General features: G+C 67.4%; 207 protein-coding genes and 3 tRNA genes (2 of these 210 cut by a window edge). 102 read left to right on the top strand and 108 right to left on the bottom strand.

Annotated elements, in window-relative coordinates:
• The 3 genes from gatB to pepN form a co-directional block, all read right to left on the bottom strand.
• Positions 1-1,435, bottom strand: the 5' portion of a protein-coding gene (gene gatB / locus LCM32_RS12110; RefSeq protein WP_224821329.1) for an Asp-tRNA(Asn)/Glu-tRNA(Gln) amidotransferase subunit GatB. 77 nt of this gene lie to the left of the window's left edge; 1,435 of the gene's 1,512 nt are visible here — the first part of the coding sequence; it begins with the start codon at positions 1,433-1,435; its stop codon lies beyond the left edge, outside the window.
• A gap of 405 nt (positions 1,436-1,840) precedes the next feature.
• Positions 1,841-3,148, bottom strand: a complete 1,308-nt coding sequence (locus tag LCM32_RS12105; RefSeq protein ID WP_224821328.1) for a hypothetical protein — start codon at positions 3,146-3,148, stop codon at positions 1,841-1,843.
• A 251-nt stretch (positions 3,149-3,399) separates the two neighbouring features.
• A complete protein-coding gene (pepN, locus tag LCM32_RS12100; RefSeq protein WP_224821327.1) occupies positions 3,400-5,952 on the bottom strand; it encodes an aminopeptidase N in 2,553 nt (850 codons plus the stop codon).
• A gap of 349 nt (positions 5,953-6,301) precedes the next feature.
• On the opposite strand from pepN, the gene LCM32_RS12095 reads away from it, so the two are divergent.
• The 7 genes from LCM32_RS12095 to LCM32_RS12065 all read left to right on the top strand — a co-directional run bounded on the left by LCM32_RS12095 (position 6,302) and on the right by LCM32_RS12065 (position 16,506).
• Entirely contained in the window at positions 6,302-8,455 is a 2,154-nt protein-coding gene (locus LCM32_RS12095) for a malate synthase G (protein ID WP_224821326.1), read from the top strand.
• Positions 8,456-8,770: 315 nt separating this feature from the next.
• The gene (locus LCM32_RS12090) at positions 8,771-9,550 is read left to right on the top strand and encodes a gamma-glutamyl-gamma-aminobutyrate hydrolase family protein (protein WP_224821325.1); all 780 of its coding nucleotides are present in this window, start codon (positions 8,771-8,773) and stop codon (positions 9,548-9,550) included.
• A 224-nt stretch (positions 9,551-9,774) separates the two neighbouring features.
• The gene (locus tag LCM32_RS12085; RefSeq protein WP_224821324.1) at positions 9,775-11,019 is read left to right on the top strand and encodes a PLP-dependent aminotransferase family protein; all 1,245 of its coding nucleotides are present in this window, start codon (positions 9,775-9,777) and stop codon (positions 11,017-11,019) included.
• A gap of 198 nt (positions 11,020-11,217) precedes the next feature.
• Positions 11,218-11,670: a methyltransferase family protein gene (locus tag LCM32_RS12080; protein ID WP_224821323.1), complete on the top strand. Its 453-nt coding sequence runs from the start codon at positions 11,218-11,220 to the stop codon at positions 11,668-11,670.
• A gap of 125 nt (positions 11,671-11,795) precedes the next feature.
• On the top strand, positions 11,796-13,370 hold the full coding sequence (locus LCM32_RS12075) for a Re/Si-specific NAD(P)(+) transhydrogenase subunit alpha (RefSeq protein WP_224821322.1): 1,575 nt from the start codon (positions 11,796-11,798) through the stop codon (positions 13,368-13,370).
• Between the two features lie 13 nt (positions 13,371-13,383).
• The gene (locus LCM32_RS12070; protein WP_224821321.1) at positions 13,384-14,805 is read left to right on the top strand and encodes an NAD(P)(+) transhydrogenase (Re/Si-specific) subunit beta; all 1,422 of its coding nucleotides are present in this window, start codon (positions 13,384-13,386) and stop codon (positions 14,803-14,805) included.
• A gap of 411 nt (positions 14,806-15,216) precedes the next feature.
• Entirely contained in the window at positions 15,217-16,506 is a 1,290-nt protein-coding gene (locus tag LCM32_RS12065; protein ID WP_224821320.1) for a DUF3422 family protein, read from the top strand.
• Positions 16,507-16,706: 200 nt separating this feature from the next.
• Here LCM32_RS12065 and LCM32_RS12060 read toward each other — a convergent pair whose 3' ends face one another.
• The 9 genes from LCM32_RS12060 to LCM32_RS12020 form a co-directional block, all read right to left on the bottom strand.
• A complete protein-coding gene (locus tag LCM32_RS12060) occupies positions 16,707-17,120 on the bottom strand; it encodes a periplasmic heavy metal sensor (RefSeq protein ID WP_224821319.1) in 414 nt (137 codons plus the stop codon).
• The gene (locus LCM32_RS12055; protein ID WP_224821318.1) at positions 17,117-17,605 is read right to left on the bottom strand and encodes a hypothetical protein; all 489 of its coding nucleotides are present in this window, start codon (positions 17,603-17,605) and stop codon (positions 17,117-17,119) included. The genes LCM32_RS12060 and LCM32_RS12055 overlap by 4 nt, the downstream gene beginning before the upstream one ends.
• Positions 17,602-18,189 carry an RNA polymerase sigma factor gene (locus LCM32_RS12050; RefSeq protein WP_224821317.1) on the bottom strand — a complete coding sequence of 196 codons (588 nt, stop codon included), beginning with the start codon at positions 18,187-18,189 and terminating at the stop codon, positions 17,602-17,604. The genes LCM32_RS12055 and LCM32_RS12050 overlap by 4 nt, the downstream gene beginning before the upstream one ends.
• Before the next feature lie 133 nt (positions 18,190-18,322).
• Positions 18,323-18,628, bottom strand: coding sequence for a hypothetical protein (locus LCM32_RS12045; RefSeq protein WP_224821316.1), 306 nt, complete (start codon positions 18,626-18,628; stop codon positions 18,323-18,325).
• An 88-nt stretch (positions 18,629-18,716) separates the two neighbouring features.
• Positions 18,717-19,142, bottom strand: a complete 426-nt coding sequence (locus LCM32_RS12040) for an EF-hand domain-containing protein (protein WP_224821315.1) — start codon at positions 19,140-19,142, stop codon at positions 18,717-18,719.
• A 165-nt stretch (positions 19,143-19,307) separates the two neighbouring features.
• Entirely contained in the window at positions 19,308-20,360 is a 1,053-nt protein-coding gene (locus tag LCM32_RS12035) for a YeeE/YedE thiosulfate transporter family protein (protein WP_224821314.1), read from the bottom strand.
• Positions 20,361-20,564: 204 nt separating this feature from the next.
• Positions 20,565-21,629 (bottom strand): ABC transporter permease, encoded by a 1,065-nt coding sequence (locus tag LCM32_RS12030; protein WP_224821313.1) that lies wholly within the window; start codon positions 21,627-21,629, stop codon positions 20,565-20,567.
• The gene (locus LCM32_RS12025; protein WP_224821312.1) at positions 21,622-22,629 is read right to left on the bottom strand and encodes an ABC transporter permease; all 1,008 of its coding nucleotides are present in this window, start codon (positions 22,627-22,629) and stop codon (positions 21,622-21,624) included. Before LCM32_RS12025 ends, LCM32_RS12030 begins: the two co-directional genes overlap by 8 nt.
• A gap of 104 nt (positions 22,630-22,733) precedes the next feature.
• Positions 22,734-24,437 carry a peptide ABC transporter substrate-binding protein gene (locus tag LCM32_RS12020; protein ID WP_224821311.1) on the bottom strand — a complete coding sequence of 568 codons (1,704 nt, stop codon included), beginning with the start codon at positions 24,435-24,437 and terminating at the stop codon, positions 22,734-22,736.
• 270 nt (positions 24,438-24,707) lie between these two features.
• Here LCM32_RS12020 and LCM32_RS12015 point away from each other — a divergent pair, with 270 nt between their 5' ends.
• From LCM32_RS12015 to LCM32_RS12005, 3 genes are all read left to right on the top strand, one after another.
• The gene (locus LCM32_RS12015; protein WP_224821310.1) at positions 24,708-26,528 is read left to right on the top strand and encodes an ABC transporter ATP-binding protein; all 1,821 of its coding nucleotides are present in this window, start codon (positions 24,708-24,710) and stop codon (positions 26,526-26,528) included.
• 409 nt (positions 26,529-26,937) lie between these two features.
• Positions 26,938-28,152 (top strand): acetylornithine deacetylase, encoded by a 1,215-nt coding sequence (argE, locus tag LCM32_RS12010; RefSeq protein ID WP_224821309.1) that lies wholly within the window; start codon positions 26,938-26,940, stop codon positions 28,150-28,152.
• Between the two features lie 4 nt (positions 28,153-28,156).
• Complete coding sequence (locus LCM32_RS12005; RefSeq protein WP_224821308.1) at positions 28,157-29,323, top strand: M20 aminoacylase family protein; 1,167 nt, start codon at positions 28,157-28,159, stop codon at positions 29,321-29,323.
• A gap of 216 nt (positions 29,324-29,539) precedes the next feature.
• Here the strand turns inward: LCM32_RS12005 and LCM32_RS12000 are convergent, their stop codons facing one another.
• From LCM32_RS12000 to moaA, 3 genes are read right to left on the bottom strand one after another with little or no spacing between them, the layout of a single operon-like run.
• Positions 29,540-30,619: a glycosyltransferase family 4 protein gene (locus tag LCM32_RS12000; protein WP_224821307.1), complete on the bottom strand. Its 1,080-nt coding sequence runs from the start codon at positions 30,617-30,619 to the stop codon at positions 29,540-29,542.
• On the bottom strand, positions 30,616-31,920 hold the full coding sequence (locus LCM32_RS11995) for a 3-deoxy-D-manno-octulosonic acid transferase (protein WP_224821306.1): 1,305 nt from the start codon (positions 31,918-31,920) through the stop codon (positions 30,616-30,618). The genes LCM32_RS12000 and LCM32_RS11995 overlap by 4 nt, the downstream gene beginning before the upstream one ends.
• A gap of 8 nt (positions 31,921-31,928) precedes the next feature.
• Positions 31,929-32,936, bottom strand: coding sequence for a GTP 3',8-cyclase MoaA (gene moaA, locus LCM32_RS11990; protein ID WP_224821305.1), 1,008 nt, complete (start codon positions 32,934-32,936; stop codon positions 31,929-31,931).
• A gap of 83 nt (positions 32,937-33,019) precedes the next feature.
• On the opposite strand from moaA, the gene LCM32_RS11985 reads away from it, so the two are divergent.
• A complete protein-coding gene (locus LCM32_RS11985; RefSeq protein WP_224821304.1) occupies positions 33,020-33,460 on the top strand; it encodes a hypothetical protein in 441 nt (146 codons plus the stop codon).
• A gap of 162 nt (positions 33,461-33,622) precedes the next feature.
• Here the strand turns inward: LCM32_RS11985 and LCM32_RS11980 are convergent, their stop codons facing one another.
• The 4 genes from LCM32_RS11980 to glmU form a co-directional block, all read right to left on the bottom strand.
• Positions 33,623-34,312, bottom strand: a complete 690-nt coding sequence (locus LCM32_RS11980) for a DNA alkylation repair protein (protein ID WP_224821303.1) — start codon at positions 34,310-34,312, stop codon at positions 33,623-33,625.
• The gene (locus tag LCM32_RS11975) at positions 34,309-34,866 is read right to left on the bottom strand and encodes a pyridoxamine 5'-phosphate oxidase family protein (RefSeq protein ID WP_224821302.1); all 558 of its coding nucleotides are present in this window, start codon (positions 34,864-34,866) and stop codon (positions 34,309-34,311) included. Before LCM32_RS11975 ends, LCM32_RS11980 begins: the two co-directional genes overlap by 4 nt.
• A 78-nt stretch (positions 34,867-34,944) precedes the next feature.
• Positions 34,945-36,768, bottom strand: coding sequence for a glutamine--fructose-6-phosphate transaminase (isomerizing) (glmS, locus tag LCM32_RS11970; RefSeq protein ID WP_224821301.1), 1,824 nt, complete (start codon positions 36,766-36,768; stop codon positions 34,945-34,947).
• Positions 36,768-38,126 carry a bifunctional UDP-N-acetylglucosamine diphosphorylase/glucosamine-1-phosphate N-acetyltransferase GlmU gene (gene glmU, locus LCM32_RS11965; RefSeq protein WP_224821300.1) on the bottom strand — a complete coding sequence of 453 codons (1,359 nt, stop codon included), beginning with the start codon at positions 38,124-38,126 and terminating at the stop codon, positions 36,768-36,770. The genes glmS and glmU overlap by 1 nt, the downstream gene beginning before the upstream one ends.
• Before the next feature lie 123 nt (positions 38,127-38,249).
• Between glmU and LCM32_RS11960 the strand changes: the two genes are divergently transcribed.
• The gene (locus LCM32_RS11960) at positions 38,250-38,918 is read left to right on the top strand and encodes an HAD-IA family hydrolase (protein WP_224821299.1); all 669 of its coding nucleotides are present in this window, start codon (positions 38,250-38,252) and stop codon (positions 38,916-38,918) included.
• A 106-nt stretch (positions 38,919-39,024) separates the two neighbouring features.
• Entirely contained in the window at positions 39,025-40,242 is a 1,218-nt protein-coding gene (locus LCM32_RS11955) for a DegT/DnrJ/EryC1/StrS family aminotransferase (RefSeq protein WP_224821298.1), read from the top strand.
• Positions 40,243-40,382: 140 nt separating this feature from the next.
• Here the strand turns inward: LCM32_RS11955 and LCM32_RS11950 are convergent, their stop codons facing one another.
• Entirely contained in the window at positions 40,383-40,871 is a 489-nt protein-coding gene (locus tag LCM32_RS11950; protein WP_224821297.1) for a CreA family protein, read from the bottom strand.
• Positions 40,872-41,022: 151 nt separating this feature from the next.
• Positions 41,023-41,493: a pyridoxamine 5'-phosphate oxidase family protein gene (locus LCM32_RS11945; RefSeq protein WP_224821296.1), complete on the bottom strand. Its 471-nt coding sequence runs from the start codon at positions 41,491-41,493 to the stop codon at positions 41,023-41,025.
• A 177-nt stretch (positions 41,494-41,670) separates the two neighbouring features.
• Between LCM32_RS11945 and LCM32_RS11940 the strand changes: the two genes are divergently transcribed.
• Complete coding sequence (locus LCM32_RS11940) at positions 41,671-42,831, top strand: isovaleryl-CoA dehydrogenase (protein ID WP_224821295.1); 1,161 nt, start codon at positions 41,671-41,673, stop codon at positions 42,829-42,831.
• Between the two features lie 122 nt (positions 42,832-42,953).
• Here the strand turns inward: LCM32_RS11940 and LCM32_RS11935 are convergent, their stop codons facing one another.
• Positions 42,954-43,556, bottom strand: coding sequence for an OmpW/AlkL family protein (locus LCM32_RS11935; RefSeq protein WP_224821294.1), 603 nt, complete (start codon positions 43,554-43,556; stop codon positions 42,954-42,956).
• A 182-nt stretch (positions 43,557-43,738) separates the two neighbouring features.
• Here LCM32_RS11935 and LCM32_RS11930 point away from each other — a divergent pair, with 182 nt between their 5' ends.
• The 31 genes from LCM32_RS11930 to LCM32_RS11780 all read left to right on the top strand — a co-directional run bounded on the left by LCM32_RS11930 (position 43,739) and on the right by LCM32_RS11780 (position 73,097).
• Positions 43,739-45,343, top strand: coding sequence for a carboxyl transferase domain-containing protein (locus LCM32_RS11930; protein WP_224821293.1), 1,605 nt, complete (start codon positions 43,739-43,741; stop codon positions 45,341-45,343).
• A 102-nt stretch (positions 45,344-45,445) separates the two neighbouring features.
• Entirely contained in the window at positions 45,446-45,964 is a 519-nt protein-coding gene (locus LCM32_RS11925; protein WP_224821292.1) for a thermonuclease family protein, read from the top strand.
• An 18-nt stretch (positions 45,965-45,982) separates the two neighbouring features.
• A complete protein-coding gene (locus LCM32_RS11920) occupies positions 45,983-47,935 on the top strand; it encodes an acetyl/propionyl/methylcrotonyl-CoA carboxylase subunit alpha (RefSeq protein WP_224821291.1) in 1,953 nt (650 codons plus the stop codon).
• A gap of 181 nt (positions 47,936-48,116) precedes the next feature.
• Positions 48,117-48,782: a glutathione S-transferase family protein gene (locus LCM32_RS11915; RefSeq protein WP_224821290.1), complete on the top strand. Its 666-nt coding sequence runs from the start codon at positions 48,117-48,119 to the stop codon at positions 48,780-48,782.
• Complete coding sequence (locus LCM32_RS11910) at positions 48,782-49,633, top strand: hydroxymethylglutaryl-CoA lyase (protein ID WP_224821289.1); 852 nt, start codon at positions 48,782-48,784, stop codon at positions 49,631-49,633. The genes LCM32_RS11915 and LCM32_RS11910 overlap by 1 nt, the downstream gene beginning before the upstream one ends.
• A gap of 217 nt (positions 49,634-49,850) precedes the next feature.
• The gene (locus LCM32_RS11905; protein ID WP_412070679.1) at positions 49,851-50,642 is read left to right on the top strand and encodes a crotonase/enoyl-CoA hydratase family protein; all 792 of its coding nucleotides are present in this window, start codon (positions 49,851-49,853) and stop codon (positions 50,640-50,642) included.
• A gap of 523 nt (positions 50,643-51,165) precedes the next feature.
• A complete protein-coding gene (locus tag LCM32_RS11900) occupies positions 51,166-51,531 on the top strand; it encodes an NADH-quinone oxidoreductase subunit A (RefSeq protein ID WP_224821287.1) in 366 nt (121 codons plus the stop codon).
• Positions 51,531-52,055, top strand: coding sequence for a NuoB/complex I 20 kDa subunit family protein (locus LCM32_RS11895; protein WP_224821286.1), 525 nt, complete (start codon positions 51,531-51,533; stop codon positions 52,053-52,055). Before LCM32_RS11900 ends, LCM32_RS11895 begins: the two co-directional genes overlap by 1 nt.
• A gap of 3 nt (positions 52,056-52,058) precedes the next feature.
• On the top strand, positions 52,059-52,676 hold the full coding sequence (locus LCM32_RS11890) for an NADH-quinone oxidoreductase subunit C (protein ID WP_224821285.1): 618 nt from the start codon (positions 52,059-52,061) through the stop codon (positions 52,674-52,676).
• On the top strand, positions 52,676-53,890 hold the full coding sequence (locus LCM32_RS11885) for an NADH-quinone oxidoreductase subunit D (protein ID WP_224821284.1): 1,215 nt from the start codon (positions 52,676-52,678) through the stop codon (positions 53,888-53,890). The genes LCM32_RS11890 and LCM32_RS11885 overlap by 1 nt, the downstream gene beginning before the upstream one ends.
• Entirely contained in the window at positions 53,890-54,183 is a 294-nt protein-coding gene (locus tag LCM32_RS11880; RefSeq protein ID WP_224821283.1) for a hypothetical protein, read from the top strand. The genes LCM32_RS11885 and LCM32_RS11880 overlap by 1 nt, the downstream gene beginning before the upstream one ends.
• Complete coding sequence (locus tag LCM32_RS11875) at positions 54,183-55,358, top strand: NADH-quinone oxidoreductase subunit E (protein ID WP_224821282.1); 1,176 nt, start codon at positions 54,183-54,185, stop codon at positions 55,356-55,358. Before LCM32_RS11880 ends, LCM32_RS11875 begins: the two co-directional genes overlap by 1 nt.
• 22 nt (positions 55,359-55,380) lie before the next feature.
• The gene (locus tag LCM32_RS11870) at positions 55,381-55,974 is read left to right on the top strand and encodes an NADH:ubiquinone oxidoreductase (RefSeq protein WP_224821281.1); all 594 of its coding nucleotides are present in this window, start codon (positions 55,381-55,383) and stop codon (positions 55,972-55,974) included.
• Positions 55,975-56,003: 29 nt separating this feature from the next.
• Entirely contained in the window at positions 56,004-56,237 is a 234-nt protein-coding gene (locus tag LCM32_RS11865; protein ID WP_224821280.1) for a DUF5337 domain-containing protein, read from the top strand.
• A 10-nt stretch (positions 56,238-56,247) separates the two neighbouring features.
• Entirely contained in the window at positions 56,248-57,546 is a 1,299-nt protein-coding gene (gene nuoF / locus LCM32_RS11860) for an NADH-quinone oxidoreductase subunit NuoF (protein WP_224821279.1), read from the top strand.
• 95 nt (positions 57,547-57,641) lie between these two features.
• Positions 57,642-57,992, top strand: a complete 351-nt coding sequence (locus tag LCM32_RS11855; protein WP_224821278.1) for a hypothetical protein — start codon at positions 57,642-57,644, stop codon at positions 57,990-57,992.
• Between the two features lie 171 nt (positions 57,993-58,163).
• Positions 58,164-58,580 (top strand): DUF5333 domain-containing protein, encoded by a 417-nt coding sequence (locus LCM32_RS11850; protein ID WP_224821277.1) that lies wholly within the window; start codon positions 58,164-58,166, stop codon positions 58,578-58,580.
• Positions 58,581-58,586: 6 nt separating this feature from the next.
• Positions 58,587-60,605 (top strand): NADH-quinone oxidoreductase subunit NuoG, encoded by a 2,019-nt coding sequence (nuoG, locus tag LCM32_RS11845; RefSeq protein WP_224821276.1) that lies wholly within the window; start codon positions 58,587-58,589, stop codon positions 60,603-60,605.
• A gap of 2 nt (positions 60,606-60,607) precedes the next feature.
• Positions 60,608-61,012, top strand: a complete 405-nt coding sequence (locus LCM32_RS11840; RefSeq protein WP_224821275.1) for a hypothetical protein — start codon at positions 60,608-60,610, stop codon at positions 61,010-61,012.
• A gap of 6 nt (positions 61,013-61,018) precedes the next feature.
• Positions 61,019-62,059 (top strand): NADH-quinone oxidoreductase subunit NuoH, encoded by a 1,041-nt coding sequence (gene nuoH / locus LCM32_RS11835; RefSeq protein ID WP_224821274.1) that lies wholly within the window; start codon positions 61,019-61,021, stop codon positions 62,057-62,059.
• 3 nt (positions 62,060-62,062) lie between these two features.
• On the top strand, positions 62,063-62,557 hold the full coding sequence (gene nuoI, locus LCM32_RS11830) for an NADH-quinone oxidoreductase subunit NuoI (RefSeq protein ID WP_224821273.1): 495 nt from the start codon (positions 62,063-62,065) through the stop codon (positions 62,555-62,557).
• A 36-nt stretch (positions 62,558-62,593) separates the two neighbouring features.
• Positions 62,594-63,001, top strand: coding sequence for a carboxymuconolactone decarboxylase family protein (locus tag LCM32_RS11825; RefSeq protein WP_224821272.1), 408 nt, complete (start codon positions 62,594-62,596; stop codon positions 62,999-63,001).
• Entirely contained in the window at positions 62,998-63,606 is a 609-nt protein-coding gene (locus LCM32_RS11820) for an NADH-quinone oxidoreductase subunit J (RefSeq protein WP_224821271.1), read from the top strand. The genes LCM32_RS11825 and LCM32_RS11820 overlap by 4 nt, the downstream gene beginning before the upstream one ends.
• A 230-nt stretch (positions 63,607-63,836) precedes the next feature.
• Positions 63,837-64,145, top strand: coding sequence for an NADH-quinone oxidoreductase subunit NuoK (gene nuoK, locus LCM32_RS11815; protein WP_222490337.1), 309 nt, complete (start codon positions 63,837-63,839; stop codon positions 64,143-64,145).
• Positions 64,146-64,149: 4 nt separating this feature from the next.
• A complete protein-coding gene (nuoL, locus tag LCM32_RS11810) occupies positions 64,150-66,261 on the top strand; it encodes an NADH-quinone oxidoreductase subunit L (RefSeq protein ID WP_224821270.1) in 2,112 nt (703 codons plus the stop codon).
• Between the two features lie 16 nt (positions 66,262-66,277).
• Positions 66,278-67,834 (top strand): NADH-quinone oxidoreductase subunit M, encoded by a 1,557-nt coding sequence (locus LCM32_RS11805; protein ID WP_224821269.1) that lies wholly within the window; start codon positions 66,278-66,280, stop codon positions 67,832-67,834.
• Between the two features lie 18 nt (positions 67,835-67,852).
• Positions 67,853-69,292, top strand: a complete 1,440-nt coding sequence (nuoN, locus tag LCM32_RS11800; RefSeq protein ID WP_224821268.1) for an NADH-quinone oxidoreductase subunit NuoN — start codon at positions 67,853-67,855, stop codon at positions 69,290-69,292.
• A 1-nt stretch (position 69,293) separates the two neighbouring features.
• Positions 69,294-70,061, top strand: a complete 768-nt coding sequence (locus LCM32_RS11795) for a biotin--[acetyl-CoA-carboxylase] ligase (protein ID WP_224821267.1) — start codon at positions 69,294-69,296, stop codon at positions 70,059-70,061.
• 24 nt (positions 70,062-70,085) lie between these two features.
• A complete protein-coding gene (locus LCM32_RS11790; protein ID WP_224821266.1) occupies positions 70,086-70,865 on the top strand; it encodes a type III pantothenate kinase in 780 nt (259 codons plus the stop codon).
• Complete coding sequence (locus tag LCM32_RS11785; RefSeq protein ID WP_224821265.1) at positions 70,862-72,529, top strand: ribonuclease J; 1,668 nt, start codon at positions 70,862-70,864, stop codon at positions 72,527-72,529. The genes LCM32_RS11790 and LCM32_RS11785 overlap by 4 nt, the downstream gene beginning before the upstream one ends.
• A gap of 112 nt (positions 72,530-72,641) precedes the next feature.
• Positions 72,642-73,097, top strand: coding sequence for a hypothetical protein (locus tag LCM32_RS11780; RefSeq protein ID WP_224821264.1), 456 nt, complete (start codon positions 72,642-72,644; stop codon positions 73,095-73,097).
• Between the two features lie 112 nt (positions 73,098-73,209).
• Here the strand turns inward: LCM32_RS11780 and LCM32_RS11775 are convergent, their stop codons facing one another.
• From LCM32_RS11775 to LCM32_RS11745, 7 genes are all read right to left on the bottom strand, one after another.
• Complete coding sequence (locus tag LCM32_RS11775) at positions 73,210-73,566, bottom strand: PilZ domain-containing protein (protein ID WP_224821263.1); 357 nt, start codon at positions 73,564-73,566, stop codon at positions 73,210-73,212.
• Positions 73,567-73,683: 117 nt separating this feature from the next.
• The gene (locus LCM32_RS11770; protein WP_224821262.1) at positions 73,684-75,180 is read right to left on the bottom strand and encodes a DEAD/DEAH box helicase; all 1,497 of its coding nucleotides are present in this window, start codon (positions 75,178-75,180) and stop codon (positions 73,684-73,686) included.
• Between the two features lie 140 nt (positions 75,181-75,320).
• Entirely contained in the window at positions 75,321-76,418 is a 1,098-nt protein-coding gene (locus LCM32_RS11765; RefSeq protein WP_224821261.1) for a glycosyltransferase family 2 protein, read from the bottom strand.
• On the bottom strand, positions 76,415-78,214 hold the full coding sequence (locus LCM32_RS11760; RefSeq protein ID WP_224821260.1) for a glycosyltransferase family 2 protein: 1,800 nt from the start codon (positions 78,212-78,214) through the stop codon (positions 76,415-76,417). The genes LCM32_RS11765 and LCM32_RS11760 overlap by 4 nt, the downstream gene beginning before the upstream one ends.
• 55 nt (positions 78,215-78,269) lie before the next feature.
• Positions 78,270-78,890, bottom strand: coding sequence for a hypothetical protein (locus tag LCM32_RS11755; RefSeq protein ID WP_224821259.1), 621 nt, complete (start codon positions 78,888-78,890; stop codon positions 78,270-78,272).
• Positions 78,887-80,494: a peptide chain release factor 3 gene (locus LCM32_RS11750; protein WP_224821258.1), complete on the bottom strand. Its 1,608-nt coding sequence runs from the start codon at positions 80,492-80,494 to the stop codon at positions 78,887-78,889. The genes LCM32_RS11755 and LCM32_RS11750 overlap by 4 nt, the downstream gene beginning before the upstream one ends.
• A gap of 95 nt (positions 80,495-80,589) precedes the next feature.
• A complete protein-coding gene (locus tag LCM32_RS11745; RefSeq protein ID WP_224821257.1) occupies positions 80,590-81,627 on the bottom strand; it encodes a Hint domain-containing protein in 1,038 nt (345 codons plus the stop codon).
• A gap of 151 nt (positions 81,628-81,778) precedes the next feature.
• Between LCM32_RS11745 and LCM32_RS11740 the strand changes: the two genes are divergently transcribed.
• From LCM32_RS11740 to LCM32_RS11715, 6 genes are all read left to right on the top strand, one after another.
• Positions 81,779-82,558 (top strand): SDR family oxidoreductase, encoded by a 780-nt coding sequence (locus LCM32_RS11740; RefSeq protein ID WP_224821256.1) that lies wholly within the window; start codon positions 81,779-81,781, stop codon positions 82,556-82,558.
• A 449-nt stretch (positions 82,559-83,007) separates the two neighbouring features.
• A complete protein-coding gene (locus LCM32_RS11735; RefSeq protein WP_224821255.1) occupies positions 83,008-84,093 on the top strand; it encodes an ABC transporter ATP-binding protein in 1,086 nt (361 codons plus the stop codon).
• A gap of 163 nt (positions 84,094-84,256) precedes the next feature.
• Positions 84,257-84,484: a twin-arginine translocase TatA/TatE family subunit gene (locus LCM32_RS11730; RefSeq protein WP_224821254.1), complete on the top strand. Its 228-nt coding sequence runs from the start codon at positions 84,257-84,259 to the stop codon at positions 84,482-84,484.
• 6 nt (positions 84,485-84,490) lie between these two features.
• Positions 84,491-84,994 carry a Sec-independent protein translocase protein TatB gene (tatB, locus tag LCM32_RS11725; RefSeq protein WP_224821253.1) on the top strand — a complete coding sequence of 168 codons (504 nt, stop codon included), beginning with the start codon at positions 84,491-84,493 and terminating at the stop codon, positions 84,992-84,994.
• Positions 84,991-85,923 (top strand): twin-arginine translocase subunit TatC, encoded by a 933-nt coding sequence (gene tatC, locus LCM32_RS11720; protein ID WP_224821252.1) that lies wholly within the window; start codon positions 84,991-84,993, stop codon positions 85,921-85,923. Before tatB ends, tatC begins: the two co-directional genes overlap by 4 nt.
• Positions 85,916-86,764 carry an ATP-binding protein gene (locus tag LCM32_RS11715; RefSeq protein ID WP_224821251.1) on the top strand — a complete coding sequence of 283 codons (849 nt, stop codon included), beginning with the start codon at positions 85,916-85,918 and terminating at the stop codon, positions 86,762-86,764. The genes tatC and LCM32_RS11715 overlap by 8 nt, the downstream gene beginning before the upstream one ends.
• 303 nt (positions 86,765-87,067) lie before the next feature.
• Here the strand turns inward: LCM32_RS11715 and LCM32_RS11710 are convergent, their stop codons facing one another.
• From LCM32_RS11710 to LCM32_RS11610, 21 genes are all read right to left on the bottom strand, one after another.
• A complete protein-coding gene (locus tag LCM32_RS11710) occupies positions 87,068-88,321 on the bottom strand; it encodes a LysM peptidoglycan-binding domain-containing M23 family metallopeptidase (RefSeq protein WP_318246190.1) in 1,254 nt (417 codons plus the stop codon).
• Between the two features lie 182 nt (positions 88,322-88,503).
• Positions 88,504-89,148, bottom strand: coding sequence for a protein-L-isoaspartate(D-aspartate) O-methyltransferase (locus LCM32_RS11705; protein ID WP_224821250.1), 645 nt, complete (start codon positions 89,146-89,148; stop codon positions 88,504-88,506).
• The gene (gene surE, locus LCM32_RS11700; protein ID WP_224821249.1) at positions 89,145-89,927 is read right to left on the bottom strand and encodes a 5'/3'-nucleotidase SurE; all 783 of its coding nucleotides are present in this window, start codon (positions 89,925-89,927) and stop codon (positions 89,145-89,147) included. The genes LCM32_RS11705 and surE overlap by 4 nt, the downstream gene beginning before the upstream one ends.
• 240 nt (positions 89,928-90,167) lie before the next feature.
• Positions 90,168-90,809 (bottom strand): SDR family NAD(P)-dependent oxidoreductase, encoded by a 642-nt coding sequence (locus LCM32_RS11695; RefSeq protein WP_224821248.1) that lies wholly within the window; start codon positions 90,807-90,809, stop codon positions 90,168-90,170.
• Between the two features lie 602 nt (positions 90,810-91,411).
• Entirely contained in the window at positions 91,412-92,932 is a 1,521-nt protein-coding gene (gene purF / locus LCM32_RS11690; protein WP_412070683.1) for an amidophosphoribosyltransferase, read from the bottom strand.
• 151 nt (positions 92,933-93,083) lie between these two features.
• Entirely contained in the window at positions 93,084-93,680 is a 597-nt protein-coding gene (locus tag LCM32_RS11685) for a CvpA family protein (protein WP_224821246.1), read from the bottom strand.
• Positions 93,681-93,734: 54 nt separating this feature from the next.
• Entirely contained in the window at positions 93,735-95,096 is a 1,362-nt protein-coding gene (radA, locus tag LCM32_RS11680) for a DNA repair protein RadA (protein ID WP_224821245.1), read from the bottom strand.
• 193 nt (positions 95,097-95,289) lie between these two features.
• Positions 95,290-96,060 carry a DNA repair protein gene (locus LCM32_RS11675; protein WP_224821244.1) on the bottom strand — a complete coding sequence of 257 codons (771 nt, stop codon included), beginning with the start codon at positions 96,058-96,060 and terminating at the stop codon, positions 95,290-95,292.
• Between the two features lie 91 nt (positions 96,061-96,151).
• Positions 96,152-96,598 carry a paraquat-inducible protein A gene (locus tag LCM32_RS11670; protein ID WP_224821243.1) on the bottom strand — a complete coding sequence of 149 codons (447 nt, stop codon included), beginning with the start codon at positions 96,596-96,598 and terminating at the stop codon, positions 96,152-96,154.
• A 72-nt stretch (positions 96,599-96,670) separates the two neighbouring features.
• The gene (locus LCM32_RS11665) at positions 96,671-97,420 is read right to left on the bottom strand and encodes an ABC transporter ATP-binding protein (protein WP_224821242.1); all 750 of its coding nucleotides are present in this window, start codon (positions 97,418-97,420) and stop codon (positions 96,671-96,673) included.
• On the bottom strand, positions 97,417-98,202 hold the full coding sequence (locus LCM32_RS11660; protein ID WP_224821241.1) for an MlaE family ABC transporter permease: 786 nt from the start codon (positions 98,200-98,202) through the stop codon (positions 97,417-97,419). The genes LCM32_RS11665 and LCM32_RS11660 overlap by 4 nt, the downstream gene beginning before the upstream one ends.
• Positions 98,199-99,242, bottom strand: a complete 1,044-nt coding sequence (gene alr, locus LCM32_RS11655; protein WP_224821240.1) for an alanine racemase — start codon at positions 99,240-99,242, stop codon at positions 98,199-98,201. Before alr ends, LCM32_RS11660 begins: the two co-directional genes overlap by 4 nt.
• A 231-nt stretch (positions 99,243-99,473) precedes the next feature.
• Positions 99,474-100,355, bottom strand: a complete 882-nt coding sequence (locus LCM32_RS11650) for a DUF1194 domain-containing protein (protein ID WP_224821239.1) — start codon at positions 100,353-100,355, stop codon at positions 99,474-99,476.
• Between the two features lie 259 nt (positions 100,356-100,614).
• Positions 100,615-102,117, bottom strand: coding sequence for a replicative DNA helicase (locus LCM32_RS11645; protein WP_224821238.1), 1,503 nt, complete (start codon positions 102,115-102,117; stop codon positions 100,615-100,617).
• A 434-nt stretch (positions 102,118-102,551) separates the two neighbouring features.
• Positions 102,552-103,232 carry an orotate phosphoribosyltransferase gene (locus LCM32_RS11640; RefSeq protein WP_224821237.1) on the bottom strand — a complete coding sequence of 227 codons (681 nt, stop codon included), beginning with the start codon at positions 103,230-103,232 and terminating at the stop codon, positions 102,552-102,554.
• A gap of 172 nt (positions 103,233-103,404) precedes the next feature.
• On the bottom strand, positions 103,405-104,442 hold the full coding sequence (gene pyrC, locus LCM32_RS11635) for a dihydroorotase (protein WP_224821236.1): 1,038 nt from the start codon (positions 104,440-104,442) through the stop codon (positions 103,405-103,407).
• Between the two features lie 124 nt (positions 104,443-104,566).
• Positions 104,567-105,544 (bottom strand): phosphoadenosine phosphosulfate reductase, encoded by a 978-nt coding sequence (locus LCM32_RS11630; protein ID WP_224821235.1) that lies wholly within the window; start codon positions 105,542-105,544, stop codon positions 104,567-104,569.
• A gap of 167 nt (positions 105,545-105,711) precedes the next feature.
• Positions 105,712-106,752: a glycosyltransferase family 2 protein gene (locus tag LCM32_RS11625; protein WP_224821234.1), complete on the bottom strand. Its 1,041-nt coding sequence runs from the start codon at positions 106,750-106,752 to the stop codon at positions 105,712-105,714.
• A 97-nt stretch (positions 106,753-106,849) separates the two neighbouring features.
• Positions 106,850-109,216: a glycosyltransferase family 2 protein gene (locus LCM32_RS11620; RefSeq protein WP_224821233.1), complete on the bottom strand. Its 2,367-nt coding sequence runs from the start codon at positions 109,214-109,216 to the stop codon at positions 106,850-106,852.
• The gene (locus tag LCM32_RS11615; protein ID WP_224821232.1) at positions 109,213-110,094 is read right to left on the bottom strand and encodes a sulfotransferase; all 882 of its coding nucleotides are present in this window, start codon (positions 110,092-110,094) and stop codon (positions 109,213-109,215) included. The genes LCM32_RS11620 and LCM32_RS11615 overlap by 4 nt, the downstream gene beginning before the upstream one ends.
• Complete coding sequence (locus LCM32_RS11610) at positions 110,087-111,133, bottom strand: glycosyltransferase family 2 protein (RefSeq protein WP_224821394.1); 1,047 nt, start codon at positions 111,131-111,133, stop codon at positions 110,087-110,089. The genes LCM32_RS11615 and LCM32_RS11610 overlap by 8 nt, the downstream gene beginning before the upstream one ends.
• A gap of 296 nt (positions 111,134-111,429) precedes the next feature.
• On the opposite strand from LCM32_RS11610, the gene LCM32_RS11605 reads away from it, so the two are divergent.
• The 6 genes from LCM32_RS11605 (at position 111,430) to LCM32_RS11580 (ending at position 118,832) form a co-directional block, all read left to right on the top strand.
• Positions 111,430-112,323, top strand: coding sequence for an AAA family ATPase (locus LCM32_RS11605; RefSeq protein ID WP_224821231.1), 894 nt, complete (start codon positions 111,430-111,432; stop codon positions 112,321-112,323).
• Positions 112,320-113,618 (top strand): vWA domain-containing protein, encoded by a 1,299-nt coding sequence (locus tag LCM32_RS11600; protein ID WP_224821230.1) that lies wholly within the window; start codon positions 112,320-112,322, stop codon positions 113,616-113,618. Before LCM32_RS11605 ends, LCM32_RS11600 begins: the two co-directional genes overlap by 4 nt.
• 125 nt (positions 113,619-113,743) lie before the next feature.
• Positions 113,744-115,663 carry an OmpA family protein gene (locus tag LCM32_RS11595; protein ID WP_224821229.1) on the top strand — a complete coding sequence of 640 codons (1,920 nt, stop codon included), beginning with the start codon at positions 113,744-113,746 and terminating at the stop codon, positions 115,661-115,663.
• A 591-nt stretch (positions 115,664-116,254) separates the two neighbouring features.
• On the top strand, positions 116,255-117,223 hold the full coding sequence (locus LCM32_RS11590; RefSeq protein ID WP_224821228.1) for an XdhC family protein: 969 nt from the start codon (positions 116,255-116,257) through the stop codon (positions 117,221-117,223).
• Positions 117,220-118,233, top strand: coding sequence for a molybdopterin-binding protein (locus LCM32_RS11585; RefSeq protein WP_224821227.1), 1,014 nt, complete (start codon positions 117,220-117,222; stop codon positions 118,231-118,233). Before LCM32_RS11590 ends, LCM32_RS11585 begins: the two co-directional genes overlap by 4 nt.
• Before the next feature lie 113 nt (positions 118,234-118,346).
• Positions 118,347-118,832 carry a (2Fe-2S)-binding protein gene (locus LCM32_RS11580; RefSeq protein ID WP_224821226.1) on the top strand — a complete coding sequence of 162 codons (486 nt, stop codon included), beginning with the start codon at positions 118,347-118,349 and terminating at the stop codon, positions 118,830-118,832.
• 355 nt (positions 118,833-119,187) lie between these two features.
• On the opposite strand, the gene infC is transcribed toward LCM32_RS11580, so the two are convergent.
• From infC to LCM32_RS11545, 7 genes are all read right to left on the bottom strand, one after another.
• Complete coding sequence (infC, locus tag LCM32_RS11575) at positions 119,188-119,733, bottom strand: translation initiation factor IF-3 (RefSeq protein ID WP_224821393.1); 546 nt, start codon at positions 119,731-119,733, stop codon at positions 119,188-119,190.
• Between the two features lie 212 nt (positions 119,734-119,945).
• Positions 119,946-120,779 carry a ferredoxin--NADP reductase gene (locus LCM32_RS11570; protein WP_224821225.1) on the bottom strand — a complete coding sequence of 278 codons (834 nt, stop codon included), beginning with the start codon at positions 120,777-120,779 and terminating at the stop codon, positions 119,946-119,948.
• A 59-nt stretch (positions 120,780-120,838) separates the two neighbouring features.
• Positions 120,839-121,225: a DUF934 domain-containing protein gene (locus LCM32_RS11565; RefSeq protein ID WP_224821224.1), complete on the bottom strand. Its 387-nt coding sequence runs from the start codon at positions 121,223-121,225 to the stop codon at positions 120,839-120,841.
• On the bottom strand, positions 121,222-122,004 hold the full coding sequence (locus LCM32_RS11560; RefSeq protein ID WP_224821223.1) for a phosphoadenylyl-sulfate reductase: 783 nt from the start codon (positions 122,002-122,004) through the stop codon (positions 121,222-121,224). Before LCM32_RS11560 ends, LCM32_RS11565 begins: the two co-directional genes overlap by 4 nt.
• A 10-nt stretch (positions 122,005-122,014) precedes the next feature.
• Positions 122,015-123,685, bottom strand: coding sequence for a nitrite/sulfite reductase (locus LCM32_RS11555; RefSeq protein ID WP_224821222.1), 1,671 nt, complete (start codon positions 123,683-123,685; stop codon positions 122,015-122,017).
• Between the two features lie 3 nt (positions 123,686-123,688).
• Positions 123,689-123,988: a DUF2849 domain-containing protein gene (locus LCM32_RS11550; RefSeq protein WP_224821221.1), complete on the bottom strand. Its 300-nt coding sequence runs from the start codon at positions 123,986-123,988 to the stop codon at positions 123,689-123,691.
• A complete protein-coding gene (locus LCM32_RS11545) occupies positions 123,988-124,992 on the bottom strand; it encodes an NAD(P)-dependent oxidoreductase (protein WP_224821220.1) in 1,005 nt (334 codons plus the stop codon). Before LCM32_RS11545 ends, LCM32_RS11550 begins: the two co-directional genes overlap by 1 nt.
• A gap of 167 nt (positions 124,993-125,159) precedes the next feature.
• Here LCM32_RS11545 and LCM32_RS11540 point away from each other — a divergent pair, with 167 nt between their 5' ends.
• A complete protein-coding gene (locus LCM32_RS11540; protein WP_224821219.1) occupies positions 125,160-125,621 on the top strand; it encodes an Lrp/AsnC family transcriptional regulator in 462 nt (153 codons plus the stop codon).
• A gap of 249 nt (positions 125,622-125,870) precedes the next feature.
• Here the strand turns inward: LCM32_RS11540 and edd are convergent, their stop codons facing one another.
• Positions 125,871-127,676, bottom strand: a complete 1,806-nt coding sequence (gene edd, locus LCM32_RS11535) for a phosphogluconate dehydratase (RefSeq protein ID WP_224821218.1) — start codon at positions 127,674-127,676, stop codon at positions 125,871-125,873.
• Positions 127,677-127,946: 270 nt separating this feature from the next.
• On the opposite strand from edd, the gene LCM32_RS11530 reads away from it, so the two are divergent.
• A complete protein-coding gene (locus LCM32_RS11530; protein ID WP_224821217.1) occupies positions 127,947-129,146 on the top strand; it encodes an RSP_2647 family RNA methyltransferase in 1,200 nt (399 codons plus the stop codon).
• Positions 129,143-129,685 (top strand): RSP_2648 family PIN domain-containing protein, encoded by a 543-nt coding sequence (locus LCM32_RS11525; RefSeq protein ID WP_224821216.1) that lies wholly within the window; start codon positions 129,143-129,145, stop codon positions 129,683-129,685. Before LCM32_RS11530 ends, LCM32_RS11525 begins: the two co-directional genes overlap by 4 nt.
• Before the next feature lie 252 nt (positions 129,686-129,937).
• On the opposite strand, the gene LCM32_RS11520 is transcribed toward LCM32_RS11525, so the two are convergent.
• The 4 genes from LCM32_RS11520 to LCM32_RS11505 form a co-directional block, all read right to left on the bottom strand.
• Complete coding sequence (locus LCM32_RS11520) at positions 129,938-130,939, bottom strand: LLM class flavin-dependent oxidoreductase (RefSeq protein ID WP_224821215.1); 1,002 nt, start codon at positions 130,937-130,939, stop codon at positions 129,938-129,940.
• Between the two features lie 73 nt (positions 130,940-131,012).
• Positions 131,013-131,708 carry a M48 family metalloprotease gene (locus tag LCM32_RS11515; RefSeq protein WP_224821214.1) on the bottom strand — a complete coding sequence of 232 codons (696 nt, stop codon included), beginning with the start codon at positions 131,706-131,708 and terminating at the stop codon, positions 131,013-131,015.
• Positions 131,709-131,779: 71 nt separating this feature from the next.
• Positions 131,780-132,460 (bottom strand): DedA family protein, encoded by a 681-nt coding sequence (locus LCM32_RS11510; RefSeq protein WP_224821213.1) that lies wholly within the window; start codon positions 132,458-132,460, stop codon positions 131,780-131,782.
• Positions 132,457-132,810, bottom strand: coding sequence for a hypothetical protein (locus LCM32_RS11505; RefSeq protein ID WP_224821212.1), 354 nt, complete (start codon positions 132,808-132,810; stop codon positions 132,457-132,459). Before LCM32_RS11505 ends, LCM32_RS11510 begins: the two co-directional genes overlap by 4 nt.
• Positions 132,811-133,162: 352 nt before the next feature.
• On the opposite strand from LCM32_RS11505, the gene LCM32_RS11500 reads away from it, so the two are divergent.
• The 4 genes from LCM32_RS11500 (at position 133,163) to LCM32_RS11485 (ending at position 135,042) form a co-directional block, all read left to right on the top strand.
• On the top strand, positions 133,163-133,507 hold the full coding sequence (locus tag LCM32_RS11500) for an SMR family transporter (RefSeq protein WP_224821211.1): 345 nt from the start codon (positions 133,163-133,165) through the stop codon (positions 133,505-133,507).
• A 193-nt stretch (positions 133,508-133,700) separates the two neighbouring features.
• On the top strand, positions 133,701-134,651 hold the full coding sequence (locus tag LCM32_RS11495) for a pirin family protein (protein ID WP_224821210.1): 951 nt from the start codon (positions 133,701-133,703) through the stop codon (positions 134,649-134,651).
• 206 nt (positions 134,652-134,857) lie between these two features.
• Positions 134,858-134,934 (top strand) — tRNA-Asp (locus tag LCM32_RS11490).
• Between the two features lie 31 nt (positions 134,935-134,965).
• A tRNA-Asp gene (locus LCM32_RS11485) sits at positions 134,966-135,042 on the top strand.
• Between the two features lie 297 nt (positions 135,043-135,339).
• Here the strand turns inward: LCM32_RS11485 and LCM32_RS11480 are convergent.
• Positions 135,340-136,110 carry a hypothetical protein gene (locus tag LCM32_RS11480; RefSeq protein ID WP_224821209.1) on the bottom strand — a complete coding sequence of 257 codons (771 nt, stop codon included), beginning with the start codon at positions 136,108-136,110 and terminating at the stop codon, positions 135,340-135,342.
• Between the two features lie 85 nt (positions 136,111-136,195).
• Between LCM32_RS11480 and LCM32_RS11475 the strand changes: the two genes are divergently transcribed.
• Positions 136,196-137,074, top strand: a complete 879-nt coding sequence (locus LCM32_RS11475) for a glycosyltransferase family 2 protein (RefSeq protein WP_224821208.1) — start codon at positions 136,196-136,198, stop codon at positions 137,072-137,074.
• A gap of 70 nt (positions 137,075-137,144) precedes the next feature.
• Here the strand turns inward: LCM32_RS11475 and LCM32_RS11470 are convergent, their stop codons facing one another.
• The 3 genes from LCM32_RS11470 to LCM32_RS11460 all read right to left on the bottom strand — a co-directional run bounded on the left by LCM32_RS11470 (position 137,145) and on the right by LCM32_RS11460 (position 139,545).
• Positions 137,145-137,573, bottom strand: a complete 429-nt coding sequence (locus tag LCM32_RS11470) for a GNAT family N-acetyltransferase (protein WP_224821207.1) — start codon at positions 137,571-137,573, stop codon at positions 137,145-137,147.
• A gap of 4 nt (positions 137,574-137,577) precedes the next feature.
• Positions 137,578-138,963, bottom strand: a complete 1,386-nt coding sequence (locus LCM32_RS11465; RefSeq protein WP_224821206.1) for a M20/M25/M40 family metallo-hydrolase — start codon at positions 138,961-138,963, stop codon at positions 137,578-137,580.
• Positions 138,964-139,212: 249 nt separating this feature from the next.
• Positions 139,213-139,545, bottom strand: a complete 333-nt coding sequence (locus LCM32_RS11460) for a 5-aminolevulinate synthase (RefSeq protein WP_224821205.1) — start codon at positions 139,543-139,545, stop codon at positions 139,213-139,215.
• Positions 139,546-140,022: 477 nt separating this feature from the next.
• Between LCM32_RS11460 and hemA the strand changes: the two genes are divergently transcribed.
• From hemA to ispG, 3 genes are all read left to right on the top strand, one after another.
• Entirely contained in the window at positions 140,023-141,246 is a 1,224-nt protein-coding gene (hemA, locus tag LCM32_RS11455; protein WP_224821204.1) for a 5-aminolevulinate synthase, read from the top strand.
• Between the two features lie 107 nt (positions 141,247-141,353).
• On the top strand, positions 141,354-142,595 hold the full coding sequence (locus LCM32_RS11450) for a helix-turn-helix domain-containing protein (protein ID WP_224821203.1): 1,242 nt from the start codon (positions 141,354-141,356) through the stop codon (positions 142,593-142,595).
• A gap of 563 nt (positions 142,596-143,158) precedes the next feature.
• Positions 143,159-144,295: a flavodoxin-dependent (E)-4-hydroxy-3-methylbut-2-enyl-diphosphate synthase gene (ispG, locus tag LCM32_RS11445; RefSeq protein ID WP_224821202.1), complete on the top strand. Its 1,137-nt coding sequence runs from the start codon at positions 143,159-143,161 to the stop codon at positions 144,293-144,295.
• 173 nt (positions 144,296-144,468) lie between these two features.
• On the opposite strand, the gene LCM32_RS11440 is transcribed toward ispG, so the two are convergent.
• Positions 144,469-145,197, bottom strand: a complete 729-nt coding sequence (locus LCM32_RS11440) for a hypothetical protein (RefSeq protein WP_224821201.1) — start codon at positions 145,195-145,197, stop codon at positions 144,469-144,471.
• Complete coding sequence (locus LCM32_RS11435) at positions 145,194-146,081, bottom strand: DsbA family protein (RefSeq protein ID WP_224821200.1); 888 nt, start codon at positions 146,079-146,081, stop codon at positions 145,194-145,196. The genes LCM32_RS11440 and LCM32_RS11435 overlap by 4 nt, the downstream gene beginning before the upstream one ends.
• Before the next feature lie 279 nt (positions 146,082-146,360).
• Between LCM32_RS11435 and LCM32_RS11430 the strand changes: the two genes are divergently transcribed.
• Positions 146,361-147,521, top strand: coding sequence for a pyridoxal phosphate-dependent aminotransferase (locus LCM32_RS11430; RefSeq protein ID WP_224821199.1), 1,161 nt, complete (start codon positions 146,361-146,363; stop codon positions 147,519-147,521).
• Positions 147,522-147,742: 221 nt separating this feature from the next.
• Here the strand turns inward: LCM32_RS11430 and LCM32_RS11425 are convergent, their stop codons facing one another.
• Complete coding sequence (locus LCM32_RS11425) at positions 147,743-148,567, bottom strand: helix-turn-helix domain-containing protein (RefSeq protein WP_224821198.1); 825 nt, start codon at positions 148,565-148,567, stop codon at positions 147,743-147,745.
• A 278-nt stretch (positions 148,568-148,845) separates the two neighbouring features.
• Between LCM32_RS11425 and LCM32_RS11420 the strand changes: the two genes are divergently transcribed.
• Positions 148,846-149,187 carry a hypothetical protein gene (locus LCM32_RS11420; RefSeq protein ID WP_224821197.1) on the top strand — a complete coding sequence of 114 codons (342 nt, stop codon included), beginning with the start codon at positions 148,846-148,848 and terminating at the stop codon, positions 149,185-149,187.
• 182 nt (positions 149,188-149,369) lie between these two features.
• Here the strand turns inward: LCM32_RS11420 and ilvN are convergent, their stop codons facing one another.
• Positions 149,370-149,933, bottom strand: coding sequence for an acetolactate synthase small subunit (gene ilvN, locus LCM32_RS11415; protein ID WP_224821196.1), 564 nt, complete (start codon positions 149,931-149,933; stop codon positions 149,370-149,372).
• A gap of 164 nt (positions 149,934-150,097) precedes the next feature.
• On the opposite strand from ilvN, the gene LCM32_RS11410 reads away from it, so the two are divergent.
• Positions 150,098-150,883, top strand: a complete 786-nt coding sequence (locus tag LCM32_RS11410) for a transporter (RefSeq protein ID WP_224821195.1) — start codon at positions 150,098-150,100, stop codon at positions 150,881-150,883.
• Between the two features lie 61 nt (positions 150,884-150,944).
• Here LCM32_RS11410 and LCM32_RS11405 read toward each other — a convergent pair whose 3' ends face one another.
• From LCM32_RS11405 to LCM32_RS11390, 4 genes are all read right to left on the bottom strand, one after another.
• Positions 150,945-152,699: an acetolactate synthase 3 large subunit gene (locus LCM32_RS11405; RefSeq protein WP_224821194.1), complete on the bottom strand. Its 1,755-nt coding sequence runs from the start codon at positions 152,697-152,699 to the stop codon at positions 150,945-150,947.
• A 423-nt stretch (positions 152,700-153,122) separates the two neighbouring features.
• Positions 153,123-153,929, bottom strand: a complete 807-nt coding sequence (locus tag LCM32_RS11400) for a class I SAM-dependent methyltransferase (RefSeq protein ID WP_224821193.1) — start codon at positions 153,927-153,929, stop codon at positions 153,123-153,125.
• 126 nt (positions 153,930-154,055) lie between these two features.
• Positions 154,056-154,700 (bottom strand): response regulator transcription factor, encoded by a 645-nt coding sequence (locus LCM32_RS11395; RefSeq protein WP_224821192.1) that lies wholly within the window; start codon positions 154,698-154,700, stop codon positions 154,056-154,058.
• Positions 154,697-156,127 carry a cache domain-containing protein gene (locus LCM32_RS11390; RefSeq protein WP_224821191.1) on the bottom strand — a complete coding sequence of 477 codons (1,431 nt, stop codon included), beginning with the start codon at positions 156,125-156,127 and terminating at the stop codon, positions 154,697-154,699. The genes LCM32_RS11395 and LCM32_RS11390 overlap by 4 nt, the downstream gene beginning before the upstream one ends.
• 233 nt (positions 156,128-156,360) lie before the next feature.
• Between LCM32_RS11390 and LCM32_RS11385 the strand changes: the two genes are divergently transcribed.
• From LCM32_RS11385 to LCM32_RS11375, 3 genes are all read left to right on the top strand, one after another.
• Positions 156,361-157,446, top strand: a complete 1,086-nt coding sequence (locus LCM32_RS11385; RefSeq protein ID WP_224821190.1) for a TRAP transporter substrate-binding protein — start codon at positions 156,361-156,363, stop codon at positions 157,444-157,446.
• Between the two features lie 116 nt (positions 157,447-157,562).
• Positions 157,563-158,489 (top strand): TRAP transporter small permease subunit, encoded by a 927-nt coding sequence (locus tag LCM32_RS11380; RefSeq protein ID WP_224821189.1) that lies wholly within the window; start codon positions 157,563-157,565, stop codon positions 158,487-158,489.
• Between the two features lie 13 nt (positions 158,490-158,502).
• Positions 158,503-160,857 (top strand): TRAP transporter large permease, encoded by a 2,355-nt coding sequence (locus LCM32_RS11375; RefSeq protein WP_224821188.1) that lies wholly within the window; start codon positions 158,503-158,505, stop codon positions 160,855-160,857.
• Positions 160,858-161,283: 426 nt separating this feature from the next.
• Here the strand turns inward: LCM32_RS11375 and LCM32_RS11370 are convergent, their stop codons facing one another.
• The 5 genes from LCM32_RS11370 to LCM32_RS11350 form a co-directional block, all read right to left on the bottom strand.
• Positions 161,284-161,628 carry a cupin domain-containing protein gene (locus tag LCM32_RS11370; RefSeq protein WP_224821187.1) on the bottom strand — a complete coding sequence of 115 codons (345 nt, stop codon included), beginning with the start codon at positions 161,626-161,628 and terminating at the stop codon, positions 161,284-161,286.
• Positions 161,629-161,631: 3 nt separating this feature from the next.
• Positions 161,632-162,450 (bottom strand): arginyltransferase, encoded by an 819-nt coding sequence (locus LCM32_RS11365; RefSeq protein ID WP_224821186.1) that lies wholly within the window; start codon positions 162,448-162,450, stop codon positions 161,632-161,634.
• A gap of 601 nt (positions 162,451-163,051) precedes the next feature.
• Positions 163,052-163,498, bottom strand: coding sequence for an RDD family protein (locus LCM32_RS11360; RefSeq protein WP_224821185.1), 447 nt, complete (start codon positions 163,496-163,498; stop codon positions 163,052-163,054).
• A gap of 175 nt (positions 163,499-163,673) precedes the next feature.
• Positions 163,674-164,123, bottom strand: coding sequence for a DUF2852 domain-containing protein (locus LCM32_RS11355; protein ID WP_224821184.1), 450 nt, complete (start codon positions 164,121-164,123; stop codon positions 163,674-163,676).
• Positions 164,124-164,229: 106 nt separating this feature from the next.
• Entirely contained in the window at positions 164,230-164,697 is a 468-nt protein-coding gene (locus LCM32_RS11350; protein ID WP_224821183.1) for a YbaK/EbsC family protein, read from the bottom strand.
• A 138-nt stretch (positions 164,698-164,835) separates the two neighbouring features.
• On the opposite strand from LCM32_RS11350, the gene glnE reads away from it, so the two are divergent.
• Together glnE and LCM32_RS11340 are read left to right on the top strand one after the other, a co-directional pair.
• On the top strand, positions 164,836-167,673 hold the full coding sequence (gene glnE, locus LCM32_RS11345) for a bifunctional [glutamate--ammonia ligase]-adenylyl-L-tyrosine phosphorylase/[glutamate--ammonia-ligase] adenylyltransferase (RefSeq protein WP_224821182.1): 2,838 nt from the start codon (positions 164,836-164,838) through the stop codon (positions 167,671-167,673).
• A 32-nt stretch (positions 167,674-167,705) separates the two neighbouring features.
• A complete protein-coding gene (locus tag LCM32_RS11340; protein ID WP_224821181.1) occupies positions 167,706-167,975 on the top strand; it encodes a hypothetical protein in 270 nt (89 codons plus the stop codon).
• 147 nt (positions 167,976-168,122) lie between these two features.
• Here LCM32_RS11340 and eda read toward each other — a convergent pair whose 3' ends face one another.
• Both eda and LCM32_RS11330 read right to left on the bottom strand, forming a co-directional pair.
• Positions 168,123-168,764 (bottom strand): bifunctional 4-hydroxy-2-oxoglutarate aldolase/2-dehydro-3-deoxy-phosphogluconate aldolase, encoded by a 642-nt coding sequence (gene eda / locus LCM32_RS11335; RefSeq protein ID WP_224821180.1) that lies wholly within the window; start codon positions 168,762-168,764, stop codon positions 168,123-168,125.
• An 88-nt stretch (positions 168,765-168,852) separates the two neighbouring features.
• A complete protein-coding gene (locus LCM32_RS11330) occupies positions 168,853-170,283 on the bottom strand; it encodes a protein adenylyltransferase SelO (RefSeq protein ID WP_224821179.1) in 1,431 nt (476 codons plus the stop codon).
• A 262-nt stretch (positions 170,284-170,545) separates the two neighbouring features.
• Between LCM32_RS11330 and LCM32_RS11325 the strand changes: the two genes are divergently transcribed.
• Entirely contained in the window at positions 170,546-171,550 is a 1,005-nt protein-coding gene (locus LCM32_RS11325; protein ID WP_224821392.1) for a Fe(3+) ABC transporter substrate-binding protein, read from the top strand.
• Between the two features lie 95 nt (positions 171,551-171,645).
• Here LCM32_RS11325 and LCM32_RS11320 read toward each other — a convergent pair whose 3' ends face one another.
• Positions 171,646-172,548 carry a hypothetical protein gene (locus LCM32_RS11320; protein ID WP_224821178.1) on the bottom strand — a complete coding sequence of 301 codons (903 nt, stop codon included), beginning with the start codon at positions 172,546-172,548 and terminating at the stop codon, positions 171,646-171,648.
• Between the two features lie 115 nt (positions 172,549-172,663).
• Here LCM32_RS11320 and LCM32_RS11315 point away from each other — a divergent pair, with 115 nt between their 5' ends.
• Positions 172,664-173,605 (top strand): nucleoside hydrolase, encoded by a 942-nt coding sequence (locus LCM32_RS11315; RefSeq protein ID WP_224821177.1) that lies wholly within the window; start codon positions 172,664-172,666, stop codon positions 173,603-173,605.
• Complete coding sequence (locus LCM32_RS11310; protein ID WP_224821176.1) at positions 173,602-174,048, top strand: GNAT family N-acetyltransferase; 447 nt, start codon at positions 173,602-173,604, stop codon at positions 174,046-174,048. Before LCM32_RS11315 ends, LCM32_RS11310 begins: the two co-directional genes overlap by 4 nt.
• Positions 174,049-174,151: 103 nt before the next feature.
• On the opposite strand, the gene mazG is transcribed toward LCM32_RS11310, so the two are convergent.
• Positions 174,152-174,958: a nucleoside triphosphate pyrophosphohydrolase gene (gene mazG, locus LCM32_RS11305; RefSeq protein ID WP_224821175.1), complete on the bottom strand. Its 807-nt coding sequence runs from the start codon at positions 174,956-174,958 to the stop codon at positions 174,152-174,154.
• A gap of 66 nt (positions 174,959-175,024) precedes the next feature.
• Here mazG and LCM32_RS11300 point away from each other — a divergent pair, with 66 nt between their 5' ends.
• Both LCM32_RS11300 and speB read left to right on the top strand, forming a co-directional pair.
• A complete protein-coding gene (locus LCM32_RS11300; protein ID WP_224821174.1) occupies positions 175,025-176,185 on the top strand; it encodes a M20 aminoacylase family protein in 1,161 nt (386 codons plus the stop codon).
• Positions 176,186-176,251: 66 nt separating this feature from the next.
• Positions 176,252-177,217, top strand: coding sequence for an agmatinase (speB, locus tag LCM32_RS11295; protein WP_224821173.1), 966 nt, complete (start codon positions 176,252-176,254; stop codon positions 177,215-177,217).
• A gap of 254 nt (positions 177,218-177,471) precedes the next feature.
• Here the strand turns inward: speB and hflX are convergent, their stop codons facing one another.
• From hflX to trkA, 4 genes are all read right to left on the bottom strand, one after another.
• Positions 177,472-178,743: a GTPase HflX gene (hflX, locus tag LCM32_RS11290; protein ID WP_224821391.1), complete on the bottom strand. Its 1,272-nt coding sequence runs from the start codon at positions 178,741-178,743 to the stop codon at positions 177,472-177,474.
• Positions 178,743-178,982, bottom strand: coding sequence for an RNA chaperone Hfq (gene hfq / locus LCM32_RS11285; protein WP_100162369.1), 240 nt, complete (start codon positions 178,980-178,982; stop codon positions 178,743-178,745). Before hfq ends, hflX begins: the two co-directional genes overlap by 1 nt.
• 128 nt (positions 178,983-179,110) lie before the next feature.
• The gene (locus LCM32_RS11280) at positions 179,111-180,631 is read right to left on the bottom strand and encodes a TrkH family potassium uptake protein (protein ID WP_224821172.1); all 1,521 of its coding nucleotides are present in this window, start codon (positions 180,629-180,631) and stop codon (positions 179,111-179,113) included.
• Between the two features lie 4 nt (positions 180,632-180,635).
• Positions 180,636-182,012, bottom strand: coding sequence for a Trk system potassium transporter TrkA (gene trkA / locus LCM32_RS11275; RefSeq protein ID WP_224821171.1), 1,377 nt, complete (start codon positions 182,010-182,012; stop codon positions 180,636-180,638).
• 154 nt (positions 182,013-182,166) lie between these two features.
• Between trkA and LCM32_RS11270 the strand changes: the two genes are divergently transcribed.
• A complete protein-coding gene (locus LCM32_RS11270; protein WP_224821170.1) occupies positions 182,167-182,649 on the top strand; it encodes a hypothetical protein in 483 nt (160 codons plus the stop codon).
• A gap of 4 nt (positions 182,650-182,653) precedes the next feature.
• On the opposite strand, the gene LCM32_RS11265 is transcribed toward LCM32_RS11270, so the two are convergent.
• Positions 182,654-182,950: a hypothetical protein gene (locus tag LCM32_RS11265; RefSeq protein ID WP_224821169.1), complete on the bottom strand. Its 297-nt coding sequence runs from the start codon at positions 182,948-182,950 to the stop codon at positions 182,654-182,656.
• A gap of 442 nt (positions 182,951-183,392) precedes the next feature.
• Here LCM32_RS11265 and prfA point away from each other — a divergent pair, with 442 nt between their 5' ends.
• The 5 genes from prfA (at position 183,393) to LCM32_RS11240 (ending at position 187,733) form a co-directional block, all read left to right on the top strand.
• Positions 183,393-184,442 (top strand): peptide chain release factor 1, encoded by a 1,050-nt coding sequence (gene prfA, locus LCM32_RS11260; protein WP_224821168.1) that lies wholly within the window; start codon positions 183,393-183,395, stop codon positions 184,440-184,442.
• On the top strand, positions 184,439-185,281 hold the full coding sequence (gene prmC / locus LCM32_RS11255) for a peptide chain release factor N(5)-glutamine methyltransferase (protein WP_224821167.1): 843 nt from the start codon (positions 184,439-184,441) through the stop codon (positions 185,279-185,281). The genes prfA and prmC overlap by 4 nt, the downstream gene beginning before the upstream one ends.
• Positions 185,282-185,653: 372 nt before the next feature.
• Positions 185,654-186,328, top strand: coding sequence for a DUF4167 domain-containing protein (locus LCM32_RS11250; protein ID WP_224821166.1), 675 nt, complete (start codon positions 185,654-185,656; stop codon positions 186,326-186,328).
• 96 nt (positions 186,329-186,424) lie between these two features.
• A complete protein-coding gene (locus LCM32_RS11245) occupies positions 186,425-187,066 on the top strand; it encodes a DNA-3-methyladenine glycosylase family protein (protein WP_224821165.1) in 642 nt (213 codons plus the stop codon).
• 1 nt (position 187,067) lies between these two features.
• Entirely contained in the window at positions 187,068-187,733 is a 666-nt protein-coding gene (locus LCM32_RS11240; protein ID WP_224821164.1) for an alpha/beta hydrolase, read from the top strand.
• Positions 187,734-187,820: 87 nt separating this feature from the next.
• Here LCM32_RS11240 and LCM32_RS11235 read toward each other — a convergent pair whose 3' ends face one another.
• Positions 187,821-188,288: a VOC family protein gene (locus tag LCM32_RS11235; RefSeq protein ID WP_224821163.1), complete on the bottom strand. Its 468-nt coding sequence runs from the start codon at positions 188,286-188,288 to the stop codon at positions 187,821-187,823.
• A 344-nt stretch (positions 188,289-188,632) separates the two neighbouring features.
• Here LCM32_RS11235 and LCM32_RS11230 point away from each other — a divergent pair, with 344 nt between their 5' ends.
• Complete coding sequence (locus LCM32_RS11230; RefSeq protein WP_224821162.1) at positions 188,633-189,217, top strand: HNH endonuclease; 585 nt, start codon at positions 188,633-188,635, stop codon at positions 189,215-189,217.
• A 71-nt stretch (positions 189,218-189,288) separates the two neighbouring features.
• Here the strand turns inward: LCM32_RS11230 and rsmA are convergent, their stop codons facing one another.
• Genes rsmA through LCM32_RS11205 form a run of 5 tightly spaced genes read right to left on the bottom strand, consistent with a single transcriptional unit; the run spans position 189,289 to position 195,872 of the window.
• Positions 189,289-190,131 carry a 16S rRNA (adenine(1518)-N(6)/adenine(1519)-N(6))-dimethyltransferase RsmA gene (gene rsmA / locus LCM32_RS11225; protein WP_224821161.1) on the bottom strand — a complete coding sequence of 281 codons (843 nt, stop codon included), beginning with the start codon at positions 190,129-190,131 and terminating at the stop codon, positions 189,289-189,291.
• 9 nt (positions 190,132-190,140) lie between these two features.
• Positions 190,141-191,367, bottom strand: coding sequence for a peptidylprolyl isomerase (locus tag LCM32_RS11220; protein ID WP_224821160.1), 1,227 nt, complete (start codon positions 191,365-191,367; stop codon positions 190,141-190,143).
• 25 nt (positions 191,368-191,392) lie between these two features.
• Positions 191,393-193,648 (bottom strand): LPS-assembly protein LptD, encoded by a 2,256-nt coding sequence (locus tag LCM32_RS11215; protein WP_224821159.1) that lies wholly within the window; start codon positions 193,646-193,648, stop codon positions 191,393-191,395.
• Positions 193,648-194,751 (bottom strand): LPS export ABC transporter permease LptG, encoded by a 1,104-nt coding sequence (gene lptG, locus LCM32_RS11210; RefSeq protein WP_224821158.1) that lies wholly within the window; start codon positions 194,749-194,751, stop codon positions 193,648-193,650. The genes LCM32_RS11215 and lptG overlap by 1 nt, the downstream gene beginning before the upstream one ends.
• A complete protein-coding gene (locus LCM32_RS11205; protein ID WP_263618154.1) occupies positions 194,748-195,872 on the bottom strand; it encodes an LptF/LptG family permease in 1,125 nt (374 codons plus the stop codon). The genes lptG and LCM32_RS11205 overlap by 4 nt, the downstream gene beginning before the upstream one ends.
• A gap of 166 nt (positions 195,873-196,038) precedes the next feature.
• Here LCM32_RS11205 and LCM32_RS11200 point away from each other — a divergent pair, with 166 nt between their 5' ends.
• Both LCM32_RS11200 and LCM32_RS11195 read left to right on the top strand, forming a co-directional pair.
• Positions 196,039-197,508: a leucyl aminopeptidase gene (locus LCM32_RS11200; RefSeq protein WP_224821156.1), complete on the top strand. Its 1,470-nt coding sequence runs from the start codon at positions 196,039-196,041 to the stop codon at positions 197,506-197,508.
• Positions 197,501-197,968 (top strand): DNA polymerase III subunit chi, encoded by a 468-nt coding sequence (locus tag LCM32_RS11195; RefSeq protein ID WP_224821155.1) that lies wholly within the window; start codon positions 197,501-197,503, stop codon positions 197,966-197,968. The genes LCM32_RS11200 and LCM32_RS11195 overlap by 8 nt, the downstream gene beginning before the upstream one ends.
• A 36-nt stretch (positions 197,969-198,004) precedes the next feature.
• Here LCM32_RS11195 and LCM32_RS11190 read toward each other — a convergent pair whose 3' ends face one another.
• The 4 genes from LCM32_RS11190 to LCM32_RS11175 all read right to left on the bottom strand — a co-directional run bounded on the left by LCM32_RS11190 (position 198,005) and on the right by LCM32_RS11175 (position 200,905).
• Positions 198,005-198,442: an NUDIX hydrolase gene (locus LCM32_RS11190; RefSeq protein ID WP_224821154.1), complete on the bottom strand. Its 438-nt coding sequence runs from the start codon at positions 198,440-198,442 to the stop codon at positions 198,005-198,007.
• 59 nt (positions 198,443-198,501) lie between these two features.
• A complete protein-coding gene (locus LCM32_RS11185; RefSeq protein WP_224821153.1) occupies positions 198,502-199,086 on the bottom strand; it encodes a TIGR02281 family clan AA aspartic protease in 585 nt (194 codons plus the stop codon).
• Between the two features lie 73 nt (positions 199,087-199,159).
• Positions 199,160-199,771: a MarC family protein gene (locus LCM32_RS11180; protein ID WP_224821152.1), complete on the bottom strand. Its 612-nt coding sequence runs from the start codon at positions 199,769-199,771 to the stop codon at positions 199,160-199,162.
• 150 nt (positions 199,772-199,921) lie between these two features.
• A complete protein-coding gene (locus LCM32_RS11175) occupies positions 199,922-200,905 on the bottom strand; it encodes a Hint domain-containing protein (protein WP_224821151.1) in 984 nt (327 codons plus the stop codon).
• 453 nt (positions 200,906-201,358) lie between these two features.
• Between LCM32_RS11175 and LCM32_RS11170 the strand changes: the two genes are divergently transcribed.
• The gene (locus tag LCM32_RS11170) at positions 201,359-201,820 is read left to right on the top strand and encodes a hypothetical protein (RefSeq protein WP_224821150.1); all 462 of its coding nucleotides are present in this window, start codon (positions 201,359-201,361) and stop codon (positions 201,818-201,820) included.
• A 117-nt stretch (positions 201,821-201,937) separates the two neighbouring features.
• Here the strand turns inward: LCM32_RS11170 and LCM32_RS11165 are convergent, their stop codons facing one another.
• Entirely contained in the window at positions 201,938-203,788 is a 1,851-nt protein-coding gene (locus LCM32_RS11165) for an ABC-F family ATP-binding cassette domain-containing protein (RefSeq protein ID WP_224821149.1), read from the bottom strand.
• A 395-nt stretch (positions 203,789-204,183) separates the two neighbouring features.
• On the opposite strand from LCM32_RS11165, the gene LCM32_RS11160 reads away from it, so the two are divergent.
• Positions 204,184-204,783, top strand: a complete 600-nt coding sequence (locus LCM32_RS11160; protein ID WP_224821148.1) for a superoxide dismutase — start codon at positions 204,184-204,186, stop codon at positions 204,781-204,783.
• Positions 204,784-204,926: 143 nt separating this feature from the next.
• Here LCM32_RS11160 and LCM32_RS11155 read toward each other — a convergent pair whose 3' ends face one another.
• Complete coding sequence (locus tag LCM32_RS11155; protein ID WP_224821147.1) at positions 204,927-205,478, bottom strand: TIGR00730 family Rossman fold protein; 552 nt, start codon at positions 205,476-205,478, stop codon at positions 204,927-204,929.
• A gap of 107 nt (positions 205,479-205,585) precedes the next feature.
• On the opposite strand from LCM32_RS11155, the gene LCM32_RS11150 reads away from it, so the two are divergent.
• Complete coding sequence (locus LCM32_RS11150; RefSeq protein ID WP_224821146.1) at positions 205,586-207,055, top strand: LysM peptidoglycan-binding domain-containing protein; 1,470 nt, start codon at positions 205,586-205,588, stop codon at positions 207,053-207,055.
• A gap of 310 nt (positions 207,056-207,365) precedes the next feature.
• Positions 207,366-209,147, top strand: coding sequence for an ABCB family ABC transporter ATP-binding protein/permease (locus tag LCM32_RS11145; RefSeq protein ID WP_412070682.1), 1,782 nt, complete (start codon positions 207,366-207,368; stop codon positions 209,145-209,147).
• Positions 209,148-209,277: 130 nt separating this feature from the next.
• On the opposite strand, the gene tpiA is transcribed toward LCM32_RS11145, so the two are convergent.
• From tpiA to LCM32_RS11115, 6 genes are all read right to left on the bottom strand, one after another.
• Positions 209,278-210,030: a triose-phosphate isomerase gene (gene tpiA / locus LCM32_RS11140; protein ID WP_224821144.1), complete on the bottom strand. Its 753-nt coding sequence runs from the start codon at positions 210,028-210,030 to the stop codon at positions 209,278-209,280.
• A 257-nt stretch (positions 210,031-210,287) separates the two neighbouring features.
• The gene (locus tag LCM32_RS11135; RefSeq protein ID WP_224821143.1) at positions 210,288-210,683 is read right to left on the bottom strand and encodes a TfoX/Sxy family protein; all 396 of its coding nucleotides are present in this window, start codon (positions 210,681-210,683) and stop codon (positions 210,288-210,290) included.
• A complete protein-coding gene (locus tag LCM32_RS11130) occupies positions 210,683-211,033 on the bottom strand; it encodes a HesB/IscA family protein (RefSeq protein WP_224821142.1) in 351 nt (116 codons plus the stop codon). Before LCM32_RS11130 ends, LCM32_RS11135 begins: the two co-directional genes overlap by 1 nt.
• 37 nt (positions 211,034-211,070) lie before the next feature.
• Complete coding sequence (locus tag LCM32_RS11125; RefSeq protein ID WP_224821141.1) at positions 211,071-211,784, bottom strand: DUF3307 domain-containing protein; 714 nt, start codon at positions 211,782-211,784, stop codon at positions 211,071-211,073.
• Between the two features lie 288 nt (positions 211,785-212,072).
• Positions 212,073-212,702: a SatD family protein gene (locus LCM32_RS11120; protein WP_224821140.1), complete on the bottom strand. Its 630-nt coding sequence runs from the start codon at positions 212,700-212,702 to the stop codon at positions 212,073-212,075.
• A gap of 55 nt (positions 212,703-212,757) precedes the next feature.
• Entirely contained in the window at positions 212,758-213,120 is a 363-nt protein-coding gene (locus tag LCM32_RS11115; RefSeq protein ID WP_224821139.1) for an SUF system Fe-S cluster assembly protein, read from the bottom strand.
• A gap of 346 nt (positions 213,121-213,466) precedes the next feature.
• Between LCM32_RS11115 and tgt the strand changes: the two genes are divergently transcribed.
• The 5 genes from tgt (at position 213,467) to LCM32_RS11090 (ending at position 219,835) form a co-directional block, all read left to right on the top strand.
• On the top strand, positions 213,467-214,594 hold the full coding sequence (gene tgt, locus LCM32_RS11110; RefSeq protein WP_224821138.1) for a tRNA guanosine(34) transglycosylase Tgt: 1,128 nt from the start codon (positions 213,467-213,469) through the stop codon (positions 214,592-214,594).
• A gap of 296 nt (positions 214,595-214,890) precedes the next feature.
• Entirely contained in the window at positions 214,891-215,988 is a 1,098-nt protein-coding gene (locus tag LCM32_RS11105; RefSeq protein ID WP_224821137.1) for an alkene reductase, read from the top strand.
• A 439-nt stretch (positions 215,989-216,427) separates the two neighbouring features.
• On the top strand, positions 216,428-218,842 hold the full coding sequence (gene lon / locus LCM32_RS11100; protein ID WP_224821136.1) for an endopeptidase La: 2,415 nt from the start codon (positions 216,428-216,430) through the stop codon (positions 218,840-218,842).
• A 161-nt stretch (positions 218,843-219,003) separates the two neighbouring features.
• Positions 219,004-219,747 carry a hypothetical protein gene (locus LCM32_RS11095; RefSeq protein ID WP_224821135.1) on the top strand — a complete coding sequence of 248 codons (744 nt, stop codon included), beginning with the start codon at positions 219,004-219,006 and terminating at the stop codon, positions 219,745-219,747.
• Positions 219,748-219,760: 13 nt separating this feature from the next.
• Positions 219,761-219,835 (top strand) — tRNA-Val (locus LCM32_RS11090).
• Between the two features lie 251 nt (positions 219,836-220,086).
• Here the strand turns inward: LCM32_RS11090 and LCM32_RS11085 are convergent.
• The gene (locus LCM32_RS11085; protein ID WP_224821134.1) at positions 220,087-221,325 is read right to left on the bottom strand and encodes an NAD(P)/FAD-dependent oxidoreductase; all 1,239 of its coding nucleotides are present in this window, start codon (positions 221,323-221,325) and stop codon (positions 220,087-220,089) included.
• A gap of 166 nt (positions 221,326-221,491) precedes the next feature.
• A complete protein-coding gene (locus LCM32_RS11080) occupies positions 221,492-222,211 on the bottom strand; it encodes a TetR/AcrR family transcriptional regulator (RefSeq protein WP_224821133.1) in 720 nt (239 codons plus the stop codon).
• A gap of 206 nt (positions 222,212-222,417) precedes the next feature.
• Between LCM32_RS11080 and LCM32_RS11075 the strand changes: the two genes are divergently transcribed.
• The 3 genes in view from LCM32_RS11075 to LCM32_RS11065 are tightly spaced (at most 47 nt apart) and all read left to right on the top strand, a layout consistent with a single transcriptional unit that may run on beyond the window.
• On the top strand, positions 222,418-223,698 hold the full coding sequence (locus LCM32_RS11075) for a TRAP transporter large permease (protein WP_224821132.1): 1,281 nt from the start codon (positions 222,418-222,420) through the stop codon (positions 223,696-223,698).
• A gap of 10 nt (positions 223,699-223,708) precedes the next feature.
• Positions 223,709-224,254, top strand: coding sequence for a TRAP transporter small permease (locus tag LCM32_RS11070; protein WP_224821131.1), 546 nt, complete (start codon positions 223,709-223,711; stop codon positions 224,252-224,254).
• 47 nt (positions 224,255-224,301) lie between these two features.
• Positions 224,302-224,551, top strand: the 5' end (the start) of a protein-coding gene (locus LCM32_RS11065) for a TRAP transporter substrate-binding protein (protein ID WP_224821130.1). It continues 740 nt past the right edge of the window; the window shows 250 of its 990 coding nt (coding positions 1-250); its start codon is at positions 224,302-224,304; the stop codon falls past the right edge of the window.

Raw genomic sequence — 224,551 nt, 5'->3', positions numbered from 1 at the left:
GGCCCACGAACCAGCCCGCCAGTTTCGGGTTGGCCTTGGCCTTCTCGACCTGCGCCGGGTTGGCGGCGATCACCTCGTCCACGGCGGCCTCGATGGCGCCGGTGTCGGTGACCTGCTTCATGCCCTCGGTCTCCACGATCTCTTCCGGGTCGCGGTCCGAGGTATAGGCGATCTCGAAGACATCCTTGGCGATCTTGCCCGAGATGTCGCCCTTGGTGATCAGGCCCACGATCTGGCCGAGGCGCTCGGGGCCGATCGGGCTGTCGCCGATGTCCTTGTCGTCCTTCTTCAGGCGGCCGAAGAGTTCGTTGATCACCCAGTTGGCGGCCAGCTTGCCGTCACGCCCCTCGGCGACCTTCTCGAAGAAGGCGGCGTTCTCGGCCTCGGCGGTCAGCACGGAGGCGTCATATTCGCTCAGGCCGAAGTCCTTGACGAAACGGGCCTTCTTGGCGTCGGGCAGTTCGGGCAGGGAGGCGGCGATATCATCCACCCAGCCCTGTTCGATCTCCAGCGGCAGCAGGTCGGGATCGGGGAAGTAGCGGTAGTCATGCGCCTCTTCCTTCGACCGCATGGAGCGCGTCTCGCCCTTGTCCGGATCGTAGAGCCGGGTCTCCTGCACGATCTCGCCCCCGGATTCGAGGATCTGGATCTGGCGCCGCGCCTCGTAGTCGATGGCCTGCTGGATGAAGCGCATGGAGTTCATGTTCTTGATCTCGCATCGCGTGCCGAGGTGCGAGAAGTCCTGCGTCGCCTGGTACTTCTCATATTGGCCGGGACGGCAGACCGAGACGTTCACGTCCGCCCGCAGGTTGCCGTTCTGCATGTTGCCGTCGCAGGTGCCGAGGTAGCGCAGGATCTGGCGCAGCTTGGCGATATAGGCGGCGGCCTCCTCGGGGCCACGGATGTCGGGGCGGCTGACGATCTCCATCAGCGCCACGCCGGTGCGATTCAGGTCCACGAAGGACATGTTGGGATCCATGTCGTGGATCGACTTGCCCGCGTCCTGCTCCAGGTGGATGCGCTCGATCCGCACGAGCCGCGCGACGCCCGGGCCCATGTCCACGAGGATCTCGCCCTCGCCCACGATCGGGTGGTAGAGCTGCGAAATCTGGTAGCCCTGCGGCAGGTCGGGGTAGAAGTAGTTCTTGCGGTCGAAGGCCGAGCGCAGGTTGATCTCCGCCTTGAGGCCCAGACCGGTGCGCACCGCCTGTGCCACGCAGAACTCGTTGATCACGGGCAGCATGCCGGGCATGGCCGCGTCCACGAAGGCCACGTTGGAGTTGGGCTCGGCGCCGAATTTGGTCGAGGCGCCGGAGAAGAGCTTGGCGTTGGAGGCGACCTGCGCATGGACCTCCATCCCGATGACCAGTTCCCAGTCATCCTTGGCCCCGGCGATCACCTTGGGCTTGGGCGTCTCATAGGTCAGATCCAGCATGGGCGTCCTCTCGGGCTGAAAATTCGTCGGCTCGGGTTCTACGCCGCTCCCCGCCCCGGGGCAAGGGCTCCGGCCCATGGTCATCTCTTGTTCCCAAATATCCTCGGGGGACGGGCGCCCTGCGCCCGGGGGGCAGACAGCCCCCTCCGCGGACGCGGCCCGCACAGACGGCGAAGGTACGCAGCCCGCCGCCTCCCGCGGCCAAGAATTTTCGAAAATTCTTGGGAAAATTCTTCGAAGAATTTTCCGTGCCCACCGGTGAGGGGCGCGCTCCGGTCGAACCGCGCGCTGACCGGAAAATGTATATTTTCCGGACCGGACTTTTCGAAAAGTCCGGGGGGCTCTGCCCCCTTGGCCCCTTGGGGGCCAATTCCCCCGGAGTATTGGGGGAAAGATGAAGCGGGGTCAGGCCATCGGCTGCAGGTTCAGCCCGAGGGGCGAGAAGGTGATCCGCTGGCCGGCGGCGATCTCGCGGGCGAACTGGGCCGAGATGGCGCGGCGGGCGAGCAGGGTGCCTTGCGTGATCCGGGCCGAGCGCGAGGGCGTGGGCCGGGTGTCGCTCAGCGGCAGCGCGGCATCCGCCCAGACGATCGGGTGCAGCTCGCGCAGGTGATGGCGCAGGATCCAGCCGGCGGCGGCGTGGATCGCGGCGCGGTTGTCGCGGGCCGCGCGGGAAATGTCGCCGGGGGCGGCACCGGGTGCCATGGTCAGGGCCGCGAAGGCGGCAAAGCGGTTGGCGGTGTGCTGGTCCGGGCGCTGGTCGAGGATGTCGTGCAACCCCTCGATGAAGAGCGCCACGTCCACGTGGGCCGCGGCCTCGGGGTCGGTGGCCAGCGCCTCGGTCCAGACCGCGGCATAGCCGCCGTCTTCCCAGATGTCCGCGGTGCGCTTGGCGGTGTCGCGGGCCTGCCGGTCGAGGCGCTCGTAGCTGCCGAACCAGCGCGGCAGCAGCAGGGGGCCCATGGCGCGGGGATGCGCCGGGTTGTGCGGGTCGAGGTCGATGAGATCCTCGTAGGTGTCCATCAGCATGTCGGCGCTCTGCACGCCGGGCGCGGCCTCGGCGAGGGCGAGGTCGCAGGCGGCGGCGGCCAGTTCGGGGCTGTCGAGTTCGAGGCCGCAGTAGGGCTCCAGCAGGGCGGCGGCCCGGGCCACGTGGTGCTGGAATTCCGCGCTGTCGACCTCGCGGGCGTCCTGTGCACGCCCGCCCATGGGACGGCCGAGGTAGCCCCAGCCGATGTCCATGTGGGCCCGCGCCACCACGAGGGCCACACCCCAGCAGCCCGGATGTTCCGCCACGAGGTCCTCCAGCGCGTCGATCCCGCCGCGGCGCAGGGGCCGGCCGTTTGCAATGTCGGTCAGCGCCGATTGCACCGCGTCCTTGCGCGCACCGCGGGCCAGCAGCCCGGCGAGGCTGGTGCCCCCCGGCGTGGCCCGGCGCGAGGCATCGGCATTGCGGATCTGCACGTCGAGGTCGGCCCAGCAGTCCTGACGGGCGAGGAACTGGCCCTTTGCGGTGTATTCCGCGCGCAGGCGCTCTTCCTCGGTCTCGTCGCAGCTCGGCAGTTCCAGCTGTTCGCAGGTGTCGCCGGTCAGCGTTTCGCCCGCAACACGCGCCAGCGGTGGCAGAGCGATATCCGCGAGGGCCTCGGGCGCGACGGCGTCGCGACGGAAGGCCGAGGACAGGAAGGTGCTCAGGCGCGTGAACTTGTGCATCTTGTGGGGCTCCGGCTGTTGGGTGCCATATCTGTGATGCCGGTTTCGGGCCGAAACGTGACGACTTGTGGCCGATTGAGGGGATTTACCGGGGCCTTCGGGGCGGTTTCCGGCGCGGAAACAGCCCGGGGTTGATCGGGTGATTTGTCCACCGCGTTTCCGGTAAAGCATTGTCATATAACGAAAATGCCCCCGCTCGGATCGGCTCCGAACGGGGGCAATGGGGGCGGGGGTTAACGCGCGTTTTACGCTCAAGCGGCAAGAATGCGGCCAACCATCTCCGATGTGTCACGGGAAAGCCCGGGTTGGGCGGCAATCCGCTCAAGCTCGGCGCGGATCAGGTCCTGCCGATCGGCGTCGTAACGCTTCCACGTCTCGAAGGCGGAACACATCCGCGCGGTGGTCTGCGGGTTCAGCGGGTCGAGCTGGATCAGCCAGTCCGCCAGCAGCCGGTAGCCCGCGCCATCGTTGGCGTGGAAGCCCGCCGGGTTGCCCGCAAGCGCGCCGAGCGTGGCACGGAAGCGGTTCGGGTTCTTCATCGTGAAGTCGGGGTGCTGGGTCAGCGCCTCGGTCACCGCGGCGGCCTTGGCGGGGGCTGCATAGGCGATCTGGAGCGCGAACCACTTGTCGATCACCAGCCGGTCGGCCTGCCACTGGTCGTAGAAGGCCTGCACCTCTGACGTCCCCTTGCCTGCGATCAGCAGGCAGGTCAGCGCAGCGAGTTGCTGGGTCATGTTGTCGGCCCCGGCATATTGCTGCGCCGCAAGGGCGCCCCCGTCCCGGCGCGACAGCAGGGCGAGCGCACCATTGGCAAGCGCGCGGGCGGCGGAGGGCCCTGCGTCGGGCGAATAGGCCCCGGGCACCTGATGGTCGTGGTAGAGCCGGGTCAGCAGCGGCTCCAGCTCTGCCGCCATGGCCTCGAGGAGCCGTTCGCGCGCGGTGTGGATCGCCTCCGGGTCCGGCGTCACGCCCGCGTCGAAGAGGGTCTGGGCGAGGTCCTCCTCCGAGGGCAGGGCCAGCACGAGGGCGCGGAAAGCGGGGTCGAGGCTGTCGTCGGCGAGCGTCGCCTGCAGTGCGCCGAGGTAGGCGGCATCGGGCGCCGCGCCATCGGTGATCATGCGGATGAGCCCGTCCTTGGCCAGCATCCGGCCCGCTTCCCACTTGTTGAAGGGATCGGTGTCATGGGCCAGCAGGAAGGCGCGTTCGGCGTTCGTCGTCTCGCGTTCGAGGATCACCGGCGCGGAGAAGCCACGCAGGATCGAGGGCACGGGCTTCGCGGCAAGACCGGGGAAGGTGAAGCTCTGCTCGGCCTCGGTCATCTCCAGCAGCGTCGTCTCCTGCACCTCATCGCCGTTCGGGCCCAAGAGGCCTACGGCGATCGGCAGCACCTGCGGCAGCTTCTCGGGCTGGCCGGGCGTCGGCGGGGTCATCTGGCTGAAGTGGAGCGTATAGGTGCCGTCCTCCCAGGCCTCGCGCACCTTCAGGCGCGGGGTGCCCGCCTGCGAATACCAGCGTTTGAACTGGCTCAGGTCGCGGCCCGTGGTCTCCTCGAAGACCGTCAGCCAGTCTTCGATGGTGCAGGCCTGCCCGTCGTGACGGGTAAAGTAGAGGTCGAGCGCCTTGTCATAGGCCTCGTCACCGACAAGCTCCTTGAGCATGCCGATGACCTCGGCGCCCTTTTCGTAGACCGTGGCGGTGTAGAAGTTGTTGATCTCCTGGAAGCTCTCGGGGCGCACGTTATGGGCCAGCGGGCCGTTGTCCTCGCGGAACTGGCGTGCGCGCAGGGTGATCACGTCGGAGATCCGCTTCACCGGGGCAGAGCGCATGTCGGCGGTGAACTGGCTGTCGCGGTAGACGGTCAGCCCTTCCTTGAGGCAGAGCTGGAACCAGTCGCGGCAGGTGATCCGGTTGCCGGTCCAGTTGTGGAAATACTCATGCGCGATGATCGCCTCGATCCGTTCGAAGTTGCCATCGGTCGAGGTTTCCGGCGAGGCGAGGACACAGGAGGAGTTGAAGATGTTCAGCCCCTTGTTCTCCATCGCGCCCATGTTGAAATCGTCCACGGCGACGATGTTGAAGATGTCGAGGTCGTATTCCCGGCCATAGACCTCTTCGTCCCAGGTCATCGACTTCTTCAGCGCCTCCATGCCGAAGGCGCATTTGCTCTCGTCCCCGGGGCGGACCCAGATGTTCAACTCCACATCCTTGCCGGAGGCGGTGGTGAAGCGGTCGGGGTGGTTCACCAGGTCGCCGGCCACGAGGGCGAAGAGATAGGCGGGCTTGGGCCAGGGATCGTGCCATTCGGCAAAGCCTTCATCGCTGGCGCCGGGATTGCCGTTGGAGAGTTTCACCGGCTCCTCGCCCTCGATCCGCACGGTGAAGGTGGCCATCACGTCGGGACGGTCGGGATAATAGGTGATCTTGCGGAAGCCCTCGGCCTCGCACTGGGTGCAGTACATGCCGTTCGACATGTAGAGCCCTTCGAGCGCGAAGTTGCGCGCGGGCGCGATCTCGACCTCGGCCTCCCATGTGAAGGGGGCGTCGGGGACGGCGCAGGTGAGGCCCGTGTCGCTGACCTCCGGCGTGACCGGCTGGCCGTCGATGGCCGCCGAGATCAGGGTCAGCTGTTCGCCGTGCAGGAAGAAGGTCTTGTCCGTGGCCTCGGGGTTCGGGCGGAAGCGGACGCGCGAGAGGACGCGGGTCGCTTCGGGGGCGAGGCGGAAGGTCAGATGCACCTCGTCCACGAGGTAGGCGGGCGGGGCGTAATCCGAGAGGTAGATGGTGGGGCCTGCCATGTCTTTCATCTGTCTGCTCCGTCTCGGGGGAAGTCACGCGGGAATGCGTCTTTCCCAGATAGCTGTGCCACGGGGCGGGGAATTGCAAGGCCGGACCCCGGGCGGGCAAAAGTCTTGCAAAGACTTTTGGGAAGATTTTTCCCTTAAAAATCTTCGCCGCGGGCCGGGGCGTCGCGCTCTGACGGCGAGGGACGCACGGGCGGCGGCGATACCCGTTTTCTTCGAAGAAAACGGACCGGAATTTTCGAAAATTCCGGGCAGCGCGGCACCGGCTGCCCCAAGGCCATGCGGATCGGCAATTGCGGCGGAGCGGCACGGCGGTCTACCATGCGGCGGATTTGACCTGTGAGGAGGGATCATGGCGGAACGGGTGTCGGTGGCAGGCCTTCAGGTCGCGCGCGAGCTTTACGACTTCATCGGTGAGCGGGCGCTGCCCGGAACCGGGGTGGAGGCCGCGGCCTTCTGGGAGGGCTTTGCAGGCCTGCTTGCAGAGTTCACCGGCCAGAACCGGGCACTGCTGCAAAAGCGCGAGGCGCTGCAGCAGAAGATCGACGCCTATTATATGGCCCGCGCCGGTCAGGCGATGGACCCGGCGGCGGACGAGGCCTTCCTGCGCGAGATCGGCTACCTCGTGGAGGAGGGGCCCGATTTCACCATCGGCACCACCAACACCGATCCCGAGATCGCCCATATCCCCGGCCCGCAGCTCGTTGTGCCGATCACCAATGCGCGCTACGCGCTGAACGCGGCCAATGCGCGGTGGGGCTCTCTCTATGATGCGCTTTACGGGACCGACGCGCTTGGCGATCTGCCCCGTGGCGGCGGCTATGACCCCGAGCGCGGCGCCCGTGTCATCGCATGGGCCAAGGCGCATCTGGATCGCGCGGTGCCGCTGGCGCAGGGCAGCTGGGCGGATGTGACGGGGCTCGCGGTGCGCGACGGGCAGCTGGTGCTGGTGCGCAATGGCGACGAGACCGGGCTGGCCGATCCGGCGGCCTTCGTGGGCTACCTTGAAGGCGGACGTGTGCCCTTGCAGGTGCTGCTGCGCGCCAATGGCCTGCTGGTCGAGGTGCGGGTCGACAGCTCCACCGACGTGGGCCGTCAGGACCCGGCCGGCATCTCGGACGTGCGTCTGGAAAGCGCCGTCTCGGCCATCATGGATTGCGAGGACAGCGTGGCCTGCGTGGATGCGGCGGACAAGGTGCAGGCCTATGGCAACTGGCTGGGCCTGATGAAGGGCGACCTGACCGAGAGCGTGGAAAAGGCGGGCAGTACCTTCACCCGCAAGCTGGCGCCCGACATGCTCTTCACCCGTCCCGACGGCGAGGAACTGCGCGTGAAGGGCCGGGCCCTCATGCTGGTGCGCAACGTCGGCCACCTGATGACCAACCCCGCGGTGCTGGACGCCGACGGCGCGGAGGTCTTCGAAGGCCTGATGGATGCCATGGTCACCACGACGATCGCGATCCACGATCTTGCCAAGTCGGGCGGGGCGCGGAACTCGGTCGAGGGCTCGGTCTACGTGGTGAAGCCCAAGATGCACGGGCCCGAGGAAGTGGCCTTTGCCGATGCGGTCTTCACCAAGGTGGAGGGCCTGCTGGGCCTGCCCGCGAACACCGTGAAGCTGGGCATCATGGACGAGGAGCGCCGCACCTCGGTCAACCTCAAGGAATGCATCCGCGCCGCCAAGGACCGGGTCGCCTTCATCAACACTGGCTTCCTCGACCGGACGGGGGACGAGATCCACACCGGCATGGAGGCCGGGCCCTTCCTGCCCAAGGGCGAGATGAAGTCCACCGCATGGATCACCTCCTACGAGGATCGCAACGTCGACATCGGCCTGGCCTGCGGTCTGCGGGGCCGGGCGCAGATCGGCAAGGGCATGTGGGCCATGCCGGACCTGATGGCGCAGATGCTGGAGGCCAAGGTGGGCCACCCCAAGGCGGGGGCCAACTGCGCCTGGGTGCCGTCGCCCACCGCCGCCACGCTGCACGCGACGCATTATCATGTCATCGACGTGCTGGCCCGGCAGGAGGAGATCGCCCGTGGCGGCCCGCGCGGCACGCTGGAGGCGCTGCTGACCGTGCCTGTCATGCGCGGCCGCAACCTCAGCGAAGAGGAACTGACCCGCGAGATCGAGAACAACGCGCAGGGTATCCTCGGCTATGTGGTGCGCTGGATCGACCAGGGTGTCGGCTGTTCCAAGGTGCCCGACATTCACGACATCGGCCTGATGGAAGACCGGGCGACCTGCCGGATCTCGTCGCAGGCGCTGGCCAACTGGCTTCACCACGGCGTGGTGAGCGAGGAGCAGGTCATGGCCGCGATGCGCAAGATGGCCGCCGTGGTGGACCGGCAGAACGCGGGCGATCCGCTCTATGCGCCCATGGCGCCGGACTACGACGGCGTCGCCTTCCAGGCGGCCTGCGATCTGGTCTTCCGCGGGCGCATCCAGCCCTCGGGCTATACCGAGCCGGTGCTGCACCGGCGGCGGCTGCAGCGCAAGGGCTGAGCACCGGGTGACACAGGGAAGGGCGGGCCAGAGGGTCCGCCCTTTTCCATGGGGGCTTTGGCGAAGGGGAATGCCGAAGCGTGCCGTGTCGGGCCACGCGCGGGGTGTGGACCGCGCGGTGAGTATTTGGGGAAAGATGAAGCGGGGGCGCCGCCCGACCTTCCGGGGGCTGCGTAAGGATTGGGCAGAGGCTGCGGATTTCGGGGAGTGCCCAATGCGCGGGCAACATGTCCGATCCTGCATCATTGCACAGGCTGGGCGGTTTATTCCGCGGCGCAGCGGGCGTAGTCTGGCCCGCAGAACGCGGAGACCCTCATGACGCGACCCATCGTCGGCATCATCACCAACAAGAACGTCATCGACAATTCCTACCGGACCCATTCCGGCGGCATCATGAACACCGAGGCGGTCGCCAACGTCTCGCGCTGCATGCCGCTGCTGATCCCCGCCGATCCGCGGTATGTCTCGGTCGAGGAACTGCTCAACACCTTCGACGGCTTCGTCCTGACCGGCGGGCGGCCCAACGTTCACCCCTCGGAATACGGCGAGGACGAGACCGAGGCCCACGGCACCTTCGACCGGGCGCGCGATGCGATCACCCTGCCGCTGGTGCGGGCCTGCGTGGAACGCGGTCAGCCTTTCCTCGGCATCTGCCGCGGGTTTCAGGAGGTGGCGGTGGCCATGGGCTCGACCCTGCACCCCGAGATCCGCGACCTGCCCGGCCGTATGAACCACCGGATGCCCCCGGATGGCACCATCGAGGAGAAATTCGCCCTGCGCCACAAGGTGACCTTCAAGGAGGGCGGCGTCTTCCACCGCCTGATGGGCGCACCGGAGGTGATGACCAACACGCTGCACGGGCAGGGCGTCACCAAGCCCGGCCGCCGCTTCAAGGTCGAAGGCACGGCGCCTGACGGCACGCCCGAGGCGGCCTATGTGGACGGCGCCACCGGCTTCACCCTCGCGGTGCAGTGGCATCCGGAATACGACGCCGCTAACGATCCCGTCTCGCGCCCGCTCTTCGAGGCCTTCGGGCGCGCCGTCACCGAATGGTCGGCGCAGAAGTCGGGCCGGGGCGTCCTGCGCTCCGCCTGATCCGCACATCGCCAAGGATTTCGAACAGGCGTCCACCCCGGTGGGCGCCTGTCGCATTGCGGGCATGCAGAATTGAGAAAGGTCTGTGCTCTTGACCTTTCTTTTGGCGACATTTATGTGCGAGGGATGGCTTCTTCCGGTAATATTCGGAAATGAAGTCGGGGTCTGCGCGCAACAGGGCGCGTCGACCTGCAAGGACATCGCTGCACGAGAAGGAATAGAGGATGGACTGGACCCACGTTCTGGCCGGCCGTACGGGCCGCATGAAGGCTTCCGAGATCCGGGAACTGCTGAAGCTGCTGGACCAGCCCGACATCATTTCCTTTGCCGGCGGCATCCCCGATCCCACGCTTTTCCCAGCCGAGAAGTTCGGCAAGGCAATGTCGGATATCCTCGGCGGGCCCGAGGCCTCGGTCGCGCTGCAATACTCGGTCTCCGAGGGCTATCGCCCGCTGCGGCGCTGGATCGCCAAGGAGATGGGCCGGATCGGCATCACCTGCACCGAAGAGAACGTGATGATCACCTCGGGCTCGCAGCAGGCGCTCGACTACCTCGGCAAGCTGCTGATCAACCCGGGCGACACCGCGCTGGTGACCTGGCCCACCTATCTCGGCGCGCTCGGGGCCTTCAACGCCTACGAACCGACCTATGACCAGCTGTCCCTGAACGGCAACCGCGGGGCGGAGGAATACCGCGCGGCGGCGGAGGCGGCAGGCGGCACGGTGAAATTCGCCTATCTCTCGCCCGATTTCGCCAACCCCACCGGCGAGACCCTGGACCTGAAGGGGCGCGAGCACCTGCTGGCGCTCGCCGAGGAGCTGGACTGCGCGATCATCGAGGACGGTGCCTATCAGGCGCTGCGCTACGAGGGCGAGGTGATCCCGACGCTGATGGCCATGGAGATCGCCCGGAAGGGCGACGTGAACGCCTGCCGCACGATCTATTCCGGCTCCTTCTCCAAGGTGCTGGCGCCGGGGCTGCGGGTGGCCTGGGTCGTGGCCGCGCGCGACGTGATCGACCGGATGGTGCTGCTGAAGCAGGCCGCCGACCTGCACAGCGCCACCCTGAACCAGATCGCGACGCTGCGCGTGGCGGAGCAGGATTTCGACGCCCATGTGGCCGGGCTGCGCGAGGTCTATGGCCGCCGCCGCCGCCTGATGCTGGAGGCGCTGGACCGCGAGATGCCCGAGGGCGTGACCTACACCCGGCCTGAGGGCGGCATGTTCGTCTGGATGGAGCTGCCCAAGGGGCTGGATGCCGCGGCCCTGCTGGCGACCTCGCTGGAGAGCGAGCGCGTGGCCTTCGTGCCGGGCGGCGCCTTCTATGCCGATGGCGGCCACGCCAACACGCTGCGCCTGTGCTTCACCCTGCACGAGAAGGAGAAGATGGACGAGGGCATCGCGCGCCTTGGCCGCCTGATCCGGCAGGCGATGGAGAAACTGGCCCCCGCACCGGCCCTCGCGGAGTGAGCCTGCGGGCGCTAGGCGTCTGAGGGGGGAACCGGGGCAGGCCGATGGCCCCGGACCGAACATATGTCCTCCGTCGCGCCATGGCAGCGCGCTTACCTTGGTGGCCCGGACATGGCGGATTGACGCGGGTGTGCTCTGCCCTCTGGCGGGACAGGGGGCCGATGCGCTAGCCCTTGGCGGTGGACAAGGGAGGCTGCCATGCGCAAGACATTCGATCTGCCCCAACTCTGGGTGCTGGCCTTCGCGGTGATCGCCTGGCTTCAGGCCCGCCATTTCTCCGCCGGGTTGCGCCTTGGCGGTCTCTTTGCCGATTTCCTCGGCGGGCTGCTGGTGGGCGGCGGGGTGCTGCTGATGGCGCTCGCGCTCTACGAGATGCGGCGCCAGCGGACCACGCCGATGCCCCATGGCACCGCCTCCCAGCTGGTCACCAGTGGCATCTTCTCCCGCACGCGCAATCCCATCTACCTCGGCGATGTCATGATTCTGGCCGGTCTGATCCTGCGATGGGAAGCAGTGCTTTCACTGCCCCTGATCCCCGTCCTGATGTGGATATTGGAGCGTCGCTATATCATCCCCGAAGAAAATCGCCTCCGCAGGCAATTCCGTGTTGATTATGCACGCTACTGCCAAAAGACTCGTCGTTGGGTTTGACAGCGAGGATGAGAACAGGCATCCCCGTTTCCTGATGCGCGCAATTTTATTGCGCAGTCGTTCAAATGAGCGTCCGGAAAAAGTCCGGGCGACGACAGAAGGTGTTCAGAAGGGAGATTTCTGCCGTGAAAATCGGAACGCCAAAGGAAGTGTTCGCGGGTGAGAACCGGGTCGCCATGACCCCGGACTCCGCCCTCCAGCTTCAGAAGCTGGGCCACGAATGCGTCCTTGAGAGTGGGGCTGGCGAGAAAGCCGGCTTCCTAGACTCCGCCTATGAAGCGGCCGGGGTGACCCTCGTGCCCGACGCGCAGGCGCTGTACGCGGCAGCGGACGTGATCGCCAAGGTGCGTCCGCCCAGTGAGGAGGAGGTCGCCCTGCTGACCCCCGAGAAGACGCTGATCAGCTTCTTCTACCCGGGGAGCAACGAGGCGCTGCTGGAAAGCTGCAAGGAGACCGGGGCCACGGTCATTGCCATGGACATGGTGCCGCGGATTTCGCGCGCCCAGAAGATGGATGCCCTCTCCTCCATGGCGAACATCGCGGGCTACCGCGCTGTGATCGAGGCTGGCAACAACTTCGGCCGCTTCTTCACCGGTCAGGTGACGGCGGCGGGCAAGGTGCCCCCGGCGAAGGTGCTGATCGTCGGCGCCGGTGTGGCAGGTCTGGCCGCCATCGGCACCTCGACCTCGCTCGGCGCGATCACGCTGGCCTTCGACGTGCGGCCCGAAGTGGCCGAGCAGATCGAATCCATGGGCGCGGAATTCGTCTACCTCGACTTCGAGGAAGCGCAGACCGATGGCGCGGCCACCGGCGGCTATGCTGCCCCGTCCTCGCCCGAGTTCCGCGAAGCGCAGCTGAAGAAGTTCCGCGAACTGGCGCCCGACATCGACATCGTCATCACCACCGCCCTGATCCCGAACCGGCCCGCGCCGGTGCTCTGGACCAAGGACATGGTCGACATGATGAAGCCCGGCTCGGTCATCGTCGACCTTGCGGCCGAGCGCGGCGGCAACTGCGAGCTGACCCAGCCCGACGAGAAGCTGATCACGGAAAACGGTGTGACCATCGTCGGTTACACGGACTTCCCCAGCCGTATGGCGACCCAGTCCTCGACGCTTTACGCCACCAACATCCGTCACATGATGACCGACCTCACGCCCGAGAAGGACGGTGTGGTCAATCACAACATGGAAGACGACGTGATCCGTGGCGCCACCGTGACCCACGAGGGCGCGGTGACCTTCCCGCCGCCGCCCCCCAAGGTGGCCGCGATCGCGGCGCAGAAGCCGAAGGAGAAGGTCAAGGAACTGACGCCGGAAGAGAAGCGCGCGGCAGAAACGGCGGCCTTCAAGGCGCAGACCAAGCAGCAGGTCACCCTGCTGGCCGTCGGTGCCGTGCTGCTGCTGGGGGTGGGCCTGATCGCGCCTGCCAGCTTCATGCAGCACTTCATCGTCTTCGTGCTGTCGGTCTTCGTGGGCTTCCAGGTGATCTGGAACGTCTCGCATTCGCTGCACACGCCGCTGATGGCGGTCACCAACGCGATCTCCTCGATCATCATCCTCGGCGCGCTGATGCAGATCGGCTCGGGGTCGTTCATCGTGATCCTGCTGGCGGCGCTCTCGGTCTTCATGGCCGGGATCAACATCTTCGGCGGTTTCCTCGTCACCCGGCGCATGCTCGCCATGTTCCAGAAATCGTAAGGGGTAGGGGATCATGGATTTCGGATTCACGACGGCGGCCTATGTGGTCGCGGCTGTTCTCTTCATCCTCTCCCTCGGCGGTCTGTCGGGGCAGGAAAGCGCCAAACGGGCCGTCTGGTACGGCATCGTCGGCATGGCACTGGCGGTCTTCGCCACGCTCATCGGGCCCGGCTCGGGCCTGTGGCTGCTCTCGGTCATCCTGATCGCGGGCGGTGGCATCATCGGCTGGTACGTGGCCAAGAAGGTCGAGATGACCGAGATGCCGCAGCTGGTCGCCGCCATGCACTCGCTGGTGGGTCTCGCCGCGGTCTTCGTGGGCTTCAACGCGCATTTCACCATGCGCGCGCTGGCCAAGGGCAAGGAAGCGGTCGGCACCTTCGCGGAGCTGGTGGCCCACAAGAGCCCGGTCGAACTGGGCATCCTGCAGGTCGAGCTGTACCTCGGCATCTTCATCGGCGCGGTGACCTTCACCGGCTCGGTGATCGCCTATGGCAAGCTGGCCGGCAAGGTGACCTCCAAGGCCGAGAAACTGCCCGGCGGGCACCTGCTGAACGCAAGTGCGGCCGGTCTCTCGGTGATCTGCCTGTTCTGGTACTGCTCGACCGGCGGGTTCTTCCCGCTGATCATCATGACGCTCTGCGCGCTCTTCATCGGGTATCACCTGATCATGGGCATCGGCGGCGCGGACATGCCGGTGGTGGTCTCGATGCTGAACAGCTACTCGGGCTGGGCGGCAGCGGCGATCGGCTTCTCGCTCTCCAATGACCTGCTGATCGTGGTGGGTGCGCTGGTGGGCTCCTCCGGTGCCATCCTGTCGTACATCATGTGCAAGGCGATGAACCGGTCCTTCGTTTCGGTGATCCTCGGCGGCTTCGGCGGCACCGCGGGCCCGGCGATGGAAGTGGAAGGCGAACAGGTCGCCATCGACGTCGATGGCGTGGCCTCGGCGCTGGAAGAGGCCGACAGCGTGATCATCGTTCCGGGCTATGGCATGGCGGTGGCACAGGCCCAGCAGAACGTGGCCGAGCTGACCCGCCGCCTGCGCGCCAAGGGCAAGGAAGTGCGTTTCGCGATCCACCCCGTGGCGGGCCGTCTGCCGGGGCACATGAACGTGCTGCTGGCCGAGGCCAAGGTGCCTTACGACATCGTGCTCGAGATGGACGAGATCAACGAGGACTTCCCGGATACGGACGTCGTCATCGTCATCGGCTCGAACGACATCGTGAACCCGGCCGCTCAGGATGACCCGAACTCCCCCATTGCCGGCATGCCGGTGCTGGAGGTCTGGAAGGCGAAGCAGGTCTTCGTCTCCAAGCGGGGGCAGGGCACGGGCTATTCCGGCATCGAGAACCCGCTGTTCTACAAGGACAACACGCGGATGTACTACGGTGACGCGAAACAGTCCGTGGGCGATCTGCTGAACAAGATCAGCTGATCCGTGCGACAGTGTATCGAGGGGCCCCGCCGGCAACGGCGGGGCCCTTTGCGTTTCGCATGCGACGGGCGGGGCCAAGAATTTTCGAAAATTCTTGGGAAAATTCTTCGAAGAATTTTCGGTGCGCGGGGAGAGGTTTGGGATGTCCTCTCGGGCGGTGTCCGGAAAATGCGCATTTTCCGGACCGGATTTTTCGAAAAATCCGGGCAGAGGGGCGCGGTCCGGTGCCGGGCCGGGCGGTGCGAGGAGGAGAGCGGGGCCGGGCGGCGCTTTCCGCCGCTGGCGTTTCTCGAACGCAGCAGCCGCGTATGCGATGGTATTCCGTTAAATGGCTGATATTGCGACATTTCACCGCCTTCTGTGCTAGGGTGTCCCCGGGCTAGCTGGCCTGACCTTAAAGAGGAGTTCCCGATGCAGGATCACCCGCTGCGCTATCCGCTGGCCAACGAATTGCACGCCCGGCCGTTTCCGGCCCTCGACGTGCCGTCCTCGGCCGTCTACCTGGCCATTGCGCCCAAGCCCGGCCAGTCGCGCGATCGCGCGGCAGAGCGGGCCCATCTGCTGGCGCTGCTGGACCGCCACGGCGCGGATCATCCCGCACCCGATGCGACCCATTGGTCGGGGCAGGTCGGACGCCACGTGCTGAAGTGGGAGAGCCATACCGAGTTCGTTACCTTCACTGCCTTCGCGCCCGGCCTGACCGCGCGCGCCTTCGATCCGGCGGAGTTCGAGGTCTTCCCGGCCGACTGGCTGGAGGCGGCACCGGGGGTGCGGGCGACCTCGGCCGTGATCCGGATCGAGCCTCTGGCGGAGGACGCCGTTCTGGGCGCGGCGCTGGCGGCGCATTTCGTGCCCGAGAGCCTCGCCTCGGCCCGTGTCATGGAAGGCGCGGCCGTGGTGGCGGGCGATTTCCGTATCGACCCGGCCGGGCACATGCGGTTCCTGATCCAGGTCTCGCCGGAGACCGGGCCGCAGCGGGTGGGCCGCATCCTGCAGCGGCTCTGCGAGCTGGAGACCTACAAGAGCATGTCGATGCTGGGGCTGGCCTGCGCCCGCGAGATGGGGCCGCGACTTGACGAGCTGGACCGCAAGCTGACCGAGCTGATGGCCGACATGCGCAGCACCGAGCGCGGTGCCGAGGCCACGCTGGGGGGGCTGCTGGAGATCTCGGCCGAGCTGGAGGACATGGCCGCCCGCGCCGCCTTCCGCTTTGCCGCGACCCGCGCCTACGAGGCCATCGTGACCGAGCGGATCGCCATGCTGCGCGAGGAACGCTACGAGGGCCGGCAGACGCTGGGCGAGTTCATGCGCCGCAGGTTCGATCCGGCGATGCGCACGGTGGCGGCCTCGGAGCGGCGGCTGGCAGGCATGGCGGACCGGGCGATGCGCGCGGGAGAGCTGCTGCGCACCCGGGTGGACGTGGAGCGGCAGGCCCAGAACCAGGCGCTGCTGGCCTCGATGGACCGGCGCGCCGACCTGCAGCTGCAGTTGCAGCGCACGGTCGAGGGGCTGTCCGTTGTCGCAATCAGCTACTACGCCGTCTCGCTGGTGGGCTACCTCGCCTATCCGCTGGCGGAGGTGATCGGCCTCTCCAAGGGCATGCTGACCGCGCTTGCCGTGCCACCGGTGGTGCTGGCGGTGTGGCTGGTCGTGCGGGGCATTCGCAGCCGCCATGGCGGGGGTGACGCGCATGGCGGCTGACGGCCCGGGCCGCGGGGAGACGGCCTGAGGGCACACCGGGGCGGGTGGGACATGGCCCCGGTGATCGGGTGAACCTGTGATCCGGTGATACGGTGAACGGCGGGTCCGGCAGGCCGGGGCACGGGGCCCCCGCGATGCGCTGCGGCGTTTGCTTGGGTACTGTTCGGGGGAGCGCGGGGCCGCCAGACGGCCGCCGCGCGTCAGCTTCCGCTGGCAGGTGGCGGGGCCACGCCCGCGGCGGCGTCGAAATTGTCGAGCAGAAGCTGCTGGCCCATCTCCTGCATCTCGGTCGTGGCCAGCCGCACCTCTTCCATGGCGGCCAGCACCGCCTCCCGGTCGTAGGGCCGGGCATTGGCCGCCTCGAACATGGCGCGCCGGGCGGCGCCGATCCGCTCGAAGGCCTCGGTGAACTCTCCGCGCCGGGCCCGCATGGCGAAGATGATCCCGCTGCGCAGGTCCTGGGACATCATCGACAGCCCGCCGCCATCGCCGTTCAGCGTGGTGCGGATCGTGTTGAACCGCCAGAGCACGCCGAGCGTCACCGCGTTGAGGAAGAGCGAGAGCACCAGCACGCCCCAGAAGGTCAGGCGCCAGCCCCGGTGATGCAGGCTCATGGCAGGGCCCTCCGCGCGGGGCCGGGCGTCTTGGCCCCGAACCGCAGGACGAAATTCAGCACCGGGTCGAAGCCCAGCGGATCGCCGGTGGCAAGGCCCGCCATGGCCATGTCGCGGCCCCGTGCCGGGGTGGGATATTTCGCGATCATCATGGGCGTGGCCACGAGCGCAAGGGCAAGGACCGCCGCCGCCGCCGCGGGGGTGGGGACAGGAAGCCTCCAGTCCGGGAGGCGGAGGCCTTGGCGGCGGCGACGGTCCTGCCGGACGCGGGCGAGTGTCGCCTGCGCCAGCCGGTGCTCCTCCGTCAGGGGTGGGAGGGGCCTTGCAGCGCCGAGGGCCGCAAGGAGCACCGGGTCGTCGGTGCCCGCCGCAAGCTGCGCCCAGGGGGCGGGCCAGAGGGCGGGATCGGGTCCGAATTCCGCGGCAAGCTGCGCGCGGTCCCGGGCGGTGAGGGGTGTGGTTGGTGCGTGAGTGGTGTCTGTCATTCTCGTATCTCCCCCGAGTGGGTCCGGTCCCGCAGGGTTCTGCGCGCCCGGACGAGCAGTTGTTCCACCGAGCCGCGACTAGTCCCCATCGCGGCGGCGATTGCCGGGTTGTCCATGCCGGCCACCGCCGAAAGCAGCAGCGCCATGCGCTGTCTCTCGGGCAGGTCGGCCATGGCCTCCCGTACGCGGGCCAGCTGCTGCCGCCCCGCGAGTGCTTGTTCCGCGTCGACCCAGGGCCCCGCGGTCATGTCTTCCGGGCTCTCCTCCGATCCCGGTTCCAGGCCAAGGGCCCGGGCAAAGCGCCGCCGGCGATACCGGTCGGTGCAAAGGTTGGTCGCGATCCGGTAAATCCAGGTGCTGGCAGCGCCCCGGTTCGGATCGTAGCGACCGGCATGGCGCCAGACCCGCAGGAAGGTTTCCTGCGCGATGTCCTCTGCCAGCTGTATATCGTCGAGGTAGCGCGCGGCCAGCAACCGGATGCCCCGGCCGTGCCGCAGGATGAGGGCGTTGAGCGCCCCTTCGTCCCCGTCCGCGACCCGGGCAAGCAGCCGGGCCTCGTCCGTCGCGCGCAGTGGTTGATCCACCGATGGCCTCTTTCATTGTTCCGTCGTCCCGGTCGAGGGTACCGCGCCCGTGGGAACTCTGTCCCGCAGACGCGGCCCCGGCCGCCGGTGCGTGCCCCATCGCCCGCACCGGTTGCCTCTTCGCCATGCACCCTTAGCGGGTCACGTTGCGGGTCTTGTTGACGGTCTGCCCGGCAAAGCCGTTGCGCGTCGTCGTGGTGCCGTCTGCGGTGGTCACGCGGTTGCGCGTCGCGGTGGCCGAGGTGCCGTTGGGCGAGGTCACCGTGGTGTCCTTCTGGCAGTTCGCGCTGCCCGAGCCGCGGATGCAGTCGCGGTTGCTGTCGACGGAGGTGCCGTTGCCGGTGGTGAGCTTCCAGCTCTGGGCCTGTGCCGGGGCCGCGACTGCGGCCAGGGTCAGGGCGGTCAGGAGGGCGGGAGCAAAGCTGCGGATCAGGGTCATGATGTGGGTCCTTCAGGGGGTTGGAGGTTGGGGTGTAGGTGTTGGGGTGGTTCGGTCGGGAAGGTATCGGGCCCGGAAAAGGCCCGGATCAGTTCTGAAGCGCGGCCCGCATGCGGGACACTTCGCCCTCGTCGAGGACACTGTCGCCATTGGCATCGGCGACCTCGAACATGGGCAGGTACGAGGTGAATTCGCTGCGGCTGAGGAGCCCGTCCGCATTGGTGTCCATGGCGGCGATCGAGAGGCCGGCGTTGGCCTCGGCGGCCATGGCGGCCCGCTGGGCCATCTTGCGCAGGCGGTCGGCCTCGGCCCGGTCGATCTGGCCGTCACCGTTGCGGTCGGCGCGGTCGAAGAGCGCGCCCTTACGGGCCATCAGCTCGGTCCGGGAAATCACCCCGTCGCCATTGGCATCGGCCTTGCCGAAGGCCGCGGCCTGCCGGGCGCCGGCTTGGGCGAGCGCGGGGGCCGCCAGAAGGACCAGCAGGGGCCCGGTTAGGAGGAGGGAGTGTTTCATCTGTTGCTCCGTCGTTGCCGTTTTCACAAGGGCATACGGGGCAGGGCGGCCAGTCCTACGCAGGGGCGGAACTATTTTGCGAAGAAAGGGCCAAGACGTTGAAATCACACCAAAAGAAAACGGCGCCCGCGTGGACGCCGTTCGATGTTGTCCGCTGTGAGCGGGTTATTCCGCCGGGGCCAGCCGCACGCCCGAGGGGCTGCGTGCGAGAAGCGCGTTCATGCTCAGCCCGCCTGCCGCGATGGCACCAAGGGCGAGGATCGCCGAGAGGCCCAGCGTCGGCACGCCCGCGAGGCCCGCCCCGATGGTGCAGCCGCCCGCCAGCACGCCGCCTGCGCCCATCAGCGCGGCACCGGCGAGGTAGCGGCCGGTCTGGCGCGGGCTCTCGAAGCTCTGCCACTGGAACCGGCCCGAGGCGAGGGCAGCGATCAGCGCGCCCGAGAGCACCCCGCCGATAAGCCCGGTGCCGAAGCCCGCGGGCACGGCGCTGGAGGCGATGGTCCAGAAGAGCGCCTCGGAGGAGGGCGAGATGAAGGAGAGGCTTTCCATCGCAATCGGGTCGAACTCGTCGAAGAGCACGAAGCCGGTGCCGACCCAGCCGAGCGGGACCAGAAGGCCGATCAGCACGCCAAGCGCCAGCATGCCGGGCTTGGCGCCCGAGCGGGCGACGATCAGCGCGGCAAAGGCCACGATGACAGCGGTCCAGACCCAGGGGCCGCCGACCCAGTTCGACAGCGCCGCCGCCTCGCCCAGCGAGACGGTGAGGCCGCCGATGGCCACCCGCAGCGGGGCCAGCACGCCCTTGAGCGCGGCATGGGCCACCACGGCGAAGACGGCGAGGACGAGCAGCGCGCGCAGGTTGCCGGTGCCGGTCAGCACCATCAGCCGCGACACGCAGCCCCGGGTCAGCACCATGCCCGCGCCGAACATCAGCCCACCGAGCAGGATGGCGGCCACGGGCAGGTCGCCCGCGAGGTAGCGGTGATCGGCAAAGCTGATCCAGCCTGCCGCCTGTGCGGCCTGCGTGCCCGCGACGGCCACGGCAAGGGCCGCGAACCAGACGCCTGCGGCTTGACGGCGATCCTCGCCCACGAGGGCGCGGCGGAAGCAGAAGGCGGACAGCTGGGCCAGCACGCCGAACAGCAGGCCAAGGCCAAGGCCGAACCAGACGGCGGCCTGCTGCGGGGTCAGGGTCTCGAAACCGAGGGATTCAAACATGGGGCTCTCCCGAGGGTAGGGAATTTGTTCCAGATAGCGGGGAAGAAACGCTCAGATCAAGCTATGTGAATGCGTGAATCCGGCGCGGAGGCAGACCTCTGTTCCGATTGCGCTGCTGGAGGGGGGAGAGCGTTCAGGTTCCGCGCATCCGGCGGAACGGATGTCCGGGCCCACGGCGGCGGGCCCGGACGAAGGGTCTTTTCTTCAGCGTCCGCGCAGGCGCGGGTCCAGCGCGTCGCGCAGCCCGTCGCCGAGGTAGTTCACCGACAGAACCGTCAGCGAAATGGCGACGCCGGGCAGAATCACCCGTTCGGGGTTCTGCTGCATGTAGTCGATGCTGTCGAAGAGCAGGCGGCCCCACGTCGGGAAGTCCGGCGGGAAGCCGAGCCCGAGGAAGGACAGCGCGCTTTCGGTGATGATCGCATTGGCGATCCCCAGCGTGGCCGAGACCATGATCGGCGAGACGACGTTGGGCAGGATGTGCCGGCTGATCATCTTGGTGTTGGTGGTCCCGATGGAGCGGGCGGCGAGGACAAACTCGCGCTCCTTCAGGGCCAGCACGTCGCCGCGCACGATCCGCGCCGCGGGCATCCACGAGGTGATGCCGATGGCGACCACGATCAGGATGAAGATCCCCGTCTCGGGGCCGAAGGCGGCCGAGAGCGGTTCGCGGAAGAGCAGCACCATCACGAGGAGCAGCGGCAGCAGGGGCAGGGCGAGGAAGAGGTCGGTCATCCGCATCAGCGGACCGTCCAGCTTGCGGAAGTAGCCCGCCAGCACGCCGAAGAGCGAGCCGAGGATCAGCGACAGCATCATGGCGGCGATGCCCACGGAGAGCGAGGTCTGCCCGCCCGCCATCATCCGCGCCAGCGTGTCGCGGCCCAGCTGGTCCGCGCCCAGCGGATGCGCCCAGCTGGCCTTGAGCCCAGCGGCCTTGGGATCCCCGAAGCAGGAGAACATCGTATCCAGCCCGGTGAGCAGGCAGGCGGTGATCGCCTTCGAGTTCCGGGCCCGGATGTCGATGAACGTCGGGTCCACGGTCCAGAGCAGCGGGCCGACGAATACCGTCAGCACCATCAGGATGAAGACGACGCCGCCCAGCATGGCGCCCTTGTGGTGGGTGAACTGCCGCCAGACGTCGAACCACTGGCTGCGCGGCGGGGCCGAGGGGATCGGGCCCGCGGCTGCGAGGGAGGCCGCGTAGGGGGCGGGGGTCGTTTCGGTTACGGCGGTCGCGTCGGGACCCTGTTTCTGGGTGTCGTCAGTCATAGCGGATCCTCGGGTCGAGGATGCCATAGAGCACATCCGCGACAAGGTTGAAGAGCACGATCAGCACGGCAAAGATGAAGGTGAGCGTCTGCACCATGGGCAGGTCGTTCGCCTCGATCGCGGTGATCAGGAGCTGGCCGAGGCCGTTCACCTTGAAGACCTGTTCGGTGATGATCGCCCCGCCGAAGACCTGCGGCACGCCAAGCGCGATCACGGTGACCACGGGGATCAGCGAGTTGCGCAGCACGTGCACGAGGACCACCACGCGCTCGCCCAGGCCCTTGGCGCGGGCGGTGCGGACGTAGTCCTGGTTCAGGTTGTCCAGCATCGAGGCGCGCATGAAGCGGCTGATCTGGGCGGCGTTGTAGAGCGCCAGCACGAAGACCGGCAGCACCATCTGGCGGATCTGGAGCTTGAAGCTGGCCCAGTCATTCACCTGCAGCGTCGTGTCGTAGATCGAGGGGAACCAGCCGAGCCCGACCGAGAAGATCACGATCAGCAGCACGCCGGTGAAGAAGGTCGGCACCGAGAAGCCCACCATCGAGATGAAGGTCCCGAGCTGGTCGAAGATCGAATACTGCCGGTAGGCCGAGTAGATCCCGATCGGCAGGGCGATCAGCACGCCCACGACGTAGGACATGCCCACGACCCAAAGCGTCTGGGGCAGGCGCTGCACCACGATGTCCATTACGGGCGAGCGGGTCTGCCATGAGAGCACCCGCAGCTTGCCGTCGGCGAAGTGCGTACCGAAGATGTTGTCGAACAGCACCTGCGGCTCGACCCAGAAGAACTGGACCAGCCACTTCCAGAACTGGACGTAGACGGAGTCGCCGAGGCCGAGGGCCTCGCGCATCTTCTGCTTCACCTCGGGCGGGACGGTCAGCGGCACCTGTGCCATCGGATCGCCCGGCGCGAGCTGCAGCAGCAGGAAGATCACGACGGAAATGAATAGGAGGGTGGGAACGGCCAGCACAAGCCGGCGGATCGTATAGGTCAGCATCTGGGCGGGTCCGTGATCCGGAGGAAAGGTCGCTGCGGGGGCACGGAAGAGGCCCGCAGCGGCGGAAAGGGGGCGCGGCGAACGCGCCCCCGGGGATCAGTGGATTACTTGATCCGGTACCAGTCAGCGACGTTCCACAGTTCGCTGTCCCAGGTGTTCAGCACCACGCCGCCCAGGGTGTTGGAATGGGCGGAGACACGGCCACGGTCCACCAGCGGGACGATGGTCATGGTTTCCTTGGTGATGATGTCGTTCAGCTTCTTGGCCAGTTCGCCGCGCTTCTCGAGCTCACCGGTCTGGGCCAGTTCCTTCAGGAGGGCATCATACTCTTCGTTGCAGAAGCGGTTGATGTTCTCACCCTGCCACTGGCTCGAGGGCTTGGGCTCGTTGCCGCATGCGTACATCGACAGGTAGGACTGCGGGTCGGTGCCGTCGAAGTTGTTCGCGTACATTTCCACGTCGGCATAGAACTTTTGGAAGGTGTCGGGCGAGCCCGGGTCACCACCGAAGAAGACCGAACCGGAGACGTTGCGCAGCTCGGTCTCGACGCCGATCTCGCCCCACCACTGCTTGATCAGGGCCTGGAAGTCCTGACGCACGGCGTTGGTGGAGGTCTGGTACAGAAGCTTCAGCTTCATGCCGTCCTTCTCGCGGATGCCACCGGCACCCACGGTCCAGCCAGCCTCGTCGAGCAGCGCCTTGGCGCCTTCGATGTCCTGGGTCAGGCACTCGGTGTTGGTTTCCGAGGCGTACATCTCGGGCGAGGGCACGAGGTTGCAGGTCGCGCGGCCGGCCTGACCGTAGCCCAGCTCGGTCAGCAGTTCGCGGTCGATCGCCATGGACAGCGCCTTGCGGACCTTGAAGTCCGACAGGATCGGGTGCGGTTCCGCGACGGTCGAACGGGTCTCGGGCGGCAGGTCGGACGAGGGGTTGGTGAGGTTCATCTCGATCCGCTCGACCAGCGTGCCGAAGCCGACCACGGTCTTGCCCTTGCCGCCGGCTTCCATCTCCGCGATGACCTCGGGGGCCAGCTGGAGGTTCCAGGCGTAGTCGAATTCGCCGGTTTCCAGAACCGCACGACCGGCCGCTGCCGCGTCGCCGCCGCCCTTGAAGGTCATGGTGGCGAAGGCGGGTTTCGCCGGATCGCGGTAGTTCGGGTTGGCCGAGAGCGAGATCACGTCGTTGGGACGGAATTCATCGACTTTGAACGGGCCGGTGCCGATCGGGCCGAAGTTGGCCTCGGTGCACTGGGGGGCGGCGGCGCCGAGGCAGTCGGCGAACTGTGCTGCCTGAAGAATCGGCGACTGGCCGCCCATGAAGGGGCCATAGGGGTTCGGTTGGGCGTTCTCGAAGGTGACCTTCACGGTCAGGTCGTCGATGGCCTCGACGCTGGCGACGTTGTTGAACTTGGCCAGCTGGGCACAGCCCCCATCGGGATGCATGCAGTATTCAGCGGTGAAGACCACGTCCTTCGAGGTCACCGGGGTGCCGTCGGACCACAGCAGGCCCTCTTTCAGTTTCCAGGTGATCGAGGTCAGGTCCTCGGAGACGCCGCCGTTTTCCAGCGTGGGGATTTCGGTGGCGAGATAGGGAACGAGATTGCCGTCCTGGTCGTAACGGCCGAGGGGCTCAACCACGATGGAGGACGATTCGATGTCCTTGGTGCCGCCCGAGAGATAGGGGTTCAGGATCGACGGCGCCTGCCAGTAGATCACGTTGACGTGGCCGTCTGCGCCACGCTCTGCCATGGCCGCAGGGGCCATCGCGAGGGCTGCGGCAGCGCCCAGCAGTAGGGATTTCGTACGCATCTCACTCTCCTAGTTGGATGGCCCGGGCTCTTTCTGGTCCGGCGCCAAGTACAATAAGGGGCGTTGGTCCGTGGACGGCGCCCCCCATCTGATAGTTTCCCGCAAATCCCCTCGGATCCGCCCCACGGTTGCGGATATGCAAAACTGTATGCGCTCAAATTGCAAGCCTCGCTGAAAGCTGACGCTGAGGGAGCCATCACACAGGTTTGACAGGGGCGTTTGCCTGTCTGTAGCCTCTGCACAATCTCTCACCAGAAAGGGTGCCCCCAGATGCTCGACCAGCCGATCGCCCGGATCGAGAACCTCCGCGTGGAGTTTCAGACCAAGGACGGCCCCGTTGCGGGCGTCGAGGACGTGTCCTTCTCCGTCAATCCCGGCGAAACCGTCTGCATCGTGGGCGAATCCGGCTCCGGCAAGTCGGTGTCCTCGCTCTCGATGATGCGGCTGGTGGAATTCGGCGGCGGCGAGATCGCCGGCGGGCGGCTGATCTTTGACCGCAAGGACGGCAAGGAGCTGGACCTCGCCAAGGCGGACCAGTCGCTGATGCGCACGATCCGCGGCAACGAGATCGGGATGATCTTCCAGGAGCCGATGACCGCGCTGAACCCGGTCTTCACCGTGGGCCGCCAGCTGACCGAGGGCCTGCGCCTGCACAAGGGGCTGAGCAAGGAGGCCGCCACGGCCCGCGCGCTGGAGCTGCTCAAGCAGGTCCGCATCCCCGAGCCGGAGCGCCGCCTGAAGCAGTATCCGCATGAGCTGTCCGGCGGGATGCGTCAGCGGGTGGTGATCGCCATGGCGCTTGCCTGCGAGCCGCGCCTGCTGATCGCGGACGAACCCACCACCGCGCTCGACGTGACGATCCAGGCCGAGATCCTCGCCCTGATGAACCGCCTCAAGCGCGAGACCGGCACCGCGGTGATGTTCATCACCCACGACATGGCCGTTGTCGCCCAGATGGCCGACCGCGTGGTGGTCATGTTCCGTGGCAACAAGGTCGAAGAGGGGCCCGTCGCCCAGATCTTCGAGAACCCGCAGCACCCCTATACCAAGGCCCTGCTGGCCGCCGTGCCCAAGCTGGGCGAGATGACCGGCAAGTCCGCGCCCGAGCCGATGCGCCTGCTGGGCCGCGACCAGGGCGAGATCAAGCCGATCCCCGGCACCGACGAGGTGCTGCTTTCGGTCAAGAACCTGACCACGCGATTCCCGGTGAAGGGCGGCTTCTTCCGCCGCACCGTGGCACAGGTCCACGCGGTCGAAGACGTGTCCTTCGACCTGATGCGCGGCCAGACGCTGAGCCTCGTGGGCGAATCCGGCTGCGGGAAATCCACCTGCGGGCGCTCGATCCTGCGGCTGGTGGAGCCGCAGTCGGGGCAGATCAACCTCGATGGCACCGACATCATGGCGCTCGATCAGGGCGCGCTGCGGAAGGCGCGGCTCGACATGCAGATGGTGTTCCAGGATCCGTTTGCCTCGCTCAATCCCCAGATGACCCTGATGGATCAGGTGGCCGAGCCGATGCGGAACTACGGCACCGCCTCGGGCGCCAAGCTGCGCGAACGGGTGGAGATGCTCTTTGAGCGGGTCGAACTGCCCAAGAGCTTCCTGCGGCGCTATCCGCACGAACTGTCCGGCGGTCAGCGGCAGCGGGTGGCGATTGCCCGCGCCCTGGCCCTGAACCCCAAGCTGATCGTCGCGGACGAGGCCGTCTCGGCGCTCGACGTGTCGGTACAGGCGCAGGTGCTGAACCTGATGATGGAATTGCAGGCCGATCTGGGGCTGTCCTTCCTCTTCATCAGCCACGACATGGCGGTGGTGGAGCGGGTCTCGCACCGGGTGGGGGTCATGTACCTTGGCCGCATCGTCGAGATCGGTTCGCGGCAGGCGGTCTTCGAGGACCCGCGCCACCCCTATACCAAGGCGCTGATGCAGGCGGTTCCGGTGGCCGATCCGCACAACCGCAAGGCCGAGAGCGAGCTGAAGTTCAAGCCGATCCCCTCGCCGATCCACGACATGGACTATGTCGCGCAGCCTTCGGTCTACGAGCAGGTGGGCGAGGATCACTTCATCCTGACGACCGACAGCGGGTATTGAGGCCGGGCAGGGCGCCTGTTTTTTGGGCGTCCTGTGGTGTGGTCCTGCCGTGCACGGTCCGGACGGTGTGATGGCGTCGAGAGATCGAATCCGCGCTGCACCTTCCATCCACCCCCCGCCCGGCCGTGAGGCCGGGCAGCGCCGACCCGCCCCCCTGGGGCGGCGCTTATGCGCCACCCCGCGGGACGGCGCTGCCCTCTGCGGTGACCTTGAGGGGGAAGCCATCTGCACGCAGCCACTGCCTCATTCCGCCACGGCATCCCGCACGCCCGTGCCAAGAACCGAAGGCTTTTCTCCGCCCGCTCTTGCACCTCGCGCAAAAGCTGAGACGATCCCCGGATCACGCCACCTGCGGGAATCGCGGTGGCCGCGCGCCCGGCGCGCCGACAGAAAGAAAGCCCAAGGCCCCATGAGTGCCCAATCCACAGCCAACCCCGATGCCCCGATGACCGCCGCCTCCGGAAACCGTCTCACGCCCTACGAGATCATGGAAAAGCTCGTGTCTTTTCCCACCGTCAGCCGCGACAGCAACCTGCCGCTGATCGACTGGGTCGAGGACTACCTCAAACAGAACGGCGTCCCCACCTACCGGCACCTGCACCCCGATCAGCCCAAGGCCGGGCTCTGGGCCCACGCGGGACCGATGGAAGAGGGCGGGCTCGTGCTCTCGGGCCATACCGACGTGGTGCCGGTGGACGGTCAGGAGTGGTCGTCCGAGCCTTTCACGGTCGACACCCGGGACGGCAAGTACTACGGCCGGGGCTGCGCCGACATGAAGAGCTTCGACGCGCTCGCCATCTGGGCGGTGGTTGAGGCGCAGCACCGCGGGATCACGCGTCCGCTGCAGGTGGCGCTGACCTATGACGAGGAAGTGGGCCTGCTCGGGGCCGATCCGCTAATCCGCGACGCCGAGGGCAAGTTCCCAAAGGCCTCCGCCGCGATCATCGGGGAGCCGACGATGATGCAGGCCGTGACCGGCCACAAGGGCGGGCTGGCCTTCGACGTCCACATGCGCGGCTACGAGGTGCATTCCTCCATGTCCCACAAGGGCGTCAGCGCGATCATGGAAGCGGCCAAGATCATCGAATGGGCCAACGAGATGAACGCGGCCTCTGCCGCCGCCACCCCGGGCCCCAAGGCCGCGCCCTTCGATCCGGCCTGGACCAACGTCCATGTCGGCACCATCGAGGGCGGCACGGCGCATAACATCACCGCCAAGGACTGCCGCTTCGTGCTCTCCTTCCGGATCGTGCCCGGCGACACCCACGAGCAGTGGGAAACCGCCTTCCGCGCCAAGGTGGCCGAGGTCGAGGCCGGCATGAAGGCGATCCATCCGGATGCGGGCATCACCCTGACCAAGAAGTTCGGCGGCCCCGGCCTCGTGCCCGAGGACGCAGGCGAGGCAGAGGCCTTCGTGCGCCGGATCACCGGCGACAACGGCACCCACGTGGTCAGCTACGGGACCGAGGCGGGCTACTTCCAGCGCCACGGCTTCTCGGCCGTGGTCTGCGGACCGGGCGACATCGCGCAGGCCCACCAGCCCGACGAATTCATCACCATCGACCAGTTCAACGCGGGCCACGCCTTCATGGAGCGCCTGCTGGACAGCCTTTCGGAAGGATAAGACCATGCCAGTGAAGAACCGTTTTGCCGAGCTTCTGCCCGAGATCACCGAATGGCGCCGTGACCTGCACGAGAACCCCGAGATCCTCTTCGAGACCCACCGCACCTCGGCGCTGGTCGAGGAGAAGCTGAAGGCCTTTGGCTGTGACGAGGTGGTCACCGGCATCGGGCGCACCGGCGTCGTGGGCGTGATCCGCGGCAAGACCGACACCTCGGGCAAGGTCATCGGCCTGCGCGCCGACATGGACGCGCTGCCGATCCACGAACAGACCGGGCTGGACTATGCCTCCAAGACGCCCGGGGCGATGCATGCCTGCGGCCATGACGGCCACACCGCCATGCTGCTCGGCGCGGCCAAGTACCTGGCCGAGACCCGCAACTTCGACGGCACCGCCATCATCATCTTCCAGCCCGCAGAGGAAGGCGGCGGCGGCGGCCGCGAGATGTGCGAAGACGGGATGATGGAGAAATTCGGCATCCAGGAAGTCTATGGCATGCACAACTGGCCAGGGATCCCGCTGGGCCAGTTCGCGATCCGTCCCGGTGCCTTCTTCGCCGCTACCGACCAGTTCGAGATCAAGGTCGTGGGCCGTGGCGGCCACGGTGCCAAGCCGCACCAGACCGTCGATCCCGTGGTCGCCTCCGCCCATATGGTGAGCGCCCTGCAGAGCATCGCCAGCCGCAATGCCGATCCGGTCGACGAGATCGTCGTCTCCGTCACCTCGATCGAGAGCTCGTCCAAGGCGTTCAACGTGATCCCGGCCTTCGTCACCCTGCGCGGGACGATCCGCACCATGACGAAAGCCGCGCGCGAGCTGGCCGAGACCCGGCTGAAGGCGATCGCCACCGGGGCGGCCGCCACCTTCGACGCCGAGGCCGAGATCAAGTGGCTGCCGGGCTATCCGGCGATGGTGAACAGCGAGGAGCAGACCGCCTTCGCCGCCTCCGTGGCCGAGAAGGTCGCGGGCAGCTGCGAGGCGAATGCGCCGATCACCATGGGCGGCGAGGATTTCGCCTACATGCTGGAGGAGCGCCCGGGCGCCTATATCCTCGTGGGCAATGGCGACAGCGCGGACGTGCACAACCCGAACTACAACTTCAACGATGAAGCGATCCCGGCAGGCTGTTCCTGGTGGGCGGGCATCATCGAGGAGCGGATGCCGGCGGCCTGATCGGGGCCCGGTTCAGAGGTTGAAAGGGCGCGGGACCTGCCGGTGTCGCGTCCAAGAATCTTGGAAGTTTATTTCGAAAATTCCTGGCAAAATTCTTCGAAGAATTTTGGGCGCGCTGCGGGGACCGTGGCGCGTTTTTCCTATGTGGTCAGGGGGCGCTGCCCCCGGCCCCGGAGGGGCCTCCCCCGGGATATTTTCGGCAAGAAAATGGAGGGGTCAGCCGCGGTGGACGGCGAGGTTTTCGCCGGCCCAGAGGCGTTCGTAGATCTCGGCCACGCCGTCGGCTTCGCGCTGGATCGAGTGTTCGGCGGCGGCCAGGGCGCGGCCCTTGGCGCCCATCTCCTCGATCTTCGCGGGGTCGGCAAGCAGGCGGGCTACGGCCTGGGCCGGGGCCTCCACGTCACCGGGCGGCACGATGAGGCCGGTGGTCTCTCCGGCGGAGAACTGGCGGTAGTAGCCGGTGTCGGAGCAGACGAAGGGCGTGCCCGCCGCCATGCCCTCGACCGGCACGACGCCGAAGGGTTCGTAGCGCGCCACGTTCACCACGAGGGAGAGGGCGGGCATCAGGGCGAGCTGGTCTTCGTGGCTGACGAAGCCGGGGAAGAGGATGCGCTCGGTGAGGCCTGCCTTGGCGACGCGGTCCTTGAGGTCCTTGAGGAAGGCCTCTTCCGAGGGTTTGGCCATGCCCATGACGAGCGCCGTGACATCCGGGTCCTGCTGGCAGACCTTGATCATTGCATCGACGAAGATGTCGGTGCCCTTCTCGGGGCGGACGCGGCCGATGATGGCGACGCCCTTCTTGCCGCCATAGGGCAGCGCGGCCCAGGCGGCGGCGCGGTCCGGGACCGGCTTGAACTGCTCGAGGTCGACGCCGTGGGACAGGGTGGCGGCCACGGCGGGGAAGAAGCTGGCAGCTTCCTCCGAGGTGGCGACCACGGCATCCATGCGCGAGATCAGCCAGCGGGGGAAGGCGGAGTGCCGGTGCCGAGCGGCGGAGGTGAAGACCGTCTTGATCGGCAGGCGCAGCACGTCGCGCGCCCAGAGGGCCGAGATCATCTCGGGGTCGCGGCGCACGTGCCAGATGGCGAAGGGACGGCCCGCGGGGGGCGTCTTGCTGAGGCGGCGCGCCTCGGCCGGGGTGATCGGCGCGGGCAGGCCCGCGAGCGGCAGCGGATGGCCGACGAGGGCGAGGCGGTAGCGCTTGAGGTGGGTCAGCGCCATGCGCGCGGCGGTGGAGGAGACGCCGGTGAACCGCTTGTTGTAATTGGTGACGAAAACTTCGGGCGTCTCGGTCATGGCTGCGGATCCTTCTGCGGCGCGAGGGCGCGGATGCGGCGGGCGATCTCCTGCGGGCGGGCCGCGGCGCTGCGGACCCAGTCGCGGGCCCGGGCGCCCCTCTCGGTGGCTCCCTCTAGCAGGGGGGCGAGGGCGGCGGCAAGGGCGGGGGGCTCGGGCGCGACAAGCTGCGCACCGCCGGCGGCAGTCAGCGCGGTGTAGAGCTCCTCGGCGTTGGCGACATAGGGGCCGGAGAGGATGGCGCAGCCCGCCTGCGCCGGTTCCACCGGGTTATGGCCGCCGATGTTGTCGAGGAGCGAGCCGCCCATGAAGGCCACCGGCGCCGCGGAGAACCACAGGCCCATCTCGCCAAGCGTATCGGCGAGGAAGACCTGATCGCGTGGGCCGGGCAGCGCGTCTGCGGAGCGGGTGGAATGGCTAAGGTCCCGGGCGGTGATCAGCGCGGCCACCTCCTGTGCCCGGTCGGGATGGCGCGGGGCGAGGAGGAGCAGCGCCTCGGGGTGATCGGCCTGAAGCGCCTTGTGGGTGTCGAGGAGGATCTCCTCCTCACCCGGATGGGTCGAGGCGGCAACCCAGAGCGGGCGATGGCCGATGGCGGTGGTGAGCGCGGCGAGCGCCTGCGGGTCGACCTTGAGCGGGGAGGCGGCGGTCTTGAGCGAGCCGGTGACCTCGATCTGGGCGGGATCGGCGCCGAGCGCCTCCATCCGGGTCTTGGTGCCTGCGTCCTGCGCGAGGATCAGCGCTACGCGGGAGAAGAGCGCCCGGGCGAGGCGCGGGGCGAACCGCTGCCAACCGCGCGCGCTGGAGGCCGAGAGCCGGGCGTTCACCATGGCCAGCGGGATGCCGCGGCGGTGCAGGGTGGCGATCTGGCCAGGCCAGATCTCGCTTTCGGTCAGGACGGCGATGTCGGGGCGCCAGTGGGCGAGGAACCGGGCAAAGACCTGCGGCACGTCGATGGGCGCGAACTGGTGCTGCGCGCGGGCGGGCAGGCGGTCGGCGGCGATCTGGGCCGAGGTGATCGTGGTGGTGGTCAAGAGCGCGTGAAGCGCGGGGTCCTCGGCCAGGGCTGCCTCGATCAGGGGCAGGGCCGAGACCGTTTCGCCGACCGACACGGCATGGACCCAGAGCAGCGGGCCCGCGGGCCGGGGCAGGGTGGCGCGGCCGAAGCGTTCGCTCACGCGGGCGGGATCGCCGCCCTCGCGCAGGTGCTTCTCCGTCAGGCGACGGCGGAGCACGGGGGCGAGAAGGCGGGCGGCGGTGGAATAGAGATGGAAGAGCGGCGGCAGCGCGGCGGGGCGCATGGGCGTCGTCAGCCCCCTGTGTGGCTCATGTGCCGCGACATCTGCCCATCGGGCCGCTGGCGCGAATAGTCGAAATCGTGGCCCTTGGGCTTCAGCCCGATGGCGCGGTGAATCGCGGCCTCCAGCGGCGCGTCATCGCCGGGATGGTTGCGCAGCGCCGGACGCAGGTCGGCCATGTCTTCCTGCCCGAGGCACATGAACAGCTCGCCGGTGCAGGTCATCCGCACGCGGTTGCAGCTTTCGCAGAAGTTATGCGTGAGCGGGGTGATGAAGCCGATCTTCTGGCCGGTCTCCTCAAGCCGCACGTAGCGGGCGGGGCCGCCGGTGCGCTCGGCCAGTTCGGTCAGCGTGTACCGCTCGGCCAGCTGGCGGCGCAGGTCGGTGAGGGGCCAGTACTGGTCCAGCCGGTCCTCGTTGCCGAGGTCGCCCATGGGCATGACCTCGATCCAGGTCAGGTCCATGCCACGGGCGCGGCAGAACTCGGTCAGGGTAAAGAGCTCATCCTCGTTGAAGCCCTTCAGCGCCACGGCGTTCAGCTTGACCTTGAGGCCTGCCTCCTGCGCGGCGTCGAGCCCGCGCATCACCTGCGGCAGGCGGCCCCAGCGGGTCACCTTGGCGAATTTCTCGTCGTCCAGCGTGTCGAGCGAGACATTCACCCGGCGCACGCCCGCGGCGTAGAGGTCCTTGGCGAAGCGGGCCAGCTGCGAGCCATTGGTCGTCAGCGTCAGCTCTTCGAGGTCGCCCGCCTCCAGATGCCGCGCCATGCCGTTGAAGAAGGTCATGATATCGCGGCGCACCAGCGGTTCGCCCCCGGTGATCCGCAGCTTCTTCACGCCCATGCGGATGAAGGTGGAACACATGCGGTCCAGCTCCTCCAGCGTGAGGAGCTCCTTCTTTGGCAGGAAGGTCATGTTCTCGGACATGCAGTAGACGCAGCGGAAATCGCAGCGGTCTGTGACCGAGACGCGCAGGTAGGTGATCGCGCGCTGGAAGGGATCGATGAGGGGCGTGTTCATGGGCGGAAGGTAAGTCCGCCGACGGGCCGGGGCAAGGGCTGTTTCCGCATTGCCGCGGGTGCCGGGCGTGCTAACTTTGCGCCATGATGACACGCTTCCTGATCCTGAGCCCCCTGTTGCTGGCCGCCTGCGCCGGGATGCAGGCCCCCGAGCCGACCGCCCCCGGGGCCATGGAGGCCGCGCCTGTAGAGACCCCTCTAGAGACGGCGGCAGAGGAGATGCCCGCCGATGCGGCCGAAGACGACGCGCTGCCCGGCAGTGACGCGATTGCCCCGGCCGCCGGATCGCTGGGCCGCACCGTGGCCTCTCTGGGTGCGCCGGGCGAGGCGGGGATGTGGCTGAAAACGCCGCTGGTGAAGGCCGAGACGCCGGGACGCATCACCTACGAGGGCAAGACCGCCGATGTGACGTTGATCCCGATCCCCGGCGAGCCGGGCGCAGGGTCGCGGATTTCGCTCTCGGCGATGCAGGCGATCGGGGCGCCGCTGACGGGGCTGCCGACGCTTGAGGTCGCGGCGCGCTAGGCGCTCTCGCCCGACGCTGCGGCTGGAACGATGACCGGCAGCGCGGCAGGCGACCAAAAATCTTCGAAGATTTTTGGGAAGAGTTTTCGAAAACTCTTCCTCGCAGGTGGAGAGGTTTCGCGCCCGGTCCGGGAGCGTGAACGTCACCGTGCAGTCCCCTGATCAGCCGAGGTATTTCGCGGCTTCCTTGCGGGCGAACCCCTTCATCTGGGCGCCGTATTCGGCAAGGAAAGCGCGGACCCGCTCGGCGTCATGCTTGGAGAGATCACGCAGCCACCAGCCCACGGCCTTCTGGATAAACCACTCCCGGTCCGCGACATAGCCTGCGGCCCAGCCGAGGACCCGTTCGCGCGCGGCGGCCTGCGCCGCATCGGGGTGGTTCAGCTTGGCCAGCGGCAGGGTGATGACGAGGGCGGCGCGGCGGCTCCACATGTGGTCTGACACGGTCCAGCCCTCGATCTCGTCGAGGCGGGCGAGATCGGCCATCACGCGCTTCTGTCCGGCGATACAGGCGTGGTCGGCCACGGCCCAGCCGTCAAAGGTGGGCACCCAGCGGCAGATCAGCGCCCAGACGGCCTCGTCAGGACGGATGCGCGCCTGGGTCAGCAGCTTGGCCGCGGCCAGCCGCCCCTCGTGCACATCCGTGTCCCAGAGCGCCTCGGCCAGCGAGAGCCGCTGCTCCAGCGTCAGGGCGCGGCGCCACTCGGTCGTCATGTCGTTGATCACCGGGTTCGCGACGCCCAGATAGCGGCGCGGCACCTTGTGATAGGCCAGCATCTCCTCGGCCTTGCCCGGTTCCGCGTGGAGTTCGAGCAGGGCGAGGGCCTCTTCGGCCGTTCCGGGCAGGGTCATGTGGGGATATTGCCTTCCGCGATACCGGTCTCCGCACCGTTCAGGGTGCGGGTGTTCTTCTCGAGCCAGTAGTCCCGCAGGCCGTCGTCGCCCTTGGTTTCGGCCCAGTTGTGCAGCGTGTCGCGCTCCTCGACATAGTCGAAGAAGGGGATCGAATAGCCGCAGGAGGTCTGCACCATCTCGACCGTCACGTCGTAGATCTGCCGAGCACCGCGTTCCTCGGGGAAGTGCGCGTTCAGCGCCGCCCAGTCGGGATCGTTGCGGTGGATCACCCGCGCGGTGCCGTAGCAGCGCAGGATCAGCGGGCGCTTGGTGAAGGAGCACCACATCAGCGTGATCCGGTTCACCTGTGCCAGATGGCCCGCCGTCTCGTTGCCCGAACCGGTGAGGTTGCGCCACAGGATGCGGTTCGGCCCCAGCACGCGCAGGCTGTCCATGCCCTTGGGCGAGACGTTCACATAGCCCTCCGCCCCGGCGGTGCCGGTGAAGAAGATATGCTGATCCTCGATGAAGGCGCAGTGGGCGTCCTCGATCTCTTTGAACTGCTTGGCCATGGGAGCCTCCGGTCAGGGTCGGTGGGAGCAGGGGGCAGGCCGCCGGGCGCGCCGCTGCGCGCCCGGGTCTTCGCCCGGTTATTCGACCGTGACAGATTTCGCCAGATTGCGCGGCTGGTCAACATCCGTGCCCTTGGCGACGGCGGTGTGATAGGCCAGCAACTGCGCGGGCAGGGCATAGAGGATCGGGGCCAGCTCCGGCGCGACGGTGGGCATCTCGACGCTCTGCCAGACGCCATCCCCGGCCTCGGCGATCCCGGCGGCATCGGAGATCAGCAGCACCTTGCCCGCACGCGCCATGACCTCCTGCATGTTCGAGATCGTCTTGTCGAAAAGCGAATCGCGCGGCGCCATGACGACCACCGGCAGGTGGCTGTCGATCAGCGCGATGGGGCCATGCTTCAGCTCGCCGCTGGCATAGGCCTCGGCGTGGATGTAGCTGAGTTCCTTCATCTTCAGCGCGCCTTCCAGCGCCAGCGGATACATCCGCCCGCGTCCCAGGAAGAGCACGTCGGAGACCTCCGACAGGTCGGCCGAGATGCTTTCGGTCAGGGCATTGCTGTCCATCGCGGCGTTGAAGAGAGCGGGCAGGCCCTGAAGCGCCCCCAGCAGTTCGGTCAGCTTCTCGGCGCTGATGGCGCCGCGCTGCCGCGCGGCCTCCAGCGCGAGGATCAGCAGCACGGTGAGCTGGCAGGAGAAGGCCTTGGTGGAGGCCACGCCGATCTCGGCGCCCGCAAGGATCGGCAAGGCGAGGTCGCTTTCCCGCGCGATCGAGCTTTCGGCCACGTTCACCACCGAGAGGATGCGCGCCGCCTTGCCCTTACAGTAGCGCAGCGCCGCCAGCGTGTCCGCCGTCTCGCCCGATTGCGAAACGAAGAGCGCCAGCGTGCCCTCGGTGATCGGCGGCTCGCGGTAGCGGAATTCCGAGGCGATATCTACTTCGACCGGAAGCTGCGCGATCTGCTCGAACCAGTATTTCGCGGTCAGGCAGGCGTAATAGGCCGTGCCGCAGGCCACCAGCAGCAGGCGGTTCACCTTGGTGAAATCCACGCCCTCGCCGGGCAGGGTGATCGCCGCGCTGTCGGGCGTCAGGTAATGGCGCAGGGCGTCGCCGATGACCTTGGGTTGTTCGGCGATTTCCTTGGCCATGAAGTGCTTGTGCCCGGCCTTGTCGACGCGGGCGCTGTCGATGCGGATCGTCTTGATCTCGCGGTTGGCCAGCTGGCCCGCGGCATCGCGGATCTCGACAGAGCTGCGGGTGACCACGGCCATGTCGCCCTCTTCAAGGTAGGTGATCCGGTCCGTCAGGGGCGCAAGCGCGATGGCGTCGGAGCCCACGAAGTTCTCGCCCACACCATAGCCCACGGCGAGGGGGGAGCCCTTGCGCGCCGCGATCATCAGGTCCTCTTCGCCGTCGAAGAGGAAGAGCAGCCCATAGGCGCCCTCGATCCGGTGCAGCACCTCGGTCACCGCCTCGACCGGGCCCATGCCGCCCTCCATCAGGTGGTTGGCCAGCAGGGCGACAGTTTCGGTGTCGGTCTCTGTCTGGAAGGGGACGCCGGCCTCGGCCAGTTCGGCGCGCAGCTCGCGGAAGTTCTCGATGATCCCGTTGTGCACGACGGCCACGCGGCCCGCGCGGTGCGGATGCGCGTTGGGCACCGTGGGCGCGCCATGGGTGGCCCAGCGGGTGTGCCCGATCCCGGCCTTGCCCGGCAGCGGCTCATGCACCAGCAGGTCGGCGAGGTTCACCAGCTTGCCGACCGCGCGGCGGCGGTCCAGCTTGCCGTGGTTCAGCGTCGCGATGCCCGCACTGTCATAGCCGCGGTATTCCAGCCGACGAAGCGCGTCGAGCAGGAAGGGGGCGGCTTCGTGATTTCCGAGATACCCGATAATTCCGCACATTATTGCGCCTCCTTGGTGGCTTTTGCCTTCCGTGCCTTCAACATTTCGAACAATTTCCGCGCAAAGCCCGGCTTGTTCACCTGCTTGGCCCGCGCAAGGGCAAGGGCGCCCGGTTCCACGTCCTGCGTGATGACCGAGCCCGAGCCCGTCATCGCGTCATCCCCGACCGAGACCGGCGCCACCAGCATGGTGTTCGACCCGATGAAGGCCCGTGCGCCGATCCGCGTCTGGTGCTTGAACACGCCGTCGTAGTTGCAGGTGATCGTGCCCGCGCCGACATTGGTCTCCTCGCCGATCTCGGCGTCGCCGATGTAGCTGAGGTGGTTCACCTTGGCGCCGCGGTCGATCCGGGCCGCCTTGATCTCGACGAAGTTACCGACCTTCACGTCCTCGGCCAGTTCCGCGCCGGGGCGCAGGCGGGCATAGGGGCCGATGACCCCGCCGCGACTGACATGGCAGCCCTCGAGGTGCGAAAACGCGCGGATATGCGCCTCGCTCTCGACGGTGACATCGGAGCCGAAGACGACGTTCGGCTCGATCACCGTGTCGCGGCCCACGACGGTGTCATGGGCAAAGAAGACGGTCTCGGGCGCGGTCAGGGTCACGCCGTCCTCCATCGCCTGCGCCCGGGCGCGGGTCTGGAAGGCGGCTTCGGCCTGCGCCAGTTCGGCGCGGGAGTTGATGCCCATGGTCTCTTCTTCCGGGCAGGCCACGGCGGTGGCCGACAGCCCGCGGGCCCGCGCCAGCCCGACCACGTCGGTCAGGTAGTATTCACCGGCCGCATTCTCGCAGCCGACCGCGTCGATGAGATCGAAGAGCACCTTGGCATCCGCCGCGATCACGCCGGAATTGCAGAGCGTTATGGCGCGTTCCTCCTCCGAGGCGTCCTTGAACTCGACGATCTTCTCCAGCACCTCGCCCTGCATCAGCAGACGGCCGTAGCGGCCCGGATCGGCGGCCTCGAAGCCGAGCACCACCACGTCGTGGCGCAGCCGCGCCTCGGCCATGGCCTCCAGCGTTTCGGGGCGGATGAAGGGGGTGTCGCCGTAGAGCACGAAGACATCGCCCTCGAAACCCTCCAGCGCGGGGCGCGCCTGCGCCACCGCATGGGCCGTGCCGAGCTGCTCTTCCTGCAGCACGCTCACCGCCTCCTCGTCCCAGTCGGAGGCGGCTTTCGCCACCGCCTCGGCCCCGTGGCCGGTGACGATCACCGTGCGCGCGGGCTCCAGCATGGCGCCGGATTTCATTGCGTGGACCAGCAGCGGGGCGCCCGCCACCGGATGCAGAACCTTCGGCAGATCCGAATTCATTCGCGTGCCCTTGCCCGCGGCGAGGATCACCAGCGCCTTCTCCGTCATGACTGCCCTTTTTGCTTTGCGCCTTGTTGGCATCCGTTTTATCGGGATGGGAAACAGGCGCAAGGGCGCCCCCTTCACCTTCCATTGCGGAATGTGTCGGCGGCCCCGCAGGAGGCAGGGCAGATGAAAAGCGTAATCTTCGATCTGGACGGGACACTGGCGGACACCAGCGGCGATCTGCTGGCGGCGGCCAACGCCTGCTTCCGCGGCATCGGCATGGGCGATCTGCTGGGCGCGGGCGACGAATGGGTCGCGGTGCGCGGCGGCCGGGCGATGCTGCGCCTCGGCTTCTCGCGCGCAGGCCGGGCAGAGGACGACGCGGAGATCGACGTGCTTTATCCGCAGCTTCTGTCCCATTATGCCCGCGACATCGACACCCACACCGTGCTCTATCCCGGCGCGATGGAGGCGGTGGAGGCGCTCTTGATGGCGAATTACCGCGTCGGTATCTGCACCAACAAGCCCGAGCATCTCGCCGAGGAGTTGCTGACCCGGCTGGGCGTGCGCGATGCCTTCGCCTCGCTGGTGGGCGCCGACACGCTGACGGTGAAGAAGCCCGACCCCGAGCCGCTTTTCGAGGCGGCGCGCCGCGCCGGCGGAGACCCGCGCATGACCTGCCTCGTGGGCGACAGCGACACCGACCGCAACACCGCGCGGGCGGCGGGCGTGCCCTCGATCCTCGTGACCTTCGGCCCAGAGGGGCAGGGCGAACGGATGCTGGCGCTGGACCCCGAGGCGCTGATCGGCCATTTCGACGAGCTTCCCGGCACGGTGGCGCGGCTTCTGGCCTGATCCGGGCAAACCCTGCTGCGCGCTGCGCGCGGGGGCAGCCAACCGGCACGGGCAGCGGGGCGCAATCGCATTGACGCAGCCCGCCGCAGGAGCCAAGGATGCGCCCATGATCGAGCGTTTCACCGGCAATTTCACCCAGCAGGAGCCGATCCCCGAAGCGGGGATCGAGGCCGCGCTGACTGTCCTGCGCCACGGGCGCCTGCACCGCTACAACACGGCCCCCGGCGAGACCGCCGAGACCGCCCTGCTGGAGCAGGAATTCGCGCAGGCCATGGGGGCGGACTACTGCCTCGCTATGGCCTCGGGCGGGCAGACGCTGGCCACCGCGCTGCGCGCGCTGGAGGTGAAACCGGGCGAGAGGGTGCTGACCAATGCCTTCACGCTGGCGCCCGTGCCCGGCGCGATTGCCTCGCTGGGGGCGGTGCCGCGTTATGTCGGCGTGACCGAGGGGCTGACCATCGACCTCGACGATCTCGAGGTGAAGGTGGGCGACCCGTCGGTGCGCGTCCTGCTGCTGAGCCACATGCGCGGCCATATCTGCGACATGGACCGGCTGATGGCGATCTGCGACGCGGCGGGGGTGAAGGTGATCGAGGATTGCGCCCACACCATGGGGGCGCGCTGGAAGGGGAGGCTCTCGGGGCGTCACGGCGTTTTCGGCTGCTATTCGACCCAGACCTACAAGCACATGAATTCCGGCGAGGGCGGGCTGCTGATCTCGGATGATGACGAGGCCATGGCGCGGGCGATCATCCTCTCGGGCAGCTACATGCTCTACGGTCGTCACCTCGCCGCGCCGCCGGCCGAGGTCTTCGAGCGGGTGAAATACACCACGCCCAATGTCTCGGCCCGGATGGACAACCTGCGCGCCGCGATCCTGCGTCCGCAGGTGCGGGCGCTGACGCAGCAATGCGAGGCCTGGAACGCGCGCTACCGTGTCGTCGAGGACGGCCTGCGGAACACGCCCGGCCTGACGGTGATCGAGCGGCCCGAGGCGGAACACTACGTCGGCTCCTCGATCCAGTTCCTGCTGCTCGACTGGCCGGAGAGCGCCATCGGCGCGGTGCTGGAGCGCTGCGCGGCCCGGGGCGTCGAGCTGAAGTGGTTCGGCGGCGCAGAGCCGGTCGCCTTCACCTCGCGCTACGACAGCTGGCGCTATGCCCCGGTGGAGCCGATGCCCGCGACGGACCGGATCCTGAAGGGGATCATGGACATGCGGCTGCCGCTGACCTTCAGCGTCGAGGATTGCGCCCTGATCGCCCGGATCATCCGCGCCGAAGTGGCAGCGGTGTGGCAGGCCGAGGGGGCTGCGCAGGAGATTTGAGGCCTCCGGCGGGGATATTTGGGAAACGGAAAGGAAGAGGGCTGGCCCTCATCTTTGCGTAACTCCTCCGGGGGTGAATGGGCCGCAGGCCAAGAGGGGGCAGCGCCCCCTCGACCCGCCCGCCGCAGGCGCGGGTCCCCTCAGTCTTTCCAGGTCACCTCGGTGCCGTAGAGCGGCACGGTCGACACCGCCAGCTTGGCGGAACCATCGGTGAGTTCGGCCGCATGGGCGAGGTAGATCAGGGTCTGGTTGCCCTCGTCGTAGATCCGCTTCACCCGCAGGGATTTCAGGATGATCGAGCGCGAGGTGCTGAAGACATCCTCGCCATCCTCGTCGCGGGCGATGGCGCCGATGGTGATCGGGCCGGTCTGGCGGCAGGCGATGGAGGCGTTCGAGGGGTCCTCGAACCAGTTGCCCTTGGACAGCCGGTCGATCAGGCCGCGTTCGAAATAGGCGATATGGCAGGTCACGCCCTCGACCTTGGGATCGGCCACGGCCTCGATCACGATGTCATTGCCGACCCAGTCGACGCCCACTTCGCCGACCTGTTCGGCGTGAAGGGGCGTGGCGAGGGGCAGGAGGCAGAGCAGGGCGAGGCGGCCTGTTCTGAGCGCGGCGGTCTTGAGCATGGATAACGTCCTTCACGGAAACGTCCCGGGCCGAGGCGGCCCGGGTGGGAAGCGCTGGTGGGGCTCCGCCTGCGGGCGGGGAGGCCCCGGCAGACCGGGCTCGGCCCGGGGGATGACGGTGAGGGCCGGCTGTGCGCCCGACCGGCGGGCCTCAGAAGACCAGGCGGCCATGGTCGCCCACGTCGGGCGTGTCACCGGTCATCTTCGCCTTGGCGATCTCATAGAGGAAGCTGGCACCGCCGTCACCGGACCAGACCTCGGCTTCCTCCGGCGTCATGCGAAGCAGGCGCACGGCGCTGTCCTTGCGGCCGTTCTCGAACCAGGCGGAGGCCACGGCGCTCCAGATCTCGTCGAGCTTCTTGGGGTCGTCGGAGACCTCCAGCCGGCCGCGGACGTTGGCGTAGAGGTTGGCGCGGGAATCGGCGACATGGAAGCTGGCCTCGCCGCCCGAGCGGGCCGCGCGGTCGGCGGCCGTGCCTTGGGCGGTGATGAACCAGATCGCGCCGTCCTCGGGATCGGCATGGGGGGCCATCGGGACGGGATGTTCGCCACCGGCGGCCAGCAGGCCCGCGCGGGTGTCCTCAAGTCCTTTCCAGAAATCACTTTTCAGGTCGCGGCTCATGGCTGGGTCCTTTCGTCTTTGCTCTGGTGTCGGTTCGCGGTGACAACGTGTGGCGGCGCTGTCTGTTCCCTCGACCCGCCCCCGGGCCGGGGCGAAGGCGGCGCGATGGCTGTTGACGGGCGGGGCACGCCGTGGTTACTCTATGAACAAGCGTTCATTAATGGGAGGAGGGGCGCGATGTTCACCGCCTCGATGCGTTTCGACCTGGGGGAGGACGTGAATGGGCTGCGCGATGCGGTGCATCGCTGGGCGCAGGAGCGTGTGAAGCCGCTTGCGGCAGAGGTCGACCGGAGCAACGAATTTCCCGCGGCGCTGTGGCGCGAGATGGGGGAGATGGGCCTGCTGGGGGTCACCGTGCCGGAGGAATACGGCGGGGCGGGGATGAGCTATCTCGCCCATACCATCGCGGTGGAGGAGATCGCCCGGGCCTCGGCCAGCGTGTCGCTGTCCTATGGCGCGCATTCCAACCTCTGCGTGAACCAAATCAAGCTGAACGGCACCGAAGAGCAGAAACGCAAGTACCTGCCGGGCCTCGTCTCGGGCGAGCACGTAGGTGCGCTGGCCATGTCGGAGCCGGGCGCTGGGTCGGACGTGGTTTCGATGAAGCTGCGGGCCGAGAAGAAGAACGACCGCTACATCCTGAACGGCAACAAGTACTGGATCACCAACGGCCCGGATGCGGACACGCTGGTGGTCTATGCCAAGACAGATCCGGAGGCGGGCTCCAAGGGGATTACGGCCTTCCTGATCGAGAAGGAGATGGCCGGCTTCTCCACCAGCCCGCATTTCGACAAGCTGGGGATGCGCGGGTCGAACACGGCGGAGCTGATCTTCGAGAACGTCGAAGTGCCCTTCGAGAACGTGCTGGGGGAAGAGGGCAAGGGCGTGCGCGTGCTGATGTCCGGGCTCGACTACGAGCGGGTCGTGCTCTCGGGGATCGGGACGGGGATCATGGCGGCCTGCCTCGACGAGGTCATGCCCTACATGGTCGAGCGCAAGCAGTTCGGCCAGTCGATCGGGAATTTCCAGCTGATGCAGGGCAAGATCGCCGACATGTACACGGCGATGAACTCGGCCCGGGCTTATGTCTACGAGGTGGCCAAGGCCTGTGACCGGGGCGAGGTCACCCGGCAGGATGCGGCGGCCTGCGTGCTCTATGCCAGCGAGGAGGCGATGAAGGTCGCCCACCAGGCGGTGCAGGCCATGGGCGGGGCCGGGTTCCTGGCCGATGCGCCGGTGGCGCGGATCTTCCGCGATGCCAAGCTGATGGAGATCGGCGCGGGCACCTCGGAGATCCGGCGGATGCTGGTCGGCCGCGAGCTGATGAACAGCATGTGATGCACGGCCCGAAACGCAAGACGGGCGCCCCCTGCCAGAGCAGGAGACGCCCGCTGTCCCGCGAGACCGGGCGGTGGTGCAGCCGCCCGGTCCCGGGAAGGTCGAGAAACCGGAAGGAAGGATCAGAAGCGGTGTACGTAGCCCAGGCCCACCACGACCGGGTCGATGTCCGCGGTGCCGATCTTGGCGCCGTCGAGCTTCGCGTCGGTGCTGATCTTGATGTAGCGCACGTCGAAGCGGATCGCGCCGGCGTCCGAGATCATCCAGTCGGCGCCTGCGTTCAGCGCCACGCCCCAGCTGTCTTCGAGGCGGAGTTTGCCGAGCGGGCTCTCTTCGTCGAAGAAGGTGGTGTAGTTCACGCCGATGCCGAGGAACGGCTTGAAGTTCGACGCGGTCGGGAAGTGGTAGTTCAGCGAGAGCGTCGGCGGAAGCTGCTTGGTCTTGCCGGCGTAGGTGCCGCCCAGCTTGATGTCATGGCTGAAGGGCGTCGCGGCCAGCAGCTCGATGCCGACGTTGTCCATCACAAAGTATTCGCCGGTCAGCGACAGCTGGGTGTTGTCGTCGATGGTGACCTTGGCGCCAGCCAGCGTGCCGTTGTCACTCTTCGGGTTCACGTTGGCGATACCGATACCCAGCGTGAAATCGCCTTTCGACTGCGCGGCGGCAGGCGTCGCAAAAGCGGCTGCGGCAGCCGTCAGGGCGAGGGCGGAAATGAGCGTCTTCATGGGGAGTGTCCCTTTGGTCGATTTGATGGGGGCCTTATGCGCCTGCCGGTGAGTCGCCTCCCTGATCCAGATCAAGTTCGTGACGAATTCGTGATGCGCTTACCCTTTGGGAATAAACGGAAAATATGTATCTCGGCTGCGCCTTTTGCGCGCGCCGGGGCGGAGGCAGGGGAGGAGGCCGCATGAAGCTATCCAGTGCAGCACTGACCACCAGCGAGGCCTTCCGCGCCAATCGCGCGGGCCATCTGGAGGCGCTCGACCTTGTCCGCGCTGCGGCCGAGGCGGCGGCGGCCGGGGGCGGCGCGCGGGCGCGGGACCGGCACGTGAGCCGGGGCAAGATGCTGCCGCGCGACCGCGTGGCCAACCTGCTCGACCCCGGGACGCCGTTTCTGGAAATCGGCGCCACTGCGGGCCACGGGATGTACGAGGATGCGGCCCCCTGCGGCGGGCTGATCGCGGGCGTGGGCCGTGTCATGGGGCAGGAGGTCATGGTGGTCTGCAACGACGCCACCGTGAAGGGCGGCACCTATTACCCGATCTCGGTCAAGAAGCACCTGCGCGCGCAGGAGATCGCCGAGGAGAACCATCTGCCCTGTCTCTACCTCGTGGACAGCGGGGGCGCGAACCTGCCCAACCAGGACGAGGTCTTCCCGGACCGGGACCATTTCGGGCGCATCTTCTACAACCAGGCGCGGATGAGCGCGAAGGGCATCGCGCAGATCGCCGTGGTGATGGGCTCCTGCACCGCAGGCGGGGCCTATGTGCCGGCCATGTCGGATGTGACGATCATCGTGCGGGAGCAGGGGACGATTTTCCTCGCCGGGCCGCCGCTTGTGAAGGCCGCGACCGGCGAGGTGGTGAGCGCCGAGGACCTCGGCGGCGGTGACGTGCACACGCGGCTGTCCGGCGTGGCGGATTACCTTGCCGAGGATGACGCCCATGCGCTCGCACTCGCCCGCCGGGCCGTGGGGGCGCTGAACCGTGAGAAACCTGCTACGGTGCGGTGGGAGAGCGTGGAAGAGCCCGCCTATGACCCGGAAGAGCTGCTGGGTGTCGTGCCCCCCGACCTGCGCACGCCCTATGACATCCGCGAGGTGATCGCCCGCACCGTGGACGGCTCGCGCTTCGACGAGTTCAAGGCGCGCTACGGCGAGACGCTGGTCACGGGCTTTGCCCATATCCGGGGCTGCCCGGTGGGGATCGTGGCGAACAACGGGGTGCTCTTCTCCGAGGCCGCGCAGAAGGGCGCGCATTTCGTCGAGCTCTGTTCGCAGCGCAATGTGCCGCTGGTCTTCCTGCAGAACATCACCGGCTTCATGGTGGGCCGCAAGTACGAGAACGAGGGCATCGCCCGGCACGGCGCCAAGATGGTGACGGCGGTGGCCACCACTTCGGTCCCCAAGATCACCATGGTGGTGGGCGGCTCTTTCGGGGCGGGGAATTATGGCATGGCCGGAAGGGCTTACCAGCCGCGCTTCATGTGGTCCTGGCCGATCAGCCGGATCTCGGTCATGGGCGGGCCGCAGGCGGCGGGTGTGCTGGCGACGGTGAAACGCGATGCGATCGAACGCGCGGGCGGGACGTGGAGCGCCGAGGAGGAGGCCGCCTTCAAGCAGCCCACCATCGACATGTTCGAGGAACAATCGCACCCGCTCTATGCCTCGGCCCGGCTCTGGGATGACGGCATCGTGGACCCTCGCAAGACCCGCGACGTGCTGGCGCTGAGCCTCTCGGCCGCGCTGAACGCCCCGATCGAGGAGACACGCTTCGGCGTGTTCCGGATGTGAGCTGGATCATGGTGCAGCACGCGGACCACGCAATCGGTACTTGCCCGGCAGATGCCACCATTTCGCCTTGGGCGCGGCATCTCGCGATGGCAGGAGGGGGGCATGAGACACCGCAACGTCATCCCCTTTCGCCGTCGCACCCGCTTCGGCGTGTCGCGGCTCTGGCTGCCGCCCGTCCTGCGCCGAACGCTCTGGCGTCTGACGGGGATCGCGGGGCTTGTTCTCTTGGTGATGCAGGTGCTGCCCGATGCGGCGGTGGCCGTGGTGCAACGTGCGCCCGCAGGCGCCTGCCGGGTCGTCTCCGTCGTGGACGGCGACACGGTCCGGACGTGGTGCCCCGGGCGCGGGCTGGAGAGCGCGCGTCTCAGGGGCTTCGACACGCCCGAGGTTTTCAGCCCGCAATGCACTTCGGAATGGGTGCGGGGAACGCAGGCGACCGTTCACCTGCGGTTCCTGCTGTTGCGGGCCGGGACGGTGACCATCGTCAAGGAGGGTACGGACCGCTACGGCCGCGCTCTCGTGAAACTCTGGGTGGACGGCACCTCCGTTGCCACCCACATGATCGAAGCGGGTCTGGCTCGGCCCTATTCCGGCGGCAGGCGCGCGGGATGGTGCGGCTGACCCGTAGGGGGGCCGCACATGTTTGACACCATCCTCATCGCCAATCGGGGCGAGATTGCCTGCCGGGTGATCGAGACCGCCCGCGCCATGGGGCTGCGCTGCGTCGCGGTCTATTCCGACGCCGACGCCGGGGCCCGCCACGTGCAGATGGCCGATGCCGCCGTGCCTATCGGCGGGGCTGCCCCGGCGGACAGCTACCTGCGGGGCGAGGCGATCATTGCAGCGGCGCAGGCCACGGGCGCGCAGGCGATCCATCCGGGCTATGGCTTCCTCTCCGAGAACCCCGATTTCGTCGCGGCGGTGGAGGCGGCAGGGCTGACCTTCATCGGCCCCTCGGCCCGGGCGATCCGCGCCATGGGGCTGAAGGACGCGGCCAAGGCGCTGATGGAGGAGGCGGGCGTGCCCGTCGTGCCCGGCTACCACGGCGCGGACCAGTCCGGGGACACCCTCAGCCGCGCGGCGGAGGAGATCGGGTATCCGGTGCTGATCAAGGCCGTCGCGGGCGGCGGTGGCAAGGGGATGCGTCTGGTGGAGCGCGCCGCCGATTTCGCCGAGGCGCTGGAGAGTGCCCGCAGCGAGGCCCGTACCGCCTTCGGCAACCCCGACGTGCTGGTGGAGAAATACATCCAGAAGCCGCGCCATATCGAAGTGCAGGTCTTCGGCGATGGCACCCGCGCGGTGCATCTCTTCGAGCGGGACTGCTCGCTCCAGCGCCGCCACCAGAAGGTGATCGAGGAGGCGCCCGCGCCGGGCATGACGCAGGAGATGCGCGCGGCCATGGGCGCGGCCGCCGTCCGTGCGGCAGAGGCCATTGGATATAGTGGCGCGGGCACGGTGGAGTTCATCGTGGATGGCAGCGACGGGCTGCGCCCCGATGGCTTCTGGTTCATGGAGATGAACACACGACTTCAGGTGGAGCATCCCGTGACCGAGGCGATCACAGGTGTCGATCTGGTGGAGTGGCAGATCCGCGTGGCCTCGGGCGAGCCGCTGCCCGTGGCGCAGGAGGCGCTGACGATCACCGGCCATGCTTTCGAGGCGCGGCTCTATGCCGAAGACGTGCCCGCGGGCTTCCTGCCTGCCACCGGCACGCTGGCGCATCTGGCGTTCCCGGCGGGCTGCCGGGCCGATACCGGCGTGCGCAGCGGCGACACGATCAGCCCGTTCTACGATCCGATGATCGCCAAGGTCATCACCCACGGCCCCACGCGGGACATCGCCCTGTCGCGCCTGCGCGCCGCGCTGAAGGGTTGCGAGGTGGCGGGGACGGTGACCAACCTCGCCTTCCTCGGGGCGCTTGCGGCGCACGAGGGCTTTGCGCGGGGCGAGGTCGACACCGGGCTGATCGCGCGGGACCTCGACCAACTGACCGTGGCGCCCGAGGTGACGGCGGCGGATCTCGCGCAGGCGGCGCTGGTCGCGACCGGGCTCGATGGCGCTTCGGGGCCGCTCACCGGCTTCACCCTCTGGCAGCCGCTGGCGCGGCAGGTGACGCTGCTGGCCGATGGCGAGGTGCATGTGGTGACGCTGCGGGTCATCGGGCCGGATCACATCCGTGCCGATGTCGCGGGGGAGGAGGTCGCCTGCGAGCGTCTTGGCTCCCTCTGGCACATCGGAGGGCGGCCTGCGGTGGCGGCGCATCGGGAAGCGGAGCGGATCACGCTTTTCCGCGCTCATGGGCTGAGCCTCTCCATCCTCGACCCGCTGGCCCGCGCGGCGGCGGCCGGGGCCGGGGCGGATGTGATCGAGGCACCGATGCCCGGGCTGGTGAAGGCGGTCTTTGCCGAGGCGGGCGAGACGGTCACCGAGGGGCAGCGCCTCGCCGTGCTGGAGGCGATGAAGATGGAGCACGCCCTGCTGGCGCCGCGCGACGGGGTGCTGGCCGAGGTGATGGTCAGCGCAGGCACGCAGGTCGAGGCCGGGGCCGCGCTGATCCGGCTGGAGGCGGTGGAGGAGGAGGCCGCCGCCTGAGACGGTCGCCGCACGGCGGCCGCGAGGGGCGCAGAAGGCGGCGCGGGCCGCCGCCGGCCCTCGGCACTGGACCCGCAGGGCGCTTGCGCCAGATGGAGGAGGGAGGAAACATGGACAGCGTGACACCGGCCCCGACGGGCGGCCTGCCGCTGCACCGGGCCCGGCCCGGGGAAAGGACGCAATGATCATCCTGCATCACGTACCGCAGAGCCGCTCCATGCGGGTGCTCTGGCTGCTCAACGAACTTGCCGTGCCCTTCCAGCTGGTGGTGCATCCCTTCGACAAGTCGCTGCGCGACCCGGAATACCTGTCGATCTCGCCCGCGGGCCGGGTGCCGGGGCTGGAGATCGACGGCGAGACCATGTTCGAGAGCGGGGCGATGCTGGAATACCTCTGCGAACGTTTTCCCGAGGCCGGCATGGGGCGGCTGCCCGGCGCGCTCGACCGGGTCGACTGGCTGCAATGGGTGCATTTCGCCGAGACCGTCAGCCAGCATTGCGCCGCGCTGACCCAGCAGCATGTGGCGCTCTACGAGGACCACATGCGCTCTCCCATCGTGATGAAGCTGGAGGCCGCGCGGCTGAAGAAATGCTATGCCGCGATCGAGGCCCGGCTCTCGACCCCGGTGGAGAACCGCGATCACCTGCTGACCAGCGGCTTCTCTGCCGCCGATATCGCCGTGGGGCAGGCGGTCTACATGGGGCTGCATTATGCCACGCTGGAGGGCTTCCCCGAAACCGCCGCCTGGTATGCCCGGATCACCGAGCGGCCCGCCTTTCAGGCCTCGCTGCCCGAGCCGGGGCAGGGCATCTACACCCGTGATTTCTACCCGGTGCCGGAGGGCTGATGGACAGGATCGAGATTTTCGAGGTCGGCCCGCGCGACGGGCTTCAGAACGAGAAGCAGTATATTCCCGTGGCCGAGAAGGTCGCGCTGGTGAACTGCCTGTCGCGCGCCGGGTTCCGCCGGATCGAATGCGCCAGTTTCGTCAGCCCCAAGTGGGTGCCGCAGATGGCGGGCTCGGCCGAGGTGCTGGCGGGGATCGCCCGGGCGCCGGGGGTGTCCTACGCGGCGCTGACGCCGAACATGCGCGGCTTCGAGGAGGCGGTGACGGCAGGCGCGGACGAGGTGGCGATCTTCGGCGCAGCCTCGGAAGGGTTCAGCCGCGCCAATATCAACGCCTCCATCGCAGAGAGCCTCGACCGTTTCGCACCTGTGGCGGAGGCCGCGCAGGCCCGGGGCGTGCCGCTGCGGGGCTATATCTCCTGCGTGACCGATTGCCCCTATGACGGGCCGGTGGCCCCGGCGGCGGTCGCCCGCGTCGCGGCGGCGCTGCGCGACATGGGCTGCTACGAGATCAGCCTCGGCGACACGATCGGGCAGGGTACGCCGCAGACGATCCGCGCCATGCTGGAGGCGGTGCTGACCGAGGTGCCGGCAGAGCGGCTGGCGGGGCATTACCACGACACGGCAGGTCGGGCGCTGGAGAATATCGAGGCCTCCATGGCTCTGGGGCTTGCGGTCTTCGATGCGGCGGTCGGGGGGCTGGGCGGCTGCCCCTATGCGCCGGGGGCCGCGGGCAACGTGGCGACGGAGGCCGTGGCCGCGCGGATGGCAGAGCTGGGCGTGGACGCCGGGCTCGACCGTCAGGTGCTGGACGAGGCGGCGGCCATGGCGCGGGCCATGCGCAGCGGATAACCCGTTTTCTTCGAAGAAAACGGACCGGAATTTTCGAAAATTCCGGACAGGACAGAGAGGGCAGTGTGCCGGCCAAATGGGGCCGGTGGCGGCCCGGGGATCAGGAAGAGTTTCGCGCCTCCGCCACGGCCGGCGCAGAAAATTCTTCGAAGAATTTTCCCAAGAATTTTCGAAAATTCTTGGGTGCAAGACGGTGAGGGCACCGGGGGAGATGAGGATGGAGACGATCTCGATCGAGCATGACGGGCGCGGCGTGGCCTGGCTCTGGCTGGACCGGGCGGAGAAGCACAACGCGCTCTCCGCGCGGATGATCGCGGAGCTACACGAGGCGGCCCGCATCCTCGGGGCCGACCGCTCCGTCCGGGTGGTGGTGCTGGCGGCGCGGGGGCGCAGCTTCTGCGCGGGCGGGGACCTCGGCTGGATGCGCGAGCAGTTCAACGCGGCGCCTGCCACGCGGGCGCGGGAGGCGGGGGCTCTGGCGCGGATGCTGCAGGCGCTCAACACCCTGCCCAAGCCGCTGATCGCCCGGGTGCAGGGCAATTGCTTTGGCGGCGGGCTTGGCATGGTGTCGGTCTGCGACGTGGCGGTGGGCGTGCCCGGCGTGACCATGGCGCTGACCGAAACGCGCCTTGGCCTGATCCCGGCCACCATCGGCCCCTATGTCGCCGCCCGGATGGGCGAGGGCAACGCGCGCCGGGTCTTCATGTCGGGACGTCGCTTCGATGCGGCAGAGGCCGAACGCCTTGGCCTGCTGGCGCGCGTGGTGCCGGAGGACATGCTGGACCGCGCCATCGAGGAGGAAGTCGCGCCCTACCTCGACTGCGCCCCACAGGCGGTGGCGCGGGCAAAGGCGCTGCTGCGCCGCCTCGGCCCGCCGATCTCGGAGGAGGAGATCGCCCATTCGGTGGCGGAGCTGGTGGCCTGCTGGGAGGGGGAGGAAGCGCCCGAGGGGATCGCGGCCTTCTTCGACAAGCGCAAACCGGGCTGGCAGACCCGCGACAAGGGCTGACGCGCGCCGGTCGTTGGGCGAAGTGCGGGGCGCTGTCCGGGCGAGGCGGGGGGCCATCGGGGCGCGTGGACGGGGACCGGACGAGGCACTTCCCTATACACTGTCCGTTTTACGGGCTGGGGCAGGGGCATCGCGCCCCGGTCTGCTGCGCCGCAGCGACAGCCGGCCCGCAGGGCGACGCGCAAGGACCGCACGTCAAGCCCCATCGCCACTGCGAGGGGCGCGAACTGCTTCGATTCGTCGCAGGCCTTCTGTGGCATCCTGCTGAACAACGCCGATTAACGTAGCGTCAAGGCACGCGTCCTTATCCCTGACAGGGCTCGAGATTCCCGCGCCGCCGGCGGCGGCGGCATCCCATGTATGTGTACGAAAGAATACCGTTGCGTCCGCTGTGGCACAGGACCCTTGCTGCGCTGCGGAATCTGCGCCCGTCAGGTTGACGCTGAGGGGGGGCGGGAGTAAACCCGGACGCAGCCAGTGCCGGTCTCGTCCGGCAGCGCACCGCGCATGAAAGGAGCCACCTGTGGAAGAGATGTTGCGGGAATATCTTCCCATTCTCGTCTTTCTGGCCGTCGCGATCGGATTGGGCCTCGTCCTGATCATCGCCGCAATGGTCGTCGCCGTCCGCAACCCTGACCCGGAAAAGGTAAGCGCCTACGAATGCGGCTTCAACGCCTTCGACGACGCGCGGATGAAGTTCGATGTCCGGTTCTACCTCGTCTCCATCCTGTTCATCATCTTCGATCTCGAGATTGCCTTCCTGTTCCCCTGGGCCGTGTCCTTCGGTGAAATCTCGATGGCGGCTTTCTGGTCGATGATGGCCTTCCTCGCGGTGCTGACGATCGGCTTCGCCTACGAATGGAAGAAGGGAGCCCTGGAATGGGAGTGATGACCGGATCGAACACCGCCGGCGCGGACCGCGAGGTCGCCACCCAGGCGCTGAACCGCGAGTTGCAGGACAAGGGCTTCCTGCTCACCTCGACCGAGGATCTGATCAACTGGGCGCGCACCGGCTCGCTGCACTGGATGACCTTCGGCCTGGCCTGCTGCGCCGTCGAGATGATGCACACCTCGATGCCGCGCTACGACGCCGAGCGCTTCGGCATCGCGCCCCGGGCCTCCCCGCGCCAGTCCGACGTGATGATCGTCGCCGGCACGCTGACCAACAAGATGGCCCCCGCGCTGCGCAAGGTCTACGACCAGATGCCCGAGCCGCGCTACGTGATCTCCATGGGCTCCTGCGCCAATGGTGGCGGCTACTACCACTACAGCTATTCCGTGGTGCGCGGCTGTGACCGGATCGTCCCCGTGGACATCTACGTCCCCGGCTGCCCCCCGACCGCAGAGGCGCTGCTCTATGGCATCCTGCAACTGGCCCGGAAAATCCGCCGCACCGGCACGATCACGAGGTAAGGCATGAGCGACGCACAGACCGCAGCCCTCTCCGAGCTTGGCACGCTGATCGAGGCGAAGCGCCCCGATTGCGTCCTGTCGTGGGATGTCTCCTACGGTGAGCTGAACGTGGATGTGACCCCGGCGAATATCGCCGGTCTCGTTGAGTTCCTGCGCACCGACGGCAACTGCAAGTTTTCCTCGCTGGTGGATGTGACCGCCGTGGACTACCCCGACCGCGCCAAACGGTTCGACGTGGTCTACCACTTCCTGTCCATGTACCAGAACCAGCGCATCCGCCTGCGGGTCTCGATCCGCGAGGATGAGATGGTGCCCTCGATCACCGGCATTCATCCCTCGGCCAACTGGTTCGAGCGCGAAGTCTACGACATGTTCGGCATCCTGTTCAGCGGCCACCCCGACCTGCGCCGCCTGCTGACCGACTATGGCTTCACCGGGCATCCGCTGCGCAAGGACTTCCCCACCACGGGCTATACCGAGGTGCGCTATGACGAAGTCCAGAAACGCGTGGTCTACGAGCCGGTGAAACTGGTTCAGGAATACCGGCAGTTCGATTTCATGTCCCCGTGGGAGGGTGCCGAATACATCCTGCCCGGCGACGACAAGGCGGAGGCAAAGTGATGGACGGTTCGAAAGGTTTCGAAGACGCCCTGACCGGCGAACAGAAGATCCGCAACTTCAACATCAACTTCGGCCCGCAGCACCCTGCGGCGCACGGCGTGCTGCGCCTCGTGCTGGAACTGGACGGCGAGATCGTGGAACGCTGCGATCCGCATATCGGCCTGCTGCACCGTGGCACCGAGAAGCTGATGGAGAGCCGGACCTATCTCCAGAACCTGCCGTATTTCGACCGGCTGGACTACGTGGCGCCGATGAACCAGGAACACGCCTGGTGCCTCGCGATCGAGAAGCTGACAGGCACCGTGGTGCCGCGCCGCGCCTCGCTGATCCGCGTGCTCTACTCGGAAATCGGCCGGGTGCTGAACCACCTGCTGAACGTCACCACGCAGGCCATGGACGTGGGCGCGCTGACGCCGCCGCTCTGGGGCTTCGAGGAACGTGAAGACCTGATGATCTTCTACGAACGGGCCTGTGGCGCGCGCCTGCACGCGGCCTACTTCCGCCCGGGCGGGGTGCACCAGGACATCAGCGACAAGCTGCTCGACGATATCGAGGAATGGGCGATCCGTTTCCCCAACCGGCTGGACGACATCGACGGTCTGCTGACGGAAAACCGGATCTTCAAGCAGCGCAACGTCGACATCGGTGTGATCACCGAGGAAGACATCCAGAACTGGGGCTATTCGGGCGTGATGGTCCGGGGCTCGGGCCTGGCATGGGACCTGCGCCGCGCGCAGCCCTACGAATGCTATGACGAGTTCGACTTCCAGATCCCCGTCGGCAAGAACGGCGACTGCTATGACCGCTACCTCGTCCGCATGGCCGAGATGCGCGAGTCGACCAAGATCATCCGTCAGGCCATCGTGAAGCTGCGCGAAGCCACCGGCGACGTGCTGGCGCGCGGCAAGCTGACGCCGCCGAAACGGTCGGACATGAAGACCTCGATGGAAAGCCTGATCCACCACTTCAAGCTCTACACCGAAGGCTTCCACGTCCCGGAAGGCGAGGTCTACGCCGCCGTCGAGGCGCCCAAGGGCGAATTCGGCGTCTACCTGAAGTCGGACGGCAGCAACAAACCCTACCGCGCCAAGATCCGTGCGCCGGGGTACCTGCACCTGCAGTCGATGGACTATGTTGCCAAGGGCCACCAGCTGGCCGACGTGGCGGCGATCATCGGGACGCTCGATATCGTTTTCGGAGAGGTGGACCGCTGATGGCTTTCCTGAACACACGCATGGTGGGCGGGCTCTTTGTCCTGCCGCTTCTTCTGGCCGCCTGTGAGCCGATCCCCGAGGGGGTCAAGCCCGAGGATGCAGAGGCCTACAAGGCCGCCGTCGCCTCCATCGGCTGCGAGATGAAGACCGAGCGGGACTACCTGCCTGTCGAGCTGCAAACCGGGATGACCCGCGAGCAGACGATTGCGATGGGGCAGTACCTGATGTCCCGCGACGAAGCCGTGCCCCTTGAAGGCGGCGGCGTGAAACTGACAACCGGAGCCTGTGCCTGATGCTGCGCCGTCTTCACTCTGAGCAACCTGCCAGCTTCGCGTTCACGCCCGCCAACATGGCCTGGGCCGAGGCGCAGATCACCAAGTATCCCGAGGGCCGTCAGGCCTCGGCGATCATTCCGCTGCTGTGGCGGGCGCAGGAACAGGAAGGCTGGCTGACCAAGCCCGCCATCGAATATGTCGCCGACCTGCTGGGCATGGCCTATATCCGGGCGCTCGAAGTCGCGACCTTCTACTTCATGTTCCAGCTGCAACCCGTTGGGTCCGTTGCGCATATTCAGGTCTGTGGCACCACGACCTGCATGATCTGCGGCGCCGAGGACCTGATCGCGGTCTGCAAGGACAAGATCGCCCCCAAGGCCCACATGCTGTCGGACGACGGCAAGTTCAGCTGGGAAGAGGTCGAATGCCTGGGCGCCTGCGCGAATGCGCCGATGGCCCAGATCGGCAAGGACTACTACGAGGATCTGACCGCCAAGCGGCTGGGAGAGATCATCGACGAACTGGCCAAGGGCGCCGTGCCCGTGCCCGGTCCGCAGAACGGTCGCTTCTCCTCGGAGCCTTCGGCCGGTCTCGTGGTTCTGACCGAGTGGGAAAGCGGGCGCACGCAGTACAACGCCTCGGCGCAGCGGGCCGTGGATATCGGTGACACCGTCAAGCGCATCGACGGCACCGAAGTGCCGCTGACCGCGCCGTGGCAGGGCACCGACGCGCCGAAGACATCCAAGAAAAAGGACGCCAAGGCGAAAGCCGACGCGCCCCGTCCCGCCAAGGGCAAGCCCGCGGACGCCACCGGCGTGACCGAGCAGGAGGCCAAGGCTTCCTCCACGGCCAAGCCGGACGCGGTCGAGGCACCCGTGCTGGCGGCGGAAGGCGACGGCAAGAAACCGCAAGTGATGGACGCCGCCCGCGACGGGGGCCCCGACGATCTGAAGATGATCAAGGGCGTCGGTCCGAAGCTGGAAGGGCTGCTGCACGAGCTGGGTGTCTTCCACTTCGACCAGGTCGCCGCCTGGGGCCCGGAAGAGGTGGCTTGGGTCGACCAGAACCTCGTTGGCTTCAAGGGCCGCGTGAGCCGGGACAACTGGGTCGTTCAGGCCCGGCAACTGGCCAAGGGCGAGATGACGGAATTTGCGTCGCGCGTGAAGAAGGGCGGCGTCTACGACGACGAGTAACAGCCGGGAAAGGGCCTGAGGTGTGACGGATCGGACCAAGCTCAACGAAGGGATCTGCCAGGCGGTCTTTGTCGCCCTGGGGGTGTTCGTCGCGCTGGTCTTCGTCGCCATCTTCGGCTTCGGCTGGCTGGCCGTGATCCTTGCCATTGCGCTTGGCGCTCTGGTGATCTGGGCCGGACTCGAGACTGTCTGCTCCGGCGCGCTCTGGGACCACGGTCCGGCACGCGGGGCAGGGATGCCGGAGCGCCCGGCGCTGGCCGAGGCGCCCGCCGCCCAGCCGGCACCGGTGGCCCCCGCCGCGGGGGCCCGGGTGGCTCTGGCGCAGGCCGCGACCGACGAGGTGGCGGAAAAGACGGCTGAGGGCCCGGCACGGCTGTCGGCCCCGCGAGAGGGCGGGGCGGACGACCTGAAGCGGATCAAGGGCGTGGGCCCGAAGCTGGAGGCGATGCTGAACGAGATGGGGATTTACTATTTCGACCAGATCGCGGGATGGACGAAGGCCGACGTGGCCTGGGCCGATGAGCACCTCGTCGGGTTCCGGGGCCGGGTCAGCCGGGACGACTGGGTCACCCAGGCCGGGGCACTGGCCACCGGGGCGACCGGGAACGAGACGTGACGTGCCGGATCGGCACGCTGGACTGAGGGATGATGGGACCGCAGAACGACGATACGCAGGAGGCGATGCTGGCGCGCAAGGGGCGCGTGGTGTCGATCGTGATCGCAGTCACGATGCTTCTGTGGATCGCCGCGCAATGGCTTGGCCCGGCACTGGGCCTGCCGGGGCGCTATGCCTTCCTGTTCGACTTTGCGGCGATCGCCGCGCTCATTTGGGCGATCGTGGTCGCCATGCAAATCTGGCGCGCGCGCCGCGACAACTAGGGGACGCTTGATGCTGAAGGATCAGGACCGGATTTTCACGAACCTCTACGGGATGCACGATCGCAGCCTGAAGGGCGCTCAGGCGCGCGGCCACTGGGACGGCACCGCCAAGATCCTTGGCAACGGCCGTGACTGGATCATCCAGCAGGTCAAGGACTCGGGCCTGCGGGGCCGGGGCGGCGCAGGCTTCCCCACCGGGCTGAAGTGGTCCTTCATGCCCAAGGAAAGCGACGGCCGTCCGTCCTACCTGGTGATCAACGCCGACGAATCCGAACCCGCGACCTGCAAGGACCGCGAGATCATGCGCCACGACCCGCACACGCTGGTCGAAGGCGCGCTGATCGCCGGTTTCGCCATGAACGCGGTTGCGGCCTACATCTACATCCGCGGCGAATACATCCGCGAGAAGGAGGCCCTGCAGGCCGCCATCGACGAGGCCTATGACGCGGGCTTCCTCGGCAAGGACGCCTGCAAGTCCGGCTATTCCTTCGACGTCTTCCTGCACCACGGGGCCGGGGCCTATATCTGCGGCGAGGAAACCGCCCTGATCGAGAGCCTCGAAGGCAAGAAGGGCATGCCCCGGATGAAGCCGCCGTTCCCCGCCGGTGCCGGCCTCTATGGCTGCCCGACCACGGTGAACAACGTGGAATCCATCGCCGTCGTGCCGACCATCCTGCGCCGCGGCCCGGAATGGTTCAGCTCCTTCGGCCGTCCGAACAACGCCGGCACCAAGCTGATGGCGCTGACCGGCCACGTGAACACGCCCTGCGTCTTCGAGGAGGAGATGTCGCTCTCCGTCCGCGAGATCATCGAGAAGCACGGCGGCGGCATCCGCGGCGGCTGGGACAACCTCAAGGCCATCATCCCCGGCGGGGCCTCCTGCCCGGTGCTCCCCAAGGAGAAGCTGGAAGACGCGATCTTCGACTTCGACTGGATGCGGCAGAACCAGTCCTCCTTCGGGACCGGCTGCATGATCGTCATGGACAACTCGGTCGACGTGGTGAAGGCCGTCTGGCGCCTGTCGAAGTTCTTCAAGCATGAAAGCTGCGGCCAGTGCACGCCCTGCCGGGAAGGTACCGGCTGGATGATGCGGGTCATGGACCGTCTGGTGACCGGCGATGCCGAGGTCGAGGAAATCGACATGCTGCTCTCGGTGACCAAGCAGGTCGAGGGGCACACGATCTGCGCGCTCGGCGATGCGGCGGCCTGGCCGATCCAGGGCCTGATCCGTCACTTCCGGGACGAGATCGAGGACCGCATCAAGGCCAAGCGCACCGGGCGCGGCGCCACGGTGATGGCAGCGGAATGAAGATGACGAAGCCTCTCGCCGATCCCCAGCTGCGCGGCGTCCCCTCGGGGGCGTTGGCGGTCGCGGGTCTTGGCGGAGCCTCGCGGAAAGGTACCATGAAGTTCACTCTTGCCACCCTGATCGGCGTTGCGCTGCTCGCCCTGCTGGCGGGCTGCGGCAACCGCTCGTCCAAGTTCATGTCGAGCAGCAGCCGCACCTATTTCCAGGGTAACTTCTACCCGGCCAAGGTGACGCCCTCGGACGAGGACCCGGCGGTCTTCACCGCGGTGATCTCGAAGGCCTCGCAGGGCCTCGAAGGCGCGCGGCAGGCCGGCGAGTGGGAGGCCACGCGCTACTGCATCCGCCAGTTCGGCATGTCCGACAAGACCTGGCAGGCCGGTCCCGAGACCGCGCAGGTGCAGCCGGGCGACGACCTGATCCTCAGCGGGACCTGCGTCGGATGGTAAGGATGACGGCATATTCCCGGCGGGAGACGCGCGGCTGATGAGCGGGTTCCGTCGCATATCTCCAGCGAAAGCGGGCTGCTATTGGATAGCAAAGCCCCTTCGCCCCATCTGTAGCACGGATGGGGGCTGCGATTTCGCGGCCCCGCTGTGCTGCATGAAGGGAGTGAAGACATGCGCCTGACCAACCTGATCCGCCCTGCCGTTCTGGGTCTTGCCACGCTGACGGCCACCGCCGCTGCGGCGGAGCTGCCGCCGCTGCGCACGGTCGACAAGATCGACAACAACATGCTCTGGGTCGGCATCGCGATCGAGATCAGCGACAAATGCCCGAGCATCGACGCCCGCACCCTCAAGGGCCTCGCCTTCCTCTACGATCTGCGGACGCAGGCCAAGGAGCTCGGCTACTCCGACGCCGAGATCAAGGCCTACATCAAGAGCGACGAGGAAGAGGACCGCATTCGCGTCCTCGGCGAAAACTACATGAAATCTCGTGGATTGGACCCCGCCGTCACGGCGGATCTGTGCACCCTGGGCGAGCAGGAAATCGCCCGCGGCAGCCAGATCGGCGTCCTTCTGAAAGCAAAGTGAGCCACCATGTCTGACCTTCGCAAGATCATCATCGACGACCAGGAAATCGAGGTCGATCCGCGTCTGACGCTCATTCAGGCCTGCGAACAGGCCGGGATCGAGGTGCCGCGCTTCTGCTACCACGAACGCCTGTCGATTGCCGGCAACTGCCGGATGTGCCTTGTGGAGGTCGTCGGCGGCCCGCCGAAGCCCGCCGCTTCCTGCGCGATGCAGGTCAAGGACCTGCGCCCCGGGCCGGAAGGCCAGCCGCCGGTGGTCAAGACCAACTCGCCCATGGTGAAGAAGGCCCGCGAGGGGGTGATGGAGTTCCTGCTCATCAACCACCCGCTCGACTGCCCGATCTGCGACCAGGGCGGGGAATGCGACCTGCAGGACCAGGCGATGGCCTATGGCGTGGACTTCTCGCGCTACCGCGAGCCGAAGCGCGCCTCCGATGACCTGAACCTCGGCCCGCTGGTCGAGACCCACATGACGCGCTGCATTTCCTGCACCCGCTGCGTGCGCTTCACGACCGAGGTCGCGGGCCTGCACCAGATGGGCCAGACGGGCCGGGGCGAGGATGCGGAGATCACCTCCTACCTCAACCAGACGCTCGACTCGAACATGCAGGGCAACATCATCGACCTGTGCCCCGTGGGGGCGCTGGTGTCGAAGCCCTATGCCTTCACCGCCCGCCCGTGGGAACTGACCAAGACCGAAACGATCGACGTCATGGACGCGCTCGGCTCGAACATCCGGGTCGATACCAAGGGCCGCGAAGTGATGCGCATCCTGCCGCGCAACCATGACGGCGTGAACGAGGAATGGATCTCGGACAAGACCCGCTTCGTCTGGGACGGCCTGCGCCGCCAGCGTCTGGATCGCCCCTATGTCCGCGTCGACGGCAAGCTGAAGCCCGCCAGCTGGGGCGAGGCGCTTGCCGCCGCCGCCACGGCGATGAAGGGCAAGAAGGTCCTCGGCCTCGTCGGTGACCTCGTGCCGGTCGAAGCGGCCTTTGCGCTCAAGCAACTGGTCGAGGGGCTGGGCGGGTCCGTCGAATGCCGCACCGATGGCGCGCGGCTGCCGGCGGGCAACCGGTCGGGCTACGTCGGCACCGCCAGCATCGCGGATATCGACGACGCCGAGATGATCCAGCTGATCGGGACCAACCCGCGGGTCGAGGCCCCGGTGCTGAACGCCCGCATCCGCAAGGCCTGGCTGAACGGCGCCACCATCGGCCTCGTCGGCGAAGCGGCGGACCTGACCTATGACTACGTCCACGTCGGCACCGACCGCGCCGCGCTGGAAAGCCTGTCTTCGAAAGAGATCGGCGCGACCAAGGACAAGAAATCCATCGTCATCGTGGGGCAGGGCGCCCTGCGCGAGGCGGATGGCCTGTCGGTCCTCGCCCATGCCATGAAGCTGGCGGAGAATTCGAACTCCAAGCTGATGATCCTGCACACCGCGGCCAGCCGCGTGGGGGCTATGGACATCGGTGCCGTGACCGAAGGCGGGCTGACCGCCGCGCTGGACGGGGCCGAGGTGATCTACAACCTCGGCGCGGACGAGGTGGAGATCGGCGAGGGCGCCTTCGTGATCTACCAGGGCTCCCATGGGGACCGCGGCGCACACCGCGCCGACGTGATCCTGCCGGGCGCGGCCTACACCGAAGAGAACGGTCTCTTCGTCAACACCGAGGGCCGTCCGCAGCTGGCGCTGCGCGCCGGGTTCGCCCCCGGCGAGGCGAAGGAGAACTGGGCCATCCTGCGTGCGCTCTCGGCCGAGGCCGGGGCACAGCTGCCCTATGACAGCCTCGCGCAGCTGCGCCAGAAGCTGGTGGCCGAGGTGCCGCACCTCGCCGCAATCGACAGCGTGCCGGAAAACGCATGGACCGCGGTCGAGATCGACAGCCTTGGCGAGGCGACCTTCAAGAACGTGCTGGGGGACTTCTACCTGACGAACCCCATCGCGCGGGCCAGCCAGGTGATGGGCGAGCTTGCGGCGCAGGCTGCAGCCCGGGCCGCAGCCCCGATGGCGGCGGAATAAGGGTGCTGCGCGCAGCCCTCATATCCACGGCGGCCCTGGCGGCCTGCACCGCGGCCGACACGGGCGCGGAGGTGGCACGTGCCGCCGCGCCCGCGGGCTCGGCCTCCTACGAGGGGATCGAGACGCGGCTTCTGGACGGGGACCTCGTGTCCTTCCATGTGAAAATGCGCGGCGCGCGGGGCGAGGCTGACGTGTCGCGCTACGCCGAATGCGCAGCGGCGCAATATGCGCTGATCCGGGGCTACGGTTTCGCACGTCACGTGCGCACGAACGTGGCCGAGAACACTGGTCTCTGGCAGGCGGATGCGGTTTATACCATCTCGGCGAGCCTGCCCCGCGGCCTGAGTACAATCGACGCCGAAGTCGTCGCCGCCAGCTGCGCGGAAAACGGAATACCGATGGTGTGAGGACCTATGGCAGACTTCTTTCAATCCCACCCGCTTGGCATTGCGCTCCTCATCATCGGACAGGTGCTTCTGATCGTCCTGCCGCTGCTGGTTGCCCTGGCCTTCCTGCTCTACGCGGACCGCAAGATCTGGGCCGCGGTCCAACTGCGCCGCGGGCCCAACGTGGTCGGCGTCTTCGGCCTGATGCAGAGCTTCGCGGACTTCCTGAAGTACATCACCAAGGAAGTGGTGATCCCGGCAGGCGCTGACAAGTTCGTCTTCCTTCTGGCGCCGATGCTCAGCTTCGTGCTGGCGATGATCGCCTGGGCGGTGATCCCCTTCAACGACGGCTGGGTGCTCTCGGACATCAACGTCGCCATCCTCTATGTCTTCGCGGTCTCCTCGCTCGAGGTCTACGGCGTGATCATGGGGGGCTGGGCCTCGAACTCGAAATATCCCTTCCTCGGCTCGCTCCGCTCGGCGGCGCAGATGATCTCCTACGAGGTCTCGCTGGGGCTGATCATCATCGGCGTGATCATCTCGACCGGCTCGATGAACTTCGGGGACATCGTCAAGGCACAGGACGGCGCCTATGGCCTGTTCTCGTGGTACTGGCTGCCGCACTTCCCGATGGTCTTCCTGTTCTTCATCTCGGCGCTGGCCGAAACGAACCGCCCGCCGTTCGACCTTCCGGAAGCGGAATCCGAACTCGTGGCCGGGTATCAGGTGGAATACAGCTCGACCCCGTTCCTGCTGTTCATGATCGGCGAATACGTGGCGATCGTGCTGATGTGCGCGCTTGTCTCGCTGCTCTTCCTTGGCGGCTGGCTGTCCCCGATCCCGGGCCTGCCCGATGGCGTGCTCTGGATGGTCGGCAAGATGTGCTTCGTCTTCTTCATCTTCGCGATGGTGAAGGCGATCACCCCGCGCTACCGCTACGACCAGCTGATGCGGATCGGCTGGAAGGTCTTCCTGCCCATGTCCCTGATCTGGGTCGTGCTGGTGGCATTCCTTGCGAAATTCGAACTCTTCGGCGGTGCCTATGCCCGCTGGGCGATTGGAGGCTGATCCATGGCGAACATCGACTACGGCCGGGCAGCGAAATACTTCCTGCTGCAAGACGTCTTCAAGGGCTTCAAGCTGGGGTTCAAATACCTGCTGGCCCCCAAGGCCACGGTGAACTACCCGCATGAAAAGGGGCCGCTGTCGCCGCGCTTCCGGGGGGAGCACGCCCTGCGCCGCTACCCCAACGGCGAGGAACGCTGCATCGCCTGCAAGCTGTGCGAGGCGATCTGCCCGGCACAGGCGATCACCATCGACGCGGAACCGCGCGAGGACGGCAGCCGCCGGACCACGCGGTACGATATCGACATGACGAAATGCATCTACTGCGGCTTCTGCCAGGAAGCCTGCCCGGTGGATGCCATCGTCGAGGGCCCGAACTTCGAGTTCGCCACCGAGACCCGCGAGGAGCTGTTCTACAACAAGGAGAAGCTTCTGGACAACGGCGCCCGCTGGGAAGCCGAGATCGCGCGGAACCTCGAACTGGACGCGCCTTACCGATGAACCGTTCACTTGGGCATATAGCATCCGGAGACGCGCATGGCTGACAGCAAGAACCCCTTCGAGATGATGATCCAGCAGGCGCAGGAGATGGTGAAGGCCATGAACCCCGCGCTGGAAAGCTTCACCCCGAAAGGGTTCGAGGCGCTGTGGCCGACGATGCCCAAGGAATGGATGGAGGTCGCCTTCGGGAAGGCCTTCAACAAGGAGGGGCTGGACAGCAAGACACGGCTGTTCCTGACCCTCGCTGGACTGACAATGCAGGGCGCGCAGGCGGATACGCAGCTGCGCGTCACGGTACGGCACCTGCTGGAAGCGGGCGCCACGAAACAGGAGATTGCCGAGGCCATCGCCCAGATGTCGATGTTCGCCGGCATACCCGCCATGACCCGGGCCGCGCAGCTTGCCAAGGAGGTCATGGACGAACAAGAGGATGACGAGACATGACCTTCGCGGCGCTGGCCTTCTATCTCTTCGCGATCTCGGTGATCGTGGGCGGGCTCTTCACGGTCCTTGCCCGCAACCCCGTGCACTCGGTGTTGTGGCTGATCCTGGCCTTCCTCTCGGCGGCGGGGCTCTTCGTCCTGCTGGGGGCGGAATTCGTGGCGATGCTTCTGGTCATCGTCTACGTGGGCGCGGTCGCGGTGCTCTTCCTCTTCGTGGTCATGATGCTGGACGTCGACTTTGCCGAGTTGAAGGCAGAGATGGCGCGCTACATGCCGCTGGCGCTGTTGATCGGCCTCGTGCTGCTGATGCAACTCGGCATGGCCTTCGGTGTCTGGGAAGCCTCCGCCACGGCAGAGGCCGCGCGGGTCGCCGTCACGCCCGAGGGCGTGGACAACACCCGGGCGCTCGGCCTGCTGATCTATGACGATTACTTCCTCGTGTTCCAGCTTGCGGGTCTGGTCCTGCTGGTCGCCATGATCGGCGCCATCGTCCTGACCCTGCGCCATCGCACCAACGTCAAGCGGCAGGACGTGCTGCAGCAGATGTGGCGCGATCCGGCCAAGGCGCTGGAGCTGAAGGACGTGAAACCGGGGCAGGGGCTCTGAGCCACTGCCAGCCCCTCGGGGGCGGAGCCCGCACCGCCGGGACGACAGCATAGACGGCGCGCGCCCCGGGCGCGGGCCTGACGACAAGGTTAGGACCCCCGCGACAGACAGGGGGGAAGGAACGGGACAGCGATGAGCACAGCCAGCTGGATAGCCATCTTTTGCGGGGGCCCGAGTGTCCCCGTCGTGGTGGGGCTCTCCCAGAGCCACAAGCGAAGAGGAGCGGACGCATGACGATCGGACTGGAACATTACCTGACGGTGGCGTCCGTGCTGTTCGTCATCGGCATCTTCGGCATCTTCCTGAACCGGAAGAACGTCATCATCCTGCTGATGTCGATCGAGCTGATCCTGCTGGCGGTGAACATCAACTTCGTCGCCTTCTCCTCCTTCCTGGGCGATCTGGCGGGGCAGGTCTTCACGCTGCTGGTGCTGACCGTCGCGGCGGCCGAGGCGGCCATCGGTCTTGCCATCCTTGTTTGCTTCTTCCGCAACCGCGGCACGATCGCCGTGGAAGACGTCAACGTGATGAAAGGCTGACCCCATGGTTTCGATCATTCTCTTCGCCCCGCTGGTCGGCGCGCTGATCGCTGGGTTCGGCTGGCGCGTGATCAGCGAACGCGGCGCCCAGTGGGTCACCACGGGGCTGCTGTTCCTCGCCTGCTTCCTCAGCTGGGTGACCTTCCTCGGCTTCGACGGCCATGCAGAGCATGTGACCATCTTCCGCTGGATCGAAAGCGGATCGCTCTCGACCGAATGGGGCATCCGCCTCGACCGGCTGACCGCGATCATGCTGATCGTCATCACCTCGGTCTCGGCGCTAGTGCACCTCTACAGCTTCGGCTACATGGCGCATGACGAGAACTTCAAGGAGGGCGAGCACTACAAGGCCCGCTTCTTTGCCTACCTGTCGTTCTTCACCTTCGCGATGCTCATGCTGGTGACCGCCGACAACCTCGTTCAGATGTTCTTTGGCTGGGAAGGCGTGGGCCTCGCGTCCTACCTGCTGATCGGCTTCTACTACAAGAAGCCCTCCGCTGGGGCCGCGGCCATGAAGGCCTTCGTGGTCAACCGGGTCGGGGACTTCGGCTTCCTGCTCGGCATCCTCGGGCTCTACTTCCTGACGGACTCGGTCGATTTCGACGTGATCTTCGACAGCGTGCCGATGATTGCCGAAACCCAACTCCACTTCCTCTGGACCGAATGGAACGCGGCGAACCTGCTGGCTTTCCTGCTCTTCGTGGGTGCCATGGGCAAGTCGGCGCAGCTGCTGCTGCACACCTGGCTTCCGGACGCGATGGAAGGCCCGACCCCGGTGTCGGCGCTGATCCACGCGGCCACGATGGTCACCGCGGGTGTCTTCCTCGTCTGCCGCATGTCGCCGCTGATGGAATTCGCCCCCGAGGCCACCGCCTTCATCACCTTCCTCGGCGCGACGACGGCCTTCTTCGCCGCAACCGTCGGCCTGGTGCAGAACGACATCAAGCGCGTCATCGCCTATTCGACCTGTTCGCAGCTCGGCTACATGTTCGTGGCGGCCGGTGTCGGCGCCTACGGCCCGGCGATGTTCCACCTGCTGACGCACGCCTTCTTCAAGGCCATGCTCTTCCTCGGCGCCGGTTCGGTCATCCACGCGATGCACCATGAACAGGACATGCGGAACTACGGCGGCCTGCGGAAGAAGATCCCCTATACCTTCTGGGCGATGATGATCGGCACGCTGGCCATCACCGGCGTCGGCATCCCGCTGACCCACATCGGCTTTGCCGGCTTCCTGTCGAAGGACGCGATCATCGAGAGCGCATGGGCCGGCACCGCAGGGGGCTATGCCTTCTGGATGCTGGTCATCGCGGCGCTCTTCACCTCCTTCTACTCGTGGCGGCTGATCTTCCTGACCTTCTACGGCGAGGCGCGGGGCGACAAGCACACCCACGACCACGCCCATGAAAGCCCGAAGGTCATGCTGATCCCGCTTGGCGTTCTGGCGCTCGGCGCGGTCTTCTCGGGGATGGTCTGGTACAACAGCTTCTTCGGCGACCACGACAAGGTGAGCAGCTTCTTCGGCATGCCGCACCACGCGGAAGCCGCCGAGGGCGATCACGGCGCGCCCGCCGAAGCCCATGGCGCGACGACCGAAAGCCACGGTACGACCGAGACCGCCACAGCAGAGACCCACGCGGCCCCCGAAACCCACGGCGCGACCGATGGCCTGGGCGAGATCGGCGCGATCTACCTCGGCGCGGAGAACACCGTGATGGACGATGCGCACCACGCCCCGGTCTGGGTCAAGGTGAGCCCCTTCATCGCCATGCTGATCGGCTTCGTCACGGCCTGGGTCTTCTACATCCAGTCCAAGGACCTGCCCAAGCGCACGGCCGAGACGTTCCGCCCGCTCTACCAGTTCCTGCTGAACAAGTGGTACTTCGACGAGGCCTATGATTTCCTCTTCGTCCGCACCGCCGGTATCCTCGGCACCTTCTTCTGGAAGCGTGGCGACGGTCAGGCGATCGACGGGTCGATCAACGGCATCGCCCTGGGCTTCATCCCGTTCCTGACCCGCCTCGCGGGCCGGGCGCAGAGCGGCTACATCTTCACCTACGCCTTCGCCATGGTGATCGGGATCATTCTCCTGATCACCTGGATGACGCTGAGCTGAACGCAGGGGCAGAATAATGAACAACCTTCTCTCCATCGTCACATTCATGCCGACCATCGCGGCGGTGATCCTGGCGGTGTTCCTGCGGGGTGAGGACAAGGCAGCGCAGCGCAATGCGCGATGGGTGGCGCTGATCGCCACCTCGCTGACCTTCCTCGTATCGCTCTTCATCCTGTTCGGCTTCGACCCCTCGAACCCCGGTCTACAGATGATCGAGGACCGGTCCTGGCTGCTGGGCCTGCGCTACAAGATGGGCATCGACGGCATCTCGATCTTCTTCGTGATGCTGACCACGCTGATGATGCCGATCACCATCGCCTGCTCGTGGAAAGTCACGAAGCGGGTGAAGGAATACATGATCGCCTTCCTGCTGCTTGAGACGCTCATGCTGGGCGTGTTCATGGCGCTGGACATGGTCCTGTTCTACGTCTTCTTCGAGGCGGGCCTGATCCCGATGTTCCTGATCATCGGCATCTGGGGCGGTCCGAACCGGATCTACGCGGCGTTCAAGTTCTTCCTCTACACCTTCCTCGGCTCGGTGATGATGCTGATCTCCATGGTCGCCATCTACCACCACGCCCATACCACCGACATCCAGGCGCTGCTGGCCTACGACTTCTCGTCCGATCCGATCGAGCTCTTCGGCTGGACCATCCCGGGCGGCTTCCAGACGCTGCTGTTCCTCGGCTTCTTCATCAGCTTCGCTGTGAAGACCCCGATGTGGCCGGTGCACACCTGGCTGCCGGATGCCCACGTGCAGGCGCCGACCGCAGGCTCGGTCGACCTTGCGGCGATCCTGCTGAAGATGGGTGGCTACGGCTTCCTGCGCTTCTCCTTCCCGATGTTCCCGGTGGGGGCCGACGTGCTGACGCCCTTCGTGCTCTGGCTCTCGGTCATCGCGATCGTCTACACATCGCTCGTGGCCTTCGTGCAGACCGACATGAAGAAGCTGATCGCCTATTCCTCGGTGGCCCACATGGGCTACGTGACGATGGGTATCTTCGCCGCGAACCAGCAGGGGATCGACGGGGCCATGTTCCAGATGATCTCGCACGGGTTCATCTCGGCCGGTCTCTTCCTCGTGGTCGGCGTGATCTATGACCGGATGCACACCCGCGAGATTTCCGCCTATGGCGGCCTCGTGAACCGGATGCCGGCCTATGCGCTCGTCTTCATGTTCTTCACCATGGCGAACGTGGGCTTGCCGGGCACCTCGGGCTTCATCGGGGAATTCCTGACCCTGATGGGCGTCTTCCAGGTGAACACCTGGATCGCGACCTTCGCCGCGACCGGTGTCATCCTCTCGGCGGCCTATGCGCTCTTCCTCTTCCGGCGGGTCGTCATGGGCGACCTGATCAAGGAAAGCCTGAAAACCATCCAGGACCTCGAAACGCGCGAGAAATGGATTTTCGCGCCGCTGATCGCCCTGACCCTTCTGTTCGGCGTCTACCCGAGCTTCATCACCGACATCGTCGGCCCGACCGTCGAGGTGCTGGTGGAAAACCACCATGCCGCCCTCGTGGAAGCGGGCCGCGGCGCCGCCGCCGCCGTCTCGACGGCTGCATCGCACTGATCTGGAGGTCACACAACAATGCTTCAGGCTGATCTGAACGTCATCCTGCCGGAGATCGTGCTGGCACTCTACGCGATGCTCGCGCTCGTGGTGGTGGCCTATTCCGGCAAGGACAAGCTGTCGGGCCCGCTGACATGGGTGACCGTGGCAGTGCTGGTGCTGGTGGCCCTGATGATCTGGGGCCGCGGCGACGCGGTCGACGCTTTCGGCGGCTCGTTCCGGGCCGACGCCTTCTCGACCTTCTCCAAGGTGGCGATCCTGCTCTCTGCCGCGGCGGTCCTCGCCATGGGGCAGGAGTACATGCTGCGCCGTCAGATCCTGCGGTTCGAATACCCGATCCTCGTCGTTCTGGCGGTGGTGGGCATGATGGTCATGGTCTCTGCCGCGGACCTAATCGTGCTCTACATGGGCCTCGAACTGCAATCGCTGGCGCTCTACGTCGTGGCCTCGCTGCGCCGTGACAGCGCCAAGTCGACCGAGGCGGGCCTCAAGTACTTCGTGCTTGGCGCGCTCTCCTCGGGGCTGCTGCTCTACGGTGCTTCGCTGACCTATGGCTTTGCCGGCACGACGCTCTTCTCGGGCGTGATCGCCGCCGTGGGCGAGGGGCATGCCCCGCTCGGCCTGCTGATCGGCCTCGTGCTGATGATCTCGGGCCTCGCCTTCAAGGTCTCGGCCGTGCCGTTCCACATGTGGACGCCGGACGTCTACGAAGGCGCGCCCACGCCGATCACCGCCTTCTTCGCCACCGCGCCCAAGATCGCTGCCATGGCCATGCTGGCCCGGCTGCTGCATGCGGGCTTCGGCGGCGTCGTCGGCGACTGGCAACAGGTTCTGGCGCTGCTCTCGCTGCTGTCGATGTTCCTCGGCTCCATCGCCGCGATCGGTCAGACCAACATCAAGCGCCTGATGGCCTATTCGTCGATCACCCACATGGGCTTTGCCCTGATGGGCCTCGCGTCGGGCACCCAACTGGGTGTGCAGGGCATGCTGATCTACATGGCGATCTACGTCACCATGAACATCGGCGTCTTCGCCTTCATCCTCTCGATGGAGCGGGACGGCCAGCCGGTGACCGACATCACCTCGTTGAACGTCTTCGCCTCGACCTATCCGGGCCGGGCGCTTGCGCTGCTGCTGCTGCTCTTCTCGCTGGCCGGTGTGCCGCCGATGATCGGCTTCTTCGGCAAGCTCTACGTGCTGACGGCGGCCTACGAGGGCGGTCTGGTCTGGCTCGCGCTCTCCGGGGTGATCGCCTCGGTGATCGGGGCCTTCTACTACCTGCGCATCGTCTACTTCATGTACTTCGGCAAGGAAGAGGCCGCACCGCTGGAGGCGGGCCGGTCGCCGGTCCTCGCCACCACGCTGGCCGTGACGGCCGCGATCATGGTGCTGGGGGTCGTGAACCTCTTTGGCATCGACACCGCAGCGGCCACCGCCGCAGCAGCGATTGTCAACTGACGTGACAGTCGGGCCAGCCCCGGCGGGCTGGCCCGCATCCACCGAGCGGGTGGTGTTGGCCGAGACCGACAGCACCCTCGACGAGGCCGCGCGGCGCTTTGCCGATCTGACCGGCCCGTGCTGGATCCTTGCCCTCAACCAGACCAAGGCCCGGGGCCGTCGGGGCCGCGCATGGCAACATCCCGTCGGCAACCTCGCCGCCACGCTGGTGCTGCCCGATCCCGGCCCGCCGGACCGCGCCGCGCTGCGCAGTTTCACCGCGGCGCTCGCGCTCTATGACGCGCTCCATGCGGTGACCGGCCGGACCGATCCCTTCGCCCTGAAATGGCCCAACGACGTGCTGCTGAACGGCGGCAAGCTGGCGGGCATCCTGCTGGAGACGCTCCAGCAGAAGGGGCGGCCCACCGGCCTTGCCATCGGCATCGGCGTGAACCTCGCCATGGCGCCGGACAGCGGCGCGGTGGAGGAGGGGGCGCTGCGCCCGGTGTCACTGGCCGGCGAAACCGCCGTCGCCGTCAGCCCCGAGGACTTCCTGACCCCGCTGGCCGCGGCCTTTGCCGGCTACGAGGCACAGTTCGCGGCCTATGGCTTTGCCCCCCTGCGGCAGGCATGGCTGGACCGCGCCACGCGGATCGGCACCCGGATCACCGCGCGCATGGGCACGCGGGAGGAGACGGGCATTTTCGAAACCATCGACGACAGCGGACGGCTGATCCTTCAGACCGACGCCGGGCGGCAGGCCATCGCCGCCGCCGAGATCTACTTCTGACCCACGCTGATAGGAGGAGAGGCCATGCTTCTGGCCATCGACTGCGGCAACACGAATATCGTTTTCTCGGTCTGGAACGGGACAGAGTTCCTCTGCACCTTCCGGGCCTCGACCGACCACCGGCGGACGGCGGACCAGTATTACGTCTGGCTTGCGACGCTGCTTCAGCACCACGGCGTGCCGATGGACATCAACGCGGTGATCATCTCCTCCACCGTGCCGCGGGTGGTGTTCAACCTGCGCGTCCTTGCCGATCGCTATTTCAACTGCCGCCCGCTGGTGGTGGGCAAGCCGGAATGCCTGCTGCCCGTCGCCCCCCGCGTGGACGAGGGCACGCGCCCCGGCCCGGACCGTCTGGCCAATGCCGTGGGCGCCTTTGACCGCTACGGCGGCGACGTCGTCGTCGTGGATTTCGGCACCGCCACCAACTTCGACGTGGTGGCGGAGGACGGCGCCTATGTCGGCGGGGTCATCGCGCCGGGCGTGAACCTCAGCCTCGAGGCGCTGCACCAGGGTGCGGCCGCGCTGCCGCATGTGGACGTGACCCGCCCCGAGAGGGTGATCGGCACCAATACGGTCGCCTGTATCCAGTCCGGGGTTTTCTGGGGCTACGTCGGCCTCGTGCGCGGGATTTGCGAGCGAATTAAGGAAGAATATGGCCGCCCGATGAAAATCATTTCGACCGGGGGGCTTGCACCGCTCTTCGCGCAGGGCGATACGCTGTTCGACACGTTCGATGAATTTCTGACCCTTCACGGGTTACGCATAATTTTCGAATTCAACAAAGCACAGGACAACGTATGAGCACCGACAGATTGATCTACCTCCCCCTCGGTGGCGCGGGTGAGATCGGGATGAATACCTATGTCTACGGCTACGGCAAGCCCGGCGAGGAACGTCTGATCCTCGTCGATCTGGGCGTTGCCTTCCCGGACATGGATACGACGCCCGGGGTCGATCTGATCATGGCCGACATCACCTGGCTGAAGGACCGCCGCGACCGGCTGGAGGCGATCTTCATCACCCACGCCCACGAGGACCACGTGGGCGGGGTGGGGCATCTCTACGAGTCCCTCGGCGCGCCGGTCTATGCAAGGCCCTTCACCGCGGCCATCGCGCGGCACAAGCTGGCTGAATACGGCCTGCCCGAAAACGTCGTGCGCACCTGCTCGCCCTTCCCGGAGACCGTGCAGGCCGGGCCCTTCGAGGTTTCCTTCCTGCCGATGTCGCACTCGATCCCCGAAAGCTCGGCGCTCGTGATCGACACGCCTGCGGGCCGTGTGCTGCACACCGGCGACTTCAAGCTCGACAGCACCCCGCTGGTGGGCGAGCCCTTCGACCCGGATCTCTGGGCCGAGGTCTCCAAGCCCGGGGTCAAGGCGCTGATCTGCGACAGTACCAACGTCTTCTCGCCCAACCCGGGCCGCTCCGAGGCCACGCTGGGCCCGGACATCGAGAAGCTGATCTCTGCCGCGCCGGCCCTCGTGGTCGCGACGACCTTCGCCTCCAACGTGGCGCGGGTGAAGACGCTGGCGCAGGCTGCTGACCGGGCGGGCCGCTCCGTCTGCCTGCTGGGCCGCGCCATGCGCCGCATGATCGAGACCGCGCTGACCACCGGCGTGCTCACCGATTTCCCCACGGTCGTTTCGGCCGAGGAAGCGCTGAACATCCCGCGCGAGAACCTGATGCTGATCGTCACCGGCTCGCAGGGCGAACGCCGCGCGGCCACGGCACAGCTGAGCCGGGGCAAGTACCTTGGCCTGACGCTGAAGGAAGGCGATACCTTCCTCTTCTCCTCCAAGACCATTCCGGGGAACGAGAAGGATGTCTTCCGGATCATGAACGCCTTCTCCGAGATGGGCGTCGAGGTCGTGGATGACAGCGGCGGGCTCTACCACGTCTCCGGTCACGCCAACCGGCCCGACCTGGAGCGGATGCACCAGATCACCAACCCGCAGATCGTTGTGCCGATGCACGGCGAACACCGGCACCTGCGCGCGCATACCAAGCTTGCGGAAGAGAACGGCCGCCTGGGCGTCCTTGCGGTGAACGGCACGATGATCGACCTCACCGGCAACCAGCCCACCGTGGCGGAATATATCGAGACCGGGCGCACCTACCTCGACGGTTCGGTGCAGATCGGCGCGCTTGACGGGATCGTCCGGGACCGTATCCGCATGGCGCTGAACGGTCATGTGACCGTGACGGTGATCCTCGACGAGGCGGATGAGCCGCTCGGCGATCCGTGGTGCGACGTGATGGGGCTGGCCGAAATGGGCCGCAACAACGCGCCGCTGGTGGATGTGCTGGAAGAGGACCTGAGCCAGGCGCTCGGCCGGGCAGGGGACAAGACCCTGACCGACGACGACAAGCTGACCGAACTGCTGCGCCGCACCGTGCGCCAGTCGGCCCAGTCCGAGATCGGCAAGAAGCCCGAGGTCACCATCGTGATCAGCCGCCTCAGCTGAGGCGGCACCCGGCCCGCAGCCGCTTGCGGATCGGGCCGGGGGTAACACTCTCCTCATGCTTTCGGGCTACCCTCCCCGGGCCGTCCCCTTTGGGCGGCGCGAGGAGGGCACCATGGCCATTGCCCGCTGTCGTCATTGCGCGGCGGTCATCCCTGACGATCAGCACACATGCCCGTTCTGCGGGGCAGCGGCGCCCGGCAGCTATCGTCGCGTCGTGCTACGTGCCTCTGCCCTCGTGGGGCTGGCCCTCATGGGGGCCGGGCTTCTGCAGTTGAGGGAACCGGCGGGCAAGCGGGGGGAATGCCGCATCCTGCGGGTCACGACCCGGCAGCAGATGTTCCTGACCGATGGCGTCATGCGGAATGGCTACAGCGTCCTTGTGCAGGTCGAGCGGACGGGCCCCGCGCAATACGTGATGGTGACGGGCACGCTGCACAGTCCGAACGGGGGCCTCACGGAACGCGTGCGCGTGCCCTTCGACATCTGGCCGACCGAGGAGGCGGAGCTGCGCTTCTACCTGCCGGAGTTCGTACGGGCCGCGAAGAAGGTGGATGTGACCTGTCACTGAGGCGTGTCGCGGCGCAGCTACTGTCCGCTCCCAGCGGTTTAACCCGACCGTTCGCCCCTGCCGTTCACCCGAACCGTTTGCCCCTGTCGTTCGCTCCAACCGCTTGCGGCCCTCAGGCCTTCGCCATCAGCGCCTCTGCAATGTCCCGCGCCCGCGCCGGGGCCCGGAACCGCAGGCCCAGCCGGGGCCCGGCGGACCAGCGACGCTCTACCGCGACCCAGCCAAGGTCGGGCACGTCGACACCCTGCACCTCTGCCAGACGATAGCTCGTGACCGGGAGGGGAAGTTCCACCAGCATCCCGCCGAGGGAAATATCGCGGATCCATCCCTGAAGGCGCGCATCTGCCGTCACCAGCACGCAATGCTGCCGGATCCCGATCCGCGCATGGGCCCGACGCTCGGCCGGGGCGGAGGCGAGACGCTGGCCCGCCCGGGAAGTGGCGATCGGTTCGCCCTGGATGCCACGCATGATGAGCCGCTCCCGACATTGGTCGGAGGCAGGCTAGGCTCAGGTTGTTAAGAAAGCATGTGCGGGCGCGCGGCCCGAAGCGGCCCCGGACGGTCCGGGGCCGGGATACGGCGCACCTCAGGAGGCGCGACGTTCCTCGAAGCTGAGCGCGATGAAGCTGGGCAGGTGATCGCCCATGCCGACGACCTTCTTGTCGTCGCGCTCATCCCGGCGGCCACGGCCACGGGAGGAGCGGGAGGACGACCCGCGGTCGGACCGCTCCGCTGCGGTTTCCTGCGCGGGGGCCTCTGCCACGACGGCGGGGGCTGCCGCGACGGGGGCCTCAACCGGGGCTTCCGTCTTGGCGTCAACCTTGGCGTCAACCTTGGGTTCGGTCTTGCGCGAGCCGCGGGTGCGGGTGCGGCGGGGCTTGGCCTCCGCTGCTGCGGGCGCATCGGCCTCGGGGGCCTCTTCCGCCGTGGCGGGGCGACCGGGCGCGTCGATGCGCGGAATGGTCTTCTCCACCAGCGACTCGATGTCGGCGAGGTTCTTCTCGTCGCGCGGCACGCAGATCATCACGGTCTTGCCCTTGCGCCCTGCGCGGCCGGTGCGGCCGATGCGGTGCACGTAGTCCTCGGCGTGGCTGGGCACGTCGAAGTTGAACACGTGGCTGACCGAGGGCACGTCGAGGCCGCGCGCGGCGACATCGGAGGCCACCAGCAGCTTCAGCGTGCCTTCGCGGAAGGCGTCGAGGGTGCGCATGCGCTGCGACTGGTCGAGGTCACCGTGGATCGGGGCCGCGTCCATGCCGTATTTCTTGAGCGATTTCGCGGTGATATCCACATCCGTCTTGCGGTTGCAGAAGATGATCGCATTGGTCAGCGCCTCGCCCTCGGCGGCGATCAGATCGCGCAGCAGGCGGCGTTTCTCGGAGGCCTCGCGGTCCTTCCGCGAGCCCTTGAACATGACCACGCCCTGTTCGATGTTCTCCGACGTGGTGGCCTGACGGGCCACTTCGATCCGGGTCGGGTTCGACAGGAAGGTGTTGGTGATCCGCTCGATTTCCGGCGCCATCGTGGCCGAGAAGAAGAGGGTCTGACGGGTGAAGGGCGTGAGCGAGAAGATCCGCTCGATGTCCGGGATGAAGCCCATGTCGAGCATCCGGTCCGCTTCGTCCACCACCATGATCTGCACGCCGGTCAGCAGCAGCTTGCCGCGCTCGAAATGGTCGAGCAGGCGGCCGGGGGTCGCGATCAGAACGTCGACGCCGCGGTCGATCAGCTGTTCCTGCTCCTTGAAGGAGACGCCGCCGATCAGCAGGGCTTTCGTCAGCTTCAGGTGCTTGGTGTAGGTGTCGAAGTTCTCGGCCACCTGCGCCGCCAGTTCCCGCGTCGGGGCCAGTACCAGCGAGCGCGGCATCCGTGCCCGGGCGCGGCCCTTGGCCAGCATGGTGATCATCGGCAGGGTGAAGGAGGCGGTCTTGCCGGTGCCCGTCTGGGCGATGCCGAGGACGTCCTTGCCCTCGAGCGCGGGCGGAATGGCACCCGCCTGAATCGGCGTGGGCGACTCGTAGCCAGCTTCGTCAATGGCTTTGAGGACCTTGGGGTCCAGGTTCAGATCAGCGAACTTTGTCATATGTATCCGTGGTTTGCGGACACATTTGGCCCGCAGCGTCTGTCGAGGGGGTAGCCCGGGTGGCCCGGCTGAACGCCGCTTGAATAACCCCCGCCGCGCAGATAACGCATTTTTGTGTTTTCGTCAATAAAATCGCATGATTAGGCGGGGCCTGCCGCGTCATGGTCCGGAACGGCCCCGGGAAAGTGCTTTTCCCGCAGGCTGTCGAGGGGCAGGGACAGCTCCCGCAGGAGCCCGTGGGCGGCGAGTTTTCCGCGCAAGTCCGGGCTGTCCTGCCCGACCTCGGCGAAGAACCGGCGCAGGCCGGTTTCGCCTTCTTCGGCCTCGATCAGGGTAAAGAGCTCATGCATCGAGAGGCCGCCCTTGTCCCGCGCGCGGGCCGGTTTCAGCTCTGCCCGGTAGGAGCCCTGTTCCAAACGGAAGCGATAGGCGGCGAGCCAGGCCTCGAGGTGCGGGGCGTGGAAATGCGCCAGTTCGACCTCGCTCAGCTCCTGCTGGCCGGGGTTGTCCCCCTCGGCGGTCTTGAGGTTGTGGATGCGGAATTCGGCCCCCAACAGGCCGGGGCGGGCAAAGATCTTGCCCGCGACATGGCTCAGGAACCCGCCGTTCAGCCATTGACCGAACTCCGGGTAGACCTCTGCGGATTGCGCCAGCCTCGTGCCGCGATCCAGTGCGCAGGCCTTGAAACGGGTGGTGCCCGGCGGGGTATCCGCGCCCGGGGCGAGCGCCTCGACGGGGCGAACACGGGCGGCGTGGCAGGTGTCGGGCAGGGCGGAAAGGACCTCTGCCATGGGGCGCGGGGCGATGAGGAATTCGTCCACGTCGATATGGGCCAGCCAGTCCACATCCGCCTTGGCGTAGGCCTGCGTCGCATTCATCGTCTGGCGCGGCTGGTGCTTCTCAGGCCGCCGGCCAAGCCGCTTCCAATGCCGCCGATCGCAGAGCGTGGGCCGGATGCGGGGATGTGCCTTGAGCACCTCGAAGACCGGGTCCTCCGGATCATCGAGGTAGAGGAAGAGCCGATGCGCCCCCATTTCCAGATGCCACGCGGCGAAGTCCAGCACCTTATGGGCAGGTGCCTTGATGGTGGAGACGAGGCCCCAAGTGACCTCGCGCTTCGGACCGGCGCTGCGCAGCGAACCGGCCTCGGTTTCGGCCCCGTCGCCCGGGGTGGCAGCGGGCAGGGGCTCTGCCCGTCCGGCGTGCCGGGAGAGGGCGATCGACCACGCGTCGCTCATGCGGTCGCCCCAGGCAATTCGCCCGGCAGTTCTTCTGGCAGGGGGTCGAAGACCTCCGCCACCGCGGCGTCCAGATCCAGCCTCCAGCGCACCAGCATGTCGCGCGCCTCCAACCGGGCGACAAGGTCAGGGGTGGCGGTGCAGACCTCCTCGAAGAAGAGGCGCAGGCCCTCTTCGCCCTCACTCTTGCGCAGGAAGGTGAACAATTCGTTGAGCCGGAAGCGCGTGTCCTCCTGCTTGCGATACGACCCCCGGTCGAGCCGGAAGTCGAGGTGGCCAAGGAAACTCTCCCAATCCGGCGCATGGGCATGGGCGAGGTGGCAGTGGGTCAGCTCGGCGGCATTCTCCACCGCCTGTCGCTTCCACAGCAGCGCATGGATGCCAAGGCGGCAGCGCGGCAGGCCGGTGCGGGCGATGACCTTGCCCTCCAGATGGCTGATGAAGCCGCCGCGCAGGTGCATGCCGAAGGTGGGATAGACCTCCTCCAGCACGGCGGAGGCATGCCCGGCGCGCCGTGCGGTGGTCTTGAAAAGCGCCTCATCGCCGGTGTCTGCCAGCTGCTCCACCGGGGCCAGCCGGGCGAGCGCAATGTCGGAGGGGATGCGGGCGAGGATGTCGCCAAGCGGTTCCGGCGTCAGCAGAAATTCGTCCACGTCGATATGCGCCAGCCAGTCCAGATCGCTGCGCTCGTAGCAATGGGTGGCATTGCGCATCTGCCGTTGCTGGTGGGTCCGCGGTCGCTTGTCGTGGCCCTCCCAATAGGCGGCGTCGCAGGGCACGACCTCGATCCCCGGCTGGGCCGAGAGCCAGGCCACCTGTGCCGCCTCCGGCGCGTCGAGGTAGAGCGTCACGCGTTCGGCGCCCGCGCGCAGATGCCATGCGGCAAACCGGGCGATGCGCGACAGGGGCGCCTTTACGGTCGCCACCACGCCCCAGCGGCGGCGGCCCGAGACCGCGCGCGGAACGGGCACCACGTGGCCGAGCTTGGGCTTCGCGAGGGTGAACTGCGCATCCTCGCGCGGCGCATCGGCGGGCAGGGGCATCTGTTCGTCGCCCGGCTGCGGCTCTCCCTTCGCCTCGCGCATCAGCTGCAGGCGGCGGAAGACCCCGCCCGCGTCGCGGTCCAGCAGGACCAGCAGGTGATGGGCCAGCGGCGCGATGACCGGATCCGCCTCGGCCTCGACCCAGAGCCGGCCCAGCATGTTCACGTCCAGCCCGCCGGAACGAAGCGAGAAATCATCCATGTCCAGCGGCAGGCGGTGGCGCTCGTGGGGCTGGTCGAAGGGCTGCTCCGGCGCGAGGCCCGCGTGCAGCCGCTCCGCCTCGTAGAGCTTCATCGTGTTGAAGAGCACGTTCATGGAGAGGCCAACCCGGCGCTGCACCTCTGTCGCGCCATGATCGCCGAAGGTCGTAACCGCCGAGACCAGCCAGCGGCTGTTCAGACGGTCGATCAGGAAGCCGCCGTGTTCGGCCCAAATGCGCTGGAACAGCGGGGCGGCCTGTTCCGGCTGCCCGCGCCGCCGCAGGTTCGCGATCAGCAGGCCATGGAGCCAGAGAAGTGCGGGCTCTCCCCGGAATTCTTCCATGAGTTCCCGGCACTTGTAGGCGAAACTTGATCTGGAGACCTCCAGCGCCGCCGGGGTCACTCCGATCCTCTCGGTCAGCAGCGGCCGCAGGTCCATGTCCGCCGGCGGCAGGGATTCGTCCGCGCCATAGCGGAAGGGATCGGAGCGGCTCTCCATCCGGGTCAGGACCCGGCCGAAGCCGCCATAGGTCGTGCGCTGCTCGCTCGTCATGGGGCGAAGATGCGCTGCCGGATGGGGCGACGCAAGATTTATCCGGAGGGGGCGCTCAGACGGCGGGCCGGGTGGCGCTCTCGTGCCACCGCGGGCGATAACCCGCCGCGAGGATCGCGACCAGCGGCGCGGGCGTGAGCACGGTCACCGGCCCATGGGGCAGGGTGAGCTTTCCCGCGTAACCCTCTGGGGTGTATTCGAGAAGTGCGCCACCGCGCACCGCGTGGGCACGCCCGTCCCAGAGCACGCAGGCCCCGTCCGGCAGGTTCTGCGCCTGTGCCTCGTGGCGGACCTGCTGCCGCCCGCGTGTCACCCGCGCGGCATGGAGCACACGGTCCATCTCGCCTGCGCGCACCGGCGCGCCGAAGGCCCGGCCCCAGGCCGCGCGGAAGGCATTGTACTCCGCCCGCCGGCACTCGGCACAGACCCGGTGCCCGGCGGCCATGGCCGTCACCTCGTCGAGGAAGAAAAGTTCCGTATAGGCACCCGGGGACATCACCGCCCGGTGCCGCCCGCGGAAGGACAGTTCGCAGGAAATCCAGTGCGGATGGCGCCACCGCGCCACCCCCAGCCTCTGGTCAGCGTCGTGCAGGATACCGCGGTTCCCCATGAGCGTGCCCCGGGCCGGAATGGCCAGGACCCCGCCCGTGGGCTGAACGCGGTTCTGCAGTGTCACACCATCATTTCCTTCGTCGCGCTCAGCGTGATCTCGGGGCAGTCGCGTTCCACGCGGTCGATGTCCCACTGCAGGCGGGTCAGGTAGACCACGTCGCCGTCATGGTCATGGGCGATGTGCTGCTTGTTCGTGTTCACGAACTTCTCCACCTCCGCCTTGGGGCCATGGACCCAGCGGGCCGAGGTGAACTGAGAGCTTTCGAAGCGCACCGGCAGGCCGTATTCCAGCTCGATCCGGCTGCCCAGAACCTCGAACTGCAGCTGGCCCACGACGCCCACGATGAAGCCCGAGCCGATGGCGGGCTTGAAGACCTTGGCCGCGCCTTCCTCGGCGAATTGCATCAGCGCCTTTTCGAGGTGCTTGGCCTTCATCGGGTCGCCCGGGCGCACCGATTGCAGCAGTTCCGGCGCAAAGCTCGGGATGCCGGTCACCTTCAGCGCTTCGCCCTCGGTCAGCGTGTCGCCGATGCGCAGCTGGCCGTGGTTCGGAATGCCGATGATGTCCCCGGCCCAGGCTTCTTCGGCCAGCTCGCGGTCGGAGGCGAGGAAGAGCACGGGGTTGGAGATCGCCATGGGTTTCTTGGTGCGCACATGGGTCAGCTTCATGCCGCGCAGGAAATGCCCCGAGGCGAGGCGGACAAAGGCCACCCGGTCGCGGTGCTTGGGGTCCATGTTGGCCTGCACCTTGAAGACGAAGCCCGCCACCTTGGTTTCCTCGGGCGCGATCTGGCGCGGTTCGGCGCTCTGGATCTGCGGCTCGGGCCCGTAGGTGCCGATGCCCTCCATCAGTTCCTTCACGCCGAAGGAGTTGATCGCGGAGCCGAACCAGATCGGCGTCATATGCCCTTCGAGCACCGCTTGCGGGTTGAGCGCGGGCAGCAGTTCGCGCGCCATCTCCACTTCTTCGCGCAGCTGCGCCAGCAGGGCGGGCGGGATGTGCTCTTCCATCTTCGGATCGTCGAGACCCTGGATGTTGATGCTCTCGGCCACCTTGTTCCGGTCGGCCCGGTCCATCAGTTCCAGCCGGTCGTTCAGCATGTCGTAGCAGCCCAGGAAATCGCGACCCACGCCGATCGGCCAGGAGGCCGGCGTCACGTCGATGGCGAGGTTTTCCTGGATCTCGTCGATGATCTCGAAGACGTCCCGGCTTTCGCGGTCCATCTTGTTGCAGAAGGTCAGGATCGGCAGGTCGCGCAGGCGACAGACCTCAAAGAGCTTCTGGGTCTGGCTTTCCACGCCCTTGGCCCCGTCGATCACCATCACTGCCGCATCCACGGCGGTCAGGGTACGATAGGTGTCCTCGGAGAAGTCCGAGTGGCCGGGGGTGTCCACGAGGTTGAAGCGGAAGTGCTTGAAATCGAAGGACATGGCCGAGGCCGAGACCGAGATCCCGCGGTCCTTCTCCATCTGCATGAAGTCCGAGCGCGTGCGGCGCGCTTCGCCCTTGGCGCGGACCTGGCCAGCCATCTGGATGGCCCCGCCGAAGAGCAGGAACTTCTCGGTCAGCGTCGTCTTGCCCGCATCCGGGTGCGAGATGATCGCGAATGTGCGGCGACGCGCAATCTCGGGCGGCAGGGCGGGGCGGTTATGGGCGGTATCCAGCATGGCGCGCGTATATCTCTGCCCGCAAAACCGCGCAAGCGGCAGCGCCCGGGCGGCGGGATCTTTCCCACCGCGCGCGGGTCAGACGTGCCGGAGCCTCACCCGCGCGAGGCAGCCCGCAGCACGGCTGCCGCATCGGGCAGGTCCAGCAGGGCCTCGCCAACCTCGAGGTCATGCAGCCCGTCGCCATGGCGTTTCAGCCGGGCGGCAAGGGCGGCGTCCAGCCCCTCGGGCAGGGCGGGCCGGGTGCGGCTGTCCACCAGCAGGGTTTCCGCCGCGATCCCTTCCGCATAGATGATCTGGTGCCGGTCGAAGAGCAGCTGGAAATATTCGACGAACCCTCCGGGGCGGCTGACCACCGATTGCCCGTTCACGAGGTGCCGCGCCTTCACCAGAAGTTCCGACCGCCCGGCGCCCAGGGTATCGGAGCGCTGGTAGATGAAGAGCCGGTGGTCCGGGCTCACCAGCAGGTCATTCTCGTTGTTCAGCGTGCCCGCGGAGATCAGGATCGGGGCAAACTCGCCCACGGCGCGCACGGTGGACTGGCCGATCCAGCGCACTTCCTGCGCCCCGGCGTCGCGGGTCAGAACCCGGTCGCCGACCTTCAGGTCCTCGATCGCGCATTGCGCGCCGGTGGCCAGCGTGATCTGCGTGCCCCGGGTGAAGGCGACACAGGCGACCTCGGCAAACTTGCGCGCCGCCGCGTCGCGGTCCGCGCCGACAAGCTGGTACTCGCGCTTTTCCTCCAGCGGGGCCAGCGGCAGGGCGTGCACCGCCTCCACATGGCCCGCGTCGTCCACCTCGACCAGCACCAGCACCTCCACCGGCAGGCCGTCGTCGCCCATGAAGGTGGCGCAGCAGTCGAGGTGCAGCGCATGGCCGGGCACGCCCACTACGCTGTCGCGCGCCACCGACAGGCTGCCATCCTCGGCGGTGGCAAAGGCAAGCCGCGCTGGTCCCGCGCCGTCATAGGCATAGAGATCGCCCGGTTGCAGCTCCTCGGCGAAGGACAGCGCGTCGCCCTCGTTCGCGCCCGAGACCACGCTCAGGGCATGGTCGGGAAAAACGGGGATGGACGTTGCGGGCTTGGCAATGGCAGTAATCATCTCGGACTTCCGGTCGCTTGGCTCGGGCATGGGTGTCCCGGTACTCCGGGGCGGTGCTGCACGAGCCTAGGTCTGGATTGTGGCTGCATGCGGGCAAATCCCTGATGATTTGCCGTCATTGTCGCCGTGATCCAGAGTGTTGACCCGAAGAGCATACATGGAAACCCAAAGGGAGAGGTAAATGGATCTCGGGATCAAAGGCAAGCGCGCGCTGGTATGCGCATCGTCCAAGGGTCTGGGCAAGGGCTGCGCGATGAAGCTGGCCGAGGCGGGTGTGAACCTCGTCATCAACGCCCGCGGCGCCGAGGCGCTGGAGGCCACGGCGGCCGAAATCCGCGAAGCGACCGGTGTCGAAGTGACGGCCGTCGCCGCCGACATCACCAGCGAGGAAGGCCGGGCCAAGGTGCTCGAGGCCTGTGGCCAGATCGACATCCTCGTCAACAACGCGGGCGGCCCGCCCCCGGGCATGTGGCAGGACTGGGAGCGCGAGGATTTCATCAAGGCGCTGGACAGCAACATGCTGACCCCGATCGCGCTGATCAAGGCGCTGGTGCCGGGCATGATGGAGCGCGGCTGGGGCCGGGTGGTCAACATCACCTCGCAGTCGGTGAAATCGCCGATCGGCATCCTCGGCCTCTCGAACTCCGCCCGCGCGGGTCTGACCGGCTATGTCGCCGGCACCTCGCGTCAGGTGGCCAGCTCGGGCGTGGTGATGAACAACCTGCTGCCCGGCCTGCATGAGACCGACCGCGCCGTCTCGCTGGCCAAGGGCACCTCGGCCAAGGAGGGCATCCCCTACGAGGAGGTCATCGCCAAGCGCAATGCGGCCAACCCCACCGGCCGCATCGGCACGGCGGAAGAGTTCGGCGCCACCTGCGCCTTCATGTGCTCGCAGTACGTGGGCTTCATGATTGGCCAGAACATCCTGCTGGATGGCGGCGTGGGCAACACCACCATGTGATCCGGCCAAGGGCGGCGATGGCGGGCCCCGGACGATCCGGGGCCGTCCCGCCGCCTACCGGGACGCGCAGCCTGCGTCGCTGGAAGGCACCCGCAGGCAGAGACACGCAGACAAAAGGGCCGCCGCATCCGCGCGCGGCCCTTGCTGTTTCGCGGGCAAGGGGCCGCACGGGGGGCGGCCGGAGCCCCTGGTTTGCAAACTGCCCGTCCCTTGTTTGCAAACCCGCCTCCCGCATGGCTCGGCCCCCATCGTGAGCGCACCGGCAGTGCCCCGTGCCGCGTCCGTTGCCGATCGGACAGGCGTTGTCCGGCCCGGTTGGCATGGCCTGTCCGCCCGGCCCGCGCCGGGGCGTGGACACCCCCCGATCCGCCTGCTAGAGCGGTCTGTACCTGACAAAATCACTCGGCACGGGCCAGGACCCTGCGCGAGCCGACGCCAGAGGGGGCAGGGTGGAGACGCGACCCAGACTAGAGATTCGCAACCTGATCCGGCGCTTCGACGGGCGCGCGGTGGTGGATGACGTATCGCTCAGCGTGATGCCGGGGCAGGTGACCTGCCTGCTGGGCCCCTCCGGCTGCGGCAAATCCACCACGCTGCGGATGATCGCGGGCGTCGAGATGCAGGACGAAGGCTCGATCTGGGTCGATGGCAAGCTGATCTGCGACACCCATTTCCGCATCCCGCCGGAACGCCGCTCCATCGGGCTGATGTTCCAGGATTTCGCGCTCTTCCCGCATCTGTCCGTGGCCGACAACGTGGCCTTCGGCCTCTCCGGCTCCCGCGATGAGAAACGCGCCCGGGTCGAGGAGATGCTGAAACGGGTCGATCTGCACCGTTTCCTCGACGCCTGGCCGCACAACCTGTCGGGCGGGGAACAGCAGCGCGTGGCCCTGGCCCGCGCCCTCGCGCCGCGCCCCCGCATCATGCTGATGGACGAACCCTTCTCTGGCCTCGACAACCGCCTGCGCGACGACATCCGCGACGAGACGCTGGCCGTGCTGAAGGAGGAAGACGCCGCCGTCCTCCTTGTCACCCACGAGCCGGAAGAAGCCATGCGCATGGCTGACGAGATCGCGCTGATGCGCAACGGCAAGGTGGTGCAGCGCGGCTCTCCCTATCATATCTACAACGCCCCCGCGGACCGGCAGGCCGTCGCCTTCTTCAGCGATATCAACGTGATCCGCGGCAAAGTTCAAGGCGCGCTGACCGATACGCCCTTCGGCCAGTTCCTGGCCCCCGGGGTGGCCGACGGGCAGGAGGTGGAGATCGTGATCCGCCCCCAGCACCTCAAGATCGACTTCGACCGCAACGGTCAGGGCCCGCTGCCGACGCCCCAGGATGGCACGCCCGCGCGCGGCGTGGTGGAACGTGCCCGTTTCATGGGCAACGAGAGCCTCGTGGAATTCCGCATGGATCACGATGGCTCGATCCTCAAGGCGACCGTGCCGAATGTCTTCCTGCCAAGGCCCGGCAAGCCGCTATGGCTGACGATCCGCCGCGATCGCTGCTTTGTCTTCCCGGCCCGGCGTGGCTGAGCTGCCCCGAGGGCATGCGGCAAAGCGGACAGATATAGGGCGGGGCGGCAAAAAAGCCCGGGGGCCGGTCGCTTTCAACCTTTCATCCCCCCCGTCGAACCATTAGATACCGGGGACAGTCCGGGCCAGCCGCACCGTTGGCCCCCAATGGGAGTGCAAAGTCATGCTGAACAATATCGGTCTGCCCGGTCTTCTGCTGATCGCCGTCGTCGTTCTGGTGCTTTTCGGTCGCGGCAAGATCTCGGGCCTGATGGGCGAGGTCGGCAAGGGGATCACCGCCTTCAAGAAGGGCGTGAGCGACGGCACGAAGGAAATCGAAGACGCAAGCGCCGAAGGCGCCCGCGACGTGACGCCGGAAGACAGCCCCGAGAAGACCAAGGACAAGGCGTAATCCGCCATGTTCGATATGGGCTGGTCCGAGCTGCTGCTCATCGGCATCGTGGCACTGATCGTGGTCGGACCCAAGGACCTCCCGGTCCTGTTCCGGAACGTCGGCCAATTCGTCGGCAAGGCCCGCGGCATGGCGCGCGAGTTCACGCGCGCCATGGAGGACGCGGCCAAGGAATCCGGTGTGGATGACGTCACCAAGACGCTCCGCGATGCTGCGAATCCGAAACAATTCGGCCTCGACAAGCTGCGCGACGCGGCGGACCTGACGCCGAAATCCGCGAAGAAACCTGCTGGCAGCAATACCGAGAAACTCTCGAAGGAGCGGGCCGAGGCCGCGGAGAAGATCCGCAACGCCGCCGCCGAACGCGCCACGCAGCGCAAGGCCGAGGAAGCCGCCGCCGCGGCGACGCCCCAGCCTGATCCGGCACCCGCCGCCGACACGGGCCCCAAGCCCGACCCGGCCGCGCCCACGCCGACATCCGAGACCCCTTCCAAGACCGGTGACGCATGAGCCAAACCGACGAGATCGACGACAGCTCCGCACCGCTGATCGAACACCTGGCAGAGCTGCGCACGCGGCTCATCCATTCGGTGGTGGCCTTCGTCATCGCCATGGTGCTCTGCTTTACCGTCTGGAACCCGATCTTCAACTTCCTGACGCAGCCGCTCTGCTCGGCTCTGGCGGAACGCGGCCAGACCGGGGACTGCGGCCTGATCCTGATCAAGCTGCAGGAAGGCTTCTTCGTGGCGATCTCGATCTCGCTGCTCGGCGGGCTCTGCCTGTCCTTCCCTTATATCGCGCTGCAGATGTGGCGTTTCGTGGCGCCGGGCCTCTACAAGTCCGAGAAGAACGCCTTCCTGCCGTTCCTCGTGGCCTCGCCCGTGATGTTCTTCCTCGGCGCGGCCTTCGCCTTCTACGTCGTGACGCCGATGGCCTTCGACTTCTTCCTCGGCTTCCAGCAGCCCGGCACCGTGCTGGGCGATGGCGAGGTCGAGCGGGGCGTGGCGGGCATCGCCTTCCAGGGCTCGGCCCAGGAATACCTTTCGCTGACGATCAAGTTCATCGTGGCCTTCGGCCTCTGCTTCCAGCTGCCCGTTCTGCTGACGCTGATGGGCAAGGCCGGCCTCGTCTCCGCCGAGGGCCTTGGCTCTGTGCGGAAATACGCGGTGGTCGCGATCCTCGTGCTGGCCGCCCTCGTGACCCCGCCGGACGTGATCACCCAGGTGATCCTCTTCACCGTGGTCTATGGCCTTTACGAGATCTCCATCATTCTCGTGCGCCGGGTCGAGAAGAAACGCCTCGAACGCCTGCGCGAAGAGGGCCTCCTCGATGACGAGGAAGACGCGGACGAAGACCCGCTGATGGGCGAGTTCGATGACCCCGAGGACGACGCGCCCGAAGACGACGCGGAAACGACCGCGAAGCCCAAGGATGAGTGATCCGCTCGACCGGATCGCGGCGGCGCTGGAGCGTATGGCACCCGCGCCGCTGGAGGCCCCGGATTTCGCCGCGGCCGATGCCTTCGTCTGGCAGGTGGCCCCGGAACGGCTCGCCCCCGTCGGGCGGGTCAGCCGGGTCGATCTCGGCCTGTTGGTGGGCATCGACCGCTCCCGCGACATCCTGCTTGCCAACACGCTGCAATTCGCCCGCGGCCTGCCGGCGAACAATGCGCTCCTCTGGGGCGCGCGCGGCATGGGCAAGTCGAGCCTCGTGAAGGCCGTGCACGCCGAGGTGCTGCGCCAGGGTCAGGCCCTCAAGGTGGTCGAACTCCAACGTGAAGACCTGCCCACCGTCAGCCGCCTGATGTCGATCCTCGGCGCGGCAGAGGAGCGCTTCCTGCTCTTCTGCGACGACCTCTCCTTCAGCCACGATGACCAGCACTACAAGTCGCTCAAGGCCGTGCTCGACGGCGGCATCGCCGGCCGGCCCGACAACGTACTCTTCTACGCGACCTCGAACCGCCGCCACCTGATGCCGCGCGACATGATCGAGAACGAGCGCTCCTCGGCGATCAACCCCGCGGAAGCGGTGGAGGAGAAGGTCTCGCTCTCCGATCGTTTCGGCCTCTGGCTGGGCTTCCACCCCTGCAACCAGGACGATTTTCTGGCCATGATTGACGGCTATTGCGCGGCCCATGGCCTCGTGGTCGATCCGGCCGAACTGCGTGCCGAGGCGATCGAGTGGCAAGCCACTCGTGGCGCCCGCTCGGGCCGCGTCGCCTGGCAGTTCTTCCTCGACCTCGCCGGTCGTCACGGCGTCGCGCTGAAGACCGTAGGCTGAGCCACCCGCCGTTGGGGCGGAGCATAGATTTCAAGCCTCCGGCGGGGATATTTCTGAACAGTGGATGAGAGGGCTCCACTCGGAACCTCCAACGAAACACGCCCCTGCCGATGAGACAGGGGCGCATCCACTGTTACGGCCATCGGCGTCCCCGCCTGTACCGCCTCATGACCTTGGGGGATGAAGGTTAATAAATCCTCTTCATCCACTGTTCCCAAATATCCCCGCCGGAGGCCCGGCCCGTCAGGGCCGGCAGCGCCGGGCCGGAGGCCCGGCCAAACATCATGTGCGCCCGCAGGGCGCTCAGTCCAGGAAGGGCATCGGGTCGGTGCTGTTCATCCCGCGGCGCACTTCGAAGTGCACGTAGGGCGAGGCGCCGGGCCGGATTTCCGCGATCTTGGCGCCCTGGGAGACCTGCTGGCCTTCCTTCACGGCGATGCCGGTCACGTTGGAATAGATCGTCAGCAGCCCATCGGCGTGCCGCAGCACGATCACATGGACGTTGTCGCTGTCCGAGGTGATGGCCGCGACCGAACCCGCCTTGGCGGCGACGACGGAGCTGCCCGGCTGGGCGGCGATGTCGATCCCGTCCGTCTTGCCCTTGGTGTAGGTGCGGATGATGCTGCCCTTCACAGGATAGACCATTTCGGCACCGGCACGGGGGGTGGTCACGCTCGTCCCGCCCGAAAGGTCGGGCGCGGCGGCCACCTGGCTCGCCTGGGCGCGGGCCTCGGCCTGCGGCAGGGTCTTCTCGGCGGGCAGGGGCTCGGCCGAGCTCGGCGGCACCGGCGTGGGCGAGCCCACGCCCGGGGCCTCGGTCCGGGTCGTTGCGGCGGGGGCGGCTTGCGCGCCCACCGGCGGGATCAGCAGGTACTGCCCCTCGCGGATGGTGAAATTCTCGTCGAGGCCGTTCCACTCCGCCAGCGACCGCACGGAGACCTTGTAGAGCCGCGAGACCGTAAAGGCGGTTTCGCCGCGCTGGACCTTGTGGCGGATTGGCTCATCGCCGCTCTGGCCTGCTGCGGGCGTGGCGGGGGCCTGTGCCGGGGCCGCGGCCACGGGCGCGGGATCGAGGGTCGTGGTCTGAACCGCGCTGGCCTCGTCGAGGGCACGGCCCGCGACGGAGGCCACGTCCACGGCGGGCAGGATCGGGCCGGTGCCGAGGGCGCCGGTCGCGGGCGAGGGTTCGGCGACGCGGGTCGGCAGGGCGATGACCTCGCCCTCGCGCAGCGTGTCGCCGGTCTGCAGCCCGTTGTAGCGGGCGAGGTCCTCGGCCGAGGTGCCGACGCGGGCGGCAAGCTGGGCCACGCTGTCGCCCTGGCGGGCCACGGCGACCTGGTAATTCGGGTAGGAGATGATCCCGCGGTTGTCCGGCCGGGGCCGCGACATCGAGGCGTTCCGGGCCGCTTCGGAGGTGTTGAACGCGCCCAGATGGCCGCGCATGTCGAAGTCCAGCGGCTCGGTGCAGCCGGCCATCAGGGCCAGGGCGGCCGTGGCCAGCGTGAAGGCGCCGTAGCGCCGGGTCTTGGGGCTCGGACGCCCTGCAATCATGGTCATGTTCGATCCCTCGCCACCCCCGTCTTGCGGGGGATGCCGGCCCTCGCGCGGGCCGGGTCTGCTCCTGTCCGTGGCGCGTCGCGCCTCTGCCTCTCGCACCGACATACGGCCGTGGCGGCCAGGTCGGGCCGACGGGCGCACCCGCCGTCTGCAATCCGCGCCCTGCCGCCTGTCCGGCGGTCTCAGTCCCGGCCGAGCCCTTCCAGGAGCGGCACGAAGCGGACCGAGCGCAGTTCGTCGTATTCCAGCCCGGTCTCGGTGCGGCGCACGCGGATCAGGCTTTGCACCGTGTCCGACTGGCCCACGGGCAGCACCATGATACCGCCGATCTTGAGCTGGGCCAAGAGCGGCCCCGGCGGATCCTCGGCCGCGGCGGTCACGATTATGCGGTCGAAGGGCGCATGGTCGGGCAGCCCGTGCGAGCCGTCGGCGGTAAACGTGGTGATATTGGCGATCGAGAGCGCGTCGAAGACGCCCTGCGCCTCGCGCACGAGCCGGGGATGGCGGTCCACGGTATAGACCCGGCGCGCCAGCTGGCTGAGGATCGCCGCCTGGTAGCCCGAGCCGGTGCCGACCTCCAGCACCTTGTCCCGGGGGTGGACCTCCAGCGCCTGGGTCATCAGGCCCACCACGGAGGGCTGGCTGATGGTCTGGCCGCAGGCGATCGGCAGCGGCGTGTCCTCATAGGCGCGTTCAGCGAAGATGCCGCGGATGAAGGCCCCGCGGTCGATCTTCTCCATGGCGTTGAGCACGCGCTTGTCGGTGACCCCGCGCGAGCGCAGGGCGAAGAGAAACTGCATCTTCCGCTCGGCGGCTGCGTCGGTCATTCGATGGCCTTCAGCGCGGCGAGCATGTCATGGGCGGTGAAATCTGCCCGCATCGGCGTGACCGAGACATAGCCTTCGAGGTTGTCATGGGCATCGGTGCCGGGCGCGGTCTTCTCGCCCTGCTGGCCGCCCTTGACCCAGAGGAAACGGCGGCCCGAGGGCGACAGATGCGGCTCGATCCCGAACTTGGTGTAGCGGCGGAAGCCCTGGGCCGAGGCGCGCACGCCCTTGACCGAGGCCCCGGGCACCGGCGGGAAGTTGATGTTGTAGAACAGGCGGTAATCGCCGTCATCCGCGGGCCCGTGGTCCAGCACCTTGCGGACCACGGCGGCGCCATGCTGGGCCGCGGCCTCGAACGGATCGTCGATGTTGAAATTGTCCGGCCCGAGGAACTGCGACAGCGCCATGGAGGGGATGCCCTGCAGCGCGCCTTCGATGGCACCGCCGAGGGTGCCTGAATAGAGCGCGTTCTCGGCCGAGTTGTTGCCGTAGTTCACCCCCGAGAGGATCAGGTCCACGTGCTGGCCGTTGAGCACGTCGTGCAGCCCGGCGAGGACACAATCGGCGGGGGCGCCTTCCACGGCGAAGCGGCGCTCGCCCATCTTGGAGACGATCATCGGGCGGGTGTAGGAAATCATGTGGCCCACGCCCGATTGTTCGAAGGCGGGGGCGACGGTCCAGACCTCGCCCTCGGGGCCGGCGAGCGTCTTGGCGATGGCGTGCAGCGTCTTCAGACCCGGTGCGTTGATCCCGTCGTCATTGGTAATGAGAATACGCATGAATTCGCCTTCCGTCGTGGGGTGGCCCCTGCATAAGCGAGGGCCGGTAGGGGGGCAAGCCGTGGCAGGCGCTGCCGCGACGGGCGTGGCATAAAAGCCGGTCCGGGGGCGCGTAAGCGCGGGTTTGCAGGGCGGTTTGCGGCGGGCCGCGTGCGGCGTGTCACGCCCTTCGGTGGCGGTCGTGCGCGGGCCGGTTCGGTGCGAGGGCGGGGGCCGTTTCCGGCGCCCGCCAGCGTCTTTTCAGGTGAACTTGGGCAGCAGCCGGGCGGCTTCGCTGTCGGGATCGGAGAGCGCCTCGCGGTCCTCGCCCGGGTGGAAACGGCCCCGCAGGGCGGTCGGCATCGGCAGGGGCGTCAGCACATGGACCTCGGGACCGGTGGCGGCGGTTTCGGCCTGCCACGAGCGGGCAAGCGCGATCTGCGCGGCCTTGGTGGCGCCATAGGCCCCGTGGAAGCGGGTCGCGACGACGGGATCGTCGAAGAAGATCGCCTTGCCCTCGGTCCCCAGCAGGGGCGCGACATAGGGCACCAGCACGCCGAGCGCGGTCACGTTGCACTCGACCGCCTTGTCCCAGTCCTTGGCGTCGATATGGGCTGCGGGCGAAAGCGGCGGAGCCGAGATCGCGGTGTGGCACCAGAGGTCGATCTTGCCCCAGCGGTCATAGACCGAGCGGCAGAGCTGGGCCATGGCATCCCGGTTGGTGATGTCCATGGGGGCCAGCGTGGCGCTGCCGCCTGCGGATTTGATCCGGTCGTCGAGGGCTTCGAGACCGCCCACGGTGCGGGCGACGGCGACGATGTGATGGGTCGGCGCGAGAGCGGCGGCAAGCGCCGCGCCGAGCCCGCGCGAGGCACCGGTGATGAGGGCGATCTGGTCAGTCATGGCCGGGATCTGCGCGGTTTGATGCGCCGGGTCAAGTGAAACAGGCGGCACGGCCTGCGGTGCGGCGACGCGGGCGCCGGGTGTGGTGTGCGGGGCGCGGTTTGGGGGAAGGGGCGTTGTCCGGTTTGGGATGTGGCGCTATCGCAGGGGGCTGGCTGAATGCCGCGAGGCGCTGTGCAGAGTTCATGGAATGAACAGGAGGGTGCGCGACCGTCCGTCTTGCGCCAAGTCGCTGTCCCCTCGGTGTGTCCCGCCCGGCCGAGAGGCCGGGCAGCGCCGACCCGCCCCCCCCGGGGGCGGCGCTATTGCGCCACCCCGCGGGACGGCGCTGCCCTATGTGAAGGCCGGTGGGCAGGCATTGGCGCGAGACAGAGAAGATGCTTGGGAGATCTTGATCGCGAAGCGGCGCATTGGGGCGGAAAGCGCGCGTGGAGGAGGGCGTTCGGTGCCCTTCAATGTCGTGCATCTGCTTTGGGGTGGGCCGATACCCTGCTCAGGGGAACCCACCCCGAGCGGCGGGCGGTCTCTACAGCCGGCAGCAGCCCCCGGAAAACGGAAAAGGCGGCCCCGGGGGCCGCCTTTCCAATCATATCCGACCTGCCTTACTCGGCGGCCTTCAGCTCGAAGCCCTTCTCGATCATGTCGGAGGGCGCCACCGGGTATTCGCCCGAGAAGCAGGCGTCGCAATACTGCGGGCAGCTGTTGTTGCGGCCATTGGCCTCGCCAACGGCGCGGTAGAGGCCGTCGAGCGAGATGAACTTGAGGCTGTCCACCGCGAGGTGATCGCGCATCTCGTCCTCGGACATGGTCGCTGCCAGCAGCTTCTCGCGCTGCGGGGTGTCCACGCCGTAGAAGCAGGGCCACGCGGTCGGCGGGGAGGCGATGCGGAAGTGGACCTCGGCCGCGCCGGCGTCGAGGATCATCTCCTTGATCTTGCGCGAGGTCGTGCCGCGCACCACCGAGTCGTCCACGAGGATCACCCGCTTGCCCTGGATCAGGGCGCGGTTCACGTTCAGCTTCAGCCGCACGCCCATGTTCCGGATCTGCTCGGTCGGCTCGATGAAGGTCCGGCCCATGTATTGGTTCCGGATGATCCCCATGCCGTAGGGAATGCCGCTCTCATGGGCGAAACCGATCGCCGCCGGGGTGCCGCTGTCGGGCACGGGGCAGACGAGGTCGGCCTCGACCGGGGCCTCGCGGGCCAGCTCGACACCGATCTGGCGACGGGTCTCATAGACCGAGCGGCCGCCGAGGATCGAATCGGGACGCGAGAAATAGACATGCTCGAAGATGCAGAAGCGCGGCGACTGCGGGCGGAAGGGCCGGCGGCTCTCGATGCCCTTCTCGGTGATCACCACCATCTCGCCGGGCTCGATCTCGCGGATGAGCTCCGCGCCGATGATGTCGAGGGCACAGGTCTCGGAGGAGAGCACCCAGCCATCGGCGACCTTGCCGAGGACGAGGGGCCGCACGCCCAGAGGATCGCGCACGCCGATCAGCTGCGTGCCGGTCATGGCCACGACCGAGAAGGCGCCTTCGACCCGGCGCAGCGCGTCTTCCATCCGCTCGGGGATGCCGCGCTGAAGCGAGCGCGCCATGAGGTGGATGATGCATTCGCTGTCCGAGGAGGACTGGAAGATCGAACCGCGCTCGATCAGCTCGCGGCGCAGGGCCTCGGCATTGGTGATGTTGCCGTTGTGCGCGATGGCCGCGCCGCCCATGGAAAATTCGCCGAAGAAGGGCTGCACGTCGCGGATCTGCGCGGCGCCCTTGGAGCCGGCGGTGGAATAGCGCACATGCCCGATGGCCACCGGCCCGGGCAGGGTTTCCATCACCGATTGCGAGGTGAAGTTGTCGCGGATGTAACCGAAGCGGCGGGCCGAGTTGAACCCGTGCTCGGGGTGGTGGCAGACGATGCCGCCCGCCTCCTGGCCGCGGTGCTGCAGCGCGTGCAGGCCGAGGGCCACGAAGTTTGACGCATCCGTGAGGCCGATCGCGCCGAAGACGCCGCACTCCTCCTTCAGCTTGTCATCGTCGAACGGGTGCCGAGGGAGGCAATCGTCGAGATGGTCGTCATTGAACGCAGATTTGCCAGCGGTGGTTTCGCTGGCGGCAGAGGGCATCTGGCGGGACAAGGGGCAGCTCCGAATCCTAGCGTGACCTTGCCCTGAGTGTAGAGGCAAGGGACCGAGGTGTCACGAAACGATCACATAAGGGTCCGCGGACCCGGGGTCAACGGCCCCGGGTGCAATTGCACGGTGTTCAATACTGTGATCACGACCCTGCGGGCGCGGTGGCCGGTGCAGGGGTTCCGGCGGGCGCTTCGCAGACGCCGACGAGTTGTTCGTATTGCTGGGTGATCCAGCCGAGCGCGCGCTCGGGGTCTTCGTTCTCGATCTTGCCGGTGAGGCGGGCAAAGACCTGTGCCGAACGGGAGTTGTCCACCATGGGCATGTCCTGCGAGGTGATCACCGTTTCGTAGACGAAGAAGGCGATCGCCACGAGCAGGATGCCACGCGCCACCCCGAAGAGGAAGCCGAGCGCCTGGTCGAGCGCGCCAATGGCGGAGCGCTGCACCAGCGAGGAAAAGAGCGGCGTGAAGAGCGAGGCGATCAGCAGCGCCACGGCAAAGACCACGGCGAAGGCGGTGATCACGGAGAGTTCACAGCTGTCCGAGATGAATTCGCCGATGACCGGGATTTCCTTGACCAGCGGCTGGACCTGCGGGGCAAAGATGAAGCCCAGCACCGCCGCCACGATCCAGCCCGCGATGGCGAGCGCCTCGCGCACGATCCCGCGCGAGTAGGCCAGCAGGGCCGAGAGCACGATGACCGCCGCGACGATCCCGTCAATAATGGTGAAACCTTCCATCTGTCCCCGTTCCTTGCTGTCGGCCCTGCGCCTCGGCGCCTGTCACCGCGCGCGTCAGCCCGCGCCGAAAATCTCGCCCACGACCTGGGTCAGGTCCTTCATGGGCTGCTGTTTCATACCCTGGTCGCTGCCCGGCGTTCCGCCGGCCGGCGTTATGGCTGAGGTGAAACCAAGTTTCTTGGCTTCTTTCAACCTGTTTTCCCATTGGCTCACCGGACGTAGTGCGCCGGAGAGGGAAATCTCACCGAAAACGACCGTATGTGCGTCCAAGGCCACATCCTCGCGCGCGGAAAGCAGCGCCGCCGCCACCGCGAGATCCGCGGCCGGTTCGGAAATCTTCATGCCGCCCGCGACGTTGAGATAGACGTCGAGCCCCGCGAAGGGGATGCCACAGCGCGCCTCCAGCACCGCGAGGATCATGGCAAGCCGCCCGCCGTCCCAGCCCACGACCGAACGCCGCGGCTGGCTGTGGGGCGTGGGCGCCACGAGGGCCTGGAATTCCACCAGCACGGGGCGGGTGCCCTCGATCCCGGCAAAGACGACGGAGCCTGCCGAGGGCTCGCCCCGGTCGGAGAGGAAGAGCGCGGAGGGGTTGGCCACCTCCGCCAGCCCGCCGCCGGTCATCTCGAAGACGCCGATCTCGTCCGCGGGGCCGAAGCGGTTCTTCACCGCGCGCAGGATGCGGAACTGGTGGCCGCGTTCGCCCTCGAAGTAGAGCACCGTGTCCACCATATGCTCGACCACCCGGGGGCCCGCGATCTGGCCCTCCTTGGTGACATGGCCCACGAGGATCACGGAACAGCCGCGCCGCTTGGCGAAGGTGGTGAGTTCGTGGGCGGCCGCGCGGACCTGGCTGACGGAGCCGGGCGCGCTGTCCACGGTGTCGGACCACATGGTCTGGATCGAATCGATGATCACGAGGTCGGGGCGTTCGGCATCGAGCGTGGTGAGGATGTCGCGCAGCGAGGTCTCGCTGGCGAGCGCGACAGGGGCCTGGCCGAGGCCCAGCCTCTGGGCCCGCATCCGCACCTGTGCCGCCGCTTCCTCGCCGGAGATATAGACCGTCTTGAGCCCGTTCTGGGCAAAGCGCGCCGCGGCCTGCAGGAGCAGGGTGGATTTCCCGATCCCCGGATCGCCGCCCACGAGGATCGCAGAGGCCGGCACGAGGCCGCCGCCAAGGACGCGGTCGAGTTCCTCGAGCCTGGAGGAGGTGCGCGGCGGGGGCGTTTCCTGCGCCGCTAGGTCGGTCAGCTGAAGCCGGGTGCCGCGGGCCTTGAGCCCCTTGGTACCCGGGCCGGTGCTGAGCGGGGCCTCCTCGGCGATGGAATTCCATGCGCCACAGGCTTCGCACTGGCCCGACCACTTGGACTGGGTCGCGCCGCAGACAGAACAGGTGAAGATGCGTGTTTTCGCCATAGGCCTGTCTTGCCGCAGCGCGGCGGGGCGGTCAAATGCGATTGTGTGATGAGGGAGGGGCGAGGGCGGTACCGGGGAGGCCCCAAGGGGCGTCGCGCGGGGCGCGAGGGCGGGGATGGGGGGCTGTCTGCCCCCCTTGGCCCTGCGGGCCAATTCCCCCCGAGGATATTTTCGAAACGGAAAGCGGGTGGGGTTATTCCGCCGCCTTGGCCATGCCCACGACATTGCCGGGGCGCTCGAGGCCCGCCATGCCCAGCTTCAGTTCGGGCAGGAGGTCGTTCAACTCGGCCTTCAGGCGGTTGAGCTGGCTTTCGGCCACGGCCTCGTCCATCTCCACCGCGTCGCGCCAGCCGCGGATCTCCTGCATGGTGATCTTGGCCTGGTCGAGGCGCTCGTTGAAGAGTTCGACCTCCTCCTGCCGCTGGCGCAGGAAGGTGCGGGCGCGTTCGACCTTCTCGTCGGAATAGGTCTCGGCCAGTTCGTGGCTGACCTGGCTCATCTGGGCGGCGGATTCGAGGATGCCGGGCTCCAGCCCGCCGAGATCGGGATGGGCGCGCAGGAAGGCGATCCGGTCGCGGACCTCGTCGAACTGCGACGACAGCCGGAAGGTGCCGCTGCGATCGGCGGCATGGGCCGCGTGGTAGGCGCGGGCGACATCCTCCATCGACATGCGGAACTGGCGGTGGGAGCCTTCGAGCCGCATCACCCGCCCGTGCAGCGGGGCATAGGCGGTCAGCGCCAGCAGCACCACGGTGAGCCCGATCTGGAGCGACTGGCCCGCGGCGGGCAGAGGCGTCTCGCCAAAGGCGGCGTCGATCTGCAGCCAGGGCAGCCAGCCCACGGCAGCGCCGATGGTCGCCCCGGCGGCGGCCAACGTCAGGATGATCAGCAGCGCGAGGCCCGCGGCCTGGATCAGCGGCAGGGCGGTTTGGGCAAAGGACGAGGGGGCAGTTCGGCGAGACATGGCAACTCCTCCGGTTGGGGATGGAAGTCGGCAAGTTTCTGCCGATCTCCACCTCAACAGTACCACAACTGCTTTGGTTCCGGACCTTGCGTCACTTTTTATTAATGATTTTCTTGGTGAGGCTTGAAATGCCCAGAGAAGCGAGGGTGCAGAAGGTGAAGAGCCAGAGGCCCCAGGCGCTTTCCACGTGGCCCAGGCCGATGCCCTTGGCGAGGGTGATATAGAGCGCCACGAGGAAGACATCCGCCATGGCGAGCCGCCCTAGCACACTCACCGGGCCGAGCAGCCAGACCGGCGCGCGTTCGAGGTGAATCATGAGCAATGCCAGTGTCTTGGCCATTGGCGCTACGAGGGCGAAGACCGCCACCAGCAGGGCCAGCAGAGGATCGGAAGGCCAGAGCGCCCGCAGGCCCGAAAGGACCGAGATCTCGCTCAGCCCGAAGAAGGGCAGCACGCCCGCGCGGGCCAGCGGTGCCATCCAGGCGATCGGATAGAGCAGCAGCAGCGCCGCATTCGCGATGGTCAGAAGACGTGTCATTCTTGCCATCCACTGTTCCCAAATATCCCCGCCGGAGGCTCCGACCGCGCGGCTGGACGCCCGGCTGACGGGTCAGCGGACAGGGTCGATCGGCCCCTCGGCCCGGCCATGGATGAACTGGTCTAGGTAGGGATCGCCCGAGGCATCCATCTGCGCCACGGGGCCGGTCCAGCGGATCTTGCCCGCGTGCAGCATGGCCACGTTGTCGGCAATCGCCCGGACCGAGGACATGTCGTGGGTGATCGTGACGGCGGTCGCGCCCATCTCGACCACGATCTCGCGGATCAGGTCGTTGATCACGCCGGACATGATCGGGTCGAGGCCGGTGGTGGGCTCGTCGAAGAAGATCACCTCCGGATCGGCAGCGATGGCGCGGGCGAGGCCGACGCGTTTCTGCATCCCGCCCGACAGCTCTGCCGGGAAGCGATCCGCCACCTCGGGGCCGAGGCCCACGCGGCGCAGCTTTTCCACCGCGATCTCCCGCGCCTCGGCCTTGGGCCGCTTCAGCGCGCCGCGCAGCAGGCGGAAGGCCACGTTCTGCCAGACGGGGAGCGAGTCGAAGAGGGCCGCGCCCTGGAACAGCATCCCGAAACGGGCCAGAAACGCCTCCCGGTCGCCGCCCGTGGCGGTGTCCTGACCGTCGACGTAGATCTTGCCGCTGTCCGGCGTCACCAGCCCCAGCACGCATTTCAGCGCCACTGACTTGCCGGTGCCCGAGCCGCCGATGATCACCATGGAGGTGCCCTTGTCGACCTGCAGGTTCAGGCCGCGCAGCACCGCGTTGGTGCCAAAGGTCTTATGGACGTCTTCAAAGCGGATCATAGCGAGAAGAAGGCCCCCGTCAGCGCCACGTTGGCGGCGAGGATCAGCACCGAGGCCGCCTCGACCGAGGATTTCGTCGCCCGGCCCACGCCCTGCGCGCCCCGGCCCGACTGCATGCCGGCATAGCAGCCCATGGTCGCCGCGATGACGCCGAAGACCGCGCCCTTGACCAGCGAGGAGATCACGTCGAGCGGCTCGAGGAAGTCGACGGTGTTGCGGATGTAGACGGCGCCGTTGAAGTCGAGGTTGTTCACCGCGACGGTATAGCCGCCAAGGATGCCGATGATGTCGCCGAGGCCCACCAGCACCGGCACGCAGATCAGCGCGGCCAGCACCCGGGGCGCGACGAGGTATTTCATCGGATGAGTCGAGAGGGTGGTGAGCGCGTCGATCTGCTCGGTCACCTTCATGGTCGCGATCTCGGCCGCGATGGAGGAGGTGACCCGGGCGGCGATCATCAGCCCCACCAGCACTGGCCCCAACTCGCGCACGATGCCGAGCGCCACGATCTGCGGCACGACGGCCTGCGCATCGAAGCGCGAGCCGCCGGCGTAGATCTGCAGCGCGAGGGCCGCCCCGGTGAAGATCGCCGTCATCCCCACGACGGGCAGCGAGAGCCAGCCGATGTGGAGCAGCGCATTGAGCAGTTCACGCCCGTAGAAGGGCGGACGCACCATGTGGCTGAAGGCGCGCGCGGCAAAGAGCACCACGCGCCCGATGGTGGCGAGGGCCGCGAGGACCCGGCGACCGATCCCCGCCAGAAGATGCGCGATCAGGCTCATGCGCCGAGGTACTGCCGCTTGTAGCGCGCACCGAGCGACGTGAAGAGCTCGTAGCCGATGGTGCCGCCGAGGTCGGCCAGAACGTCGGTGTTCTGCTGCGGGCCCATCAGGGTCAGGGACTCGGGCACCTTGGGCAGGTGGGTGACCTCGGCGGTGATCAGGTCCATCGAGATCCGGCCGCGCAGCGGGCAGGGGGTCTCGCCTGCAAAGACATGGGCCCCCTTGGCGAAGGCACGGTGCAGCCCGTCGGCATAGCCGGCCGAGAGCGTCGCGATCTTGGCAGGCGCTTCTGCAGTCCAGCTGTTGCCATAGCCCACGGTCTCGCCGGGTTCGACTTCGCGGACCTGGATCACGGGCAGGTCGAGGGTGATGACATTCTCGGCCGCCGCGAAGGGCAGGCCGCCATACATGCCGACACCGGCGCGGGTCACGTCGAAGTGGTAGTCCGGGCCCAGCAGGATGCCGCCCGTGGCCGCGAGCGAGCGCGGGACGGAGAGACCTTCGGTCATCTCCTTGAAATTCTTGAGCTGATGGGCGTTCATCGGGTGGTCCGGCTCATCCGCGCAGGCGAGGTGGGACATGATGAGACGCGGGTTCTGCTGCAGGGCGATCTCGCGCAGGGCGGCCCATTCGGCGGCTTCCATGCCCAGCCGGTTCATCCCGGTGTCGAGCTGAATGCCGAAGGGGTGGCCGGGGGTCATCTCCACGTGACGCAGCATCTGGTCGATGGAGTTGATCATCGGGACCAGCTTCAGGTCGTAGATCATGGTGCTGTCGCCCGCCATATGGCCGGAGAAGACGCAGATCTCGGGACCGTCGCCAAGCGCCTGCCGCACGGCGGCGCCTTCCTCGACGGTGGCAATGAAGAACTTGCGGGCGCCTGCGCGCGCGAGGGCCGTGGCGACCTGAGCCGCCCCCATGCCATATCCGTTACCCTTCACCACGGCGCCGGTCTCGACAGGTCCGGCAGAGAGGGCATCCAGCGCACGCCAGTTGCGAGCGAGCGCGTCGAGGTCGATGGTCAGCGTTCCAGTGCTCATGGAGGTCTTTTGGCCCTCCGCGCGCAGCGGCGCAAGGGGAAGTTCCGCCGCCGGGCGACAGGGTGCCATGCGACAGGCGGGTGGGTGCCGGGATCTTGATCGGCCGTGGTGTCTGACGGGCGCCCGGTCCGACCGGCGGTGGGTCAAACCGGCGTGGGGCATGAGGCTGTTCTTCCAGTCAGCCTTTGGCGCGCGGCGAGCACCCTGGTTGATAGCAGCGCAGGCCGTGCCTCAAGGCTCCCATCCGTCCCGGTAGCGTTGCCAGATCTTCTCGCCCACGAGGCAGTCATAGCCGCCCCCGTTGGGGGCATATTGCGCAGGATGCACCGGCACGCCGGTCACCGCCTCGGGCAGGGGCCAGCCCCGGCTGGCGCGGCCTGTATCGGGGGCAGGCATGTCGGGGGCGGGCAAGGTGTCGGGACGGGCGGTGGCGAACTGCGTGCCCTCCGGCATCAGCCCCGATATCTCCATCACCAGCTTGCGCTGCACGGCGTCGCCGAAGCTCGCCCATTCGGTGACCGGCACCACGAAGGCCCCGGGCCCGCCGATCACGCAGGAGGCGTAGTATTCATCGAGGTCGTCGAGGTGCCATTGCCCGCCGATCCCCTCGCGGGTCATCAGCGGCAGCCCGTTCACCACGATCCCGCGCGCCAGCGCCGCATCGCGCGCCACGGTGACCGCGCCGCCCTCGTTGTTGGGCCCGTCGCCCGAGATGTCGATCACCTGCCGCAGGCCCATGTAGCCATTGCCCTCGAACATCAGCGCGCCGTTGCGCAGCGCCGAGGAGATCGAGGTCCGGCGCATGCCGGGCAGGGTGTGGCTGAGGATGATCCCGGCAAAGGCCTCGGCATCCGCGCGGGTGCGCAGCACCTGCCAGTCGGCCACGACACGCTGGTTGCCGTCGCCCGCCCATTCCACATAGGAGACCGCGATATTGCCGATGAAACCGTCCCCGATGACGCCCAGCACCGCGTCGGAGGTCAGGGCCGCGGCATAGCCGCGACGCTGGATGTCGAGTTCCCGGGGGGACATGGACCGGGACACATCGACCAGCAGCAGCAATTCGACGTCGACTTCCACCGAATTGCGCCAGTCGTCCTGAGCCTGCGCCATGAGTGGCAACGTTCCCAGGAGAGAAAGAAGCATCACACCGATTTTTCGCATGTGACCAGTGTCCGCCCGAAGCTGACCAAACGTAAACGAAAAGTAACAACTGCACGAAAAGGTGAAGACCATTTGCGCGATTCCGGAGCAGGGAGAGGATGGCTCCCAGTCTGGCAGCAGGGCCCTGAAAGACAGTTAACCGCCCGCGGGCGTTTCGTCCCGGGGCGGTTTTCCGTTTTTGTACAGTCGGTTGTGGGGCGAGGTTCGATCAGAACCCTTCGTCGCCGCCTTCCTGCCATTGCTTGGCGAGGTTGCCGAAGCGGGTGAAGCGGCCCTCGAAGCTCAGCTCGACCGAGCCAATGGGACCGTGACGCTGCTTGCCGATGATCACCTCGGCCTTGCCGTGCAGGCGGCTCATCCGTTCCTGCCAGGCGGCGATCTCTTCCAGCTTGTCGTCGGAGGGCTTCTCCCGCTCGACGTAGTATTCCTCGCGGAACACGAACATCACCACGTCGGCATCCTGTTCGATCGAGCCCGATTCCCGAAGGTCCGACAGCTGCGGGCGTTTGTCGTCCCGGCTTTCCACCGTCCGCGACAGCTGGGACAGGGCGATGACGGGGATGTTCAGCTCCTTCGCGATGGCCTTGAGGCCCATCGAGATCTCGGCGATCTCCTGCACCCGATTGTCGGCAGTCCCGCGCACCAGCTGAAGGTAGTCGACGATCAGCAGGTCGAGCCCGTGGGTCCGCTTCAGCCGCCGCGCCCGGGCGGCCAGCTGTGCGATCGGGATCGCGGGCGTGTCGTCGATGAAGAGCGGGCAGGCCTCCAGCGACTTGGCGGCCTCCACGAAGCGGCGGAACTCGGTCTCGGTCATGTCACCGCGGCGGATCTGTTCCGAGGGCACCTCGGCCGCCTCGGAGAGGATACGCGCGGCCAGCTGTTCGGCCGACATCTCGAGCGAGTAGAAGCCCACGACGCCGCCCTCGATCGTGCCTTCCTGCCCGTCGGGCTTGGTGCCCCGGCGATAGGCCTTGGCCACGTTGAAGGCGATGTTGGTGGCGAGCGAGGTTTTCCCCATCGAGGGGCGCCCGGCGAGGATCAGAAGGTCCGAGGGGTGCAGGCCACCCAGCTTCTTGTCCATGTCGATGAGCCCGGTCGAAACCCCGGCGAGGCCACCCTCGCGCTGGTAGGCGGCGTTGGCCACGTTCACCGCATCGGTCACGGCGCGCAGGAAGGAGACGAAGCCGCTCTCGGTCGAGCCCTGCTCGGAGAGCTTGTAGAGCGCCTGTTCAGCCTGCACGATCTGATCGCGCGGGTCGTTCTGGACCTCGACCTTGGTGGCCTTGGCCTCGATGTCGCGGCCCAGCCCGATGAGCTGGCGACGGATCGCCATGTCATAGATCATCTGGGCGTAGTCGCGCACCGCGTAGGCCGCCACGGCGGAGCCGGCGAGCCGCACGAGGTAGGCCGGGCCGCCCACTTCCTTCAGCCCCTCGTCATCCTCGAGGAAGGCCTTCAGCGTGACCGGCGAGGCGAGGTTGTTCTTGGCGATCCGGGCGGCGGCGATCTCGAAGATCCGCGCGTGCAGCGGATCGTAGAAATGCTTCGGCCCGATGACCTGCGCCACCTTGTCGTAGACATCGTTGTTGGTGAGGATCGCGCCCAGCAACTGCTGTTCGGCCTCGATGGAATGGGGCATCGGGTCGACGGCCGCGGCCTCCACGTTGCCAGCGGCCTCGCTGCCCGTCGGATCGAAGGTGTTCTGGTTCATGCCTGTTCCGCTGTCGCTCGCCTGCCGCGGGCACTGCCCGTGCCGCGGTCTTGTCCCCAAGGATCGTCTTCCGGCGTCCCCTGCCGGACCCGCCTGGCCAGAGGCCGGTTCTGTCATACCGGATCGCGCTCTGGCGGGTCTCCGTCATAGGCCATCGGCCCGGGGCACCGCAATCTGGATAACCCTGTGGATCATCTGTGTATAACTCGCCGTCCCAACATCTTGCGCCGGTGCGGGGCAATCCGTCAAGATTTCGGAAAATCTGCGCGGCTCTTCGCCGGGCCCACGGCGAGACGTCGCCGGAAAGCAACACCCCCTGCCCATGGCTTGGGCAGGGGGGGTGTCACTGTCGCTGCGGGGGCCGCACGGGCCGCGTCTGTCCGGTGCCGGGGCCGAATCGTGGCCCCGGGCGTGCGCCCGTGTCAGGCGTTCCGTCAGGCGTTCATCCGCGCATCCTGCCAGCCGGTCGGATCGTTGAGGAAGGCCTCGACCTCGTTCAGCGTGTCCTCGGAGAAGGCTTTGCGGCGGCGTGCCTCGGCCAGCACGTCCCACCAGGTGCAGAGGTAGTGCAGGCTGACGCCGTGATCGCCCAGGACCTTCTCGGTCTGCGGGAAGATGCCGTAGTAGAAGATCACCGCGGTATGGGCACAGGAGGCGCCAGTGTCGCGGATCGCGTTCACGAAGGAGATCTTCGAACCGCCGTCGGTGGTCAGATCCTCGACCAGCAGCACGCGCTCGCCTTCGGACATGGCGCCCTCGATCCGGGCATTGCGGCCATAGCCCTTGGGCTTCTTGCGCACGTAGGTCATCGGCAGCGACATCCGCTCGGCCACCAGCGCCGCGAAGGGAATGCCCGCCGTCTCGCCACCCGCGACATTGTCGAAGGCCTCAAGCCCCGCGTTGCGCATGACGGTCATGGCGAGGAAGTCCATCAGCGTCGAGCGGATGCGCGGGAAGGAGATCAGCTTGCGGCAGTCGATATAGGTCGGGCCCGGCTTGCCGGAGGCATAGATATAGGGCTCGTCCGAATTGAAGTGCACCGCCTGGATATCCAGCAGCATGCCCGCGGTCAGCCGGGCGATTTCCTCTTGCGACGGATAGGAGGAAGGGATCATCGCATGTCTCCTTGAGATCTCTCGTCGATTTCCGTTTTCCAAATATCCCCGCCGGAGGCTTCCGAAGCGCAGCTTCGGCTCTCTTGAGCGCCTCTGCGACCGGGGCTCCGGTCAGAGAGGGCGCGCAGAGATTTCAGGCCTCCGGCGGGGATATTTTCGAAACGGAAATGCATCAGCCGACCACGTCCCACTCGATGGGGTGGCCGGGGTCGAATTGGGTCACGGGGCCTTCGCCGGTGGCAAGCTTGCCCGCGAGGGAGCGCGCAGCGCCCTTGGCCAGCGTCAGCGTGCCCTCGTTCACGGGCAGGCCGTAGAAGGCGGGGCCGTGCAGCGAGGTGAAGCCTTCGAGGCGGTCGAGCGCGTTCTCCTCCTCGAAGACATGGGCCAGCAGGGCCATGGTGTTCGTGGCGGTGAAGCAACCGGCGCAGCCGCAGGCCTGTTCCTTGTTCGGGTCGGTGTGCGGCGCGCTGTCGGTGCCGAGGAAGTAGCGCGCATCGCCCGAGGTCGCGGCCTTGCGCAGCGCGAGCTGGTGGGAGGCGCGTTTGGCGACGGGCAGGCAGTAGTAATGCGGTTTGATCCCGCCCACGAGGATGTGGTTGCGGTTGATCATCAGGTGGTGCGTGGTGATCGTCGCGCCGAGGTTGGTCTCGTTCGCGGCGACGTAGTCCACGGCGTCGGAGGTGGTGATATGTTCCATCACGACCTTCAGGCCGGGCGTCGCGCGGCGGATCGGATCGAGCACGGTCTCGATGAAGACGGCCTCGCGGTCGAAGATGTCGACCTCATGGGCCGTCACCTCGCCGTGGGTGCACAGCGGCAGGCCGATCTCGGCCATCGTCTCGAAGACGGGACGGACCTTGTCGAAGTCGCGCACGCCGGAGTGCGAGTTCGTGGTGGCGCCCGCGGGGTAGAGCTTCACCGCCTTCACGAGGCCCGAGGCATGGGCCGCGGCCACGTCGGCCGGGTCGGTGTCCTCGGTCAGGTAGAGCGTCATCAGCGGCTCGAAGGACATGCCCTCGGGCAGCGCGGCCAGGATGCGGTCGCGATAGCTTGCGGCCTGCGCCCCGGTGACCACCGGCGGCACGAGGTTCGGCATGATGATCGCGCGGGCGAAATGGCGCGCGGTCTCGGGCAATACGGCCTTGAGCATCTCGCCATCGCGCAGATGCAGGTGCCAGTCGTCGGGGCGGCGAAGCGTGATCCTGTCCATGGCCCCGCGCTTACAACAGGTCCGGCGCGCACGCCAGCATCTATCCGCGCAGGCAGGCGATGGGAGCGCGCTCAGGATGCAGATGCGGGCGCGCCCTCCACCGGGTGCCCGGCGGGCAGGCGGATCAGCCGACCTCGCGGTCCTCGGTCCTGCGGTCCTCGGCCATGTCGGGGGCCGGGGTGCCGCCCTTTTCGAGCCGTTCGAGGCGGCGGGCAAAGCGCGGCGCCTTCATCCGGGCCAGCACGTTGCGGCAGAGCGCGCGGACCAACTCCAGCCGGTTGTCTACGTCGAGCGCCGCCAGCACGTTGCGCAGGTAGGGCGGGTAGTCGCGGCGCGCCCGCCAGAGCCGGGCGAAGGTGGCCTCGTCCAGCTCGTCGTGCATCAGCGCCTCGATCAGCGGGATCAGCGTGCCCATGGCCAGCAGGTCGGTCTGCAGCGCGTCACCGGCCAGCCGCATGCGCAGCTTGGTCACATTGGGGCGGGTGAAGAGCGCCGCGTGCATCGCGTCGAGCTCCTCTGTCTGGTCGTAGACCACGAAGGCCTTGGCCGCGGCTTCCAGCATGTCCGGCGCATAGCCGTAGCGGGAGGTGAAATCGGTGCGGCGCATGTCGGTGAAGCGGTCGTCCCAGACGGCGATCCGGGGATCGAGCGTGGCCTGGGGCTGGATCGCCAGCACCCGCGCCCCGGGGGCGGCCACGGAATAGGCGGCGGCGGCATAGCCGCAGGGGCCCGCGCCGTAGAAGACGACCTCTTCGAAATCCTCGAAGAACCCGTCGTCGATCAGCCGGTCGATGTAGCGATAGACGCGGTCCGCCCGGAACCACGTGTCTTCCTTGCAGGCGATGAGCAGATGCGACCAGCCGTTGCGCTCCAGCAGGTGCCAGCCGAGGGGGCGTGCATCCTCCAGCAGGCTGGCGATCCCGCCGGTGGTTTCGAAGGTGACGAGCAGATTGGGGCCGGCATCGCAGAAGGCGGCGAAGTGGCGCTCTCCCAGAGGTTCGAAGTAACCGGCCTCATCGGCGACCTGCTCCAGCGCGTCGAGCCATGCGGCGCGGCTGTCGGTGGGCAGGGGCATGTCAAAGCCGTCAGGAAGGTCCTGCATTGTGTCTCTCGCTGCTCAAATCTCGGGTGTCCGAAGGAAATATCCCGGACCCGCGTTGAGCGTAGGGATAGTTTCCGATTCAGGCAAAATTAGGATCACATCGGGGGATTTCCCGGTGGGGCAGCCACATTCCCGCATGGGTTGTGTGGCCTCCTGCGTGGTTCTATCTAGCCTTGCGGGGCGCTGCCGCGGGCGATGAGGAACCGCGCCTCCTTGAGGCTGAGCGGCTTGGTCGGCGGGCAGAGCATGAGGCGGCCCATGAGGGCGCGGTAGGGTTCCTGCTGCATCAACTCGTCGAAGCGGCGGCGGCGCCACGAAACGGCGGCGTGGTGCAGCCGCGCCAGTTCCGCATCCGCAAGCAGGGCGTCCTTGCGGGCCTTGGTCGGCTCCGAGAGCGCGGCGATGGAGCTGTCGTCCTCGTCGTTGAAATTCCGCTCGACCCAGTAGTCGAGGCCCAGCCGGTCGCCGTCGTGTACCGCGCGGCCCCGGTCGGCCTTGAGCAGGTAGCTCTCCATCGCGCCGAGCGCGTAGTGGTTGAGCTGCACCAGCCCGTAGTTGTCGCGCCCGAAGTTGGAGAAGATGCGGCGGTTGGTGAACTGGGCGTCCAGCTCGCGGCCCCGGCCATCGAACCAGCGCACCGTGTCGGCGCGTGCCTGTGCCAGCCCGCGCGGCCGGTGCACGCCGAGACGGCGGTAGCTGCCATCGTTGCGGTAGAGCGTCTTGAACATCGCCGCCCGCCACGGCCAGTAGAGCACCGCGGGCGCGGCCCGGGTGAAGGCGCGGGTCACGGGGATGTCGCGATAGCGCACCTCGCCCGCATTGCCGAAGAGCCGCCAGGTGAGGGTGATCGCCGTCGCCTCGGGCAGGGCGTCGATCAGCGCGGGCAGGGTGTGGTCGCCGATCTTCACGTTGACGTATTCGTCCACGTCCAGCGGCAGGAGCCAGTCGGCGGATTTCACCAGCGGATGACGTTCGGCATCCTTCAGCGCGGTGAACTGGATGCCGCGGCTGTCGTAGGGGCCGGGATTGCGCTGATGGGTAAGCAGGCCAAGCGCCTGCAGACGGTCGAGCATGGCATCGGTGCCATCCTCGCAATCGTTCGAGTAGACGAGGAAATCGCTGATGCCGGCGGCCTGGTGATGGGCGATCCAGTCCAGCAGGAAGGCGGCTTCGTTGCGGACGGTGAGAATGGCGAGGATACGGGGCAAGGGACGTCTCGGTCGATGGCTGTCGGGGCGGCGGTATCGGGGGGCGGTGCCGTCCGCCCGGTGACGGGCGGTCAGGGGGCGGGGTCAGTTGTCCAGATCAGCTGTCCAGATCGAGGGCAAGGGCATAGGCCACCCGTTCGGTCGGGGTCAACTTCACCTCCAGCGCCTGCTGGTAGAGATCTTCGAACTCGGGCTCGGCGTGCAGCTCTTCGGCCTTGGCGCGGTGCCAGGCGAGGCCTGCCTCGTGCAGGCGGCGCAGTTCGGCATCCTGCAGCAGGCGGTCCATCTCTTCGCGCAGGCGGGGCAGGTTGCGCTTGATGGTTAGGTCGCGGTGGTCGGACCAGTCCATGCGGATCCAGTAGTTCAACCCGATGGACCGGTCCACATGCAGGGCGCGGCCACGCTGGCGCTTGATCAGGTAGCTTTCGGCCGAACGCAGCGCGTAGTGGTTCAGCTGCACGAGGTCATAGCCGATCGAGCGCTTGGAGTTGCGCCAGCCGTTCTTGAGCACCTCGCGGGTCATCTCCTGCCCGGAGCCGTTGAACCAGCGGACCTCGTCGGCGAGCTCCTTCACCAGCTTGTTCGGCCGGTGGCAGGAGAGCTTCTTGTAGGCGCCGATATTGCGGAACAGCGTCTTGAAGCCCCAGGCGGTGTGCGGCTTGGGGCAGTATTTCGGCGCGGCGGTGTCGAACTGGTCGATCACGAAATCCTCGGACAGCCGGGTGACGCCGTTGTGCCCGAAGAGCCGCCAGGTCATGGCGATATTCGTGGCGACGGGCATGGCGGCGTAGAGATCGGAGAGCGTGCCATTGCCGCAGCGGATGTTCACGAACTCGTCCACGTCGATATGGGCGACCCAGTCTGCGGTGCGGATCACCTCTTCCTCCAGTGCGGCATCCAGCGCCCATTGCTGGGGGGAATTGCCCTGCCAGCCGTCGTTGTTGCGGTGGTGGAGCAGGCCCATGGCGTCGAGCCGCTTGAGGATCGCGTCGGTGCCGTCGGTGCAGTCGTTGGTGTAGATCAGGAAGCTGTCGAAGCCTACGGCGCGGTGATAGGCGACCCATTCGAGGATATAGGGCGCCTCGTTCTTCATGCAGCCGACGATGACATTGCCGCTGCGCCCCGTAGCGGGCACCTTGCGCTCCGCGGGAAGGTAGGGCGCATGGGCGTCATCCTCCTTCAGCTTGCCCAGACGGTTGTGGGGGCGGAAAGGCGATGTCTGCAGATTGTCGAAGTTCAGCGCGGCCCGGTCGGAAAGCAGCTTCGAGGCGGTGGGCGACAGTTCGGCCTTGGGCGTCTCGGCGGCTTTCTGTGCGGTGGCCTCAGCCTTCGCGGCCTCTGCCTTCAGCCGGCGGATGCGCCAGTATTGCGACAGCAGGTAGGCGGAGGGCCGGTAGCCGTGGCCGGTGGGGGCCTCGACGTAGGGCGGCAGCGCCGGGTCGGGCGTCATGCCGGGCTGGGTGAGGCCGGGATGGGCGGCGAGCAGGGCCAGCATGTCAGGCGCAAAGAGCTGCGAGACCGGCGAGAGCGCGCCGGGAGAGACGGGTGCGCCCCCGGTGCGGGTATCCTCGATGATCGTGCGGCAGAGCTGGCGGGGCAGCGTCAGGCCCTCGACCTCCTGCACCCGGAAGAGCAGCGCGTTCATCTGCCGCGCCCGGGCCAGCCAGGCATCGGAGGGGAAGACTGGCGGCTCGCAGCGCTCGGCCTTGCCGATGACCGGGTCGATGGCGAAGGTGGCGCGCAACTCTCCGATCCCCGCCCGGGTGCACAGCGTATCGGTGGCGAGACTGCGCAGCGCCACGCGCCCGGCGCCGAAGACACCTTCCCAGTGCCGGACAAGGGCGGCGTAGTCGAGCCATGCAGGCGGGCTCTGGGTGGCGCTGTAGAGACCGCTGTCGGGATCGCTGGGGGCAGCGCTGTCGCGAGCGGCCTCCCACCAGCTGCCCGGCAGGCCCACGTCACGGCCGGCCATGATCCCTGCGGCCAGCTCCAGCTCTGCCTCCAGTCCGCGGGTCCGGCCCTCCAGCACCTGCGCGGCGTAGTGGCGGGCGAGTTGGCGGGCGGGCTCATCCACATGGGCGACGATGCGGATGTCGTCGGAGAGGGGGGAGAGCATGTCGCGCAGCCGCTCCAGCTCGCCCACCTGCGTGAGGCCCGCAAGCTGGTGGGCGGTCAGGATCATCTGCGCGGGATTGGCGGCAGCGACCTCGTCCTTCAGGGCCTGCGCGGTTTCCGCCCACAGACGGGCCTGTGCCTCGGGCGAGGCAAAGCCGCGGTTGGCGCGCAGCACATCGGGGCGATCGGGATCCGTCCCCGCCATGAAGAGGCGGGAGTGGTTGTTGCCGCCTGCACCCCGGGGGACGAGGATACCGTGCCGCGCCAGCTGGCCGCGCTTGTGGTGCAGCATCTCCTGCAGGCGCGAGGCGGTCCAGATGTCGGGGCCGATGTGCAGGGTCAGGATCATTCGCTGGTCTCGCGCTGGGCGGTCTTGACCGCGTCTGTGTCCCCGGGCTGCCGTGTCACGGTAGAGCCGGTAGAGCCGGTAGAGCCGGTAGAGCCGGTAGAGCCGGTAGAGCCGGTAGAGCCGGTAGAGCCGGTAGAGCCGGTAGAGCCGGTAGAGCCGGTAGAGCCGGTAGAGCCGGTAGAGCGCTTGCCCTTTGCCTTGGCCTTCCCGGTCGCCTTCGCCTTGCCCTTGCTCTTGCCGCCCGATTTCACGGATGCATCCTTGGCCGTGCCGCGTTCATTGGCCACGCCCCACCACGGCAGCTCCAGCCCGAGGAAGCGGGCAAGCTGCTGCTGCGCATCCTCAGCGGCCACGTCGAGCTCTAGGTAATTGTCCCGTCCGGCAAAGAGACGGGCGAGGTGGGCGTAATGGGCGTCGATCCACTGCATCCGCTCAGCCCCCGTCTCGCCGTAGCCCTTGGGCAGGCCGGGGATCTCGGCGCGGGGCAGGCGGCTGGCCATATTGGTCCAGCCCAGCATGGAGCGGGAAAGGTCACGAGCATCGCGCCGGGTCGCCACGAACTTCACGTCCGGATGGCGCGCCTCGATCGCGGCAATGAGGCCAAAGTCCATCTGCGGCCAGGCGGAGTGGTCCTCGCGCATGTAGGACATCTCGGAAATGGCATCGAACTCGTCGAGCTCTGCCAGAGGATCGCCGGTGTGATAGTAGCCCCGGTAGAGCACATCCGCCACGAAGGCCTGTCCCAGCTCCGCCCGCGCGGTCTGGAACTTGCGGATACGGTGATCCGCCACCTTCAGCCCGCCGCGCTTCAGCGCCCGGCTCAGCGTCGTTGTGCCGGACTTCGGCAGGCCGAGGTTCAGGACACGCAGCCTAGCCATTTACTACCTCGCGCCAGTCGAGGCCCAGATGCGTCAGCAGCACCTCCTCTGGCTGGGAAATCGTGGGGGCATCGTGCAGCGCGCGGCGCAGGTCACGGTAGAAGGGATCCTCCATCAGCCGCGCCACCTTGGCCCTGTGCGCGTGAACGCAGGCCTGATGCGCCTCTGCCACGCCGGGGACCTGTGCCAGCCTGCCGAATTCCTCGGTCAGACGGGGCATCATGCGCAGGATACTGTCGTCCTTCCACGCCACGTCCGCCCGTTCGCGCCAATAGGCATCCTCGAAGTTGCGCCCCTCGCGGTTCACGTCGCCGCGCTCGGTCTTGACGATGTAGCTGTCGAGAGAGCGCAGCGCGTAGTGGTTCAGCGTGGCGAAGTCCCGCGCGCCCTTGGCCGGGAACCGCCGGATGCGGCGCTCGTTCTCGGCCAGCAGGAAGGCCTGCGGCACCGGACGGCCCGAGGCATCGCTCCAGCGCGGACGCTTGCGCGGGCCCTTGTCGCGGAAGAAGGGACGATGCGCGCCGAAGTACTGCAGGGGGAAATCCTTGCGCACCAGCGTCTTGCACTCGATTGCAAGCTGGCCGCACCAGACATCGGGATCGTGGGACTGCAGGAACTGCCCGATCACCGGCTGGTCGCGGTATTCATCCACCCCGCCGTTGCCGAAGAACTGGAACTGGATCGAGATCGCCTTGGGATCGTCACAGGCGGCGATCAGCGCGGGGATCGTGTTGTCGCCCACGTGGATGTTCAGGAACTCGTCCACGTCGGCGACCCAGACCCAATCGGCCTGCGTGATGACCGGCTGGCGCTTGGCATCCTTCAGCGCCTCCATCTGGTAATTGCGCCCCTCTGCGGGGTTCGGCAGGTGCTGCACCACGCCGCCCGCCGCCAGAACATCCAGCAGCGCGTCGGTGCCATCGTCGCAGTCGTTCGAGTAGAACAGGAAATCCGTCACGCCGATGGCGCGGTTGTAGGCGATCCATTCCAGCAGGAAGGGGCCTTCGTTCTTCACGCAGGTCGCCGCGGTGATCCGCAAAGGCGTATCGCCCTGCGAGCCGTGGGTCGCGCCGGGATCGTCTGCCCGGGGATCATCCGCCCGGGGATCGTCTCTCTGTGTCACTGCCATGTCCCGCGGGGGCCATCCCGCGCCTCTGTCCCGCGGGTTTGACCCCGCGTCTCTTGGTTGCTTTGAAAATGTCATTTGGCGCGGAAACCGTCAATAATTCCCTCAGCTCCGCGCCTGCGGTGCGCTGGGCGTCGGCGGCCCTGCCGCGGGGTTGACCTTCGGGCGTCGCGGCGGCACCTCTTGGCCGGCTCACGAAAGGACTGCCGATGGACTGCCCCGTTTCCTCCGCCGATGACCTCTCCGCGCTGCTGGACCAGCAGGGGTACGTGGCCTCGCGCCCGCTGGCGGTGTCGATGTTCCTCGCGCTCAGGCTGCAGCGGCCGCTCTTCCTCGAGGGGGAGCCCGGCACCGGCAAGACCGAGATCGCCCGGGCGCTGGCCTCCGCGCTGGGCCGCAGGCTGATCCGACTGCAATGCTACGAGGGGCTCGACCTTGCGCAGGCGGCCTATGAATGGAACTTCGCGGCGCAGATGATCGCCCTGCGCACCGCCGAGGCCGTGGGCGAGGGCGACCGCGCGGCGCTGCAGGCGGAGCTTTTCACCCGTGAGTACCTGACCGAACGGCCGCTGCTGCAGGCGCTGTCGCCCGATCCCGCGGGCCCGCCGGTGCTGCTGATCGACGAGATCGACCGGACCGACGCCCCCTTCGAGGCCTTCCTGCTGGAGGTGCTCTCGGACTATGCGCTGACCGTGCCGGAGCTGGGCCGGATCGAGGCGCCGGAGCCGCCGATCGTGATCCTGACCTCGAACCGCACGCGGGAGGTGCATGACGCGCTGAAGCGCCGCTGCCTCTACAATTGGGTCGAGTATCCCGATGCGGAGACCGAGGCCGGCATCCTCCGCCGCAAGGTGCCCGAGGCCCCGGCGGCGCTGGCCGCACAGCTGGTGGCCTTCGTGCAGCGCCTGCGGGAAGAGGACGTCTTCAAGCGCCCCGGCGTGGCCGAGACGCTGGACTGGGCGCGGGCCCTCATGGCGCTCGACCGGCTGGAGCTGACGCCCGAAGCGGTGCGCGAGACGCTGGGCACGCTGCTGAAGTATCAAGAAGACCTCGCCGCCATGGACGACGGCCGGATCGCCCGGCTTCTGGGCGCGGCGGAGTGAGCGGCACAGGCAGCGGTACGGGGCAGGCGGGGGGCACGGCGCTCGCGGCCTCTGGCGCCCCCGGCCAGCTTGCCGCCAACGTCATGCATTTCGCCCGCGCGCTGCGGGCGGCCGGTTTGCGGGTCGGGCCGGATCGCAGCGCCCTCGCGCTGGAGGCCCTGAGCGCCGTCAACATCGCCGACCCGCGCGAGATGCGCGCGGCGCTTGCGGCCTGCCTGACCTCGGGCCCCGCGGATCGCGTGGTCTTCGATGCCGTCTTTGACCGGTTCTGGCAGGACCCGGCGCGGCTGGAGGCGGCGCTGTCGCAACTGCTGCCCGGCGCTGAGGGCGGGCCTGCGCTGACACCCGAGGCCGGGGACCGGCGGGCGCTTGCCGCGCTGCTGGGGGGCGAGGAGGCGCTGAGCCGCCCGGCGGAGGAGACGCGGCTGGACGCTGCCGAGACCCTCTCCGCCGAGGAACGCCTGCGCCAGCAGGATTTCGAACAGATGAGCGCGGAGGAACTGACGCAGGCCCGGGCCATGATCGCCCGCCTGCGGCTGCCTGCGCCCGCGCTGCCCGCCCGGCGTCATGCGCCCGCTGCCCGTGGCGCGGGGGTGGATCGTCGCGCCATGCTGCGCGCCGCCCTGCGCCGGGGCGGCGAGATCGGGCCGCTGATCCGCACCGCGCCGGGGCGCAAGGCGCCGGACCTCGTGGCGATCTGCGACATGTCGGGCTCCATGCAGCGCTACAGCCGGATGATGCTGCACTTCCTCCACGCCGTGATGAACGCGCCGCGCCGTCCCCGGGGCGGGGGCGATCCGGGCTGGGGGCAGGTCCATGCCTTCGCCTTTGGCACGCAGCTGACCAATATCACCCGGCCGCTGAAGCAGCGCGATGTGGATGCCGCTCTGGCCGCCGCCGCGCAGGAGGCGCCCGATTGGCAGGGCGGCACGCGGATCGGCGGAGCGCTCCATGCCTTCAACCGGGACTGGGCGCGGCGCGTGCTGGGACCGGGCGCCGTGGTGGTGCTGATCACCGACGGGCTGGATCGCGGCGATCCGGCCGAGCTGGCCGCCGAGGCCGCCCGCCTGCGCCGCCTGTCGCGCCGTCTGGTCTGGCTGAACCCGCTGCTGCGCTACGACGGTTTCGCGCCCAGGGCCCGTGGCGTGGCGGCGCTGCTGCCGCAGGTGGATGCCTTCCGCGCGTCCCATTCCGTGCAGGCGCTGGACGATTTCGCGCGCCTCCTCTCCGAGGCCGGGGACAGCGGGGAAAAAGACCGCCTGCTGAAGCTGTTACCACCGGCGGAAAGCCGCTGATCCCCCCTCAAATGACGGGGCATCCGTCGCGTAGGATGCAACTTTTCGCGGGTTTCGTGGTTCTCTCTCCAACGACATGCGCCGGCGCGCTCTGACGCGGTGCCGGTGTGGAAGGAGGAAGACACATGAAGACCTTTCTGAAATCGACCACGGCCCTGATCCTGTCGGGTGCCCTGATCCTGCCCGGGCCGCTTGCCGCCCAAAGCGGCGGCCGCGAGGACAACAACTCTGCCGCGCAGCGCGAGCAGTTCCTGAAGAAGAAGGAACAGGAGGCCCAGAAGGAGCAGGCCCAGAAACAGCAGGCTCAGAAACAACAGGGCCAGAAACAACAAGGTCAGCAGCAGGCCAAGGGTCAGGGCAACGAAAAGCCCAAGGAGAACCGTGGCCAGCAGCAGGCTGGGCAGAACCCGAACCCGCCGGGCCCGAACCAGAACGCCAATGAGCGTGCCAAGGAGCAGGCCCAGAATCGCGAGCGCCAGCAGGACGAGCAACGTCGTCAGCAGGCCGAGCGGGAGGCGGAACAGAATCGCCAGCAGGCGCAGCGCGACGCCGACCAGCAGCGCCAGCAGCAGGCTGAGCGCGAGACGGAGCAGAAGCGCCAGCAACAGGCGCAGCGCGAGGCGGAGCAGCAGCGTCAGCAACAGGCGCAGCGTGAGGCGGAGCAGCAGCGCCAGCAACAGGCGCAGCGTGAGGCTGAACAGCAGCGCCAGCAGCAGGCGCAGCGTGACGAGGAACTCCGCAAGGCGCAGCAGCGCGCCGAGGTGGGTGGCCGCGAAGGCAACAACTCGGCCGATCAGCGTGCCCAGTTCCTCGAAAACCAGCAGCGCGAGGAACAGCGCCAGCAGGCCGAGCGCACCAACAGCGACGATCGGAACCTGCGTCAGGCGCTTGAGGACGAGCGCAACCGCGACCAGACCCGGGACCGTGCCGCCGCGCGCGACAGCGAGGAGCCGCGCCGTCCCGATGCCGCCGCACAGGCCCGCCGGGCCGCCCGCGACGCCGAGGAAAACCGCCGTCCGCTGGCTGCCGCGAACCCGCGCAACGAAGGCCGCATGGTCGAGCAGCGCATCACCGAGGACAACTTCCGGTCCAGCCGGGAGGACTTCCGCACCGACCTGCGCGGCGAGCGCCGGGCCAATGCGGACGACGACTCGGGCCTGAGCAACTTCGAGAAGCTCGCGCTCTTCGGTCTTGGCGCCGTGGCTGTCGGCAGCCTTCTGAACAACGGCGACGAGGTGGTCAGCAACACCGGCGACCGCGTGGTGGTTGAGCGTGACGGCGAATACCGCGTCCTGAAGGACGACGACGTTCTGCTGCGCCAGCCGGGCACCGACGTGCGCACCTATGCCTTCGACGACGGGTCCACCCGCACGGTGGCCCTGCGCGAGGACGGCACCCAGGTCGAGACGCTGCGCGCGCCCGATGGCCGCGTCCTGCGCCGGACCCGCATCCTGCCCGACGGGCGCGAGGTGCTGCTCTTCGACGATACGCAGCAGGTGGCCGCCGTGGACGTGAGCGATCTGCCGCAGACCCGCGCACAGGAGATCGACGTGGCCGATGCCGACGAGATGCGCCTGCGCCGCGCGCTGGAGGCGGAGCTTGGCAATGACGTGAACCGCCGCTTCTCGCTCAGCCAGGTGCGTGACATCTCGGCCGTGCGGGCCCTCGTGCCCGAGATCGAGGTGGACACGATCACCTTCGACACCGGCTCTGCCGCGATCCCGCCGGAACAGGCCCGCCGCCTGGCCGATCTGGGTATCGCGATGCGCGAGGCGATCGACGACAACCCGGCCGAGGTGTTCCTGATCGAGGGCCACACCGACGCCGTCGGCGCGGCGAGCATGAACCTCGCCCTGTCGGACCGCCGGGCAGAGACGCTCGCGCTTGCCCTGACGGAGTATTTCGACGTCCCGCCGGAGAACATGGTGGTGCAGGGCTACGGTGAGTCGGACCTCAAGGTGCTGACCGCCTCGGCCGAGCGTGACAACCGCCGCGCCGCCGTGCGCCGGATCACGCCGCTGCTCGACGGCAGCAACGGCAGCTGACGATCCTGTCGGCTATCCTTCTGCGCGGCCACACCGCGTGACTGACGCGCAATCGCATCAAAAGGGCCGCCCGAAACCGGGCGGCCCTTCCTGCATCTGACACAAGTGTCCACTTCGCGATTGCGGGTGCAGGGTGTATATTCGGGCCCGAATGGAGCGTTTTGACGGTCTGTGACCCAACACGCAGAACCGGCCTCCACGCCCTGTTCCAGATCTTTTCCATGCCGTTCCGCAACGCGCGCATGGGGGGATCAGCGCCTCTTCCCGCATCCCCAAGGCCTCCCTGGCAACCAGGGAAGGGGCGCCTCATCAGAGGGGGCAATCCGGTGACACCCGCGTCCCTCGCGGCGCGTGTGGGCCGGTGCCCGTGGGCCCGACACCAGTCTTCTGTCCGTTTCTCTCTGTGGCACTCTGCGTCCGGGTCTCTGTCGGTGGCCCTGTCCGTTTGCATCGAAGCGCCACGCGGAACAGGACGCCGCGGGGCCGCACCGGCGCACAGGGCGCAGGGCCTACCCGCACCCCTTGGGGGCAGACATCCCCGGCCCATGTGCTAGACCTGTCGCGATATTCTCCCGTCCCCCGGAGGCGCAGATGGACCGTTTCGACAACATCCCCGAACAGGCACTGGCATGGCATCGCGCCGGCAAGGGCGCGGCGCTTGCGACCGTGGTGGAAACCTGGGGCTCGGCCCCGCGCCGGGTGGGGGCCCAGCTGGCCGTCAGCGGCGAGGGCGAAATCGCGGGCTCCGTCTCGGGCGGCTGTGTCGAGGGCGCCGTGGTAACCGAGGCACTGGACGCGCTGGAGGACGGCGGCCACCGGATGCTGGAATACGGCGTGAGCGACGGGGATGCCTTTGCCGTGGGGCTGGCCTGTGGCGGCACCATCCGCATCCTCGTGGAGCCTGTGGGGCAGGCCTTGCCCGAGGCGATGCTGGCCGATCTGGTCGCCGCCCGCGCCGCCCGCAAGCCGCGCGCTTATGTCATCGACCCCGCCACCGGCGCGCGAGAGCTGACCGGCGCGGGCTTTGCCGAACGCTTCCGGATGGACCGCTCCGGCTTCGAGGAGGACGGGCGTTTCGTCGCGATCCACAACCCGCCGCTGCGGCTGATCGTGGTGGGCGCGGTGCATATCGCGCAGGCGCTGGTGCCGATGGCGCGGATTGCGGGCTTTGACCCGGTCATCGTCGACCCGCGCCCGGCCTTCGCCGCCGCGGCCCGCTTCCCGGGGGAGGAGATCCGCGAGGACTGGCCCGACGAGGCCGTCGCGGCCCTTGGCCTCGACCCGCGCACCGCGCTCGTGCTGCTGACCCACGATCCCAAGATCGACGATCCGGCGCTGGAGGCCGCATTGGCGGCAGAGGTCTATTACATCGGCGCGCTCGGCTCGAAGCGGACCCATGCCAAGCGGGTCGAGCGGCTGACGGCGCGGGGCTTCACCGAGGGGCAGATCGCCCGCATCCACGGGCCCATCGGCCTCGACATCGGGGCGGCCGGCCCGTCGGAGATCGCCGTGTCGATCCTGTCCGAGATGATCGCGGTGCTGCGCAAGGGGCAGGCGTGAAGTTCGGCCCGGTCCCGCTGGCGCAGGCCGAGGGCGCGATCCTTGCCCATTCCGTGGCCACGCCGCAGGGCCGCCTGCGCAAGGGGCAGTGGATCGGCGCGCAGGAGATGGACCGGTTGCGGGAGGCGGGCCTTGCCGAGGTGATCGTCGCGCGCCCCGAACCGGGGGAGATCCACGAAGACGAAGCCGCCACCCGTCTGGCAGTGGCCCTCGTGCCCGATCCGCAGGCGGCAGGGCTGACGCTGACCCGGGCTACCACGGGGCGGGTGAACCTGCTGGCCGCTGGCCCGGGCGTGGTGGAGCTGGACGCCCCCCGTCTGACGGCGCTGAACCGGATCGATCCGATGATCACCCTCGCCACGGTGCCCCGGCACCAGCAGATGGAGGCGGGGCGCATGGTGGCGACGATCAAGATCATCCCCTACGCCGTCTCCGAGGCCTCCCTTGATGCGGCGGAGGTGCTGCTGGAGGGCCACCGCACGCTGCACCTTCACCGGCCCGTGCTGAAGACCGCCGCCCTCGTGGTGACCGAGATCCCCGGCGGCGCGGGCGAGGCGGGCCTGCCTGCGATCCGCGATCGTCTCGCGGCGCTCGACATGACGCTGGAGCATGTGGAAACCGTGCCGCACCGGCGCGATCCGCTGGCGCAGGCGCTCGGGGACCTGCGCGATGCGGACCGCTATGACCTGATCCTCGTGCTGACGGCCTCTGCCACCTCCGATTCCGGCGACGTGGTGCCGGCCGCGATCCGCGCGGCAGGTGGCACGGTGGAGCGCTTCGGCATGCCCGTCGATCCCGGCAACCTGCTGGTGCTGGGACGGCTGCAGGGCCGGGACGTGATCGGCCTGCCGGGCTGTGCCCGCTCGCCCGCGCTGAACGGCGCCGACTGGGTGCTGTCGCGGCTGGCCTGCGGCATTCCCACGGGTGACGCCGAGATCGCGGCCATGGGGGTAGGGGGCCTCCTGAAGGAAATCCCCACGCGCCCGCATCCGAGGCGACGCCGCGACTGAATGCCTGCGCCGGGCACAGAATTCACCCGGCCCCCTTTCCCTTCCCGGGCGGGGGTGATTTACTCGCGCCGAAAGAGCCGCTGAGGCGCAGCAAGACCACCAGGAAGGACGCCATGCCGACGATCTCGATGACAGTGAACGGGAATGAGGTTTCGGGTGAGGTCGAGAACCGCACCCTTCTGGTGCAGTTCCTGCGCGACAGCCTCGGCCTGACCGGCACCCATGTGGGCTGCGACACCTCGCAGTGCGGCGCCTGCACGGTGCATGTGGACGGGCTTCAGGTGAAGAGCTGCACCATGTTCGCGGTCGAGGCTGCGGGCGCGGACGTCACCTCGATCGAGGGGATCGCCAGCCCCGAGGGCGAGCTGAGCGCGGTGCAGGCCGCCTTCAAGGAACACCACGGGCTGCAGTGCGGCTTCTGCACGCCGGGGATGATCATGGCGGCGGAATCGCTGCTGAAGGCCAACCCCAAGCCCACCGAGGCCGAGATCCGGCACCATCTGCACGGCAATATCTGCCGCTGCACCGGCTACCACAATATCGTCAAGGCGATCTACGCCGCCTCCGGGCAGGACGTGGCAGAGCTGATGCCCGCCTGAGACCCACCTCGGCGCGAGGCTACGACGGAAAAGACTGGGGCGCTTCGGCGCCCTTCATCTTTCCCGAAATCCTCCGGGGGAATTGGCCCCGCAGGGGCCAAGGGGGCAGAGCCCCCCGGACTTTTCGAAAAGTCCGGACCGGAAAATTCGAATTTTCCGGATAGCGCCAGCGGAGAGGGTGTGATCCCCGTTGACCGGGCCCATCCCGCACCCCCACGCGGCCAAAATTTTTCGAAAAATTTTGCCAAGAATTTTCGAAAATTCTTGGGTGCCCCACGCGGGCGATGGTGCGGGGGGCCAGACATGCAAAAGGCCCGGACGATGCCGGGCCTTGCTTGGAGATGGCGGGCAGCGCTTACTTCGCGCTCGGCCCGATCATCATGACCATCTGGCGGCCTTCCATCTTCGGCATGTTCTCGACCTTGCCGACTTCCTTCACGTCCTCTGCAACGCGTTCCAGAAGCTCACGGCCGAGGTTCTGGTGCGCCATCTCGCGGCCGCGGAAGCGCAGGGTGATCTTCACCTTGTCGCCGCCTTCAAGGAACTTGAGGACGTTGCGCATCTTGACCTGATAGTCGTGCACATCGGTGCCGGGGCGGAACTTCACCTCCTTCACCTCGATCGTCTTCTGCTTCTTGCGGGCTTCGGATTCGCGTTTCTGCTGTTCGTATTTGAACTTGCCGAAATCCATGATCTTGCAGACCGGCGGGACCGCATTGGGGGAGATTTCGACCAGATCGAGGCCAGCTTCTTCCGCCATGGCGAGGGCACGTGCCGGGGGAACCACACCGACGTTTTCGCCTTCCGCGCCAATCAGCCGAATTTCGGGCGCACGGATACGGTCGTTAACACGGGGGCCATTGTCGCGCGTCGGGGGCGCATTATGAGGTCTGCGAGCTATTTTATTCGTCCTTCGATGGTGACTGGAATTGAGGCGAGAAGGTAGTCTCCACGGGCTAAACTTTCAAGCTGGAAAGACGGTTCCGCGGGAATTCGATGGGCTGTGCCAAGCGGCGGCCGGTGCCGGGCAGAAGAAAGCCGCTCCCGGGGCGGGAACGGCTCTGGTTTTTCGTGTCGGTCGAGGCATCCGGACCCGGTCCGGGCCTCTTGTCTTCAGTCGACGAAGGCTTTCTCGACCACGTATTGCTTGGGTGCGGAATTCGCCCCTTCCTCCAGACCGTAGCCTTCCAGAAGCTCCTTGATCTCGAGGTTGAAGGCGAGGTTGCCGCAGACCATGGCGCGGTCGCTCTCGGGGTTGATCGGGTCGATGCCGAGATCGGCAAAGACCTCGCCCGAGCGCATCAGGTCGGTGATGCGGCCCATCTTGGGGCTCTCTTCGCGGGTCGTGGTCGGGTAGTAGCGGATCTTCTTGTGGAAATCCGGGCCGATCAGCTCGTGCAGCAGCTCGTCGTTCTTGATGTCCTCGATCAGCTGCGCGCCATAGGCCAGCTCACCCACTTCGCGGCAGGTGTGGGTGATCACCACCTCGTCGTAATCCTCGTAGGTCTGCGGCTCGCGCAGCAGCGAGGCGAAGGGCGCAAAGCCGGTGCCGGTGGCAAAGAACCACAGCCGCTTGCCGGGCAGCAGCGCGTCATGGACCAGCGTGCCCACGGGCTTGGGCCGCAGGATGATCTGGTCTCCCACCTGGATGTGCTGCAGTTTCGAGGTCAGCGGCCCGTCCGGCACCTTGATCGAATAGAACTCCAGCTCCTCGTCCCAGGAGGGCGAGGCGATGGAATAGGCGCGCAGCAGCGGTTTGCCGTTGTCGCCCATCAGGCCGATCATCACGAATTCGCCCGAGCGGAAGCGCAGGCTGGCGGGGCGGGTCACCCGGAAGGAGAAGAGCCGGTCGGTCCAGTGCTTCACGTCGGTGATCGTCTCTGCGTTCGGCAGGGTGGGCACCTTGGGGACATTGGTCTGCTGTTCGGTCACGGCGGTCTCGGTCATGGCAAATTGCGGGAGGAGTATCCCGTCCTTACTCGTTCGTGTTCAAATAATCCAGCGTCTCAGCCGGCGCGCAGCCGCGACTGATAGTCATGGGCGCGCCAATCGGCGCGGAAGACCCACTGGGATTCGGGCTGGCGTGCGGCGAGGCTTTCGTCGATCTCGACCTCGTCAAAGCCCGAGCGGCGGGCCATGGCGTATTGGTCGGCGATGACGTGGCCGGCAGCCCGCAGGCGGCCGGTGTAGCCCCGCAGGCGCAGCTGGCGGGCGATGGTGAAGCCCCGGCCATCGGCCGAGGAAGGGAAGGCCACGCGGATCAGCCGGGTGGCTGCATCGAACTCGACCGCCTGCGGGTCGGTGTCGGAGGGCAGGTCCAGCACGCCTTCCGCTTCGAACCCTTCGGTCCAGTCTTCGGGGGCAAAGCCCTTGTCGGTCACGATCACGCTCATTGTCCGGCTCCGATCCGTACCATGCGGCCATTCACGAAATGGATGCCGCATTCCTCTTTTTGTGTTCCTCTCCAACGGCCTGCGCGCTGATCTTCACCTTCCTTCACGGGCGAGGTGCAGGGCGCGCAGCCGATCGAGGGATAGCCCTTGGCGACCAGCGGATGGCGCGGCAGGCGGTTCTCGTCCATGTAGGCGCGGATGTCCTCCGGCGCCCAGTGGGCCAGCGGGTTGACCTTGATCCGGTCCGGCCCGTCGACCTCGAAGAAGTCCAGCGTTTCCCGGGTTGCGCCCTGGAACCGCTTGCGGCCGGTGAACCAGCCGTCGAACCCCTGCAGCGCCCGTTGCAGAGGCTGCGTCTTGCGCAGGGCACAGCAGGCATCGGTGTCGCGCAGGTGCAGCGTTCCATCCGGGTCGCCTGCGGCGATCTCGGCCTCGGCGGCGCGAATGATGCGCATGTCCTTCAGGCCCAGACGCTCGGCCACCTCGGTCTGGTAGACCAGCGTTTCGGTGAACAGCATCTCGGTGTCGATGAAGATCACCGGCGTGCTCCGGTCGACCACCGACACGAGGTGCAGCAGCACGACCGACTCGGCCCCGAAGGAGGAGACGAGGGCGAGATTGCCCGCATCCGCATCCTGAAGCGCCTTGTCGATGACCGCCGTCGCCCCGTGGTGCTTGTAGCGCAGGTTCAGCGCATCCACCTTCGCCTGCTGCTCACGCAACTTGGCGCCGAGGGCCGGATCGTCCGGCACCTCCAGTGGCTTGTCCAGTGGTGGCATGGTGATCCCCTCAGGCTGCATTCGCCTTGGCCTCTGCCGGGTAGAGCGCGTCCTTGAAGGGCTCGGCCCCCACGCGGCGATAGGTCTGCAGGAAGGTCTCGTCCTCGCCGTCGCGGATCTCCAGATAGGTCAGCAGGATGCGCTCGATCGCGTCGGTGATCTCGTCATAGGCAAAGCCCGGCCCGGTCCGCTGGCCGATGGCCGCGTCCTCGGTGCCGTCACCGCCGAGGGTGATCTGGTAGTTCTCGACCCCTGCGCGGTCCAGCCCGAGGATCCCGATGTGACCCACGTGGTGGTGGCCGCAGGCGTTGATGCAGCCCGAGATCTTGATCTTCAGCGGGCCGATCTCATGGGCCAGCTTCAGCTCTTCGAAACGGGTGGCGATCTCCTGCGCGACCGGGATCGACCGGGCGGTGGCAAGGGCGCAGTAGTCCATGCCGGGGCAGGCGATGATGTCGCTGACCAGACCGATGTTGGCGGTGGCCAGATCGGCCGCCTTCAGCGCCGCGTGCAGCGCGGGCAGGTCCGAGCGGTGCACATGGGGCAGGATCACGTTCTGCTCGTGGCTGATGCGCAACTCGTCATGGCCATAGCGTTCGGCAAGATCCGCCAGAACGCGCATCTGGTCCGAGGTCGCATCGCCCGGCGTCTCGCCCGGTTTCTTCAGGCTGACGGAGACGATGGCATAGCCCTCGGCCTTGTGCTTGGTCAGGTTCGTGTCGCTCCACGCGCGGAAGACGGGATCGGCGGCATAGGCGGCGTCGAAGGCATCCGTGGGCGCATTGCGGAAGGCGGGCGGCGCGAACTGCTCCTCCAGATCCGCCAGCATCTGCTGGTCGATGCCGCCGAAGAGCGGCTTCAGCTCGGCAAAGCGGGCGTCCACCTTCTCGCGGATCGTCTCCAGCCCGTTCTCGTGCACGGTGATCTTGATCCGCGCCTTGTACTTGTTGTCGCGACGGCCCAGCAGGTTGTAGACGCTGACGATGGCTTCCAGATAGGGCAGCAGGTCTTCCTGCGGCAGGAAGTCCTTGATCACCTTGCCGATCATCGGCGTGCGGCCAAGGCCACCGCCCACCAGCACCTCGTAGCCCGGTTCGCCCTTGTCGTTCCGCACCATGCGCAGGCCGATGTCATGGGCGCGGGTCACGGCGCGGTCGTTCGGGCTGCCGGTGACGGCGACCTTGAACTTGCGCGGCAGGAACTGGAATTCCGGGTGGTCGGTGGACCACTGGCGGATCAGCTCGGCCACGGGGCGGGGATCGGCGATCTCATCCGCGGCGGCCCCGGCGAAATGGTCGGCCGTCACGTTGCGGATCGTGTTGCCCGAGGTCTGGATGGCGTGCAGCTGCACCTCGGCCAGCGCGTCCAGCATATCCGGCACATCCGGCAGCTTGGGCCAGTTGTACTGGATGTTCTGGCGCGTGGTGAAATGGCCATAGCCCTTGTCCCAGCGGTCCGCGATCAGGGCCAGCTGGCGCATCTGCGCGCCCGAGAGCGTGCCATAGGGAATCGCCACGCGCAGCATGTAGGCGTGCAGTTGCAGGTAGAGACCGTTCATCAGGCGCAGCGGCTTGAACTCGTCCTCGGTCAGCGAACCGTCGATCCGGCGCTCGACCTGGGCGCGGAACTGGCGGTTGCGCTCGGCAAGGAAGGCGGTGTCGAATTCGTTATAGGTATACATGACTTACGCCTCTGCCTGCTTGCCGTGGTGGTAGTTCGAGGGGCCGGTGCGCCGGAAATCCTCGCGAAAGTGGGTCGGTTCCGGGCCGGTGTTGCCCGCCTTCATGTCGGCGAGATAGGCGCCGACGATCTCGCCCGGGCGGCTCTCGGCCTCCAGCAGACGGATCTGGGCATGGGCCTCGTCGGTCAGCAGCTCCGCCTCGCGGAGGTTGCGGGTCCACTGGCCGTCTTCGGTCAGATAGACGACATCGCCCTCCAGCAGGGCATTGGCGGTGACGACTTTGGGGGTGAAGGCACGGGGCATCAGGCGCTTTCCTTCATGTTTTTCTGCTCGGGGCCGGGAAGGCCGGGGATGTCTACGGGATCGACGCCACCGCTGCGACAGTGCAGGGCAAGGTCATGGGGCAGGGGCCGCGTCGAGAGATAGAGGACATGGTGCCCGGCCTGCGCGTGGTGCAGCAGGTGGGCGGCCAGCGGGGGCACCTCGGCGCCGGCTTGCAGCGCGACGAGGTCGGCCTCGCGGCGGGCAAGTTCCAGCACGGCAGGCGCCAGATCGGCGTCATGGAGGACCACGTCGGCCGCATCGAGCGCGCGGCGGGTCTTCATCACCAGCATCTCGGGATCGTCCCAGCCGGTCCAGGCCAGCGTGATGCGGCCCGTCCGGATGCGGTCGCCCGAAAGGTGTTCCGCCAGTAGTTTGTCCAGAGCCGGGCGCAGCGCCTCTGCGCCGCCCGCGTCATGGGCCGCGGGGCCCACGGTGTCGAAATACGCGCCCCAGAAGTCGCGGCGTGCGCGGCCCATGGGCAGGGCCTCGGCGGCCCCGCGGAAGGCCTGCGCCGCGCGGGTCAGAACGCCGGTTGAGGCGGGCAGGCGCTCTTCCAGCCCGGCCTTGATCCGGCGCGCCAGCACCGGGGCCGCGCCCTCGGTGCCGATGGCGACGGTCACGGGATCGCGGTCCACCATGGCGGGCGTGATGAAGGCGCTGCCCTCGAGGTTGTCGACGATGTTCACCAGCACGCCCGCATCGCGGCCCATGGCGGCGATCTCGGCGTCGCGGATGGGCTCTTCGTCGGCGGCATAGACCAGCAGCGCCTGCGCCACGTCCGAGGACAGCAGCGCCCGGCGGTGCAGGGTCAGGCGGCCTTGCGCGGCCCAGTCGAGGATCTGCGCGTCGGGCACATCCGCATAGACATGGATGCGGGCTTCGGTCTTCAGCAGCAGCCGCAGCTTGGCAAGCGCAGCATCGCCGCCGCCGGACAGGGCGAGTCTCTGCCCCGAAAGGTTCAGGAAGATCGGGAAATGACGCATTCTGAACCCCTCCAATGGCTCTGGCAGCCCAAAGCGGGCCGCGTTGACTTACCCTGTAATGTAGGAAATATTCCCTCCCAGACGCTAGGAGGGCTGGGAAATAAGAACGCCCTCCCGGCCGACGCCGCCCCGCTGGCGGTCGTTCCAAGACAGGAGAGATCGGGAAAATGTCATTCCGGCTGGACGAGACGGATCGGAAAATCCTTTTGCAGCTGCAGCGCGACGCGGGTCAGTCGCTGGACGAAATAGCGCGCCAGGTGGGCTCGTCCAAGACGCCGGTCTGGAACCGGATCAAGAAGATGCGCGAGGCCGGGATCATCGGCCAGCAGACCGTCCTGCTGGATGCCGAGGCGCTTGGCTTCGAGGCCTGTTTCTTCGTCCTGATCCGCACCTCGGAGCACGAGGCGGAGTGGCAGGCGAAGTTCCTCAAGGCGCTGAAGGAGCGCCCCGAGGTGCAGGAGGCCCACCGGCTGGCCGGGGACATCGACTATATCCTCAAGGTCCGCGTGAAGAACGCCCGCGCCTATGATGCCTTCTACCAGGCACTGATTTCCGAGGTGAAGGTGCACAACGTCACCGCGCTGCTCTCCATGGAAGAGATCAAGGCCACGACCGCACTGCCGCTCTGAGCGACCTACCGCTTCATCGTTCCCGAAATACTCCGGGGGAATTGGCCCCAAAGGGGCCAAGGGGGCAGAGCCCCCCGGACTTTTCGAAAAGTCCGGTCCGGAAAATGCGCATTTTCCGATCTGCGCCCGCAGCAGGCGGCCTGGCCCCCACCAAGGGACCAAACACCTCCCACGGGCGCAGAAAATTCTTCGAAGAATTTTACCAAGAATTTTCGAAAATTCTTGGGGTTACGCGCCGCGGCTGATCCGTCAGACGACGTTTGCGGCGCCCGTGTCCGCCGGTCCCGCATGGGCCCGGAAGGCTTCGAAAAGCTCGCGCCCGATGCCATGGGCATTGCCCGAGAGGTCGGCCACCGCGGGCTCGCGCGTGGAGAGATCGACGCCCACGGCCTCGATCGTGCCGGCCATGGCGTCCACCCGCACGATGTCACCCTCCCGCAGCCGCGCCAGCGGACCGCCCACGGCGGCCTCGGGCGAGACGTGGATCGCGGCGGGCACCTTGCCCGACGCCCCGGACATCCGCCCGTCGGTCAGCAGCGCCACCTTCAGCCCGCGGTCCTGCAACACCGAGAGCGTCGGCGTCAGCGAATGCAGTTCTGGCATCCCGTTCGCCCGCGGCCCCTGGAAGCGCACCACGACGATCGTGTCCGAGGTGAATTCGCCCGCCTTGAAGGCTGCCTTCACCGCCTCCTGGTCATGGAAGATGCGCGCGGGCGCCTCGATCACATGCCGCTCCGGCGCCACGGCCGAGACCTTCATGATCCCGTGGCCGAGGTTGCCCTTCAGCTGCTTCAGCCCGCCGGTCTTCTGGAACGGGTCCGCGGCCGGGCGCACGATCTTGTCGTTCAGGCTCTCGCGCGGGCCGGGCTCCCAGTGGACACGGTCGCCGGTCAGCTTGGGTTCCTGCGCATAGGCCGCCAGCCCGTCGCCCGCCACGGTGGTTGTGTCGGGGTGCAGCAGCCCGCCCTCCAGCAACTCTCCGATCAGGTAACCGAGCCCGCCTGCCGCGTGGAAGTGGTTCACGTCCGCCAGCCCGTTGGGATAGACCTTGGCCATCAGCGGCGTGACCGAGGAGATCGCGTCGAAATCCTCCAGCTCCAGCACCACGCCCGCCGCACGCGCCATGGCGGGCAGGTGCAGCACGAGGTTGGTCGAGCCGCCGGTGGCCATCAGCCCGACGATCCCGTTCACGAAGGCCTTTTCGTCCAGCACCTGCGAGGCTGGGCGATAATCGTTGCCGAGTGCGGTGATCTCCAGCGCCCGTTCCACGCCTGCGACGGTCAGCGCGTCGCGCAGCGGCGTGTTCGGGTTCACAAAGGAACTGCCCGGCAGGTGCAGCCCCATGAATTCCATCAGCATCTGGTTGGAATTCGCGGTGCCGTAGAAGGTGCAGGTGCCCGGCGAATGGTAGGAGGCCATCTCGGCCTCCATCAGCCTGTCGCGGCCCACCTCGCCGGTGGCGAAGAGCTGGCGCACCTTGGCCTTCTCGTCGTTGGGCAGGCCCGAGGGCATCGGCCCGGCGGGCAGGAAGAGCGCGGGGATATGGCCGAAGGTCGCCGCCGCGATGATCAGCCCCGGCACGATCTTGTCGCAGACCCCGAGGTAGAGCGCCGCGTCGAAGCAATTGTGCGACAGGGCCACACCGGCCGCGAGGGCGATCACGTCGCGCGAGAAGAGCGAGAGCTCCATCCCCGGCTGGCCCTGGGTGACGCCGTCGCACATGGCGGGCACGCCACCGGCCACCTGTGCGGTTGCACCCTGCGCCCGCGCCGTGTCGCGGATCAGCTGCGGGAAGCGTTCGAAGGGCTGGTGCGCCGAGAGCATGTCGTTGTAGGCCGTCACGATCCCGATGTTGGGGGCGCGTCCCTTGGCGAGCGCCTCCTGATCGGGCACCACGCCAGCATAGGCATGGGCCTGGTTGCCGCAGGTCAGGTGGGCCCGGGCGGGCCCGGTTTCGGCGGCGGCGGCCATGCGATCGAGGTAAGGGCGGCGCAGCGGGGCAGAGCGCTCGACGATTCTCTCGGTCACCTCTGCGATGGTGGCATTCAGGCTCATCTCTCTCTTCCCTTCGCTCAGGCTGTGGCTGACCGCATTTTATCAGGACTGGTTAGCGCTAACAAGCGCTTGGCCGGGCTTGCGCCCATGCGCGGGCTCCGGCCCCTCCATGTCCCTGCGGCGGCCTGCGTCTCTTGGATCAACGGTGGCAGTGCTGGGGTGTTCCTCTTCCCGGCCCGTCTGCCGGACCATTCCGCCGGTCGGTGCCGGCCGGTCATTGCGTCTCGTGGCCTCTTTCGCGACGCCTCGGAAGGCAGTAGAGCATGGATCATGACGACATCCCAGACCCTCCCCGTAATTCGGTTGAAACCCAAGTCCGACCCGCGCCGCATCCGGTTCGGGTTCCCCTGGGTCTATGACAACGAGGTGGTCACCGACCGCCGCACCAAGGCGCTGGAGCCCGGCGCGCTTGCGCTGCTGGAAGATGGCGACCGGCGGCCGCTGGCCCTCGTTGCGGTGAACCCGGCCTCCAAGATCCTCGCCCGCGTGCTGGACGGGGCCGAGGTCGCAGGGCTGGGACGCGACTGGTTTCGCGCCCGGCTGACCCGCGCGCTGGAGATGCGCGCACGGCTGTACGAGGCGCCCTTCTACCGTCTGGTCCATGCCGAGGCCGACGGGCTGCCCGGCGTGATCATCGACCGGTTCGGCGACACCGCCGTGGTGCAGCCCAACGCCGCCTGGTCGGAAGTGCACCTCGAAGACCTCTGCGCCGCGCTGATCGAGGTGACCGGCGTCGCCAACGTGATCAAGAGCGCCTCGGGCCGGGCCCGGCTGCTGGAAGGGCTCGACGACCGCGATGCGGTGCTGGCGGGGGACATGCCCGCAGGTCCGATCCCGGTGCCGATGAACGGCGCGATCTACATGGCCGACGTGGCGGGCGGTCAGAAGACTGGCCTCTTCTTCGACCAGCGTCCGAACCATGCCTTCGGCGCGCGTCTGGCCAAGGGTGCGCGGGTGCTCGACGTCTTCTCCCACGTGGGCGGCTTTGGCCTCGCGGCGCTTGCGGGCGGGGCAGAGAGCGCACTGGCCGTAGATGGCTCGCAACCGGCGCTCGACCTTGCGACGCAGGGCGCCGCGGCCATGGGCGTGGCGGAGAAATTCGCGACCCGCAAGGGCGATGCCTTCGACGTGCTGACGGCCCTCGGGCAGGAGGGCGCGCAGTTCGACGTGGTGATCTGCGACCCGCCGGCCTTTGCGCCGTCGAAACCCGCGCTGGAGGCCGGTCTGCGCGCCTATGAGCGGATCGCCAAGCTGGCCGCGCCGCTGGTGGCCGAGGGCGGCTATCTCGGGCTCTGCTCCTGCTCCCACGCCGCGGATCTCTCGAAGTTCCGGCAGGCCTCGATCCGGGGCATCGGCAAGGCGGGCCGGGCGGGCGCGCTGATCCACACCGGCTATGCCGGGCCGGACCACCCGATGCACCCGCAACTGGCCGAGAGCGGCTACCTCAAGGCGCTCTTCTTCCGCCTATGAAGGTCCTGCTCGACGCCTGCGTGCTCTATCCCACGGTGATGCGGGAGATGCTGCTTGGCGTGGCGACCACGGGGGCGTTCGAGCCGCTCTGGTCCGCCCGCATCCTCGAGGAATGGGCGCTTGCCGCGCGCAAGCTGGGCCCGGGGGGCGAGGCGCAGGCGCGGGGTGAGATCGCGCTCGTCTCGGCCCGCTGGCCGCGGGCCGAGGTGCCCGTGGCCCCGGGGCTGGAGGCGCGTCTCTGGCTGCCCGATCCCGCGGATGTGCATGTGCTGGCCGCCGCCGTGGCGGGATCGGCCGACGTGATCGTGACCATGAACGCCAAGGATTTCCCGCGCGACATCCTCGCGGAGGAGGGCCTGTCGCGGGCCGATCCCGACGGGTTCCTGCTGGGGGTCTGCGAGGCGCAGCCCGAGGCTGTCGCGGAGGTGGGCGCCGCCGTTCTGGCCGAGGCGCGCCGCCTCTCTGGCGAGGATTGGGACATGCGGGCGCTGATGAAGAAGGCGCGGCTGCCGAGGCTGGGCAAGGTGCTGACCCGCTGAGCCAGCGGTGCGGCACTCCTCGTTTTCTTCGAAGAAAACGGACCGGAATTTTCGAAAATTCCGGGGGCCTGCCGCAAGCGGGTCGGTTGCCGGTGGGCGCAGGCGTTCAGACGCGCGCCGAAAATTCTTCGAAGAATTTTCCCAAGAATTTTCGAAAATTCTTGGGTGGCGATGCAGAGGCGTTGCGCGCCCGGTGAGGGGCGCGCGGTGAGTATTTGCGGAAAGATGAAGGATTTGGGGCTTCGGTCGGGGTCAGGCCACTTCTGCCGGGGTGAAGCTGGCGAGGACCTCTGCGGCGATCTCGAAGGAGTGCTGGCGCGCGGCGGGATCGTGGATCTGGCCCGCGACCATGATTTCGTCCGGGCGATAGGCCTCGATCAGCTTGGTGATCTGCGGGCGGATCGTCTCGCGCGTGCCTGTGGCGCTGACCGAGAGCGACTGGTTCACCGCGCGGATCCACGCGGGATCGGCCACGTCCTCGATCCGGTCCACGGGGCGGGGCAGCTTGCTGGGCTGGCCGCTGCGCAGGCGGATGAAGGCCTGCTGCATCGAGGTCTTGAGCCGGGTGGCCTCCTCCTCCGTATCGGCGGCGAAGATGTTCATCGCCATCATGAAATGCGGCTGCGCGAGGTATTCCGAGGGCTGGAAGCCGCGGCGGTAGACCTCGACCGCCTGCGACAGGGCCTCGGGCGCGAAATGCGAGGCGAAGGCATAGGGCAGGCCGAGGTGGGCGGCCAGCTGCGCGCCATAGAGCGAGGAGCCGAGGATCCAGACCGGCACCTTGGTGCCCTCGCCGGGGATCGCATGCAGGCTCTGCCCCGGTTCGGGATCACCGAGGTAGGCCATGAGCTCCAGCACGTCGCGCGGGAAGGTGTCCTGTTGCGACATGTTGCGCCGCAGCGCCTGCGCCGTGGCCCCGTCGGTGCCCGGCGCCCGCCCGAGGCCCAGGTCGATCCGGTCGCCGTGGATCGTGGCCAGCGTGCCGAATTGCTCGGCGATCACGAGGGGCGAGTGGTTGGGCAGCATGATCCCGCCCGAGCCGACGCGGATCGTCGTCGTCGCCGCGGCGATATGGCCGATCATCACCGCCGTGGCGGAGGAGGCGATGCCGGGCATGTTGTGGTGTTCCGCCAGCCAGTAGCGGTGATAGCCCCAGCCCTCGGCGGCCTGCGCGAGGGCCACGGAGTTGCGGATCGACTGGGCGGCATCGGCGCCTTCGGGAATCGGGGCAAGATCGAGGAGGGAATAACGCATGAGGGGTCCTGTCGCTGTCGTGTCGGGCGGGTGAGGGCCGCCGTCTCGGGGAGGGGTGCCGGTGGGGGCCGGCTCAGGGCGGGGTGGTCCCGCTCCAGCGGGCGTCGAGGGCGCGGATCGCGCGGATGCGGTCCGTCGTCTTGGGGTGGCTGAGGAGCCATGCGGGGGCGGCCCCGGCGCGGCCCTTGGTCAGCGCGTCGAGTTTCTCGAAGAGCGAGACCTGCGGCGCGGTGCCAAAACCCGCTTTGGTCAGCAGGGCCGCGGCATAGGCGTCGGCCTCGTATTCATCGCTGCGCGAGAGCGAGGCGGCGAGCAGCGTCGTCAGCCCGCCCGCGATCATCGGGCCGATGCCGGGCAGGATCCGCGACAGCACCATGCCGAGCGTGGTGCGCAGCGCGTTCTGCCCCGAGAAGTCGATCATCCGGCGGCGGGAATGGCCAAGGGCCACGTGGCCCAATTCGTGCGCGATGACGGAGGCGAGCTCCTCGGCCGTCACCTCGCCCGCGCGGAACTTTTGGTAAAAGCCGCGGGTGATGAAGATCCGTCCGTCCGGCGCGGCGAGGCCGTTCACCGGGTCGATCTCGTAAATATGCACGGGCACCTGCTGCACGTCGAGCGCCCGGGCCAGCCGGTCGGTCACCGCGAGGAGCTGCGGATCGGCCAGCCGGGTGGAGCGGTTGTCGAGCTCGCGCTTGGTGCGCCAGACCGAGAACCGGTACATGACAAGGGCGTAGAGAACCGCCAGCAGGATCGGGGTGACGCGCAGCATGCCCAAGATATGGACCCGCGCGGGCCGCGGTACAATGGGGCAGGCGGCGCTTCCCCGGGGAGAGGGGGCGATCAGTTGCCTTCGGGGCGGGGGGCGTCGCCAAGGGTGTCAGGCAGTGCTTCCGTGCCGGTCTCCGCGGACCCGTCGGCGCGGCGGCGGAGCCTCCGGCGGCGCAGGCCGCGCTGGATCCAGAGCGCGCTGACGCCCATGACCACGAGGCCCGCCAGCAGCCCGGACATGTCCTGCGCGATCTGCGCGATCGTCTCGATCTGGCTGGCAAAGCCGAAGCCGAGCCCGACGTAGAGCCCGACCCAGACGACCTCGCCCGCGGCGGCCCAGACCGAGAAGGGCACGCGCCGCAGCCGCGCGGCACCGGCGGCGAAATTCACGTAAGGCCCGAGCGGTGAGACCAGCCAGCGGCTGAAGAACACCCCGGCACTGCCGGAGGTCCGCGTCATCTCCTGCGCCCGCTGGTAGAGCGCGGCCCGTTTCGGGCGTCCGGTCAGGCGGCTTTCGATCCAGGCCCCGCCCGCGCGCCCGATCTGGTAACCCGTCTGATCCCCCGCGATGGCCCCGCCGAGCGCCGCAAGCGCCGCCCCCGCCACCGGCAGGTCGCCCGAGGCAGAGATCGCCCCGGCGGTCAGCATGGCGAGCGACGAGGGCACGGGCACGGCGAGGCAACTGAAGAAGGTCACGAGCGCGATCAGCGGCAGGCCGTTGGCGACGAGGAGTTGCAGCAGCCAGTCGGTCATCGCGGCGCCTGCGCCTGCAATGCGTCGTTCAGATCGTCGAGAAGCTGGCTCAGCGGCACGCCCTTGGCGCGGGCGATCTCCTCCAGCGTGACGCGCCGGTCCGGGGGCGGGTCGAGGGCGAGGAGCCGGAACACCTCCTCCTTCGGCAGGTGCCAGGAATGCGCGACATAGCCCGGCGTCATCCAGGGCTGGGGCTGGACCGACCGCTGCCCCGGATCGGACCAGTGCAGGGCAAAGACCGTCATGCGGAGCGCGAAGAAGAGCACCAGCACGAAGGCCGCCACGAAGACAAGCAGGGCGACGGGATGCTGGCGCCACAGGCGTCGGATCAGGGGGAAGGGGGCGGGCATCGGCGGCTCCGGCGGTATGGACGGCACTTCTCGGGGGCAGCATGCCCGGCACGGGCGCGGATGGCCAGAGAGGGTGGCGCAGGGCGTGGTCGGCCGGTGCGAGAGAGGGGGCGGAAGGCGTGGCCGGCCGATGCCGGAACGTGTGGCGGAAGGCGGGGCGGCCGGTGCAAAGGAGGGCGGCGCGGACGGGTCGAGAGGGCGGCGCTTGCACCGCGGCGAGCGTTTTGCCTCTGTGCCCCTGCGCACGCCCGGCGAGCGCCTGCGGGAATCGACTCCGTGAAAATTACCGTCTAGCCTTTCCGGGCCGCGCGACGGGCGCGGCCTTCCCCCCTCGTGAAGGAGACACCCGCCCATGAGCGCGACCCTCGGCACCTATCTGACCCTTGCCATTGCCGTGGCCTTCGAAGTCGTGGGCACGACCTTTCTTCAGGCCTCGCAACAGTTCACCCGGCTGGTGCCCACTGTGATGGTGGCGGTCTGCTACGGGGCGGCCTTCTACTTCCTCGCGCAGGTGCTGAAGACCATGCCGGTGGGCGTGGCCTATGCGATCTGGAGTGGTCTGGGCATCCTCATGGTCTCGGCCATCGGGCTGGTGGTTTTCGGTCAGAAGCTCGACCTGCCGGCAGTGATCGGCCTGATGCTGATCGTGGCGGGGATTCTTGTGGTGAACCTCTTCTCCAACGCCACGACACACTGACCGCCCCCGGGGCCGCTCCCTGCGGCGCGAGACGGTCCGCGATCCCTTTACAGAGCCCACCCCCTGACCGGGGCAGCGCCTGCGTGCGGCTCGGACCTCACTGCCCTGCGCGGCTGCGCAATTGGCGCGGAGGGCGGAGATGTTACCTTCGAAGGCACAGGGGACGTATCCCCGGGCGCCACAGGAGGCCTTCATGAGCTGGAATCCGATCCTCGATCCGAGCATTCCGATCGGCGATGCCGTCGACAGCATCGAGACCGTCATCGTGCCGCGGGCGCGTGACATCGGCGGCTTCGAGGTGCGGCGCGCCCTGCCGGTGGCCCATCGGCGGATGGTCGGCCCCTTCATCTTTTTCGACCAGATGGGCCCGGTGGAATTCCTGACCGGGCAGGGGATCGACGTGCGCCCGCACCCGCACATCGGGCTCGGCACGATCACCTACCTGCTGAAGGGGCGCCTGCATCACCGTGATTCCCTCGGGACCGACCAGTGGATCGAACCGGGGGCGGTGAACTGGATGCTGGCGGGCAATGGAATCACCCACTCCGAGCGGATGGACGGGACGATGCGCCAGCAGCCAAATCCGCTCTTCGGGGTGCAGACATGGCTGGGCCTGCCCGAGGCGCAGGAGGACGACCCGGCGCAGTTCCTCCATGCCGGGCGGGCGGACCTGCCGGTGCTGGAGGGTGAGGGCAAGGAGGTGCGCGTGGTCCTCGGCGCGGCCTGGGGCGCGGCCTCGCCGGTGGCACTGCCGGTGAACGCCTTCTTCGCCGAGGCCCGGCTGGCGCCCGGCGCGGCGATTCCCTCCCCCGAGGAGCAGGAGGATGGCGCGGCCTACGTGCTGGAGGGCGGCCTGCGCATCGGGCGCGACAGCTTCGAGGCCGGGCGGATGGTGGTCTTCCGTCCCGGCGACCGGTTGACCCTGCAGGCCGGTCCGGAGGGCGCGCACCTGCTCCTGCTGGGGGGCGATGTGCTGGAGGGGCACAGGTACATCTGGTGGAACTTCGTCTCCTCCTCGAAGGAGAAGATCGAGGCCGCCAAGGAAGCCTGGCGCGCCGGGGACTGGACCCATGGCCGCTTCCGCCTGCCGCCCGGGGACGACGCCGAATTCGTGCCCTTGCCGGGGCCGAAACGCCCGGCTTGAGTGAGGCACGGTCGGTGCCGCGCGACCTGCCGCAGGGGCACCGGGACGGCCCCCGAGGGAGGATTATCAAGGTGACGTAAGGGCCTGACGGGCGGGGGCAAAGAAAGTGCAAAACGGGGTCACAAAGTTGATACTTCGCGCTTGACGCTGTCCGGGGTTATCCCTAGAACGCCCCTCACGTTCGGGACACACCGGACGGGTAGCGAGCGGTTGTAGCTCAGTTGGTTAGAGTACCGGCCTGTCACGCCGGGGGTCGCGGGTTCGAGCCCCGTCAACCGCGCCACGCTACCTTGTCTGAATGTCCTGCGCGATGCGCGGTTGTAGCTCAGTTGGTTAGAGTACCGGCCTGTCACGCCGGGGGTCGCGGGTTCGAGCCCCGTCAACCGCGCCACTTTCCCCTCGAAAATGCAGAGAAAAGCCCTTCGGGGCGGCACAAAGAATTTTCGAAAATTCTTTGCAAAATTCTTCGAAGAATTTTGGGCGCTTGGCGGCGAGTAGAGTGATCCGTTCAGAGGGGGTGGTGCGGTGATCGCGGGTGATCTGCGGTCCGTTCTGCCTGTCCGGGGCGGGGGCCAATGAGGTCCGAGGTGCGTGATCGCGAGACGGAGCGGGGCTCTGCCCCCTTGGCCCCGTAGCGGGGCCAATGTTCCCGGAGTAGTTCTGGAAAGATGAAACCCTCTGCGCGGGCTCAGTAGCTGTAGCCGAGCATGGCTTCCTGAGCCATGTCGACACGGGCGCGCAGGTGGGCAAGGTCGTCCTCCGACCACTCGGGCGTGGCGGGGCGGTCCGGGATCGCGGGCTTGAACTTGGCGCCGAGGCGCTTGTGCACCGGGCGGTAGGGGGCATCGGGCCAGGCGTAGGTGGCGCGGAGCTGCGCGAGCAGGGCCTCGGGCGCTGCGGTGGCGGTCTCCATGCGCACGACGGCGAGGGCGCAGTCCCGGTTCAGCAGGCTGAGGTGGGCGGTGAGCTTGGCGCGGCGCAGGGCGAAGAGGTCCGCGTGACGCGCGCCGGTCAGCGGATCGCGGTCGGGCTGCAGCGGCTGGCCGATGGCGCTGTCGGGGAGGCCCTCGAAGTAGCGCGGCCGGTCGGCGATCGTGTCCCATTCGGCGCGCAGGAAGGCCGGGAAGTCGAGCGCCTGCAGCGCCGGGCTGGCGTGCCAGGGTTTCGCATGCATCGAGCGCGCCCAGTCGGCGGCATTGCGCACCGCGACGACCACCAGCAGATCGGCGGGAATCGCGATTATCGCAGGCGCGCCGTGTTTCCAGCCCAGTTCCTCCGTCGGGGTGAGCGGCGTGTTGCGCCCGATCAGCCGCTTGAGGAAGTTCGTCCCCGAAGACCGTTCGCCCATGACCTGCACGCGGGTCGGCGGCACGGGCCCTGCACGCAGGAACAGACCGCTGTCGGCAAAGCCGTCGGGCAGGCGGGGCGCAGGGGCCGCGGAGGGCGTGGCGAAATTCACGATTCTCTTATAGCACTGGCCGGGTTAGACTTGTCCACGCGCCGCAGAATAAACCGCCCCCAAGGGCCCCTGACAGGACCTCCCGATGCAATCCACCGCCGCCGCCGTCACCATGCTGCGCGACGACTTCTTCTTCCTGCGGCTCTGGCTGGCGCATTACGGCGCGCAACTGGGGCGGGAGAACTGCTATATCGTTGCCCATGGCCGCGACCCGCAGGTGGCCGAGATCGCCGAGGGCTGCAACATCATCGGCATCCCGGGCGCGCATCACAAGAACTTCGACATGAAGCGGTGGCGGCTCCTGAACAACCTCGTCATGGGGCTGCACGCCTATTACGACCATGTCATCGTGGGCGACGTGGATGAGCTTGTGGTGGTCGATCCCGAGGCGGGGCAGGACCTGCTGGGATACCTCGGCGCAGCGCCGACGCGCCGGGTGCTGACGCCGCTGGGGCTGGAGGTGATTCACCGGCTGGACCGCGAGGCGGAGCCGGTGACGGACCGCGTGCTGGGGCCGCGCAGGCATGTGCGGCTGGCGCCGCATTATTCCAAGCCCTGCGTGATCTCGGCCGGGACCAAGATCGCGCGCGGCGGGCATTTTACCCAGTACAAGACGCTGTATACCCCCGACGAGCTCTATCTCTTCCACCTGAAGTTCTGCGATTTCGACGCCTATTGCGCGGCCATGGACCGGCGCAACGCGGTGACGCAGGCGGTAGGGGTGGAGACGCCCAAGGAGGCCTCCATCGGGCGCCACTGGTTTGCCGAGGCGCGCGGCGAGGACCGGGCGGTCTTCGAGGCCTTCGAGGCGCTGGAGGAGGCGGAGGGCTTTGACATGCGACCCGTGCGCAAGGCGATGCACCGCAGCTGGAAGGCGCGCGGCGACACCGGGTTCTGGCAGTTCGACCGGCCCGAGGACGGGCGTATCTTCACCCTGCCGGAGCGGTTCGCGGGCACGATCTGAGGCAGGGCCCGTCCTGCGGACGGGGCCTCCGGCAGGGATATTTCAGAGCGAAAGATGAGGGGGCGCGGCGTCAGCTGGCCCCGACGGGCAGTTTGAGCGCCATGCCGACCGAGGCGGGGGCGGTCTCGACGAAGCCGAAGCGGGCGTAGAGATGTTTCGCAGGGCCATCCGCGATCAGGCTGACGTAGGCCGTGGGCGGCAGCTGAGCGATCCGTGCGGAGAGGGCCGCGACGATGGCATGGCCCAGCCCGCGCCCCTGGTGGGCGGGATCGACGGCAATGTCGACCACCTGAAAGGCCAGCCCGCCGTCGCCGATGAGCCGGCCCATGCCGATGGCGCGGCCAGCGGTTTCGATCACCACGGCATAAATGGTGCCGGGCAGGCCGGCGCGGGTGGCCTCCGCCCCGTGGGGCGAAAGGCCGGCTGCCGCCCGAAGGGCGGTATGTTCCTCGGCGGTCGGCGTGCGTTCGACCAACCGGTACCCTTCGGGCAGCGCCATCCGCTTACGCCTTGGCGAGCGCGTCGAGCACGCGGGCCCAGGACCGGATGCCATGCTGGAAGGAGAAGACGTTGTACTTCTCGTTCGGCGAATGGATCTGGTCGTCGTCGTTGCCGTAGCCGATCAGCATGGCGTTCATGTCGAGGATCGACTTGAAGTAGCCCGCGATCGGGATCGAGCCGCCGCAGCCGATGAAGGCGGCCTCGTTGGGCCATTCGTCGGAGAGTGCCTGACGGGCGGCCTCGAAGGCGGTGCCGGAGATGTCCATCTGGCTGGCGGGCGAGTTGGAGTAACCCTTGAACTCCACCGTGCAGTCGGCGGGCAGCTGCGCCGTGACCCACTTGCGGAAGTTCTCGCGGATCGCGATCGGATCCTGCTGGCCCACGAGGCGGAAGGAGAGCTTGGCATGCGCCTGCGAGGGGATCACCGTCTTGAAGCCCGCGCCGGTGTAGCCGCCCCAGATGCCGTTCACGTCGCAGGTGGGCCGCGACCAGATCATCTCGAGCGGGGTGAAGGCCTGTTCACCCGCCGGATCGGAGAGGCCGACACCACCGAGGAATTCCTCTGCGGAGAAGCCGAGGCCCTCCCACTGCTTGGCCAGCTCCTCGGGCAGGTCGGGCACGCCGTCGTAGAAATCGGGCACGGTGACGCGGCCGGTCTCGTCATGGAGCCCGGCGAGGATCTTGGACAGCACGCGGATCGGGTTCATCGCCACGCCGCCGAACATGCCGGAATGCAGGTCCTTGGAGGCGGCGGTGACGGTCAGCTCCTCGCCGACGTTTCCGCGCAGCATGGTGATGATGCCCGGCGTGGTCGGGTTGAAGAGGCCGGTGTCGCAGATCAGCGCGAGGTCGGCTTTCAGCTCCTCGGCGTGTGCCTTCATGTAGGGGATCAGCGAGGGCGAGCCGCTCTCTTCCTCACCCTCGAAGAAGAAGGTCACCCGGCAGGGCACGGAGCCGGTTTCGGCGGCCCAGGCCCGGCAGGCCTCGACGAAGGTCATCAGCTGGCCCTTGTCGTCCGAGGTGCCGCGGCCGCGGATCACGGGGCCGTTGTCGGTCTCTTCGATGGCGGGATCGAAGGGATCGCGGGTCCAGAGCTCGATCGGGTCCACCGGCTGCACGTCGTAGTGGCCGTAGAAGAGGACATGGGGCACATCCGCGCCTTCGGGGCCGAAGGTGCCATAGACCATCGGGTGACCGGGGGTGGCGCGCTTCTCGGCCTTGACGCCGAAGGAGGCGAGATCGGCCACCAGCCAGTCGGCGGCCTTGTCGCACTCGGCCTTGTAGTCGGGATCGGTGGAGATCGAGCGGATGCGCAGCAGGTCCATCAGCCGCTCGGTCGCGGCATTCAGATCGGTGTCGATACGGGAGAGGACGGCGTCGAGGGACATGAGGGCTCCTGATATTGCTTCGCGCGCGACCGTAGCAGCCCCGCAGCCCATGTCCAGAGAGCGGCCCTGCCTTCCGCACATGGCCGGGGCGCGGCTGATGCAGGGGCCCGCGGGCGTAGCGGGGGTACTGGCAGGAGCGCGCAGGGCGGGGCGGCCGGGGCCGGGATCGCCAAGGCAGCCCGCCCTGGGGACTGGGGCGGGCCGCCGGCCGGCGGGCGCAGTTGGGAGATGCTGCCGCGCCGAAGGGGGTCAGTGGGCCACGAGGACCATTCCGATGATCACCGCCAGCCCGCCCAGCACCTGCCGGGGGCTGAGGCTGTCCCCGAGCGAGAGCGCGAAGGCGAGCACGAGGATCGTCTCGGCGGCGACGATCAGCAGATAGGCCGTCGACAGTTCGGTCCCGCGCAGCAGGAGCACTTCCGACACGGTCGCGATCAGGAAGCCGGTGGTGATGGCGAGCAGCGGAAAGAGGCCCGGCGCCCCGTCCGAGGTCAGCTTGATCCCGGCGGTGGCAAGCGCATAGCCGAGGGCGGTCAGGAAGATCAGCGTCAGGATCTGGGCCTGACTCAGGGTGGTCAGCATGGGAAGGCTCCCTAGGAAGCGGCCCGGCGCCGCCCCGACAGAAAGGAGGGCGGCGGCCCGAACGGGCAGGGCGCGCGAACGAATCTTTCTTGTTTCAAACGTTATGCGGCGGAATGTTTCGATGTGCCGCGGATGCGTCTTCAGGCTGGTTCAAGGGGATTTCAGTAAAATAACTGAGACTAAGCTATGCATTCAGCGGGATTGGTAAAGTCCGGAATACCATGCCTCCATAGGACGAAAGTCCTATGTTTGCAGGAATTTGCCGGTTGATATTTCTTTCATGCAGGTTCACTGCGCTTGACGTGGATCAAGGCCGGGCAGGGGTGGCAAAATGTAGCCTGTTGCACGGATGGGCCACGGCCTATAACCATTCTAATTCAAAACAGGCGATATGAACTCGCCTCCCACCGCCAGGATGTATGCCACAGCGCATGGACCTCTGCGCGACGGGCCGACCTAAGTGAAGGAGGGGTTCCGGTGAACTACGAAGCCGAGCTGGACCGGGCCATCGAAAATCTGCACCAGGAAGGGCGCTACCGCACGTTCATTGATATCGTGCGGCACAAGGGCCAGTTTCCCCATGCCACGTGGCGTAAACCCGACGGGACCGAGAAGCCGGTTACCGTGTGGTGCGGCAACGATTACCTCGGGATGGGGCAGCACCCCGTCGTCCTGAACGCGATGCACGAGGCGGTGGATGCCACCGGCGCGGGCTCCGGCGGCACCCGGAACATCTCGGGCACCACGCTCTACCACAAGCGGCTGGAGGCCGAACTGGCCGACCTGCACGGCAAGGAGGCGGCGCTGCTCTTCACCTCGGCCTACGTGGCGAATGATGCGACGCTCTCGACCCTGCCCAAGCTCTTCCCCGGGCTGATCATCTATTCCGACGAGCTCAACCACGCCTCGATGATCGAGGGCGTGCGCCGCAACGGAGGGGCCAAGCGGATCTTCAAGCACAACGACGTGGACCACCTGCGCGAGCTGATGGCGGCGGACGATCCCGCAGCGCCCAAGCTGATCGCCTTCGAGTCGGTCTACTCCATGGACGGCGACTTCGGCCCGATCGAGGCGATCTGCGACCTGGCGGATGAATTCGGCGCGCTGACCTACCTCGACGAGGTTCACGCCGTCGGCATGTACGGCCCCCGGGGCGGCGGTGTCTCGGAGCGCGACAACCTCGCGCACCGGATCGACATCATCAACGGCACGCTGGCCAAGGCCTTCGGCGTCTTCGGCGGCTATATCGCGGCCTCGCCCAAGATGGTCGACGCGATCCGCTCCTATGCGCCGGGCTTCATCTTCACCTCCTCGATGCCGCCCGCCGTGGCGGCAGGGGCGGCGGCTTCGGTCGCCCACCTGAAGACGGATCAGACCCTGCGCGACCAGCACCAGATGCAGGCGAGGATCCTCAAGATGCGTCTCAAGGGCCTCGGCCTGCCGCTGATCGATCACGGCAGCCACATCGTGCCCGTCATCGTGGGCAACCCGGTGCACACGAAGAAGCTCTCGGACATGTTGCTTGACGACTACGGGATCTACGTTCAGCCGATCAATTTCCCCACGGTGCCCCGTGGTACGGAACGGCTGCGCTTCACGCCGTCGCCGGTTCACGGCCCCCGTGAGATCGATCAGCTCGTGACCGCGATGGACCGCCTCTGGTCGCACTGTGCGCTAAATCGTGCCGAATTGGCGGGCTGACCCCCTACAACCTGTTATCGAATTGGAATCGTGTTAGGCTGTAAGTAATAAAGGCAAGACTCGAATCGGGGGATGGTTCGAGCTCTACAGCACACGGGGCAGTGAAGATGATACGGCGCAAGGGCACACTGGCGGCGGAGCCGCCGGAGCAGCAGCCTAAAGGCTTCGACGATTTCGACCTGAGACTCGGCGACATCATGCGCGGAGAACGCGCAACGATGGGCAAATCCCTGCTCGATGTGCAGCGTGAGCTGCGCATCAAGGCCTCCTACATCGCCGCGATCGAAAACTGCGATCCCAACGCCTTCGATACCCCCGGTTTCATTGCAGGCTACGTGCGGTCCTACGCCCGTTACCTGAACATGGATCCCGACCAGACCTTCGCGGCCTTCTGCGCCGAGAGCGGCTTTGCCACGGCGCACGGCATGTCGGCCGAGGCCTCGACCCGCCGCAAGCCGCAGGAAGCGCCGAAGCAGGCCAAGGACGCCCGTGCGAAGGATCCCTTCATCACGCCGAACACCCCCTTCGTCCCCGCGGGCGAGGGCTTCCTGGCCCGGATCGAGCCCGGCGCCGTGGGCTCTGCCCTCGTGCTGCTGGCGCTGATCGGGGCGATCGGTTTCGGCGGCTGGACCGTCCTGAACGAGGTGCAGCGCGTGCAGATGGCGCCGGTGGAAAACACCCCGGACGTTCTGACCGATCTGAACCCGCTGGCCTCGGATGCCGCGGCAGAGCCCGGCGCCGGCCCGTTCTCGCCTCCGGGTGAGGGGCTGGATCGTCTCTACCGTCCGCAGGCGCTCGACGTGCCCGTGCTGGTGGCCCGCGATGCGCCGATCTCGACGCTGGACCCAAACGCCATCGGCAGCTTCGCTCAGATGCAGAGCCAGACCGCCGACACCCCGGCGGCCAGCGAAACCGCGGTGGACCGCGCGCTCGCCATGGCGCTCAACCTCGGCGAGGGGCAGGCCGTGCCGCAGCCGCAGGTCGTCGAAACGCCCGAGCCAGGTGTCTCGATCTTTGCCGTGCGTCCGGCCTGGGTGCGCGTGCGTGCCGCGGATGGTTCGGTGATTTTCGAGAAGATCCTCGACGCGGGCGAGACCTATGACCTGCCCCAGACCGAGGAAGCCCCGGTGCTGCGTGCGGGCATGTCCGGGTCGCTCTACTTCAAGGTTAACGGCCAGATCTTCGGCCCGGCGGGTGAGGGCACCGGCACGATCCGCAATGTCGCGCTGTCGGTCGAGGACCTGACGCAGAATTACGCGGTGGCCGATCTGTCCGCCGATCCCGAGGCCGCGCGCGTCTTCGCGGTGGCCGAGGCGGATCAAGCCGTCCAGACGCCGGTCGCGGAATAAGGCGAAGCGATAGGATCGGCGCTGCCGGTCTATGTGAGGGCGGTCCGAGGGGCCGCCTTTTGCGTTTGGGGCGCGCGGTGTCCGACCTGCGCGAGCGGACGCATCGGCCTCGACGTCTGATCCGCCGATCACAAGCGCGCGACCTCAGGCTGCTTTACCCAAGACAACTGCCCTCTCCATCCACTACCCGCCCGGCCGCAGGCCGGGCAGCGCCGACCCGCCCCCCGTCGCCATTGGTGCTCGGACCAATGGCGCACCAATGGCGACCGGCGCTATAGCGCCACCCCGCGGGACGGCGCTGCCCTTCGTGGTAGATCGCTGATCGTGCTGAGTGGCTGGAGAGGGGGGGGGGCCTCGCGGCTTCCCGTAACCACTGCTGAACAGCTGGCCGGACGGTGCCGCCCTTCGCAGGGGATCGCCGCCCGGGCAGAACGACCCAGCACCCGATCCCCTCGGCTCGCCTCCGCACAATCGGCCCTGCACAGCCCTTGCGCGGCACGGGGCAATTGAACCCCGGGCCTCACCGCGCTATCTGGTGACCCAAAGACGGCTGGAGGCCCCGCATGTCGCACAATCCGATCCGCCCCTGGCGCAATATCGACCGGCGCGTGAGCCGCCAGATCATGGTCGGCAACGTTCCCGTCGGCGGGGACGCCCCGATCAGCGTCCAGACCATGACCAACACCGACAGCTCCGACGTGAGGGCCACGCTGGGGCAGGTCATCGCTGCCGCCGAAGCCGGTGCCGATATCGTCCGCATCTCGACACCCGACGAATCCTCGACCCGGGCGCTGAAGGAGATCGTGAAGGAAAGCCCGGTCCCGATCGTGGCCGACATCCATTTCCACTATCGCCGCGCCATCGAGGCCGCCGAGGCGGGCGCGGCCTGCCTGCGGATCAACCCCGGCAACATCGGCGACGAGAAGCGCGTGAAGGAGGTCATCAAGGCCGCCAAGGACCACGGCTGCTCGATCCGCATCGGGGTCAACGCGGGCTCTCTCGAAAAGCACCTGCTGGAGAAATACGGCGAACCCTGTCCCGAGGCGATGGTCGAGAGCGGCATGGACCACATCCGCATCCTCGAGGACAACGACTTCCGCGAGTACAAGATCAGCGTGAAGGCCTCTGACGTCTTCCTGGCCGCCGCCGCCTACCAGGGCATCGCGGAGGCCACGGATGCGCCCATTCACCTCGGCATCACCGAGGCGGGCGGCCTGATGACCGGCACGATCAAGAGCGCCATCGGCCTTGGCAACCTGCTCTGGATGGGCATCGGCGACACGCTGCGCGTCTCGCTCTCGGCCGATCCGGTGGAAGAGGTGAAGGTGGGCTACGAGATCCTCAAGGCGCTCGGCCTGCGCCACCGGGGCGTGAACATCATCTCCTGCCCGTCCTGCGCGCGTCAGGGCTTCGACGTGATCAAGACGGTCGAACTGCTGGAGAAGCGGCTGGAGCACATCAAGACGCCCATGTCGCTGTCGATCATCGGCTGCGTGGTGAACGGCCCCGGCGAGGCGCTGATGACCGACGTGGGCTTCACCGGGGGCGGTGCGGGCAACGGCATGGTCTATCTGGCGGGCAAGCAGTCCCACAAGATGTCGAACGAGCAGATGGTGGATCACATCGTCGAACAGGTCGAGAAGAAGGCCGCCGAGATCGACGCCCGCGAGGCTGCAGAGCCGACACAGGCGGCAGAGTGATCCGGGGCTGAGGCCCGGCCACAGGCCCTGTCCGGGCGTGGCGCCGGGCTGGCCGGTTCAGGCAGATACAGTTTTCCTCACGACAGGGACGGGGCGCCATGCGGGGCCCCGTTTTCCGTTTGAGTCTGGTTGGTCGAAGGGGAGCGGCTGGTCGGGGAGGCCGCCCGGCACCCTCACTTGGAGAGGTAGCGTTCCAGCACGATGGCGGGCATCTCGCCGCGCAGCATCATCTTCGGCAGGACGTAGGAGGGCGCCATGTCCAGCCCGAGCTTGTGGAAGAGCAAGGCGTCCTCCTGCACCGAGGCCAGCACGCCGATCTCCTCGGCCTCGTCCGCCGTCTCCTCCTCGGGCGCGGTGCCGTAGAAGGACATGCGCAGCGCGGCGAAGGCCGCCGGGGGCATGTCATCGGCAAGGGCGCGGAGCGAGCGGGCGGCGGCGGTGTTCTCTGCCGCGCGGACCTCGACCCGCAGGCCGGGCAGCTTGTCCGCAAGCGCGCGCAGCCCGCGTTCGGCCATGGCGCAGTCGGGGCAGGGATAGGTGACGAAAAGGGTGATCGTCTGGCGGGGTCTGCCTGCGCCGAAGCCTTCCGGCGTGATCGCCGTCAGGGCGGCGCGGGCCCGGTCGAGCGCACTCAGGTCCTGCTCCCGGTCGTCCTTGTAGAGGTCGAGCGGTGCGGCGGTGGGGGCCATGGTGCCATCGGCGAGGCGAGCCACGAGGTCGGGGTGGGCCAGAAGCACAGCGCGGATTTCGGCCCCCAGCAGCTTGCGGGCCTCGGGCGAGAGGGCACTGCCTCGATCAGCGGGGGCACTGACGCCCGGCGTGGCGGGCAGGGGCGCGCTGCTGTCCTGCGCGGCGAGAGGCGAGGACAGCAGCAGGAGCGGCAGAAGCGCCGCGCGGATCATTCGGCCGCTTCGCGCAGGTCCGCGATGATCTCTTCCATCTGGCTGCGCGGGACGGCGCCCACGACAAGCTGGTGATCGAAGAGGAAGGTCGGCGTGCCGTTGATGCCAAGCGCATCGCCAAGGGCGCGGTTGGTGCCGATCACCTCGGTCACGGCCTCGTCGTCCATGCGGGCAAAGATCGCGTCGGTGTCGAGGCCGAGGCTCTCGCCCAGACGGGACAGCGCGACCTTGTCGCCGGGGTTACCGCGCATGGTCATCATGGCGTTGTGCACCTGCTCATAGGCCTCGTCGCCTGCGACCTGCAGCGTGGCGATGGCAAAGCGTGCGGCGGTGATCGAGTCGTCGCCGAGGACGGGGTATTCCTTGACGATGAACTTGATGTTGCCGTCATCCGCGACCAGCGATTTCACGTCCTCGAAGGCCCGGCGGCAGTAGCCGCAGCGGTAGTCCATGAACTCGATCAGGACCACGTCCCCCTCTAGGTTGCCACCGACCCACGAGAAGCCGTCCGCATAGATCGACTCCGGCTCCGACTTCAGCATGTCGGTCTGGGCCTGCTGCTGCACCTCGGTCTCGCGGGCGCGGTAGGCCTCGACCGCCTCGAAGATCACCTCGGGGTGGTCCATCAGGTAAGACTGGATCTCGCGCCGCAGCGCGTCGCGCTGCATCTCGCTGAGATCGGCCATCTCGAAGCCGCCCGCGGGGGCGGCGGCATGGGAGTCGGGCGCCTTTTCCGAGTGACCGGTTGCGGCGGGCATCGCCTCTGCCATCTCGGCCGGGGCGTGGGGCACGACCGGGCCGCGTACCTTGTCGGCGCCGTAGGCGAAGACGCCAAGGGCCAAGACGGCGGCGGACAGGACATAGGCGGTTTTGGAACTCGTCATCAAAAAACTCCGGTCTCAGTCGAAATTCAGGCCCGAAAGCAGGCGCGTTATTGTGCAGAAAGCATATCGGGGCGGCGATGCCAACCGGACCCACCGTGACATATCGGTGACCCGGTTGCCCTTTGCCGACGCAACGGGCAGAAGGGATGGGCAAGACGGCGGCGCCCCTCAAGAGGCGCGGGGACATGGTTCAGATGTTCGGCAGGGGCCGACGACATATCTCGATAATCCTGTGAAACGCGGGAAGCTGTCCACCGAAAGCAAGTGTCGGAGGAGTACATGCGGGTTTCAAGCCGGGGCACGGTCGATCCCTTTATTGTGATGGAAATCGCCAAGGAGGCCTCCGAGATGGAGGCCGCGGGCATCGACATCGTCCACATGGAAATCGGCCAGCCGGGCACGCCCGCGCCAGAGGCCGCCCGCCGCGCCGTGGCGCAGGCGATGGAGGACGGCGCGCCCATGGGCTACACCGTCACGCCGGGCCTGCCCGAGTTGCGCGCGCGCATCGCGCAACTCTATGGCGAATGGTACGACGTGGACCTGAACCCCGAGAGGGTGCTGGTCACGCCGGGTTCCTCCGGGGCCTTCTCGCTGGCCTTCACCTCGCTCTTCGATCGTGGCGCGCGGGTCGGCATCGGCTCGCCCGGTTATCCGTCCTACCGGCAGATCCTCAAGGCGCTCGACCTTGATCCGGTGCTGATCGAAACCCGGGAGGAGGACCGTTACCAGCCGGTGCCCGCGGACATCGCGGCGCACCGCCTCGACGGGATGCTGGTGGCCTCGCCGGCGAACCCGGCCGGCACGATGCTGGACGGCCCGGCAATGCAGGGGCTGATGCAGGCCGCGCAGGAGGCGGGTATCGGCTTCATCTCGGACGAGATCTATCATGGGCTGCATTACGAGAACCGGGCCGTGAGCGCGCTGGAATTCGGTGACGACGTCTATGTCATCAATTCCTTCTCGAAGTATTTCTCGATGACCGGCTGGCGGATCGGCTGGATGGTCCTGCCCGAGGCCCATGTGCACCGGGTCGAGAAGCTCTCGCAGCACATGTTCATCTGTGCCACCCATGCCAGCCAGGTGGCGGCCCTCGCGGCGCTCGATGCCACCGAGGAGCTGGAGGCCCACCGCGCCACCTATGCTCGCAACCGGGCGCTGCTGCTGGAGGGGCTGCCCAAGATCGGCTTCGACCGGATCGCGCCGCCGGACGGGGGCTTCTACATCTACGCGGATGTCTCGGGCCTGACGGATGACAGCCTCGCCTTCGCGCGCGAGATCCTGCACGAGGCCCGCGTCGCCGTGACCCCCGGGCTCGACTTCGACCCGGACCGCGGCGCGCATACGCTGCGCTTCTCCTATGCCTCGACGACCGAGGACATGCTGGAAGGGCTGGAGCGGCTTGGCAAGTTCATGGCGCTGAAGGGCGCGGTGCCGGCCTGACGGCATCGGCGGGCAGGGGAGCGCCTGCGGCCCGCCGCGCCATGGCCCGCCAAGAGGGCTGAGAGGGGCCCGGGACGGGGCAAGTCACCTGTCCCTACGTCACGGACCGCCAAAAGCAAAACCGCCCCCTGAGGGGCGGTTTTCGGGGCATCTGTCCCGGGGCCGGCGCAGCCACCACCTGATCATCACATCACGGGGGCGCCGGGCCGGGACATCTCCGCTCAGCGGAAGGCCTGATCCAGCCGCAGCAGGCGGCGGTGGAACTGGGGCAGCTGTTCCTGCGGGACGAGGCCTGTGCCCCGCGCCGTGGTCATGATCGAGCGCATGTTGGTCCCGAGGTGTTCGTAGACCATGCGGGTGGCCCGCTGGCTGGTCAGGCTCTCGCGCACGGTCCGTGTCACGTAGCCTTCCCAGAAGTTGTTCTCGAAGGTCGGCACCTTGCAGAGGAAGTTGAACGAGCAGGTGATCGCACCCTTGCGGGCGATCAGCGCGGCCACGCCCTCTTCCTGCCGCAGGAAGATGCCGCGGAACTCGCGGGTTGCGGCGTCCACGGGCAGGCCCTGCTGGGCCATGGCTTCCTTGGCCTCGTAACCGCGCACGAAGGTATAACCGTCGTTGCGGAACACGTAGACCAGCCCGAGGGCGGCCATGGTCTCATCCACGAAGGACCGCCGCGAGAAGCGGTAGAACCCGTCGGGCAGCATGTCCTGCGTCACCTCGGTCGAATTCCGGCCAAGGTATTCCGAGATCTCGGGATGGTTGAGCAGGTCGGCCGAGATCGGCGTCAGCGCCTCCACCGGCTCCAGCAGGATGCGGGCGTCGGTGTTGAAGAACTCGCAGATCCGATGCAGCACATCGGGCCGCGGGAAGCTCTCGCCCGAGAGATAGCGATTGTATTGGGTGCGGTTGATCCCGAGTTCCCGGCACAGGCCGGCAATCGAAGGATATTGCCCCGAGAGAAGACGCAGGTTCGCGCCAAATATTCCGCGGATTTCCACCGGATCGACGGCGGAGTCCGACCCATGGCTCGACGTAGGCTTCTTCAAGGGCCGCTTTTCCCTGTGTAACTCACGTTCTACGTGTATTTTAGGTGTGTGTAGCACTGCAAGGGTGACTTTTTGATGCTGACTGGCGTCAGGTGTGATGTGATATAGCGCCAGTATTTATCAAACTCGTCACAAAATCAATTGCCCCGACACTGATTGGGGAATGTTGGAAAGCAGATCTTTCACAGAAAGTAACGATGTGGGGGAAAGTAGTGCATCTGCAGAGGCTTGAGATGTTTGGCGTAGTCCTTTGGAGCGACAGTTCTGACCGAAAGGCCGTGATCTGGTGCGAGGATCATGGCGATCTGGCGTACTTCAGTGCCGCTGACGGGGAACTCTGTGACGGAATCGGTCTCGACGCGGGAGATCTGGTGCAATTCGACCTCACCGAAGACAGGGTGATGCGTCGGGCGCGCAACCCGCGGATCGTGGCGGAGGAGCAATATCCGACTTTGGCGACCCGCCTTCAGGAGGCCAACCACATGGCCTCCGAGAAGGTGAATATCCCGCCAGTGAGTCGCCCCGAAGGCGAGGAAGGCAGCGCGATCGTCCTGCCCTTCGCCCCGCGACGCAAAACGGCCAAGACCCGGCCGTGCGAGATCGCCGGCACCACCAGCTGAGGCACTTCAACGCTTCCTCCGACACTGTTTTCGGATCGGAGGGGCAGGGAGGCCCACAATGACAAAGCCCGCCCGCGGTGAACCGCGGACGGGCTTTTTCGTGTCTGCTTGCGACAGGTGTTGAAGGTGGGAGTGCCGGGCCGCGTCAAGGCGGCCCGGTGTCCCGGTCTACCGATCCCGGATCAGTTCGCGCCGCGCGACAGGGCGGCGACGCCGGTGCGCGCCAGCTCGACCAGGCCGAGGGGGCGCATCAGCTCCGCGAAGGCGTCGATCTTGTCCGGCGTGCCGGTCAGCTCGAAGACGAAGCTCTGGAGCGTCGAATCCACCACGTTGGCGCGGAAGATGTCGGCCAGCCGTAGCGCCTCGACCCGCTTCTCACCCTCGTTGGCGACCTTGATCAGCGCCAGCTCGCGCTCGACCGAGGGGCCTTCGACGGTCAGGTCGTGGACCTCGTGCACCGGCACGATGCGGCCAAGCTGTGCCTTGATCTGTTCGATCACCTGCGGCGTGCCCTTGGTCACGATCGTGATCCGCGAGCGTTTGCCGGTGTGGTCAACCTCGGCCACGGTGAGGCTTTCGATGTTGTAGCCCCGGCCGGAGAAAAGCCCGATCACGCGGGCTAGAACCCCGGCCTCGTTGTCCACCAGCACGGCCAGCGTGTGCGTCTCGATCACATCGGAGAAGGTCGGGCGCAGGTTGTAGGCCGAATGCTTGGTCGACCCTTTTTTCAGTTTGAGTGCCGACATGGGTGGCTCCTTGTCTTCAGGGTTGTCTTCCGGTGGAAGTTTTCTGTTGCCTTAAGGGAAGAGCGGACGCACGCTGAGGTTGCAACCGATTTTCCCCGCGCCACAGGGCGATGTCTCCAACGCCCTGCGCCTGAAAGTTTCTTTTCCGAGTTCAAGGACTTGCCATGACCCCAGTCTTCCGTTCGACCTGTGCCGCCGCACTTGCCTGCCTCGGCCTCGCCGCGCCGGCTTTCGCGCAGGACACCGACCTTGCCAAGCAGCTCGCCAACCCGGTCGCCGACCTTGTGAGCGTGCCGTTCCAGTTCAACTGGAACCAGAACATCGGCCCCAACGACGACGGCGAGCGGATGACGCTCAACGTGCAGCCCGTGATCCCCTTCGACCTCGGCAATGGCTGGAACCTGATTTCCCGCACCATCGTGCCGCTGGTCTTCAACGATCTGCCCGGCAATGACGACACCGGCCTCGGCGACATCACCCAGTCGTTCTTCTTCTCGCCGAAGAATTCGACCAACGGGCTGACATGGGGCGTAGGCCCGGCCTTCCTGCTGCCCACCGGCTCTGACGGGTTCTCCGCCGATACCTTTGCCGCGGGCCTCACCGGCGTTGTGCTGCGCCAGTCCGGTCCGTGGACCGTGGGCGGGCTTGCCTCCCATGTCTGGCGCGTGGGCGACGGGCCGGTGGATATCAACCAGACCTTCCTTCAGCCCTTCACCAGCTACGCCTTCGACAACGGCGTCAGCATGACGCTGAACACCGAGACGACCTACGACTGGACGAACGACCAGTGGACGGTGCCGATCAATGCCGTGGTTGCCAAGGTCTTCACCATGGGGAACCAGCCGATGAGCATCGGTGGCGGCATCGGCTATATCGCCGAGGGCCCGGACAGCGGCGCCGAAGGGGTGACCTTCCGCGCGGTGCTGACCCTGATTTTCCCGAAGTCCTGACACGGTGAACCCTCCTGCCGGGGGCGGGCGACATGCATCGCCCGGCCTCGGTCAGACCTGATCAGACGAGCGCCGCCCCGCCGCCGGTGATGGCATCGGTGGCCGCGGCATCGCCCATCAGCATCTCGTTGTGGGCCTTGCCGCTCGGGATCATCGGGAAGCAGTTCTCGTGCTTCTCGACGAGGCAGTCGAAGATCACCGGACCGTCGTAGTTGATCATCTCCATGATCGCATCGTCGAGGTCCTTCGGATCGGAGACCATGATCCCCTTGGCGCCGAAGGCTTCGGCGAGCTTCACGAAATCGGGCAGCGCCTCGGACCAGGACTGGCTGTAACGCTCGCCGTGGAGCAGCTGCTGCCACTGGCGCACCATGCCGAGACGCTCGTTGTTCAGGATGAACTGCTTGACCGGCAGGCGGAACTGAACCGCGGTGCCCATCTCCTGCATGTTCATCAGCCACGAGGCCTCGCCCGCCACGTTGATCACGAGGCTTTCGGGATGGGCCTGCTGCACGCCGACCGAGGCCGGAACGCCATAGCCCATGGTGCCGAGGCCGCCCGAGGTCATCCAGCGGTTCGGCTCCTCGAAGGTGAGATACTGCGCGGCCCACATCTGGTGCTGGCCGACCTCGGTGGTGAAGTAGCGATCGTGGCCCTTGGTGAGCGCCTCAAGCCGCTGCAGCGCGTACTGCGGTTTGATGATCGTGTCCGAGTTCTTGTACTTCAGGCAGTCCACGGCCTTCCACTCGTCGATCTTCTTCCACCACTTGGCAAGCGCCTCGCGGTTGGTCTTGCGGCCGCGGGCCTTCCAGACCTTGAGGATATCCTCAAGCACGTGGGCCACGTCGCCGACGATCGGCATGTCGACGTGGATCACCTTGTTGATCGACGAGGGGTCGATGTCGATATGCGCCTTGAGCGAGTTCGGGCTGAAGGCGTCGATGCGGCCGGTGATCCGGTCGTCGAAGCGGGCGCCGACGCAGATCATCAGGTCGCAATCGTGCATCGCCATGTTGGCCTCGTAGAGACCATGCATGCCGAGCATGCCCAGCCACGCCTTGCCCGAGGCGGGATAGGCGCCAAGGCCCATGAGCGTCGAGGTGATCGGCGCGCCGGTGGCATCGACGAGTTCGCGCAGCAGCTGGCTGGCCGCGGGGCCCGAGTTGATGACGCCGCCGCCGGTGTAGAAGATCGGCTTCTTGGCCACTTCGAGGGCGGCCACCAGTTCCGTGATCTCCTCCATGTCGCCCTTGACCTGCGGGTTGTAGCGATAGGTCGAGGGTTTCGGCGGCGCGACGTATTCGCCGGTGGCGAACTGCACGTCCTTGGGAATGTCGATCAGCACCGGGCCGGGACGGCCGGTGGTGGCGACATGGAAGGCGTGGTGCATGATCCGCGGCAGGTCGTCCGTCTCCTTCACCAGCCAGTTGTGCTTGGTGCAGGGGCGGGTGATGCCGACGGTATCGGCCTCCTGGAAGGCGTCCGAGCCGATGAGGAAGGTGGGGACCTGGCCGCTCATGACGACGATCGGGATCGAGTCGAGCAGCGCATCCGCCAGCCCGGTGACCGCATTGGTCGCGCCCGGACCCGAGGTGACGAGCACGACACCCGGCTTGCCGGTGGAACGGGCATAGCCTTCGGCGGCGTGGACCGCGCCCTGCTCGTGGCGGACGAGGATGTGCTTGATGCCGTTCTGCTGGAAGATCTCGTCATAGATCGGCAGGACGGCGCCGCCGGGATAGCCGAATACCGTGTCCACGCCCTGGTCCTTGAGGGCCTGAACCACCATTTTCGCGCCGGTCATCTGCCGTGTCATCGCTTCTCTCCGTCTCACTGCCCCGTGTCGGGCGCTTCTCGTGAACTGCTGTTTCGGGAATGAAAAAACCCCCGGAGGTGATCCGGGGGCGCATGGGGTACCAAATGGGACAACCGGTCTTACCGGCCCATGCGCCAAACTCCTACGATAATGACTAGTGCGGTCATCGGGGGACTCCTCATTCGGGGCGGACATTAGAAGCGGGCGAACGGGGCGTCAACCGCCTTTGCGTGAAAAATTCTGTCCTGCGGCGAAAAAAATCTTTGCGAAAGTTGCGTTGTTGCGTGGCGTCTCGACGTTTTCGAAAATTCGCGGAGCGTTTGCCGGTGGGCGAGCAAGAATTTTCGAAAATTCTTGGGAAAATTCTTCGAAGAATTTTCCGCGCGCGACTGAGGGGGCGGGGGCAGGGAGAGGGGGAGTGGCTCAGGCCTTACGGGCGACGAGGGTGTAACTCATGGGGATCTGGGCGGGGCGGCCTTCGTAGAGGTCGTACTCCGGCTCGCGGTTGGAATGCGGGTGTTCGGTGAGGGTTTCGAGGCGCAGGCCCGCACCGGCCATGGCGGTGAGGATCGCGCCCATGGTGTGGATGAACCAATAGCCTGTCTCGCCTGCGCCGTGGTCCTGCCCGTCATAGGCGATGGCCTCGGTCACGGTCTGGGGGGCGGAGGTGAAGTAGCTGAAGGCAGGGGTATGGGGGGTCTCGCTGGCGGGATCGAACAGCTCGAGGAAGGGATGGGTCTCGTAGATGACGAGATGCGCGCCGGAGGCCATCAGCCCCGCGACGGCGCGGAAGAAGCCGGGCAGGTCGGGCATCCAGTTCAGCACGCCGATGGTGATCAGGGCGAGGTCATGCTGGCCGAGGTCGCCTGCGGGCAGATCGTAGATGTCGGCCTCCAGCAGCAGTGGCGCGAGGCCCGCGGCGGCGGCCAGCTGTGCGCCCTGTGCGAGAAAGGCTGCGGACTGGTCGATGCCGAGTGCGGGCTCCGCCCCGAAGGCGGCCAGCGACAGCAGTTCGCGCGCATTGTTGCAGCCGATCTGCACCGCCCGCTTGCCGGAGAGGCCGATCTGCTGGAGCGTCGCGGTCAGGCAGGGGTCGAAGGTGGAGAAGCCGGGCAGGCTGGCGGAGGCGAGCAGCGCCTCCCAGTCCTCGCCGGTGCCATGCAGATGCGCCGAGGCCTCCCAGGCGGCGCGGTTCGCGTCGGTGTAGGTCTTGCGGTCGCGATTCGGCATCGGGGTCTCCCATCCTGTCGGAATCGGTAGGAGATCGGGCGCTCGCGCGCGAATGGCAAATCTGTGATCGGACAAGAAACTTCCGGCTGTGGCCGCCGGAGCATGGCCCTTGCGAGGGCGAGCGGCTCAGAAGACCCGGCCGGTCCCCTGCAGCACCCCGTGTTCGAGCGCATAGCGCGTCAGCCCAGCGGTCGAGGAAATGCCGAGCTTGCGCTTGATGTTCTTGCGGTGCGTCTCGACCGTGCGGACCGAGATGTCGAGGGCGAGGGCCACTTCCTTGTTGGACTGGCCCTGCGCCAACAGCAGCAGGATCGACTGTTCGCGGTTGGTGAGCTGCTCGCGCGTGCCGTCCTTCGGCTCCAGCCCCACCTTGGCGCCGGTGCAGAGGTAGCGTTCGCCGCGCATCACCGCGTCGATGGCCTGCTTGATCTCCTCGGTGGGCACGTCCTTCAGCACATAGCCCGCCGCGCCATGTTCGAGCGCGGAGGTGATATACTCCGGGCTGTCGTGCATGGAGAGGACGAGGACCCGCGTCTCGGGGCGCTTCTCGAGGATGATCTCGCAGGCGTTGAGGCCCGAGACCTCGGGCATGTTGAGATCGAGCAGCACCACGTCGGGGGCCAGCTCCTCCACCCGGTCGACGATCTGGCGCCCGCTGGAGAGGGCGGCCACCACCGTGATGTCGTCATAGCTTTCGAGGATTGAGACGATGCCCTCGGCCACCAGCGGATGATCGTCGACGATGACGACGCGGGTCTTGCTCTGGGTCATGTGGCGTCCTTCCCCTTTTCCTGCCGCGCCTCGTCGCGGTTCGGCTCCAGCAGGTGCGAGAGCGGCACGAAGGCCGTGATCTCGGTGCCCTTCGGGCCGGAGCGGATGTCGAGCGTCCCGTCGAGCTGCTCGACCCGTTCCTGCATGTTGCGCAGGCCAAGCCCGGTGGACCGTCCCTCGCGCACCTCGGCGGACAGGCCGTGGCCGTTGTCAGCGATGTGCAGCCTTGCCCCTGTGCGGGTGCCGCGCACGTCCACCTCGATCTTCGTCGCGCCCGAATGACGCTCGATATTGGTGAGCGCCTCCTGCGCGATGCGGTAGAGCGCGATCTTGCTGTCCTTGTCCAGACGATTGCGGAAGACCACGGTGGAAAAGGCCGTCTCGATCCCGGTTCTGCTACCGAAATCCTCGACCAGCGTCTTGATCGCGGGGCCGAGGCCCAGATCGTCGAGCGCGCCGGGGCGCAGGTCGCGGCTGATCCGGCGCACCTCCTGAATGGCATCGCCGAGGCTCTGCATCCCCTTGTCCAGCGTCTCGCCCGCGCGGGGATCGCCCGCCGCCATCCGGCGCTTGGCGGCGTCGAGCGCGTAGCGCACGCCCACCAGCAGCTGGCTGATCCCGTCGTGCAATTCGCGTGCGACGCGGCCGCGTTCCTCCTCCTGCGCGTCAAAGACCCTCTGTGTGAGGCGCTTGAGCTTGGCATCCGCCAGCCGCCGCTCGCGGATGTTGATCACCATGCCGGAGGCAAAGACCGCCATCAGCGCGATCAGCGTGATCGCCCCGATATAGAGGAAGGTGCGCCGCACCCTCTGGCGCATCTCGGTCTGGGAGGCGGCAACGGTGTCGAGCACATCGTCGATGAAGACCCCGGTGCCGATCGCCCATTGCCACTGGGGCAGGGAGGTCACGTAGGTCAGCATCCGCTCCTCTTCGCCGGTGGAGGGCTTGGGCCAGAGGTGTTCGACCCAGCCGCCGCCTTGCCGCGCGGTCTCGATGAAGTCCCGGACGACGGGGGTGCCCTCGCTGTCGGTCAGATCCCACCAGTTCTGGTTGATCATGTCCGTCTGGCGCGGCGAGACGAGATTGGTGCCGTCGAAGGTGTAGACAAAGAAGAACCCCTCGTCGCCATAGATCATGGCGGCGAGGATTTGCAGCACCTTGGTCTGGGCGTCCTCGGAGTTGTAGGGCGCGGAATTGTAGGTGGCGTAGAAGCCGTTGCGCGCCTGGGTCACGTAGTTGCGCAGTTCCTGCTTCTTGGCGGCCAGCAGGCGCTGTTCCAGCGTGGCGATCTCGCGTTCGGCAAGCGCGCGCGACTGCTGGGCCACCATCAGCGCAATGGCCGAGACGGCAAGGATCAGCGGAAGCGTCGCCAGAAGGAAGAGCTTCTGGCCATAGCTGAGCCGTCGGAGAGAGAAAAAACGCGCCATGTGTGATTCGAGCGAAGACTACCCCATGCGACCAAGCCAGTGTAGGAGCCAGTGTATAGGCGGCCTTCTGCCGGCAAGAAACGTCTCCCTTTCGCTGGGTAAACTGCCCGAAAGTTGCGCCGCTACGTAGTACTAGGTATTTTCCGGTGCCAAATGTCTCGCTAGTGTCCTCCCACTATCGAACCGATCCGCACCCGCCACAGCGGGGGCAATACCTACCGGGAGGAGAAAATATGGATCGTCGTTCCTTTCTGAGAACGTCCGCTTTGGGCGGCGGCGCAGCTGCAGCCTCGACTCTGGCCGCACCGGCCTACGCACAGGGCAAGCGCACCCTGACCATGGTCACCACCTGGGGCCGTGGCCTCGCCGGTGTGCATGACAGCGCGCAGTACTGCGCAGACGCCATCACCGCCATGACCGACGGCCAGCTGACCGTCGAACTGAAGGCCGCGGGCGAACTCGTGGGCGCCTTCGAGGTGTTCGACGCCGTGTCCTCGGGCCAGGCCGACATGTACCACGCCGTGGACTACTACTTCCTCGGCCAGCATCCGGCGCTGTCGTTCTTCTCGAACATCCCCTTCGGCATGACCTACCAGGAACTGAACAACTGGTATTACCATGGCGGCGGTCAGGAACTGCAGGATCAGGTCTCCGAGATCTTCGGCCTCAAGACCTTCATGGCAGGCAACACCGGCCCGCAGTCGGGCGGCTGGTTCAACAAGGAAATCAACGGTCCGGAAGACTTCCAGGGCCTGAAGTTCCGGATGCCGGGCCAGGGTGGCCAGGTGCTGGGCAAGCTGGGCGCCTCGGTGCAGAACCTTCCCGGTGGCGAAGTCTACCAGGCGCTGTCCTCGGGTGCGATCGACGGGACCGAGTGGATCGGCCCCTGGGCGGACGAGAAGGCCGGCTTCCAGGAAATCACCAAGACCTACTACACCGCAGGCTTCCACGAGTCGGGCCCCGGCCTGTCGCTGGCGCTCAACCGCGACCTCTTCGAGGATCTGCCCGAGTTCCAGAAGCAGATCGTCGAGCAGGCGGCGCGTGCCGGCAACAACTGGACCATGTCGCTCTTCATGGCGAACAACGGTTCGGCCCTGCAGCGTCTGCAGTCCGGCGGCGTGAAGATCATGGAATTCCCCGACAGCGTCTGGGACGCCTTCGGTTCGGCCTCGGCCGAAGTGGTGCAGGAGCCCATGGACGATCCGCTCTACGCCGAATGCTACGAAAGCTACATGCAGTGGCTCAAGGCCTCGGCCGCGTGGATTTCCACCTCGGAAGGCGCCTACTCCAAGCAGCGGAACCGCGTTCTGGGAATTTGATCCGCCGAAAGGCTTGAGATCAGCGAAGGCCCCGGCGAGACGGGGCCTTCTTCAATTGACGCACTCGGACCCGACGCTGCGTCAACAAGACTGACACGTCAGGGAAGGCGGGGACGATGGAAGAAACGGGCGGCACGGGCGTCATCGGCGCCATCGCGAGCGGCATCTGGTGGTTCATCCAGAACATCGGCATGGCGTTCTACAATTTCGGCTATGCGGTGACACATCCGCAGATGTGGCTGAACTGGTCGGACAATCAGGCGGTCATGCGGTTCGTCTACTACGGCGGCTCGGTGGAGTTCTTCTTCGTCGTGCTGACCTTCGTGCTGATCCTGACCGCGATCGGCGTGTTCCACCGGCCCTTCATGTGGGGCATGGTCCGGCTGCTGGAAGGCTTTGCCAACACGGTGGGGCGCTTCATCGCATGGGCCGGCCTGATCATGGTGATCCAGCAGGTGCTGATCGTCTTCGTGCAGCGTATCTTTGCGCGGCCCGATCTGGTCTTCGGCCTCGGCGTGCCGATCGGCTTCGACATGAGCTGGTGGTCGGAAGAGCTGAAGCTCTACAACGCGATGGTCGTGGCGCTCTGCGTGTCCTACGCCTTCGTGCAGGGCTCCCACGTGCGGGTGGACCTCGTCTATTCGGGGCTGTCGTTCCGCGGCAAGCGTTTGGTCGACATGATCGGTTCGCTGATCTTCATGCTGCCGGTTGCCACGATCACCTGGATGTACGGCTGGTTCTTCCTCTGGCGGCACCTGATCGTGCCGAAACCCTCGGCCTCCGATCAGCTCGACCGGCTGCTGGCCAAGTCCCGCGCCCTGCGCTGGAACGTCGAGACCATCGGCTTCAGCCCGAACGGCTTCTCGGCCTACTTCCTGTTCAAGATCCTGCTCTGCGCCTTTGCAGCCATGGTCTTTATCCACGCCATCGCCTTCTTCTACCGCTCCTTCTGCGAATTCGTCGAAGGGCAGGGAAGCGAGAACAAGTACCTCGACCGCGACACGCTGGGCGAGGGCGAAGAAGCCTACGAAGGCACGCACTGAGGGGACCTGAGACATGCTTTTCGGACTTGATGGGGTCGAGATCGGCCTGATTATCGTCTTCCTGTGCCTTTTCGGCGGGATCCTGTCCGGCTTCCCGGTGGCCTTTGCCATCGGTGGTGCGGGCGCCATTTCCTTCGGGATCATTGCCGCGCTCGACAGTTCGGGCCTGCTGATCCACCAGGCGATCGACACGTCCTCGGACCTGTATCGCCAGCTGACCGACAGCGGCATCCACCCGGATGCAATTTCGATCTTCCGCTACCCCGATCTGCCAAGGATCGCGCAGCCGGTCTTTGACCGTGGCTGGGACGTGGCGCTGGACCGGAACGTCAGCTTCATCGTGAACCGGATCAACGAGCGCGTGCTTGCCGGTCAGTCGATCGAGACGCTGCTGGCGGTGCTGATGTTCGTCATGATGGGCATCACGCTGGAACGCTCCAAGATCGCGAACGACCTGCTGACCACCATGGCGCGCGTCTTCGGCCCGCTGCCGGGCGGTCTGGCCGTGTCGGTCGTCGTCGTGGGCGCCTTCCTCGCGGCCTCCACCGGCATCGTTGGGGCCACCGTGGTGACGATGGGCCTGCTCTCGCTGCCCACCATGCTGCGCAACAACTACTCGCCCGAGCTGTCCACCGGGGTCATCGCGGCCTCGGGCACGCTGGGGCAGATCATTCCGCCCTCCATCGTGATCGTCCTTCTGGGCACGCTGGCCGGTGACCTCTACAGCCAGGCGCAGGAAGCCCGCGCCCAGACCGTCGGCTGCAGCGACGCGCTGACCTACCTCGGCAAGCCCGCGGTGGTCTCGGTGGGCACGCTGTTCCAGTCGGCCATGCTGCCGGGCATCCTGCTGGCGGTGCTCTATGCCGCCTATGCCTTCGGCTATGCGCTCTTCAACCCGTCCAAGGCGCCCGCGGTGCAGATCGAAGCCTCGGGTGGCAAGACCATCACCCGCAGCGAAGGCCTGACCTGGTTCCTCTTCGTGCCCGTGGCGCTTGTCGCGCTGGTGGTGCTGCTGGGGCAGGTGGGCATCGTCGGCTCGCAGAGCCTTGCGGTGGACAGCTTCTCGGAGGCCGGGCAGGTCGCCTCGCTGCGCACCAACGTCTCGGACAGCTGCCGCGAAGCGATGATCGCGCTGCACGGGCAGGATGCATGGAACATCGCCGTGCAGGAGGCCGAAGCCATCGCCGCCTCGGGCGGGGTGCAGGAAGCGCATCGCCTGACGCCGGAAGAGATCGAAGCCGCCCGCGCCGCCAAGCTGGCCGCGGCCGCCCCGATCGGCACCGGCGTGGCCGTGCTGCTGCTGACGCTGGCGCTGATCCTGACCACCGCGCGTGGGGCCGATCCGCTGGCCGATCCCAAGCCGCTGGCCATCGGCCTCGGCGGGGTGCTGGTTGCGGCGCTGCTCGACGTGCTCTTCATCACGCCCGACATGACCTCGGGGGCCACGGTCGTCATCCTCGCGATCCCGGTCGCGGTGGCGCTCTGGGGCTGCAAGCACGCCGCGGCGCGCCTGGCCGAGAACGAGCTGATCCGCGTGGTCTTCCCGCCGCTGATCCTGATCGTCGCGGTGCTGGGCTCTATCCTCGGCGGCATCACCAACCCGACGCCCGCTGCGGCGCTCGGTGCGGCCGGTGCGCTGATGCTGGCGGCCTACCGCAAGAAGCGGGAGTTGGGCGAAAGCGGCAAGGTCATCATCAACGCCACCTTCGCGGTGATCGTGATGATCCTCGTGGGCGTGAACTTCGACCTGCGGATCACGCAGGAGAGCGTCAGCGCCGAGAGCTGGATCGCCTTCGTGGTGGCTTATGCGGCCTTCCTCTACGCGGCCTTCGGTCTCTTCTACTCCTGCTGGGTGCTCTGGAGCACGGCGGTGCTGAAGCCGGTGGTGCGCGAGACGGCCAAGGTGACCTCGATGGTCTTCACCATCCTGATCGGCTCGCAGCTGCTCAACCTCGTGGTGATCTCCTTCGGTGGCGAGCACTACATCCAGCAGTTCCTGAAGAGCTTCGACAACGAGTTCACGGTCTTCCTGATCGTGATGCTGGTGCTCTTCGTGCTGGGCTTCGTGCTCGACTTCCTCGAGATCATCTACATCGTGATCCCGATCGTGGGGCCGGTGATCTACGGCGGCACCTTCGATCCGAAGTGGGTGACGATCATGATCGCGGTGAACCTGCAGACCTCGTTCCTCACGCCGCCCTTCGGCTTCGCGCTCTTCTACCTGCGCGGTGTCGCCCCGGCGAGCGTGACGACGGGCCATATCTACCGCGGGATCGTGCCCTTCGTGCTGATCCAGGTGCTGGGGCTGGCCCTGCTGTGGTTCGCACCGGGGATCGTGACCATCGTACCGGACCTGATCGGCAACTGATCGGACCGGAGAAGACAGGGGCCGCGGCAGAGATGCCGCGGCCCTTTTCGTTTTGAGAAGGCTCGGTCTCGCGGCGCGACTGTTCGTCAAACCGCGCGAGGCCGCCGATTGTCTTTCTCCCACCTTGCATCCTTCACCGTCTCACTCCCGCCCAAGCTTCGCTTGGGCCGCGCCCGACCCGCCCCCCAGGGCGGGCGCGATTGCGCCCACCCCACGGGACGGGCGCGGGGACAGGCGGAAGGGGCGGTTCGGTGATGTGATGAGCGATGGCGTTCCGTCCCGATACATCGGGCGGGCGCCGAGGCAGGATGCTTTCGCCGCGGGGGGCTGAGGCTCTTCCGAGCGGCCTTTGTCAGAGTCGAGACATTTGACCGCGCTCCCGCATCCCCTGCCACTGGGGGCGCAGCAGATACCGGCAGCCCACTCTCAGGCCGGCTCGCGATCCTCGCGGGTCCAGGGTGAGGAGATCACGAGAAACCGCACCGCCTCGGCACCGTCGTTGAAGGCGCGGTGTGCCGCACCCGGCGGCACCTCCAGCGCGTCGCCGGTGACCAGCTCGTGCAGCGTGCCCTCCATTTCGAGGGAGAGCAGCCCCTCCAGCACGTAGAACATCTGCCGCGCCTCGCCATGGCGGTGGCGATGCTCCGATCCGCCGGGCGGGATACGCTCCTCGATCACCTGAAGCCCGGGCCGGTCCAGCAGGCGCCAGCCGTCGCAGAGCCCGCCCCAGACGTAATGTTCAGCCGTTTCCCGATTCACCCGCGGCGCCATGCGTCAGGGTCTGGTCCGCATGTCCGGCAGCGAGATATTCGCCACCTGTTCCGCGATCGGGTCAACCTTCAGCGGATGGGTTTCCGAGGAATAGCGCGAGGGATCCTGCATCTTCTCCCAGCGGCCCTGCACGTAGAGCTCAAGCCCCTTGAACTTGGCCTTGTAGCCCATCTTGGGAGAGCCCGGCACCCAGTAGCCGAGGTAGACATAGGGCAGGCCGGCCTCGCGGGCGATCTCGATATGGTCGAGGATCAGGTAGGTGCCGAGGCTGTCGCCGGGGCGCGTCGGATCGTAGAAGGAATAGACCATCGAAAGCCCGTCATCGAGCACATCGGTCAGGCTGACGGCGGTCAGCGCGCCGGTCTCGCGGTCGACGTATTCCACGACGCGGGTGCGGATCGGGGTCTCCTCGATCATCGCGGCGAATTCGAAGATATCCATGTCGGCCATTCCGCCGTCGGCATGACGGGCGTCGAGGTATTCGCGGAAGAGCGCGTACTGATCCTCTGTTGCCCAGGGCGAACTGGCGCGCCGCTCCAGCCGGGTGTTGCGCTTGATCGCGCGCCGCTGGCTCTTGGTCGCGGTGAATTCGGCCACGTTGACCCTTGCGGAGAGGCAGGCGGTGCAATCGGCGCAGGACGGCCGGTAGAGCACATTCTGCGATCGGCGGAAGCCCTGCTTCGACAGGCAGTCGTTCAGCCGCGTGGCATTGTCGCCCTGCAGGGCGGTGAACAGCTTCCGTTCCATCCGGCCCTCGAGATAGGGGCACGGCTGGGGCGCGGTCACGTAGAACTGAGGGGCGAGGGGAAGAGTGTGGCGCATCTCATCTACCGGTTTACGACAAAACGATAACAGCGCCATTCCGATCCGCCAAGATGGTTAACCGGCGGATTGCTGCCGGGAGGCGGACCTTGCGGAAAGGCGCTTGGGAAAGAGGCGCGGGGCGGCGCCGGGTTGTGGCAGGAGCTATGTCCCGACGGCGGGGAGTAAAGTCGCTCACGGCGGATGTGATCGGCGTGTCGCGCCGTGACCACGGGGAAGTTGCGGAAACCCGCCTGTGTGTCGGTGCGAAGCTGAACGCCAGAAGTCGCCACGATGCCGAACGCCGGAGACCCCCACGAAGCCGCGCATCGACGGCGCGCGCGGGGGCGATCCGGACCTTTCTGGCTGCCACTTTATCTCTGCCAAGCTCGCCGCTCCCTAGAAAGCGACCGCCCAGCCTCACCAAATCGCCGCCGCGTGGGGGCGCGCCGGCGATGCGCGGCGGCCTGCGGCCTTGTCCCGCGCGGGGACCATCCGAAGCGGCTGGGGTGGCAAGCGGCAGGGCCTGCGTGGTGGGGGCCGGGACAGTCGGAAGCGGTTGGGGTGCAACGAAAAGCCGCCCCCGGGGGAGCGGCTTTGCATGTCTCAGGGCTCAGCGGTGTCAGCTGACGGCGCGGCGGTTCACGGCGACGGTGCCCAGCATGTGGTCCGTCAGGCCCTGACGGCGCGGCGAGAAGAGCATCATCGCGACCGAGATCAGCTGCAACACCGGCAGCGCGAAGGAAACCGTCAGCCCCAGCGTGTGCAGGAAGGCGGTGCCCGCATCGAAGAGCTGCCCGTCGCCGCGGCGGAATTCCACCGCCATCAGCCGCATCCCCCAGGTCGAGGAGCGCGAGGCGATGGTGAACCAGCGGTAGAAGAAGCCCACCACCAGCATCAGGAAGGGGAAGAAGAACAGCCCCGTAAAGGCGGTGAAGGGCAGGATCAGCACGCAGATCAGGGCGATCAGCACCGTGTCCACCAGCCATGCGATCAGCCGCTTGACCGGCGTGTCGGAATAGAAATCCGGCTGTGTGTCGGGATCGGGCAGGGTCCAGCTGGGGTACATCGGGGTCAACGTGCCTTTCGTCATCATTGGGCAGGAAGGGAGGTCAGGGGCCGCGCCGGCCCCGCAGGGGGGCCGGCCGGTGGTGCCGTTTCAGGTCTTGGGTGCGCCCAAGGGGCGGGCGCGGTGGCCGTGGCCCCCGCTGAGATCGGGGGGCCAGTGCGTGGACGTCAGGGCCTCAGGCGGTTTCCTCGTCGCGGATCGGGGCGGCGTCACGCTCGGCTGCGGCCTTCTTGGCGCGTTCGTCCATGAACTGGTCGAACTCGGCCTTGTCCTTGGCGTCGCGCAGACGCTCGAGGAAGTCCTCGAAGCTCTTCTGCTCGTCTTCGAGCCGGCGCAGCATGTCGGCCTTGTAGGCGTCGAAGGCGTTGTTCCCGCTGGAGCGCATCGCCGTGTAGGCGCTGCGACGCATGTCGGAAGACGACGAACGGCGGCAGGACTTACTGAACATTTTCTTGCTCCAGATCATGTAGGCGAGAAGGGCGAGGCCGACAGGCCAGAAGAAGATGAAGCCAAGCACCATTGCGGCGATCCAGGCTCCCTTACCCTTGCTGTCGAGCCATGCTTCGGCCTTGCCGAGCCAGCCCATGGGCTGGGTTGCATAGGCAGGGGCAGTTGCGGGGGTCATCTCGGTTCTCTCCGTTGGTTGATGTGAATGTCTTTCACATCTCCTAGATCGGGATGGCGCCCCCGCATTGCAAGGGTCGAAGTAAATGTTTTTTACATAAGGTGGATCATGACGTGAAATCAGAGACTTGCGCGCCGGTCAGCTGGGCCAGTTCGGCGGATTTCATCGGGAAAACATGGGTCGGCGTGCCCGCGGCGGCCCAGATCGTCTCAAACTCCAGCAGGCGCGGGTCTAGGAAGGCGCGGATCGGGTTCAGGTGGCCGACGGGGGCCACACCGCCGATGGCAAAGCCGGTCTGCGCACGGATCAGCGCCGCATCGGCCTTGCCCAGCTCTTCGCCTGCCAGCTCCGAGGCCTTGGCGCCGTCCACCCGGTTGCCGCCCGCGGTGAGGAAGAGGATCGCCTCGCCCGAGGCCTCGCCGCGGAAGATGATCGACTTGGCGATCTGGTCGATCTCGCAGCCGACCGAGTCGGCGGCCTCCTGCGCGGTGCGCGCCTTGCCCACATCCGCGATCTCGGTCGCGATGCCGGCCTCTTCCAATGCGCGGGCCACGCGGGCCTTGCTCTTGCTCATCTGCGTCTCCTTCAGTGTCGGGCAGGACAGGGGCGCGGGGCATCCCTGTCTCGTGGGGCTCCGTGCCCCTTGGTCGCGCCCGTTATTCCGTGTCGGGCCGCTGTTGACCAGCCCTGCCGCCCGGCGCATCTTCCGGCCATGACATTCGCTGCCCGCATGACCCGTTGCCCCCGGCCTTTCGACCCCGAGAGGGGCGCGGAGGCGCGGGCGCTGCTGCCCGATCTCGCCCCGGAGCTTGTCGCGCTGATCGAGGGCACCGGCGGGTGCAGCCCCTATCTCCTCGGCCTGATGCACCGCGAGGCGGAGTGGCTGCGCGGGGCCTTCGACGATCCCGAGGCGGCGCTGGATCAGCTTCACGCCGACCTGCCGGGGCAGGACAACGTCGAGAGCGCCCTGCGGCAGGGCAAGCGCCGGGTGGCGCTGCTGACCGCGCTTGCGGATCTCGGCGGGGTCTGGGCGCTGGAGGAGGTGACCGGCCGGCTGAGCGGTTTTGCAGATCTGGCCACCGACGTGGCGTTGAAGGCGGCGCTCGCCCGGGAAATGAAACGCGGCAAGCTGCCCGGCATGGACGAGGCCGCGCTGGAAGATGGCGCAGGCATGGTCGTGCTGGCCATGGGCAAGGGCGGCGCGCGGGAGCTGAACTATTCCTCCGACATCGACCTGATCGTGCTCTACGACGAGGGGCGCTTCGATGCCGATGCCTTCCTCGAGGCCCGGCCTGCCTATATCCGCGCGACCCGGCGCATGGCCGCCACGCTGAGCGAGATCACTGCCGAAGGCTATGTCTTCCGCACCGATCTGCGGCTGCGGCCCGATCCCTCGGTCACGCCGGTCTGCGTCGGGATGGAGGCGGCGGAGCGCTACTATGAAAGCCTCGGGCGGACGTGGGAGCGGGCGGCCTATATCAAGGCGCGGCCCTGCGCGGGCGACCTTGCGGCGGGGCAGCGGTTCCTCGACGACCTGCGGCCCTTCGTCTGGCGGCGGCATCTGGATTTCGCGGCGATCCGCGATGCCCACGACATGCGCCGCGCGATCCGAGATCACAAGGGGCTGCACGGGCCGATCACGCTGGACGGCCACAACATGAAGCTGGGCCGGGGCGGCATCCGCGAGGTCGAGTTCTTCACCCAGTTCCACCAGATCATCGCAGGCGGCCGCGATCCCGAACTGCGCATCCGCGGCACCGTGCCCGCCCTTGCGGCCCTGGCCGAAAAGGGCTGGGTGCCCGCCGAAGTGGCCGAGGCGCTGACCGGGCATTACCGCGCGCACCGCGAGGTGGAGCATCGGCTGCAGATGGTGAACGACGCCCAGACCCATGCGCTGCCCTCGGGCGGCGAGGGGCTGGCCCGGATCGCGGCGCTCATGGGCCGCGAGGAGGCGGAGCTGGCGCAGGACATCCGCGCCCGGCTGACCGAGGTGCACGAGATCGTCGAACATTTCTTTGCCGGCGAGGAGAATGGCGGCGGACGGCCCGCCCCGGCGGAGCCCTGCGAGATGCCCACCTACGACGCCGAAGTGATCGCCCGCTGGCGTGGCTATCCGGCGCTGCGGTCGTCCCGCGCGCAGGAGATCTTCGAACGGCTCAAGCCCGAGATCCTGACCCGCCTGGCCCGCGCCGCCCATCCGCAGGAGGCGCTGCTGGCGCTCGACGGGTTCCTCGCCGGGCTGCCCGCGGGGGTGCAGGTCTTCTCGCTCTTCGAGGCCAACCCGCAGCTGATCGACCTGCTGGGCGATATCGTGGGCACCGCCCCGGACCTTGCGCGCTACCTGTCGCGCAATGCCTCCGTCTTCGACGCCGTGATCGGGGGGCGGTTCTTTGCGCCCTGGCCGGGGCTGGAGGCGCTTTGCAAAGAGCTGACGGCGGTTTTGCAAAACGAGAGCGACTACGAGACCCGGCTGGATGCCGCCCGCCGCTGGCTGAAGGAGTGGCACTTCCGCGTGGGCGTGCATCACCTGCGCGGGCTGATCGAGGCCGAGGAAGCGGGGATGCAATATGCCGACCTCGCGGAAGCGGTGCTGCGCGGGCTCTGGCCCGTGGTGGTCGCCGATTTCGCGCGCCGCCACGGTCCGCCGCCGGGGCGCGGGGCCGTGGTGGTGGGCATGGGCTCGCTGGGGGCGGGGCGGCTGAATGCGCGTTCCGACCTCGATCTGATCGTGATCTACGACGCCGCCGGGGTGGAAAGCTCCGAGGGCAAGCGCCCGCTGGCGGCGCGGACCTATTACGCACGGCTGACGCAGGCGCTTGTCACCGGGCTCTCGGCGCAGATGGCGGAGGGGCGGCTCTACGAGGTCGACATGCGGCTGCGGCCCTCGGGCAACCAGGGCCCGGTGGCGACCTCGCTTGCGGCCTTCACCGAGTATCAGCGCGGCGAGGCCTGGGTCTGGGAGCATATGGCCCTGACCCGCGCACGGGTGATGTGTGGCGATCCCGGGCTCGCCGAGGCGGTCACCGCGCTCAGGGCCGAGGTGCTGGGGCAGGGCCGGGCCCCGGCGGAGGTGCTGCCCGCCTTGGCGGAGATGCGCGAGAGGATCGCCCGGGCCAAGGCCTCCGCCGGGCCATGGGACGTCAAGGTCGGCCCGGGGCGGAACCAGGACATCGAACTGGCCGTGCAGGCGGCCGCGCTCATGGGGCAGGAGGTCTCGGGCAGCCTCGAAGCGGGTCTGGCCGCGGCGGAGCGCATCGGCTGGCTCCCGGCCGAGGCGGGCGCCGATCTGCGCGCGGCCTATCGTCTGTGCTGGCGGATCGGGCAGGTGGCAAAGCTGCTGAGTGACAAGCCGCTCGACCCGGAGGCGATCGGCGAGGGCGGACGGGCCTTCCTGCTGCGGGAAACCGGGGCGCAGGACATCGCCACGCTGGAGGCGCGGCTGCAGGCGGCCTGCGCCGCGGCGGCCGGGCGGATCGGGACGGCGCTGGCGCTGGAGCCGGGGGCGATCGCCGGGGCGGAGCGGCCCGGCGATGACGGGGGCGCGGCATGACCGGGGTCATGGAGAATGGGAGGGAGGGAACCATGAAGGGCGACAGGGACGATCCCAAGGCGCTGATCCGCGAGGCCTACCGGATCGAGGGCATCGGCACGGAGGAATGCCGGTCGGTCTTCATGGACTGGGCACTGTCCCTGCCCGAGGGCGCGAACCTGCAGGCGGCGCTGGCGGCCCTGCTGGCCCGCTACGGCAGCGCCGCGCCGGACCATCCGATGACGGCCATCCTGCGCGACGGCCAGACCGGGCTGACGGTCACGGGACGGCGGCGCGGGGGATGGCGCGGGCGGCGGCAATAGCCAAAACGGCGGCTTAGACGCTGGCACGGTGAAGGGGCGTTGCGGCGAGCGGTCTGGGGCCCTCTCCGGGGGGAAAGGGGGCTGTCTGCCCCCTCTTGCGGGCTATGCCCGCAATTCACCCCCGAGGATACTTTGGAACAGTGGATGTCAGGCTGCGAGCTGGGAGGCGGTGCGGGCAAGCTCTTCGATGGCGGCCCAGTCCCCGGCCTCGATCAGAGCCTCGGGGGCGACCCAGCTGCCGCCGACGCAGGCGATATTGGCCAGCTTGAGGTAGCCGGGGGCGTTCTGCGGGGTCACGCCGCCGGTGGGGCAGAAGAGCACCTGCGGCACGGGGGCGCCGATCGACTTGATCGCCGCCGCGCCGCCGGATTGTTCGGCCGGGAAGAACTTCTGCACCCGGTAGCCGCGTTCCAGCAGGGCCATGGCCTCGGAGGCAGTGGCGGCGCCGGGCAGCATCGGCAGGCCCGCGGTTTCGGCCGCGTCGAGGAGTTTCGGCGTGGAGCCGGGCGAGACCCCGAAGGTGGCCCCGGCCTCCAGCACCTGCGCCACGTGGTCGGGCGTCAGGATCGAGCCCGCGCCGACGCGGCCGCCCTCGACCTGCGCCATCTCGCGGATCGCGTCGAGGGCCGCGGGGGTGCGCAGGGTCACCTCCAGCACCGGCAGGCCGCCCTTGACGAGGGCCTCGGCCAGCTTTGCGGCCTTCGAGGCGTCCTTGACGGTCAGCACCGGGATCACGGGGGCAAGACGGCACAGCGCCTCGGTCTGCTGGCTGGCGGCTTCTGGGGTCATGTCACTCTCCTCGGTCACGTGTTAGCCCTAACATGGGCCCTCCCTAGCATGGCGTGCAGCGGGTGCGAAGCCCCAAGCGCGCCCTTGGTCACGTGCCGCAATAGGTGGCGGGGACGATCTGGTCCTCGGTGGGGGGCAGGGTCAGGCTGCTTTGAGCGGGTTGCGCCCTGTAAGGCGTCGCCAGCACCTCCATCAGCCGGTGGAAGGGCGCCATGTCGCCCGCCACCGCGGCAGAGATCATCTCTTCCATCCGGTGGTTGCGGGGAATGATCCAGGGGTTCGCGGCCTCCATGCGGGCCTGTGGCGTGGTTTCTCCGACAAGACGTGCCTGCCAGCGGGCGTTCCACCCGTCGAAGGCGTCGCGGTCGAGGAAGGCATCCCGGGGCGCGGGGCCGGAGAGGGCGCGGAAGGTGTTGGTGAAGTCGAGCTTCTGCGCCTGCATGAGGTCGAGGAGATCGGCGATGAGCTGCGCGTCCGCGGTGTCGCTGTCGGCGCGGGCGGTGAGGCCGATCTTGGCGCGGAAGCGGGCGAGCCACTGCGCGGTGATCTGGCCGGGCATCGCCTCGATCGCCTGCTGGTAGGGCGGCACGGCGGCCTGCGGATCGGCCTCCAGCGAGACGAGGGCGGAGGCGAGCTTGGCGAGGTTCCAGGTCACCGCGTGGGGCTGGTTGGAATAGGCGTAGCGGCCCTGGTGGTCGATCGAGGAATAGACCGTGTCCGGGTGCCAGGTGTCCATGAAGGCGCAGGGGCCGTAGTCGATCGTCTCGCCGGCGACCTGGCAGTTGTCGGTGTTCATGACCCCGTGGATGAAGCCCACGGCCATCCACTGCGCGATCAGGCTGGCTTGCCGGGCGATGACGGCCTGGAGCAGCTCCAGCGGGGTTTCGGCCTCGGGGTAGTGCCGGGCGCGGGTGTGGTCATAGAGCTGCTGCAACCCGTCACGATCCCCGCGCGCGGCGAAATACTCGAAGGTGCCGACCCGGATATGGCTTTGGGCCACGCGGGTCAGGATCGCGCCGGGCAGGGCGGTTTCGCGATAGATCGTCTCGCCGGTGGCCACGGCGGCAAGGGCTCGCGTGGTGGGGATGCCGAGGGCGTACATCGCCTCCGAGACGACGTATTCGCGCAGCACGGGGCCCATCCACGCCCGGCCGTCGCCGCGGCGGGAATAGGGCGTGGGGCCCGAGCCCTTGAGCGCGATGTCCCGGCGCAGCCCGTCGGTGCCCAGCGTTTCGCCGAGCAGCAGCGCGCGGCCATCCCCCAGCCGGGGCGAGAAGCCGCCGAACTGGTGCCCGGCATAGGCCTGCGCCAGCGGCGTGGCACCGGCTGGCACCTCGTTGCCGGAGAAGATGCGCGCGAGCGCGGCCTCGTCCGGCAGATCGCTCAGGCCCAGCAGATCGGCCAGCGGCCGGTTGAAGGCGAGTAGCCGGGGCGCGGCCACGGGGATCGGCACCTGCCGGCTGTAGAAGGCGGGCGGCAGGGCGGCATAGCTGTTGTCGAAGGGGATCTGCAGGGTCATGGGGGTAAGATATGGCGGCCATGCCGGTTTGCCAATCGGCTGCGGGGCCGGGGGGCAGGGGATCGTGATCCGGTGTCACCGTGCTGGCCATGGCAGTCCCGCTGCGGGCGGTCTCTTGGTCACGCCGATGTGATGGCGATGGGGCGTCGTCGGGCCGCCGATTGAGCCGGGAGGCCCGTGCCAAGTGCTGTCGCCCTGTTGCCCTGATAAAATCACTCAGGTATAGCGCGGAGAGACATTTCGGGAGGACCCCATGAAACAGATGCTGCGCTCCACCATTCTGGCCGCAGGTGCGACCCTGCTGGCCGCGCCCGTGCTGGCCGAAGAGGTGAACCTCTATTCCTATCGCCAGCCCGAGCTGCTGAAGCCACTGACCGATGCCTTCACCGAAGAGACCGGCATCCGGGTGAACGTGGCCTTCCTCGACAAGGGCATGGTCGAGCGGCTGCTGGCAGAGGGCGACCGCTCGCCCGCGGACCTCGTGCTGACGGTGGACATCTCGCGGCTCTCCTCCGTGGTGGAGGCGGGCGTGACCCAGCCGGTGCATTCCGAGGTGCTGGAAAGCCATGTTCCGGCAGAATTCCACGACCCCGAGGGCCAGTGGTGGGGGCTGACCACCCGTGCGCGGATCGTCTATGCCTCCAAGGAGCGCGTGGCCGAGGGGGAAGTGACCACCTACGAGGACCTCGCCGATCCCAAGTGGGAAGGCCGGATCTGCACCCGCTCGGGCATGCATCCCTACAACGTGGCGCTGACCGCGGCCTACCTGCACCACCACGGTGAGGAGGCCACGCTGGAGTGGCTCAAGGGCCTCAAGGCCAACCTCGCGCGCAAGCCGCAGGGCAACGACCGGGCGCAGGTCAAGGCGATCTGGGCCGGCGAATGCGACATCTCGCTGGGCAACACCTACTACATGGGCGAGATGCTGGAAGACCCCGAGCAGGTCGAATGGGCCAATTCGGTCAACATCGTCTTCCCGGTCTTCGAAGGCGGCGGCACCCATGTGAACATCTCGGGCATCGCCATGACCAAGGCGGCGCCGAACAAGGAAAACGCGCTGAAGCTGATGGAATTCCTCGTCTCGCCTGCGGCGCAGGAAATCTATGCCGAGGCGAACCACGAGTACCCGATCGCGCCGGGCTCGGAACCCTCCGAGATGGTGAAGGGCTGGGGCAGCTTCGAGGCGGACGAGGTGAACCTGATGGAGCTCGCCAAGCTGCGCCCCGATGCGCTGCGGCTGATGGAGACGGTGGATTTCGACGGCTGAGAATAGCCGGAGAGGTTTGGAAGCGGCGGTCCCTTGGGGCCGCCGTTTTCGTTTGGGGCGGCGGGGGGCGCAAACGGTCGGCGGGTCGCTCGGCGCTATTGAACGACGCTCACCCCGGGCATCCGTCCCAGCCGCTCCATGTCCGCCGCGTAGCGCGCGCGCAGGTCCTCCGCCTCGCCCTGCGTGAAGGCCGCGAAACCGCGCGGCTCCTGCGCCTCGGCATGCTCCGCGATCACCGCCTTCCAGGCGTCGCGCTCCAGCGTCTCACCCCGGGCATAGCGCGCCTGAAGTGCCTCCAGCGCGGCATCGGTGGCCGAGAGGTTCACGACCTGCCCGGGCTCCTTCAGGCCCGCGGGATCGGCCTCCAGCAGGTGCCCGAGGAGCGCGGCACTCGACCCGCGGGCGGCATAATCCACCACGGTCACCCTGGCGGGCGTCAGCTGCTCGATCAGCAGCTCCATCAGCTCGAGCCAGCCGCGGTCCATGGCCATGAGCCGGGGACGGATCGTGGCGAAGGGCTCCACCGGGCGGTCCTCCGCGCGCTTGCGATAGGCCGAGACATAGAGCGTGTCATAGGGCCGGACCACGTAGAGCAGATGCGCCACCGGGCCCGGCAGCGCCGTCTTGAGCGCGCGGGCCCGGGCGGCGGCGGCGGGATAGAACCGGCCCTGATAGAAATGCAGCATCCGGCCCGGGATATTCTCCTCCGACAGGATCAGGGGGCGGGTCGCGTCGCTGCGCAGGGCGGCCAGATGCGCGCCTGCCGCCTCTCCCAGCCGTCGCACCTTGCGGGGGCCGTGGCGTGGGGCGGGCAGGCGCAGCTGCAGGTTCCCGCCGGGGATGCCGTCGCGCCCGGGATAGGCGAGGTCATAGCCCGCCGCGCGCAGGGCGTCGGCATTGAGGGACAGGCACATCTGGAACGAGGAGGTGCCGGTGCGATGCGCGCCCGCATGCAGGTAGACCGGTGCCGCATGGGCAAGGGGAGGGCTCTCGGACATGGGCGCAGATTGCGGCGATCGGCGGGGGTCCGCAATGGAAATCCACCCGCCCTTGCACCAGCGATGGACATGAGGCACGGCCCACGCCAAGGTCGGCGCCAAAGACGAGGGGACCATGACTGCCAGAAAGATCATCATCGACACCGATCCCGGACAGGACGATGCCATTGCCATCCTGCTGGCCCTTGCCAGCCCGGCGGAAATCGAGGTCCTCGGCCTCACCTGCGTGGCGGGCAACGTGCCGCTGGCGCTGACCTCTAAGAACGCGCGCATCGTCTGCGAACTGGCGGGCCGGCCCGAGGTGAAGGTCTTTGCCGGGGCAGAGCATCCCCTTGTGCGCAACCTGCGCACGGCTGAGCATGTCCACGGTGCCACCGGCCTCAACGGGCCGAAACTGCCCGACCCCGAGATGCCGCTGCAGGACCAGCACGCGGTGGATTTCATCATCGAGACCCTGCGCCGCGAACCGGCGGGGACGGTCACGCTCTGCCCGCTGGGGCCGCTGACGAACATCGCCATGGCCTTCCGCAAGGCCCCCGACATCATCGACCGCGTGCAGGAGATCGTCCTGATGGGCGGGGCCTATTTCGAGGTCGGCAACATCACCCCGGCGGCAGAGTTCAACATCTACGTCGATCCCCATGCGGCGGACGTGGTCTTCCGCGCCGGTGTGCCGCTCGTGGTGATGTCGCTGGACGTCACACACAAGGCGATGGTCACGCCCGAGCGCAACGAGGCCTTCCGCGCGCTCGGCAACCGCGTGGGCATCGCCGTGGCCGAGATGACGGATTTCTTCCAGTCCTTCGATCTTGAGAAATACGGCTCCCCCGGAGCGCCGCTGCACGATCCCTGCGTGACGGCCTACCTGATTCGGCCCGATCTCTTCACCGGGCGCCACATCAACGTCGAGATCGAGATCGCCTCGGAGCTGACCATGGGCATGACCGTGGCCGACTGGTGGGGTGTCTCGGGGCGCGCGCCCAATGCGCTCTTCATGGGCACCATCGACGACGAGGGCTATTTCGCCCTGCTGCGCGAAAGGCTGGCCCTGCTGTGACCTCGGTTCACCTCTGTACCCCGGACGATCTGACCCGCCTGATGCCCATGGTCACGGCGTTTCACGCCGAGATGGACATCGCCCAGACAGACGAGGCCCGCGAGGCCGCGCTGATGCCGCTGCTGGAGGGCTCCCCCCACGGGGTGGCCTACCTGATCGGGCCTGCGCGGGCGCCCATCGGCTATATCGTGATCACCTTCGGCTGGTCGCTGGAGCTGGGCGGCATGGAGGGGTTCGTGGATGAATTCTACATCCGCGCCGGGGTGCGCGGACGCGGCATCGGGGCAGAGGTGCTCCACTCCCTGCCGACTGCGCTCTCCAAGGCCGGGCTGAAGGCGCTGCACCTCGAAGTGCGCAAGAGCGACGCGCGGGTGGTGGCCTTCTACAAGCGGCAGAAATTCGCGCTGCGCGATGACTACGTGCTGATGACGCGACGTTTCTGAGGGGTGGTTCTGGCGGGCGCTTCCGGATGCGGATGCGCGGGCGGGCGGCCCCGCAGGGCGCGACCGGCCCAGAGGGGGCCGGCCGTTAAGCCGCAGGCAGCGCTCACTCCGCGGCCTTGGCGGCATCCCAGAGCTTGTCCATCTCCTCCAGCGTGCTTTGCTGGGGGCTGCGCCCCTCGGCGGCAAGGGCCGCCTCGATGGCGCGGAAACGGCGGGTGAACTTGGCGTTGGTGCGCCGCAGGGCCGCCTCCGGGTCCACGTCCAGATGCCGGGCAAGGTTCGCCATGACGAAAAGCAGGTCGCCGAATTCATCCTCGATCTCGTCCGGGCCCATGGTGTCGCGGGCCTCCACCAGCTCGCGGCTCTCCTCCGCGATCTTGTCGAGCACGTCCGACACATCGGTCCAGTCGAAGCCCACCCGGGCGGCGCGTTTCTGAAGCTTCACCGCGCGCATCAGCGCGGGCAGCCCCATGGCCACGCCGTCCAGCACGCCGGTCTCGGCCTTGGCGGCGCGTTCCTTGGCCTTGATCGCCTCCCAGTCCTTCGTCTGCTGTTCGGCGGATTTGTCCCGGCTCTCGTCCCCGAAGATATGGGGATGGCGGTCCACCATCTTGGTGCCCACGCCATTGGCGACGCTGTGGAAGGAGAAGAGCCCGGCTTCCTCCGCCATCTGGCCGTGGAAGACCACCTGCAACAGCAGATCGCCCAACTCGCTTTCCAGTTCGCCCATCTCGCCGCGCTCGATGGCGTCGGCGACCTCGTAGGCTTCCTCGATCGTGTAGGGCGCGATGGAGGCGAAGTCCTGTTCGATATCCCACGGACAGCCGGTCTGCGGATCGCGCAGGCGGCGCATGATCTCCAGCAGGCGCGGAAGGCCGCCATCGGGGTTCTGGATCAGATCGTCGGCCATTGCGGCGGCTCCTGCTTTGTGGTCTCTCGCGGGCAACCTGAACCGCCCTGAAACCGGAGTCCACCCATGCCCGTCATCAACCGTATCGCTGGCTTTGCCGATGAGATGAAGGCATGGCGGCAGCATCTCCATGCCCACCCCGAGCTGACCTTCGAACTGCATGAAACCGCGGCCTTCGTGCAGGAGCGTCTGGCGGAATTCGGCGTGGACGAGGTGCATCCCGGCATCGCCAAGACCGGCATCGTCGCTATCATCGAGGGCCGTGAGCCGGGGCCGACCATCGGGCTGCGCGCCGATATGGACGCGCTGCCGATCACCGAGACCTCGGGCGTGGATTACCCGTCGCAGAACGCGGGCGTGATGCATGCCTGCGGCCATGACGGCCACACCGCGATGCTGCTGGGGGCGGCCAAGTACCTGGCCGAGACGCGCAATTTCGCAGGCCGCGTGGCGCTGATCTTCCAGCCTGCGGAAGAGGACGGCGGCGGCGCGGGCGTCATGGTCGAGGAAGGCATCATGGACCGCTTCGAGATCGCGCAGGTCTATGGGTTGCACAACACGCCCGGCATGCCCGTGGGGCATTTCCTGACCTCGCCGGGGCCGATGCTGGCGGCGGTCGACACCTTCCACGTCCATGTGAAGGGCGAGGGCGGCCATGCCGCCAACCCGCAGGAAACCCGCGATCCGATCCCGGCCGCCGTGGCCACGATCCAGGCGATCCAGACGATTTCCAGCCGGAACCACTATGCGCTCGACGACCTCGTGATCTCGGTCACCCAGATCCACGCGGGCTCGGCCGAGAATATCGTGCCGGAAACCGCCTATATCAACGGCACCGTGCGCACCTACGACCCGGCCGTGCAGGACATGGTGGAGAAGCGCATGAAGGAGATCGTCGCGGGCACCGCCGCCGCCTTCAACGTCGAGGCAGAGCTGATCTATGAACGCTGGTACCCGGCGACGATCAACCACGCCGACAAGGCCGCATTCGCGGTCGAGGCGGCCCGGGCCGTGACCGGCGAGGCGCAGATCGAGGACTTCCGCGAAATGGGGGCCGAGGATTTCTCCTTCCTGTTGCAGGCCCGCCCGGGAGCCTTCATCTTCATGGGGCAGGGCGATACTGCCGGGCTGCACCAGCCGGATTACGACTTCAACGACGAGGTGGCCCCGATCGGGGCGAGCTACTTCGTGAAGCTGGTCGAGATGGCGCAGCCGCTCGGCACGTGAGGCCGGCAGAAGACAGACAGCGGGGCATATCGCTCCGGACTTGATGACGTGAGCCAGGGGGAACGGATGGCACTCGAAGACGCGAAGACACAGGTTGATCAGGCCTTCACCCGGGCGGAGCTGCGCGGGCTCAGCTACGAGAACGCCTTTGGCGGCGCGCCCTCCTTCCTGCGGCGGCGCTATACCAAGGACCTGACCGGCGTGGACCTCGCCGTGACCGGCGTGCCCTTCGACCAGGCGGTGACCAACCGCACCGGCACGCGCCTCGGCCCCCGGGCGATCCGCGAGGCTTCTACCCTGCAACCCTACGATCCGCCCTATGGCTGGGGTTTCGATCCGCTGGGGGACTTCGCGATCGCGGACTACGGCGATCTGGCCTTCGACTACGCCAAGGTGGCAGAGTTCCCCGATGCGCTGACCGCGCATATCAAGGGCATCCTCGATCAGGGCGCGGCCTCGGTGGCGCTTGGCGGGGACCACTACATCTCCTTCCCGATCCTCAAGGCCTATGCGGAGAAGTTCGGCCCCCTGTCGCTGGTGCATTTCGATGCCCATTCCGACACCTGGCAGGATGACGACCTGAGCCGGATCGACCACGGGACGATGTTCTACAAGGCGATCAAGCTGGGTCTGATCGACCCGGCGACCTCGGTCCAGATCGGCATCCGCACGGTGAACGACAACGCCTGGGGCATGAACATCATCGACGCGCCCGAGGTGCATGAGATCGGCAACAAGGCCGTGGCGGCGAAGGTGAAGCAGATCGTCGGCGACCGGCCCTGCTACCTGAGTTTCGACATCGACTGCCTCGATCCGGCCTTTGCGCCCGGCACCGGCACGCCGGTCTGGGGCGGGCTGTCCTCGGCGCAGGCGGCAGCGATCCTGCGGGGCCTTGCGGGCATCAACCTGCAGGGCGGCGATATCGTCGAGGTCTCTCCGCCCTTCGACACCACCGGCGCCACCGCCATTGCGGGGGCCCATGTGGCGATGGAGATCATCTGTCTCTGGGCCTGGACCCGGCGTAAGGGCTGAAGGGGCGTTCCGGGGCTGTCTCGGGGGCTGCCATCGGGGCCCTCTGGGGCTGATCCCCGACGGGAGGCGCACCCGTCGATCCGGGCGGGAAAAGTCTTGAAACAAGACTTTTCTCAAGAATTTTTCTTAAAATTCTTGGTGGCCGTCAGGGGCGGCGTGCCAGTTGGAGAGCGGGAATGGGGGGCTGTCTGCCCCCCTTGGCCCGCTTGCGCGGGCGAATCCCCCCGAGGATATTTTCGAACAGTGGATGGAGGTCAGAGCGCCTCGTAGCGCCGGGCCTGGGTGGGCGTCCAGATCACGTCGATCTCGTAGCCCTCTTCGGTCTGGCGCTCGGATTGGATCACGCCCTGTTCGAAGAGCCAGGCGCGGCGTTTGCCATCGGCGAAGGCCAGCGTCAGCGTTGCGGAGCGCCGCTCCGTCGCCACCGCGTCGGAGACCTGCGCCAGCAGCGCGTCGAGCCCCTCTCCGGTGATGGCGGAGATCGCCTTGACGTTTTCCTCGCGCTCCGCCCGGCCTTCGAGGGCAGGGCGGTCTTCGGCGGGCACGAGGTCGATCTTGTTCCAGACCTCGATCAGCGGCACCTCCTCGCGCACGCCGAGCGAGGCGAGGATGTCCTCCACGTCCGCGGCCTGTTCCCGGGTCTCGGGGTGGGCGATGTCGCGCACATGCAGGATCACGTCCGCCTCCAGCACCTCTTCGAGCGTGGCCCGGAAGGCCGCGACGAGCTGGGTCGGCAGGTCGGAGATGAAGCCCACGGTGTCGGAGAGGATGACCTCGGTGCCCTCGGGCAGCTTCAGCCGCCGCATGGTCGGGTCCAGCGTGGCGAAGAGCATGTCCTTGGCCAGCACGTCGGCCCCGGTGAGCCGGTTGAAGAGCGTCGACTTGCCCGCGTTGGTGTAGCCGACGAGGGCCACGATCGGGAAGGGCACCTTGGCGCGGGCCGAGCGGTGCAGCTCGCGCGTCTTGACCACCTTCTCCAGCTGGCGGCGCAGGCGCACCATCTGTTCGTCGATGGCGCGGCGGTCGGCCTCGATCTGGGTTTCCCCGGGGCCGCCGACGAAGCCGAGCCCGCCGCGCTGCCGTTCAAGGTGGGTCCAGGCCCGCACCAGCCGGGTGCGCTGATAGGCGAGGGCTGCCAGTTCGACCTGCAGCACGCCCTCACGGGTGCGCGCGCGGTCCGAGAAGATCTCGAGGATCAGCCCGGTCCGGTCGAGAAGCTTCACGCCCCATTGCTTTTCGAGGTTGCGCTGCTGGACCGGGGTCACCGGGCCGTCGATCAGGACCAGCTCGACCTCGTGGGCCTTCAGCAGCTCCTTCAGTTCGGCGACCTTGCCGGAGCCGAAGAGCGTCGCGGGGACGGGTTTTGCCAGGCGCACCATGTTCTGGCCCACGACCTCGAGCCCCGGCAGGGCATGGGCCAGAGAGACCGCTTCTGCCAGGGCATATTCGGGGGCGTGGCGCAGCTCGGAGCGCGCGATGTCGGGATGCAGAACCCAGGCGCGCGTCGGCGCCTTGTCGTGTGGGATCAAGAGTTGTCTTCGCCTTCGTAGAGGCTGATCGGCTGGGCCGGCATGATGGTCGAGATCGCGTGCTTGTAGACGAGCTGCGACTGACCGTCGCGGCGCAGCAGCACGCAGAAGTTGTCGAACCAGGTGATCACGCCCTGCAGCTTCACACCGTTGATGAGGAAGATCGTAACTGGGACCTTCGTTTTACGCACATGATTGAGGAATGCGTCTTGCAAATTCTGGCGGTCGGAAGCCATTTCTATACCTTTTTTCTTTCTTCGGCCGCGATCGGCTCGCCCCGTGTTCCTTCCGGCTGATTATGCGGTGCCGGATTGGGAGTTTCCAGCCCAAATCAGGACCGTAGCGAGCATGTAACTTCTTTGCGTCAGTCGCGCCAGAGGTCGGCGTTCGCAAGTGCGATAATTGCCAGCAGTTCGAGTCGTCCCATGATCATGATCAGGCAGAGCACCAGCTTGGCCGGATCGCCCAGTTCGATCAGCGGCACGGGCACATCGGCGGCCATGTTGATCAGCGGACCGGTGTTGGTCAGCGCGGCGATGGCCAGCACCATCGCGGCCTCGAAGGAGGAGCCGAGCAGGGCCAGTACCGCGGTGCCGACCGCGATGGTGATCGCGAAGAGCATGAAGAAGAGCCAGGCATGGAAGGCGCCATCGCGGCTCATGCGGCGGTTCAGCGTGCCCATGCCGCTGATCGACGACGGGTGGACGAGGCGCTCCATCTCGCGCAGGCCGTTGAGATAAAGGGCAAAGACCCGCATCAGCTTGACCCCGCCGGCGGTGGTGGCGACGCCGCCGCCCATGATCGCAAGGCCCATGAGGATCTCTCCGGGCGTGTTCAGCCCGGACCAGTTCTGGGCGGTCTCCCAGCTGGCGCTTTCGAAGCCGGTGGTGCTGAGGAAGGAGATCACAGTAAAGACGCTGCCCCAGAGCGCGCCGAGCGCATTGCCCAGTTCCTCGCCGGCCTTCACGTCGAAGGCGCCGATCCAGTGCCGCAGGAAGAGCAGCAGGGGCACGCCGACGATGATCACCGCCGCGAGGCGCAGTTCCGGATCGCGGTGAATCGCCTGCCGCTGCACGGCGGTGTCATTGGCGAAGGTGGAGCGCGAGAGGGCGAAGATCAGGAAGAGGAAGATCAGCACCTCGCCCCAGAAGCCGGAGGACCCGTTCTTGAGCCCGCCCACCAGCGAAATTCCGCTTGTCGAAAGCGTGGACATGGCATGGGTGACGGCGATCATCGGCCGCTCGCCGCTGATCAGCAGCAACAGGCACAGCAGCGCCGTCAGCCCGACATAGACCGGGGCCAGCTGCCCGGCGAGGCGCAGCAGGCGGCGGGTCGGGGGCGGGCGGTCGAACCGGTCGAGCCGGGTCTGGATCTCGTCGAGCGGCGCGGCAGAGGTCACCTCGAACCCGCCGAGCGAGAGCGGCGCCATGATCGCGGCGGCGGCAAGCCAGATCAGCAGCCCGCCCATCCAGCCGACCTGTGCCCGCCACAGGTGCAGCGCCTCGGGCAGGCGGCCCGGCTCGCGGAAGAGCGTGGCCCCGGTGGTGGTGAAGCTCGACACCATCTCGAAGTAGGCGTTGGTGAAGGTCGTGGTGCGCAGCCCCTCGTGGAAGGGCACGGCCAGCACGATGGGCAGCAGCAGGAAGGCCAGCAGCAGCCCCAGCAGCGCCTGCAGGTCCGCCTTGCGGCGCGGGCGCGGCGTGGTGGAGCGGGCAATGCCGATCATCACGCAGATGAAGTTGCCCAGAAGCGCCGTGTAGAGGAAGGAGCGCGCGACGAGGTGATCCTGCTGGATCAGCGCCACCAGCGCCGGCACCAGCATCGAGGTGCAGGTGATCCCGGTCAGCAGGATCAGGATCGGCTGTTTCTCGAGCTGCGCCAGCATGGGTCTAGAAGTAGTCGATCGAGACCTGCAGCAGGCGCTCGACCTCCGGCACGTCCGAGGTGAGCGAGAAGATCACGATCACGTCGCCCTCGTCCACGCGGGTGTTGCCGGCCGGTTTCTTCACCACGCCGTTCTTCAGGATCCCGCCGACGAGCACGCCTTCGGGGAAGTCGATGTCGCGGATGATCTGCCCGGCGATGGGGCTGGTGGAGAGCACCTCGGCCTCGATCACCTCGGCCTCGGCGTCGCCGATGGAATAGACGCCGCGCACCCGGCCATGACGCACGTGGCGCAGGATCGAGCTGACGGTGGTGGCGCGCGGGTTGATGTAGGCGTCGATCCCCAGCGGGCCCATCAGGGGCACCAGCGTCGGGTCGTTCACGAGGGCAATGGCCATCGGGCAGCCCTGCGCCTTGGCGCGCACCGCGGCCAGCATGTTGGTCTTGTCGTCGTCGGTGACGCAAAGGATCGCATCGGCGCGGTTGATCCCGGCCTCGGCCAGCAGCGCCGAGTCGAGCCCGTCGCCGTTCAGCACGATCGTGCGCTCCAGAGCGTCGGCGGCCTTTTCGGCGGTCTTGCGGTTCTTCTCGATCACCTTTGAGCGGACGCGCTGCGCCTTCTCCTCCAGCGTGCGGGCCACGGCGAGGCCGACGTTGCCGCCGCCCACGATGACGAGGCGTTCCTGCGTCTTGGTGGTCTTGCCGAAGATTTCCAGCGTGCGGTGCACGTCCTCGTTGACCACGAAGACATAGCAATCGTCGTGCGGGAACAGCTGGTCGCCGGGCTCGGGCGCGAAGAGACGGCCGTCGCGGCGGATGCCCACGACCACGGCGCGCAGGGTCGAGAAGAGATCGGTCAACTGGCGCAGCGGCGTGTTCACCACCGGGCAGTCGGCCTCGATCGAGATGCCGAGGAGCTGCGCCTGACCGTCGAGGAAGGTCTCGATGTCGAAGGCGGCGGGGGCGGAAAGGCGTTGCAGAGCGGCCTCGGCCACTTCGCGTTCGGGGCTGATCACCACGTCGATGGGCATGTGATCGCGCCGGTAGAGATCGGAATAAATCGCATCGAGGTAGGATTTCGACCGCAGCCGGGCGATCTTGCGCGGGATCGAGAAGACGGAGTGGGCCACCTGGCAGGTGACCATGTTGACCTCGTCCGAATAGGTCGCGGCGATGATCATGTCCGCGTCCCGGGCGCCGGCCTGGCTCAGCACGTCGGGGTAGGAGGCAAAGCCCGCAATGCCCTGCACGTCGAGCGTTTCCGTCGCGCGCCGCACAAGTTCGGGATTGTTGTCCACCACTGTCACGTCGTTTCTTTCGCCGGACAGGTGGCGGGCGATCTGCCAGCCGACCTGGCCCGCGCCGCAGATGATGACCTTCATGAAGCTCGCCTTGGATCCTCGGGGCGTGTCAGGGCGCGCAAGGCACCCGTCTCATGACCTCCGTGCATGACAGAAGGGTTGGGGCCGGTCAATTCAATTGTCTCCGGCCCGGACGCGGGGCTAAGATGAGGAAAGATAACGGGAGATATCTGCCATGAAACCGATCCGGAGCACCGTGGGGCTGGCCCTGCTGTTGGCCTTGGGGGCCTGTGGCAGCTATTCGCTTTATTATCGCGACGGGGCAGAGGTCAGCCGCGCCAAGGCCGATGAGCTGGCCTGCGAGACGGCGGCCTACAAGCAGGCGCCGGTGCGGATCGAGCGGGATTACGATTATGGCGACGTGATCGCCCTGCCGCCGGTCTGCAATGCGGCCGGGGCCTGCCGTCCCGGCGGCTATCGGCGGCTGCCGCCCCGGGTCTACACCTATGATGCCAACGAGGGGCTGCGCGCCACGGTGGAGCGTCAGTGCATGGCGGATCGCGGCTATGAACGGGTGAGCCTGCCGGTCTGCTCCGAGCAGGTGGCCGCGCAGGTGACGCCTGCCATCACCCGGGTGCTGCCGACGCGGACCTCGGGCACCTGCGTGATCCGGCGCGGCGGGGACCAGTACCAGATCGTCCAGACCGCCGCTCGTTGAGGGGCTAGCCCCTGCGCGGAATGGGTGTGAAGTCCGGTGTCGCGGGGCGCGGGGTGTAGAGCGCATTGGCGCAGCCCTCGTTCAGCTCCCGCCACATGGGCACGTTCAGCGACATCTGGCATTGCGCGGTGAAGTCTCTGCTGTCGACGTGCAGGCAGATGATGTCGCCCAACTCGTGCCGCTCGCCCTGCGTGCCGGTGCAATAGCACTCGATCACCTTGGTGCCACGCTTGATGTCGGCCTGCGCGGGGAGCGGCGCGAGGCTTGCAAGCGTGAGGCTGAGGAGGGCGAGGGGTGCCACGGACCTAGCTGGACGTCTGCAGCGTGCCTCCGGGTCCAAAAATTCCGTATGAGCCGCCAGCCCGTCCAGCCCCACCGACCAGCCCAAAGGGCCGCGCCCGAGCCTCGGGGGGGCGCAAGGCGCCCTCCCTTGGGGGAGGGTCGGGCGCGGCCCGGCCTCACGGCCGGGCGGGACAGTCGACGGGGACAGCGGCTTTGGGCGCTGCATTTGGCGCAGCGCGTCGATGCGCAACATCCGCCACACCGCCCCGGCCGTCAAAGACCGCCACAGCGCCCCGACGCGGGCGATCACGGGCGGCGCGGCCCGTGGCGCGGGGCGTGATACGGGCGGCGCGGCCCTGAATCTCTGGGAACATACGGGCATCGGTCCTCCTCCTCTGCCACGCTCATCCTACCACGTTGCGGGCCCTTGACCAAAACGAACCGATAGGGGAAGCAGTCCCATGGTTTCCGACGACAAGCTCCGCCAGATCACCCAGCGTTCCGAGTATCTCGAGGCGCGCCTCGCCGAGGGCGGAGGCGACATCGCAGCCCTTGGCCGCGAGTATGCGGAGCTGCGCCCAGTGGTGGCCCAGATCGCCGAATACAGCGCCCTGCGGGCCGAGTTGGAAGAGGCGCAGGAGATGCTCTCCGACCCCGAGATGAAGGCGCTCGCCGAGGAGGAACTGCCCCGGCTGCGCGCCCGCCTGCCGGAGGTGGAGACCGCCCTGCAACTGGCGCTGCTGCCCAAGGATGCCGCCGACGCCCGCCCCGCGATGATCGAGATCCGCCCCGGCACCGGGGGCGACGAGGCGGCGCTTTTCGCGGGCGACCTGCTGCGCATGTACCAACGCTACGCCGAGCGGCGCGGCTGGCGCTTCCAGATCGTCGAGGAAAGCCAGACCGAACTGGGCGGCATAAAGGAGGTCATCGCCAACGTGCAGGGCGAGGGCGTCTTTGCCCGGCTGAAGTTCGAATCCGGCGTCCACCGGGTGCAGCGCGTGCCGGCCACGGAATCGGGCGGGCGCATCCACACCTCCGCCGCCACCGTCGCCGTCCTGCCCGAGGCCGAGGAGGTCGACCTCGTCATCGACCAGAACGACCTGCGCATCGACACGATGCGGGCCTCAGGCGCGGGCGGCCAGCACGTCAACACCACCGACTCGGCGGTGCGGATCACCCATATTCCCACCGGGATCGTGGTGACCTCGTCGGAGAAGTCCCAGCACCAGAACCGCGCCATCGCCATGCAGGTGCTGCGGACCCGGCTCTACGACATGCAGCGCCAGAAGGCCGACGCCGACCGCGCCGCCGCCCGCAAGAGCCAGGTCGGCTCGGGCGACCGGTCGGAGCGTATCCGCACCTACAACTTCCCGCAGGGCCGCATGACCGATCACCGCATCAACCTGACGCTCTACAAGCTGGATCAGGTGATGCAGGGCGATCTGGACGAGATCATCGACGCGCTGATTGCCGAGGATCAGGCCGCCCTGCTGGCGGAGATGGAAGGGTGAGCGAGCGGCTCGACGCGCTGCTGCGCCGGGGCACGCAGCACCTGACCGAGGCCGGGATTGCCGGCGCACCGCGCGATGCGCGGCTGCTGCTGGCGGGGGCGGCGGGGCTGCGGCCCGACCGGCTGTCGCTGGAGCTGGGGCAGGCGGCCAGCGAGGCCGTCACCGGCACCTTCATGGCCCATATCGAGAGGCGTATCGCCCGCGAACCCGTGTCGCGCATCCTTGGCCATAGGCTCTTCTGGGGCCGGTCCTTCCGGGTCACGCCCGATGTGCTGGACCCGCGGCCCGAGACGGAAAGCCTGATCGCCGCGGCGCTGGAGGGCGGGGCGGCGACGCGGCTGCTCGACCTTGGCACCGGCTCGGGCATCATCGCGGCGACCCTGCTGGCGGAATGGCCCGATGCGACCGGGCTTGCCACCGATGTCTCCGCCGCGGCCCTTGCCGTGGCGCGGGAGAATGCGGCCAGCCTCGGCTTGGCCGGGCGGCTGGACTTTGTCGAGGCCGACTGGTGGCAGGGCGTCGCGGGGCGCTTTGACCTGATCGCCTCCAACCCGCCCTATATCACCGAGGCCGAGATGGCGGAGCTGTCGCCCGAAGTGGCCAAGTTCGACCCCACCGGCGCGCTGACCCCGGGCGGCGACGGGCTGGCACCCTACCGGATCATCGCGGCGGGTGCGCTGTCTCACCTCACGCCCGGCGGGCGGCTGATGGTGGAAATCGGCTGGCGGCAGGGCCCCGATGTGGCGGCGCTTTTCACCGATGCGGGGCTGATGGATGTGGCCGTGCTGCCGGATATGGATGGCCGCGACCGGGTGGTGACAGGGCGGGCGTCCGCCTGAGGGTGCAGGCGTTAATCCCGCTTTAATCCGCGCCCTTCCGTCCATTTTCCGCGCAGCACCGCGGCGAGGCAGATTGCCGCAGCGCAGCGGCTGCTTTTTCGGGGCTGAGGCCGGTCCCGGGCGGGGAAACCCGCTGATTTCATGCGGAACTCATGCGGAATTTAGCTAAATCCGTCCGTTTTTCCCGCATTAGCCCTTGTCAGGGCGGGGGCAGCGTGCTTATTCCTATTACAGGTCACGGCCAGGGCGCTGCCGCAGCAGCCCGCCGGACCGACAAGCCCATAAAATGCCGAAACTCCCGAAGACACGCGCAATGAGGCGCACGCGGGGGTCAAACGGCAGCCAGACACTTAAGGCTGGACAACCGGATACATGAGATCGTCTAAATCCCGTTCGCGGTCGAAGTCGAACCGCAATCGCTCTGTCGGCAATATCGTTAACCGCGTTTTTGATTCCTCGGGTCCCGAGGGCAAAGTGCGCGGCACGCCGCAGCAGATCATCGAGAAATACAACCAGCTTGCCCGCGATGCGCAGCTGGCCAACGATCGCGTGGCGGCCGAGAACTTCCAGCAGCATGCCGAGCACTACCTCCGCATGCTGGGCGAGGCCCAGCGTGAGCAGGACCAGCGCCGCGAGCAGCAGGAAAACGAAAACCGCCAGCGGCAGTCGGACCGCGACCGCGAGCGCGCACAGCGCCAGGAACGCGAGTCGAGCGAGCCCGCCAACGCGACGGAGCAACCCTCCGAGCCCGCACCCCAGCCGGCCGCGCAGGCAGAGCCCGCGCAGACCTCCGATGACGTGATCGAAAGCGGCGCGGACGAGGAAAGCGGCCTCGTCGAGACGCCCGAGGATCGGGCCTCCGCACCCAAGCCGCGCCGCAGCGCGCCGCGGTCCAAGACCAAGGCGGCCGAAGGCGCTGAAGGCGAGGCCTCTGCCGAGGACGCGCCGAAGCCCAAGAAGCGGACCTATACCCGCAAGAAGAAGACCGATGCCGACGCCACGGGCGAACTGCCCCTCGGCAACGGCGACACGCAGGCGGCCGAGTAAGGCCCCGCACAGGATCGAAGAGGGCCCGGCAGCCAGTCTGTCCGGGCCCGTTTCGTCTCTGCCTTCCCGTTTCCCCAGCACCCGCCGCGAGGCCCCATGAGCCTGCCCCCGACCGGACGCCTGATCGAGACCGACGCCGACGTGGCCGAAGGCGCGGCTTGGCTCTGCGCGCGCGATCCGCGTCTCGCGCAGGCCTGTGCCGAGACCGGCCCGCTGCCGCTGCGCCGCCGTGTGGATGGCTTTGCCGCGCTCTTGCAGGCCATCGTCGGGCAGCAGGTCTCCACCGCCTCTGCCGCCGCCATCTGGGCGCGGGTCGAGGCCGCGGGGCTGACCGATCCCGCGCAGGTGCTGGCGGCGGGAGAGGAGGGGCTGCGCGCGCAGGGCTTCTCGCGCCCCAAGATCCGCTACGCCCTCGCCCTTGCGGAGGCCGATCTGGACTACGCGGCCCTGCGGCAGGCCCCTGATGCGGAGGTACTGCGCATCCTCGTCGCCCAGAAGGGGATCGGGCTCTGGACGGCGGAGATCTATGCCATGTTCGCCCTCGGCCGGGCCGATGTGCTGGCGGCGGGCGATCTGGCCTTGCAGGAAGCGGCCCGCGTCCTTTACGGCTTGGACGGGCGCCCCGGGGAGGCGGCGCTGCGCGCGATGGCGGAGCCCTGGGCCCCCTGGCGCGCGGTGGCGGCCCGGATCCTCTGGGCTTACTACCGGGTGGTGAAGAACAGGGAAGGGACTCTCTGAGATGACACGGGTTTTGCAGGCGGGCCGCAAAGAGCCGCAATCGGGTGACACGCGCTCCGCGGTGGTGTTCCTGCACGGATACGGGGCCAACGGCGCCGACCTGCTGGGGCTGGCGGACGTTCTGGGCGAACATCTGCCCGACACGCTCTTCGTGGCCCCCGATGCGCCGGAAAGCGTGCCCGGCGCGCCCTTCGGCTACCAGTGGTTCCCGATCCCCTGGCTCGACGGCTCCTCCGAGGAGGAAGCGGCGCAGGGCCTCGCCCGCGCTTCCGAGGATCTGAACGCCTTCCTCGACGCCTTCATGGTGGACGAGGACCTGCTGCCCGAGCAGGTGGTGCTCTTCGGCTTCTCGCAGGGCACGATGATGTCGCTGCAGGTCGCGCCCCGGCGCGAGGACCCGGTGGCGGGGATCGTCGCCTTCTCGGGCCGCCTGCTGGAGCCGGAACTGCTGGCCGACGAGGTCGTCTCGCGCCCGCCGGTCCTGCTGGTGCATGGCGATCAGGACGACGTGGTGCCGCCGCAATCGCTGCCCGCCGCCGCCGAGGCGCTGCAGGGCGCGGGCTTCAAGGAAGTCTATGCCCACGTCATGAAGGGCACCGCCCATGGCATCGCGCCCGACGGCCTCTCCGTCGCGCTTGCCTTCATGCGCGACAAGCTGGGCTTCTGACCCTGCGCGCCGGAGCGGCCCTACACGGGTCCTCCGGCTTCATCTTTCCAAAAATACTCAATCTCCCACGGCGCCCCGCACGCGGCGTCAGATGTCGGACCAGAGCCGCGGTTCCGCCATCTCCAGCGAATTGCCCGCGGGATCGCGGAAGTAGATCGACCGCGCCCCGTTGGGCCAGGCGAAATCCGCCTCGATCGCCACGCCCGCCCCGTGCAGCCGGTCATGCCAGAGCGCGATCTCGACCGCGCTGACCGCGAAGCAGAGGTGGCCGGGGCCGCGGGCGCCATGAGCGGGCACCGGCAACGTGGCGGAGCCGGGGCCTTCCTCGGTCCGGTCGGGATTGAAGAGCAGCAGGGTGATCGCGCCCAGCCGGTAGAAGACATGCCGATCGGCCACCCGCACGATCCGCTCCAGCCCCAGCACGCCGCCATAGAAGGCTTCTGCCGCGTCGAGGTCATCGACGTAGAGCGCCGCTTCCAGCAGGGCCGTCAGCGGCGGGGCACCCGGAGGCGGGGTGCCGGGCGGCAAGGCCGTCCTTCCACGCGTATCGGTCATGATCACCTCCCCTCCCGTACCCCGGGAAACTCTACCACCTAAGGCCACCTTAAGGGGGCAGATAGTCCGGCATACGCGCGCGTCACGTGCAGGGGGCGGAGGATGGCCGATCTGCGCGGGCGTCCTCCGAGGTCATATCCGGTGAAAATGCCCTGTGGATAACCCCGGTGCCACTGTCATGAGCCTGTCACCGACCTGCGGTAGCTCTTTGCCTGCATCTGTATATCGTGGGTCTTGCCAGAATGCCTCCCCGATATATAGTCGAATCAACTGGGGCGGCGCGTCCCGCCCCTTTGACGGAACGGCCCCTTTCGCGGGTCGCACGGGCGGGAAGAGAGTCGACCATGGACGGTGATTTCAGAACGGAATTTGTCAGGGAACCGGCAGCGCTGAAGAAGCATCCGGCGCTGGTGCTGAACGCGGATTACCGGCCGCTCTCCTATTATCCCCTGTCGCTGTGGCCGTGGCAGGAGGCAATCAAGGCGGCCTGGCTGAACCGGGTGGACATCGTGGCCGAATACGACCACTGGGTCCGAAGCCCGAGTACCGAGATACGGATCCCCTCGGTCGTCGTTCTCAAAGATTACGTAAAACCCAGAAAGCGCGTGGCCTTCACGCGCTTTAATCTTTTCTTACGGGACGAATTCTCGTGCCAGTACTGCGGGGCCAAGGGCGATCTGACCTTCGACCACGTGGTGCCGCGCGCGGCGGGCGGGATCACCTCGTGGGAAAACGTCGTGGCGGCCTGTTCGCCCTGCAACCTGCACAAGGGCTCCAAGAGCCTGCGCCGGGCGGGGATGCACCTGCGCTCGGCCCCCCGCGCGCCAAGCGCCGAGGACCTGCGCAACGTGGGCCGGAAATTCCCGCCCCATCACCTGCATGAAAGCTGGATCGACTTCCTCTATTGGGACGCCGAACTGGAGGCCTGACGGCCGCACGCCGCTTGGCACACGCGCGGCCCTGACGGGGCCGCAACGGGTGACGGGCGTGTTGAGGGCGCTTACTTGGCGGCGACGTTCCGGGCGAGGGCACAAAACTGTTCCAGCCCGATGGTTTCGGCCCGGTCGGTGGGCTTGATGCCCGCGGCGATCAGCCGGTCCTCGATATCGGGCGCCAGCCCCTTGAGCGCCGCGCGCAGCATCTTGCGCCGCTGGTTGAAAGCCATCGCCACAGTGCGTTCCAGCACCTTCGGATCGGCCGGGTAGCGCGGCTCGGGCAGGGCGGTCAGATGGACCACGGCCGAGGAGACCTTGGGCGGGGGGGTGAAGGCCTCGGGCGGCAGGTTCAGCGCGATCCGCGCCTCGGCCCGCCACGAGGCCAGCAGCGCCAGCCGGCCATAGGCCTTGGAGCCGGGGGTGGCCACGATCCGTTCCGCGACCTCGCGCTGGAACATCAGCGTCAGGCTTTCCCAGAACGGCGGCCATTCCGGCGGCGTCAGCCAGCGGACGAGCAGCTCGGTCCCCACGTTGTAGGGCAGGTTCGCGGCGATGCGGATCGGCGGCGTCAGATGTGAAAGTGGGTCGATCTCCAGCGCGTCGCCTTCGATCACCTCCAGCCGGCCGGGATAGCGTTCTGCGATCTCGGCGAGGGCGGGCTGGCAGCGGCGGTCCTTCTCGATCGCCAGCACCCGGCGCGCGCCCTCGGAGAGCAGGCCACGGGTCAGGCCTCCGGGGCCGGGGCCGATTTCCAGCACGTCGCAGCCGGTCAGATCACCGGCCACACGGGCGATCCGCGCGGTCAGGTTCAGATCCAGCAGGAAGTTCTGGCCCAGCGATTTGCGGGCAGAGAGACCATGGGTGGCAATGACCTCCCGCAGGGGCGGGAGATCGTCAATCGCGGGCATCGCGGGCGCTCACTTCTCGACGATGCGTGCCTCGGCACGCAGCTGCGCGAGGTAGCCGTCGGCATAGGCGCCGAGGCGTTCGTTCTGCAGGTTCAGCCGGATCGTGTCGCGCGGCACATCGGCGAACTGCTTGGCCGTCCGGCCGCAGAGCATGAGGAAGACCATGGTCTGCCCGCCATTGCGCGTCAGCGCGGTCGAGATCTCGCCATTGTCCATCTTGGCCAGTTCGAGCGCGATGTCCGAAGGGATCGCGCCGGGGGCCTCCTTGTGGCGTTCCAGCAGTTCCGCGGGCTGGCCCTTATTGACCGCATAGAGATCGTCGCAGCGGTCGATGTCGGCCTTGATCTCGGCGGCGCGGGTCAGGGCTTCGACGCTCTGACCGCCGTCGATGTAATAGGTCATGTAGTCGATCTCTGAGTAATCGACCGCGGTGACCGCGCCTTCCTGCAGGCCGCGCAGCTGGAAGATCGCGATGGCATTGGGCAGCGGCACCGGCTCGCTCACATCGCCGGGCTCCATCTCCATGAAGGTGGCGCGCAGCTGGGGCGGCAGGTTGGTCAGCGGCATCCAGTTGATGCGCCCGCCTTGATCCCGCGTCGGCGAGGCCGAGAAGCGGCGCGCGGCGGCGGCGAAGTCTTCGTAGCTGGTGATCTGCGAGATCTCGCTGGCGAGGTCCTGTGCCTCGGCCTCGCGCCCCGGGGGCACGGGGATGATGATCTCGGACATGAGGATCTGCGCGCCCGCAGTGGTGCCGCCCTTGAGGCCCGCCTGTGCGCGCGACACCTCGGATTCCTGCACGTCCACGCGCGAGGCGAAGCGGGCGCGGATCAGCTCACGCCAGGTGGCGCCTGCGACGATGAAGTCGCGGTAGGTCTCGCGCGAGACGCCCTCGTCCGACAGCACCTTGTAGAACTGGTCCATCGTCAGGTTGGCGCGGCCGGCGAATTCTTCCATCGCGGCCTGGATCTGTTCCTCGCTGATGGTGAAGCCGAGGCGCTGCGCGGCCTCCACTTTCAGCCGGTCCTCGATCAGCGCGTCGCGGGCGTCCTTCTCAAGGTTGCCGGGCGCGCCGAGGGCCTGCATCAGCGCCATCCGTTGTTCCAGCTCATAGCCCGTGATGGCCTTCTCGTTCACCGTGATCACCGGCGCGAACAGCCCCTGCGCCTGCGTCTGCAGGGGGGCCACCGCCAGGAAACTGGCCGAAACGAGAACGGCGATGCGGGGAAGGCGGGTCATGCTCTGTCTCATCATTGTCGTTTCTTTATTTGCACGTCCGGTCATAGCTTACCCCATCCGCCTGGGCCTGGAAGCCGCGCAGACCGATGGTGAAGGCAAAGTCCGTCGATGGCGTGACAGTAGAGGAAGAGGTGAAGCGGCGCGAGACCGAAAACCGCATGTCGACGCATTCATTCTGGTAACTCACGCCGACACCGGCCCGCGCGGTGCGGTCCTGAACGATGTCGTAGCGCCACAGGGCCTGCCCGGTCCAGTTCGGCGCAAAGCGGTAGCTGGCGTCCACGGTCCATTCGGAAATGTCGTCGAAACGGCTCTCGGCGAAGTCGCGTTCGATCCAGACGTAGCTGGCGGCAAGGCCCACGGCGTCAGAGCTCCAGGCCGCGCGGGCCTCGGCCTTGTGGACGTTGAAGGCATCCCAGAAGAGCCCGCGCGCGGTGACGGTCAGCCCGTTATCCATGGCGACCTGGTAGGCCAGCAGCAGGTCCGAGGAGGTGCCGGTGAGGCCGGAGCTTTCGGAGTAATCCGTCTCCGAGGTCTCGCGCAGGATCTTGCCGAGCGCGAGGGTCGAGTTCCAGCCGCTGGGGTCGTAGCGCGTCCAGGTGGTGCCAAGGGTCAGGCGGCGGCCGTGTTCCCGCCGGTCGGCGGCGGCAAAGCGCGACAGCGACAGCAGGTTGCCCTCGTCGAATTCCACGATGACGGATTCATCGTTGGCCACGTCCAGCTGGTGCCCGCCGCTCCAGGCGTATTGCAGTACCGGCTCGATCACGTCGATGACGCCACGCGACCCGCGCCGTACCAGCGGCATCCGCAGGGTGCCCGCCACATAGGGCGTCACGCCGGTGTCGGAGGAGGGCAGGCTCACGTCTTGGCGGGTCTCGAAATGATCGAACGCCGCGCCGGTCTGAATCTCTGCGTGGATGCCCACGGGCAGGATCCAGGCGCGGCGCCAGTTCGCCTCCAGCTCGTAGCGGGTGACATCGCGGCCCTCGGCATAGGTATCGTAATCGCTGCCGTCAGTGTCGATGTCGGAATAGCGGTAGTGGCTATGCGCCCCCAGCGTCATGCGCAGCTCGCCACCGGCGTAGCGCGGGAAGTAGCGCCGCTCGTAGCTGACATCCCCGATGATCGAGGGGATCTGGCTGTTGATCTCGTTCTCGCGCAGCGTGTGGTAGTAGGTCAGCGCGGCGCGGATGTTCTCGTCCCGCTGGGTGCGGGCCACGGTCAGGTTGCTGGCAAGGCGGTCGGCGTCTGAATAGTCGTAATCCGTCAGGTAGGCGTCATCGGTCACCGACTGGATCGCGAAGCTCAGCTTGTAGTCATGCGGCAGGTTGAACCGGCCGGTCCCGAACAGGTAGGCGCGGGTTTCGCCCGGCTGGAGCTCATCCTTCGTCACCGCCCCTTCGAAGCTGATCGCCCCGTTGGTGAAGTTCTGCCGGTAGGTCAGTTCCAGCGTGTCGGAGTTCTGCGCGATATAGGGGGTGATCGTCATGTCGCGATACTCCCCCAGCGTCAGGAAGTACGGCACCTTCACCCCGGTCCCCAGTTCCGAGTTCCGGCGGAGCGAGGGGATCAGGAAGCCCGAGGCGCGGGTCTGCGTGGGATCGGGCAGGCGCAGGCGGGGCAGGTAGAGGATCGGCACGCCCATGACCTGAAACTGCGCCTGATCGAAGTAGAGCGCCTGATCGGCCTCGTCATGCACCACGCGGCGGGCGCGGATCTGCCACAGCGGCGGCTTGCCGTTGTCGCAGACATGACAGGAGGTGACCGTGGCCTTGTAGAGCTGGTTGTAGCGCCCGTTCACACGGTTCATCTGCTGCGCCGCCAGCTGCACCTGCTGGTTCAGCACCACGTGGGCACCGGAGAGCAGCCCGTTGCGGAAATCGCGGTCCAGTTCGGCCGCATCGGCCAGCACCACGGCCTCCTGATCCGTGCCGCGGATCAGGTAGAGCGGCCCCTCGATGGAGAGTTTGCCGGTGGTGCGTTCATAGGTGACCTTGGCCGCGCTCAGCTGCATGTCGCCATAAACGGCCTCGACATGGCCCTCGGCCACGAGGGTGTCCCGGTCGCGCAGGAAGACCCGGTCGGCCATCAGCAGGGCGGCGCTCTCCTCCTCGCCTGCAACAGCGGTGGTCTGCGCCAGCACGGGCAACGGCGGAAACGCCGTCACGGGCGGCAGCAGCGCGGCCAGCAGCAGCGCCAGCCACCGCTTGGCAGGGCGGGGCGCCCGCGGGAAGAACCGGGGCAGCGGAAGGGCGGGGCGAGTCGGGGCAGGCAGCGTCATCACCCGTCCTCTTTATACAGCAGCAGACCGAGTGCCAGCAGGAATGAGGCCACCGGCGGGGCCCATGCGGCGAGCATGACGGGGATCTGTCCGCTTTCCCCGAGGATCTGCGCGAAGTTCCGGATGTAGTAGAGCGCAAAGCCCAGCATCACCGCCGAAAGCACCGAGATGCCGGTCCGGCCGCTGCGCGCGTGGCGCATGGTGAAGGCGGCAGAGGCCAGCACGACCGCCACGAGGAAGAGCGGCCGGGCCAGTTCGCGCTGCAGCCAGACTTCGTGCCGCCGGCCCGAGAAGCCCGCCGCCTCGAGGTCGCGGATATAGGCGGGCAGTTCCCAGACCGAGATCACGTCGGGCTGTGCAAAGCTGTCGCGGATGGAATCCTCGGTCAGGGTCGAGGCGATCTGCACCTGCGGCAGCACCTCGGCGTTGGCCTCGGGGTTCACCACGCCTTCCAGCGGCCAGATCTTGGCCCCGCGCAGCAGCCAGCCCCCGTTGCCCAGTTCGGCCGTGTCGGCTTCGATCCGGCGCACGGGCCCGGCGCCGGGCGCGTAGGTCAGCATGGTCACATCGTAAAGCTGGGTGCCTTCCGGATTGGCGCGGGCGGCGCGGATCACGGTCTGGCCCTCCTCCCCATGGCCGCTCTGGCGCAGCCACAGCCCCTCGGAGGAGAAGGAGAAACTCTCGACCGAGCCGGTGCGGTAATATTCGTAGAGCGTGTTGTAGCGTTTCGAGGTCGCGGCCACGATCGGGTTCAGCAGCACCGTCGCCAGCACGCCGATCAGCGCGGCCACCACCATCGTGGGCATCAGGCTGCGCAGCGCCGAGCGGCCCGCGGCCCGCGCCACCACCAGCTCCGACGACCGCGCCATGCCGATGAAGAGCGCGACCGTCGCAAGGATCATGATCAGCGGCAGGATCTGGTTCAGCCCCTTGGGCGCATTCAGCACGATCAGCCCGGCCACCTGAGCCAGCGAGGTGTCGGTGTCGGTCAGCTTGCGCAGCAGTTCGACAAGGTCGATCAGCGCCAGCAGCAGGAAGAAGGCCCCGCCCACGCCGAGGACGGAGCGCAGGAACCGCCGCGCGAAATAGAGGTCGAGGGTCATGCGCCTGCCTCCGCCTGTCTGCGGCGCCGCGGGTGCCGGGTGCGGGTGGCGAACCACAGCAGCGCCGTGCTGATCATCAGCCCGGCCAGCGTGGGGACATACATCAGCCCCCAGAGCGTCGGGTTGTCGCGCAGCGGGCCGGTCACCATGCCCTCCAGCCCCTTGACCACTACCAGCAGCACCATCGCCAGCCCGATCTGGCGCCACATGCCGAACCGGCTGAAGCTGCCCTGCATCATCGCCGCAAAGCCGATCATCGCCGTGGCAAGGCACAGCAGCGCGTCCGAGAACCGCCCGTGGGCCTCTTCCAGCACGCGCCCGACCGAGGTGCCCGCAAGGCGCGCGGCCTCTGCCGGATCGGAGAGGATCGTCAGCGTGGACATGTAGCGGAAGTTCGTCAGCCCCTTCTCGTCCCGCTGCAGCAGGCCGCTGATGTCATAGGTGAAATCCGCGAAATGCGTGGTGAAGAGCCGCGAGCCGGGCTGCTGCACCATCTGGCTCAGCCCGTTCACCATGACGAGTTGCGGCCGCGGGTCCTCTCCGCTTTCCGCAGTGTTCAGCAGGTAGGCCTGCGCGGCGGTGAAGGTCTGCGGTGCCGCCGGATCGCGCCGGTCCGACAGGAAGACATCGCGCAGCGTGCCGTCGGGGCTGATCTCGCGGATGAAGAAGGTGATTCCGTCGGTGGGATGCAGAAATGTCCCCTCGGTCAGCAGCTGGGAGGAGACGTTGCGCGCGATCGCGTCCTCGCGCTCGGCCATCTGGCGCTCGCTCACCGGGACGAGGAACTGCGTCAGCACAGAACCCATCAGGAAGACGATCACCCCGAAGCTCAGCACCGGGCGAGCCAGCCGGAAGGGCGAATAGCCGGTGGCCTGAACCACCACCAGCTCGCTGTCGTTGCTCAGCCGGTTGGTGACATAGATTGCCGCCGCGAAACTGGCGAAGGGCAGCACGCGGATCACCACCTTGGGCAGCGTCAGGGCCGAAAGCTCGAGGAACACAAGCGCCGTCTGTCCATCCGCGATCAGCCTGTCGAACAGCCGCACCGCCGAGTTGATCCAGTAGATCGAGATCAGGATGAGCGCGAAAAAGCCGAAGAGGACGAGCAGTTGCGACAGCATGTATCTGTCGAATCGAGCCAAGTTCCGTACCCCCGGGTCTTCACGCCTTTTGCGCCTTGCCGTGGGAGGTTATCGGATCTGCCGGGCAGGGGAAACTGGTAACTGGCCAAACCGGCGGCGCGGCGCTAGCTTGCCCTGCGACAGTCCGGACATGGGAGAATGCGACGTGACCACCCCCGCAGACATGAGTTTCCTCGCCACCGATCTCGACAGCCTCGCCACGGCGAAGGGCCGGATCGCGCTCATGGTCCATGAAGCGGGCAAGATGGACGCCTCGGCCCGTCGCCTGAACCGCATGACCAAGGGCGCCGTGGCCCGCCTGCTGGAAAGCGATGGCTTCGCCGCCGCCCGGCCCGGCGACGTGACCACGCTGGCCTGGCCTGCCGGGCTGGAGGCAGAGGCGCTCGACGTGGTGTTCCTGCCCAAGACCGCCCCGCAGGAGGCCGCCCGCAAGGCCGGTGCCGCCCTCGGCGCCAAGCTGGGCGAGGACGGCCTGCTGGTGCTGGCGGGCGCCACGCGGCGGGTGTCCGACGTGGCGCTCGGCGTGCTGCTGAAGGCCTATGGCTACGACGCGCAGAAGACCAAGAAGTGCGATCCCCTCGGCCCCGTGCGCATCATGTGCAAGACGCCGGAGGAGGTCGACACCGCCGCGCTGACGGCACGGGCCGCGGGCATCTTCTTCACCCGCGATCTCGTCAACGAACCGGCCAACGTCCTGACCACCACCGAATTCGCCGCCCGACTGGAGGCGCTGCGCGCCACCGGGCTGGAGGTCGAGGTGCTGGAGGAGGACCAGCTGGCCGAGCTTGGCATGGGCGCGCTGCTGGCGGTCGGGCAGGGCTCCGACAGCCCATCCAAGGTCGTCGTCATGCAGTGGAAGGGCGCGGGCGACGCCGCGCCGCTGGCGCTGATCGGCAAGGGCGTGGTCTTCGACACCGGGGGCATCTCGCTCAAGCCCGCGGGCGGCATGGAAGACATGACGATGGACATGGGCGGTGCGGGCACCGTGGCGGGCGTCATGAAGACGCTGGCCCTGCGCAAGGCCAAGGCCAATGTCGTGGGTCTCGTCGGGCTGGTCGAGAACATGCCCTCGGGCAATGCTACCCGTCCGGGCGACGTGATCACCAGCATGAAGGGCGACACGGTTGAGGTGATCAACACCGACGCCGAGGGGCGCCTCGTGCTCTGCGATGTCATGTGGTACGCGCAGGAGCGCTTCAAGCCGGTCGGCATGGTCGACCTTGCCACGCTCACCGGCGCGATCATCATCGGGCTGGGGCATGAGAACGCGGGCGTCTTCTCCAACGACGATGGCTTCTGTGGCCAGTTCCTCTCTGCCGCCAAGGCTGAGGGCGAGGGCGCATGGCGGATGCCTTTGGGACAGGCCTATGACGACCAGCTTAAAAGCCGCGTGGCAGACATGAAGAACGTCGGCGGCCGGCCCGCGGGCTCGATCACCGCGGCGCAGTACCTCAAGCGCTTCGTCAAGGACGAGACGCCGTGGATTCACCTCGACATCGCCGGGGTTGCCTCGCTCAAGACGCCCTCGACGCTGGCGCCCAAGGGCGCGACCGGCTGGGGCGTTCTGGCGCTCGACCGGCTGGTGGCGGACGGGTTCGAAACCAAAGATGGGTGAGGCCTATTTCTACCACCTGACGCGGCAGCCACTGGAAGAGGCCCTGCCGCGCCTGCTGACCATGGCTTTGTCGCGCGAGTGGCGGATCGCCGTGCGCGCGCAGGACGGGCGGCGGCTCGACTGGCTGGATCAGCGGCTCTGGATGGGGCGGGACGAGGACTTCCTGCCGCACGGCATCGCAGGCGGGCCCCATGATGCGCTGCAACCGGTGCTGCTGACCACCGGCGCGCCTGCCAATGATCCCGCCTGCCTGATGGCCGTGGACGGCGCCGAGGTCGCCCCCGAGGAGGTGCGCGCGATGGAGCGGGTCTGCATCCTCTTCGATGGCATGGACGAGATGGCCGTGGACCAGGCGCGCGGCCAGTGGAAGGCGCTGACCGGGGCGGGCTGCGGGGCGCAATACTGGTCGGAAGAGAGCGGCAAGTGGGAGCAGAAGGCACGGAAAGAGGCTGCGGTCTGATCTTTCGCGGCTCAGGCGTTGCCTTCGCCTCGCGGTCTAACCTGTTGACTTATTTTCGATAATGCAACGTGCGACGAGGGCGATCCGATCCACATCCTTGCTGCTGGGGCGCAGGCCCGCGACGACCTCTGACAGCGGCACCCATGCCGCGTCATGCACATCATCGGCCGCCTGCGGAACCCCCGCAACCCAATCGCAGAGCACCGCCACCAGCAGGAAATGAAACCGCACCGCGCCGCTCTCGTCCCGCTCGATGATGTCGAGCGCGTCGATCATCTGCCGTGGCGTGGCTGTCACTCCGGTCTCCTCCAGCAGCTCCCGCGCGGCGGCGGCCTGCACGGTCTCGCCAAGGTCCACGTGGCCGCCGGGATAGCCCCAGAGCCCCGCATCGGGCGGGTTGCGGCGGCGGACCAGCAGCACCTCGTCCCCCCGGATCACGACGGCGAGCGCGGCGAGACGGGGATACTCATGCATGGCGGGTCCTTCGGGTGCGGGAGGATACGGGGGCGTCTGGACTGCTTTGACCGGGGGCCTCAGCGGGTCAGGGTCAGGGCGCCGTCGCGGATCTCGATCGTCGAAAAGCGCTGCAGGTAGGACATGCCGAGCAGCGAATGCCGGGTCTCGGAGTCATTCACCCAGGCCTCGAAGCCGCGGTCCACGATGCTGGGGCCAAGCGCCACTTCGTCGAGCCGCACGGGCGCGATCCGGATCTGCCCGTTGGCGGTGACGGCGGTGGAGGAATAGATCAGGTCCGAGGGTCTGATGCCGATCCGGGTCGCGTCCTTCTGGGTGAGGACCATCTCGGAAGCGCCTGTATCCACGAGGAAATTCACCGGCGTATCGTTGATCGAAAGGGTCATGTAGTAATGCCCGTCGCGCGAGCGTGGCACCTGGATCACGGCCCCGCGCTGCAGCACGGATTGCTGCGGGGTCCAGCTCGACTGGATGTCCTGCCAGAGCCCGATGCCCGCCACCACGGCCACGAAGATCAGCACCCAGGCCGCCATCTGCTTCATCATCGCGCGGAACTGGCCCCTGCGGTGCAGCAGCATCCAGCCCAACAGGGCGATCAGCAGGACGACAAGGTAGTAGAAGCGCGGCTCGAGCGTCTGGGGCATGGGGGTCTCCGGCGGGGTTCCCGGAATATAGGCGCTGTGGGGCCGTGGCGCCAGTCACCCGCGCCGCAGGGGATCAGAGCGACAGCCCGTAGGCGCGCAACCCGTCGAGGACGAATTGCACCGAGAGCGCGGCCAGCAGCATCCCCAGAAGGCGCGTCACCACGTTGATGCCGGTGCGGCCGAGGACACGCTCCAGCAGCCCGGTCGTCATGAAGAGGGCAAAGACCACCAGCAGCACCGCCAGCGTGACGCCCAGAACCATCGCCATGCCGAGCGCACCGGGCTTCTGCCCGGCCAGCAGGATCACCGTGGCAATCGCGCCGGGCCCCGCGATCAGCGGCGTGGCGAGGGGAAAGACCGACGGGTCGGGGCGTTCGTCTGCCTGATCCTCGCGCCGCTTGGTCCGGCGCTCGAAGAGCATGTCGAAGGCGGTGAGGAAAAGCAGAAGCCCGCCCGAGATGCGGAAGGCCGGCATCGAGATGCCGACGAAGCCCAGAACCTGTTCGCCGAGGAAGGCAAAGATCACGAGCACCAGCAGGGCTATCCCGCAGGCGCGCAGGGCGATGGCGCGGCGTTCGTGCGGGTGCTGGCCTTGCGTCAGCGCGGCAAAGAGCGGCGTCAGCCCGATCGGGTCGATGATCACGAAGAGCGTCACGAAGGCGGTGATCAGAAAGGCGCTGTCCATGGGGCTCCTGCGGGTGTCGCGTCCGGGATGGGCGCCGGAAGGGGCACCGGATTGGGCGGTCGAGGGGCACCCGCGCCATCACGCGGGGGCCTGTCGGACGCCCCGGTCATAGGATCACGCAATGACGGATTCGTGAAGCGTTGCGCCGCGTCAGCCGATCAGGCGGCGCCGCGCCTGCGCGGTGGGGATCAACGGCTCTGCCGGATCGGGGAAGGGCCCCATGATCCGCAGGATGCGCTGTGCGGCGCTGTGCGGGAGCTGTGCCATCACCGTGTCGCCGGGCCAGAACGTCTCGCAGGGGAGGCCCTCTGCGAGGATCACGGCATGGGTGCGGGTGATGATGTGCACGTAGGTGACCGACAGCCAGCCCCGCATCGGGCCGACGCGGGGCAGTACGGTCAGGGCGCGCGCGGGGGCAAGCGCACCACCGCCGGGCAGGCGGACGCGGTGCTGGGGCGAGAGGACGAGGTCGCGGATCGGCAGGTCCGGGCCCATGGCGCCGGCGTGAATGCGGATCGGCGCATCCTCGTTCCGCCCGCTGAGCGCGGTGCGCGAGGTCAGGATCATCTCGACCCGCACTTCGCCGCCGTCGGCCAGTTCCAGCACCATGCCCGGGCGCAGGGCCTCTGCCGGGATCGGGCCGCGGGTCGTGGCGATCCGGGTGCCGGCGGCGAAACAGGCGGGGCTGGTGGAATCCGCGTAGTAATACTTGCCCGTCGAGCCATCGAGGTTGCTGACGACGGTCAGCGGCTCGCCGAAGGGCGGGGCCTCGCCCTGGATGACGAACCCGTGGGCCGTGAACGCATCTTCGTTCAGCGAGACGAACTGCAGCGTGTACTGGTTGCCCTCGCTGTCCTGAACGATGATCTCGTATTCCGCCTCGATGACCGTGTCATCGGGCCAGACCTGCCCGTTGATCAGCTGATCGCCAAAGAGCTTCTGGTTGCTGACCTGATCGTCATCGAAGGAGGCGTCGGTGTCTTCGACCTGCAACAACTTGCTTTCGGCGCCCGGCGTAATCGTCACCGTGCTGGTGCCCCAGTCGAACTGGTAGCCGCCGTTGTCGTTGAAGCCGTCCGGATCATCGGTGGAGATCCAACCGATGTCGAAGAACGCAAGATTGAAGACTGGCATCTGTCTGCGCTGCCTGTTGCTCTACCCGTATCTGCCCATGCCGGTTCTCCAGCTTATGTCGATGCGGTTGCTGGCAGGACTAACCGCTTATCGTGAATGAAGAATTACCAAGTGAGGACAAGCTGTCAAGACGGTGGCCGGAGAGGGCGCGCGGCTGTTGCTTGGGCGCACGGGGGCATATTGACGCGGGCGCCGGGCCCGGGGGGACCGGGGGCGCACCCTGCGGGGCTGTCTGGGCATGGCGCGCAGGGGCATGCGGGCTGTCCGGCGGGGCGCGTCACGCGCGAAGTCGTGATCGCCCGGTATCTTGTCCTTGCGGCACTGCGGCGGGACAGTGGCGCCGCCCGGCCCCGGCCGGTGCATCGCCAATTCACGGGCCTTCTCCCGGGTCCGCCTGCTGTTCAAGCCTTCGCCAGATGCAGCTGTTCCCCCGTTTCGCTCAAGGAAGCTGACATGCGCCATTCTCTCCCCGTCCGTCCCCGGATGCTCCTCTGTCTTGGCCTCGGGCTGGCGGCCACGCCGGTCCTGGCCTCTGGCCACGAACCGTTGCTGGAAGCCGCGGCGGCCAAGCTGAAGCTGACCGAGGTGCGCATCTTCGAGAAGGGCTCTCACATGCCCGACCTGCACGGGCGCCTGCCCGATGGCAGCGAGGTGGAGGTCGACGTGCGCCGCGATGGCTCCATCGAGGAGATCGAGACGGAAAGCCGCGGCGGGTTTTCCCCCGACAGCATCGCGGTTCTGCTGCATCCCGACATGCTGACCGGCGCGCCCTGGGGGCCCGATGCGCGGTTCTACAAGGTCGAGTTCGACGAGGACGGCGAGATCGAGATCGAGGGCATCGACGGCAAATCCCGCCGGTTCGAGGCAGACTACGGCCGCGGTGGCCGGCTGTCGGAATTCAAGTACGACGATTGAGGCGGGAAGGGTGCGGCGCCGCCGCGCCCTTCCCGGGCGCCGGAAGGGAGCCGCAAGCCGGGCCGCCCCGCGGCGGCTGACATGACCCGCCCCCGGGCGGGCTGATACGCGGGGGCCTCAGGCCTCCGCCGCTTCCAGTTTCTCTAGCGCGCTCATCCAGAGGCTCTCGGCCCGCTCCAGCGCGTCCATCACCTCGGCGTATTTCTTGTTCCAGACTTCCAGTTCGCCGACCTTCTCGCTCTCGTAGAGCGCGGGATCGGCCAGTTTCTTGGCCAGCTTGTCGCGCATCTCGTTCAGCTTGTTGACGCGTTCCTCGCCCTTGCGGACCTCGGCCTTCATCGCCAGCACCTGATCGCGCGACGGGCGCTTCGGCTTGGGCGCCTCTTCCTTGGCGGGTTTCGCGGGCTTGTCCGGGGTCAGCAGCATCCGGCGGTAGGCTTCGAGGTCATCCTCGTAGGGCGTGACCTGCCCGTCCTTCACCAGCCACAGTCGATCGGCCACCAACGAGAGCAGGTGCATGTCGTGGCTCACCAGAATGACCGCGCCGGTATAGGCCGTCAGCGCCTCGACAAGGGCCTCGCGGCTCTCGATGTCGAGGTGGTTCGTCGGTTCGTCGAGGATCAGCATATGCGGCGCATCCAGCGTCGCCAGCAGCAGCGAAAGCCGCGCCTTCTGACCGCCCGAGAGACGGCCCACCTCGGTCTCTGCCTGATCCGCGCCGAGGCCGAAGCCCGCGAGCCGCGCCCGCAGCTTGGCCTGCTGTTCGCCGGGCCGCTCGCGCTGGATGTGCTGCAGCGGGGTCTCGTCGATGTGCAGTTCGTCCACCTGGTGCTGCGCGAAGAAGCCGATGCGCAGCTTGGAGGAGCGCGTCATCTTGCCCTCCATCATCGCCAGCCGGTCGGACAGCATCTTGGAGAGCGTCGACTTGCCCTCGCCGTTGCGGCCCAGAAGGGCGATCCGGTCATCCTGGTCGATGCGCAGGTTCAGGTTGCGCAGGATGACGGTGTCGCCATAGCCCGTCTTGCCGCCCTCGACGGCGAGGATGGGGGGCGAGAGCTCTTCCGGCTCGGGGAAGGTGAACACCGTGCGCGCGGCATCCTCGGGCGCGGTGATCCGGTCCATCTTCTCCAGCATCTTGACCCGCGACTGCGCCTGTTTCGCCTTCGAGGCCTTGGCCTTGAACCGGTCCACGAAGCTTTGCAGGTGGGCGCGGCGGGCCTCCTGCTTCTTGGCCTGCGCGGCCTGCACTGCGCGCTGTTCGGCCCGCTGGCGGGCGAACTGGTCATAGGGGCCGGTGTAATAGGTGAGCGAGCGGTTCTCGAGATGCAGGATCGCGCCCACGGCCCGGTTCAGCAGCCCGCGGTCGTGCGAGATGATCAGCACCGTGTGCGGATATTTCGCAAGGTAGCTTTCCAGCCAGAGCGCGCCCTCGAGGTCGAGGTAGTTGGTCGGTTCGTCGAGCAGCAGCACGTCGGGCTCGGCAAAGAGCACTGCGGCGAGCGCCACCCGCATCCGCCAGCCGCCCGAGAAGGCGGAGCAGGGCATCAGCTGTTCCTCGGCGGTGAAGCCAAGGCCGCGAAGGATGTTGGAGGCCCGGCCTTCCGCGCTCCAGGCGTCGATATCGGCCAGCCGGGTCTGGATGTCGGCGATGCGGGCCGGGTCGGTCGCGGTCTCTGCCTCGGCCATCAGGGCGGCGCGTTCGGTATCGGCGGCCAGCACCGTGTCCAGCAGCGAGACCTCGTTGCCCGGCACCTCCTGCGCGACGCCACCGATGCGGGCGCGCTGCGGCAGCGAGATCGTGCCGCCCTCAAGCGCCAACTCGCCCCGGATCAGGCGGAAGAGCGTGGTCTTGCCCGCGCCATTGCGCCCGATCAGACCCACCTTGTGGCCAGCAGGAATTGTGGCCGAGGCCCCTTCGAACAGGGGACGGCCTTCGACGGAATAGGTGATGTCATCGATACGCAGCATGGGCGCGGAATGCCTGAACCCCGGGGGGCGGTCAATGGGGCGCGCAAGGGGGCGGCCGGGCGAGGAAGAATTTTCGAAAATTCTTCCCAAAAATCTTCGAAGATTTTTGCAGCGCGCGGGTCAGGCCTGTGCCCGGCAGAGGGGTGGGCAGGGGGCGCATCGCTTCCATCGCGGCAGGGGGTGCCGGGATCGGACCGGGTTCCGCAAGGGGACTGGGCCATCAGGGGGCCTGCCTGCTGCGGTTCCGGTCGCGGTTCAGTCGCGGTTCTGGGCGCCGGTTCCTGACGTCGGTGCACCGGATGCGGACCGATTGTGCACGCTTGCCCTTGACCTCTGCCCGGCGAGGGTAACATCTAGGGACAGTCAACCCATTCCAAGTTAAAGGGGGCCCTCTCATGGCTTTTGAACTTCCCGATCTTCCTTACGCCCACGACGCGCTTGCCGACCTCGGCATGTCCAAGGAAACGCTGGAATATCACCACGATATCCACCACAAGGCCTATGTCGACAACGGCAACAAGCTGATCGCCGGCACCGAGTGGGACGGCAAGTCGATGGAAGAGATCATCACCGGCACCTACAATGCCACCGCTGTGGCCCAGTCGGGGATCTTCAACAACATCAGCCAGCTCTGGAACCACAACCAGTTCTGGGAAATGATGGGCCCGGGCGCCTCCGCGATGCCGGGTGAGCTGGAAAAAGCCCTGACCGAGTCCTTCGGTTCGGTCGACAAGTTCAAGGAAGAGTTCTCCGCCGCGGGCGCGGGCCAGTTCGGCTCGGGCTGGTGCTGGCTGGTGAAAGACGCCGACGGCGCGCTGAAAGTCACCAAGACCGAGAACGGCGTGAACCCGCTGTGCTTCGGCCAGACCGCTCTGCTGGGCTGCGACGTGTGGGAACACTCCTACTACATCGACTTCCGCAACAAGCGTCCCGCCTACCTGTCGAACTTCCTCGACAAGCTGGTGAACTGGGAAAACGTCGCCTCGCGCATGTAATCGCGATCGACGCCTGCGCGCGTGACCGCGCTGCAGCCAGATATCCCCCGTGCGGCCTGCCGTACGGGGGATTTTCGTTTCAGGAGAAGCGGATGGCGCAGCCCGCGACCAAACGGCCGGGGCAGGGCCGTCGCCTGCCCGGTTCAGCCCAGCTGATCGGACAGGGCCGCCATCAGCGTGGGCACGTCTTCTGCCACCTCCACCAACGTGGCGAGGCTTTCGCCCGCAAACCCCTGGGCGATCACGTGATCCAGCAGCCCGGTCAGCGGATCCCAGTAACCGCGGGTGTTCAGCAGCCAGATCGGCTTTGCGTGCAGGCCCAGCTGGCGCCAGGTCAGCACCTCGAAGAATTCGTCGAGCGAGCCCGCGCCCCCCGGCAGCACAACGATGGCGTCGGAATTCATGTACATGACCTTCTTCCGCTCGTGCATGTTCTCGGTCACGATGAAGCGGGTGAGGTCGGTCTTGCCCACCTCGGCCTGCATCAGATGGGTCGGGATCACGCCGAAGGTCTCGCCGCCCGCGCCCTGCGCGGCCCGGGCCACGGTGCCCATCAGCCCGACATCGCCCGCGCCATAGACCAGCCGCCAGTCGGCTTCGGCAAGCGACTTGCCCAGAGTTTCGGCAGCGGCTGCATAGTCGGGGTGCACGCCGGGGCGGGAACCGCAAAAGACGCAGACAGAAGCACGGGCCATGGCATTTCCTTCTCAGAGGCGGGCTAAGGGCTTTTGACCACTGATAATCCGGTTGATATAGGTGCTCAACCGGGGATGACGTGTCCGTGAGGCACGAAGGGGAAGACATGGCGAATTTGACGAACACGGGCGGGTGGCCCGTCTTTGCGGGCGTGGCAGGCGTGGTGGTTGTCGGCGTGGGGCTGGCTGGCTATTCCGCGGGCTGGTTCTCGCAGGGCGATCCGGCACCGGCCGTCGCGGCTGTGCCCCAGTCGGTGCCCCAGTCGGTGCCCGAGGCGGCCCCTCAGGCGACCCCCCAATCGGCGCCCGCCTCTCCGTCCGCAGAGCCCGCCCAAGCCGCCACTCAGGCCCCCTCTGCGCCCCAGACCGATGCGCCCGCAGCCCCTGTCGCGGGAACGCCCTCGGCCCCCGCGGCCACCGCCCCTGTGGCCCAGGCCGAACCGGCCCCCGCCGCGCGCGAACCCGCCAGCCCCGCAGGCACCGCCGGGCTGCCCGTGCCGCCGCGCTTCGACGTGGTGCGGGTGGAGGCCGACGGCGCGACGCTCGTGGCCGGCAGCGCGGCCCCCGACTGGCCCGTGGCGGTCTACCTCGACGGGGCCGAGATCAGCCGCGAAACTGCCGGCGCGGATGGCAAGTTCGTGGCCTTCCTCGATCTGCCCGCCAGCGATGCGCCCCGCGTCCTGACCCTCGTCATGTACGCGCCCGATGACACGGCCGAGGTCGTCTCCACCGATCAGGTGATCCTCGCCCCCAGCCGGACGCCCGCTCAGCCCAGTATCAGCGCCGCAAGTCCGGCCCCCGCCGCGCCCAATGCCGCAGCTGAGGCCCCGCAGGTCGGTGCCGCCACCGACAGCACGATCACGGCCGGGGCCCCGGCCACGGCCCCGGGCCCGCAGGGGGAGAGCACCCCTGCGGCACCCGGGACGCCCGCCGCCCCGGTCACCGCAGAGACCTCCATCGCCGGCAGCGCGGCCCCCCAGCCCGACGTTGCCCCGGACACCCCGACCGCGAGCGCCGCCCCCGACCAGGCCACCGACACCGCGGCAGAGCCCGCCGCCCCGACCGTGCTGCTTGCCAATTCCTCCGGCGTCCGTGTGCTCCAGACCGCCGAGGCCCCGCCCGAGGTCATGGACAGCGTGGCCCTCGACACGATCAGCTACGACGCCGCGGGCGACGTCCAACTGGCCGGTCGCAGCCCCGACAGCGGCTTCGTGCGCGTCTATCTCGACAACCGCCCCGTCTCCACCTCCCGGGTGGCGCAGGACGGAAGCTGGGCCATTGCCCTGCCGGAGATCAACCAAGGCCTCTACGAACTCCGCGTCGACCAGGTGGATGCCGACGGCAATGTGCTGAGCCGGATCGAAACTCCGTTCCAGCGCGTGGCCGCCGCCGACCTGCCGCCGACCGGCGTGACCCAGGTCACGGTGCAACCCGGCTCCACCCTCTGGGCGCTCGCGCGCGAGAAATACGGCGAGGGCATCCTCTACGTCCGCGTCTTCGAGGCCAACCGCGACCGCATCCGCAATCCCGACCTGATCTATCCCGGACAGGTTTTCACCATGCCCGCGGTCCAGTGATCCCGCGCCCCTGACCCGGATCAGGACCGCCCTCCCTCCCATTTTCGTTTCCCAAGTATCCTCGGGGGGAGGGCGCAGCCCGGGGGGCAGACAGCCCCCAGCCACACCGGCCCCCCATCGCCCCGGCCTGACCGGTGCGCCCGCACCGCGCCCCACGGTCACACCGCCGCGCGAACCCCGTGCCAATATTTCGAGAGCTGTTGAAATATCCGCCCGGATCGCCTAGGTGGACCGCGCCCCCGGGCTCCCGGGCGGCGACGGCAGCGAAAGGCGACCCATGCGCAGAACCACCCCCGGAAACGTCGAGGACATGCCCGAGAACGGGCGCGAGATCCTCCGCAAGGCCTTTCCCTACCTCTGGCCCGCCGACAAACCCTGGGTGAAGCGCCGCGTGGTCATCGCGCTGACGATCCTGTTCCTCGCCAAGGTCATCGCCGTCACCACGCCCTATTTCTTCAAGGCCGCCGTGGATGCCCTCGCGGGGGAAAGCGACAGCGCCACCTGGCTTCTGGGCATCGGCGCCGTGGCGCTGACGATCTTCTACGGCCTCACCCGGCTGCTCAACGTGGGCTTCCAGCAGCTGCGCGACGCGGTCTTCGCCAAGGTCGGTCAGCGGGCGCTGCGCCAGCTGGCGATGGAGACCTTCACCCATATCCACCGGCTCTCGCTGCGCTTCCACATCCAGCGGCGCACCGGGGCGATGTCGCGGATCATGGAGCGGGGCGTGAAGGGCGTGGACTTCCTGCTGCGCTTCCTGCTCTTCAACATCGGCCCGCTGATCGTCGAACTGGCGATGGTGGCGGTGATCCTCTGGATCGCCTTCGACGTCTGGTATCTCTTCGTGGTGGTGGTCACCGTCACGCTCTACGTCGCCTTCACTTTCAAGGTGACCGAGTGGCGGGTGAAGCTGCGCCGCGAGATGAACGAGCAGGACAACGACGCCAACCAGAAGGCGATCGACAGCATGCTCAACTACGAGACGGTGAAATACTTCAACGCCGAGAAACGCGAGATCGCGCGCTACGACAGCGCCATGGCGGGCTACGAGCGCGCCGCGCTGATGACCTCCTATTCGCTCTCCTTCCTGAACTTCGGCCAGAGCCTGCTGATCACCACGGGCCTCGTCATTGTCATGATCATGGCCGCCATCGGGGTCGAGAACGGCCAGCTCACCGTGGGCGATTTCGTGATGGTGAACGCCTACATGCTCCAGATCACCACGCCGCTGAACTTCCTGGGCTCGGTCTACCGCGAGATCCGGCAGGCGCTCGTGGATATGGGGCAGATGTTCCACCTGCTCGAACAGCCCGCCGAGATCGAGGACAGGCCCGACGCCAAGCCGCTCAAGGTCTCGGGCGGCACGGTGGAGCTTGACGATGTGCACTTCGCCTACGACCCCGCGCGCCCGATCCTCAAGGGCATCTCCGTCACCGTCCCCGCGGGCCAGAAGGTCGCCATCGTCGGCCCCTCGGGCGCGGGCAAGTCGACCATCGGGCGGCTGCTCTTCCGCTTCTACGAGGTGACGGGCGGGGCGCTGAAGATCGACGGGCAGGATGTGCGCGACGTGACGCAGGACAGCCTGCATGCCGCCATCGGGATCGTTCCGCAGGACACGGTGCTCTTCAACGACACGATCCGCTACAACATCGCCTACGGCCGCGAGGACGCCACCTCCGAAGAGGTCGAGGCCGCCGCGCGCGCTGCCCAGATCCACGATTTCATCCTGACGCTGCCCGAGGGCTACGACACGATGGTGGGCGAACGGGGGCTCAAGCTCTCGGGCGGGGAAAAGCAGCGCGTGGGCATCGCCCGGACCCTGCTGAAGGATCCGCCGATCCTGCTGCTGGACGAGGCGACCTCGGCGCTCGATACCCAGACCGAGGCCGGCATCGGCGATGCGCTTGCCCATGCGGGCCGGGGCCGGACGGTGCTGGTGATCGCGCACCGCCTCTCCACGGTCGCGGATGCCGACATGATCGTCGTGCTGGAAGCGGGCCTCGTGGTGGAACGCGGCACCCATGCCGAGCTGCTGGCGCAGGGTGGCAAATACGCCGCCATGTGGAACAGCCAGCGGGCCGAAGACGCGGCCTGACACGCGCAGCTGACGCAAGACGACGCCCGCCCATGGAAAAGGCCCCGGTGACACGGATCACCGGGGCCTTCTCATTTCCGTTTCCCAAATATCCCCGCCGGAGGCCTGAAATCTCCTGCGCGACGCTGCCTCAGACGGCGGCTTCAAGCGCCTTGATGATCGGCGAGAACTGCGCCTCGGTCAGGCTGGCGCCGCCGACGAGCGCACCGTCCACGTTGGAGATGGCAAAGATCTCCTCCGCGTTGGCCGCCTTGACCGAGCCGCCGTAGAGCAGCCGGACGGAGCGTCCCACACCGGGGCCGAAACGGCGCTCCAGCCGGGAGCGGATGAAGTCATGCACCTCGCCGATCTGGTCGGGGGTGGGGGTCAGGCCGGTGCCGATCGCCCAGATCGGCTCGTAGGCCACCACGAGGTTCAGACCGGTCGAGCTGTCGGGCACCGAGAGCGAGAGCTGCGCGCCGATGATGTCGAGCGTGTCCTGCGCCTCCCGCTGGTCGAGCGACTCGCCGAGGCAGATCACCGTCATCAGCCCCGCCGCCTGCGCGGTGCGGGCCTTGATGCGGATGTCGTGGCTTTCCTCGTCATGGTCCTCGCGGCGCTCGGAATGGCCGAGGATCACCGCCGTGGCGCCCGCGTCCACCAGCATCGGGGCCGAGATGTCGCCGGTATGGGCGCCGTCGGTCTTGGCGTGGCAATCCTGCCCGCCGATCGCGATTGGGCTGTTGCCGACCAGCGAATGCGCCGGGCTCAGCAGCGTGGCGGGCGGGCAGATCAGGATATCGACGGCGGGATCGGGATGGGCATCGCGCAGGGCCTCCAGCTCCGAGAGCGCGGCCTTGGTGCCGTTCATCTTCCAGTTGCCCGCGGCGAGTTTCCTGCGCATTTCAATCCCTTCTTGCCTTTTGCCGGCCTCTGCGGGCCTGCCGTTCGGGGGCATCTTTCGGGGCTTACGCGGGCGCGGTCAAGGCTGGTAGCGCCGGAACTGGCGGCGGGGCGCCGGGGGAGTGTGCCTGCGCGCGTCTTGCGGGCGGATTGCCGCGCGTTCGGGGCATGCTGGGCCTGTCGGTGCGCGTGCCGCAAGGCGGGGCGCTGCGCGGCGGGGGTCCTCTGAACGAGGCCACGGCCCCTCCCACGGCGACTTCAGCGGCGGGCGATTTTCTTCCGCGCGGCCTTGCGGGCCTTCTCGGCGCGTTTCTCCACCGCGGCGGCAAGGGCGGGGTCCACCGCGCGGCGGGCCCAGTCCATCGCCTCGTCCGGGTCGTCGAGCGCGCTTTCGGGCAGGGCCATCCAGCTGGGGATCACGCGGGTAACCTCGCCGCGGGTGTAGCTGAAGGGGAAACTGCCCGCGGCCTCGAAGGCGGGGCGGGTGGTGTCGTCGGCCTTCATGTAGACCGTCCCGGAGGAGGAGATCATCGCGATCATCGCATCCTCGTCGAGGAAGAGCCCGGCACCGGAGAACATCCGCTTGACCCTGAGCGGGCCGAGCGGATCGAAGAGTTCGAGCACGTGGTCGAGAAATTCCTTCTCGACCGCCATCACATGTTGGAGAACTTGATCGACTCGCCGCAGCCGCAGGCTTCGGAGACGTTCGGGTTGTTGAACTTGAAGCCCGATTCCAGCAGCGAGGTCTGGTAGTCGATCTGGGTGCCGAAGAGGAACATCTGCGCCATGGGGGCGATCATCACCCGGGCGCCGTCCTGTTCCACGACCTCGTCCATGGGATTGACCTCGGTCACGTAGTCCATGGTGTATTCCATGCCTGCGCAGCCGCCCTTCTTGACGCCGATGCGCAGGCCCTGATGGCCGTCACGGCTCATCAGCTTGGAGATCTGGCTGGCCGCCGCCGGGGTCATCGTCACGGCCTGTTTGCCGGGAATGCCGAACATGGGAGGGTTCCTTTTGTACCTTCCCGTCAATGTAAGGTCACTGCGCGCCGATCTCAAGCGGCGGAAGCACGCTCAGCAGCTTGGCACTCCCGTAGGCGACAAGGATCGCCCAGAGGAAGGAGGCCAGCGTGCCGATGATCACGTATTCCGCCGTCCGCTGGTCGCGGGTGGCGGTGCCAAAGCGCAGGATCGACTTGGCCGCCACGAGGAAGCCGACGCCGAGCGGCTGGTTCAGCAGGATCAGCGCATAGATCATCCCGCGTTCCAGCTGGCCGATGAGCCGCCCGCCGTTGCGCAGCCCGTTGTTGCGCACGCGCATGGCGTGGGGGCGCATCAGCAGGCCCACGGCGAATTCCCCCGCCCGGACAGAGAGGACCGCGCCCGCCAGCACCGTCATCAGCGGCAGCAGCCAGGAGGCGCCGGCCCAGAGGCCGCTGGACCAAAGATCGGGCCAGAGCCAGGCCACTGCGACAAGGGTGACAAGATGCGCCGCCTGATCCCAGAGGTATCCGGCCAGGCCTTTCGACTTGGACGCCAGTTTCCCCGCATCAATCGCAAGGTGGAGGCCGGTGAGGATCAGCAGGGCGGGTGCGTCCCAATGCCCGGTGGCCGCCTGTGCCGCGATCAGGACGAGCAGCCCATGCAGCAGGAACGCCAGCGGACGCGCCTTGTTCTGCGCGATCCAGTTGGTCTGGAGCACGAAATCGGCGATCACATGGGCAAAGAGCAGCGCGGCGAAGGTTTCGATCATGGGGCGAAGCTGGCCTCTTGGCGGCAGGCGGGCAAGGGGATTTTCGCCCCTGCGTTGAAATCAGGGTTTGGGGACTGATTTGGAGGAATCAGGTTTCAGGGACTGATTTTCGGGCGCGCTTCCCCGCACCGGACGGGCAGTGTGAGGCTGGTGGGGCGCGGAGAGGTGCCGGATCGGTCCAGTGGGCGACAGGCCGCTGCTGGGATGGACAAGCGAGGCCGCGGGACTTTGCAGGGTCCGCCTGTGCCTCGGGGTGGTTATCAGGGTCAGGGTGCTGATTTTATCGAATCAGGTCTTGAGCCCTGTGCCGGGGCCCTGCTCGATGACCGCGAGGCTGGCCTCCAGCGCCCAGAACCGGGCGGCCTCCAGCCGTTCGCTCAGGGATTGCGGGCGGATGTTCAGCGCCTCGGCGATGCGGATCTGCGCGGGCGGTTCGGGGGGCAGGGTGTGGATCAGCGCCTCGGCCTGTTTCACGGTCCAGCCGCGCACGATGGCATCGGCCAGCGGCATCGCCCCCACGAGCGCCCGGTCGGCCGGGCCGGCGCAGGCCAGCCGCGTGTCGCGGCCCATGTCGTCGAGCGCGCGGCCCGAGGCCTCGAAGGCGGGGCCGCCGGCGGCGGAAAGATCGCGGGAGGCGGGCAGCTGCATCTCGCCGAAGCCGATGGCGACACGGCTGGTGGGCAGGTCGGAGGCCCTCAGCCAGGCCAGCAGCGTGAGCGTCACGCGCAGGGCCTTCTGCGGGGCGGGGACGATGGCCTGCCAGCCATCGCCACGGAAGCGGGTGAAGCGCAGGTCGCCGCCGGCCCAGTCGGCCATGGCGGCGCATTCCCGCGACAGGACCTCCATCGCGGAGGACGTGGCGGCTGCGCCCGCGCGGGATGACCCGACGAGATCGCCGGTCAGCACGGCCTGTCCCATGATGAAACCCTCCGGCCCGGGGATGGGCGTCGTCGCATCCCGGTTGGTGTAGACGTTACATGAAGCCCAGTTCGAGACGGGCCTCGTCGCTCATCATGTCCATGCCCCAGGGCGGATCCCAGGTGAGCGAGACGTCGACGTGTTTCACGCCGTCCAGCGGCTCGACCGCATCGACCACCCAGCCGGGCATGTCGCCAGCCACCGGGCAGCCGGGGGCGGTGAGGGTCATCACCACCTTGACCTCGTTCTCAGACGAGATGTCGATCGTGTAGATCAGGCCAAGGTCATAGATATTCACCGGGATCTCCGGGTCATAGACCGTGCGGCAGGCTTCCACCACCTGGTCAAAGAGCGGATGATCGGTGCTCGACGGCGCGATCAGCGGCGCGCCTTCCATCTGTTCGGGGCTGTCTGTCATTGCGTCCTGCCGGTTTCCTGAGCGATTATATAGGAATATCCGGGGGCGAGGTCCAGTGCCCGCACGGCCTGGGTGGCACAGGGCGCACGTCTGCGTGAGCAGCCCGGGCCATATGATGAGCCATATGATGAAGAGATGGACGCGCGCGGCAGGCGGGCAAAAATCTTGAGCAAGATTTTTGGGAAGCGTTTTACGGAAAACGCTTCTGCGCGTGCGGCGAGGGAGGCGCCCGGTCGGAGAGCGGCGGCAGGGCGCCGGACGCCCCGTTTCGCTTGGCTTTTGCGCGCGATTGCCCCATGAGGGCGCCGAACGAGGGTCGAACCAGGGCCGAACCAGGAGAGAGCGGATGCAACGTTTCGAATTCACCCTCAAGGCCACGGACGGCAAGGCCCGGCTGGGCGAGATCACCACGCCGCGCGGCACGATCCGCACGCCGGCCTTCATGCCCGTGGGCACGGCGGCGACGGTGAAGGCGATGATGCCCGAAAGCGTGGCCTCGACCGGGGCCGACATCCTGCTGGGCAACACCTATCACCTGATGCTGCGCCCGGGGGCCGAGCGGATCGACCGGCTGGGTGGTCTTCACAAGTTCATGAACTGGGACAAGCCGATCCTGACGGATTCAGGCGGCTTCCAGGTGATGAGCCTCTCCGGGCTGCGCAAGCTCAACGAGGAGGGCGTGCGCTTCAAGAGCCACATCGACGGATCGGAGCATCACCTGACGCCGGAACGCTCGATGGAGATCCAGAAGCTGCTCGGCTCGGACATCGTGATGTGTTTCGACGAATGTCCCGCGCTGCCTGCCACCGAGGAGCGCGTGGCGCAGTCCATGCGGATGTCGATGCGTTGGGCGCAGCGCTCGCGCGATGCCTTCGGGGATCGTCCGGGGCATGCGCTTTTCGGCATCCAGCAGGGTGGCGTGACGGAAGAGCTGCGCGGCGAGAGCGCCGAGGCGCTGAAGGCGATCGGATTCGACGGCTATGCCATCGGCGGGCTGGCCGTGGGCGAGGGGCAGGAGGCGATGTTCGGCGTGCTGGACTATGCCCCCGACATGCTGCCGGTGGATCGCCCACGCTACCTCATGGGCGTGGGCAAGCCCGATGACATCGTGGGCGCGGTGAAACGCGGCGTCGACATGATGGACTGCGTGCTGCCGTCGCGCTCGGGCCGCACGGGGCAGGCCTTCACCCGCCACGGGGTGGTGAACCTGAAGAACGCCCGCCATGCCGACGATCCCCGGCCGCTGGACGAGGGCTGTGCCTGCCCGGCCTGCCGGAACTACTCGCGCGCCTACTTGCACCATGTCTATCGTTCGCAGGAGATGATCAGCGGCATGCTGCTGACCTGGCACAACCTGCAGTACTTCCAGGACATCATGGCGGGGATGCGGGCGGCCATCGCCGAGGGGCAGTTCGACGCCTGGGAAGCCGCGTTCCATGCCGGGCGGGCGGAAGGGGATATTCCGCCGTTGTAAGGGTGGGCCTGTGGGGGTTGGCTTGTCTTGATGGCCTGTGAGGGCTGCTCAGAGTCATCCGTCGCGGTCCCCTGAGGGGGCGGAGGGGGGCTGTCTGCCCCCCGTCGCTGGCGCGACTCCCCCCGAGGATATTTGGGAACAGTGGATGGAAGGGGCACTGGCGTCAGGGGGGGGTGTCTGGAGTGAGGGGGTTGTTTGCGGGCGCAGAACGCCTACCTCGGCTGTCTGACGGGCCGGCGTCTTGGAGGAGGGGCGCGGCAGGTCCGACCTGACCGGACAACCCACAGGAGGCCGAAATGGCAGAACCCCTCTTCACGCCCTTCACCGCGGGGGCGATCGAGATGTCCAACCGCATCGTCATGGCACCGCTGACCCGCAACCGGGCCGACGACGAAACCGGCGAAGTGCTGGACATGCATGTCGCCTATTACCGCCAGCGGGCGGGCGCGGGCCTGATCATCACCGAGGCCACCAACATCAGCTGGGAAGCGCGCGGCTATATCCAGACGCCCGGTATCTTCACCCGCGAGCAGGCCATGTCCTGGCGCAAGGTGACCGACGCGGTGCACGAGGCGGGCGGCAAGATCGTCGTCCAGCTGTGGCACGTGGGCAGGATCAGCCATACCTCGCTGCAGCCCGGCGGCGCCAAGCCGGTGGCGCCTTCGGCCATCGGGGCGCAGTCCAAGACCTTCGTGAAGGAGGGCTTCGTCGAGACCTCGGAGCCGCGCGCCCTGGCGCTGGACGAGATCCCGCGGCTGATCGAAGAGTACCGCAATGCCACGCGCATGGCGCGGCTGGCGGGCTTCGATGGCGTGGAGGTCCATGGCGCGAACGGCTACCTGCTGGACCAGTTTCTGAAGACCGGCGCGAACCATCGCGAGGATGCCTATGGCGGGCCGATCGAGAACCGCGCACGGCTGCTGATGGAGGTGCTGGAGGCCGTCTGCGAGGAATGGCCCGGTGGCCATGTGGGGCTGCGCCTCTCGCCTTTCTCGCCGGCCAACGGCATCAGCGATGCGGATCCGCAGGCGGATTTCGAATATGTGGTGAAGGGGCTGAACCGTTTCGGGCTGGCCTATCTGCACATGGTCGAGGGCGCCACCGGCGGCCCGCGCGAGCTGGCCGAGGGCGAGAGCATCGAGGCGCTGCGCAAGCTCTTCGACGGGCCCTACATGGCCAACAATGGCTATGACCGGCAGATGGCGCTGGACGCCGTGGCCGAGGGCAAGGCCGACCTCGTGGCCTTCGGGCGGCCCTTTATCGCGAACCCCGATCTTGTGGCGCGGCTGAAGGCCGATGCGCCGCTCAACGCGGGCGACGGCGCGACCTTCTATGGCGGTGGCGAGGCCGGGTTCACCGATTATCCGACCATGGGTGAGACGCTTTCGGCCTGACAGGGCTGCCCTGACTGGGCTGCCGTGACTGGGCAGAGCGTGACAGACGGCACCGGGCGGGCCCTTCGCCCGGTGCCTGCCCCTGTGGAAGGGGCGACCGGGGCAGGCCGGCAGGGCCTGCCGCATTGTCGTCCCCTGCCGCCCCATCCCCCATTCCTTTGCGAGTCGCCTCAACGGCGCTTTGGTCCCCGCGAGAACCCCGTGAACCGCCCGCCGGATGCCGTTGCGGCATGGCTGAAGGCGGAATCGCGGGTTGCGGCAATTTTCGCGGTAACCGCGGCAATCGCGCCTTGCCGACCGGGGGCGGCACGGGCATGCTGAGGACAACCGAGGTTGAAACGGGGGCCAGGCACCCCCAATTTAACACTCCATAACAGGAGGTGGTCGGGGTCGCCGTGAACGCGGGGCCGGTGCCGCCTGCCATAGATAAGGAAAGAGCATGCAAGAGCCTCTCAACCCGTCCTACCCGGTGTTGCCGCTGCGTGATATCGTGGTCTTCCCGCACATGATCGTGCCGCTCTTCGTGGGCCGCGAGAAATCCGTGCGCGCGCTGGAAGAGGTGATGGCCGACAACCGTCAGATCCTGCTGTCCAGCCAGATCGACCCGGCCGAAGACGATCCCAGCACCGACGGTATCTACCGCACCGGCGTGCTGGCCAACGTGCTGCAACTGCTGAAACTGCCCGATGGCACCGTGAAGGTGCTGGTCGAAGGCCAGTCGCGGGTGCGCATCACCGAATATCTCGAGAACGACGACTTCTTCGAAGCGCGCATCGACCTTCTCGAAGAGGCCGATGGCGACGAGGAAACCATCGAGGCGCTGCTGCGCTCGGTCGGGGCCGAGTTCGAACGCTATGCCAAGGCCAAGAAGAACATCCCCGAAGAGGCGCTGACCGCCGTGGCCGAGACCTCGGACCCGGCGAAGCTGGCGGATCTCGTGGCCGGGCACCTCGGCATTGAAGTGGCCCAGAAGCAGGAACTTCTGGAAACCCTCACCGTGTCCGAGCGTCTGGAGAAGGTCTATGGCCTGATGCAGGGCGAAATGTCCGTCCTTCAGGTCGAGAAGAAGATCAAGACCCGCGTGAAGTCCCAGATGGAGCGGACGCAGCGCGAGTACTACCTGAACGAACAGATGAAGGCGATCCAGCGCGAGCTGGGCGACGGCGAGGAAGGCCAGAACGAGGTCGCCGAGCTGGAAGCCAAGATCGCCGCCACCAAGCTGTCGAAAGAGGCCCGCGAAAAGGCCGATGCCGAGATCAAGAAGCTCAAGAACATGAGCCCGATGTCGGCCGAGGCCACGGTCGTGCGCAACTACCTCGACTGGATGCTGTCCATTCCGTGGGGCGTGAAGAGCCGCACCAAGAAGAACCTCGGCCATGCCGAGAAGGTGCTGGATGCCGATCACTACGGCCTCGAGAAGGTCAAGGAACGGATCGTTGAATATCTGGCGGTGCAGCAGCGCAGCCAGAAGCTGAAGGGGCCGATCATGTGCCTCGTCGGCCCTCCGGGCGTGGGTAAAACCTCGCTGGGTAAATCCGTCGCCAAGGCCACGGGGCGCGAGTTCATCCGCATCTCGCTGGGTGGCGTGCGCGACGAGTCCGAGATCCGCGGTCACCGCCGGACCTACATCGGCTCGATGCCCGGCAAGATCATCCAGGCGCTGAAGAAGGCCAAGACGACTAACCCGCTCATCCTGCTCGACGAGATCGACAAGATGGGGCAGGACTTCCGGGGCGATCCGGCGTCGGCCATGCTCGAGGTGCTCGATCCGGAACAGAACTCGACCTTCGTGGACCACTATCTCGAGGTGGAATACGACCTGTCGAACGTCATGTTCCTGACCACGGCCAACAGCTACAACATGCCGGGGCCGCTTCTCGACCGGATGGAGATCATCTCTCTCGCCGGCTACACCGAGGATGAGAAACGCGAAATCGCCAAGCAGCACCTGATCTCGCAGGAGATCAAGAACCACGGTCTGCGCAAGGGCGAGTTCGAGATCACCGACGGTGCCCTGACCGAGATGATCCAGCGCTACACCCGCGAGGCGGGCGTGCGGAACCTCAAGCGCGAGATCGCCAAGCTGGCGCGGAAAGCCGTGACCCAGATCATCAAGGGCGAGACCAAGAAGGTGGTCGTGACCGAGGACAACCTCGACGACTTCCTCGGCGTGAAGAAGTACCGCTATGGCCTGGCCGAGAAGGAAGACCAGATTGGTGTCGTGACCGGGCTTGCCTGGACCTCTGTCGGCGGTGACCTGCTGTCGATCGAGGCGCTGCGCCTGCCGGGCAAGGGCCGGATGAAGACGACGGGTAAACTGGGCGACGTGATGAAGGAGTCGATTGATGCGGCCTCTTCCTACGTCCGCTCCATCGCGCCCGAAATCGGGGTGAAACCGCCGCGGTTCGACAAGTGGGATATCCACGTGCACGTGCCCGACGGCGCCACGCCCAAGGACGGCCCCTCGGCCGGTCTGGCGATGGTGACCTCGATCGTTTCGGTCCTGACGCAGATCCCCGTCCGCAAGGACATCGCCATGACCGGCGAGGTCTCGCTGCGGGGCAATGCGATGCCTATCGGTGGCCTGAAGGAGAAACTGCTGGCCGCGCTTCGGGGCGGGATCACCACGGTCTTCATCCCGCAGGAGAACGAGAAGGATCTGGCCGACATCCCCGACAACGTGAAGGAGGGGCTGACCATCATCCCCGTCACCCACGTGAAGGAGGTGCTGCAGCAGGCGCTGATCCGTCAGCCGGAGCCCATCGAATGGGACGAACTGGCCGAGGAGGAGGCTGCGGCCGCCGCCGCTGCCAAGGACGCCTCCGGTGGGACCTCGGGCGCCACGGCGCACTGATCGGGCCCGACGGCACAGGAGGGGCTGTTCCGGCCCCTGAGAGAACACATGGCGCGCGTCCCCTAGGGGCGCGCGCTTTCTCTTGTGGGGGATGAATGGATTCGATCAATAAATCGTGGTACAGAGGGGCATAATAAAATCGAGCATGTAACGAGGCACCCATGGGTAAGGAACTGAGAGAGGCGGATTTCGCCATCGAAGCACCGCAGGACGTCGAAGCACCGCAGGACACCGTGACGGAAACATCCCTGAAGCCCTGGCAACAGCGTCAGGCCGCACGTGAGGCCGCTGCCGCGGAAGGCCGTGCGCCCCGCGCCAAGAAGGCCCCTGAGGCCCCTGAGGGCCCTCAGGACGGCCAGCCCGCGGCAGAGGCCGATCCGGCGCTGCCCAAGGTCGCCGACGTGACCCCGCGCAAGTCCCGCGCCAAGGCCAAGAGCGCCGAGACCGCGGAGGCCGCCCCGGCCGTCAAGCGCCAGCCGCGCGCCCGCAAGGGCGAAGAGGCCGCCATCGCGGAGGTGCTGGAGCAGGCCGCTGCCGAGGCTGTCGCGCTGGAGACGGGCGAGGTGGATGCGGTTGCAGGCGCGCGCGAGGCCGGCAAGAAGGCCGCCGCAAAGCACAAGGGCAACCCGCTCAAGGTGCGCCAGTTGATCACCTCGGTGGCGAGCGATCTGAAGCTGCGTCCGAACGAGGTTCGCCCCGTGGTCGAGTCGGTTCTGCGGGTTCTGGCCGCCGAAGTTGCGGACGGTCGCTCGGCCGATCTGCACCCCCTTGGCAAGCTGATCGTGGAATCCGTCAAGCCCGGACGCCACAACACGGTGATCAAGACGAAGATTCGTCAGAAGGTCGGAAAAGAAATCTCCGGAAAGTCGAAAGAGCCGCTTGCAGACCCCGAAAAGGATCGCTAAAGAACCCGCCAACGGGTGATTAGCTCAGTGGTAGAGCGCTTCGTTCACATCGAAGATGTCAGGAGTTCGAATCTCTTATCACCCACCATTAATTCCCTGAAAGGCCTCGGTTTTCCGAGGCCTTTCTTGCATTTGGGGGGGCGGGGTTCCGGGCGCTTTCCGGCCCCTCGGGACCGGCGCAGATCGGGCTATGGAGGGTCTTGTCCCTCCAGCCGCCTGCCGCGCGCGATCGGCGCAAGCGAAGGCCGGGACCGGGACCGCCGCACCCCCGGCGGGACACGGGGAAAGCGCAGAAAGCCCCGGCCGGGTGCCGGGGAGATCCGTCTGAGCGAGGGGCGCTTACTTGCCGGTGTAGCGTAGCGGCGAGAGCGATTGCACCAGCGGGCCGCTGTCGCCCGCCATGGCATCGGCCATCAGCCGCGCCGTCGTCGGCCCGAGGGTGAAGCCCTGATGCCCGTGGCCGAAATGCGCCCAGAGACCGGGGTGGCGGGGCATCTCGCCCATGACGGGCAGCATGTCGGGCATACAGGGCCGGTTGCCGAACCAGGGCTCGGCCTCGACTGCCGGGCCGATGTCGAGCAGCTCGCGCGCAGCGGCCTCGGCCTTGATCAGCTGGCTCCGGTTCGCGGGCGCCGACATCGGGGCAAGCTCCGCCCCGGTGGCGACGCGCAGCCCGTCCTTCATGGGCGAGAAGACCGTGGAGGCGCCGGTGTGCATGAGCGGCAGGTTCAGCCGGTGGGTGCCCGAGAAGTGCAGGTGGTAGCCCCGCTTGCGCACCATGGGGATGCGGTAGCCGAAGCGTTTCATCAGCTGCGGCGCCCAGGGGCCGAGCGCCACGACGACCTTTTCGGCGCTGACCGGGCCGCCGTCGCTCATCACCTGCCAGCCGCCGCCGACCTGTTTCAGCGACATGGCGTCGCCGGTCAGCAGCTGCCCCCCGCGCGAGACGAGAAGCTGCGCATAGGCGCCCACGAGGTCCCCCGGGCTGGCGCAGGACCAAGCGTCGTGCCAATGCACCGCCCCGGCAAAGGGCTTCTTCAGCGCGGGCTCCGCGGTGGCAAGGGTGGCGCTGTCCATCAGCTCGGCGTTCACGCCGTAGACGCGGGTCAGCCGCGCGATCTCGGCTTCCATCGCCCCGAAGGCGGCGGCATCCGTGTAGGCCTGACGGAAGCCTTGCTTGGTGATCAGGTTGCCTGCGCCCGAGGCCTCGATCAGCACATCGTGGTCCGCCGTGGCGGCCTTCACCAGCTGCGCATAGGTCGCGGCGATCTTGCGGTGACGGGCGGGCAGGGAATTGGCGAGGTAGCCCAGCAGGCCGCCCACCTGTCCCAGCACCCCTGTGGCCGTCAGCCGCACGGCATTGTCGGCGCCCATGGCCAGCGACAGCAGCTTGGCGGGCGAGACGGGCAGGGCGTAGGGTTCCACCGCTTCGCCCTGGATGATGCCGGCGTTGCCGTAGCTCGTCTCGCGGCCCGGGGCCTTGCGGTCGATCAGCGCGACCTCGTGACCCTGCGCCTGCAAGGCGAGCGCGGAAGCGGTACCGACCATGCCGGCGCCCAGAACGATCACGCGTGCCATGGGATGCTCCTGTTCAATGGAATAAGGCCCCGACGTGCGATGCGCGGGGTGATCAGATCCATGGCACGGGGCCCGGACATGCGTCAATTGAACAGTGTACTATTGTTGCGGGCGGCGGCGTTCCGCGCTGTTTTGTCGCCCAAAAGGCAGGCGGGTCCGGGGCGCGTCAGCGGGCGCGGCGGGCCTCCAGCCCAAGGATCAGCGTATCGAGCAGCAGTTCGAACCCGCCGTCGAGCGGCGAGTCGGACCCGTTCCGCCAGCGGGTCACGAAGGCACGGTTGCGCATTTCGGGGTAGGAGGCGGTGAGCAGCGGATACTCCTGCGGGTCAAGCTGGTTCATCCGCTCGTCGAAGCTGTCGGCCCAGTCCTCGGAGCCTTCGGGTGCGGGGCCAAGCTCCATGGTGATGAAACCTTCCAGCCCGCCGACGAGCGCGTTGAAGGCGTCGATCCGCTCCTGTCCCTCGAAGCCTGCCTGTTGCAGCGCCTGCAGGATGATCTCGACCCAAGGCGCATTCGGGGCGCCGTTGGATTTCATCTGAGCCCCCAGAAGGGGGGCGGCGTTCGGATGTTCATGCAGCCGGGCGCGGAAGCGGCGGAAGAGCGCGCGGAGCGTCTCGCGCCAGTCGGGGCTGACCTCCTGCGGCGGCATCAGGTTGGCCGTCAGCCCGCCCGAGATCTCACCGAAGAGATCGGCCTTGGAGCCGCCCACGTGCCAGTAGATCGCCGCGGGGTAGACCTTCAGCCGCCGCGACAACTCGCGGATCGAGAAGGCGCCAAGCCCGGCCTCGTCGATCAACAGAATCGCCTCTGCGATGATCTGCTCCTTCGACAGGCCGATGGCGGCCGCCCGACCGAGCGCTGGTTTTTTGGTGCTTTTGTCGCTCATAAATTCATCGCCCTCCCTAAACCCTCCGGCGCCTTGGTGGCGGTTGTCGACAATTGTACAATGCTCAATTGACGTGGGGGGAATATTTGATCAGCGTACAATAAAACCACTCACCGGCAAATAATTCGTGTTCAAACGATCTTTTACCGGGCCCCGATCCGGGCGAAAGCGGCGGAAGAGGGCACAGAACAGGGACGTTCCGGCCGATGCAAGCCATTCCGATCATTATCTTTTCTCTAGTTCTGCTGATCGGGGGGGCAGTTCTGGCGCATATCATTGGCGCGGCCTCCATCCTGACCTTCCTCGCGCTCGACCGGGCGCGGTTCCTTGCGGCGGCGCCGCAGCGGATCCTCGCGAATATTGATCTCTTCTCGCTGATGTCGATGCCGCTCTTCATCCTCGCCGGGGAGATCATGAACCGCGCGGGCGTCACGCAGGCGCTGCTCGATCTGGCCTCGGCGATGATGGCGCGGCTGCGGGGCGGGCTGGGGCATGTGAACATCCTCACATCAGTCTTCTTTGCTGGGATTTCCGGCTCTGCCGTGGCGGATGCGGCCTCGGTCTCCAACACGCTGGTCCCGGCGATGAAGAAGAACGGCTACCCGATGGATTACGCCTGTGCGATCACGGCGGCCTCCTCGGTCATCGGGCCGATCATCCCGCCCTCGATCACGCTGATCTTCTACGGCGCGCTGATGCAGACCTCGGTCACGGCGCTCTTCATCGCGGGCATCGTGCCGGGCATCCTGATGGCGCTCGTGCTCTTCGGGCTGAATGCCTATATGGCCAAGAAATACGATCACCCCCGCGGCGAGAAGGTGGCCTTCTCGGTCTTCCTCAAGCGGCTGTGGCGGGCCATGCCCGCGCTGCTGATCCCGATCGTGATCATGGGCGGTATCGTCTTCGGCATCATGACACCCACCGAGGCCGCGGCCGTGGCCGTGCTCTGCGCGATTGTCGCGGGCATGATCTATGGCCAGATGACCCTCAAGGGGCTCTACGACTCGCTACACCGCACGGCGATGATGACCGGCTCGATCTTCGTGCTGCTCGCGGCCGTGGCGATCTTCGGCTACCTCGCCGGGATCGAGCAGATCCCGCGCTACCTCTCCGGCGTGATCGAAAACCTCGGACTAGACGGCTGGCGCTACCTGCTGCTGCTGAACGTGATCTTCCTGATCGTGGGCACCTTCCTCGACGTGCCGGTGGCACTCGCGCTCTTCGTGCCGCTGCTGGCGCCGCCCGCGCTTGCCATGGGGGTCGATCCGATCCACCTCGGCATCGTGATCCTCGTGAACCTGATGATCGGTCTCGTGACGCCGCCGCTGGGGGCCGCGCTGCTGGTGGTCTCGACGGTGACCAAGGTGCGCTACTGGTCCATCGCCCGGGCCGTGCTGCCCTTCCTCGTGGTGCAGATCATCCTCTTGATGGTGCTGACCTTCGTCCCCGAAATCACGCTCGCCGTGCCGCGCGCGCTTGGATACTGAGGAGAGCCCGATGAAACTCATCGCGAAAATCGCAGAGGCGCTCTACACGCTGTCCCGCTGGGTGAATACGGGGGCGGGGGTTGTCTCGGTCGTCTGCTTCGGGGCCATGCTGCTGGTCGTGCTGTTGCAGGTGGTGGCGCGCTACATCTTTGCCTCGCCGCCGTTCTGGACCGAGGAACTGGCCCGCTGGCTGATGATCTGGGGCGGGCTGCTGGGGGCGACGGTCGCCTTCCACACCCACGCCGATCCCTCGCTGGTGACGCCCGCGCCCGAAAGCTTCCCCAAGATGGCGATCCGCGCCGTGACCCGCGCCGTGGCGGCGTGGCTCTTCTTCCTGCCGGTCCTGAACTATTCCTATCCCTTCGTGATCCGCCAGATGACGCGGCTGTCCGAAGGGCTGGGGATCTCCACCGCCTGGATGACCATGGCGCTGCCTGTGACCTGCATCATCATCTGCCTGCACGGCCTTTCCGGCCTCGGGCTGATCTTCTCGGCCCGCGTCCGCGAGCAGGAGGCCGCCCTCCAGCACGAGGCGATCGGGACCGAAGCCGCCTAAGACCTGACCCAATAAAAGCATAGATATTCCAACGGAGTTATGACCCCATGTTCAACCGCTTCCTGATGGCCGCAACCAGCGTTCTGGCGCTCTCCTCCGCCCCGCTGATGGCCGCCAGCGTGAACCTCGCCGAAGACTCGATCCCCGATATCGAGAACTCGGGCACCGCGCTCTGGTCGCATACCTTCATCGAGACGCTGAAGGCCGCCGGCTGGGACACCGAAGTGTTCCCCTACAACACCATCGGCGGCGAGGATGAGCGCCTCGACCAGGTCCGCACCGGCATCCTCGACGTCT

The organism is Pseudooceanicola nanhaiensis, assembly GCF_020171315.1.
Taxonomy (GTDB): domain Bacteria; phylum Pseudomonadota; class Alphaproteobacteria; order Rhodobacterales; family Rhodobacteraceae; genus Pseudooceanicola; species Pseudooceanicola nanhaiensis_A.
The sequence above is the reverse complement of the archived record's forward strand: the minus strand, read 5'-3'. Positions and strand labels throughout refer to the sequence as shown.

Excerpts from the sequence above, each read along its gene's own strand:
- LCM32_RS11240 (WP_224821164.1), top strand. The coding sequence starts at position 187,068 with ATGACACGGGTTTTGCAGGCGGGCCGCAAAGAGCCGCAATCGGGTGAC.
- LCM32_RS11085 (WP_224821134.1), bottom strand. The coding sequence starts at position 221,325 with ATGGCACGCGTGATCGTTCTGGGCGCCGGCATGGTCGGTACCGCTTCC.
- nuoF (WP_224821279.1), top strand. The coding sequence starts at position 56,248 with ATGCTGAAGGATCAGGACCGGATTTTCACGAACCTCTACGGGATGCAC.
- lptG (WP_224821158.1), bottom strand. The coding sequence starts at position 194,751 with ATGACCCTCGACCTCTATTTCGCGCGGCGGTTCCTGCGCTCCGTCCTC.
- LCM32_RS11995 (WP_224821306.1), bottom strand. The coding sequence starts at position 31,920 with ATGCGCCCCGCCGCGCTGCCGCCGCTCTTCCATCTCTATTCCACCGCC.
- LCM32_RS12025 (WP_224821312.1), bottom strand. The coding sequence starts at position 22,629 with ATGCTGACCTATACGATCCGCCGGCTTGTGCTGGCCGTTCCCACCCTC.
- LCM32_RS11560 (WP_224821223.1), bottom strand. The coding sequence starts at position 122,004 with ATGCCACCACTGGACAAGCCACTGGAGGTGCCGGACGATCCGGCCCTC.
- nuoG (WP_224821276.1), top strand. The coding sequence starts at position 58,587 with ATGTCTGACCTTCGCAAGATCATCATCGACGACCAGGAAATCGAGGTC.
- LCM32_RS11590 (WP_224821228.1), top strand. The coding sequence starts at position 116,255 with ATGGACCGTTTCGACAACATCCCCGAACAGGCACTGGCATGGCATCGC.
- LCM32_RS11940 (WP_224821295.1), top strand. The coding sequence starts at position 41,671 with ATGTTCACCGCCTCGATGCGTTTCGACCTGGGGGAGGACGTGAATGGG.
- edd (WP_224821218.1), bottom strand. The coding sequence starts at position 127,676 with ATGAGCCTGAATGCCACCATCGCAGAGGTGACCGAGAGAATCGTCGAG.
- LCM32_RS11220 (WP_224821160.1), bottom strand. The coding sequence starts at position 191,367 with ATGACCCGCCTTCCCCGCATCGCCGTTCTCGTTTCGGCCAGTTTCCTG.
- LCM32_RS11360 (WP_224821185.1), bottom strand. The coding sequence starts at position 163,498 with ATGTACCCCAGCTGGACCCTGCCCGATCCCGACACACAGCCGGATTTC.
- LCM32_RS11390 (WP_224821191.1), bottom strand. The coding sequence starts at position 156,127 with ATGGCGCGTTTTTTCTCTCTCCGACGGCTCAGCTATGGCCAGAAGCTC.
- LCM32_RS12035 (WP_224821314.1), bottom strand. The coding sequence starts at position 20,360 with ATGTTTGAATCCCTCGGTTTCGAGACCCTGACCCCGCAGCAGGCCGCC.
- LCM32_RS11695 (WP_224821248.1), bottom strand. The coding sequence starts at position 90,809 with ATGACTGACCAGATCGCCCTCATCACCGGTGCCTCGCGCGGGCTCGGC.
- nuoK (WP_222490337.1), top strand. The coding sequence starts at position 63,837 with ATGACGATCGGACTGGAACATTACCTGACGGTGGCGTCCGTGCTGTTC.
- LCM32_RS11740 (WP_224821256.1), top strand. The coding sequence starts at position 81,779 with ATGGATCTCGGGATCAAAGGCAAGCGCGCGCTGGTATGCGCATCGTCC.
- LCM32_RS12040 (WP_224821315.1), bottom strand. The coding sequence starts at position 19,142 with ATGAAACACTCCCTCCTCCTAACCGGGCCCCTGCTGGTCCTTCTGGCG.
- LCM32_RS11605 (WP_224821231.1), top strand. The coding sequence starts at position 111,430 with ATGGACTGCCCCGTTTCCTCCGCCGATGACCTCTCCGCGCTGCTGGAC.
- LCM32_RS12095 (WP_224821326.1), top strand. The coding sequence starts at position 6,302 with ATGGCGGAACGGGTGTCGGTGGCAGGCCTTCAGGTCGCGCGCGAGCTT.
- LCM32_RS11125 (WP_224821141.1), bottom strand. The coding sequence starts at position 211,784 with ATGATCGAAACCTTCGCCGCGCTGCTCTTTGCCCATGTGATCGCCGAT.
- ispG (WP_224821202.1), top strand. The coding sequence starts at position 143,159 with ATGTCGCACAATCCGATCCGCCCCTGGCGCAATATCGACCGGCGCGTG.
- surE (WP_224821249.1), bottom strand. The coding sequence starts at position 89,927 with ATGCGTATTCTCATTACCAATGACGACGGGATCAACGCACCGGGTCTG.
- LCM32_RS11620 (WP_224821233.1), bottom strand. The coding sequence starts at position 109,216 with ATGATCCTGACCCTGCACATCGGCCCCGACATCTGGACCGCCTCGCGC.
- LCM32_RS11165 (WP_224821149.1), bottom strand. The coding sequence starts at position 203,788 with ATGCTGCGTATCGATGACATCACCTATTCCGTCGAAGGCCGTCCCCTG.
- LCM32_RS11475 (WP_224821208.1), top strand. The coding sequence starts at position 136,196 with ATGCAATCCACCGCCGCCGCCGTCACCATGCTGCGCGACGACTTCTTC.
- LCM32_RS11270 (WP_224821170.1), top strand. The coding sequence starts at position 182,167 with ATGAAACCGATCCGGAGCACCGTGGGGCTGGCCCTGCTGTTGGCCTTG.
- LCM32_RS11435 (WP_224821200.1), bottom strand. The coding sequence starts at position 146,081 with ATGACGAGTTCCAAAACCGCCTATGTCCTGTCCGCCGCCGTCTTGGCC.
- nuoI (WP_224821273.1), top strand. The coding sequence starts at position 62,063 with ATGGCGAACATCGACTACGGCCGGGCAGCGAAATACTTCCTGCTGCAA.
- pyrC (WP_224821236.1), bottom strand. The coding sequence starts at position 104,442 with ATGGACAGGATCACGCTTCGCCGCCCCGACGACTGGCACCTGCATCTG.
- LCM32_RS11550 (WP_224821221.1), bottom strand. The coding sequence starts at position 123,988 with ATGCCCCGTGCCTTCACCCCCAAAGTCGTCACCGCCAATGCCCTGCTG.
- moaA (WP_224821305.1), bottom strand. The coding sequence starts at position 32,936 with ATGAACACGCCCCTCATCGATCCCTTCCAGCGCGCGATCACCTACCTG.
- LCM32_RS12080 (WP_224821323.1), top strand. The coding sequence starts at position 11,218 with ATGCGCAAGACATTCGATCTGCCCCAACTCTGGGTGCTGGCCTTCGCG.
- LCM32_RS11350 (WP_224821183.1), bottom strand. The coding sequence starts at position 164,697 with ATGAGCAAGAGCAAGGCCCGCGTGGCCCGCGCATTGGAAGAGGCCGGC.
- LCM32_RS11365 (WP_224821186.1), bottom strand. The coding sequence starts at position 162,450 with ATGCGCCACACTCTTCCCCTCGCCCCTCAGTTCTACGTGACCGCGCCC.
- tatB (WP_224821253.1), top strand. The coding sequence starts at position 84,491 with ATGTTCGATATGGGCTGGTCCGAGCTGCTGCTCATCGGCATCGTGGCA.
- LCM32_RS11405 (WP_224821194.1), bottom strand. The coding sequence starts at position 152,699 with ATGACACGGCAGATGACCGGCGCGAAAATGGTGGTTCAGGCCCTCAAG.
- LCM32_RS11665 (WP_224821242.1), bottom strand. The coding sequence starts at position 97,420 with ATGATCCGCTTTGAAGACGTCCATAAGACCTTTGGCACCAACGCGGTG.
- LCM32_RS11630 (WP_224821235.1), bottom strand. The coding sequence starts at position 105,544 with ATGCAGGACCTTCCTGACGGCTTTGACATGCCCCTGCCCACCGACAGC.
- LCM32_RS11790 (WP_224821266.1), top strand. The coding sequence starts at position 70,086 with ATGCTTCTGGCCATCGACTGCGGCAACACGAATATCGTTTTCTCGGTC.
- LCM32_RS11495 (WP_224821210.1), top strand. The coding sequence starts at position 133,701 with ATGAGCTGGAATCCGATCCTCGATCCGAGCATTCCGATCGGCGATGCC.
- LCM32_RS11300 (WP_224821174.1), top strand. The coding sequence starts at position 175,025 with ATGCCCGTCATCAACCGTATCGCTGGCTTTGCCGATGAGATGAAGGCA.
- mazG (WP_224821175.1), bottom strand. The coding sequence starts at position 174,958 with ATGGCCGACGATCTGATCCAGAACCCCGATGGCGGCCTTCCGCGCCTG.
- LCM32_RS11865 (WP_224821280.1), top strand. The coding sequence starts at position 56,004 with ATGATGGGACCGCAGAACGACGATACGCAGGAGGCGATGCTGGCGCGC.
- tgt (WP_224821138.1), top strand. The coding sequence starts at position 213,467 with ATGCAACGTTTCGAATTCACCCTCAAGGCCACGGACGGCAAGGCCCGG.
- LCM32_RS11195 (WP_224821155.1), top strand. The coding sequence starts at position 197,501 with ATGGGTGAGGCCTATTTCTACCACCTGACGCGGCAGCCACTGGAAGAG.
- LCM32_RS11820 (WP_224821271.1), top strand. The coding sequence starts at position 62,998 with ATGACCTTCGCGGCGCTGGCCTTCTATCTCTTCGCGATCTCGGTGATC.
- LCM32_RS11320 (WP_224821178.1), bottom strand. The coding sequence starts at position 172,548 with ATGTCCGAGAGCCCTCCCCTTGCCCATGCGGCACCGGTCTACCTGCAT.
- LCM32_RS11190 (WP_224821154.1), bottom strand. The coding sequence starts at position 198,442 with ATGCATGAGTATCCCCGTCTCGCCGCGCTCGCCGTCGTGATCCGGGGG.
- LCM32_RS11770 (WP_224821262.1), bottom strand. The coding sequence starts at position 75,180 with ATGACAAAGTTCGCTGATCTGAACCTGGACCCCAAGGTCCTCAAAGCC.
- LCM32_RS12105 (WP_224821328.1), bottom strand. The coding sequence starts at position 3,148 with ATGCACAAGTTCACGCGCCTGAGCACCTTCCTGTCCTCGGCCTTCCGT.
- prfA (WP_224821168.1), top strand. The coding sequence starts at position 183,393 with ATGGTTTCCGACGACAAGCTCCGCCAGATCACCCAGCGTTCCGAGTAT.
- LCM32_RS11885 (WP_224821284.1), top strand. The coding sequence starts at position 52,676 with ATGGACGGTTCGAAAGGTTTCGAAGACGCCCTGACCGGCGAACAGAAG.
- LCM32_RS12030 (WP_224821313.1), bottom strand. The coding sequence starts at position 21,629 with ATGACTGACGACACCCAGAAACAGGGTCCCGACGCGACCGCCGTAACC.
- LCM32_RS11355 (WP_224821184.1), bottom strand. The coding sequence starts at position 164,123 with ATGACCCCCGCAACTGCCCCTGCCTATGCAACCCAGCCCATGGGCTGG.
- LCM32_RS11570 (WP_224821225.1), bottom strand. The coding sequence starts at position 120,779 with ATGACCGAGACCGCCGTGACCGAACAGCAGACCAATGTCCCCAAGGTG.
- LCM32_RS11135 (WP_224821143.1), bottom strand. The coding sequence starts at position 210,683 with ATGGCGGTCGAGAAGGAATTTCTCGACCACGTGCTCGAACTCTTCGAT.
- glnE (WP_224821182.1), top strand. The coding sequence starts at position 164,836 with ATGACATTCGCTGCCCGCATGACCCGTTGCCCCCGGCCTTTCGACCCC.
- LCM32_RS11530 (WP_224821217.1), top strand. The coding sequence starts at position 127,947 with ATGACGACATCCCAGACCCTCCCCGTAATTCGGTTGAAACCCAAGTCC.
- LCM32_RS11780 (WP_224821264.1), top strand. The coding sequence starts at position 72,642 with ATGGCCATTGCCCGCTGTCGTCATTGCGCGGCGGTCATCCCTGACGAT.
- LCM32_RS11375 (WP_224821188.1), top strand. The coding sequence starts at position 158,503 with ATGCTTTTCGGACTTGATGGGGTCGAGATCGGCCTGATTATCGTCTTC.
- nuoH (WP_224821274.1), top strand. The coding sequence starts at position 61,019 with ATGGCAGACTTCTTTCAATCCCACCCGCTTGGCATTGCGCTCCTCATC.
- trkA (WP_224821171.1), bottom strand. The coding sequence starts at position 182,012 with ATGAAGGTCATCATCTGCGGCGCGGGCCAGGTCGGCTGGCAGATCGCC.
- LCM32_RS11545 (WP_224821220.1), bottom strand. The coding sequence starts at position 124,992 with ATGCGTCATTTCCCGATCTTCCTGAACCTTTCGGGGCAGAGACTCGCC.
- LCM32_RS11160 (WP_224821148.1), top strand. The coding sequence starts at position 204,184 with ATGGCTTTTGAACTTCCCGATCTTCCTTACGCCCACGACGCGCTTGCC.
- LCM32_RS12045 (WP_224821316.1), bottom strand. The coding sequence starts at position 18,628 with ATGACCCTGATCCGCAGCTTTGCTCCCGCCCTCCTGACCGCCCTGACC.
- LCM32_RS11855 (WP_224821278.1), top strand. The coding sequence starts at position 57,642 with ATGAAGTTCACTCTTGCCACCCTGATCGGCGTTGCGCTGCTCGCCCTG.
- nuoL (WP_224821270.1), top strand. The coding sequence starts at position 64,150 with ATGGTTTCGATCATTCTCTTCGCCCCGCTGGTCGGCGCGCTGATCGCT.
- LCM32_RS11395 (WP_224821192.1), bottom strand. The coding sequence starts at position 154,700 with ATGACCCAGAGCAAGACCCGCGTCGTCATCGTCGACGATCATCCGCTG.
- LCM32_RS11785 (WP_224821265.1), top strand. The coding sequence starts at position 70,862 with ATGAGCACCGACAGATTGATCTACCTCCCCCTCGGTGGCGCGGGTGAG.
- LCM32_RS11315 (WP_224821177.1), top strand. The coding sequence starts at position 172,664 with ATGACTGCCAGAAAGATCATCATCGACACCGATCCCGGACAGGACGAT.
- LCM32_RS11250 (WP_224821166.1), top strand. The coding sequence starts at position 185,654 with ATGAGATCGTCTAAATCCCGTTCGCGGTCGAAGTCGAACCGCAATCGC.
- LCM32_RS11825 (WP_224821272.1), top strand. The coding sequence starts at position 62,594 with ATGGCTGACAGCAAGAACCCCTTCGAGATGATGATCCAGCAGGCGCAG.
- LCM32_RS11215 (WP_224821159.1), bottom strand. The coding sequence starts at position 193,648 with ATGACGCTGCCTGCCCCGACTCGCCCCGCCCTTCCGCTGCCCCGGTTC.
- LCM32_RS11985 (WP_224821304.1), top strand. The coding sequence starts at position 33,020 with ATGATGACACGCTTCCTGATCCTGAGCCCCCTGTTGCTGGCCGCCTGC.
- LCM32_RS11925 (WP_224821292.1), top strand. The coding sequence starts at position 45,446 with ATGAGACACCGCAACGTCATCCCCTTTCGCCGTCGCACCCGCTTCGGC.
- LCM32_RS11235 (WP_224821163.1), bottom strand. The coding sequence starts at position 188,288 with ATGACCGATACGCGTGGAAGGACGGCCTTGCCGCCCGGCACCCCGCCT.
- LCM32_RS11950 (WP_224821297.1), bottom strand. The coding sequence starts at position 40,871 with ATGCTCAAGACCGCCGCGCTCAGAACAGGCCGCCTCGCCCTGCTCTGC.
- LCM32_RS11930 (WP_224821293.1), top strand. The coding sequence starts at position 43,739 with ATGAAGCTATCCAGTGCAGCACTGACCACCAGCGAGGCCTTCCGCGCC.
- LCM32_RS11155 (WP_224821147.1), bottom strand. The coding sequence starts at position 205,478 with ATGGCCCGTGCTTCTGTCTGCGTCTTTTGCGGTTCCCGCCCCGGCGTG.
- LCM32_RS11385 (WP_224821190.1), top strand. The coding sequence starts at position 156,361 with ATGGATCGTCGTTCCTTTCTGAGAACGTCCGCTTTGGGCGGCGGCGCA.
- LCM32_RS11745 (WP_224821257.1), bottom strand. The coding sequence starts at position 81,627 with ATGCCCGAGCCAAGCGACCGGAAGTCCGAGATGATTACTGCCATTGCC.
- pepN (WP_224821327.1), bottom strand. The coding sequence starts at position 5,952 with ATGAAAGACATGGCAGGCCCCACCATCTACCTCTCGGATTACGCCCCG.
- LCM32_RS12020 (WP_224821311.1), bottom strand. The coding sequence starts at position 24,437 with ATGCGTACGAAATCCCTACTGCTGGGCGCTGCCGCAGCCCTCGCGATG.
- LCM32_RS11710 (WP_318246190.1), bottom strand. The coding sequence starts at position 88,321 with ATGACCATGATTGCAGGGCGTCCGAGCCCCAAGACCCGGCGCTACGGC.
- LCM32_RS11325 (WP_224821392.1), top strand. The coding sequence starts at position 170,546 with ATGCTGCGCTCCACCATTCTGGCCGCAGGTGCGACCCTGCTGGCCGCG.
- LCM32_RS11280 (WP_224821172.1), bottom strand. The coding sequence starts at position 180,631 with ATGCTGGCGCAGCTCGAGAAACAGCCGATCCTGATCCTGCTGACCGGG.
- LCM32_RS11380 (WP_224821189.1), top strand. The coding sequence starts at position 157,563 with ATGGAAGAAACGGGCGGCACGGGCGTCATCGGCGCCATCGCGAGCGGC.
- LCM32_RS11080 (WP_224821133.1), bottom strand. The coding sequence starts at position 222,211 with ATGAGCGACAAAAGCACCAAAAAACCAGCGCTCGGTCGGGCGGCCGCC.
- LCM32_RS11095 (WP_224821135.1), top strand. The coding sequence starts at position 219,004 with ATGGGTAAGGAACTGAGAGAGGCGGATTTCGCCATCGAAGCACCGCAG.
- LCM32_RS11805 (WP_224821269.1), top strand. The coding sequence starts at position 66,278 with ATGAACAACCTTCTCTCCATCGTCACATTCATGCCGACCATCGCGGCG.
- LCM32_RS11075 (WP_224821132.1), top strand. The coding sequence starts at position 222,418 with ATGCAAGCCATTCCGATCATTATCTTTTCTCTAGTTCTGCTGATCGGG.
- LCM32_RS11645 (WP_224821238.1), bottom strand. The coding sequence starts at position 102,117 with ATGAACCAGAACACCTTCGATCCGACGGGCAGCGAGGCCGCTGGCAAC.
- LCM32_RS11370 (WP_224821187.1), bottom strand. The coding sequence starts at position 161,628 with ATGGCGCCGCGGGTGAATCGGGAAACGGCTGAACATTACGTCTGGGGC.
- LCM32_RS11875 (WP_224821282.1), top strand. The coding sequence starts at position 54,183 with ATGCTGCGCCGTCTTCACTCTGAGCAACCTGCCAGCTTCGCGTTCACG.
- LCM32_RS11505 (WP_224821212.1), bottom strand. The coding sequence starts at position 132,810 with ATGCCCGCCCCCTTCCCCCTGATCCGACGCCTGTGGCGCCAGCATCCC.
- LCM32_RS11775 (WP_224821263.1), bottom strand. The coding sequence starts at position 73,566 with ATGCGTGGCATCCAGGGCGAACCGATCGCCACTTCCCGGGCGGGCCAG.
- LCM32_RS11960 (WP_224821299.1), top strand. The coding sequence starts at position 38,250 with ATGAAAAGCGTAATCTTCGATCTGGACGGGACACTGGCGGACACCAGC.
- eda (WP_224821180.1), bottom strand. The coding sequence starts at position 168,764 with ATGACCCCAGAAGCCGCCAGCCAGCAGACCGAGGCGCTGTGCCGTCTT.
- LCM32_RS11760 (WP_224821260.1), bottom strand. The coding sequence starts at position 78,214 with ATGACGAGCGAGCAGCGCACGACCTATGGCGGCTTCGGCCGGGTCCTG.
- LCM32_RS12000 (WP_224821307.1), bottom strand. The coding sequence starts at position 30,619 with ATGACCGAGACGCCCGAAGTTTTCGTCACCAATTACAACAAGCGGTTC.
- LCM32_RS11070 (WP_224821131.1), top strand. The coding sequence starts at position 223,709 with ATGAAACTCATCGCGAAAATCGCAGAGGCGCTCTACACGCTGTCCCGC.
- LCM32_RS11595 (WP_224821229.1), top strand. The coding sequence starts at position 113,744 with ATGAAGACCTTTCTGAAATCGACCACGGCCCTGATCCTGTCGGGTGCC.
- LCM32_RS12015 (WP_224821310.1), top strand. The coding sequence starts at position 24,708 with ATGCTCGACCAGCCGATCGCCCGGATCGAGAACCTCCGCGTGGAGTTT.
- LCM32_RS11410 (WP_224821195.1), top strand. The coding sequence starts at position 150,098 with ATGACCCCAGTCTTCCGTTCGACCTGTGCCGCCGCACTTGCCTGCCTC.
- LCM32_RS11920 (WP_224821291.1), top strand. The coding sequence starts at position 45,983 with ATGTTTGACACCATCCTCATCGCCAATCGGGGCGAGATTGCCTGCCGG.
- LCM32_RS11515 (WP_224821214.1), bottom strand. The coding sequence starts at position 131,708 with ATGCTGCGCGTCACCCCGATCCTGCTGGCGGTTCTCTACGCCCTTGTC.
- LCM32_RS11525 (WP_224821216.1), top strand. The coding sequence starts at position 129,143 with ATGAAGGTCCTGCTCGACGCCTGCGTGCTCTATCCCACGGTGATGCGG.
- alr (WP_224821240.1), bottom strand. The coding sequence starts at position 99,242 with ATGAGCACTGGAACGCTGACCATCGACCTCGACGCGCTCGCTCGCAAC.
- LCM32_RS11945 (WP_224821296.1), bottom strand. The coding sequence starts at position 41,493 with ATGAGCCGCGACCTGAAAAGTGATTTCTGGAAAGGACTTGAGGACACC.
- LCM32_RS11510 (WP_224821213.1), bottom strand. The coding sequence starts at position 132,460 with ATGACCGACTGGCTGCTGCAACTCCTCGTCGCCAACGGCCTGCCGCTG.
- LCM32_RS11185 (WP_224821153.1), bottom strand. The coding sequence starts at position 199,086 with ATGCCCCAGACGCTCGAGCCGCGCTTCTACTACCTTGTCGTCCTGCTG.
- LCM32_RS11580 (WP_224821226.1), top strand. The coding sequence starts at position 118,347 with ATGCCGACGATCTCGATGACAGTGAACGGGAATGAGGTTTCGGGTGAG.
- LCM32_RS11330 (WP_224821179.1), bottom strand. The coding sequence starts at position 170,283 with ATGACCCTGCAGATCCCCTTCGACAACAGCTATGCCGCCCTGCCGCCC.
- LCM32_RS11765 (WP_224821261.1), bottom strand. The coding sequence starts at position 76,418 with ATGAGCGACGCGTGGTCGATCGCCCTCTCCCGGCACGCCGGACGGGCA.
- LCM32_RS11660 (WP_224821241.1), bottom strand. The coding sequence starts at position 98,202 with ATGAGCCTGATCGCGCATCTTCTGGCGGGGATCGGTCGCCGGGTCCTC.
- rsmA (WP_224821161.1), bottom strand. The coding sequence starts at position 190,131 with ATGCCCGCGATTGACGATCTCCCGCCCCTGCGGGAGGTCATTGCCACC.
- LCM32_RS11430 (WP_224821199.1), top strand. The coding sequence starts at position 146,361 with ATGCGGGTTTCAAGCCGGGGCACGGTCGATCCCTTTATTGTGATGGAA.
- LCM32_RS11180 (WP_224821152.1), bottom strand. The coding sequence starts at position 199,771 with ATGGACAGCGCCTTTCTGATCACCGCCTTCGTGACGCTCTTCGTGATC.
- glmU (WP_224821300.1), bottom strand. The coding sequence starts at position 38,126 with ATGACGGAGAAGGCGCTGGTGATCCTCGCCGCGGGCAAGGGCACGCGA.
- LCM32_RS11850 (WP_224821277.1), top strand. The coding sequence starts at position 58,164 with ATGCGCCTGACCAACCTGATCCGCCCTGCCGTTCTGGGTCTTGCCACG.
- lon (WP_224821136.1), top strand. The coding sequence starts at position 216,428 with ATGCAAGAGCCTCTCAACCCGTCCTACCCGGTGTTGCCGCTGCGTGAT.
- LCM32_RS11470 (WP_224821207.1), bottom strand. The coding sequence starts at position 137,573 with ATGGCGCTGCCCGAAGGGTACCGGTTGGTCGAACGCACGCCGACCGCC.
- LCM32_RS12085 (WP_224821324.1), top strand. The coding sequence starts at position 9,775 with ATGGACTGGACCCACGTTCTGGCCGGCCGTACGGGCCGCATGAAGGCT.
- LCM32_RS11895 (WP_224821286.1), top strand. The coding sequence starts at position 51,531 with ATGACCGGATCGAACACCGCCGGCGCGGACCGCGAGGTCGCCACCCAG.
- LCM32_RS11975 (WP_224821302.1), bottom strand. The coding sequence starts at position 34,866 with ATGGCCAAGCAGTTCAAAGAGATCGAGGACGCCCACTGCGCCTTCATC.
- LCM32_RS11555 (WP_224821222.1), bottom strand. The coding sequence starts at position 123,685 with ATGTATACCTATAACGAATTCGACACCGCCTTCCTTGCCGAGCGCAAC.
- LCM32_RS12070 (WP_224821321.1), top strand. The coding sequence starts at position 13,384 with ATGGATTTCGGATTCACGACGGCGGCCTATGTGGTCGCGGCTGTTCTC.
- LCM32_RS12055 (WP_224821318.1), bottom strand. The coding sequence starts at position 17,605 with ATGACAGACACCACTCACGCACCAACCACACCCCTCACCGCCCGGGAC.
- LCM32_RS11465 (WP_224821206.1), bottom strand. The coding sequence starts at position 138,963 with ATGTCCCTCGACGCCGTCCTCTCCCGTATCGACACCGATCTGAATGCC.
- LCM32_RS11750 (WP_224821258.1), bottom strand. The coding sequence starts at position 80,494 with ATGCTGGATACCGCCCATAACCGCCCCGCCCTGCCGCCCGAGATTGCG.
- LCM32_RS11450 (WP_224821203.1), top strand. The coding sequence starts at position 141,354 with ATGATACGGCGCAAGGGCACACTGGCGGCGGAGCCGCCGGAGCAGCAG.
- LCM32_RS11905 (WP_412070679.1), top strand. The coding sequence starts at position 49,851 with ATGGAGACGATCTCGATCGAGCATGACGGGCGCGGCGTGGCCTGGCTC.
- LCM32_RS11150 (WP_224821146.1), top strand. The coding sequence starts at position 205,586 with ATGGCGAATTTGACGAACACGGGCGGGTGGCCCGTCTTTGCGGGCGTG.
- LCM32_RS11245 (WP_224821165.1), top strand. The coding sequence starts at position 186,425 with ATGAGCCTGCCCCCGACCGGACGCCTGATCGAGACCGACGCCGACGTG.
- LCM32_RS11715 (WP_224821251.1), top strand. The coding sequence starts at position 85,916 with ATGAGTGATCCGCTCGACCGGATCGCGGCGGCGCTGGAGCGTATGGCA.
- LCM32_RS12005 (WP_224821308.1), top strand. The coding sequence starts at position 28,157 with ATGCCAGTGAAGAACCGTTTTGCCGAGCTTCTGCCCGAGATCACCGAA.
- LCM32_RS11650 (WP_224821239.1), bottom strand. The coding sequence starts at position 100,355 with ATGGCGCAGGCTCAGGACGACTGGCGCAATTCGGTGGAAGTCGACGTC.
- argE (WP_224821309.1), top strand. The coding sequence starts at position 26,938 with ATGAGTGCCCAATCCACAGCCAACCCCGATGCCCCGATGACCGCCGCC.
- LCM32_RS11145 (WP_412070682.1), top strand. The coding sequence starts at position 207,366 with ATGCCCGAGAACGGGCGCGAGATCCTCCGCAAGGCCTTTCCCTACCTC.
- LCM32_RS11520 (WP_224821215.1), bottom strand. The coding sequence starts at position 130,939 with ATGCGTTATTCCCTCCTCGATCTTGCCCCGATTCCCGAAGGCGCCGAT.
- LCM32_RS11640 (WP_224821237.1), bottom strand. The coding sequence starts at position 103,232 with ATGATCCCTTCCTCCTATCCGTCGCAAGAGGAAATCGCCCGGCTGACC.
- LCM32_RS11400 (WP_224821193.1), bottom strand. The coding sequence starts at position 153,929 with ATGCCGAATCGCGACCGCAAGACCTACACCGACGCGAACCGCGCCGCC.
- LCM32_RS11105 (WP_224821137.1), top strand. The coding sequence starts at position 214,891 with ATGGCAGAACCCCTCTTCACGCCCTTCACCGCGGGGGCGATCGAGATG.
- radA (WP_224821245.1), bottom strand. The coding sequence starts at position 95,096 with ATGGCGAAAACACGCATCTTCACCTGTTCTGTCTGCGGCGCGACCCAG.
- LCM32_RS11890 (WP_224821285.1), top strand. The coding sequence starts at position 52,059 with ATGAGCGACGCACAGACCGCAGCCCTCTCCGAGCTTGGCACGCTGATC.
- LCM32_RS11980 (WP_224821303.1), bottom strand. The coding sequence starts at position 34,312 with ATGACCCTGCCCGGAACGGCCGAAGAGGCCCTCGCCCTGCTCGAACTC.
- LCM32_RS11675 (WP_224821244.1), bottom strand. The coding sequence starts at position 96,060 with ATGTCTCGCCGAACTGCCCCCTCGTCCTTTGCCCAAACCGCCCTGCCG.
- LCM32_RS11170 (WP_224821150.1), top strand. The coding sequence starts at position 201,359 with ATGCGCCATTCTCTCCCCGTCCGTCCCCGGATGCTCCTCTGTCTTGGC.
- LCM32_RS11730 (WP_224821254.1), top strand. The coding sequence starts at position 84,257 with ATGCTGAACAATATCGGTCTGCCCGGTCTTCTGCTGATCGCCGTCGTC.
- LCM32_RS11615 (WP_224821232.1), bottom strand. The coding sequence starts at position 110,094 with ATGGCTAGGCTGCGTGTCCTGAACCTCGGCCTGCCGAAGTCCGGCACA.
- LCM32_RS11670 (WP_224821243.1), bottom strand. The coding sequence starts at position 96,598 with ATGACACGTCTTCTGACCATCGCGAATGCGGCGCTGCTGCTGCTCTAT.
- LCM32_RS11500 (WP_224821211.1), top strand. The coding sequence starts at position 133,163 with ATGAGCGCGACCCTCGGCACCTATCTGACCCTTGCCATTGCCGTGGCC.
- purF (WP_412070683.1), bottom strand. The coding sequence starts at position 92,932 with ATGCCCTCTGCCGCCAGCGAAACCACCGCTGGCAAATCTGCGTTCAAT.
- LCM32_RS11115 (WP_224821139.1), bottom strand. The coding sequence starts at position 213,120 with ATGACAGACAGCCCCGAACAGATGGAAGGCGCGCCGCTGATCGCGCCG.
- LCM32_RS11175 (WP_224821151.1), bottom strand. The coding sequence starts at position 200,905 with ATGCCAGTCTTCAATCTTGCGTTCTTCGACATCGGTTGGATCTCCACC.
- LCM32_RS11460 (WP_224821205.1), bottom strand. The coding sequence starts at position 139,545 with ATGCTGACCACCCTGAGTCAGGCCCAGATCCTGACGCTGATCTTCCTG.
- LCM32_RS11130 (WP_224821142.1), bottom strand. The coding sequence starts at position 211,033 with ATGTTCGGCATTCCCGGCAAACAGGCCGTGACGATGACCCCGGCGGCG.
- LCM32_RS11440 (WP_224821201.1), bottom strand. The coding sequence starts at position 145,197 with ATGATCCGCGCGGCGCTTCTGCCGCTCCTGCTGCTGTCCTCGCCTCTC.
- LCM32_RS11935 (WP_224821294.1), bottom strand. The coding sequence starts at position 43,556 with ATGAAGACGCTCATTTCCGCCCTCGCCCTGACGGCTGCCGCAGCCGCT.
- LCM32_RS11705 (WP_224821250.1), bottom strand. The coding sequence starts at position 89,148 with ATGACCGACGCAGCCGCCGAGCGGAAGATGCAGTTTCTCTTCGCCCTG.
- LCM32_RS11685 (WP_224821246.1), bottom strand. The coding sequence starts at position 93,680 with ATGGAAGGTTTCACCATTATTGACGGGATCGTCGCGGCGGTCATCGTG.
- tpiA (WP_224821144.1), bottom strand. The coding sequence starts at position 210,030 with ATGCGCAGGAAACTCGCCGCGGGCAACTGGAAGATGAACGGCACCAAG.
- LCM32_RS11230 (WP_224821162.1), top strand. The coding sequence starts at position 188,633 with ATGGACGGTGATTTCAGAACGGAATTTGTCAGGGAACCGGCAGCGCTG.
- LCM32_RS11340 (WP_224821181.1), top strand. The coding sequence starts at position 167,706 with ATGAAGGGCGACAGGGACGATCCCAAGGCGCTGATCCGCGAGGCCTAC.
- LCM32_RS11120 (WP_224821140.1), bottom strand. The coding sequence starts at position 212,702 with ATGGGACAGGCCGTGCTGACCGGCGATCTCGTCGGGTCATCCCGCGCG.
- hfq (WP_100162369.1), bottom strand. The coding sequence starts at position 178,982 with ATGGCTTCCGACCGCCAGAATTTGCAAGACGCATTCCTCAATCATGTG.
- tatC (WP_224821252.1), top strand. The coding sequence starts at position 84,991 with ATGAGCCAAACCGACGAGATCGACGACAGCTCCGCACCGCTGATCGAA.
- speB (WP_224821173.1), top strand. The coding sequence starts at position 176,252 with ATGGCACTCGAAGACGCGAAGACACAGGTTGATCAGGCCTTCACCCGG.
- LCM32_RS12090 (WP_224821325.1), top strand. The coding sequence starts at position 8,771 with ATGACGCGACCCATCGTCGGCATCATCACCAACAAGAACGTCATCGAC.
- glmS (WP_224821301.1), bottom strand. The coding sequence starts at position 36,768 with ATGTGCGGAATTATCGGGTATCTCGGAAATCACGAAGCCGCCCCCTTC.
- ilvN (WP_224821196.1), bottom strand. The coding sequence starts at position 149,933 with ATGTCGGCACTCAAACTGAAAAAAGGGTCGACCAAGCATTCGGCCTAC.
- LCM32_RS12060 (WP_224821319.1), bottom strand. The coding sequence starts at position 17,120 with ATGAGCCTGCATCACCGGGGCTGGCGCCTGACCTTCTGGGGCGTGCTG.
- LCM32_RS11915 (WP_224821290.1), top strand. The coding sequence starts at position 48,117 with ATGATCATCCTGCATCACGTACCGCAGAGCCGCTCCATGCGGGTGCTC.
- LCM32_RS11540 (WP_224821219.1), top strand. The coding sequence starts at position 125,160 with ATGTCATTCCGGCTGGACGAGACGGATCGGAAAATCCTTTTGCAGCTG.
- LCM32_RS11565 (WP_224821224.1), bottom strand. The coding sequence starts at position 121,225 with ATGAGCGTGATCGTGACCGACAAGGGCTTTGCCCCCGAAGACTGGACC.
- nuoN (WP_224821268.1), top strand. The coding sequence starts at position 67,853 with ATGCTTCAGGCTGATCTGAACGTCATCCTGCCGGAGATCGTGCTGGCA.
- LCM32_RS11205 (WP_263618154.1), bottom strand. The coding sequence starts at position 195,872 with ATGCTGTCGCAACTGCTCGTCCTCTTCGGCTTTTTCGCGCTCATCCTG.
- LCM32_RS12065 (WP_224821320.1), top strand. The coding sequence starts at position 15,217 with ATGCAGGATCACCCGCTGCGCTATCCGCTGGCCAACGAATTGCACGCC.
- LCM32_RS11880 (WP_224821283.1), top strand. The coding sequence starts at position 53,890 with ATGGCTTTCCTGAACACACGCATGGTGGGCGGGCTCTTTGTCCTGCCG.
- LCM32_RS11955 (WP_224821298.1), top strand. The coding sequence starts at position 39,025 with ATGATCGAGCGTTTCACCGGCAATTTCACCCAGCAGGAGCCGATCCCC.
- LCM32_RS11910 (WP_224821289.1), top strand. The coding sequence starts at position 48,782 with ATGGACAGGATCGAGATTTTCGAGGTCGGCCCGCGCGACGGGCTTCAG.